Source organism: Paenibacillus glycanilyticus (genome assembly GCF_023715145.1).
Lineage (GTDB): Bacteria > Bacillota > Bacilli > Paenibacillales > Paenibacillaceae > Pristimantibacillus > Pristimantibacillus glycanilyticus_A.
Map to the genome: position 1 here is coordinate 346,029 of NZ_JAMBNP010000003.1, position 230,686 is coordinate 576,714.

The 230,686-nt window shown below is 52.5% G+C and carries 205 protein-coding genes and 2 riboswitches (2 of these 207 only partly in view); of the genes, 173 read left to right on the top strand and 32 right to left on the bottom strand.

The features are described 5' to 3' along the window. The 3 genes from M3194_RS11220 to M3194_RS11230 form a co-directional block, all read left to right on the top strand. Window positions 1-335, top strand: partial view of a PhzF family phenazine biosynthesis protein gene (locus tag M3194_RS11220; protein WP_311290446.1) — the end only. Its footprint begins 541 nt before the window's first position; 335 of the gene's 876 nt are visible here — the last part of the coding sequence; its start codon lies off the left edge, out of view; its stop codon occupies window positions 333-335. Window positions 336-432: 97 nt separating this feature from the next. After that, window positions 433-1,182, top strand: a complete 750-nt coding sequence (locus M3194_RS11225; protein ID WP_251653530.1) for a GTP pyrophosphokinase — start codon at window positions 433-435, stop codon at window positions 1,180-1,182. 62 nt (window positions 1,183-1,244) lie between these two features. After that, on the top strand, window positions 1,245-2,018 hold the full coding sequence (locus M3194_RS11230) for a condensation domain-containing protein (RefSeq protein WP_251653531.1): 774 nt from the start codon (window positions 1,245-1,247) through the stop codon (window positions 2,016-2,018). 118 nt (window positions 2,019-2,136) lie between these two features. Here M3194_RS11230 and M3194_RS11235 read toward each other — a convergent pair whose 3' ends face one another. Continuing rightward, window positions 2,137-2,970, bottom strand: a complete 834-nt coding sequence (locus tag M3194_RS11235; protein ID WP_251653533.1) for a lipoate--protein ligase family protein — start codon at window positions 2,968-2,970, stop codon at window positions 2,137-2,139. A gap of 210 nt (window positions 2,971-3,180) precedes the next feature. Here M3194_RS11235 and M3194_RS31260 point away from each other — a divergent pair, with 210 nt between their 5' ends. The 5 genes from M3194_RS31260 to M3194_RS11260 all read left to right on the top strand — a co-directional run bounded on the left by M3194_RS31260 (window position 3,181) and on the right by M3194_RS11260 (window position 9,501). Beyond that, entirely contained in the window at window positions 3,181-3,738 is a 558-nt protein-coding gene (locus tag M3194_RS31260) for a CatB-related O-acetyltransferase (RefSeq protein ID WP_285889238.1), read from the top strand. 265 nt (window positions 3,739-4,003) lie between these two features. Then, window positions 4,004-4,738 carry an ABC transporter ATP-binding protein gene (locus M3194_RS11245; protein WP_251653534.1) on the top strand — a complete coding sequence of 245 codons (735 nt, stop codon included), beginning with the start codon at window positions 4,004-4,006 and terminating at the stop codon, window positions 4,736-4,738. After that, window positions 4,716-5,738 carry an efflux RND transporter periplasmic adaptor subunit gene (locus M3194_RS11250; RefSeq protein WP_251653535.1) on the top strand — a complete coding sequence of 341 codons (1,023 nt, stop codon included), beginning with the start codon at window positions 4,716-4,718 and terminating at the stop codon, window positions 5,736-5,738. The genes M3194_RS11245 and M3194_RS11250 overlap by 23 nt, the downstream gene beginning before the upstream one ends. Window positions 5,739-5,778: 40 nt before the next feature. Further along, window positions 5,779-8,622, top strand: coding sequence for an ABC transporter permease (locus M3194_RS11255; protein WP_251653536.1), 2,844 nt, complete (start codon window positions 5,779-5,781; stop codon window positions 8,620-8,622). A 3-nt stretch (window positions 8,623-8,625) separates the two neighbouring features. Continuing rightward, window positions 8,626-9,501, top strand: coding sequence for an ABC transporter ATP-binding protein (locus M3194_RS11260; RefSeq protein WP_251653537.1), 876 nt, complete (start codon window positions 8,626-8,628; stop codon window positions 9,499-9,501). Here the strand turns inward: M3194_RS11260 and M3194_RS11265 are convergent. Continuing rightward, window positions 9,473-11,755 carry an ATP-binding protein gene (locus M3194_RS11265; protein ID WP_251653538.1) on the bottom strand — a complete coding sequence of 761 codons (2,283 nt, stop codon included), beginning with the start codon at window positions 11,753-11,755 and terminating at the stop codon, window positions 9,473-9,475. The genes M3194_RS11260 and M3194_RS11265 overlap by 29 nt on opposite strands. A gap of 205 nt (window positions 11,756-11,960) precedes the next feature. Next, window positions 11,961-12,464, bottom strand: a complete 504-nt coding sequence (locus M3194_RS11270) for a hypothetical protein (RefSeq protein ID WP_251653539.1) — start codon at window positions 12,462-12,464, stop codon at window positions 11,961-11,963. Window positions 12,465-12,671: 207 nt separating this feature from the next. Between M3194_RS11270 and M3194_RS11275 the strand changes: the two genes are divergently transcribed. From M3194_RS11275 to M3194_RS11305, 8 genes are all read left to right on the top strand, one after another. After that, window positions 12,672-12,902, top strand: a complete 231-nt coding sequence (locus tag M3194_RS11275; protein ID WP_251653540.1) for a hypothetical protein — start codon at window positions 12,672-12,674, stop codon at window positions 12,900-12,902. 146 nt (window positions 12,903-13,048) lie between these two features. Further along, on the top strand, window positions 13,049-13,795 hold the full coding sequence (gene map / locus M3194_RS11280) for a type I methionyl aminopeptidase (RefSeq protein ID WP_251653542.1): 747 nt from the start codon (window positions 13,049-13,051) through the stop codon (window positions 13,793-13,795). A 270-nt stretch (window positions 13,796-14,065) separates the two neighbouring features. Then, window positions 14,066-16,276 carry a bifunctional 2',3'-cyclic-nucleotide 2'-phosphodiesterase/3'-nucleotidase gene (locus M3194_RS11285; protein ID WP_397334310.1) on the top strand — a complete coding sequence of 737 codons (2,211 nt, stop codon included), beginning with the start codon at window positions 14,066-14,068 and terminating at the stop codon, window positions 16,274-16,276. Between the two features lie 175 nt (window positions 16,277-16,451). Further along, window positions 16,452-16,751, top strand: a complete 300-nt coding sequence (locus M3194_RS31825) for a hypothetical protein (RefSeq protein WP_311290453.1) — start codon at window positions 16,452-16,454, stop codon at window positions 16,749-16,751. Between the two features lie 61 nt (window positions 16,752-16,812). Next, entirely contained in the window at window positions 16,813-17,034 is a 222-nt protein-coding gene (locus M3194_RS31830; RefSeq protein ID WP_311290455.1) for a hypothetical protein, read from the top strand. 22 nt (window positions 17,035-17,056) lie between these two features. Then, window positions 17,057-18,217 carry a glycoside hydrolase family 172 protein gene (locus tag M3194_RS11295; RefSeq protein WP_251653543.1) on the top strand — a complete coding sequence of 387 codons (1,161 nt, stop codon included), beginning with the start codon at window positions 17,057-17,059 and terminating at the stop codon, window positions 18,215-18,217. Continuing rightward, on the top strand, window positions 18,120-18,440 hold the full coding sequence (locus M3194_RS11300) for a GH32 C-terminal domain-containing protein (protein ID WP_311290457.1): 321 nt from the start codon (window positions 18,120-18,122) through the stop codon (window positions 18,438-18,440). The genes M3194_RS11295 and M3194_RS11300 overlap by 98 nt, the downstream gene beginning before the upstream one ends. Window positions 18,441-18,566: 126 nt before the next feature. After that, window positions 18,567-20,537, top strand: a complete 1,971-nt coding sequence (locus M3194_RS11305) for a GTP-binding protein (protein WP_251654241.1) — start codon at window positions 18,567-18,569, stop codon at window positions 20,535-20,537. 4 nt (window positions 20,538-20,541) lie between these two features. On the opposite strand, the gene M3194_RS11310 is transcribed toward M3194_RS11305, so the two are convergent. Then, window positions 20,542-21,585 carry a YeiH family protein gene (locus M3194_RS11310; protein ID WP_251653546.1) on the bottom strand — a complete coding sequence of 348 codons (1,044 nt, stop codon included), beginning with the start codon at window positions 21,583-21,585 and terminating at the stop codon, window positions 20,542-20,544. Between the two features lie 123 nt (window positions 21,586-21,708). Here M3194_RS11310 and M3194_RS11315 point away from each other — a divergent pair, with 123 nt between their 5' ends. Further along, the gene (locus M3194_RS11315; protein WP_251653548.1) at window positions 21,709-22,605 is read left to right on the top strand and encodes a LysR family transcriptional regulator; all 897 of its coding nucleotides are present in this window, start codon (window positions 21,709-21,711) and stop codon (window positions 22,603-22,605) included. A gap of 85 nt (window positions 22,606-22,690) precedes the next feature. Here the strand turns inward: M3194_RS11315 and M3194_RS11320 are convergent, their stop codons facing one another. Further along, complete coding sequence (locus tag M3194_RS11320; RefSeq protein WP_251653550.1) at window positions 22,691-23,665, bottom strand: aldo/keto reductase; 975 nt, start codon at window positions 23,663-23,665, stop codon at window positions 22,691-22,693. Window positions 23,666-23,874: 209 nt separating this feature from the next. Between M3194_RS11320 and M3194_RS11325 the strand changes: the two genes are divergently transcribed. Further along, window positions 23,875-24,288 (top strand): glycosyltransferase, encoded by a 414-nt coding sequence (locus tag M3194_RS11325; protein WP_251653551.1) that lies wholly within the window; start codon window positions 23,875-23,877, stop codon window positions 24,286-24,288. 3 nt (window positions 24,289-24,291) lie between these two features. Here M3194_RS11325 and dapA read toward each other — a convergent pair whose 3' ends face one another. Further along, window positions 24,292-25,164, bottom strand: a complete 873-nt coding sequence (gene dapA / locus M3194_RS11330) for a 4-hydroxy-tetrahydrodipicolinate synthase (RefSeq protein ID WP_251653553.1) — start codon at window positions 25,162-25,164, stop codon at window positions 24,292-24,294. 130 nt (window positions 25,165-25,294) lie between these two features. On the opposite strand from dapA, the gene M3194_RS11335 reads away from it, so the two are divergent. Next, complete coding sequence (locus M3194_RS11335; RefSeq protein WP_251653555.1) at window positions 25,295-26,176, top strand: LysR family transcriptional regulator; 882 nt, start codon at window positions 25,295-25,297, stop codon at window positions 26,174-26,176. Window positions 26,177-26,232: 56 nt separating this feature from the next. On the opposite strand, the gene M3194_RS11340 is transcribed toward M3194_RS11335, so the two are convergent. Beyond that, the gene (locus M3194_RS11340) at window positions 26,233-28,326 is read right to left on the bottom strand and encodes a multicopper oxidase family protein (protein ID WP_251653556.1); all 2,094 of its coding nucleotides are present in this window, start codon (window positions 28,324-28,326) and stop codon (window positions 26,233-26,235) included. A 462-nt stretch (window positions 28,327-28,788) separates the two neighbouring features. Between M3194_RS11340 and M3194_RS11345 the strand changes: the two genes are divergently transcribed. Then, entirely contained in the window at window positions 28,789-29,118 is a 330-nt protein-coding gene (locus M3194_RS11345) for a hypothetical protein (RefSeq protein WP_251653557.1), read from the top strand. Next, window positions 29,084-29,902: a membrane protein insertase YidC gene (gene yidC, locus M3194_RS11350; RefSeq protein ID WP_251653559.1), complete on the top strand. Its 819-nt coding sequence runs from the start codon at window positions 29,084-29,086 to the stop codon at window positions 29,900-29,902. Before M3194_RS11345 ends, yidC begins: the two co-directional genes overlap by 35 nt. 113 nt (window positions 29,903-30,015) lie before the next feature. Here yidC and M3194_RS11355 read toward each other — a convergent pair whose 3' ends face one another. Then, complete coding sequence (locus M3194_RS11355; RefSeq protein ID WP_251653560.1) at window positions 30,016-30,192, bottom strand: hypothetical protein; 177 nt, start codon at window positions 30,190-30,192, stop codon at window positions 30,016-30,018. A gap of 170 nt (window positions 30,193-30,362) precedes the next feature. Here M3194_RS11355 and M3194_RS11360 point away from each other — a divergent pair, with 170 nt between their 5' ends. From M3194_RS11360 to M3194_RS11375, 4 genes are all read left to right on the top strand, one after another. Beyond that, window positions 30,363-31,061: a pirin family protein gene (locus M3194_RS11360; RefSeq protein ID WP_251653562.1), complete on the top strand. Its 699-nt coding sequence runs from the start codon at window positions 30,363-30,365 to the stop codon at window positions 31,059-31,061. Between the two features lie 115 nt (window positions 31,062-31,176). Further along, on the top strand, window positions 31,177-31,512 hold the full coding sequence (locus tag M3194_RS11365) for a hypothetical protein (RefSeq protein WP_251653564.1): 336 nt from the start codon (window positions 31,177-31,179) through the stop codon (window positions 31,510-31,512). A 162-nt stretch (window positions 31,513-31,674) separates the two neighbouring features. Further along, on the top strand, window positions 31,675-31,905 hold the full coding sequence (locus tag M3194_RS11370) for a cold-shock protein (RefSeq protein WP_251653565.1): 231 nt from the start codon (window positions 31,675-31,677) through the stop codon (window positions 31,903-31,905). Between the two features lie 129 nt (window positions 31,906-32,034). After that, window positions 32,035-33,255, top strand: coding sequence for a multidrug effflux MFS transporter (locus M3194_RS11375; protein ID WP_251653567.1), 1,221 nt, complete (start codon window positions 32,035-32,037; stop codon window positions 33,253-33,255). Between the two features lie 224 nt (window positions 33,256-33,479). Here the strand turns inward: M3194_RS11375 and M3194_RS11380 are convergent, their stop codons facing one another. Next, window positions 33,480-34,538 (bottom strand): anthranilate phosphoribosyltransferase, encoded by a 1,059-nt coding sequence (locus M3194_RS11380; protein WP_251653569.1) that lies wholly within the window; start codon window positions 34,536-34,538, stop codon window positions 33,480-33,482. A 13-nt stretch (window positions 34,539-34,551) separates the two neighbouring features. Beyond that, entirely contained in the window at window positions 34,552-35,133 is a 582-nt protein-coding gene (locus M3194_RS11385) for an ANTAR domain-containing response regulator (protein ID WP_251653570.1), read from the bottom strand. A 310-nt stretch (window positions 35,134-35,443) separates the two neighbouring features. On the opposite strand from M3194_RS11385, the gene nirB reads away from it, so the two are divergent. The 6 genes from nirB (at window position 35,444) to M3194_RS11415 (ending at window position 44,209) form a co-directional block, all read left to right on the top strand. Beyond that, complete coding sequence (nirB, locus tag M3194_RS11390; RefSeq protein WP_251653572.1) at window positions 35,444-37,885, top strand: nitrite reductase large subunit NirB; 2,442 nt, start codon at window positions 35,444-35,446, stop codon at window positions 37,883-37,885. A 12-nt stretch (window positions 37,886-37,897) separates the two neighbouring features. Beyond that, complete coding sequence (nirD, locus tag M3194_RS11395; protein ID WP_251653574.1) at window positions 37,898-38,212, top strand: nitrite reductase small subunit NirD; 315 nt, start codon at window positions 37,898-37,900, stop codon at window positions 38,210-38,212. A 102-nt stretch (window positions 38,213-38,314) separates the two neighbouring features. Then, window positions 38,315-39,178: a formate/nitrite transporter family protein gene (locus M3194_RS11400; protein WP_251653576.1), complete on the top strand. Its 864-nt coding sequence runs from the start codon at window positions 38,315-38,317 to the stop codon at window positions 39,176-39,178. Then, the gene (gene cobA, locus M3194_RS11405) at window positions 39,178-39,951 is read left to right on the top strand and encodes a uroporphyrinogen-III C-methyltransferase (RefSeq protein ID WP_251653578.1); all 774 of its coding nucleotides are present in this window, start codon (window positions 39,178-39,180) and stop codon (window positions 39,949-39,951) included. Before M3194_RS11400 ends, cobA begins: the two co-directional genes overlap by 1 nt. 459 nt (window positions 39,952-40,410) lie before the next feature. Further along, window positions 40,411-42,159, top strand: a complete 1,749-nt coding sequence (locus M3194_RS11410) for an ABC transporter ATP-binding protein (protein ID WP_251653579.1) — start codon at window positions 40,411-40,413, stop codon at window positions 42,157-42,159. A gap of 22 nt (window positions 42,160-42,181) precedes the next feature. Beyond that, window positions 42,182-44,209, top strand: a complete 2,028-nt coding sequence (locus M3194_RS11415; protein WP_251653581.1) for an ABC transporter ATP-binding protein — start codon at window positions 42,182-42,184, stop codon at window positions 44,207-44,209. 99 nt (window positions 44,210-44,308) lie between these two features. On the opposite strand, the gene M3194_RS11420 is transcribed toward M3194_RS11415, so the two are convergent. After that, window positions 44,309-46,057, bottom strand: coding sequence for a methyl-accepting chemotaxis protein (locus tag M3194_RS11420; RefSeq protein ID WP_251653583.1), 1,749 nt, complete (start codon window positions 46,055-46,057; stop codon window positions 44,309-44,311). 291 nt (window positions 46,058-46,348) lie between these two features. Between M3194_RS11420 and M3194_RS11425 the strand changes: the two genes are divergently transcribed. Next, a complete protein-coding gene (locus M3194_RS11425) occupies window positions 46,349-46,567 on the top strand; it encodes a hypothetical protein (RefSeq protein WP_251653585.1) in 219 nt (72 codons plus the stop codon). Between the two features lie 151 nt (window positions 46,568-46,718). Here the strand turns inward: M3194_RS11425 and M3194_RS11430 are convergent, their stop codons facing one another. After that, a complete protein-coding gene (locus tag M3194_RS11430; protein WP_251653587.1) occupies window positions 46,719-47,282 on the bottom strand; it encodes an FAD-dependent oxidoreductase in 564 nt (187 codons plus the stop codon). Between the two features lie 208 nt (window positions 47,283-47,490). Here M3194_RS11430 and M3194_RS11435 point away from each other — a divergent pair, with 208 nt between their 5' ends. Both M3194_RS11435 and M3194_RS11440 read left to right on the top strand, forming a co-directional pair. After that, window positions 47,491-47,967 (top strand): MarR family winged helix-turn-helix transcriptional regulator, encoded by a 477-nt coding sequence (locus M3194_RS11435; protein ID WP_251653589.1) that lies wholly within the window; start codon window positions 47,491-47,493, stop codon window positions 47,965-47,967. Then, entirely contained in the window at window positions 47,964-51,161 is a 3,198-nt protein-coding gene (locus tag M3194_RS11440; RefSeq protein ID WP_251653590.1) for an MMPL family transporter, read from the top strand. The genes M3194_RS11435 and M3194_RS11440 overlap by 4 nt, the downstream gene beginning before the upstream one ends. A gap of 51 nt (window positions 51,162-51,212) precedes the next feature. Here M3194_RS11440 and M3194_RS11445 read toward each other — a convergent pair whose 3' ends face one another. From M3194_RS11445 to M3194_RS11455, 3 genes are read right to left on the bottom strand one after another with little or no spacing between them, the layout of a single operon-like run. Next, window positions 51,213-51,749, bottom strand: a complete 537-nt coding sequence (locus M3194_RS11445) for a chromate transporter (protein WP_251653592.1) — start codon at window positions 51,747-51,749, stop codon at window positions 51,213-51,215. Further along, window positions 51,749-52,411: a chromate transporter gene (locus M3194_RS11450; RefSeq protein ID WP_285889214.1), complete on the bottom strand. Its 663-nt coding sequence runs from the start codon at window positions 52,409-52,411 to the stop codon at window positions 51,749-51,751. Before M3194_RS11450 ends, M3194_RS11445 begins: the two co-directional genes overlap by 1 nt. Window positions 52,412-52,414: 3 nt before the next feature. Further along, window positions 52,415-52,897 (bottom strand): Lrp/AsnC family transcriptional regulator, encoded by a 483-nt coding sequence (locus tag M3194_RS11455; protein ID WP_127496138.1) that lies wholly within the window; start codon window positions 52,895-52,897, stop codon window positions 52,415-52,417. A gap of 215 nt (window positions 52,898-53,112) precedes the next feature. On the opposite strand from M3194_RS11455, the gene ggt reads away from it, so the two are divergent. The 5 genes from ggt (at window position 53,113) to bcp (ending at window position 58,467) form a co-directional block, all read left to right on the top strand. Continuing rightward, window positions 53,113-54,693, top strand: coding sequence for a gamma-glutamyltransferase (ggt, locus tag M3194_RS11460; RefSeq protein ID WP_251653594.1), 1,581 nt, complete (start codon window positions 53,113-53,115; stop codon window positions 54,691-54,693). A gap of 51 nt (window positions 54,694-54,744) precedes the next feature. Further along, complete coding sequence (locus M3194_RS11465) at window positions 54,745-55,938, top strand: amidase (RefSeq protein WP_251653596.1); 1,194 nt, start codon at window positions 54,745-54,747, stop codon at window positions 55,936-55,938. Continuing rightward, complete coding sequence (locus M3194_RS11470; RefSeq protein ID WP_251653597.1) at window positions 55,935-56,792, top strand: fumarylacetoacetate hydrolase family protein; 858 nt, start codon at window positions 55,935-55,937, stop codon at window positions 56,790-56,792. Before M3194_RS11465 ends, M3194_RS11470 begins: the two co-directional genes overlap by 4 nt. A 103-nt stretch (window positions 56,793-56,895) precedes the next feature. Beyond that, complete coding sequence (locus M3194_RS11475) at window positions 56,896-57,969, top strand: asparaginase (RefSeq protein WP_251653599.1); 1,074 nt, start codon at window positions 56,896-56,898, stop codon at window positions 57,967-57,969. A 36-nt stretch (window positions 57,970-58,005) separates the two neighbouring features. Further along, window positions 58,006-58,467 carry a thioredoxin-dependent thiol peroxidase gene (bcp, locus tag M3194_RS11480; protein ID WP_251653600.1) on the top strand — a complete coding sequence of 154 codons (462 nt, stop codon included), beginning with the start codon at window positions 58,006-58,008 and terminating at the stop codon, window positions 58,465-58,467. Between the two features lie 64 nt (window positions 58,468-58,531). On the opposite strand, the gene M3194_RS11485 is transcribed toward bcp, so the two are convergent. Next, complete coding sequence (locus tag M3194_RS11485; RefSeq protein ID WP_251653602.1) at window positions 58,532-58,915, bottom strand: VOC family protein; 384 nt, start codon at window positions 58,913-58,915, stop codon at window positions 58,532-58,534. Between the two features lie 139 nt (window positions 58,916-59,054). Here M3194_RS11485 and M3194_RS11490 point away from each other — a divergent pair, with 139 nt between their 5' ends. Beyond that, window positions 59,055-59,336, top strand: a complete 282-nt coding sequence (locus M3194_RS11490; RefSeq protein WP_251653603.1) for an aldo/keto reductase — start codon at window positions 59,055-59,057, stop codon at window positions 59,334-59,336. Here the strand turns inward: M3194_RS11490 and M3194_RS11495 are convergent. From M3194_RS11495 to M3194_RS11505, 3 genes are all read right to left on the bottom strand, one after another. After that, on the bottom strand, window positions 59,324-59,797 hold the full coding sequence (locus tag M3194_RS11495; RefSeq protein WP_251653604.1) for a hypothetical protein: 474 nt from the start codon (window positions 59,795-59,797) through the stop codon (window positions 59,324-59,326). The genes M3194_RS11490 and M3194_RS11495 overlap by 13 nt on opposite strands. Next, window positions 59,751-60,848 carry an S-layer homology domain-containing protein gene (locus tag M3194_RS11500; protein ID WP_251653606.1) on the bottom strand — a complete coding sequence of 366 codons (1,098 nt, stop codon included), beginning with the start codon at window positions 60,846-60,848 and terminating at the stop codon, window positions 59,751-59,753. The genes M3194_RS11495 and M3194_RS11500 overlap by 47 nt, the downstream gene beginning before the upstream one ends. Before the next feature lie 187 nt (window positions 60,849-61,035). Next, a complete protein-coding gene (locus M3194_RS11505; protein ID WP_251653608.1) occupies window positions 61,036-62,889 on the bottom strand; it encodes an LTA synthase family protein in 1,854 nt (617 codons plus the stop codon). A 255-nt stretch (window positions 62,890-63,144) separates the two neighbouring features. Here M3194_RS11505 and M3194_RS11510 point away from each other — a divergent pair, with 255 nt between their 5' ends. Further along, complete coding sequence (locus M3194_RS11510) at window positions 63,145-64,092, top strand: D-alanyl-D-alanine carboxypeptidase family protein (RefSeq protein ID WP_251653609.1); 948 nt, start codon at window positions 63,145-63,147, stop codon at window positions 64,090-64,092. An 81-nt stretch (window positions 64,093-64,173) separates the two neighbouring features. On the opposite strand, the gene M3194_RS11515 is transcribed toward M3194_RS11510, so the two are convergent. Further along, on the bottom strand, window positions 64,174-64,329 hold the full coding sequence (locus tag M3194_RS11515; protein WP_091189834.1) for a DUF1540 domain-containing protein: 156 nt from the start codon (window positions 64,327-64,329) through the stop codon (window positions 64,174-64,176). Between the two features lie 169 nt (window positions 64,330-64,498). On the opposite strand from M3194_RS11515, the gene M3194_RS11520 reads away from it, so the two are divergent. Continuing rightward, complete coding sequence (locus M3194_RS11520) at window positions 64,499-65,461, top strand: nucleoside hydrolase (protein ID WP_251653631.1); 963 nt, start codon at window positions 64,499-64,501, stop codon at window positions 65,459-65,461. Window positions 65,462-65,470: 9 nt separating this feature from the next. On the opposite strand, the gene M3194_RS11525 is transcribed toward M3194_RS11520, so the two are convergent. Beyond that, window positions 65,471-66,787: a deoxyguanosinetriphosphate triphosphohydrolase family protein gene (locus M3194_RS11525; protein ID WP_251653634.1), complete on the bottom strand. Its 1,317-nt coding sequence runs from the start codon at window positions 66,785-66,787 to the stop codon at window positions 65,471-65,473. Window positions 66,788-66,947: 160 nt separating this feature from the next. Between M3194_RS11525 and cls the strand changes: the two genes are divergently transcribed. The 7 genes from cls (at window position 66,948) to M3194_RS11560 (ending at window position 74,042) form a co-directional block, all read left to right on the top strand. Then, window positions 66,948-68,396: a cardiolipin synthase gene (gene cls, locus M3194_RS11530; RefSeq protein ID WP_251653641.1), complete on the top strand. Its 1,449-nt coding sequence runs from the start codon at window positions 66,948-66,950 to the stop codon at window positions 68,394-68,396. A gap of 446 nt (window positions 68,397-68,842) precedes the next feature. After that, window positions 68,843-69,229, top strand: coding sequence for a Fur family transcriptional regulator (locus tag M3194_RS11535; RefSeq protein ID WP_251653643.1), 387 nt, complete (start codon window positions 68,843-68,845; stop codon window positions 69,227-69,229). Continuing rightward, entirely contained in the window at window positions 69,214-70,008 is a 795-nt protein-coding gene (locus M3194_RS11540; RefSeq protein WP_251653645.1) for a winged helix-turn-helix domain-containing protein, read from the top strand. Before M3194_RS11535 ends, M3194_RS11540 begins: the two co-directional genes overlap by 16 nt. 136 nt (window positions 70,009-70,144) lie before the next feature. After that, complete coding sequence (locus tag M3194_RS11545) at window positions 70,145-71,599, top strand: catalase (RefSeq protein ID WP_251653646.1); 1,455 nt, start codon at window positions 70,145-70,147, stop codon at window positions 71,597-71,599. Window positions 71,600-71,770: 171 nt separating this feature from the next. Next, the gene (locus M3194_RS11550) at window positions 71,771-72,751 is read left to right on the top strand and encodes an aldo/keto reductase (protein WP_251653647.1); all 981 of its coding nucleotides are present in this window, start codon (window positions 71,771-71,773) and stop codon (window positions 72,749-72,751) included. 87 nt (window positions 72,752-72,838) lie between these two features. Further along, window positions 72,839-73,324 (top strand): CcdC family protein, encoded by a 486-nt coding sequence (locus M3194_RS11555; protein ID WP_251653648.1) that lies wholly within the window; start codon window positions 72,839-72,841, stop codon window positions 73,322-73,324. Window positions 73,325-73,496: 172 nt separating this feature from the next. After that, complete coding sequence (locus tag M3194_RS11560; protein WP_251653649.1) at window positions 73,497-74,042, top strand: glutathione peroxidase; 546 nt, start codon at window positions 73,497-73,499, stop codon at window positions 74,040-74,042. Window positions 74,043-74,471: 429 nt separating this feature from the next. Here the strand turns inward: M3194_RS11560 and M3194_RS11565 are convergent, their stop codons facing one another. After that, window positions 74,472-74,645 (bottom strand): hypothetical protein, encoded by a 174-nt coding sequence (locus M3194_RS11565; protein WP_251653650.1) that lies wholly within the window; start codon window positions 74,643-74,645, stop codon window positions 74,472-74,474. Between the two features lie 307 nt (window positions 74,646-74,952). On the opposite strand from M3194_RS11565, the gene M3194_RS11570 reads away from it, so the two are divergent. From M3194_RS11570 to M3194_RS11590, 5 genes are all read left to right on the top strand, one after another. Beyond that, entirely contained in the window at window positions 74,953-75,312 is a 360-nt protein-coding gene (locus M3194_RS11570; RefSeq protein WP_251653651.1) for a DUF6385 domain-containing protein, read from the top strand. A gap of 9 nt (window positions 75,313-75,321) precedes the next feature. Further along, window positions 75,322-77,505, top strand: a complete 2,184-nt coding sequence (locus tag M3194_RS11575; RefSeq protein WP_251653652.1) for a DUF6385 domain-containing protein — start codon at window positions 75,322-75,324, stop codon at window positions 77,503-77,505. Between the two features lie 167 nt (window positions 77,506-77,672). After that, window positions 77,673-79,808, top strand: a complete 2,136-nt coding sequence (locus M3194_RS11580) for a glycosyltransferase (RefSeq protein WP_251653653.1) — start codon at window positions 77,673-77,675, stop codon at window positions 79,806-79,808. Then, entirely contained in the window at window positions 79,765-81,273 is a 1,509-nt protein-coding gene (locus M3194_RS11585; RefSeq protein ID WP_251653655.1) for a tetratricopeptide repeat-containing glycosyltransferase family 2 protein, read from the top strand. The genes M3194_RS11580 and M3194_RS11585 overlap by 44 nt, the downstream gene beginning before the upstream one ends. 13 nt (window positions 81,274-81,286) lie before the next feature. Next, window positions 81,287-83,215 (top strand): glycosyltransferase family 2 protein, encoded by a 1,929-nt coding sequence (locus M3194_RS11590; RefSeq protein WP_251653657.1) that lies wholly within the window; start codon window positions 81,287-81,289, stop codon window positions 83,213-83,215. A gap of 252 nt (window positions 83,216-83,467) precedes the next feature. Here the strand turns inward: M3194_RS11590 and M3194_RS11595 are convergent, their stop codons facing one another. From M3194_RS11595 to M3194_RS11605, 3 genes are read right to left on the bottom strand one after another with little or no spacing between them, the layout of a single operon-like run. Next, window positions 83,468-84,643 carry a glycosyltransferase family 4 protein gene (locus M3194_RS11595; RefSeq protein WP_251653659.1) on the bottom strand — a complete coding sequence of 392 codons (1,176 nt, stop codon included), beginning with the start codon at window positions 84,641-84,643 and terminating at the stop codon, window positions 83,468-83,470. Continuing rightward, entirely contained in the window at window positions 84,633-85,385 is a 753-nt protein-coding gene (locus M3194_RS11600; RefSeq protein WP_251653660.1) for a glycosyltransferase, read from the bottom strand. Before M3194_RS11600 ends, M3194_RS11595 begins: the two co-directional genes overlap by 11 nt. Window positions 85,386-85,387: 2 nt before the next feature. Further along, window positions 85,388-86,587, bottom strand: coding sequence for a tetratricopeptide repeat protein (locus M3194_RS11605; RefSeq protein WP_251653661.1), 1,200 nt, complete (start codon window positions 86,585-86,587; stop codon window positions 85,388-85,390). A 148-nt stretch (window positions 86,588-86,735) separates the two neighbouring features. Between M3194_RS11605 and M3194_RS11610 the strand changes: the two genes are divergently transcribed. From M3194_RS11610 to M3194_RS11640, 7 genes are all read left to right on the top strand, one after another. After that, complete coding sequence (locus M3194_RS11610) at window positions 86,736-88,103, top strand: sodium-dependent transporter (RefSeq protein WP_251653662.1); 1,368 nt, start codon at window positions 86,736-86,738, stop codon at window positions 88,101-88,103. 102 nt (window positions 88,104-88,205) lie between these two features. Then, entirely contained in the window at window positions 88,206-89,867 is a 1,662-nt protein-coding gene (locus M3194_RS11615; protein ID WP_251654245.1) for a glutamine--tRNA ligase/YqeY domain fusion protein, read from the top strand. Between the two features lie 216 nt (window positions 89,868-90,083). After that, the gene (locus M3194_RS11620) at window positions 90,084-90,491 is read left to right on the top strand and encodes an RDD family protein (protein WP_251653663.1); all 408 of its coding nucleotides are present in this window, start codon (window positions 90,084-90,086) and stop codon (window positions 90,489-90,491) included. Window positions 90,492-90,640: 149 nt separating this feature from the next. After that, the gene (locus M3194_RS11625; protein WP_251653664.1) at window positions 90,641-91,141 is read left to right on the top strand and encodes a GNAT family N-acetyltransferase; all 501 of its coding nucleotides are present in this window, start codon (window positions 90,641-90,643) and stop codon (window positions 91,139-91,141) included. A 78-nt stretch (window positions 91,142-91,219) separates the two neighbouring features. Further along, a complete protein-coding gene (hisC, locus tag M3194_RS11630; protein ID WP_251653665.1) occupies window positions 91,220-92,284 on the top strand; it encodes a histidinol-phosphate transaminase in 1,065 nt (354 codons plus the stop codon). After that, window positions 92,284-92,706 carry a hypothetical protein gene (locus M3194_RS11635; RefSeq protein ID WP_251653666.1) on the top strand — a complete coding sequence of 141 codons (423 nt, stop codon included), beginning with the start codon at window positions 92,284-92,286 and terminating at the stop codon, window positions 92,704-92,706. Before hisC ends, M3194_RS11635 begins: the two co-directional genes overlap by 1 nt. A 214-nt stretch (window positions 92,707-92,920) precedes the next feature. Next, complete coding sequence (locus M3194_RS11640; RefSeq protein ID WP_285889216.1) at window positions 92,921-94,600, top strand: ribonuclease J; 1,680 nt, start codon at window positions 92,921-92,923, stop codon at window positions 94,598-94,600. A gap of 148 nt (window positions 94,601-94,748) precedes the next feature. Here the strand turns inward: M3194_RS11640 and M3194_RS11645 are convergent, their stop codons facing one another. From M3194_RS11645 to M3194_RS11655, 3 genes are all read right to left on the bottom strand, one after another. After that, window positions 94,749-95,063: a DMT family transporter gene (locus tag M3194_RS11645; RefSeq protein ID WP_251653668.1), complete on the bottom strand. Its 315-nt coding sequence runs from the start codon at window positions 95,061-95,063 to the stop codon at window positions 94,749-94,751. Further along, window positions 95,060-95,416 (bottom strand): DMT family transporter, encoded by a 357-nt coding sequence (locus M3194_RS11650; RefSeq protein ID WP_251653671.1) that lies wholly within the window; start codon window positions 95,414-95,416, stop codon window positions 95,060-95,062. The genes M3194_RS11645 and M3194_RS11650 overlap by 4 nt, the downstream gene beginning before the upstream one ends. A 79-nt stretch (window positions 95,417-95,495) precedes the next feature. Next, a riboswitch (guanidine-I (ykkC/yxkD leader) is annotated at window positions 95,496-95,599 on the bottom strand. Window positions 95,600-95,741: 142 nt separating this feature from the next. Beyond that, window positions 95,742-95,951, bottom strand: coding sequence for a hypothetical protein (locus M3194_RS11655; protein WP_251653674.1), 210 nt, complete (start codon window positions 95,949-95,951; stop codon window positions 95,742-95,744). A 248-nt stretch (window positions 95,952-96,199) separates the two neighbouring features. Between M3194_RS11655 and M3194_RS11660 the strand changes: the two genes are divergently transcribed. The 4 genes from M3194_RS11660 to M3194_RS11675 all read left to right on the top strand — a co-directional run bounded on the left by M3194_RS11660 (window position 96,200) and on the right by M3194_RS11675 (window position 100,435). Further along, a complete protein-coding gene (locus M3194_RS11660) occupies window positions 96,200-96,979 on the top strand; it encodes an aldo/keto reductase (protein WP_251654249.1) in 780 nt (259 codons plus the stop codon). Window positions 96,980-97,111: 132 nt separating this feature from the next. Further along, on the top strand, window positions 97,112-97,534 hold the full coding sequence (locus M3194_RS11665; RefSeq protein ID WP_251653677.1) for an RrF2 family transcriptional regulator: 423 nt from the start codon (window positions 97,112-97,114) through the stop codon (window positions 97,532-97,534). A gap of 64 nt (window positions 97,535-97,598) precedes the next feature. Continuing rightward, a complete protein-coding gene (gene trxA / locus M3194_RS11670; protein ID WP_091189877.1) occupies window positions 97,599-97,910 on the top strand; it encodes a thioredoxin in 312 nt (103 codons plus the stop codon). 170 nt (window positions 97,911-98,080) lie between these two features. Next, window positions 98,081-100,435 carry an S-layer homology domain-containing protein gene (locus tag M3194_RS11675; RefSeq protein WP_251653680.1) on the top strand — a complete coding sequence of 785 codons (2,355 nt, stop codon included), beginning with the start codon at window positions 98,081-98,083 and terminating at the stop codon, window positions 100,433-100,435. Between the two features lie 83 nt (window positions 100,436-100,518). Here the strand turns inward: M3194_RS11675 and M3194_RS11680 are convergent, their stop codons facing one another. Continuing rightward, window positions 100,519-100,662 carry a hypothetical protein gene (locus M3194_RS11680; protein WP_251653683.1) on the bottom strand — a complete coding sequence of 48 codons (144 nt, stop codon included), beginning with the start codon at window positions 100,660-100,662 and terminating at the stop codon, window positions 100,519-100,521. Between the two features lie 91 nt (window positions 100,663-100,753). Here M3194_RS11680 and M3194_RS11685 point away from each other — a divergent pair, with 91 nt between their 5' ends. From M3194_RS11685 to M3194_RS12060, 76 genes are all read left to right on the top strand, one after another. Beyond that, window positions 100,754-101,164: a hypothetical protein gene (locus M3194_RS11685; protein WP_251653685.1), complete on the top strand. Its 411-nt coding sequence runs from the start codon at window positions 100,754-100,756 to the stop codon at window positions 101,162-101,164. 89 nt (window positions 101,165-101,253) lie between these two features. Beyond that, window positions 101,254-103,533, top strand: coding sequence for a methyltransferase domain-containing protein (locus M3194_RS11690; RefSeq protein ID WP_251653694.1), 2,280 nt, complete (start codon window positions 101,254-101,256; stop codon window positions 103,531-103,533). Window positions 103,534-103,664: 131 nt separating this feature from the next. After that, on the top strand, window positions 103,665-104,765 hold the full coding sequence (gene ychF / locus M3194_RS11695; protein WP_251653703.1) for a redox-regulated ATPase YchF: 1,101 nt from the start codon (window positions 103,665-103,667) through the stop codon (window positions 104,763-104,765). A gap of 164 nt (window positions 104,766-104,929) precedes the next feature. Further along, window positions 104,930-106,546 (top strand): copper resistance CopC/CopD family protein, encoded by a 1,617-nt coding sequence (locus M3194_RS11700; protein ID WP_251653706.1) that lies wholly within the window; start codon window positions 104,930-104,932, stop codon window positions 106,544-106,546. A gap of 125 nt (window positions 106,547-106,671) precedes the next feature. Next, the gene (locus M3194_RS11705) at window positions 106,672-107,310 is read left to right on the top strand and encodes a YcnI family copper-binding membrane protein (protein ID WP_251653709.1); all 639 of its coding nucleotides are present in this window, start codon (window positions 106,672-106,674) and stop codon (window positions 107,308-107,310) included. 144 nt (window positions 107,311-107,454) lie between these two features. Continuing rightward, window positions 107,455-108,525 (top strand): peptide chain release factor 1, encoded by a 1,071-nt coding sequence (gene prfA, locus M3194_RS11710; protein WP_251653711.1) that lies wholly within the window; start codon window positions 107,455-107,457, stop codon window positions 108,523-108,525. Between the two features lie 37 nt (window positions 108,526-108,562). Beyond that, on the top strand, window positions 108,563-109,510 hold the full coding sequence (gene prmC / locus M3194_RS11715; RefSeq protein WP_251653714.1) for a peptide chain release factor N(5)-glutamine methyltransferase: 948 nt from the start codon (window positions 108,563-108,565) through the stop codon (window positions 109,508-109,510). A gap of 188 nt (window positions 109,511-109,698) precedes the next feature. Further along, window positions 109,699-110,439: a stage II sporulation protein R gene (gene spoIIR / locus M3194_RS11720; RefSeq protein ID WP_251653726.1), complete on the top strand. Its 741-nt coding sequence runs from the start codon at window positions 109,699-109,701 to the stop codon at window positions 110,437-110,439. A 122-nt stretch (window positions 110,440-110,561) separates the two neighbouring features. Further along, a complete protein-coding gene (locus M3194_RS11725) occupies window positions 110,562-111,629 on the top strand; it encodes an L-threonylcarbamoyladenylate synthase (protein WP_251653736.1) in 1,068 nt (355 codons plus the stop codon). 115 nt (window positions 111,630-111,744) lie between these two features. Beyond that, on the top strand, window positions 111,745-112,257 hold the full coding sequence (locus tag M3194_RS11730) for a manganese efflux pump MntP (protein WP_285889242.1): 513 nt from the start codon (window positions 111,745-111,747) through the stop codon (window positions 112,255-112,257). Between the two features lie 42 nt (window positions 112,258-112,299). Then, a complete protein-coding gene (locus M3194_RS11735) occupies window positions 112,300-112,878 on the top strand; it encodes a low molecular weight protein arginine phosphatase (protein ID WP_251653740.1) in 579 nt (192 codons plus the stop codon). Between the two features lie 118 nt (window positions 112,879-112,996). Further along, a riboswitch (ZMP/ZTP riboswitch) is annotated at window positions 112,997-113,077 on the top strand. A gap of 101 nt (window positions 113,078-113,178) precedes the next feature. Next, a complete protein-coding gene (gene rpiB, locus M3194_RS11740) occupies window positions 113,179-113,637 on the top strand; it encodes a ribose 5-phosphate isomerase B (protein WP_251653741.1) in 459 nt (152 codons plus the stop codon). 140 nt (window positions 113,638-113,777) lie between these two features. Beyond that, on the top strand, window positions 113,778-114,380 hold the full coding sequence (locus M3194_RS11745) for a TIGR01440 family protein (RefSeq protein ID WP_251653744.1): 603 nt from the start codon (window positions 113,778-113,780) through the stop codon (window positions 114,378-114,380). 22 nt (window positions 114,381-114,402) lie between these two features. Next, entirely contained in the window at window positions 114,403-115,650 is a 1,248-nt protein-coding gene (locus tag M3194_RS11750; RefSeq protein WP_251653746.1) for a serine hydroxymethyltransferase, read from the top strand. Window positions 115,651-116,306: 656 nt separating this feature from the next. Further along, on the top strand, window positions 116,307-117,983 hold the full coding sequence (locus M3194_RS11755; RefSeq protein ID WP_251653749.1) for a peptide ABC transporter substrate-binding protein: 1,677 nt from the start codon (window positions 116,307-116,309) through the stop codon (window positions 117,981-117,983). Window positions 117,984-118,093: 110 nt separating this feature from the next. Further along, window positions 118,094-119,026 (top strand): ABC transporter permease, encoded by a 933-nt coding sequence (locus M3194_RS11760; protein WP_251653752.1) that lies wholly within the window; start codon window positions 118,094-118,096, stop codon window positions 119,024-119,026. Window positions 119,027-119,029: 3 nt separating this feature from the next. Then, entirely contained in the window at window positions 119,030-119,986 is a 957-nt protein-coding gene (locus M3194_RS11765; protein WP_285889218.1) for an ABC transporter permease, read from the top strand. 33 nt (window positions 119,987-120,019) lie between these two features. Further along, window positions 120,020-121,021 (top strand): ABC transporter ATP-binding protein, encoded by a 1,002-nt coding sequence (locus M3194_RS11770; RefSeq protein ID WP_251653754.1) that lies wholly within the window; start codon window positions 120,020-120,022, stop codon window positions 121,019-121,021. Beyond that, window positions 121,018-121,986: an ABC transporter ATP-binding protein gene (locus tag M3194_RS11775; RefSeq protein ID WP_251653756.1), complete on the top strand. Its 969-nt coding sequence runs from the start codon at window positions 121,018-121,020 to the stop codon at window positions 121,984-121,986. Before M3194_RS11770 ends, M3194_RS11775 begins: the two co-directional genes overlap by 4 nt. Before the next feature lie 175 nt (window positions 121,987-122,161). Next, complete coding sequence (gene upp, locus M3194_RS11780; protein ID WP_251653758.1) at window positions 122,162-122,791, top strand: uracil phosphoribosyltransferase; 630 nt, start codon at window positions 122,162-122,164, stop codon at window positions 122,789-122,791. A 151-nt stretch (window positions 122,792-122,942) separates the two neighbouring features. Further along, window positions 122,943-124,091, top strand: a complete 1,149-nt coding sequence (gene wecB / locus M3194_RS11785; RefSeq protein ID WP_285889219.1) for a non-hydrolyzing UDP-N-acetylglucosamine 2-epimerase — start codon at window positions 122,943-122,945, stop codon at window positions 124,089-124,091. A 188-nt stretch (window positions 124,092-124,279) separates the two neighbouring features. Then, entirely contained in the window at window positions 124,280-124,555 is a 276-nt protein-coding gene (locus M3194_RS11790; protein WP_251653760.1) for an AtpZ/AtpI family protein, read from the top strand. Next, window positions 124,555-124,965, top strand: coding sequence for an ATP synthase subunit I (locus tag M3194_RS11795; RefSeq protein WP_251653768.1), 411 nt, complete (start codon window positions 124,555-124,557; stop codon window positions 124,963-124,965). The genes M3194_RS11790 and M3194_RS11795 overlap by 1 nt, the downstream gene beginning before the upstream one ends. Beyond that, window positions 124,965-125,726: a F0F1 ATP synthase subunit A gene (atpB, locus tag M3194_RS11800; RefSeq protein WP_251653779.1), complete on the top strand. Its 762-nt coding sequence runs from the start codon at window positions 124,965-124,967 to the stop codon at window positions 125,724-125,726. The genes M3194_RS11795 and atpB overlap by 1 nt, the downstream gene beginning before the upstream one ends. A 74-nt stretch (window positions 125,727-125,800) precedes the next feature. Then, window positions 125,801-126,025, top strand: coding sequence for a F0F1 ATP synthase subunit C (gene atpE, locus M3194_RS11805; protein ID WP_251653796.1), 225 nt, complete (start codon window positions 125,801-125,803; stop codon window positions 126,023-126,025). 131 nt (window positions 126,026-126,156) lie between these two features. Then, window positions 126,157-126,639, top strand: a complete 483-nt coding sequence (gene atpF / locus M3194_RS11810; RefSeq protein WP_251653807.1) for a F0F1 ATP synthase subunit B — start codon at window positions 126,157-126,159, stop codon at window positions 126,637-126,639. After that, entirely contained in the window at window positions 126,636-127,175 is a 540-nt protein-coding gene (locus tag M3194_RS11815) for a F0F1 ATP synthase subunit delta (RefSeq protein ID WP_251653820.1), read from the top strand. The genes atpF and M3194_RS11815 overlap by 4 nt, the downstream gene beginning before the upstream one ends. Before the next feature lie 24 nt (window positions 127,176-127,199). Then, window positions 127,200-128,714, top strand: a complete 1,515-nt coding sequence (atpA, locus tag M3194_RS11820; protein ID WP_251653830.1) for a F0F1 ATP synthase subunit alpha — start codon at window positions 127,200-127,202, stop codon at window positions 128,712-128,714. 162 nt (window positions 128,715-128,876) lie between these two features. Beyond that, a complete protein-coding gene (gene atpG / locus M3194_RS11825; protein WP_251653838.1) occupies window positions 128,877-129,737 on the top strand; it encodes an ATP synthase F1 subunit gamma in 861 nt (286 codons plus the stop codon). Window positions 129,738-129,776: 39 nt separating this feature from the next. Next, window positions 129,777-131,180 carry a F0F1 ATP synthase subunit beta gene (atpD, locus tag M3194_RS11830; RefSeq protein WP_251653846.1) on the top strand — a complete coding sequence of 468 codons (1,404 nt, stop codon included), beginning with the start codon at window positions 129,777-129,779 and terminating at the stop codon, window positions 131,178-131,180. A gap of 24 nt (window positions 131,181-131,204) precedes the next feature. After that, complete coding sequence (locus tag M3194_RS11835; RefSeq protein WP_251653858.1) at window positions 131,205-131,603, top strand: F0F1 ATP synthase subunit epsilon; 399 nt, start codon at window positions 131,205-131,207, stop codon at window positions 131,601-131,603. Between the two features lie 166 nt (window positions 131,604-131,769). Next, window positions 131,770-132,558 (top strand): tyrosine-protein phosphatase, encoded by a 789-nt coding sequence (locus M3194_RS11840; RefSeq protein ID WP_251653861.1) that lies wholly within the window; start codon window positions 131,770-131,772, stop codon window positions 132,556-132,558. A gap of 174 nt (window positions 132,559-132,732) precedes the next feature. Further along, window positions 132,733-133,767 (top strand): ABC transporter substrate-binding protein, encoded by a 1,035-nt coding sequence (locus M3194_RS11845; protein ID WP_251653863.1) that lies wholly within the window; start codon window positions 132,733-132,735, stop codon window positions 133,765-133,767. Next, on the top strand, window positions 133,767-135,818 hold the full coding sequence (gene fhuB / locus M3194_RS11850) for a Fe(3+)-hydroxamate ABC transporter permease FhuB (protein WP_251653866.1): 2,052 nt from the start codon (window positions 133,767-133,769) through the stop codon (window positions 135,816-135,818). Before M3194_RS11845 ends, fhuB begins: the two co-directional genes overlap by 1 nt. Window positions 135,819-136,025: 207 nt before the next feature. After that, the gene (locus M3194_RS11855; protein ID WP_251653869.1) at window positions 136,026-138,248 is read left to right on the top strand and encodes a methyl-accepting chemotaxis protein; all 2,223 of its coding nucleotides are present in this window, start codon (window positions 136,026-136,028) and stop codon (window positions 138,246-138,248) included. Window positions 138,249-138,838: 590 nt separating this feature from the next. Then, entirely contained in the window at window positions 138,839-139,249 is a 411-nt protein-coding gene (locus M3194_RS11860; RefSeq protein ID WP_091189932.1) for an NADH-quinone oxidoreductase subunit A, read from the top strand. Then, on the top strand, window positions 139,234-139,752 hold the full coding sequence (locus M3194_RS11865; RefSeq protein ID WP_091189934.1) for a NuoB/complex I 20 kDa subunit family protein: 519 nt from the start codon (window positions 139,234-139,236) through the stop codon (window positions 139,750-139,752). Before M3194_RS11860 ends, M3194_RS11865 begins: the two co-directional genes overlap by 16 nt. Continuing rightward, window positions 139,749-140,669 (top strand): NADH-quinone oxidoreductase subunit C, encoded by a 921-nt coding sequence (locus M3194_RS11870; protein ID WP_251653872.1) that lies wholly within the window; start codon window positions 139,749-139,751, stop codon window positions 140,667-140,669. The genes M3194_RS11865 and M3194_RS11870 overlap by 4 nt, the downstream gene beginning before the upstream one ends. A 7-nt stretch (window positions 140,670-140,676) precedes the next feature. Continuing rightward, the gene (locus tag M3194_RS11875; RefSeq protein WP_251653875.1) at window positions 140,677-141,777 is read left to right on the top strand and encodes an NADH-quinone oxidoreductase subunit D; all 1,101 of its coding nucleotides are present in this window, start codon (window positions 140,677-140,679) and stop codon (window positions 141,775-141,777) included. Beyond that, window positions 141,777-142,790, top strand: a complete 1,014-nt coding sequence (gene nuoH / locus M3194_RS11880; protein WP_251653877.1) for an NADH-quinone oxidoreductase subunit NuoH — start codon at window positions 141,777-141,779, stop codon at window positions 142,788-142,790. Before M3194_RS11875 ends, nuoH begins: the two co-directional genes overlap by 1 nt. A gap of 118 nt (window positions 142,791-142,908) precedes the next feature. After that, a complete protein-coding gene (nuoI, locus tag M3194_RS11885) occupies window positions 142,909-143,358 on the top strand; it encodes an NADH-quinone oxidoreductase subunit NuoI (RefSeq protein ID WP_251653880.1) in 450 nt (149 codons plus the stop codon). Window position 143,359: 1 nt separating this feature from the next. Beyond that, window positions 143,360-143,875 (top strand): NADH-quinone oxidoreductase subunit J, encoded by a 516-nt coding sequence (locus M3194_RS11890; protein ID WP_251653882.1) that lies wholly within the window; start codon window positions 143,360-143,362, stop codon window positions 143,873-143,875. Between the two features lies 1 nt (window position 143,876). Beyond that, window positions 143,877-144,179 (top strand): NADH-quinone oxidoreductase subunit NuoK, encoded by a 303-nt coding sequence (gene nuoK / locus M3194_RS11895; protein WP_251653885.1) that lies wholly within the window; start codon window positions 143,877-143,879, stop codon window positions 144,177-144,179. Between the two features lie 8 nt (window positions 144,180-144,187). Beyond that, on the top strand, window positions 144,188-146,062 hold the full coding sequence (nuoL, locus tag M3194_RS11900; protein WP_251653893.1) for an NADH-quinone oxidoreductase subunit L: 1,875 nt from the start codon (window positions 144,188-144,190) through the stop codon (window positions 146,060-146,062). Beyond that, the gene (locus tag M3194_RS11905) at window positions 146,062-147,693 is read left to right on the top strand and encodes a complex I subunit 4 family protein (RefSeq protein WP_251653894.1); all 1,632 of its coding nucleotides are present in this window, start codon (window positions 146,062-146,064) and stop codon (window positions 147,691-147,693) included. The genes nuoL and M3194_RS11905 overlap by 1 nt, the downstream gene beginning before the upstream one ends. Window positions 147,694-147,696: 3 nt before the next feature. Beyond that, window positions 147,697-149,262: an NADH-quinone oxidoreductase subunit N gene (locus M3194_RS11910; protein WP_251653895.1), complete on the top strand. Its 1,566-nt coding sequence runs from the start codon at window positions 147,697-147,699 to the stop codon at window positions 149,260-149,262. A gap of 314 nt (window positions 149,263-149,576) precedes the next feature. Next, window positions 149,577-152,462 (top strand): S8 family serine peptidase, encoded by a 2,886-nt coding sequence (locus M3194_RS11915; RefSeq protein ID WP_251653897.1) that lies wholly within the window; start codon window positions 149,577-149,579, stop codon window positions 152,460-152,462. Window positions 152,463-152,504: 42 nt separating this feature from the next. Further along, on the top strand, window positions 152,505-152,768 hold the full coding sequence (locus M3194_RS11920; RefSeq protein ID WP_251653899.1) for a DUF1146 domain-containing protein: 264 nt from the start codon (window positions 152,505-152,507) through the stop codon (window positions 152,766-152,768). A gap of 315 nt (window positions 152,769-153,083) precedes the next feature. After that, window positions 153,084-154,454 (top strand): UDP-N-acetylglucosamine 1-carboxyvinyltransferase, encoded by a 1,371-nt coding sequence (gene murA / locus M3194_RS11925; protein WP_251653911.1) that lies wholly within the window; start codon window positions 153,084-153,086, stop codon window positions 154,452-154,454. 197 nt (window positions 154,455-154,651) lie between these two features. Beyond that, entirely contained in the window at window positions 154,652-156,298 is a 1,647-nt protein-coding gene (locus tag M3194_RS11930) for an efflux RND transporter periplasmic adaptor subunit (protein ID WP_251653923.1), read from the top strand. Further along, complete coding sequence (locus tag M3194_RS11935; RefSeq protein WP_251653925.1) at window positions 156,295-157,050, top strand: ABC transporter ATP-binding protein; 756 nt, start codon at window positions 156,295-156,297, stop codon at window positions 157,048-157,050. Before M3194_RS11930 ends, M3194_RS11935 begins: the two co-directional genes overlap by 4 nt. Further along, complete coding sequence (locus M3194_RS11940) at window positions 156,992-158,182, top strand: ABC transporter permease (protein WP_251653927.1); 1,191 nt, start codon at window positions 156,992-156,994, stop codon at window positions 158,180-158,182. Before M3194_RS11935 ends, M3194_RS11940 begins: the two co-directional genes overlap by 59 nt. A 123-nt stretch (window positions 158,183-158,305) precedes the next feature. After that, window positions 158,306-159,466 carry a stage II sporulation protein D gene (gene spoIID, locus M3194_RS11945; RefSeq protein WP_251653938.1) on the top strand — a complete coding sequence of 387 codons (1,161 nt, stop codon included), beginning with the start codon at window positions 158,306-158,308 and terminating at the stop codon, window positions 159,464-159,466. A 94-nt stretch (window positions 159,467-159,560) separates the two neighbouring features. Beyond that, a complete protein-coding gene (locus tag M3194_RS11950) occupies window positions 159,561-160,310 on the top strand; it encodes a M23 family metallopeptidase (protein ID WP_251653939.1) in 750 nt (249 codons plus the stop codon). 156 nt (window positions 160,311-160,466) lie between these two features. Next, complete coding sequence (gene spoIIID, locus M3194_RS11955; protein ID WP_042170162.1) at window positions 160,467-160,754, top strand: sporulation transcriptional regulator SpoIIID; 288 nt, start codon at window positions 160,467-160,469, stop codon at window positions 160,752-160,754. A gap of 138 nt (window positions 160,755-160,892) precedes the next feature. Continuing rightward, window positions 160,893-161,894 (top strand): rod shape-determining protein MreB, encoded by a 1,002-nt coding sequence (gene mreB, locus M3194_RS11960; RefSeq protein WP_251653941.1) that lies wholly within the window; start codon window positions 160,893-160,895, stop codon window positions 161,892-161,894. 165 nt (window positions 161,895-162,059) lie between these two features. Continuing rightward, window positions 162,060-162,926 carry a flagellar hook-basal body protein gene (locus tag M3194_RS11965; protein WP_251653942.1) on the top strand — a complete coding sequence of 289 codons (867 nt, stop codon included), beginning with the start codon at window positions 162,060-162,062 and terminating at the stop codon, window positions 162,924-162,926. Window positions 162,927-162,975: 49 nt separating this feature from the next. Beyond that, the gene (locus M3194_RS11970) at window positions 162,976-163,803 is read left to right on the top strand and encodes a flagellar hook-basal body protein (RefSeq protein ID WP_251653945.1); all 828 of its coding nucleotides are present in this window, start codon (window positions 162,976-162,978) and stop codon (window positions 163,801-163,803) included. Window positions 163,804-163,816: 13 nt separating this feature from the next. Next, window positions 163,817-164,113: a DNA-directed RNA polymerase subunit beta gene (locus M3194_RS11975; protein ID WP_251653947.1), complete on the top strand. Its 297-nt coding sequence runs from the start codon at window positions 163,817-163,819 to the stop codon at window positions 164,111-164,113. 169 nt (window positions 164,114-164,282) lie between these two features. Continuing rightward, on the top strand, window positions 164,283-164,825 hold the full coding sequence (locus tag M3194_RS11980; protein ID WP_251653956.1) for a CDP-alcohol phosphatidyltransferase family protein: 543 nt from the start codon (window positions 164,283-164,285) through the stop codon (window positions 164,823-164,825). A gap of 163 nt (window positions 164,826-164,988) precedes the next feature. After that, window positions 164,989-165,417, top strand: a complete 429-nt coding sequence (gene fabZ, locus M3194_RS11985; RefSeq protein ID WP_251653968.1) for a 3-hydroxyacyl-ACP dehydratase FabZ — start codon at window positions 164,989-164,991, stop codon at window positions 165,415-165,417. A gap of 85 nt (window positions 165,418-165,502) precedes the next feature. Next, window positions 165,503-167,215: a phospho-sugar mutase gene (locus M3194_RS11990; protein WP_285889221.1), complete on the top strand. Its 1,713-nt coding sequence runs from the start codon at window positions 165,503-165,505 to the stop codon at window positions 167,213-167,215. Between the two features lie 59 nt (window positions 167,216-167,274). After that, window positions 167,275-169,377 carry a DUF5693 family protein gene (locus tag M3194_RS11995; protein ID WP_251653970.1) on the top strand — a complete coding sequence of 701 codons (2,103 nt, stop codon included), beginning with the start codon at window positions 167,275-167,277 and terminating at the stop codon, window positions 169,375-169,377. Continuing rightward, a complete protein-coding gene (gene csaB / locus M3194_RS12000) occupies window positions 169,341-170,498 on the top strand; it encodes a polysaccharide pyruvyl transferase CsaB (RefSeq protein ID WP_251653980.1) in 1,158 nt (385 codons plus the stop codon). Before M3194_RS11995 ends, csaB begins: the two co-directional genes overlap by 37 nt. A 58-nt stretch (window positions 170,499-170,556) precedes the next feature. Next, window positions 170,557-171,267: a WecB/TagA/CpsF family glycosyltransferase gene (locus M3194_RS12005; RefSeq protein ID WP_251654256.1), complete on the top strand. Its 711-nt coding sequence runs from the start codon at window positions 170,557-170,559 to the stop codon at window positions 171,265-171,267. Between the two features lie 105 nt (window positions 171,268-171,372). Then, window positions 171,373-172,509 carry a glycosyltransferase family 4 protein gene (locus tag M3194_RS12010; protein ID WP_251653983.1) on the top strand — a complete coding sequence of 379 codons (1,137 nt, stop codon included), beginning with the start codon at window positions 171,373-171,375 and terminating at the stop codon, window positions 172,507-172,509. Window positions 172,510-172,830: 321 nt separating this feature from the next. Continuing rightward, a complete protein-coding gene (locus M3194_RS12015; RefSeq protein WP_251653993.1) occupies window positions 172,831-176,865 on the top strand; it encodes an S-layer homology domain-containing protein in 4,035 nt (1,344 codons plus the stop codon). A 518-nt stretch (window positions 176,866-177,383) separates the two neighbouring features. Next, the gene (locus M3194_RS12020; RefSeq protein WP_251653996.1) at window positions 177,384-180,008 is read left to right on the top strand and encodes an S-layer homology domain-containing protein; all 2,625 of its coding nucleotides are present in this window, start codon (window positions 177,384-177,386) and stop codon (window positions 180,006-180,008) included. A 219-nt stretch (window positions 180,009-180,227) separates the two neighbouring features. Continuing rightward, complete coding sequence (locus M3194_RS12025; protein ID WP_251653998.1) at window positions 180,228-182,324, top strand: hypothetical protein; 2,097 nt, start codon at window positions 180,228-180,230, stop codon at window positions 182,322-182,324. Window positions 182,325-182,443: 119 nt separating this feature from the next. Further along, window positions 182,444-182,938, top strand: coding sequence for a hypothetical protein (locus tag M3194_RS12030; RefSeq protein WP_251654000.1), 495 nt, complete (start codon window positions 182,444-182,446; stop codon window positions 182,936-182,938). Window positions 182,939-183,052: 114 nt separating this feature from the next. Continuing rightward, window positions 183,053-183,322: an alpha/beta-type small acid-soluble spore protein gene (locus M3194_RS12035; protein ID WP_251654003.1), complete on the top strand. Its 270-nt coding sequence runs from the start codon at window positions 183,053-183,055 to the stop codon at window positions 183,320-183,322. 157 nt (window positions 183,323-183,479) lie between these two features. After that, the gene (metK, locus tag M3194_RS12040) at window positions 183,480-184,688 is read left to right on the top strand and encodes a methionine adenosyltransferase (RefSeq protein WP_251654014.1); all 1,209 of its coding nucleotides are present in this window, start codon (window positions 183,480-183,482) and stop codon (window positions 184,686-184,688) included. A gap of 231 nt (window positions 184,689-184,919) precedes the next feature. After that, window positions 184,920-189,308: an Ig-like domain-containing protein gene (locus M3194_RS12045; RefSeq protein WP_251654017.1), complete on the top strand. Its 4,389-nt coding sequence runs from the start codon at window positions 184,920-184,922 to the stop codon at window positions 189,306-189,308. Window positions 189,309-189,477: 169 nt separating this feature from the next. Continuing rightward, window positions 189,478-192,195, top strand: coding sequence for a stalk domain-containing protein (locus M3194_RS12050; RefSeq protein WP_251654032.1), 2,718 nt, complete (start codon window positions 189,478-189,480; stop codon window positions 192,193-192,195). 176 nt (window positions 192,196-192,371) lie between these two features. Continuing rightward, window positions 192,372-193,532, top strand: a complete 1,161-nt coding sequence (locus tag M3194_RS12055; protein ID WP_285889222.1) for a sensor histidine kinase — start codon at window positions 192,372-192,374, stop codon at window positions 193,530-193,532. A gap of 7 nt (window positions 193,533-193,539) precedes the next feature. Further along, complete coding sequence (locus tag M3194_RS12060; RefSeq protein ID WP_251654034.1) at window positions 193,540-194,268, top strand: response regulator; 729 nt, start codon at window positions 193,540-193,542, stop codon at window positions 194,266-194,268. A 700-nt stretch (window positions 194,269-194,968) separates the two neighbouring features. On the opposite strand, the gene M3194_RS12065 is transcribed toward M3194_RS12060, so the two are convergent. After that, window positions 194,969-195,622 carry a DNA-binding response regulator gene (locus M3194_RS12065; protein ID WP_251654036.1) on the bottom strand — a complete coding sequence of 218 codons (654 nt, stop codon included), beginning with the start codon at window positions 195,620-195,622 and terminating at the stop codon, window positions 194,969-194,971. A gap of 204 nt (window positions 195,623-195,826) precedes the next feature. On the opposite strand from M3194_RS12065, the gene M3194_RS12070 reads away from it, so the two are divergent. The 28 genes from M3194_RS12070 (at window position 195,827) to argH (ending at window position 224,090) form a co-directional block, all read left to right on the top strand. Next, window positions 195,827-196,279, top strand: a complete 453-nt coding sequence (locus M3194_RS12070; protein ID WP_251654038.1) for a hypothetical protein — start codon at window positions 195,827-195,829, stop codon at window positions 196,277-196,279. A gap of 101 nt (window positions 196,280-196,380) precedes the next feature. Further along, window positions 196,381-198,336 carry an ATP-dependent helicase ComFA gene (locus M3194_RS12075; protein WP_251654051.1) on the top strand — a complete coding sequence of 652 codons (1,956 nt, stop codon included), beginning with the start codon at window positions 196,381-196,383 and terminating at the stop codon, window positions 198,334-198,336. A gap of 60 nt (window positions 198,337-198,396) precedes the next feature. After that, window positions 198,397-199,284: a ComF family protein gene (locus M3194_RS12080; protein WP_251654054.1), complete on the top strand. Its 888-nt coding sequence runs from the start codon at window positions 198,397-198,399 to the stop codon at window positions 199,282-199,284. A gap of 98 nt (window positions 199,285-199,382) precedes the next feature. Continuing rightward, on the top strand, window positions 199,383-199,799 hold the full coding sequence (locus M3194_RS12085; RefSeq protein WP_251654259.1) for a TIGR03826 family flagellar region protein: 417 nt from the start codon (window positions 199,383-199,385) through the stop codon (window positions 199,797-199,799). Between the two features lie 107 nt (window positions 199,800-199,906). Next, window positions 199,907-200,179, top strand: coding sequence for a flagellar biosynthesis anti-sigma factor FlgM (gene flgM, locus M3194_RS12090; protein ID WP_251654068.1), 273 nt, complete (start codon window positions 199,907-199,909; stop codon window positions 200,177-200,179). Then, window positions 200,180-200,683: a flagellar protein FlgN gene (locus M3194_RS12095; protein ID WP_251654071.1), complete on the top strand. Its 504-nt coding sequence runs from the start codon at window positions 200,180-200,182 to the stop codon at window positions 200,681-200,683. A 20-nt stretch (window positions 200,684-200,703) separates the two neighbouring features. Further along, window positions 200,704-202,260, top strand: coding sequence for a flagellar hook-associated protein FlgK (gene flgK / locus M3194_RS12100; RefSeq protein ID WP_251654084.1), 1,557 nt, complete (start codon window positions 200,704-200,706; stop codon window positions 202,258-202,260). 30 nt (window positions 202,261-202,290) lie between these two features. Further along, on the top strand, window positions 202,291-203,250 hold the full coding sequence (gene flgL, locus M3194_RS12105) for a flagellar hook-associated protein FlgL (RefSeq protein WP_251654092.1): 960 nt from the start codon (window positions 202,291-202,293) through the stop codon (window positions 203,248-203,250). Window positions 203,251-203,260: 10 nt separating this feature from the next. Beyond that, window positions 203,261-203,830 (top strand): DUF6470 family protein, encoded by a 570-nt coding sequence (locus M3194_RS12110; protein ID WP_251654094.1) that lies wholly within the window; start codon window positions 203,261-203,263, stop codon window positions 203,828-203,830. A gap of 99 nt (window positions 203,831-203,929) precedes the next feature. Next, window positions 203,930-204,310 (top strand): flagellar assembly protein FliW, encoded by a 381-nt coding sequence (gene fliW, locus M3194_RS12115; RefSeq protein ID WP_251654096.1) that lies wholly within the window; start codon window positions 203,930-203,932, stop codon window positions 204,308-204,310. Window positions 204,311-204,321: 11 nt separating this feature from the next. After that, complete coding sequence (gene csrA, locus M3194_RS12120) at window positions 204,322-204,561, top strand: carbon storage regulator CsrA (protein WP_251654098.1); 240 nt, start codon at window positions 204,322-204,324, stop codon at window positions 204,559-204,561. 146 nt (window positions 204,562-204,707) lie between these two features. Beyond that, window positions 204,708-206,414 (top strand): flagellin N-terminal helical domain-containing protein, encoded by a 1,707-nt coding sequence (locus tag M3194_RS12125; RefSeq protein ID WP_251654100.1) that lies wholly within the window; start codon window positions 204,708-204,710, stop codon window positions 206,412-206,414. 140 nt (window positions 206,415-206,554) lie between these two features. After that, entirely contained in the window at window positions 206,555-206,977 is a 423-nt protein-coding gene (locus M3194_RS12130; protein ID WP_251654102.1) for a flagellar protein FlaG, read from the top strand. 18 nt (window positions 206,978-206,995) lie between these two features. Then, window positions 206,996-208,774 (top strand): flagellar filament capping protein FliD, encoded by a 1,779-nt coding sequence (fliD, locus tag M3194_RS12135; RefSeq protein ID WP_251654109.1) that lies wholly within the window; start codon window positions 206,996-206,998, stop codon window positions 208,772-208,774. A 3-nt stretch (window positions 208,775-208,777) separates the two neighbouring features. Further along, the gene (gene fliS, locus M3194_RS12140; protein ID WP_251654116.1) at window positions 208,778-209,203 is read left to right on the top strand and encodes a flagellar export chaperone FliS; all 426 of its coding nucleotides are present in this window, start codon (window positions 208,778-208,780) and stop codon (window positions 209,201-209,203) included. Beyond that, entirely contained in the window at window positions 209,163-209,501 is a 339-nt protein-coding gene (locus M3194_RS12145; RefSeq protein WP_251654118.1) for a hypothetical protein, read from the top strand. The genes fliS and M3194_RS12145 overlap by 41 nt, the downstream gene beginning before the upstream one ends. Window positions 209,502-209,642: 141 nt before the next feature. After that, on the top strand, window positions 209,643-209,840 hold the full coding sequence (locus M3194_RS12150; protein WP_015847290.1) for a cold-shock protein: 198 nt from the start codon (window positions 209,643-209,645) through the stop codon (window positions 209,838-209,840). A 261-nt stretch (window positions 209,841-210,101) separates the two neighbouring features. Next, window positions 210,102-210,650, top strand: a complete 549-nt coding sequence (hpf, locus tag M3194_RS12155) for a ribosome hibernation-promoting factor, HPF/YfiA family (protein ID WP_251654126.1) — start codon at window positions 210,102-210,104, stop codon at window positions 210,648-210,650. A gap of 181 nt (window positions 210,651-210,831) precedes the next feature. After that, window positions 210,832-213,339, top strand: a complete 2,508-nt coding sequence (gene secA / locus M3194_RS12160; protein ID WP_251654132.1) for a preprotein translocase subunit SecA — start codon at window positions 210,832-210,834, stop codon at window positions 213,337-213,339. Window positions 213,340-213,483: 144 nt separating this feature from the next. Beyond that, a protein-coding gene (gene prfB / locus M3194_RS12165; RefSeq protein WP_251654135.1) for a peptide chain release factor 2 occupies window positions 213,484-214,591 on the top strand; the annotation gives its coding sequence in 2 pieces (ribosomal slippage) (window positions 213,484-213,555 and window positions 213,557-214,591; 1,107 coding nt in all). A 163-nt stretch (window positions 214,592-214,754) separates the two neighbouring features. After that, the gene (locus M3194_RS12170) at window positions 214,755-215,654 is read left to right on the top strand and encodes a YitT family protein (protein ID WP_251654136.1); all 900 of its coding nucleotides are present in this window, start codon (window positions 214,755-214,757) and stop codon (window positions 215,652-215,654) included. A 175-nt stretch (window positions 215,655-215,829) separates the two neighbouring features. Further along, window positions 215,830-216,879, top strand: coding sequence for an N-acetyl-gamma-glutamyl-phosphate reductase (gene argC, locus M3194_RS12175; protein WP_251654138.1), 1,050 nt, complete (start codon window positions 215,830-215,832; stop codon window positions 216,877-216,879). An 82-nt stretch (window positions 216,880-216,961) separates the two neighbouring features. Continuing rightward, window positions 216,962-218,203 (top strand): bifunctional glutamate N-acetyltransferase/amino-acid acetyltransferase ArgJ, encoded by a 1,242-nt coding sequence (gene argJ, locus M3194_RS12180; protein ID WP_251654140.1) that lies wholly within the window; start codon window positions 216,962-216,964, stop codon window positions 218,201-218,203. Between the two features lie 27 nt (window positions 218,204-218,230). Then, window positions 218,231-219,019, top strand: a complete 789-nt coding sequence (gene argB / locus M3194_RS12185) for an acetylglutamate kinase (RefSeq protein ID WP_251654142.1) — start codon at window positions 218,231-218,233, stop codon at window positions 219,017-219,019. Between the two features lie 19 nt (window positions 219,020-219,038). Beyond that, entirely contained in the window at window positions 219,039-220,238 is a 1,200-nt protein-coding gene (locus M3194_RS12190; RefSeq protein ID WP_251654144.1) for an acetylornithine transaminase, read from the top strand. 110 nt (window positions 220,239-220,348) lie between these two features. Then, window positions 220,349-221,305 carry an ornithine carbamoyltransferase gene (gene argF / locus M3194_RS12195; protein WP_251654146.1) on the top strand — a complete coding sequence of 319 codons (957 nt, stop codon included), beginning with the start codon at window positions 220,349-220,351 and terminating at the stop codon, window positions 221,303-221,305. A 52-nt stretch (window positions 221,306-221,357) separates the two neighbouring features. Beyond that, a complete protein-coding gene (locus M3194_RS12200; RefSeq protein WP_251654148.1) occupies window positions 221,358-222,593 on the top strand; it encodes an argininosuccinate synthase in 1,236 nt (411 codons plus the stop codon). A gap of 81 nt (window positions 222,594-222,674) precedes the next feature. Continuing rightward, complete coding sequence (gene argH, locus M3194_RS12205) at window positions 222,675-224,090, top strand: argininosuccinate lyase (RefSeq protein WP_251654150.1); 1,416 nt, start codon at window positions 222,675-222,677, stop codon at window positions 224,088-224,090. A gap of 307 nt (window positions 224,091-224,397) precedes the next feature. On the opposite strand, the gene M3194_RS12210 is transcribed toward argH, so the two are convergent. Both M3194_RS12210 and M3194_RS12215 read right to left on the bottom strand, forming a co-directional pair. Further along, window positions 224,398-224,865 carry a hypothetical protein gene (locus M3194_RS12210; protein WP_311290571.1) on the bottom strand — a complete coding sequence of 156 codons (468 nt, stop codon included), beginning with the start codon at window positions 224,863-224,865 and terminating at the stop codon, window positions 224,398-224,400. A gap of 412 nt (window positions 224,866-225,277) precedes the next feature. Continuing rightward, entirely contained in the window at window positions 225,278-226,708 is a 1,431-nt protein-coding gene (locus M3194_RS12215) for a VanW family protein (RefSeq protein WP_251654151.1), read from the bottom strand. Window positions 226,709-227,080: 372 nt separating this feature from the next. Between M3194_RS12215 and ftsE the strand changes: the two genes are divergently transcribed. From ftsE to M3194_RS12235, 4 genes are all read left to right on the top strand, one after another. Further along, complete coding sequence (gene ftsE, locus M3194_RS12220) at window positions 227,081-227,767, top strand: cell division ATP-binding protein FtsE (protein WP_251654260.1); 687 nt, start codon at window positions 227,081-227,083, stop codon at window positions 227,765-227,767. Continuing rightward, a complete protein-coding gene (ftsX, locus tag M3194_RS12225; RefSeq protein WP_251654160.1) occupies window positions 227,757-228,674 on the top strand; it encodes a permease-like cell division protein FtsX in 918 nt (305 codons plus the stop codon). Before ftsE ends, ftsX begins: the two co-directional genes overlap by 11 nt. Window positions 228,675-228,686: 12 nt before the next feature. Then, on the top strand, window positions 228,687-229,859 hold the full coding sequence (locus M3194_RS12230; RefSeq protein WP_251654162.1) for a murein hydrolase activator EnvC family protein: 1,173 nt from the start codon (window positions 228,687-228,689) through the stop codon (window positions 229,857-229,859). A gap of 155 nt (window positions 229,860-230,014) precedes the next feature. Beyond that, on the top strand, window positions 230,015-230,686 hold the beginning of the coding sequence (locus tag M3194_RS12235) for a S41 family peptidase (RefSeq protein ID WP_251654261.1). Its footprint extends 786 nt past the window's final position; the window shows 672 of its 1,458 coding nt (coding positions 1-672); it begins with the start codon at window positions 230,015-230,017; the stop codon falls past the right edge of the window.

Consider the following 230,686-nt stretch of genomic DNA (forward strand, 5'->3'; position numbering starts at 1 on the left):
GGTTCGAGCGCTTCCTGAAGGAGACGGCGGATGCCAATATTCTCGTATTTACGCAAGAAACGCTTCAAGAGGGGAACGATCTGCATGTCCGGGTCTTCGTTAACGACACCGGCTATTATGAGGATCCCGCGACGGGAAGCGCCAACGGCAATCTGGCGGGATATTTGCTGGAGCACCAGGTCTTGGGCGCGAATCATATCAAGCTGCGGGTAGAGCAGGGCTATTCGATTGGGCGGGACTCCTTGCTGCTTATGGATGCCTCGAAGAACGGCGGAGAGTTTGATATTAAAATCGGCGGCAAGGTGTTCTTGGTTGCCAAGGGAGAGTGGCTATAGGCAGTAAAATTGCGATTGCTGTCCTGCGGGCGTTATACTGAATAGGAATACTACCGGTCACTTATTAGGAGGAGGCCGGAGCCAGGAGGCAAGAAGCATGAATCTTCTTAGCAGTGTGTCGCAATTCCAACAACTAAAACAGTTGATTACGCGGTTTATGATGACGTATAAGTTTGCGCTGGACGAAATGGAGACCAAGATTGAAATTCTGAAGGAAGAATTTCAGATGCTCCATGACTATAATCCGATCGAGCATACGAAATCCCGGCTGAAGTCGCCGGAAAGCATAATGAATAAGCTGGTTCGCAAAAACCTCGATATTTCTCTGCCAAGCATTAAGGAGAATATCAGGGACATCGCCGGTCTTCGCATTACTTGCTCTTTTATTAAGGATATCTACCTGATCTCCGATATGCTGCAAAGGCAGTCCGATCTTAAGGTGCTTGAGGTCAAGGATTATATCAAGCAGCCGAAGCCTAACGGTTATCAGAGCCTGCATATGCTCATTGAGGTGCCGGTCTTCTTGTCCGACCGCGTGGAGCGCGTCTGCATCGAGGTGCAGATCCGGACGATCGCAATGGATTTCTGGGCAAGCCTGGAGCATAAAATTTTCTACAAATACAATGCGGCGGTGCCGGATAGTCTTGTTCAGGAGCTGAAGGCCGCCGCGGAATCGGTAACGGCGCTTGACCGGCAGATGGAGCGTCTGCATAGGGAGATGGGCGAGATCAAGGCGGATAACGTGATCGATGCCGAGGAACAGCTCAAGCTTCTGCAGATCGACAATCAGCAGTTTAACATTCCGATTGCGCTGCTGGAGATGATCGGGGACAAATCGGACAATTAGCAGGTATGGGAGTGTCGATAACATGCTTATCGGCACTCTTGTTTATGTAAGGAGGAAGCAGCTTGAAGCTGATCGCAAATACGTATCCTTTTCGCCTGGAGCAGGGATATGAAGAGGGCTTTGGACCGGATGCTTATGAAAAGATGGCAAAGGTCATTCTCGCTTTTCGGGAGCCGCAAACGGATATTCTTTTTTCCTATACGAATTGGGACAGGGATAAGGATCCGCACAAAGAGGAGTTAATCAAGGATGCCGCGGAGACGTTTCATGCGGGTGCCGTTCATGATCCGGACCAGGCAATTAGCGCGCAGGTGAAGGAGATTTTGCTTCATCACTATGCGCCGGAGCGTGATCCGAAGGCGAGCGGGACCGTCATGGATCAATTGCTCGCTTATTTTAAAGAGGTCCCGTTAGAGGAAATAAATGAAGAGCTGCTGCAAAAAATCGGCTCCGCCGTGTACAAGCTGCAAGGCAAATACACGCTCGAAGATGCTGACCCTGCTGCGCAAGTGTTCGTGAACAGCCGGCTGGCGGACACCAATTCGACTTGGCTGCTGCCTTATGACCGTCCCGTATATCTGAAGAACATCCTGTGGTACCGGGTTAACTCGCAAGAGGAGGTCTTGCAGTCCTTCGAGCTGACCGACTGGTTGTTTACTTGTGCCGTTGTCGATCGCGACAAGCAGGTGGGGGACTATCGATATTTCCTCGATCATTCGGAAGAGCATGACGGTATGGTGCTGCATATATCCGCTTCCGACCCGCAGCATTTCAAAGCTGCAGTAATACCGCGGCTTATGGAGCTGCTGGGAGACGATTTGGAGATTGTCGATTGAGGAGCGTGCGTGGTTGACCTTAGCGATGTCGCACATCGTTAACCTTCACATAAAGAGATCATATAAACGAAAAACAAACAAGACCCCTCGCAGGTCTTGTTTGTTTTTCGTTCAAGCGTTATATCGCATAGCGATTATGCAAAGTCTCCGCCATTTCGCGGACCTGTTCCGCCGTCGGCAGGATCAGGCTGCCTACAGGAGGCTGCCCCGCCTGCGCTGCCTTGATCACCTGCTTCACGGCAGCCGCGAAAGCATGCGATGCCTCTTGGCCAAGGCCTGCCAATTCCTCCAGGCTGGCCGTGCTGCCGTCAGTCACTATCGGAAAGTCTGCGGCAGCCGCCCCGGGAGCCGCAATATCATAGAACGAGCGGACAAGCCGGGCGCGCTCCGCCCCGGAGCCCTCCGCTACGATAAAGGCTTGAATGATAATCGCATGAGCCTGACGGCGCTGGGCGATGCCGCAGAACTTGTAGCCGCCGATGCTCAGGTCGAAATCGCCGGGGCAATAAGCTCCGCCGATCTCGCCCTTGTCGACCTGCCGGCCAGTTCCCTGCAGGGCCAGGCGGATAAGCTCGTACATTTGCTCGAAGTTGTCCTGAAAGTGGAAATCGAGCACATCGCTCTTTGGCAATATTAATGACAGGTTCACGACTCCTGTATCCAGCGGAACCGCAGCCCCGCCCGAATTGCGGACGGCGGTTGCCCAGCCGGCAGTCTCCAGCAGGTCCCGGGCCGTTCCGGCACCCGGCAGGCGGCTGTCGCGCAGACCCATGATGAAGGCGCGCGGATGGCGCCAGAGATGGCATACCGCCGGTCCGCCGCGGCCCGTGCTTCTGCACAGCAGCTCGTCCAAGGCAAAGGCATACAACGGATTTTCCTCCGAGAAGTCGTTCATCCGATCAAGCAGAACGAGTCCGCGTTCTCCCAGCTGCTCTATTGCGCTCCATTTCATACCGTTCACTTTCCCCTCTGCCTAAATCCATTCCAATTCCAATATTCCCATCATACTGATCCCTTGCGAGGATGACAAGGCATGCCGGCCGTTGTCATATATCCGCTGCTGCCTGCCGGGTACAGCCTGTACGCGGGGAGAGCTCTATGAATATACTGCTCCTAAGCGATGCAAGCTGATAGGTCGGAGGATGATTTGCCGGTGAGTAATATGAAGACGATTTTGGAGGCGCTGCCTCCACGCCAGGTCAACAATAAACTGTTTATTGGTCCTTATACGATGGGCACGCCAATCGTATTGTCGTGGACGGAAAATACGATTGCCACAATCGGCAGGTTTTGTTCGGTGTCGAACACCGCGACGATATTTTTGGGCGGCAACCATCATTATGAGTGGGTCAGCACGTTTCCTTTTACCGCTTTTATGACGCAGTACTTTACGGAGGGTGCCAAGACTAACGGCAATGTGACGATCGGCAATGATGTCTGGATCGGTCATTACGCTACGATTTTGTCCGGGGTAACGATTGGCCATGGAGCTATTGTAGGCACGCATGCGCTGGTGACAAAGGATGTTCCTCCTTACGCGATTGTCGGCGGCAATCCTGCCCGCGTTATTAAATACCGCTTCCCGCCCGACGTCATCGAGAGACTGATGCAGGTGAAGTGGTGGGATTGGGAAATTCCGCAGATTGAAGCAGCCGTTCCGCTGCTGCAGCAGGAGAATCTGAAGCCTTTCTTCCGTTATTGCGCGAGGCTTGGAAAATAAGCGAATGGTCAAAGAGCATGCCTTGCGGCGTGCTCTTTTTTACGGGGCCGGCATAAATACCCCATGGCGCGTGGCCGCTTCTGTTCGTCATGCCTCGACAAAGGTTTTTTTGCTGCCTTTATGCGGATTGCTACTAAGCTTATAAAAATGGGATTTACACCCTTTGTAAGTTCCTGTAAAATCCAAAGCAACGACGAAATTTGACAGCGGTTACATAATAGAAAAGCTTGATTATACCTGAGAGGGAACAAAGGGGTTGAGGAGAATGACGGATTCTGCTCATGAAGCAAGGGACTATGAGCCGCAAACGGCGGGTCAGACCCTGCTCCGGGTGGAAGGCTTGAAGCGAACGTTTGGCCGAGGCTCCGGCGCTGCAGTTGTCTTGCAGGGCGTTAATCTATCGATTGCGAGGGGGCGCCTAGTAGCGCTGAAGGGACGTTCCGGCTCCGGGAAAACCACGCTATTAAACCTGCTGGGAGCACTGGACCAGCCAACGGAGGGAACCGTAGATTTTGACGGCGTTGTGTTAAGCGGTCTGTCCGACAAGGCGCGGGGGGACATTCGGCGAACGCAGATGGGGCTGATTTTCCAATCGTTTGCGTTATTTCCGCTGATGTCCGCCTACGAGAATGTTGAGTTTGCGATGCGGATTGCGGGCGTTCCGGCCTCGGCCAGGAAGGAAGCGGCACTGCAGGCACTGGATTACGTCGGTCTTAAGCCGCGCATGCATCACCGTCCGTTCGAGATGTCCGGCGGCGAGCAGCAGCGAACCGCGATTGCCCGGGCAATTGCCCATAAACCTAAGCTTCTCCTCGCGGATGAGCCTACTGCGGAGCTAGACAGCCGGACCGGTCTGCATATTCTAAGCGTGCTGCGCGATCTGGTGCGCGAAGAGGGCATGACGGTCGTGATGACAACGCATGATCCGGCCATTATGGAAATCGTGGATGAAGTCTATGAATTGGAGGATGGAACCATTGTTGAAGCTTCGAAACTCTAGTTTGGCGATGTCACTAATCGTTAGTATGTCCCTGCTTGCAGGCTGTTCCCTTATTCCGGCTGAGGAAGAGCCGCTGAAGCCGCCGCTCGTAAAGCCGGCGGAGCAGAATTATTCGACCGAGCAGGTCAAGATGGGCGATATCCGCCGCGAGGTGAAGGGCTCGGGCGTGTTCGAATCAACGGCAAGCGAGCTGGCCCAATTCAAAGCGCAGGGCGGCCGGCTGAAGAAGCTGTACGTATCCTCCGGCGACACGGTGAAGAAGGGTGACGTGCTTGCCGAGCTTGCGGTAGACGGTCTGGATGTGCAGACGCTGGAGCAGAAGCTGGGGCTGGAGCGGGCAGACTTTGCGCTCAAGCAGGCGAAGAAGGGCGGCAATGAGCAGGAGATCCATATTGCGCAGCTGCAGCTGGAGATTGAGCAGTTGAAGCTGGACAAGCTGGAGCAGACGGCGGAGCAGAGCAAGCTGCGCGCAACGATGAACGGCCAGGTCGTGTTTGTCGAGGATATTGCGGAAGGGGATTTCGTGCAGCCGTATCAGACGCTGGTGCGGGTGGCGGATCCTTCGAAGCTGCGCTTTTCTTACCGTTCCTCGGATGCCGGCAGCATCGGCGAGGTTCAGGTCGGCATGAGCGCCGTCGTTACGGCCGGCAACAATTACGAAGCCATCGGCAAGGTTGTGCAGACCCCGTCTTCGGCGCCGCTCACAACGGATGCGGATTTGAAGGCGAAATACAGTAGCACGTTGTACGTGAACATAGACAAGCTTCCGGAGGATGCGGAGATCGGCTCAAGCGCGAACGTATCCATTGTTCTCGTCGAGCACAAGAATGTGGTTCTAATTCCGAAGAGCGGGCTGCGTTCCTATCTGGGCCGTACGTTCGTGCGCGTGCTGGACGGGAAGGCTTTGCGGGAAGTGGATGTTGAGGTAGGCATCCAATCGTCAACAGAGGTTGAAATTGCACGCGGGCTGAAGGAAGGCCAGACGATCGTTCTGAACTAATTCGTTATATACCACATTTTTGCGAAGTGGAGGCTTACCTGTGGCTTTATTGTCCATGATTGTGCGTAAAATGACGCAAAACAAATGGCTGGAGCTCAGCTTGCTGATCGGGCTTGTTATTACAGTCGGCTTAGTCTCGAGCATTCCGACGTATACGGAGGCCATTCTGTCCCGCATGCTGGTGAAGGAGCTGGAGGCCTCGCAGCTGAGCTCTTACCCGGGCACCATGAATATGCGGTTTACCTATATCGGGGTGAACAACGCAGAGCAGCGCATCAAGCAGATGCACAATAACGAGAAATTTATGCAGGAAAAAGTGCTCCCGCTTATTCCCGTTAATCTGATTGAGCGGACTTCCGATCTGATCACATCCGCTTTCGACCTTAGTGCCGAGCTGCCGCCTCCTCCGGGGGAAAAGAACAAGGTATACCGCACGAGCTTGGCCAGCGTTAAGGGTCTCGAGCAGCATATTAAGCTGGTCGACGGACGGATGCCGGCGGATAAGCCGGTGGACGGGGTGTATGAAGTTCTCGTGACGGAGAAAGGCTTAAATACGCTGCATACCGTACTGGGCTCGGTGTTTGTCTTCGAGGACGTGAACAAAACCAAGGTCAAGGTGAAGCCGGTTGGCATCATGACAAAGAAAGAGGATGACGATCTCTTCTTCCTGTCGCCGGATTTGGGGGGATTCACGAACTCGCTAGTCATGAACAGCGATGTGCTGGATAAGGAATTTATTCAGACGCACCGGCTGCTCGTGAATGCGAATTCCTGGCATATCGTACCGAAGTACGAGGATCTGGAGCTTCGCAATATTGACCGTTATTTGCAGGCGGCAGAGCTGATGAGGGCACAGGTGAAGTCTAACTATCACTACACGCTCGAAGCGCAGTACGTCGATGTCATCGATCGTTACTTCAAGAGCTCCGAAAACCTGCGGATTCTGATGTGGTCGCTGAACGTACCGGTCTTGGCCATGCTTGGCCTGTATGTCTTTATGGTGTCGAACCTGATTACGAACCGGCAGAAGAACGAGATCGCCGTTCTGCGCAGCCGCGGCGCTGCCCGCTGGCAGATTATGCTGTCCTATTTGGCGGAATATACGCTGCTTGGCGCTATAGCCGTTGCCGCGGGACCGCCGCTTGGACTGTTCCTGACCAAGGTGCTGGGCTCCTCGAACGGCTTCATGTCCTTCGTCCAGCGTTCCGGCATCCGCGTCCATCTGAACAGTGAAGTGTATATGTATGCCGCGGCGGCGGCGGTCACTGCCCTGATTGTTATGCTTGTACCGGTTATCTTCGCGACCAAAACGACGATTGTCGGCCACAAGCAGCAGATGGCGCGCATGCAGCAGACGCCGTTCTGGCATAAGCTGTTCCTTGATGTGATTGCCCTTGCCGTTTCCTTGTACGGTCTTAAGGTGTTCCATGAGCGGATGAAGACGCTGCAAACCTTGGGGCTGGATAATGAGGCGCTCCATATCGATCCGCTGCAATTTGCCGTGCCGGCGTTATTTATTCTTGGCGGAGGCATGCTGCTTCTTAGGGTATATCCTTATTTCCTGAGACTGATCTACTGGATCGGGCGCAGGTGGTGGCCGCCCTCCATGTATGCGACCCTCATTCAGGTGGGCCGTTCGAGCGCAGGCTACCAGTTCCTGATGGTGTTCCTGATGATGACGATCGCAACCGGGATGTTTAGCGCGAGCGCCGCCCGCACCATCAATCATAACTCGGAGGACCGGATCCGGTATTCAAGCGGCGCGGACGTCGTGCTGCAGGCGAATTGGCCAAATGACAAGCCGCCGGAGACGCCGGGTGGAGGGCCGCAGCAGGAAGCGGCCGTAACGCTCACCAAACCGGTTATCCATTATACGGAGCCGCCATTTGAGCCTTATACGAAGCTGGCGGGCGTCGACGCCACGGCAAAAGTATTGATACATGACAATGCGTCCTACAGTACCGAAAAAGGCTCCGGCTCAGCCAAGCTGATCGGCATTGATACGGATGAATTCGGTCAGACGGCCTGGTTCCGTGACGGCCTGCTCGATTATCCGTTTTATGAGTATTTGAACCTGATGGCTGCGGCGCCTAATGCGGTGCTGATCTCCAAGACATTGGCCGATGAAGAGGAGCTGAAGACCGGAGATACGGTCTGGGTAGGCTGGGAAGGCATAGATATGCAGCCGTTTGTCATCTATGCGGTGGTCGATTATTTCCCGACCTTTAATCCGAATCCGCGCGACGCGGAGACCCCTGCGCCGAAATTGATTGTTGGCAGCCGCCAGCAGATTCAGACCTATTTGTCGCTTGAGCCTTATCAGGTATGGCTGAAGATGAAGCCGGACGCAAGCATAAATGACCTTTACCGGGATATTGAGGACAAGAATTTGGCTATCGTCGATATTGCCGACATGAGAAGCAAGCTGAATACAGCCAAATCCGATCCATTCCTGATGGCGGTGAACGGTACGTTAACGCTTGGCTTTATCATCTCGCTTGTTATCAGCTTTGCGGGCTTCCTGCTCTATTGGACCTTAATTCTGCGCGGACGGATGCTGCAAAACGGCATTATGCGGGCGATGGGCTTGTCGCTGCGCCAATTGATCGGCATGCTGACCGTCGAGCAGCTGCTGACGTCCGGAGCGGCGATTGTCATTGGTCTGGCGACGGGATTAACGACAAGCCGGCTGTTTGTCCCTCTGTTCCAGAATGCCTTTGATGCGCAGAAGCTGGTGCCGCCGTTCCGGGTGATGGTAGATCCGATCGACTCTATCCGAATCTATATCTTCGTTGGGTCAACGATATTAATCGGGCTTGTTATTCTGGGCTACATGCTCTCGCGCCTCAAAATTCATCAGGCTATTAAGCTGGGGGAGGATTAAGCGTTGATACACTGCGAAGGTTTGGTCAAAATCTACAAGGCAAACGAGCTGGAAGTGTTCGCGCTGCAAGGCCTTGACCTCCATGTGGAGGCCGGCGAGCTGATGGCGATTATCGGCAACAGCGGCAGCGGCAAATCCACGCTTCTGAATATGCTGGGCGGTCTCGACCGCCCGACAGCAGGCAGTCTGACGGTGGACGGCAAGGATTTGATGAAGTTCAAGGAACGGGATTTCGTAAAGTACAAAAGGGAAAGCGTTGGCTTCGTCTGGCAAAATAACGCCAGAAACCTTATTCCCTATCTGACGGCTCAGCAAAATGTCGAGCTGCCGATCCTGCTGAACGGCCGCCGCAAGCAGCAACGGGCGCGCGAGCTGCTCGAGGCGGTGGGATTGTCCCACCGCGCCCATCATAAGCTGCAGCAGCTGTCCGGCGGGGAGCAGCAGCGGGTGGCAATCGCCATCGCGCTGGCGAACCATCCCCGGCTGCTGCTGGCCGATGAGCCAACCGGATCGGTGGATACCAAGATGGCAGCGCAAATTCTCGAGCTGTTCCGCAAATTAAACCAGGAGCTTGGTCTTACGGTTGTTATCGTTACGCATGATCCGGAGCTTGCGCGCAAGGTTGACCGCGTGGTAGCGATCCGCGACGGCAAAATCTCTTCCGAGATGCTTCGCCGCAAATCGTATATCGAGGAGCTTGCCGAGCTGGAAGAGGACGAGGCGGAGGAATCCCATGTCGAGTATGCGGTACTCGACAAAGCCGGCCGCCTCCAAGTGCCACATGGCTATCTGGAAGCGGCCGGCTTCAAGGATCATCGCAAAGCAAGAGTACAGCTGGAGAACGGCAGAATTATGCTGTCCCCGCCAGAGGAGGGCTAAGGGGGAGACGGATTTCGACGCTGGTTCCAACGCCCGTCTTGCTGCTGTACAGGATATTTCCTTTATGATGCTGGATAATTTGTTGACTGATCATAAGGCCGAGGCCGTTGCCCTCGGCCTTTCGCGTGAAGAAAGGCTCGCCAAGCCTAGCCAAATCCTCTTCGGGGATGCCGATTCCCTGATCCTTGATCCGAATCAGAATGTCCTGCTCCGACTCGCGAACAAGCTCCAGCGTCAGCTCCCCGCCATCCGGCATGGCCTCCATGCCGTTCTTCATCACATTAACAAGCACTTGCTTCAGCTGGTTGGACTCGCATCGAAGCGGCGGAATGCCAGGCTCGAGGCGGGTGATGATTTGGACATTGTGGATGTTGGCCTCGGAATCCAGCAGGACAACGATATCATTCATAATGCCATACAGATCGGCCTCCTGGTACCGATCAGCCTGCGGCTTCGCGAACACCAGAAACTCGCTGACAATCAGGTTAATCCGGTCCAGCTCGGAGAGCATAATGTTCAGGTACGATCGGTCGAGCTTGCCATCCTTCTGAAGCAGCTGAACGAAGCCGCGCAGAGTAGTGAGCGGATTGCGGACTTCATGGGCTACGCCCGCCGCAAGCTGTCCAACCACGGAGAGCTTCTCCGAGCGCCGCAGAATCTCCTCGGTCCGCTTGCGCTCCGCGATATCCCGGGTAATGGATGCATAAGCGACGATGCGGCCTTGATCATCCTTGATTCCCGACAAGGTAATGCTGACCTCGATCGGCATGCCGTCCTTGCCGTACAGAATGGTTTCGTAATCCGTCACCTGTCCTCCGTTCAAGACGATTATACCCTTCTCATGAAGCTCGGTTAGAATCTCCGGCGTAAACATCGGCAGCTTCTGACCCACGGCTTCCGCCAGCGTCCAGCCGAACATCGCTTCAAATGCTTTGTTTGTTTGAATGGTCCTGCCTTCAAGGTCAACCACATGGATGGAATCGGAGGTATTATTGACGAAGGACTCCAAATATTGCTGCGTATGCAGGAGCTCCTTGGCTGCCGCGGTAAGCTGCGCCTGGTAGCTGTGCAAATTCGTGCTCATGGCGTTCACCTGCGAGGCCAGCGCCCCGAACTCGTTGTTGCTGTCGAGCACGATCTGCTCGCCAAAGTTGCCGCGCGAGATGTGGTGAACCCGATGCATAATCATCTCAAGCGTTCGGATCATAATTCCGGCAATGAAGGAGCTGGATGCAACGGCGGCCGCCATTAAGCCCAAGGAGATCAGAACCTGTATCAGAAGCTGGCGGTACAGAGGTTCTTTTATCGCGGCATAATCGAAATTGACCACGATAACGGACTTGCTTGTTCCGGACATCGGGATAAAGCTCTTCATGACTTTTTCGCCTTCAATCATGGCTTTGGTTGTCACAATGCCGCCGGTCTGATCGGCTTTCATCAGGTTGTTGTAATCATGCACGTCTATGTAGTTGTACTGTCCGAATATCATGCTTTGATTATCCAGCTTGTACGGAGTTACGGTTTCATTGAGAGCCAGGACCTGAGGATCTTTATAAAAGGCGGGGTTAAAACCCGATACCTCAAGAATGGACGGATTATCCTCAATCAGCTGCTGTGCAATGGCATCGCTGCTCTTCAGGTTCTCCAGATTAAAGAAAGCGCCGGCATGAACAATCGGATTAATCAGGTAATTGTATTTGTCATTATAATAAAAGCCGAGTTTGTTGACGTCGTTGAGGTCTGAAGGGATGATCGTAATCGGAGGCGACCAGAAGTGATTCAGCTTCTGTCCCTGGGGAATGATGACCTGGCGCAGCTCAAACAGCTGACTAAAGGCGGTATACCAATAGCCTAAAGCTTTGGAGCTTGCTCCGATGGCCTTCGGATTCGATGATTTCTGAGCGGTAATATCGTCTCCGTCCTTCGCCCACAACGTAATGTAATCAACGCCAAGATCCCGGCTCAGCCTGTCCAGCTGCTCATTGCTGACATTGGCAATATCGGGGTCAAGCTTTGTTTGCGCGGAAATGGCGGCAAGCCGGAGCTTCTCGCCAACGGAGTCCTCGATAAGCTGTTTGGATTTCTGTGCGGCGTCCAGCGTCTCGCCGATCTGCTTGGCCACGCCGATCATTTGACGCTCTGCGTCCTTTTTCAGTTGGGAAGAAGTCGAGAAGTAGTAAATCGAAAGATTCAGACTTAGTATGACAATAACAGTCAAAGATATAAACCAGGCCAGCTTGGTCTTGATCGACAAACGGTATTCCTCCTGAAGGTTTTGCACAGCAATAGGATTATTTTACATATGAAATCTAGTATATCGCAGTTGGGAAGGCGCGAACATAGCAGATTATGTCGAAAGTCCTTATTCTCAATAATTGGAAGAGGAGCGGTAGGTTTAATAGGGGAAGTGGAGAATGAAAAAGGAGCAGCCTTCGTCCTAAAGGCAGCTCCTTACGCGTTTATTGTTCCTTGCGGCGCATCACCAGCGCGGCAGCCCCTACAATGATGAGGGCAATGGCGAGGAACGGACGTACGACCTCCACTTGATTGAGGAATGAACCAAGCGAGAATACCGCGAAGAACAAGAGTCCAAGCACGACTAGAATATTGATCGGAATCAGCAGCCACTTGTTCCGGTTGCCGAACCAGTAGAACTCGAAGAGGCCTGCAGCGACCGCGATAATAAAGCCGGGCCACATGTAGACCCAATTATCGAACAGCATGGCGATCTGCGACGTCACGCCGGACACCAGCAGGATACCGCCGGGGATCAGGACGCCAATGCCTTTGCGGCCGGTCATCGAGAAATATAGCCAGTGGAAAAACAATCCCAGCGGGATGACGAATAAGCTTGGCCAGAAGTAACCGAATAGATTGCCCGGGCCAAAGTTCGTTCCTTTATTCAACAGTAAGTATGCACCAAGAAGAATAAAAACAGGGCCAAGAATGGACCTTTTATTCATTGCGCTCATCTCCTTTAGGTACAGCATATCATGCTGTTTTTTAGAAGTCCTCATTCTTTAGGTCACAACTGGAACCCGACTAAAGTCCAGTCCTGTAAAAAATTCGTCGTATTAGTCATAATCTCACAGATTACGACATTTTACACCTCTTGTAGGATTCTATGAAAGCGCTACAATTAAGATATAAATGAGTAGGAGGTGAGCACGATGAGCCATGAAGAAGAAATCGTTCAAGCAGCGGAGGAATCCGTAGAAGAAGTGGCAGCGGCTGAAGAAGCTGCTGAGGAAATTGCTGAAGAGGTTGTAGCGGCTGCCGAAGAAGAGGCGGTTGAAGCAGCTGAAGAAGAAGCGGCAGTAGCTGAAGAAGAGGCTGCAGTTTCTGAAGAAGCAGAGGCAGATGCTGAAGAAGCATCCGATGACGAAGCAGAAGAACAATGATTACGGTCATTTTACAAATAAACTAATCAATAATCCCCTTCGGGTCCGAAGGGGATTATTTTCGTTCTAGACCCTTATAGTATTTGCATGTAAGCTTGTCGCTTTGGTATGCTCTTTATTAATCACCACATAAGGGAGAAGCACAGATGATTACGATTAAAACTGGAGCGGAAATTAACCGCATGCATGAAGCCGGCAAAATTTTGGCCGAAATCCATAGACAAATTGCCAAGCTGATCGCCCCGGGCATTACGACCCATGAGATTGACCAATTTGCCGAGAAGCTGATGAAGCAACACGGCGCAACGCCTGAGCAGAAGGGCTATAAAGGCTATCAATACGCTACCTGCGCATCCATCAACGATGTGATCTGCCATGGCTTTCCGAAGAAGGAGAAGCTGAAGGAAGGCGACATTGTAACGATCGATATGGTCGTTAACTTAAACGGCTGGCTGGCGGACTCCGCATGGTCGTATGCGGTGGGCAATGTCTCCGAGGAAGCGGACCGCCTGCTGCGCGTAACCAAAGAGTCGCTGTACAAAGGCATCGAGCAGGCCATTGCAGGCAACCGGATTGGCGATGTGTCCCATGCGATCCAGGTTTACGCCGAGGCCGAGGGCTTCTCGGTCGTCCGTGACTTTATCGGTCATGGCATTGGCCAAGAGATGCATGAGGATCCGCAGGTTCCGCATTACGGGCCGCCAAACAAAGGTCCGCGCATTAAGGAGGGCATGGTCTTCACGATTGAGCCGATGCTTAATGTGGGTACCTACCAAATGAAGATTGACCAGGACGGCTGGACGGCGCGTACAAGAGACGGCAAGCTGTCCGCGCAGTATGAGCATACGATTGCCATTACAGCGGACGGTCCCATCATTCTGACTGAGCAATAAATCGCAAAGCTGCGAATAAGGGGATATTCGTCCCGGCGGTGCACACCGCCTAAGGCGATGTCTCCTTTTTGTTTTTTTAACATCTGTTCACCCCTCCTCCTGAACGAAAGAAAACCTTACATAATTAGTAATAAAATTACAAAATAATTGCGTGACAATTCAGATTTATTATCCTAAAATGAGGAAAATGATGCCGCCTGCATCCAATCATTCCAACATTATGTCAGGTGAACATCAACAAATAGGGCTAAACAGGGAGGATTTCGTTTGGTGAAGTCAAGAAACCGGGCATGGAGACGAGCTATCGCAACAGCAGTGACGGTTGGTTTAACGGTTATGCCGTTTGCCGCATTGGCGTCTGCGGCGGGAGGCAGCGGGGCAACCGTTCAACTGCGGATACTGGAGACGACCGACCTGCACGTGAACATGGTGAACTATGATTATTTTGCGGACAAGCCGACGGATGAGTACGGATTCGCCAAGACGGCGACGCTGATCAAGCAGGCGCGGGAGGAAGCGCCGAACAGCCTCCTGTTCGATAACGGGGACTTGATTCAGGGCAACCCCCTGGGCGATTATGTGGCGACGGTGGATCCGCTGCAGCAGGGGGAGACCCATCCCGTGTACAAGGCGCTTAATCTGCTGGATTATGATGCGGGGAACATTGGGAACCATGAATTCAATTACGGCCTCGATTTTCTGAAGACTTCGCTTGGCGGAGCGGATTTTCCTTATGTGAATGCGAATGTGTATATCGATGACGGCGATAAAGACGAGACAAACGACAAGAACTATTTCACCCCTTATCTTATTCTCGACAAGGAAGTAAAGGATGAGAGCGGCGCCGTTCATAAGCTGAAGGTTGGCGTGATCGGCTTTGTGCCTCCGCAGATTCTGCAATGGGATAAAGCGAAGCTGGAAGGCAAGGTTATCACCAAAGACATCGTAAAGACAGCGGAGAAGTTCGTGCCTGAGATGAAAGCGAAGGGCGCCGATGTTATCGTCGCCATCCCGCATTCCGGGTTTGAGGATATTCCGCAGACAAATTTGATGGAGAACTCGGTGCTCTATCTGAGCAAAGTGAAGGATATTAACGCCATTTTGTTCGGCCATGCGCATAAAGTGTTCCCGGACAAGTCGTTTGAGGGCAAAGCGGGGGTTGACCTGACTAAGGGAACGATTAATGGCGTGCCGGCTGTAGAGCCGGGCTTCTGGGGAAATAATCTTGGCATTATCGACCTGACGCTGCAACTGAACGACGGCAAATGGACGGTTGCGGATTCGAAGACAGCCGTGAAGCCCATCTACGATGCGGTGAACAAGAAGCCGCTGGTAGATGCGGATCAGGAGGTGCTGGACGCGGTAGCGGAGGATCATCAGCATACGCTTGATTATGTGCGCGGACCGGTAGGGACAACCACGGCGCCGATCAACAGCTTCTTCGCCCTGGTGCAGGACGATCCGTCCATCCAGATCGTGACGAATGCGCAGAAATGGTATGTGGAAAAGCAGCTTCAAGGTACCGACTATGAAGGTATTCCGGTGCTGTCGGCAGGCGCGCCGTTCAAGGCGGGCGGACGCCAAGGCCCTGCTTATTACACCAATATTCCGACTGGCAGCATCGCCATTAAGAACGTAGCCGATCTGTATCTGTATTCCAATACGGTGAATGCCGTGCTTGTAACGGGCGCAGAGCTGAAGGAATGGCTGGAGTGGTCGGCGGGCCAGTTCAATACGGTTAACCCGGCATCAACGGAGAAGCAGGAGCTGATTAACTTCGACTTCCCGACGTATAACTTTGACGTTATTGACGGAGTGACGTACCAGATCGACGTATCAAAGCCTGCGAAGTATACAGCGACAGGCACCTTGTTAAACGCGGATTCCAGCCGGATTGTGAACCTCAAATACGACGGAAAGCCGATTGATCCGGCGAAAAAGTTCGTTGTTGCCTCGAACAATTACCGTGCATCGTCGAGCAAATTCGCGAACCCGGACGGAAAGAGGATCATCCTTGCTTCGCCGGACGAGAACCGTCAGGTTATCATTGATTACATCCGTTCGTTCAAGACGATTAATCCGTCCGCGGACGGCAACTGGTCGCTTGCTCCAATCAACGATAAGGTGAACGTGGCCTTTAAGACATCGCCCGACGCAAAAGCCGCAGCGGGAGCGATCAAGTCGCTTTCCTACGTTGGCGCTACCGAGGACGGTTATGCGGAATTCAAGCTGAGCTTTGCCGCGCCGGCAACGACAGTGCCCGAGCCTCCGGCGAAGCCGGATCCAAAGCCTGAGCCAAAACCCGATCCAAAGCCGGAGACTCCGGCCGATATCGTCTATATCGTGAAGAAGGGCGATACGTTATGGGCGATTGCCAATAAATACGGCACAACCTGGCAGAAGCTTGCGAAGCACAACAAGCTGAAGAATCCGAATCGGATCTACGTCGGCCAAAAGATTCTTATCCCGGCGGGCAAATAAGGCGGTATGAACACAAGATGACTCCCGATTAAGTTGGGGAGTCATCTTTTTTGTTGACCCGATCGCTTGTATATGCCGTGCTTCTGGCCGGAAGCGCGTTCAGCCTGCTCCCGTTAATCTGGTTATTGCGCAGCGCGTTTATGGATATGGGGCAGATCTTCGAGATGCCGCCGGTGTGGATTCCGAATCCCATCCGCATCTCGAATTTTTCGGACGCGCTAAAGACGCTGCCGTTCGGGAAGTTTTTATCAACACGTTTATTATTGTCATCCTGACCATGGCGGGCGTGGTTATCACGTGTTCGATCAGCGCCTACAGCTTCGCGCGCATGAAATGGCGGGACCGCGATCTGATGTTCGCGCTTCTGCTGTCGAGCATGATGCTGCCTTACGCGGTTACGCTTATTCCTTCGTTTATCGGCTGGAGCAAGAGTGGGCTGACGAATACGTTTGTTCCTCTGATCGCGCCGGCTTAGTTCGGAGGAGGAGCCTTAAATATCTTCCTGATCGCAGATCGTCGTTGGCCTGGTTACCTTTTTGGGCTCCTGGAATGATTTCCTTGGACCGCTTGTATATTTGAACAGCGAGTCCAAATATACGCTTGCATTGGGACTTCAGCAGTTTAAAGGCATGTATGCGACGGAATGGCATCTGATGATTGCGGCGGCAACGGTTGTGCTGGCTCCGGCGATTATCGTATTCTTTACAAGACAGAGGTATTTTGTGGAAGGCATTACTTTAACGGGCATTAAAGGATAAATAACGAAATGGAGCGATCAGAATGCAGGAACTGTATTTGCGCAAAGAGGGAACTTCCCACCGGGAATCCAGCTGGGACAAAACCGGCGGCAATCGGGATTTCATGGAGATCAAAGCAGGGACTACCGCAGTTATCTCGGACATTCGAGGACCGGGCATTATCAAGCATATCTGGATGACTATAGGTGCCCGCGACAAGTATGCATTCCGCAAAGTGCTGATCCGCATGTATTGGGACGGAGAGGCCGAGCCTAGCGTGGATTCGCCGGTTGGAGATTTCTTCGGGGTTGGGCACGGCGTGGCCAGCCATTACGTCTCGATGCCGCTTAACATGATTACGACCCAAGGCGTAGTGGAGAATAAAGCGGCCATGAACTGCTTCTTCGAAATGCCTTTTCGCCAAAGCGCGCGGATCGAAATCGTAAACGAATGCGAGAACGATATAGTGCTATACTTCTATGTGGACTACGTGAAGCAGCCGGTATCCGACGACAGTTTCTATTTCCACGCCTCGTGGAGAAGAGAGAATCCGACCAAGGGGGCGGCCGATCTGGACCGGCTTAAGGCGGAGCATGACCGGCAGAGCAAGCCCCACTACGCGCATGACGAAAAGGTAAGCGAGATCAAGAATTTAACCGGCGATGACAACTACGTTCTGCTGGATGCCGAAGGCGAGGGCCATTACGTAGGCTGCAACCTCAGCATCGATCACATTAACCCCGTTCCGGGCTTCAGCTGGCCGGGCGAAGGCGACGACATGTTCTTCATTGACGGAGAGCCTTGGCCGCCGCGCCTGCACGGCACGGGAACGGAGGATTACTTCTGCGCCGCTTGGGGTTATCCGTCCGGCCACTATTATGCGCCTTACCACGGCTTATCGCTGTACGCGCCAATCCGCGAGAACGGCGATGCCTGGAAGGAGAGCAACACGATCTCATTCAACGATTATTCCGGCAAAATGACGCAGTACCGCTATCACATCACCGATCCGATCATCTTCCGAAAATCGATTCGCTTCAGCATTGAGCATGGGCACGGGAACGCGCAGTCTAACGACTATTCTTCGGTGGCTTATTGGTATCAGCGTGAACCGCATAAAGCTTTCTCCGAGATGCTGCCCGTGGAGCTTCGCCTGCCGCTTGCCGAGAAGGAAAGCGCAAGACGCTTCTACCGGACATTCTAATTTTGGGGAACTGCCTTCAGGTGAAGGCGCGGTGAATCTCCGGATTTTTGCGGACCAGTCGATTGTCGAGGTATTCGCGGATGACGAAACATGCCTGACCGCAAGAGCTTACCCATCCTTGGAAGACAGCGATGGCACTGCGCTCGGCGGCAGCGGCGGGCTGCTTGTCTCCAGATTGGACATCTGGAAGATGAACGCGGCGGATATCCGGTCCAAGGTTTAAATACGAATTGCCGAAAAAAACAGCCTCCGGGCTGTTTTTTTTGTTGATGAATTGGCTCGGCAGGTTTACGCTAGGCGTAAGGACAACATGCCGCTGGCCGCGGCAGGAATGGGAGAACCAAAAGCGATGACAGGCAGGGACAGCGCCAAACGGCGTAATGTAGGCATCTTTGCGCATGTTGATGCCGGGAAAACAACAACGACAGAGCATATGCTGTTCGTCAGCGGACGAACGCGCGCGCTTGGCAGCGTAGATGCGGGAACGGCGCTTACGGATTGGTTGGACGTGGAGAAGGAACGGGGGATCTCCGTACGGGCGGCAACAACGTCATTTGTATGGCAGAATACGAATATTAACCTTGTGGATACGCCGGGGCATGTCGATTTCTTATCGGAGGTCGAGCGCTCCCTGCGGGTGATGGACGGCGCCGTGCTGATTCTGTCGGCTGTTGAAGGCGTGCAGGCGCAGACGGAGATGATCTGGAACGCGCTGCGCAAGCTTCGTATTCCAACCATTGTTTATATTAATAAAATGGATCGTGTCGGAGCAGACCGGGAGGCCGTACTGCGCGATATTCGCAGTTACTTGTCGCCGGATATAATAGAGGTGCAACGTCCGCTCGGAAGCGAGCAGCAGTTCGCGGGCTCCGAGGATCTTTGGAAGCAAGGTGCGGATGAAGCGGCTTTTACCGCGTTAGTGGAAGCCGTTGCCGAGCGGGATGAGGAGCTGCTTCAGCGCTATATAAGCGGTGAAACGGAAGATTGGAAGAACCATGCGGCCGGTATGACGAAGCGGGCGGAGCTTTTTCCCGTAGTATATGGGGCATCGGGCAAGGGTATTGGCGTAACGGAGCTGATGGATGCCATTATCGATTACTTGCCGGAGCCTGGCGGAGATCGGGAGGGGTCGCTGTCGGGTATTGTGTTCAAGATCGAACGCGATAAGACGATGGGGCGAATGGCATTCGTGCGGCTCTATGAGGGAACGATGCGCAACCGTGACGTGATCCGGAATTATACGCAAAATATCGATGAAAAGGTGACGCAGATCCGCAAGGTGGAAGGCAGCCGTTCCGAGGATCTGGGCATGCTGGAAGCCGGCGATATCGCGGCGGTATGCGGGATGTCGCATGTTCGGATTGGCGACATTATCGGGGTTCCCGATGCGGTGCCCGAGGAAGTTCGGCTTGCGGTACCGCTCTTGACGGTGCAGGCTCATTGGGCGGATCAGCAGCAGTATCCGGCCATGGTGCAGGCTTTGCAGGAGCTGTCGGACGAGGATCCGCTGCTCGATGTGCAGTGGCTGCAGGAGGAACGGGAGCTGCATGTGAAGGTGATGGGCCCGATTCAGCTGGAGATTCTGGCCAGCGTGCTCGAGAACCGTTACGGTCTGCAGGTGAGATTCGGACAGCCTTCGGTTATTTACAAGGAGACGCCAAGTCAGCCGGGCGAGGGCTATATTGCTTATCTGATGCCGAAGCCTTGCTGGGCGATTCTGCGGTTCCGCATCGAGCCTGGCGAGCGCGGAAGCGGCTTGCGCTATGAGGCATTCGTCCGCTCGGAGGATTTGCTTCCCCAATATCAGAATGAAGTGGCAAGACGCGTGCCGGAGGCCCTGCAGCAAGGGCTGAAGGGCTGGGAGGTCGTTGACCTCAAGATCACGTTGATCGAAGGCCAGCATCATGTGTGGCATACGCATCCGCTGGATTTCGCCGTGGCGACGCCGATGGGCATTATGAACGGACTTGCCTCGGTCGGCACAACGCTGCTGGAGCCGGTGCTTCAGTTCCGCATCGTTGTCCCGGAGGAGAACGGCGGCCGCGTCATGAACGACCTGAGCCTGATGCGCGGCTCGTTTGACGCGCCAACGCTGCATGGCGACAGGCTTATTATCGAGGGACGCGTACCGGCGGCAACCTCGCTCGAGTATCCGATGGAGCTGAACTCGCTCACGAAAGGAAGGGGCACGATCGCAACCTTCTTCTCCGGGTATGAGGAATGCCCGCCGGATGTGACGGCGGAGCGGACCCGCCGCGGCGTCAATCCGCTTGACCAGTCGAAATATATATTAAGCGTGCGCAAGGCGCTGCAAGGCTAGTTCGTTAGTAGACGAAGCGAATTAGCAGCAGAGTGACGGCCGACAGCAGAACGGTTGTTGCCGCCATGGCAGCTAGCGGTCTTATCGCCTTGGTTCGCAGGGCGCGGAGATCTACGTTAAGGCCAAGACCTACCATGGCCATCGCAAGCAGGAAACCCGGAGCCTGCTGAAGGAAAGCCATGGCAGGTACCGGGATTTCCATTGCGGTACCTGGCGTCAGGCTGCCATATACGCTCATGAGGACAAAACCGATAAGAAACCATGGGAAGGCAACGGTTGTTCCAGGCGACAAAGTGCCGCGGCGTTTCATGATCAGCACGAGAATGAAGCTGACGGGGACAAGGAGCAGCACGCGGCTAAGCTTTGCCAGCAGACCGGCTTCAACAGCTTCCTGACCGGCAGCGCTTGCCGCAAGCGGCACATGCGCGATCTCGTGCAGGGTAAGGCCGCTCCAGACGCCGTATTGGATCTCCGTCAGAGGAAGCACGGGAAGCAGCGCCGTATAGCCGATTGCGGCAATCGTGCCAATCAAGGCAATTAATCCGGCTCCGGCGGCGGTATCATCGTCCCGTGCTTTCAAGATGGGCGAGACGGCTGCAATTGCGGCTGCGCCGCAAATGCCGGTGCCGATGCCAAGCAGGAGCGACAGCGGGGTATCGGCCTTCAGCTTGCGGGCAATAAGCAGCATGCAGCCGATGGCGAAGGCCACGGTGACCGCTCCTTGAAGCAGAAGCGCCGGTCCTTGATGGAGCAATGTGCCGATGTTGAGCCGAAGACCGCATAATATAATAGCTAGCTTAAGCAAATGCTTGGAAGCGAATTGAATGCCTGCCCGAAGCCTCTCCGGGTAACCGATAAACTGACGGGCAATGATGGTTCCGGTCAATGCCAGAGCCATTTGTCCGATATGATCTAGTCCCGGCAGGCGGGCCAGCCCATATGCGGCGGCAGCAATGGCTGCCGTCAGCATAAGGCCGGCAATCCGTTCGAGCAGCGGGAGGAAGCGTTTATTTTTAGGAACAAGAGCGTAGGGGATTAGCGTGTTCATCCGTATCACCTCGATGTTGTTGGTGGTTGATGGCTTAAGCTTACCCGACTCTTTACGATAAGAAAAATAAATAGTTATTATTATCATAATAATGAAATACTTATGATGGAGGCGTGGAGGGTTATGGATCAATCGTTACTCGTCTTTATGACTGTTGCGGAGAAGAATAATTTCACGCGTGCCGCGGAGGCGCTTCATATGACTCAGCCGGCGGTTAGCCAGCATATTCAGGCCTTGGAGAGCAGTATCGGCGCCAAGCTGCTCGATCGCAGCAATAAACACGTCCGTTTGAATAAGGCGGGGGAGATTGTTTACAGACATGGCAAGGAGATCGAGGGACTGTATACCCGCATGCAGCGTCTTGTTGACGATCTGATGCATACCGCAAGCGGAACGTTGACCATTGGGGCAAGCTACACCTTTGGCGAATATGTGCTGCCGCATGCGATCGCCTATTTGCAGGCGCATTATCCGATGATTAAGCCGACGATTACTATAGGCAATACGAAGGAGATCAGTTCGCTGGTAGCCGGCGGTCAGCTTGATATCGGCATTGTGGAAGGCGAGCTGGAGCATGAGCGACTGCATGCCGAGTCTTTTGCGAAGGATCGGATGTACGTAGTGGCGGCATCGTCGCATTCTCTTGGCCGGGTTCACGATACGAATGCCGCTAGCTTGCAGCAGGAGACCTGGATTGTCCGGGAAGAGGGCTCGGGGACAAGGGAAGTAACGGAGCGAATGTTTATGGAGCAGGGGGTGAATCCCGAGAACCGCATGGTATTTGGCAGTACGCAGATTATTAAAGAATCGGTCGAGGCTGGTCTTGGCATCTCGTTATTATCCCATTGGGCGGTCCGCAAGGAAATTGCGCTTGGCACGATCAGCAAGCTGACGGTAGGCGGAAGAGCGGTTGAACGGGACTTCACGCTGCTCACCGGACTTCATCAGCAGCATACAAAGGCAGCCGAGTTGTTTATCGATATTTTGCGGGAGCGGAAGGGCTGGCCGGAACAGCCTTAACCGTTCAACGAACAAGGGACCCTTCCTCGCAAGCCGATGGCTGACAGGAAAGGTCCCTTGTTCTACAATGCCGGAGGAATCTGCTTTACGATAAACGGTACAGCGCAAACGGCTCCCCGTTCCGGAACGGACGGCTTAACGTATCCAGTTCTTCTAATGCGGCAGCATCAAGCGGCAGTTCAACGCTGCCTAAGTTATGCTCCAGCTGTTCGGTGCTTGTTGCTCCTACGATAACGGTGGAAACAGCCGGCTGCTTCATCAGCCAAGCCAGCGACAGGACGCTGGCAGAGCAGCCCAGCTTGTCCGCCAGACCGCTGACCTGACGTCCGAGCGCAAGGTTATTCTCGTCGAAGAAACGGGTGAAGCCGGGGTTAGTCGCTGCGCGCGAACCGGCCGGGGCTGCTTCTCCGGAACGGTATTTGCCCGTCAGGATTCCGCCTGCCAGCGGGAAGTACGAAATAATGCCAACGCCTTGATCCAGGCATGCCGCAGCGAGCTCGCGCTCCGGCGTACGGTCCGCCAGCGAATAGCTTGTCTGCGTGGAGACGAACCGGTTCAGACCGAGACGGTCGCTGATCCCAAGAGCTTTCATCAGCTCCCACGCGGCATAATTGGAAGCGCCGATATAACGGACTTTGCCGGAGCGGACCATATCGTCAAGCGCGCGCAGCGTTTCCTCGAGCGGCGCCTCCGGATCAAAGGTATGGATTTGATAGAGATCAACGTAGTCGGTCTTCAGCCTCTTCAGGCTGTCCTCCAGCTCCAGCATCAGATGATAGCGGGAAGAGCCTCTGGCATTCGGGCCGTCTCCTCTTGCAAGGCCTGCTTTTGTTGCAAGCACGACATCATGGCGCCTGCCTTCCAGAGCGTTCCCGATGATGGATTCCGATGCGGTTGCCGAGTAAATATTAGCCGTATCGATAAAGTTGATGCCGCGGTCAATCGCGGTATGCAGAATGCGTGCCGAAGCGGCTTCGTCCGCGCGCGAGCCAAAAGAGTTCGTGCCAAGTCCCAGCGCAGACACCTTCAGTCCGCTTCCTCCCAGCCGTTTGTATAACATCGTGATCCCTCCATTTATGGTTTTTGGATAAATTCGTTGCAGATAGTATAGCAAAACGTACGGAATGGATGCTATATTTTTAGTAAGCTCGTACGTTATATTTGACATAAAAGTAAAGCGCTTACTTATACTAAATTAAGGGAGATTTAAGCTGTATCGATTATAGTAGCAGTATAGAGCAACATTTTGTCCGAAGGGGATGGGGGAAAATGACGCGTCTGCCAGTTACCTGCTCGATTATCGTACCGGTCTGCAATGACGAGGAAGCGCTGTTTGGCGCCTATAAGCGCCTGAAGCACATCATGAAGCCTGCCGCCATAAGTTATGAATTCATATTTGTGGATAATCACAGCACAGACCGTTCGGCTGAAATGCTGCGCGTCTTCTGCGCCGCGGATATCCGGGTCAGGGTTATCTATTTATCTGCCCGCGCAAGCCATGCCGCCGCTATCGCGGCAGGCATTGACCATGCGGTAGGCTCGGGAATCGCCGTTATGGAAGTGAAGCCGATAGATCGCAAAGCGGATATGGCCGAGCTGTCAAACCCTCATAAAAGCTATGCCATTCGCATGATGGAGGGCTTTACGCATTCCCCGCTCTGGGATTCCGTGCCGGCTGGCTGACTGCTACAGCCATGCGGCGAGCTGCTGCCGGAGCTCCTCCGAGACGGGAGTTAGCGGCAGACGGATATGATCCGAGGCGATGATGCCCTGCCGGGCAAGCAGCCATTTGAGCGGGGCGGGATTAGGCTCCTGGAACAAAAGGCGGATTAAGGGCAATAATGCGCCGAAGGACTGCCTGCTTGCGGTAAGCTGACCTTGCAGGAGCTGTTCATACATCTCTACAAACGCCGCTGTCCGGACACTCGCGGAAGCGACCATGCCGCCGGCTGCACCGCAGCACAGCATGGCATGGAAGTAGAAATCTTCTCCGCACAATACCGGCTTATGGCTTCCGCTACGCGCAAGCTCGATCATAAGCTCGATGCCGCCGGAGCTGTCTTTGATGCCGATAACGCCATCCAGATCCAGAATAGCTTTGACCGTGTCCGGTTTTAGACGTACGCCGGTCCGCGAAGGAATTTCATATGCGATAATCGGAAGGCCGGTGCTGGCTGCCTGTCTATAATGTTCAATAATGCCTTCCTGAGAAGGGCGGCTGTAATAAGGCACGACAACAAGAGCGGCATCTGCGCCAAGCTCTCCGGCGTAGGCTGTTTTCCGTACAGTGGAAGCCGTGTCGTTTGTTCCCGTTCCAACGATAACCGGTTTGTTCGCGAGCTCACAGACAGCTCGTGCCGCGGCAGTAAGGGCCGCCATTTCCTCCAAAGTGACGGTTGGCGATTCGCCGGTCGTGCCGTTCACCACAATACCGTTTGCGCCATCTTCAAGCAGCTTCCTTACATAGAGCGTTAATGACTCCAGATCCACCTCTCCATGAGCACCCATGGGCGTTACCACAGGTACGTAAATCCCTCTCAATTCTTGTTCCCTCAGCATATCTAAGCGCCTCCCACTTGGACTTGAAATCTCTGTCTTTACTGTAGCATGCCTGAAGCATTACAGTTATCTATAATGATTCATGAATATCATCAATATCTTCAATAATTAAGCGGACAGAGGTGGAAGCATGGAGCTGGTCTATCTGCAGACCTTTTGCGAGGTGGCAAGAAGACGGAGCATTACGCGGGCAGCGGAAGAGCTGGGTTATGCGCAGTCTAGCGTGACGATTCAGATTCAGAAGCTGGAAAAAGAATACGGGGCACCGCTCCTGGAGCGGTACGGCAGGCAGATGCGGCTCACACCCCCAGGCGAGAAGCTGTTTGCCTTGGCGGTTCAAATGCTGGAGCTTTACGAGCAATCGAAGGAAACCGTTGCGGGTTATGCGGGCGGCACGCTGGTGATTGGCGCCATAGATTCGCTGGCCGCTTATTTTCTGCCGCCGTATTTGCAGAAGCTGCGGCAGATGTTCCCCGAGCTGACGATTCAGCTACAGCCGGACCGGGAGTCGCAGATCATTAGCAAAGTGAAGGATGGGGAATACGATATCGGACTGCTGCTGGATGCCAAGCGCGCCGATGCGCTGCTTGCCTGCAGACCGCTTCGGGAAGAGCCTCTGGTGCTGGTTGCCCCGGCTGCGCATCCGCTTGCGAATCAGCCCGGGATCGAGCTTCAGGATCTGAACGGCGTGGAGCTGATCATGTCGGAAGAAAGCTGCGTTTACAGAGGGATGTTCGAGAAGGTGCTGCGGGAGAGCGGCATCGCCTTTACTTCCCTTTTCGAGCTTGGTAACCCGGAGGCCGTGAAGCAATGCGTGGTGAACGGTCTTGGTCTTGCGCTGCTTCCTCAGATGGTCGTCGCGGAGGACATCCGGCAGGGAAGAGTGGCAGCACTCCCGTTTGCCCATCCGGCTATCCGCTTCGACCTGCAGTATATGATTCATCCCCGCAAGTGGATGTCCAAGCCGCTTCAGACGTTTATTCAGCTGCTGGGCAGCGAGCAGGAGCAATAAACAACAAAGACGCGCATGCGCTCTCTTAAGGGAAGGGAGTCATGAGCGTCTTTCTGTTATTCCGGATGGTTATGCGTTGCCGTGCCTACCGTATAAGGGGAGGTTATTCCTTCGTACATCAAATGCATCGTCATGCCGGCCGCCGCATGGGCGAGATTATGGCAGTGGTCCATCCACAATCCCGGATTGTCGGCCACAAAAGCGACTTCATAGACCTCTCCCGGAGCTGTATCCAGCGTATCGGTCCACCAAGGGCTGCCGTCAACGGCTTCGCCGTTCCGCGACAGGACCAGCATATGATGCCCGTGAAGATGCATCGGATGCTCTACGGCACCGCGGTTGACGATCGTTGTTTTCACAAGCTCGCCTTCGCGTACCATGTACATTGGCGTATCGGGGAATACCTTCCCGTTAATCGTATAGTTCAGCGCCAGCTTGCCGTTAAAGAAGCCAAGCTGGTTATCCAGCACCATCGTAAACTCCCGGTCGAAATGGCTGTTAGCATCAAATGCCGTAGAGGTCGGGGTGCCGTAGTGCGTCGGATCAAAGACCGGCATATCCGGCACATGCCTCGGCAGTTCGCCTTGCCCGTCCGGACTCATGACGATGCCAAGCTTGCCGCCAAGATCGACATTTAACGTCACCGGCGAATCCGGCATCGTGAAGGTCACGTCATAACGGCCGCCCGTAATAAGATCGAGGCTTACGTTCGCAAGGTCGCCGGGCTCATGCAGATCCGTGCCGTCGATGGCGGCTACCTGGAACTTCGTTCCGAGCAGCTTGAAGGACTGGCGGACCCAGTCATCCGTGTTCGTCAGGCGAAGACGGACCGGCGTACCCGGCGCGATCCGAATATGCTGAATGCCGTCATGATCACCTATGGCAACACCGCCGGCTTCCCAGATATGAGTCATCACCGTGATATCCTTCACATCCTTGGGCATTCCTTCCTCGGGCTCCACAACAAGCGATCCGAACAGCCCCTTTTGTACGGCTTCCTGCGAATCCTGATGGGAGTGGTACCAGAAGGAGCCGACCTGCTCGGCGATGAACCGGTAGGTATAGGCTTCTCCCGGCAGGACGGCATTTTGCGTGGCGCCTGCAACGCCATCCTGCGCATTTGGAACATCAAGGCCATGCCAATGAAGGGTAACCCCTTCAGTAATGTCTTTGTTGATCAGCTTTACCTCGACCAGCTGACCTTTCCGGAACCTCAGCTCCGGACCGGGTATCTGGCCGTTATAGGTCCAAGCTTCTACGGTTCGTCCGGATGCAAGCTTGACGGTCTTCTTCTCGGCGGTCAGCGTAAAGGATACATCGGGTTTTCCCTCGATAGATCCTGTCAGGCTGTCTACGGAAACCTCCTTTACGGGTTCGGCCGAGGCGGTAACCGCGCCGTTGCGATGGTGATGATCGAGCTTTGCGCCCGTTCCGTTATCCATCGGACCTTCCGCCATGGAGATGGTCTCTGGCAGGCGGCTGGCCTGAAGGCCGCTGTAGAACGGGATGCTTCCCAAGGCCAACGCGATTACGAGTACGGCCATCCGGCGCAGCAACCTCATCAAAGGACGGTTGACCGGCTTTGTTCCGGTCAGGCTGACTCTTGAGCTGCGGTTAAGATGCGTCAGCCAGAGCGCCATACCCGCGATCAGGAGCAGCACAAGCGGAATCATTCCGTTTAGCATGTCGAATGGAACGGTTGTAGTGAACGTCCAATATAGTCCGGTTAAGGAGCCAAGCGCAACGAATTGATAAGGTGCAACCACCGCGGGCTGCGAAGCGCGGCTCAGCAGCCTGACATCAAGCGGATTGTTTGTCTTTCGTCCCGTTGCCTGCCGAATACCCCGTAAACGGGGGAAGGAAGTCAGCCACAGCATGAGCGTCGGGATGATCAGGAGAGGCGGAATGAGCAGCCGGTCCTGCCAGAAGACAAATTCCGTTGCCGACATAAGCCAGATCATGCCGGCAAGAATACCGGCGGTAGAGATGGACAGAAAAACGGCCCAGGTTATTAATTTGCGCGCCTTTCGGTTCAGGGTTGCTTCGGTCCCGCTAAACAGCAGGTGGGATGCCTTGTTGCCGGCAATCCAGGCGAGCAGCAGAGTAAGGAACAGGAAGCCCCTTATCACGCTAATAGCTGCAAAATACATACAATCGATTCCTCCGTCCCGGTCGTTGCCGCGGAAAATAGTACATCCGATTCCAAGAAGCCAAGGAAGCTATCCTGTCCACGATGTGATAATATAGTCATAGTTCATTGTAGCGCGGGTCGACACCCGCCTTAACCGTCCCGGGAAGGGACTGGAACTAGACTTTGGGCCGGGAGAAGAAACGTTTGCCGGTTGAAAGCCGTATAAGTGATCAGACTGAATAGCCAATTCTTTTAAGCTCATGCTTACGAAGTAAGAATTGTCCAACCTGGCTGCAGAACAGCCAACTGAATATACAATTCTTTAAGCTAATGCTTACGAAGTAAGAATTGTCCAACCTGGCTGCAGAACAGCCAACTGAATACACAATTCTTTTAAGCTAAAGCTTACGAAGTAAGAATTGTCCAACCTGGCTGCAGAACAGCCAACTGAATATACAATTCTTTTAAGGAGGTGAATGCATTGTTAGAGCTGCAGGATTTAATCCCTTATTTTTTCTCGATCAGCATTTTATGCTCGATGGCTTATCTCGCGTATTTTGCCCATCAGACCGTTGACGCGGAGTTCAGCCCCGTTCTGAAACGGTTCATATGGGAGCCGCTTGTTCCGCTTGTTGTGGTCGTCAGCCGATTGGATAAGATCCAGCACTGGCTCGCCCGAAGGATCAAACGCAAAGAAGCACCCGATGGTGAATCAGCGGATTGTCACTCCTCGTTTGTGAAGATTACCCAGCACGAACACAAACGAGGAGGCTATTATGAGCAAAACCAATGCATTCACCGCTTTTTCTAAAAAATACAGAATTCTCGCAGCAATCGCGATCCTGGTGATCGTCAGCGGCTGCGGCGCGCAAGGAACGATTGATTCGAGCACGCCGGGCTTTTTCAACCATTATGTGGTTTATCCGTTCTCGTATCTGATCCAACACATTGCTTCCTTCTTTGGAGACAGCTACGGCATGGCCGTGATCGTCATGACCCTGCTCGTGCGGATCGTCCTTCTGCCGCTGATGCTGCGTCAATATAAGAACCAGCAGGGCATGCGCCAGAAGATGAGCGTTATCCAGCCTGAGATTAACAAGCTCAAAGAGAAGTACAAGGAGAAAACGCCCGAGAATCAAGCCAAGCTGCAAAAAGAAACCATGGAGCTATACAGCAAGCACCAGTTCAATCCGATGGCGATTGGCTGCCTGCCGATGCTGATCCAGATGCCGATTCTGACCGGTCTTTATTACGCAATCAAGATGACGCCGGAGCTTGCGTCGCACTCGTTCCTGTGGTTCCAGCTCGGTACCCCTGATCATATCCTGCCGTTCCTTGCGGCCGCGATATATTACGTGCAGTTCCGCGTGTCGCAGATTGGCGCAGACCCCGCGCAGCAGAAGCAGATGGGGATGATCGGGCTCCTGTCCCCGGTAATGATGGGGATCTTCTCCTTCAGTGCGCCCGCTGCCGTGCCATTGTACTGGGTCGTTGGCGGATTGTTCATGATCGCGCAGACTTTCGTGTCGAAGAAGCTGTACCCGGCTTTGCCGGTAACGGCAGGGGCGGACACAAAGGCTGTTCCGGCAAAATAATAGAAGGACGCATGGCCTGCTCCGAACAGGCGATGCGTCCTTTTTTAATTGGCCATATTTCATCACAAGGGGTGTTTACAGTCCTTCGCAGATGCTATACTTGAGTTAGCTCCTTACCGCGAGCCGTCAGCCGGTCCACTGGGAGGCGGCGCTGCTTTGCCCTTTTTCGGATATCTATCGATCAGCTTGCTTGTCACATCCGGCAAGACGATATGTGGCATCTCCTCCGTAAATAAGCCGAATTCCGGATCGATATCTCTCTCCGTAACGAGATCATCCTTGTTGTCCATCGCCCATTCACACTCCCTTTTATTGCTTTGCCGTTAGATTACCCTTTATCTTCTCTTTCGATTACATAAGGATTACATGAGCCTGTTTGGTATACCTGCCCGCACGGGGTTACAATAGAAGGAGGTATCTGGCTCGGATTATTTGAATGAAAAAGGAGGCGTTTTTTTCGATGATGAAACTTTACCCTGCAAGCGCACGCCATTCCGTCGATTTGGGGTGGCTGCGTAGTTCGCTGAGCTTCTCCTTCGGGGAGTATTTCGATCCCGATAACTCGAGCTTTGGCGTCATGCGCGTATTAAACGATGACATAATTGCACCAGGACGCGGCTTTGGCGCTCATCCGCACAGCGAGATGGAGATCGTGACGATCCCTCTCACAGGAAGGCTGAAGCATGAAGATAACCTTGGCAACGAGGAAATAACATCTGCTGGCGAGGTTCAGCGCATGTCGGCCGGTACGGGCATCATTCATGCCGAGTACAACGATTCCGATACGGAAGAAGGCAGCTTCCTGCAGATGTGGTTTATGCCGAAGGAGCGGGGCATCGCGCCTTCCTACGAGATGTCCAGCTACGATGAAGAGAAGCTGCAGAATACCCTGCTGCCGGTTGTGACGCCGGATGGGGTAGGCGATACGGCCAGCATCAATCAGGATATGACGATCTATTTAGGGCGTCTGCAGCCGGGCAGAAGGGTCTTCTTCAATCAAAAAACGGGGCGCCGCGCCTTTATTATGGTGATTGAAGGCAAGCTGAGCCTGAACGGCATTGCCATGGGGCCAAAAGATTCGATCCGCGCAGAGTTCGAGCCGGATTTTGTGCTGTCCGCGGAGGAAGCCGCATTTGTGTTGCTGATTGATCTGCCATAGGAGATGAGAATAATATCGGCAATTCTTAAGTAGATGCTTACGAGGTAAGAATTGCCGGAAACGGCTAATGCTAGCCATTAATATCGGCAATTCTTTTTGGGAGGAAGGAAGACTAATGAACGAAACATTACTGATCAAGCATGCCGTGGGCGGCAGGACCTTCGTGGATTCGTCCAAACAATCCGTGTCCTTTCAGGTCGAGCAGGAAGCGGGACAGTGGCGCTTCACCGTACATACGGATAAGCACGCCGGAATCGACGAGATCCTGCAGTGGAAACAGGAGCTCAACGTATTCATCTTCCGGACCTTTGACGACGGTCGCCCAACCCTGAAGATCTGGTATTCGCTTGACGCGGATAGCGTGCAATATGATGAAACGGGAGAAAAGCTGACGTTCACCGCAGTATCCTCCATCGAATATATTCCTAATGAATTCGGATATAAGCTGTAAGTAATAAGCCGATGATAACTATTAAGCTCATTTGCCTCCTGATGGAAGCAAATGAGCTTTTTTGTCTGAAATCCGATGTATGAAATTCGCCGATAAAGACACGCTAAGGTCACGGGGTTTATGAAGTCCGTACCAAATCACCTTGGAGAAGGGGGTGTACCCATGTACAATCGCAAAAAAATTCAAGAAGACATCCCGGAAGTGATTACGAAAGTGTGGTCATGCGTAAGCGAGGATTGCCATGGCTGGATGCGCGCCAACTTCTCTTTTGATCAGACGCCAACCTGCGTGTTGTGCCAATCTCCAATGATTAGCGGGGAGCGCATGCTCCCGTTGCTCGTGAATTTGAACGATCAAGTGAAGCTGAGCGCTGTCGTCACTACGGCTGAGTAGTTGACGGATGCAGGTGCAGAGGATGCCTAGAGGGCATCCTCTTTTTATTTATAAGCTTGGCATTGTTGACAGGGGAGGGGATCGTTATTAGAATGATTGCGATAAAACAGTACTTGGAGTGAGCAGGTTATGACGAACGGTAAGGATTCTTCACCGGCTGCCGCCGCGCCTAAAGCTGTCTTGTGGATGGCTTTGCTGCTAGGGTCGCTGTCGGCGTTTGCGCCTCTCTCGATTGATATGTATTTGCCGGCACTGCCGGAGCTGGCGGATGATTTCCATGCGGGAACGTCCATGTCCCAGCTCAGCTTAACGGCCTGCCTGCTTGGCATTTCCCTGGGTCAGCTGTTTATCGGCCCGATCAGCGATGTCGGGGGGCGGCGGAAGCCTTTATTAGTCGGACTTATTGTTTATATTGCGGCTTCTATTCTTTGCGTGGCTGCCCCGTCGATTGAAACCTTCGTCCTGCTGCGATTCGTGCAAGGCTTTGGCGGAGCGGCGGGTATTGTGATCTCGCGCGCGGTCGTCAGGGATTTGTTCGAGGGAGCGGGGATGACGAAGTTCTTCTCGATGCTGATGCTGGTGAACGGCGTTGCGCCTATTGCCGCTCCGATTGCCGGAGGGCAAATTCTGAAATGGACCGAATGGCGCGGGGTGTTTATCGTGCTTGCCGCGATTGGGGTTGTGATGTTTGCGGCGATATGGTTCGGGTTGAAGGAATCACTGCAGGAAAAGAACCGCTCGCAGGGCGGAATAGGCAATATGCTGCGAAAATTTCGCGGTTTGCTGACGGACCGGGTCTTTATGGGCTATGCGCTTACGCAGGGCTTTGTTGTTGCCGCGATGTTTGCTTATATATCCGGTTCGCCCTTTGTTATTCAAAATCTGTTTGGCGTGTCGCCTCAGGGCTATAGTCTATGCTTTGCCATTAACGGCCTGGGCATCATCGCGGCAAGCCAAATTGCCGGCCGACTGGCCGGTAAGGTAAGTGCGCTTTCATTGCTCGTTGCTGGCTTGAGCCTTGCTTTTGCCGGGGGCATTATGCTGCTGATCTCGGTCACGGCAGGCTGGGGGCTGTTTGCCGTGCTCGTGCCTCTATTCTTTGTGGTGGCGAGCGTCGGGATCGTACAGACGGCAAGCTTCTCGCTGGCGATGCAGAACCAGCAGCAGGCGGCAGGCAGCGCATCGGCCTTGCTTGGTCTGCTGTCCTTCGTATTTGGCGCCTGCATGGCGCCGCTTGTGGGTCTTGGCGGCAGCGAAGCGGCCATGCCGATGGGGATAGTTATTGCTGCTGCAGAGACGGCGGCTGTACTCAGCTACGTTATTCTCGTGCGTCGGGCGCGCATGCGTTAAGATCCTGTATGAAATACATTAAAAAAGAGCTTCTGCCGGCTAAATAAGCCTTCAGAAGCTCTTTCTATTGCATAAACGTACAACGCAGGAGTCGAAGCAGAGGGGGATGCATCTTAGTTGCCGTACAGCTTACAACGTTGGGCAAGCCGGAACGAGGCTTTTATGCGATTACGATAAGGCATGCCATGGCGGTCGGGACACGAGGTGATCGCGCCTTTGTCACGTTACTTAACGCCGCCAATTGGGGCAGGCGTCCCTTCGCCAAGCAGGCTGCTGCGCCAAAGCGCATAACGCTCCCAAGCAGCGCCGCTGTCGAGCAGCGCTTTGCACTGGTATAACGCTTCTTCGACGGACTCTGCGCGGTCTGCCAGACGGAGCCGGACGGCGGCATTCAGCAGCACCTGGTTCACGTAGCCGATGTGGGCTTTGCCTTGCAGGACGGCTTCAACAGTCTCGATCTGTTCTTCGGCGCTCCATTCGGTTTTCTCCGGGAGCGTAGCCTCCATGCCGAATTCTTCCGGATTAATGACATGCAGCCGTGCTTCGCCGTTCTCCACGATATAGGTGCGGGTAGGGCGTTCGATGAATAGATCCTCGGAGCCCTCCGCCCCTTGCACGATAAGAGCGCGGTGATATTTCAAATCGGTGAGCAGCTTGCTCATCCGGTCGAATACGGTATTGTGGAAGACGCCAAAGACAAGATACGGCGAATGGGAGAAATCAATCAGCTTCTCCGCCGTGTTGAGCACCGTGCGCATGCCAAGCTCTTCCCGGATGCCGCGAAGCTCTTTGAGCGGCGGGCACCATTCCTCCGTGTCAACGAACAGCACGCCGGCAGCTTTGGCCGCCTGCACAACACGGTCGCGCTGCAGCTGCTCCTTGCCGATTCCAAGCTCGGCGAGCATATCAATCAGCGTAACGCCCCATTTCGGCGGCAGCGCTTTTGCGCCGTGCAGCGTAACGGGAAGTCCCGCTGACGCGAGCACAAAGGCTGTGGCGAACGAAGCGAAGAACGTTTTGACGCGTCCGTCGTAAGGTCCCGCACAGTCCAGTCCTTCCTGGATGGGAGCGCGGTAAGCAGAATCGCGGCAGACGTTCACGAATGCTTCCAGCTCCTCCACGCTTTCCATCTTAATGCGTTCGGCAATAAAAAATGCGCCAATCTGGGCAGGGGTTGCTTTCCGGTTCATGATCCAGTCGGCCGCTACCAGCGCCTCTTCAGAGGTGAGATCTCTAGCGCCTCTTTTTCCGCGGCCGACTTCTTTTAATAGGTTAGTAAACATTGTCAGCACCCCTTTATTTCTGCTCTTGCAGCAGCTGATAGACTTTCACGATGGATGTAGCCACATCCACGATCCGCTTACGCTCGTTCATCGCCTGCTTGCGCAGCAAGTCATAAGCTTCGGCCTCGGACACCTGCTTTATTTTACATAAGATACCCTTCGCCATGTCAATCCACTTCCGCTCCTCAAGACGCGCTTCCAGCTGCTTGCGCTCATTCAGCCACTGCTGCCGCTCGAAGCAGGCCTTCGAACTGAAATGAAGGGCCCAATGCAGCTCCTGCTCGCTCATCGAGGGCGTCAAAATGCCGTCTATCGGCAGATCATCCTCGCAAAAGGCGGCTGACATCGTTGCCGTGTCGCTACTGCACCACCAAAGCATCGGCAGCCTCTTGCGCTGAAGCAGCCGGTTCCCCCAAGCCTTCACATCGCCAAGCGCCAGGTGGAGCACTGCGGCATCGGCTTTTGGCAGATGATTCTTGGCGGTTTCTTCCGAGCTTGCATACAATACGGAGTATCCGTATGTCTCCAGCATTTGCTCGAGCGGCTGCGCTTCGGCTTTCCCACCGGGATTGTCGATAACTAACAGAGAGCGCATGACATCCTCCTCTTCCCCTACGAACGAAATATCATTTGTCATTATATATAACATAGAAAGTGTAAAACTGTCGATACGCACAAATGTTCATTTTTAATGTTAAGTATGTTGACATGATGTTCATGCCATTGTATAGTTACGTTACAACTTTAAAACTCATTCATGAATACAATGGCGTATTCACCTGAAGCGGCAATGAAGCCTGTCTTCGTCTTATGCGAGAGCGCACCCGTGCGTCCTCGCAGACGGAGCAGGCTTTTTCTATTTTCATAAGGATTAAGAGCTAGAGAGAGTGGAGAGGAGAATGACAATGGCGGATCGGAAGAAATTGGTGCTGGTTGGTAACGGAATGGCGGGGGTGCGCGCAATCGAGCATCTGATCAAGCTTGCTCCGGATGCATACAGCATTACCATATTTGGGGCGGAGCCGCATCCGAACTATAACCGGATTATGTTGTCCTCGGTGCTTGCGGGCGGAACCGACATTAACGATATCATCATTAACGACTGGGACTGGTATGCGGACAATCATATCCAGCTGCATGCCGGACATACGGTAACGAAGGTCGATACGAAAAAGAAGAAAGTGTACTCCCAGCAAGGGATTGAAGTGGATTACGATGTGCTGGTCATTGCGACGGGCTCAAATCCGTTTATGCTGCCTCTGCCTGGCGCGAATAAAGAGGGAGTTATCGGCTTCCGGGATATCCGCGACACGGAGATCATGCAGGAAACCTCCCAGAAGTATAAGAAAGCGGCCGTAATCGGTGGAGGCCTGCTTGGACTTGAGGCAGCGCGTGGCTTGCTTAATTTGGGGATGGACGTATCCGTTGTTCACATTAACGGCATTCTGATGAACCGCGAGCTGGATGAACCGGCCGCGCATATGCTGCAGCGCGAGCTTGAAGCGCAGGGGATGAAGTTCCTGCTGAAGAAGCAGTCGGCTTCCATCACGGGCAGACGCCGCGTGAAAGCTTTGCAATTCGCGGACGGCAGCGAGGTTGAAGCAGATCTTGTTGTTATGGCGGTGGGGATCCGCCCGAACATTGAATTAGCGAAGGCTTCCGGCATTGAGGTCAACCGCGGAATCATCGTGGATGACTTCATGCGGACGAATATTCCGGATGTTTACGCGGTGGGCGAATGCGCCGAGCACCGGGGAATTGCATACGGTCTGGTTGCTCCGCTGTACGAGCAAGGCGCGGTGCTGGCGAAGCTTCTGGCCGGCGTTGAAACAGCGGGCTATGAAGGGTCGGTTACTTCCACCAAGCTGAAGGTATCCGGCGTAGACGTATTCTCGGCAGGCCAGTTTAACGAAGGGCCGGGCACTAGAGCTTTGCGCATTCAGGATGATGTGGCCGGCACGTATAAGAAAATTGTCATCAAGAATGGCAAGCTGGTAGGGGCCGTGCTGTTTGGCGATACGTCGGACGGACCGGAGCTGTTCGCTCTGATGAAGAAGGGCGAATCGGTTGAGGGCAGAGAGAAGGAGCTGCTGATCGGCTTCTCGCCTGCGTCAGGAGGCGGAGCTTCTTCTGCGTCAGACCGGCTGGCATCCATGGCGGATGATGAAATAGTCTGCGGCTGTAACGGTGTATCGAAAGGCGATATCGCCGATGCCGTATTGAATAAAGGCTGCAACACCTTGGCGGGCATTAAAGCCTGCACGAAGGCTTCCGCTTCCTGCGGCGGCTGCAAGCCTCAAGTTGAAGGCTTGCTGAAGCTGTACGCCGGCGACGCGGCAGGCGTGCCGGTGAAGGAAGGCATCTGCGGCTGTACCGAGCATTCACGCGACGAGATTGTCGCGGCCATTAAAGAAATGCGTCTCATGACGGTTAAGGAAGTCATGAACGTGATGCAGTGGAAGAACGAAGAGGGCTGCACGAAATGCCGCCCGTCCCTGAACTACTATCTCGGCATGCTGTGGCCGGCGGAGTACGAGGATCAGAAGGAATCGCGCTTCACGAACGAGCGTTACCACGCCAACATTCAGAAGGATGGCACGTATTCGGTCGTTCCTCGTGTCTACGGCGGCGTAACCACGCCGGCCGACCTGATCAAAATCGCTACCGTTGCAGAGAAATACGAGGTTCCGATGGTGAAATTCACGGGCGGTCAACGGCTTGACCTGCTGGGCGTGAAGAAAGAGGATCTGCCGAAGATTTGGGAGGAGCTTGATATGCCTTCCGGTCATGCTTACGGCAAGACGCTCCGTACCGTCAAAACCTGCGTGGGCAACACCTTCTGCCGATTTGGCACCCAGGACTCCATTGGCATGGGGATTCGGATGGAGAAGGCTTACGAGCGCATGACAGCACCGGCGAAAGTAAAGCTTGCCGTATCCGGCTGTCCGCGCAACTGCGCGGAAGCCACGATCAAGGATCTTGGCATCGTGGCAATCGATGGCGCATGGGAGCTTCATGTAGGCGGCAACGGCGGTATACACGTACGCGCCACCGAGCTGCTCTGCGTTGTGAAGACGGAAGATGAAGTAATGGAATGGTCTTCGGCCTACCTGCAATATTACCGCGAGAATGCGGTATGGAACGAGCGTACCGCCCAATGGATTGAACGCGTTGGTCTGGATCATGTCAAGAAGGCTCTCGAGAAGCGCGAGGATCGTCTCGCTTTGGTGGAGCGTCTTGAGAATACGCTCAGCTATACAACGGACCCATGGAAAGAAATCGTAGAGAACAAAGAGCTGCGCAAAAACTTCGAGCAATTATCCACTCCGCAGCCAGTGCAAGGATAGGGGGACTTCTATATGGTGACAAAGGTGCTTGTAGCAAAAATATCGGATATCGACGTATTGGGCTCTCGTACGGTGCAGATCGACAACACGGACATAGCCATTTTCCGACTGACGGACGGCAGCGTGAAAGCAGTCGAGAACAAATGCCCGCATAAGGGCGGCAGGCTGTCGGAGGGGATGGTGTGCGGCACGGCCGTGCACTGCCCGCTGCATGACTGGAGGATCGATCTGAAGAGCGGACGGGTGCATGAGCCGGATGACGGTTGTATCAAGACATTCGAGACGGAGATTGACCCTGGCAGCGGCAACATCTATATCACCTTATAGAGAAAAATAGGGACGCCAAAGCGGACGCTTTCGAAGCATGAATCATCACGATAGCCCGTACCCGGGCTATAATGGTGATCATTCATTTTAGGAGGAATGAAAATGGACTATGTGAAACCGGCTGAAGTACTGGAATCGATGGTAGAAGCGGGCACGGCCAAGGCGGAGATGAGCGCCTCGCAAATGCTGCTCAGGGGATTTCTCGGCGGAGGGATACTGGCCTTTGCAACAACGCTTGCCTATACGGCCACAACTCAGACCTCAATCGGCCTTGCCGGAGCGATCATTTTCCCGATTGGCTTCGTCATCATCGTCCTTCTTGGACTTGAGCTTGTGACCGGCAGCTTCGCTCTCATTCCTCTTTCGGTATTTGAACGGAAAACAACCCTGTCCCGCATGCTGGCCAATTACGGGCTGGTGATTATCGGCCATTTGATCGGCTGCGCGGCGTATGCGGCTTTATACGGCATGGCCGTCACGAAGATGGGCACGGATATGGCGAATCCGCTCGCCCAAATGCTCATTCAAGTGAGCGAGACCAAGACGCTGGGCTATCATAAATTAGGCTTTGACGGCATCATTCTCGTCTTTATCAAGGCGATTCTGTGCAACTGGATGGTGACGCTCGGCGTAGTCATGGCGATGACCTCTAAATCTACTTTGGGCAAAATCGTGGCGATGTGGCTGCCGATCCTGATGTTCTTTGAACAAGGCTTCGAGCACGCCGTCGTAAATATGTTCGTCATTCCGGCGGGGATGATGCTTGGGGCGGATGTAACCATAGCCGACTGGTGGCTGTGGAATCAGATCCCGGTGCTGCTGGGCAACTTTGTAGGCGGTGCGCTGTTTACCGGCTTTATGTTCTACTGGTCGCATAACAAGAAGGCGAAGGATTCCGAGAGCTCGAAGCGGCAAGCGGGCCTACCAACCAAACCGGCACTGGCTGCCGAGAAAAGCGGTCTGTAATGCGGGCGGCGGCAGGCAAGGTCTATATAGTCGGAGCGGGTCCGGGAGATCCGGAGCTGATCTCGGTGAAAGCGATGCGCCGCATCGGGCTGGCGGATGTGATCCTGTACGACCGCCTTGTGAATGAGGAGCTGCTTGCTTATGCGCGGCCCGGCGTTGAGCTTGTCTATTGCGGTAAAGCGCCAAATGCGCATGCGATGCCGCAGGAGAGAATCAACGCGGCGCTGGTGGCTTATGCGAAGGAAGGGAAGACGGTCGTCCGCCTGAAGGGGGGCGACCCCTTCGTCTTCGGGCGCGGCGGCGAGGAAGCGCTGGAGCTGGCGGAGCACGGCATCGAATGGGAGATTGTGCCTGGCATTACTTCGGCGATTGGCGCGGCGGCATCGGCGGCAATTCCGCTGACGCACCGCGGGAAAGCGGCATCCTTCGCTTGCGTGACGGGCAACCGCTGTCACGGCGATCAGGAGCCGGTGCGCTGGGATTTGCTCGCCCATAGCGTGGATACGCTGGCGATTTATATGGGCGTCAGCCAGCTTGCGGCGATCCGCGAGGAGCTGCTGAAGCATGGCAAGGCGGCCTCTACGCCGGTTGCTATCATCGAGCGGGGCACCACTAGCCGGCAGCGCGTCATTACCGGTACGCTTGCCGATATTCATAAGCTCGCTACCTCGTTTAAGGTGATTAACCCTGCGCTTATCATTGTCGGTGAAGTTGTTAGGGTGAGGGAGCAGCTTCTGCTGGCGGAGCGGCAGGCAGAGGCCTGGGTCATGTGAGGCATTCCTATCGGGCCAATCGCCCAAATAGCAACTCGGTTATCGAATGCTCCGGCACCGATAAAGTCTATTGCGGCAAAAATAGGCGGAGTTTTACAAAATTACGGATTGACAGTTATTTCATCGGATGGTAAAGTGACAAATATATTTCACAAATCGAAAGGAGGATTACGGCATGAACCCAATTGTAGGCGTTTCTCAACATGTAGGATTTAACAATGTGCATACTAAATTTATGAACGTAATCCATCCGCGCGTCTAATCTCTTTGATCTTTAGGGGTATCCCATTAAATCAAAGGCGCATGGTTACGTAACCGTAACCGTGCGCCTTTTTTGATCACAGCGGGCCTTCTTGTGCCTGCCTGTCGTCTGAAAGAAGCGTATCGTACACTTACGGTGCGCTTCTTTTTTTGTGGGACTGAGGCATGGATGGAAACGGGAGGTGTCTAGCTAGAGCTATGTTTATTGTACTTAAGAAGCTTCGATGGTTTTTTGCGATGAATTGGAAAAGATATACGATTGCCTGCGTGCTGCTCATCATCACGGGCTTTCTCGATGTCATTCCGCCGTGGCTGATTGGCCATACGATTGACGGAATCCATCAGGGAAGATTGGACGGCACGGGGTTCATGCAGGTGGTTGCGGGCTGGATCGCGGTAACCATCGTTGGCTACGCGATAACTTATGTGTGGCATTATAAATTATTCGGCGGCGCCTTCGTGCTGGAGCGGCTGCTGCGCTCGAGGCTCATGCGCCATTTCCTCAAGATGACGCCAACCTTCTACGAACGGAACCGGACGGGCGACCTGATGGCCCGCTCGACGAATGACCTGAACGCGGTTGCCACAACAGCGGGCTTCGGCATTCTGACGCTGATTGACTCGACCTTCTTCATGCTGACGATTCTCGGCATTATGGCGGCGATGATCAGCGTGAAGCTGACGCTGGCCGCGCTGCTGCCGCTGCCGTTCATCGCGCTTGCGATGAAGCATTTCGGCGGGAAGATCCATGAGCGCTTCATGCAGTCGCAGGACGCGTTCGGCGAGCTGAATGACCAGGTGCTCGAATCGGTATCGGGGGTACGGGTTATCCGCGCTTTCGTGCAGGAGGAAGCAAGCCAGGATCAATTCCGCAAGAAAACGGATGAAGTGTTTCAGAAAAATATCGAGGTGGCCAAGATTGATGCGCTCTTCGAGCCAACAATCAAAGTGCTGGTCGGCCTTAGTTATCTGATTGGCTTATGCTACGGCGGTTATCTGGTATTCCACAGCGAGATTACGCTTGGCGAGCTGGTTTCCTTTAACGTGTATCTCGGGATGCTGATCTGGCCGATGTTCGCGATCGGCGAGCTGATTAACATCATGCAGCGCGGTAATGCATCGCTTGACCGGGTAGAGGAAACGCTTGGGTATAAACCGGATGTGCAGGATGCGGAGAACACGATTGACGTGACAGCTCCGGCAACGATTGCCTTCGAGGACGTGACGTTCCGTTATCCTTCGTCCGTCGTAGACAACTTGAGCGATGTGACCATCAGTCTGCGCCAAGGCCAAACGCTGGGTATCGTTGGCCGCACGGGCAGCGGCAAAACAACGCTGCTCAAGCAGCTGCTTCGGGAATATCCGGTTGGCGCCGGAGAGATCAACATTACGGGCCAGCCGCTCGAGAAGCTGCCGATGGAACGGCTTCTTGGCTGGATCGGCTACGTGCCGCAGCAGCCTATTCTGTTCTCGAAGACCATTCGCGAGAATATTATGTTCGGCAAGAAAGGCGAGGCGACGGAGGAGGATCTGCAGCGCGCGCTTGCAAGGGCATCCTTCGCCAAGGATATTCAATTCCTGCCTGACGGTCTTGAAACCATGGTTGGCGAGAAGGGCGTTGCGCTCTCCGGCGGCCAGAAGCAGCGGGTAAGCATTGCGCGCGCGCTGATTGCCGATCCGGACATTTTGATGCTGGATGACGCGCTGTCTGCGGTAGACGGCCGGACGGAAGCCGAAATTATCGAAGGCATCCGTACCGAGCGCGCCGGCAAAACAACGCTGATTACGACTCACCGTCTGTCTGCCGTACAGCATGCCGACCATATCGTCGTGCTGGATGAAGGACGAATCGTGCAGCAGGGCACCCATGATCATCTTGTGAAGCAGGATGGCTGGTACAAGGAGCAGTATGAGCGGCAGCAGCTGGAGTCGCTTATTGAATCATAGGAAAGAGAGGCGTTTACGAACAATGGGTCAAACAGGTAAACGATTGTTTCAATACGCCATGCTTTATAAAAAACCGATCATTGGAGCGCTTATTCTGCTCCTGCTGGCCGTGTGCGCGGAGCTGGCGGGGCCGTTTATCGCCAAGCGGATGATCGATCAGAATATTCTCGGCATCGAGAAAAGCTGGTACGAGACGCCCGGGGATGAGCCTTATGCGGTCTCTTATAAAGATAAATGGTATAAACGCGAAGACCACTTCGCAGCCGGCGAGGCAAAAGGCACGGAGGTGCATTTGCTGCAGGCGGGCAGAAAATTTTATTGGTATGAAGGCGCCCTTCCGGCCGTGGAAGGCGTGCGCAGGGTGACGGACAATCAAATGACCGTCACCGACAAAACAACCGGGGAAACAGCGGCGTTCGCGGTAACGTTAATTTCCGCTAAGGAGCTGTATCAGTTCTATAAGCCGGAAATTCCGAGCCTAATGAAGCTGGCGGGCTTGTATGTCGGGCTGCTCCTGCTTGGCGCGGTATTCACGTATGGCCAGCGGCTTCTGCTGCAGACCTCCGCGAACCGCATTGTCCGGCGGATGCGCAATGACGTATTTGCTCATACGCAGCGGCTTCCGGTTAACTACTTCGATACGCTGGCCGCGGGGCAGGTCGTATCGCGGATTACGAATGATACGGAGGCCATCCGCGAGCTGTACGTGGCGGTTCTGGCGAATTTCTTCTCCGCGATCGTGTATATGACGGCGATCTACGGGGCCTTGTTCCTGCTTGATCCGCGTTTAGCGCTCTTCGCGCTGCCGCTTGTGCCGATTCTTCTTGTCTGGATTAAGCTGTACCGGCGGTTTGCCGCCCGCTACAACCGGATTATCCGGACGAAGCTGAGCGAGATCAACGCGATGATCAACGAATCGATTCAAGGGATGGCTATCATTCAGGCGTTCCGCCGTCAGAAAGAGACGTTTAAAGAATTCGACGAGCTGAACGAGCATTATTTTACGTATCAGAACAAGCTGCTGAGCTTGAACTCGATTACGTCGCATAACCTGGTGAACGTCGTGCGGAATATCATTTTCCTCGTCGTAATCTGGTTCTTCTGGGGTGATTGGTTTGGCGCTGCGATCGGGGTTGGCGTACTATATGCGTTTGTCGACCTGATGAACCGGATGTTCCAGCCGATCGTTGGCGTCGTGAACCAGCTGTCCAATCTAGAGACGGCAAGGGTGTCCGCGGAGCGGGTGTTTACGCTGATGGATCAGCCGGGCGTAGAAGTGAAGCAGGGCACGATGGAGCGTTATAAAGGCGAAGTGAAATTCGAGGACGTTTCTTTTGCTTACAAGAAGGATGAGTATGTGCTGAAAAACATCTCCTTCACCGCCCGTCAAGGCCAGACGGTTGCACTTGTTGGCCATACAGGCTCCGGCAAAAGCTCCATTATGAACCTGCTGTTCCGGTTCTATGACTCGAACGAAGGCAGCATTATCATTGACGGCATGGATGTGCTGGATATTCCGAAGCAGCATCTGCGTCAGCATATGGGCATTGTGCTGCAGGATCCGTTCCTGTTCACCGGTACGATCGCGTCGAATATAAGCTTGAACAATCCGGCGATCAGCCGGGAGCGGGTGGAGCAGGCGCTCCGCGACGTGGGAGCTTACGAGATGTTCGCGCAGCTTCCCGGCGGCATTGATGCCGAGGTCATCGAGAAGGGCAGCACGCTATCTGCGGGACAGCGTCAGCTGATCTCGTTCGCAAGGGCTCTTGCTTATGATCCGGCGATTCTGATTCTTGATGAAGCAACGGCCAGCATTGATACAGAGACAGAGGCCATTATTCAAGAAGCGCTTGATGTACTGAAGAAGGGCCGTACGACGTTTGTGATTGCGCACCGCTTGTCGACGATCCGCCAGGCGGATCAGATTCTGGTGCTAGACCGCGGCCGCATCGTGGAGCGCGGCGACCATGACGAGCTGATGGAGCATCGCGGCAAATATTACGCGATGTACCAGCTGCAGCAGGGCAGCGGCGCCGTAACGGCTTCCTGATGATAAAGCGGGACAGGGGAAGGGTTCTCCCCTGTTCCAGCCAAGAAAAAGCACCTCCCGGCAGCCGTTTGGCGTGCTGGAGGTGCTTTTTGCTTAGTCTTATTCGGTCTTAAACGTATCGATAGCCTTGTTCAGCTCGGAGGCGAGGCTGCGGAGCTGCGCGGAGGAGCTTGCAACCTCCTGCATGGAGGCCAGCTGCTCTTCGGAGGCGGCAGCAACCCGCTGGGACTGAACGGAGGAGGCTTCGGCGATATGCTCCAGCTGATCAAGCGAGGCAGCAATCTCTTCGCTGCCTGCCGACATTTGCTCGGATGCGGCGGAGACCTCCTGGATTTGGGAAGAGACCTGGCGGATGGCTTCGCGGATGGAACGGAACGATTCGCCTGCCTGATGGGTAACGGTCGATCCTTCGCGGGCGCCTTCGGCTGCTTTTTCCATTACGATTACGGCTTCGCTGGTGCGGCTGCTGATGCCGCTTAGGATATCGCTGATCTGGTCCGAGGATTCCTTCGAGCGTTCAGCCAGCTTGCGGATTTCATGGGCGACAACGCTAAAGCCTTTGCCATGCTCGCCGGCCCGCGCGGCTTCGATAGAAGCGTTAAGGGCAAGCAGGTTGGTTTGTTTGGACACGTCCCCGATCATTTCGAGAATCGACCCGATCTGGCTGTTCATTTGCTGAAGCTCCTGCATGACAGTGACCGTTTCATTCACGTTCTGCTCAATGACCTGCATTTGGCTGACCGTCCGGTTAATAACGGTATCCCCGGCATTGGCAAGCTCGGAGGCGTCTGCGGCAAGCTCGGAAACGGATGAGGAGGACTCCGCAATCCGCTGGATGCCAACGGTCATCTCATTCATGGCGCGCTGGCATTCCTGGAAGCTCTGGAGCTGCGTATCTGCCCCTGCCGCAACCTCCTGAATCGCATGGGCGACTTCCTCTGTGGCGCGCGAGGTCTGCTCGGCGCTTTCTTGCATGATGGAGGAGGAGCCGGAAACCTCTCCCGATGTGGCGCGAATCTGGCCGGCCAGCTGGCGGAGGCTGACAATCATTTCGTTAAAAGCGCTGGAGGCTTGGCCTATCTCGTTGCCCGTCGTGACCGGTACGGTGACGGTTAGATCTCCTTTTGCGGCCAGTGCCGCCACTTGGCTGAGACGCTTCAGGGGCTTAATGGCGTACCGCACGAAAAGCACGATGAGAATCACGGCAATTACATCGCAGATAATCCCGATGTTGATAACCTGCCACATCCGGCGGTTAAGCTCGGCTTGCACGCTGTCGTAATCGAAGTCCGCGCCAAACACCGCAATCGTTTTGTTGTTGTTGTCTTTAAGCGCTAACAGATAGGTAACCCATGTCCCCATCTCGTCTTCGTATGTGTCCAGCTTGGCAAAGCCGTCTTTCATGACCTTGTCGTAGCCTTCTCCGAACTGGGGGGATAGCTCGTACGGGGTTCCCGGCATGATTCCCGCCTGCGTAAGGGCCTCCGTGCCCTGAAGCGTGGTGAGATAGGCTTTTCCTTCCTTCTCGACCTTATCCGGCTGCAAAATATAGACATTGGATATCTGATCATTGGAATTCATTGCTTCAAGGAATAACGATAAATTGTGAAAGGCGTAAGAGCCTTGCGTTTTTCCTGTTTTCAGCTGTTCCTGCGCAGAAGTGACGAGGTCGATTCTGGCATAGGTAATATTGCCGAGAGTTTTGACCGTGCGGGACATTTCGTCGAAATAGGCATCCTTCTGATTGCTTGTCGTAATGGAGACCATTGCCCCGATTGTAGCCAGAAATAGAAGGGCAAGCACAACGGAGCTGACGAGCGCTAAACTGGTTTTTCTCTTCGTAAACATTCGATATCCCTCGTTCTGTATGTAGTTGCTCGGCTGCTTGAACAAAGTTGTTGTAGTCTACAACCAACTATAGTAGCCAAATGTTAGATAAGTTCGCGAGCCTAGGTTAGAAAAGTATTTGGCAGCGTACCTTCCTTCTTTTTTTCGGCCTATTCAGGTCCGGAGTTTAGTTCTGAGACTATTCTAATTTTTGACAAAAGCCAAAAAGCCCGCGATGTTCAAAGTCCGTTCATGCAAGGGGACTACAATGGGAGGGTGAATGATCATCCTGGGTTGAAAGGCGGAACCATTATGCGGAGAAGAAGTAAAGCGTTCGCTGCCAGCCTCATGGCACTTACCCTCGCGCTTGGCGGAGGTATCCTGGCTAATGCCATAGGCTCGGACCCGTCCGTATCGGCATCCTCGTCCGAAGATTCGGGCATGCAGCCGGATAGCTCGGCGATTGCGGACAAGCCCCTTGATTCAAAGAGCTTTGCGGGTGGGAAAGGGACTAGCGGAACAGACCGGTAACGGGTTGGCGGAGCCGGGCGGCAGCCAGCATGATTGGCTTAAAGTTCAATCACGGCTTTATAAAAAGACGCGGTGCGCGCCGACCGCCGCATGCAGCGCCGCAAAAAAAAGGACGGAGCAGAAATCTGCCCCGTCCTTTTTTTGCGCCTATCTACGCCTTCATCACGTCGTGGTCGACGTAACGCTCGCCGTTCAGCTCGCTGATGATGTTGATGGCTGCTTTGGCGCCGTCGCCTGCGGTAATGACCGCATGCACGCTTACGCCCGCAACCGTACCCGCGGCCCATACGCCGGCCAGGCTTGTGCGGCCAGCCGCATCGACGTCCACCACGGTTTTGATCCGCGGCTCCGTGCCCGGCTTCGTTGCAACGCCAATGTGCTCCGCCAGATCAACCAGAGCGCCTGTCGCGAGCAGGACATGCTTTGCTTCGTATGCACCCTGATCCGTTACGACGGACAAGCCGCCTTCGATTGGCGTTACTCCGGTAACGGTCTCTTCTTTTAACTCCGCGCCAAGCTTGACCGCTTGCTTCTTGCCTGTATCCACCAGATCAGGCCCGCCGATTTCGGCGATGCCGTAATAATTCTCGAACCATGCCCGCTTCGTCATCCCTTTGTTGTTCTCAAACAACAGGGTTTTCTTGCCTGCTTTCGCCGTAAAGATTGCTGCGCTTGCACCGGCAGGACCGGCGCCGATTACGATGATATCGTACATAATTCCAGCCTCCTACGAAGATAATGGTAAGTTCAACCATAGTATAAGCCTGCCGCGGGGGACAAGCAATCGAGCCGGTCTTTTCATAAAATTTTCAAATTATTTCCTGTTTATTGGTTGACTCGCAACTTATCCTTTTGTTATAGTTCTACTGTCGAATAGTTCTACAGTAAAACTAAATGATTCGAAAAACGAGAGGGATACAGATATGGTTATAGACAACGAAATGCTGGGGCAGCTCATTCGGCGATACGAAGGGGCTCATTTCACCGTGGAGCGCAGGCTTACCGCGATGCTCCGCGATTTGATGCCGGAGGAGCTGACGTTTGACCAGTCCTCGACGCTGCGTTATTTGCGAACGGTGGGGGTGTGCACCTCTACCGAGCTAGCGGATACGTTCTGCGTGGGCAAAAGCTCGATTACCGCCATCATTACGCGGTTATTCGATAAACAGCTGCTGGAGAGACTGCCCGATGAGAAGGACCGCCGGGTTACGCTGCTACGGCTGACCGAAGAAGGAGAGCGGATGGCCGATGCGGTTGAGCGCAAGATCCAGGAGCTCATCGCGAAGTACCTGCAGCATTTTGACGAGCAGGAAGCTCTGGCGTTTATTGAGACTTATGAAAAGCTGGCCATGGTTATGTCACAACCGCCGGGAGATGGAGAGGAGTCAGAGAAAAAATGAAGACGGTCATCAAAGCAAGATGGATTCTCCTTGTTGTTTGGATTGCGGTGATGGCGGGCTTGATGCTGAGCGCGCCCAACATGCAGGAGCTTGTCCGCGAGAAGGGGCAGGTGAACGTGCCGGGCGGTTATTCCTCAACAATCGCCTCGGACATGGAGAAGGAGATTGGGACCAAGGATTCCGGGGGCGGCGGCGCTTCTACCGTATTGGTATTCCATAAAGACGGCGGCTTGTCCGAGGGCGATCTGGCCAGCGTGCAAGGCGGCATTAACAAGCTGAAGGAGGACAAAGACGAGCTGCGGATCATTTCGCTGACGACGTATTTCGATACGCCGGATCTGGCGAAGCAGATGGTCTCGGAGGATGGCTCGACGGTGCTCGCGCTCGTTAACGTGAATCTGGACGGAGCGGAGCTGGCGCAGGTCCGCGATCATCTGTACGACGCGCTCAAAGACGTGAAGGTCGAGCATTATTACACAGGCAACTGGCTCATCTCGGAGGACGTTGTAACGAGCTCCCAGGAAGGGCTGAAGAAAACCGAATTTATTACGGTAGGCTTCATTCTTATTATCTTGTTTGTTGTGTTCCGCTCGGCGGTGGCGCCTATCGTACCACTTCTGACCGTTGGTTTTACTTACATGGTGACACAGTCGATTGTCGCATTTCTCGTCAAATATTTGGATTTCCCTTTATCCAACTTTACGCAAATCTTCCTCGTTGCCGTATTGTTCGGGATCGGGACGGATTATTGCATTCTTCTGATCAGCCGCTTCAAGGAAGAGCTGTCGCACCGCGGCGGCAATATCCCGGAGTCAATTGTGGCTACTTACAAAACGGCAGGCAGAACCGTCTTGTTCTCCGGTCTTGCCGTACTGGTCGGCTTCGCCTCGATTGGCTTCTCAACCTTTATCCTGTACCGCTCGGCGGTAGCGGTAGCTGTCGGAATCGCGGTGCTGCTGCTCGCTTTGTTCACGATCGTGCCGTTCTTCATGGCCGTGCTTGGACCCAAGCTGTTCTGGCCGTCCAAAGGCTCGCTTGAGCATAAGCCAAGCGGCTTGTGGGGAGCAGTGGGCAGCTTCTCGCTGAAACGCCCGCTTTGGGCGCTGGTTATTTTGGCGGTGCTGATTGTGCCCTTCCTAACCGCTTACAAAGGCTCCTTGTCCTTCAACTCGCTCGACGAGATTGGCGACAAATACGATTCGGTCAAAGCGTTTAACATCATCGCGGACGGCTTTGGCCCGGGTGAATCCCTCCCGACCACGGTTGTTGTGAAATCGGAAGAACCGCTGGATACATCGGATGGGCTGGCGGCACTCGAGCAGATCAGCCGCGAGCTTGGCAAGGTTGAAGGCGTAAAGGTTGTCCGCAGCGCAACGCGCCCTACGGGCGATGCGATGGATGATTTCCTCGTATCCGATCAGGTTGGAACACTGGAGGATGGCCTTGGTCAGAGTGGCGACGGACTGGGCAAGATTGGCTCCGGCTTATCCGATGCCAGCTCCGAGCTAAGCAAGAACGGTCCGAAGCTGAATGATGCCGCCGACGGCGCGGGCAAGCTGGTGGACGGCACCAACGCGCTGAAGAATGGCATCAACCAGCTGGGTGACGGACTGAAGCAGATTGAACGCGGTCTGCGAGACGGATCCTCCGGCGCGAAAGAATTAACGAGCGGATTGAAGCAGGCGAAAGCAAGCGCCGATCAGCTTGCGGCGGCAAGCCGGGATTTGCTCGGTGGCTACCAGCAGGCGGGGACCGGATTGACGCAGTTATCGCAGGCGTATCAATCGGCTGCCTCTGAACAAGCGAAGCTTGCGGACGGCCTGTCGAGTCTTGAGCAGGGCATCTCCGGCCTTGCCGCAACACATCCGGAGCTGGCTGACGACGCGGCTTATCAGCAGGCGTTAAGCTCGGTGAAGCAGCTGGGCCAGGATGCGACGGGCATCAGCGGCCAGCTGTCCCAGCTGAATAAGCAGCTGGCGGGCGTGAGCGGAGGGCTGGAGCAAGCGAATGCCGGCTACGAGCAGGCGGCTGGCGGGCAAGCTGCACTGGCGGCGGGTCTTGCCAAGCTGGCCGACGGTATTTCCGAACTGCAGCAGGGCATTGAGCAAGCGGCTGACGGCCAAGGCCGGATCGTATTGAAGCTGCCTGGCGTAACGCAAGGTCTGGATCAGCTCTCGAGCGGGCAAAAGGAGCTGCAGTCCGGCTTCGCGGAGCTGAACAGCCAGCTGGGACAGCTGACGGACGGACTTGACCAAAGCGTTAGTGGCCTAACGCAAGTGACGGACGGCTTGTCGTCCGCAAAAGGTTATTTAAGCGAGCTTTCCGCTTCGTCAAACAAACAGATGACGGGCTGGTTTATTCCGGACGAGGCGATCAAGAATGGCGAGTTCCAGCAGGCGCTAAACGTGTATATGTCCGAGGACCGAAGGTCGGCGAAGTTTGACGTTGTCTTCAGCGGCAATCCTTACGAGGAAGAAACCATGTCGCAGATTGACGATCTGGAGGCTGCGGTAGGACGCGGCGTGCAAGGGACCGCCTATGACGGTCGCGTAACTTATGCCGTTGGCGGCGTCTCCAGCATGAATAACGATTTGAGCCATATTTCGAATGCGGATTATTCCCGTACGGTGATGCTCATGATTATCGGGATTTCGATTATTCTCATTATTCTGTTCCGTTCGATTATCATGCCGCTCTATATGATCGCTTCGCTTCTCGTGACGTTCTATACGTCGATGGCGATTACCGAGGTGATTTTCGTGAAAATGCTTGGCCATACCGGCATCAGCTGGGCTGTTCCGTTCTTCGGCTTCGTCATGCTCGTGGCGCTTGGCATCGACTACAGCATCTTCCTCATGGACCGCTTCAAGGAGTACCGCGATCAAATGTCTCCTGCCGAAGCGATTCTCGCGGCGATGAAAAACATGGGGACGGTCATTATGTCGGCAGCTCTCATTCTAGGCGGTACATTCGCGGCGATGCTCCCTTCGGGCGTCATGTCGCTCTTGCAGATCGCAACCATCGTACTCTGCGGCTTGTTCCTTTACGCGCTTGTGATGCTGCCGCTGTTCATCCCGGTGATGGTGCGGATGTTCGGCAAAGCGAATTATTGGCCGTTTATGAGAGAGGACGGCGAGCTGAAGGTTCCTCTGACCCGAGGGCAAGAGGTTCACACGCATTCCAGAGATCTATAGTTTTCCTGCAAAATAAAACCTCCCGTTCCGCATTGGAACAGGAGGTTTCTTCTATATATGCGCCAGAACCGTGCCGCCGTAAACGAAAGCGATGCAGATAACAATGGCGGGATGGACCTTCTTCCGCTCCATCAGCCAGTAAGCGGCGGCGGCGATGCCAAGCGTCTGCCACAGGTTGGTGGAATGGATGGAGGTATCGACCATCTGCCAGGTAAGCAGAACCATCATGATGGCCACAACCGGCTGAACAAGCAGGGTCATTCCCTTCACGATCGGGGATTGGCGATGCTTCTGCAGCAGCTTGAGCAGGAAGATCAGCGCTACGGCCGACGGCACTATAGTGGCTGCAAGCGCTAGGACCAAGCCCAGCCAGCCGAATTGGTCGTAGCCGACGAAGGCGGCGATTTTGGTCGCGATAGGTCCGGGCAACGCGTTGCCAAGCGCAAGTATATTGGAGAATTCGGCGTCGTTCGTCCAGCCGTAATGGGTGACGATCTGATTGTACATCAGCGGTATGGAAGCGGGTCCGCCGCCGTAGCCAAGAACGTTCGCGACAAAGAAGCCGATAATAAGGTCCAGCCAGTCCATTACTCTCCGCCTCCTTCAGAGCGTACGCGCTTTTTGCTTTTCCGTTTGGCGACCCAGCCGGCTGCTTTGAAATGAACGGCGCCGTAGGCAAGAAAAGCGACAATGACGATCGCATCCTGAATATTAATAATTTGCAGGAGGAGAAAAGCGACGGCAAACATACCGATCCCCATCCATTTGCCAAGCCCTTTGACCGCGCGGTTGGCAAACTCGTAAGCCATAACGCCAAGCATAACGGCAATGACCGGAATAACGGCCGCGATCATCCCCTGAATGACGGCCGAACCGCTCAAATATTGCACGACCGACAGAAGGGCAATCATCGCGATAGCCGAAGGCATAACGTGCGAGAGGACGGAGACGACAGCCCCAAGCCAGCCCTTGCGGCGGTAGCCAAGGTAGGCGGCCATTTTTGTTGCGATCGGTCCCGGAAGGGCATTGGCCAAGGCGAGAATTTCGGCAAACTCGTCATCTTCGATCCAGTGGTAACGGGTGACGGCTTCATAGCGGATAAGCGGAATAACGGACGGTCCGCCGCCATAGCCTAATACACCGGTTTTGAGCATCGCCCATGCAATCTGCCCGTAATCATTCAACCCGGATGGCCGTCCGGTCTGCGGCGGCGGAGCGCCCGGTTCCAGCCTCGTCGTTGTTGTTTCCATTCGTTACAGCCTCATTCCCATCCGACTTTTGTATCGGTTAATAAGCACCTGACAATCGACGCCCATAATGCCGGGCAGCGGATACAGCTTCTCCCGCATAAAGGTTTCCATCTCTTGATTGCTCGTGAATAAGCCATGCATATGCAGCTTGCTTGGGCCGGTCATGTGATACAGGCTTGTGACAACCGGCTCGTCGGCCAATCGGTCGGCTGCTTCGTGAAGATATTTCGGTTCGACCTCCACGTTAAAAAAAGCGCTAACCGTAATGCCGATCTTCTCCGGGTTAATAACGGCGGTAAACCGCTCAATGACGCCTTCTTCCATCAGCGTGTTAATGCGCGCCTGCACGGCAACGCGGGATAGGCCGATATCCTTGGCCAGATCGGTGTAAGAGATTCTGCCATTCTGATGCAGAGCAGAGATGATTTTACGATCGATTTCATCGATCTGAACGTTTTCGATGGGACTGGATGTTCGATGCTGCATGTTTAGTGTAGCTCCTTTCCGTTATCGCGTATATGCAAAAGGTATGTAAAAGGCAAAGATTCATTACTATATGCATAAATATATAATCATTTTTGTTCATCATCAACAAAAATCGTCGGAACAGCTTTCGTTCCCGTTGCCGGGCAGGGAAAGCCGTGTTATTTTTAGAAGTAATATACGATGTTAATAAACCTGACTTATGAGGTGGCATGGGGATGAAGAAGCCGGTAACGGGAACGAAGGCGATGGTGGTAAGCCCGCATCATTTGGCAACGGCAGCAGGAGCGCGCGTGTTGGAGCGGGGAGGCAATGCTTTTGATGCGGCCATTGCGGTCAGCGCCTCACTTGCGGTTGTTTATCCGCATATGACGGGGGTGGGAGGAGATTCGTTCTTCCTTACCTATCATGCTTCGGATCGGGAAGTGCGGGCGTATAACGCAAGCGGCCGTTCCGGCAGCGGGGCTACAATAGAAGCCTTCGCCGATGTGGAGGCTATTCCGACTAGAGGACCCAGAAGCGCAATTACGGTGCCTGGCATGGCAGACGGGTGGTATGCGGTACAGAACCGGTACGGGCGCCTGACGTTCGCGGAGGTGCTGGAGTCCGCGATATCGTACGCGGAAGAAGGCTTCCCGATGTCCCCCGATCAATATGAGCATACGAGGCAGCATGCGGCCATGCTGGGGGAGCAGCAGACTACGGCCGATATCTATACGCCGGGCGGGCGCATAGTGCCAACCGGAGAGCGTTTTATCCAGACGCGGCTAGCGGCAACCTTGAGCAAGCTGGCCATGGAAGGAAGAGATGGCTTTTACCGGGGCGAAGTGGCCGCTGAGATTGTCCGCTTCTTGAAGGCGGAGGGCGGCGTGCTGACGGAGGAGGATTTCGCGGCGCATAGCGGCGAATGGGCAGAGCCGATCCGCGGCTCCTACCGGGGCTATGACCTTTATCAGGTGCCGCCCAATTCGCAGGGCTTCACCGGCATTATGGCGCTGCAGATCCTGGAACGGTTCGATCTGGCCTCCATGGGGCATGATTCCTTCGAATATTATCATGTGCTGACGGAAGCGCTGAAGCTGAGCTTCCGGGACCGCAACCGGTATTTGACGGATCCCGCTTTCTCCGCCGTTCCGCTTGAACGGCTGCTAAGCCGGGAGTATGCGGCAGAGCTGGCGTCACTTATTAATAAAGATAGCGCGGTCGATATCAACAGCCAGCCCGTCGGCAGCGATACGGCTTATGCGGCAGTTATAGATGAGGACGGCAATGCGGTATCGTTCATCCAAAGCTTGTATTTCGAATTTGGCTCAGGCGTCGTGGCGGGCAATACGGGCGTGCTGCTGCAAAACCGCGGCTCGTTCTTCTCGCTTGACCCGAATCATATTAACCGGCTGGAGCCGCGCAAGCGGACCTTCCATACGTTGATGCCGGCGATGGCCTGCCTGAACGGGAAGCCAAGCTTTCTCTACGGCACGCAGGGCGGGGAAGGGCAGCCGCAGACACAGACGCTTATCCTTACACGGATGATTGATTTTGGCATGAATCCGCAGCAGGCGGTCAGCGAGCCGCGCTTTGTATGGGGCCGCACATGGGGGGCTCCGACGCAAGAGCTGAAGCTGGAAGGCCGAATCTCGGAAGAGACGGCCGATAAGCTGGCGGAAGCCGGACATCTTGTCCGGAGACTGCCGGATTTCGACGGCGTGATGGGTCATGCGCATGCCATTGCGATTAGCAAGGATGGTCTGTTAAGCGGCGGATCGGATCCGCGCTGCGACGGCTCGGCGATCGGCTGGTAGATTTGTTGATATAGATAATTGGATGGAGACAAGAGAGGGAGGGATTATCCCATGATCGATACGTACAACGCGTTTGTGCAGCCGGAGCTGGAGCTGCCGCCGGTCGGAGAGGGCCCGCTCAGCGGCCTGACATTTGCAGTGAAGGATGTGTTCGCGATAAAAGGGTATACGAGCGGTGCCGGTAATCCCGACTGGCTGCGTACGCATTCGCCTTGGGAGCAGACAGCCTCCTCCATAAGCAAGCTGCTGGCAGCAGGCGCCCGCCTGACCGGCACGACCCATACCGATGAATTGATGTACAGCATTAACGGACAGAACGATCACTACGGCACACCGATTAACCCGAAAGCGCCCGACCGGCTTCCCGGCGGCTCATCCAGCGGCTCGGCGGTTGCGGTAGCGGCCGGGGCGGTCGATTTTGCGCTTGGTACGGATACGGGCGGCTCCGTTCGCGTGCCCTCGGCCTACTGCGGGATATACGGGTTCCGGCCAACGCATCGTTTTGTGCCGATTGACGGCGTTATTCCGCTGGCACCCGGCTATGATACGGTTGGCTGGATGGCGGGAAATATCGCCTTGCTGCGGACGATAGGCGAAGTCCTGTTAGCGGACTCTGGCGATGAAGAGATATCGGCGCGAAGCTTCAAGCGGCTGATCTTTGCAGAGGAGGCCTGGGATAAAGCGGAGGACGCTTGCCGGAGCGCTCTGGAAAGCATCTGCGTACGGCTCGTCCAGACGGAAGGTACGAAGCGGGAATGGCGATCCATCGCGCCGGAAGGACTGGAAGCCTGGAGCCACGCGTTCCGGACGACACAGGGGCGGGAAATCTGGCGGACGCATAGCGAATGGATCGTTCGGGAGAAGCCGGTTTTTGGCGAGAGCATTGGGGCGAGATTTGCTTCGGCAAGCGCGATAACCGATGAGGAAGCGGAGAGGGACGGGGCCTTGCGCCATGTCATCCGCAAGCGGCTGCATGAGCTGCTGGGGGATGACGGATTGCTTGTGATCCCGACGATACCGGGTGCCGCTCCAAGCCGTGCCATTAACGGGACTGCGAATGAGGAGCGCCGGTTCTGGACGATGCAGCTGTCCTGCATAGCAGGGTTATCGGGGCTGCCGCAGGTAACGATACCGGCCGGTGAAGTTGATGGCGCGCCAATCGGGTTGTCGATTATTGCTGGCGCGAAGCAGGATTTGAAGCTGCTGAGCTGGGTGGAGCAATTCGAGAAGGAGGCGGGAAGATGAGGCTGGCAACGATCGTGCATAACGGCGTGGAGCAGGGAAGTATAATTGTGCCTGAAGGTTATGTGACGCTGGCGGAGCTTAACCGCGTCACAGGTTCGGAGTGGCAGACGGATGTGTTTGGGTTAATAACGAGCGGTGGCCTTGAGACTCTGACCCATTGGTATAACGGAGGAGGTCAAGAGAAGCTGACGGAGCTGACGGTTATTCCCTCATCGGAAGCGAGTCTCGCGCCTCTATACCGCCATCCTCGCAAAATATGGGGTATTGGCATGAATTACACGGCCGATGAAGTTGAGCTTGCGGAGCTGCGGGAGAAGGAGGAGCCGGTCAGCTTCATGAAGCCGGATACGTCGATTATTGGCGAAGGCGAATCCATTGTGCTTCCTGCCCAATCGGAGCGGGTAACTGCCGAAGCGGAGCTGGCCATTATCATTGGCCGGACATGCAGGAATGTCACGGAGGAAGAGGCGCTTCGGTCCATTGCGGGTTTTGCGGCTGCCATTGATACAACGGCTTCGGACATTCATGCCCGGCACATGCGGTTTTTGACCAGAGCGAAGAGTTTTGATACGTTCTTTACCTTTGGCTCCGAGCTGATGACGCCGGATGAGGCGGGCGAGCTGACGGAGCTGCAAGTCGAGACCTGGCATAACGGCGGGCTGGCACATGCGGGCAAGCTGACTCATATGATTTTTCAGCCAGCCTTTCTGATAGCCTTTCATTCCGAGGTGATGACGCTTTTGCCGGGGGATGTCATCCTGACCGGTACGCCTGGTGCGGCCGTCATCCGAAACGGCGATGTGGTCGAGTGCCGGGTGAGCGGTCTGTCGCCGCTGCGAAGCGGAGTGCGTTAGCAGCTGAAGCTTGCATGCTTCAAGTCTGGTTTAGTATGATTTATGGTGCATATGGGGACGAATGTACCATAGGCTAATTGCTGAGACGGAGAGGGAGTTACGAATGAGCCAAATACTTGTGATGTTCACCGGAGGAACGATCGGCAGCAAGAATAACAACGGCGCGATTTCGGTGAATGAGGCCGGCTCTTACCATTTGATAGATGCTTATATGGCGAGCCCGCTGAAGCGGGAAGCGGACCTTGAAACGGTTCAACCGATGAATATATTGAGCGAGAATATCGTGCCGTCAGACTGGAATACCTTGATTGCGGCTATCAGAGCCGTTGATCAATCCAGCTATGACGGTATTATTGTGACGCATGGCTCGGATACGCTTGCTTATTCGGCCGCGCTCCTGAGCTTTGCGCTATGCGATCTGACGATACCGCTTGTTCTGGTAGCAAGCAATTATCCGCTTGGTGACGAACGGGCGAACGGACTGAGCAATTTTGCGGCAGCGGTGGACTTCATTTCGGAGGATGCCGCACCGGGCGTATTTGTTACTTACCGCAATAACAAAGGTGAGACGATTGTTTATCTCGGCAGCCGCATTAAGCAATGCGAGTCATTTACTGATCAATTCGACAGCCCTTACAGCGTACCCTACGGTATCATGAGCGGCGGAAGGCTGGTGCGTCATGACCATCCGTTTAACCCCGCGCACGAGGAGCTTCGCGCTCGCCAGCCGGTGAGCAGCCCTTGGCTGGAGGGTGGAGAAGGCATCCAGTCCGTCATGCTTTATATCCGTCCTTTTCCCGGGCTGAATTACACGTATTATGATTTCTCTCGGCATAAGCCCAAGGCGGTCTTGCATGACCTGTTCCATTCCGGGACGGCAAATGCAAGCGGATTGGACTCCCATTCGCTCCTGCAATTCGCGCGGTATTGCGCGGAGCACGGCGTTGACCTGTATCTATGTCCGCTCAAGGACAGCAGTGAGGCGATGTATGCCTCGTCTATCCGTCTCCTCGAGGCGGGAGCGGTCTTTATCGAGAACATGTCGGTCGAGGCCGCTCTCATGAAGCTGACTCTTGCTTATTCGCTGCCGCTTGGCACAGAGGAGATCCGCGCTTTCATTATGGAGCAGCCGCTGTTCTACGAATTTGTGGCTAATCATGGTAAAATGAGCGTGTGACGATTGGCGATTAATTTGGAGAAGAGGTGCTCATATATGACGCAAGTGCAAGCAGGACAAGCCGTGCCGGATTTCACGCTGCCGGCTTCAACCGGCGGCAATATCTCGCTTTCTGACTACAAAGGCAAAAAGCTGGTGATTTACTTTTACCCGAAGGATAATACGCCGGGCTGTACGGTAGAATCTTGCGACTTCCGCGATTATAACGGCCAGTTCAAATCTTATAACACCGAAGTTATAGGGATTAGCCCGGATGATCTAGCATCGCATGATACCTTCATCTCGGACTTCCAGCTTCCGTTCCCGCTGCTGGCAGATACGGAGCATACAGTATCCGAGCTGTTTGGCGTGTGGAAGGAGCGCACCTGGAATGGCGAGACGTTTATGGGAATCGAGCGCTCGACTTTCCTGATCGACGAGAACGGCGTGCTGGCTCGCGAATGGCGCAGCGTGTCTGTGGACGGTCACGTTCTTGAAGTCCTCGAAGCGGTAAAATAAATAATTTTAAAAAGCCTCCAATTCCACTCACAGGTGGATTGGAGGCTTTTCTTCTTGCGCGGAATTAACGCTGGAAGAACTCGATTCGCTCGCCTTCCGGACCGCTGATGAAGAAGTAGCGGTAGCCGTTTGGCAGCGTCGTAATATCTTCGTCAATGAAGGTAACGCTGGTCTGCTTCAAACGTGCGAATTCGGCATCCACGTCGTCCACGTAAATCGCGAAGTGATGAACGCGGCCTTCAACGGGCAGCTCGCCGTTATAATGCTGGACCAATTCAATCTCTGTCTCATCGGAATCCCCAAACCCCAGAAATGCAAGTTCAATAACGCCATTTGTATGAGTCAGGCGGCCTTTCAATGTAAGTCCTACAAATTCCTCATAGAAGCGGATAGTCGCTTCCATATCTCTTACCATTATCCCCACGTGATCGACGCGTTTGCGTGCCATGTCCATTGCTCCTTCTCCTCTAGTTTGACCCCATCATAGGCATTCAATCTTTGATTGTCAAGCAAGGTGGGGGAGAGTATAACGATAAACAATTTCAAGTAATATAATGGGTATTATAAGATAAAAGGAGGCGGGAGGAATGGAGACAAGAAGGCTTGGCTCAAGTGAGCTGTATCCATCGGTGATTGGTTTCGGGGCATGGGCCGCGGGGCGCAACGGATGGGGCCCTGTAGAGGAGAAGGAGATCAGACTGGCGATAAATTGGCTGCTCTATAACAAGGCCGTCACAACGGTTATTGCAGGCGCGAAGACCGTCGCCCAGTTGCAGGAGAATGCTGCTGCCGCCCGCTGGAAGCTGGCCCGCGAAGATTATGAGCAGATCAGCCGCTTGTTCGAACCGGACTCTTCCTACGTCATATAAAGAAAAGAAAGGCTTGCGGGTGTCCGCAGGCCTTTCTTCATTTGTTCGCTCTCATCGCCAATCTCTTCTTCATCGGCGGGATCTTCTTCATCCTCGTAGTATAGGTAGATTTTCCAGCTGTTATCCGGCATTTTCTTCAGATAATAGACACCATCGAAAGACGTCGTATCGGTAGACGTTTCCCCGTCTATTACCTCAGTTACGTTATAGCTGCCTCCCGTGGAATGAACAGCGGCGAACCGATCCGATTTCGAAACGATTTCCAGGTGTTGAGGGGTAAGCACCTCAATCTTGGTCGAATATCCTTCGCCAAGATAGGATTCAATGTCATCGTAGATAAAGTGGCTTAAGGCCAAATAAAATCCGGTATAGTACTTGGCATGAACCTCGCGGAGGTTAGCGAAGTCCAGGGCGTTATTCAGCGGCCGTTGCTGCTTCGCCGGATGCGTCTTCCGCTTCATCCGAAGAGAACAGGTAGATTTTCCAGCTGTTGTCCTCCATTTTCTTCAACAGGTAAACGCCGTCTCTTGGAACGGTTTGCGTATCTTTCTCGTCCTTGCCTTCAACCGTTACATTGTAAGTGCTGCCTGTTGCGTGAATAGCAGCGAAACGGTCGGTTTTTGAAACAATTTCATATTTTTGAGGCGTCAGCTTCTCCAATTTGAGCGTATAGCCTTCTTTGGCCAAATCTGCGTAATCTTCATAACCAAAGATGGTCTCAGCCAAAGCGTAGCCAGTCATGTATTTAGGCAGAACTTCGCCGAGCTTAGCGAATTCTTGCGCGTTAATCACTTCTGCTTCTTTTGCTTCGTACTCATCGATGAGTGCCGTAAGAGCAGCGTCTTCAGGCAGGCTGCCCTTTTGCAGATCAAGCGCGCGCTGGATCATCACAACCGCTTCGGCGCGAGTTGCGTTAGCGTAAGGTTTGAATGTTGTTGCTGTAGCGCCGCGGACAATGCCCGCTTGGCTTGCTTTTGCAATAAACGGAGTTGCAAAGTATTCCGGAACGTCGGAGAAGGTCTTTGCTTCGCCTTCGAATTTGACGGAAGACTCAAACGCGCGAACGATGATGGTTGCGATCTCTCCGCGTTTGATCAGTTCGTCAGGACCAAACTTTGTTTCCGTCAGACCGTTTACGATACCGAGGGAGCTTGCGATCCGGACTGGCTCGGAGTACCATTTGCCAGCTGGAACGTCAGCAAAGGTCTTGCTTGCCTGATCCGTTGTCAGACCTAGTGCGCGTACCAGAATCGATACGAATTCCGCACGGCTGATCGACAAGTCCGGTTTGATCAAAGTATTTCCTTCAGAGTCGAGGGAGCCTTTGAGCAGATCGGCGGTAACGAAGTTATCAAGCGAGTCAAATGCCCAATGCTCGTTGATATCAATCGGGTAGTAAGTGTTCAGCACGTCTTCCGAGGATGCCGCGCTTGCTTTAGAAGTTTGGAACGGGAGTGCAAGCAGGACGAATGCTGCCAGAAAAACAATCAGACTACGTTGAAAAGTTTTCATTTCATATTCCTCTCTTATGTAAGGATTTTGTAAATAGACCCTATATGATACTAGCAGATGAGAGGTCTCCGTACTAGAGAAAATTAGTGGATTTAGGGCGATATTAGCTAAAATAAATCCTTGGAACTATATGGGATTAACGAGAAAAAGCCCGCCTAACGAATTCCGTCAGGCGGGCGGTTCCTCTCTATTTCCATTCCGGCAACTGGCTCACATAGCTGTCGGATAACTTGAGCAGCTCCAGCGCGCGGTTATATTCGCCTTGCGAATCCAGGGAAACGGTGCTTGCTCCGGAGAGCGGAAGATGCGTGCCGTCCTCATAGCCGCTGCCGGACAGGAACAGCTCGTCGCTGCTGACGAATGAACCGGTTGGCAGGTAATAACGCTGCGGCAGCAGGTTGACCGTCGTGTTGTTCAAGATATCCTGGCCGAAGTGAATCTGCTGGTCCAGCGAGAATCCGAACAGATTAGCTACGGTTGGGAGGATATCCACCTGACCGCCCAGATGAGTGAATACTTCAGGCTGCGTGATGCCAGGCGCGGTAATAATAAGCGGAATGTTGATCATGTCGGCCGAGCCGTATTCGCGTCCGTAAATCTCCTGCATCAGCTCTTTGTCATCATGGTCCAGCGAGTAGATCGGCAGGCCAAGATGATCGCCGTACAGAACAACCACGCTGTTATCCCAGATGCCGCGCTGCTTCAGATCGTCAATGAACAGGCCAAGAGCGTAGTCGGCATAATTCTGGGCGCGTACGTAATCGCCAACGAAGGTATCCTCGTACCGTTCGGGAAGCTCCATCTTATATTTGCGATCCGGTATCGTAAACGGATGATGGGCCGTCATCGAAATGACCTGAGCATAGAACGGCTTGTCGCTCTGGTCCATCTTCGCAAGCTCGGCCGCGGTCTTCGCGTAGAGCACCTCGTCGGAGGCTGCGAAGAAGACGGAATCTTCGTTGCCAAAGAACGCCTTATCATAATAACGGTTAAAGCCAAGCGCCTTGTACAGCTCGCTGCGGTTCCAGAACTCGACAACATTCGTATGGAAGGTTGCGGTGTCATAGCCATGCTGTGCCATCAGTCTCGGAAGACTTGGCAGCTCCTTCTTCGGATAGACCTGCGTAGCCGCTCCGTTTGGCGGTATATAATAAGATGTGTTTACGATAAACTCCGCATCCGAAGTATTGCCTTGGCCAACGCCTTGATAGAAGTTGTTGAAGTAGTAATTCTCCTTCGCCAGCTTGTTCATGTTAGGCGTAATTTCCTGACCGTCGATCTTCAGATCGATAAGGAAGTTTTGGAAGGATTCCATCTGAATAATGATCAGATTCTTGCCGGAAGCCGTGTTCCACAGCTTGGGCGATGCCGGCTTATCGATCTGTTTGAGTTCGTCAATCTTGGCTTGCGTGATCTCGGAAGGCTCCACAAGCTCCGGGTCTTTATTGGAGAAGATCGTATAAGCCTCGTAGTTGAGAATACCCATCTGCTCCGCTTTTACAATCTCGTTCATGCTGGCACGATTCGGCACGATGTTGAACAGGCATAGCGCCAGCGAGATGCCAAACAAGGTAGCGAGCACGCGCCGGCTGACTCTTTTCTGGCTGGCCGCTTTCCAATACTGCCCTTTCTTGCGGCGAATCAAATAATAGCCCATGACGATAATATCAATGAAGACAAGCAAATAGTAAGGGTCCATCAGAGAGAAGACGCTGTTGCTGACCGCCGTAACCTGATTCACTTGATTCAGGGCTACATAGGTGACAATTACGCCATAATATTTGTAGTACATGAGAACCGCGAACAGGATGGCGGTCATTAGTAGGTTGGCGCTTAAATAGTAGACCAGCTTTCGTTTAGTAGCGAACCATTCAATTAAACAAAATACGATGAGAGCAAACGGAACTTCCTTAAGCAGGGTTGTCCAGCTTGGACCGCCAAAGACGACCATCCAGGTCAAGAAGCTCTTAAGCAGCACAATCAGCGAGAATGCGAGAATGGGTCGCTTGCTGAACAGCCGTTTTGGTGCTAGATTAGACACGTTTTCGCCGCCTTTCACAATAAAGACAGGCTTCTATCCAAGCAGCCTGTCATGTGGTGTCTTTATATTTACGAAGTTATTTACTTCATTATGCTTGGCTGGAAGAGGATTGTCAAAGGCAAAACAAGCATGCCAGTCTTGGGAAAATGTCATCAAGAAATGTTGCAACTTTTTAAGACTTTATCAAGTCTATTCGTTTATAGTAGAGAGGACGGAACGTTCGAATATAAAATAAGCGTAATTAAGGAGAGCAGCATGAGAAGAAACGTACAAAGAAGAAAAAGACGAGGACTAGCTTTTCTGGCGGTATGCGTGGTTGCCATTGCAGTCATATTATTTATCCGCTACGAAAATTTAACGGCCCAGGCTCCCGAGGAGACTGCGGCTAATAGCCAGAATTCAGAGCAAACGGATCCGCCTGCATCCGATTCGCCTGCAGTATCGGACGAGCCTTCGGATACACCGTCGGACACGCCAACCGATACGCCATCTGACGAGCCGTCTGACGAACCTTCCGATGAGCCGTCCAACGCGCCGTCGGATAAGCCGTCGTCTACGGAAGCGCCATCGAAGCCAGCGGTTGCGACTGCCGGTGAAGAGGACGGTTATGCCGTTGTTGCCCAGCCGGAGAGCGTAGCCGTGCTGGTGGACAAGCAGTACAAGCTGCCTGACGATTATGAGCCTTCCGATCTGGTCTATCCGGATGTACGCTTTACGTTCAGCGAGAAAATCGACAAGCGCAAAATGCGCAAAGTTGCAGCAGGCGCCTTGGAGAAGCTGTTTGACGGCGCGGAGAAGGACGGTATTTACCTGGCCGGCGTATCGGCTTACCGCTCGCAAGCCACGCAAACGTCGCTGTTTAACCGCTATGTGAAGAAAGACGGCTTGGAAAAAGCATTGACTTACAGCGCATTCCCTGGTACAAGTGAGCATCAGACTGGTCTTGCGATTGACGTATCGGGCAGTGACGGCAAATGTGCGGCTGAGGATTGCTTCGGCGGTACGCCGGAAGCGGAATGGCTCGCGGATCATGCTCCGGAATACGGGTTCATTATCCGCTATCCGGAAGGCAAGGACTCGATTACGGGCTACAAATACGAGCCTTGGCATCTCCGCTATGTAGGCAAGGACTTGGCGAAGGAGCTAGAAGATAAAGGATTGACTCTGGAGGAGTATTATAACGCAGTTCCGGTTACAAAATAATAGAGTCGAACGGGACGGCGCTCAGCTTCCGATGCGTGTAGGTCATACATGGCATTGGGCTGCGCGCCGTTGCCCATTCTGTTAGATCTTTGGCTCAAACGTTTTGCAATCTGTTTCGTCGGAATTGCTTGCTTGTTTCGAACGGTTATTGACTACATAAATCGAAGTAGCGGCGCAATGATTGCCTGCAGCCCAATATTTGCAGGAGTTAACTTCGCATAGTACATCCTTAGCCATGGATGGTCACCTCCTTAAAAGAATGATCACACAAACAGCGTAAAGCTGTTCGTGATGATTCTTGCGTCGTAAGCAAGCTTAAGACATGAGGGAGGCCGATTTGGCGTCCACAACTTATAGGATGGACAAACGCAAGCCGGTTTTATACTTATGAAGGGATGGAACAACAATGGGAAAAAAGCTGTATTTTAATCATGACGCGGGGGTAGACGACCTTGTATCGCTGTTTCTCGTTCTGCAAATGAAGGATGTTGAACTGATTGGGGTTTCCGTGATTCCCGCAGACGGTTACTTGGAGCCGGGAATGGCGGCGAGCCGCAAGATCATTGACCGCTTTGGATCCCCGGGTTCAAGCAGCAAGGTGGAGGTTGCCCGTTCGAATTCCAGAGGACGTAATCCGTTTCCGGCGGAATGGCGGATGCACACCTTCTTTGTGGATGCGCTGCCGATCCTGAACGAACCAAACGTTATTCACGCTCGCGAAGCAGAAGCGCCTGCCCATAAGCATATGATTCAGCAGCTTCTAGCTTCTGATGAGCCGGTGACCCTGCTGTTCACCGGTCCGCTGACGGACCTGGCGAGAGCGCTGGATGAAGCGCCGGAGATTGAAGAGAAGATCGACAAGCTTGTCTGGATGGGCGGGACCTTTAACGAGAAGGGGAACGTGCAGGAGCCGGAGCATGACGGAACCGCGGAATGGAATGCATTCTGGGACCCCGAAGCTGTCGATCGCGTATGGAACAGCGGAATCAAGATTGAGCTCGTCGCGCTGGAGAGCACGAACAAAGTACCTCTTACCGTTCCGGTGCGCAACCGCTGGGCGTCTCTTCGCAAGCATGCCGGACTGGACTTCGTGGGACAATGTTACGCGGCTTGTCCGCCGCTTGTCTTCATGGAAACCAATTCGACCTATTATCTATGGGATGTTCTGACGACGGCGGTCGTAGGCGATCCAAGCCTGGTACGGATGAAGACCGTTAACAGCACGGTTGTCGCGGACGGCCCAAGCCAAGGCCGCACCATCGAAACGGCAGAAGGGCGGCCGGTGAGCCTTGTGTATGACGTAGAGCCGGAGCGGTTCTTCGATTATATTACAGCGTTATCGCAGAACGCTGAACTGAACCCGGCTTAAGCCGGGAGATTAGTCCATTTCATAGATCGAACCGGATTTGCTTGCGTACAGCTCGGCATAGACCTTCTCTGCATAAGCATCGGTCATGCCGGAGATATAATCCGCAATAAAGCGCGCCCAGCTCCAGTTATGCTTGTGCTGCTCGAAGCTTGCCACCCAGTCAGGCGGCAGAATAAGGCGTCCTTGCTCTGGTACCTTGAAGCTGTCCCACAGGCGGCGGATCATAATTTCGCTGCGCATCTGCAGCCGTTGTACGCGGAAATCCTTAATGAGCGTTACCCAGGCAAGCTTCTTCAATATTTCCATCGTGCGCAGCAGATCGATATCCTGTTGTCCTTCAAGCACAAAGGTAACCTTCTTCCAGCCTTTTGCCGGATCTTCGATAATTCCGACGCGTCCGGCAAATACGCTGACCCACCGCGCTTTCATCTCTCTGCGGGTTCTGGACGATTCATGATCATACAGGGCGTAGAGCTCCTCCCACTGCTGCAGATAAGCGGCAAGTACGCGTTTGACCATCGCCGGAATATCTACCTGATCCCAGCCTACGTCCATATTGCCTTGATCCTCGACGATTTCCTGTACCAGATTGTCAATCAGCCGCTGATCTTCAAAGAAGGTGCGATTCATCTGAATTTTGCCTGCACGGATGCCGTCTTCAATATCATGGGTGGAATAAGCGATGTCATCGGATAGATCCATCAGTTGGGCTTCCAGCGTGGAGCAGCCCTGCGGCATTTGCCACTGCTGGCGGATATGGTTAATAGCATGCCACTCGGAGCTGTATAGCCCCTTCAGCCTGCCGGGATCATCCAGGGAATAAGGATATTTGTTCGTCGCAAGCAGGACGGCTGCCGTCAGATCCAGGCCGCTGCCGCTGCCGGCGCGTTTCTCCAGAAACATGAGGATGCGGAAGTTCTGGGCGTTGCCTTCGTAAGCAAGGCCGTGCTCCTTCATCAAGAGGCGGTTCAGTACTTCTTCGCCCTTATGGCCAAACGGCGGATGCCCCAGATCATGGGCAAGCGCTGCGATCTCTACGACGGACGGGTCCAGAATGAGACCGGGATGCTCTTTTTTATTCAGAAAAGGGTACTGTTTCCCGAGGCGTCTTGCCACTTCGCGGGCAATCTGCGATACCTCGAGCGAATGCGTGAGTCTTGTCCGGTAGTAATCGCCCGAACCGGCGCCAAATACTTGCGATTTGCCCTGCAGCCGCCGGAAGGCAGGGGATTGAATCAGCCTTGCATAATCCCGTTCATATTCATCGCGTTCTTCGCTGAATGTGCCGAGCGCTGGTTCATCTAATCGAAATTTGCGTAAATCCATGGTCCTTCCTCCTATGCCGCTCGCACGTTTTCATTTTTTCTGAAAATTGTAGCATATTTCATTCTCAATAAGAATGTTTGTGTAAGGTTTGAACATCTTTCGTCCTTGAGGTATGCTCTAGTTAACGTTTTTATCCATATATTGAGGTGCTGGTCTAGCTATGAATGTTCTACAGGATATTTCAGCGGTATTTATCGTCCTGAATATATTGCTGGCGCTAGCGGTTATTTTCCTCGAGAGAAGAGACGCAAGATCGACCTGGGCTTGGCTGATGGTGCTTTATTTTCTGCCGGGGGTCGGGTTTGTTCTGTATCTCATTCTCGGGCAGCGGCTGCGCAAGCGGAAGCTGAATAAGATGCTTGTGGAAAGCCAGCGTATTATTGAGGATTCAATTGAAGCGCAGAAGCTTCAATTAGAGGAGCGGCACATTATCTTTAATGATCCCGCTACTATTAACTATCAGAGCATGATTCACATGAATCTGGTGGGCAGCTATTCTCTGTATACGCAGAACAACGCTGCACAAATCTTCACGACCGGGAAGAGCAAATTTGATGCGCTGCTGCGAGATATCGAGTCCGCACAACATCATATTCATCTTGTCTATTACATTGTGCGTAATGATAAGCTTGGCAATCGGCTTATTCAGGCGTTGGTTGACAAGGCAAAGCAGGGGATACAGGTTCGGTTTCTGTATGACCATATTGGCAGCAAGGGGCTTCCGAGGAAGTTCTTCAGGGAGCTGAGGGATGCGGGCGGACAGGCAGCGGCCTTCTTCCCGTCGCGGATTCCATACTTGAACCTGAAGATCAACTTCCGGAATCATCGCAAGCTTGTTATTGTGGACGGACGGATCGGCTATATCGGAGGCTTTAATATCGGAGACGAGTATTTGGGCCGCGATAAATATTTCGGAGAATGGCGGGATACTCATCTGCGTCTTGAGGGAAGGGCGGTTCTGCAAATGCAGGCGCAGTTCCTGATGGACTGGAATCTGGCCTCCTCGGGGATGGTGGAGCTTGACCATCAGTACTTCCCGCGTCACTTCCAAGCCGTGGGGACGATCGGCATGCAGCTTGTGGCAAGCGGACCGGACTCGGATTATCAGCAGATTAAGGATGCCTATATCAAAATGATTTATTTTGCAAAGAAAAGCATCTGTCTGCAGACCCCGTATTTTGTTCCGGACGAGAGTCTGATGACGGCTCTGAAGATCGCCGCAATGTCCGGCATCGAGGTGAAGGTGATGCTGCCAAGCAAGCCGGATCACTTCTTCGTATACTGGGCAACCCATTCGTATTTGAACGAGCTTCTAGCGGCTGGCGGCAAATGCTACATCTACGAGAAGGGCTTCCTTCATGCGAAGACGCTCGTGATTGACGGTCAGCTTGCTTCCGTAGGCACCGCCAATATCGATAACCGCAGCTTTAAGCTTAATTTCGAAATGAACGCTTTTATCTACGACAGCGCGACCGCTGGCGAGCTCGAGAGAATATTCGAGCATGATCTGGAGGACTGTTACGAGCTGACTCTTCACAACTATTTGAAGCGGCCGCTGATGAACAAGTTCAAGGAATCCATCGCCCGGCTGCTCTCGCCAATCCTGTAATCCGCACGCAAAAAGGGATTCCGCTTATCTATGATAACCGGAATCCCTTTACCTTTCTGAATCGCAATTATTCAATTTACTAACGCTCCATTCTACAACTTGCGTTGCCATAATCTCCAATAAGTATTGATTGGTTCAGACTAGTCATCTTCGCGTCACGTTGGATTCCCGCATGTCCGGTTAACCTTTTAAGGCTCCTTCCCGGCATTAGTAGGACATGCTTCGCTAACCTACTTCAATGGTCTATCCCCTCTCGTTTGGTGTAGGTCTATCATAAACTATTATTTCAATTTTGTAAATATTCTGATAATTATTTTTTGTAAAGGCTGACCACCTGGTCTAAATCATAGATTAGAGGCATACGGGAAGAGAATTCTGGGTTGATCTCGTTATTATTTAGATTTATACTTAGTCTAAATTAATTTGTTTGAAGGACTGAATATACCATGACTAAAATAAATCTAACTACACAGCGGAAAGCGATTCTCGAGGCGATCCAGGACTCCCATGATCATCCGACGGCGGCCGATGTGATTGAGCGCCTGCGCGACAAAGGCATCAGCTTTGCTTACGGAACGGTGTACAATTCCCTGCGGTATTTGACGGATGCCGGCCTTATCCGGGAGTTAAAGCTTGGAGAAGCAGTCAGCCGTTATGACGCAAGAATGGACGACCATCATCATATTATGTGCAAGAAATGCGGCCGCGTAGAGGAAGTGTTGACCGAATTGCCGGAGGAATGGCTCAGAAGGATTGCGGCGGAGACCAAATTTGCTGTTCAGGATGCACATGTTGTATTAGAGGGGGTATGCGAGTTATGCGCCAGCCAGTAGAAGATAATCGAACGGAGGGCCGGACGGAATCCGAAAGAGCCGTACAGCAGGGAAGCAGACAAGCCGGCGATTTGTTCCTGGAGGGGAAGGCATGCTCCCTGACGAAGCGGATTATGACGGTTAGTCCTTTTCCCGAACGGATGAACAGCCTGCTGCATTTGCTTACGGCCGAATGCTTCGATCTGTTCACGCTGCACGATCTGAACAAAGCGTTCGTCAGCAGTCTGCAGCCGGAGCTGATCATCTACGATGCTACGCCGCATCCGCTTATTCCCGATGCCGTTGATGCCCTTCACGCCGCGATGACGCAGACCGCCCCTATTAACGGTGCCTCCCTGTTGTTCCTGGTCCATGAGGATGCCCGGATGATGGCCGCGGCCATTCCCCCGCATGCCGAGCTGCTCGTCTGGCCGTCCAATCCGCAGGATGCGCTTACCCAGGTAACCCGGATGCTTGGGGAATGGAAGGCGCCTGATCAATCGAGCTACCGCTTCAAGGATCTGACCGTTGATCTGAAGAAAATGGCGGTGTACCGCAGCAGCGAACGGATTGAGCTGACGAAGACCGAATATGATCTTCTGCTCATGTTTCTGACCTCGGGCGGTGCGGTGCTTACCCGCGAGGCGATGTTTGACGCGGTATGGGGAAGCCAGTATTTTGGCGGGAGCAACGTCGTAGACGTGCATATCAAGACATTGCGCCGCAAGCTGAAGGACAGCGCAGTAGCGCCGCATTACATCGCAACGGTGCGCGGAGTCGGCTACCGCCTGGTGGAATAACGCCGGGGAGCTGCTTGTTCATCGGATCTTCATCAACCCTTCATCTAACGTTCATGACACGGTTGAGACATAACCTTACAATAGGATTATAAGATTTAGATCAAGTCTAAATATAAATTAATCCGGAGGTAAAGATATGATCAACCGTTTAACAACGAACCAAGGAACGCCGGTTGGCGATAATCAAAATTCAAGAACGGCAGGCGGGTGCGGCCCCGCTTTGTTGGAAGACTATCATCTAATCGAGAAAATCGCCCATTTCGACCGCGAGCGTATTCCCGAGCGCGTCGTACACGCACGCGGCGCAGGCGCGCATGGCGTATTCCGGGCTGCGGGCAGCATGAAGGAGCATACGAAGGCCGCGTTCCTCTCGGAGGCGGGGAAGGAGACGGATGTATTCGTCCGTTTCTCCACCGTTATTCATGGCACAGGCTCACCGGAGACGGCCCGGGATCCCCGGGGTTTTGCCGTCAAATTTTATACCGAGGAAGGAAACCTCGATATTGTGGGCAACCATCTGCCGGTCTTCTTCATCCGCGATGCGATTAAATTCCCCGATATGGTGCATTCCCTTAAGCCATCTCCGCGCACGAATATTCAGGAGCCTGAACGTTATTGGGATTTCATGACGCTGTCGCCGGAATCAACCCATATGCTTACCTGGCTGTTCTCCGATGACGGGACTCCTGCTTCCTACCGGGAAATGGACGGTTTTGGCGTTCATGCCTTCAAGTGGATAAGCGAGCAGGGGAAAGCGACTTATGTGAAATATCATTGGAAGTCGAAGCAAGGCGTCCGTAATTTTACGGCTGCGGGAGCTTCGGAGATGCAAGGACGGGATTTCAATCACGCGACCCGCGATTTGTACGATTCGATCGAGCACGGCCATTATCCGGAGTGGGATCTGCATGTGCAGCTGATGCCGGCCGAGCATCTTGACCGTTATGCTTTTGACCCGCTGGATCCAACCAAGATATGGCCGGAGGATATGTATCCGCTGCAGCTTGTCGGGACGATGCAGCTGAACCGCAATCCGGACAACTATTTCGCCGAGGTGGAGCAGTCTGCTTTTGCCCCAAGCGCTCTGGTGCCCGGAATAGAGCCGTCGGAGGATAAGCTTCTGCAGGGCCGCCTGTTCTCCTATCCGGACGCACAGCGCTACCGTCTTGGCGCCAACTACCTGCATATTCCGGTTAACTGTCCGTATGCGCCGGTCCGCAACCATCAGCGTGACGGAGCCATGACGATGAAGGCGGATCCCCGGGCGGTCAACTATGAGCCCAACAGCTCCTCGGACAGCCCGCAGGAAGCTCCGGAATACAAAGACAGCCATGCACCGCTTGCTGGCTCTGCCGGACGCCAGCGGATCGACAAGACGGATGATTTCACGCAGGCAGGGGAGCGCTATATGTCGCTGTCGCCGGAGCAGCGGGATAATCTGGTCAGCAATCTGGTGAGTGACCTCAAGCAGACGAATGAGACCATTCAGCTGCGCGCAGTCTGCAACTTTTTCCGCGCCAACGTGGAGTTCGGTATCCGTCTATCCAAGGGTCTGGGCGTAGATATCAGCGCGTATATGCAGCATAAGTAAAGGATTAGCCGGTACCAACGGCCGAAGCCACTCGATTAACGATTGGGCTTCGGTCGTTTTTTTGAAATTTAAGAAAGCCTAAATTTTTGTTATACTGTACCTGTATTTGCTGGCGAAACATATGCTGCTCTTCTTGAAAAAATGAATACGATTACATAACGAGGTGAGAAGATGGATTATCGCGGGTTAGGCTCTTCGGAATTGAAAGTAAGCGAGATCAGCTTTGGAACATGGGCGATTGGCGGTGCCTGGGGCAACGTGAACGATAAGGAATCGCTGCTGGCGCTTGAAGCGGCCATCGATAAAGGCGTTAATTTCTTTGATACGGCTGACGTGTACGGAGACGGCCACAGCGAGCGCCTGCTGGCGCAGGCAACCAAAGGCCGCGAGGATGAGATTTATGTTGCGACGAAGTTTTGCCGCGCGGGAGATATTCATGATCCGGCTACTTATTCGGAAGCATCCGTGCGCGCTTATTGCGAAGCAAGCCTGAAGCGCCTCGAGCGCGAGCGGATTGATCTGTACCAGATTCATTGCCCGCCGATGTCGATCCTGAAGGATGGCAGCGTATTTGGCGTGCTGGACAAGCTGCAGCAAGAGGGGAAAATCCGCCACTACGGCGTTAGCGTGGAGTCGGTGGAGGAAGGTCTCTTCTGTCTGGAGCAGCCGAATGTCCGTGCTCTGCAGGTGATCTATAATATTTTCCGCCAAAAGCCGCTTGAGCTGCTGAACGAAGCGCATCGCCGCGGCGTTGGCATTCTGGTTCGCCTGCCGCTCGCGAGCGGCCTGCTAACAGGCAAGTTCACGGCTGCTTCAACGTTCGAGGCGGATGATCACCGGCGCTTTAACGAGAACGGGGAATCGTTTAACGTAGGCGAGACGTTCGCGGGACTTGGCTTTGCCAAAGGCGTTGAGCTGGCTGACCAGCTGCGCTGGATCGCGGACGGCCGCGGCAATATGACGCGCGCTTCGCTGCGCTGGCTGCTGGATCACGAAGCGGTAACCTGCGTTATTCCGGGCTTCCGCAATGTTCGTCAGGTCGAAGACAATCTTGCGGCGCTTGACGTGCCGTCGTTCACGGAGCCCGAGCGGGAGCGTCTTGCTGCTTTCTATCAGGAGCAGGTTCATCCGTTTATCCGCGGTTCGTACTAGTTTTGCCGTTTCGGCGCGGTTTGCACTGTTTAATATTTTGCAGTACGATGGGGTAGCCAACACTAGTTGAAATGAGGATAGGTAACGATGCTATCTGCAAATACATCTCTCATCCAAATAGCGTCCATCGTTTTTTCGGTTTGTGCCGGACTGACGCTTATTGTTCTCCGCATGCGGGCAGGCAAGCAGCCGACCAATCTGCGCAAAATCATCGCGCCGCCGCTCGGCATGTCGACGGGCTTTATCATGTTTGCGTTCCCGATTACGCATATCCACTGGTTATGGGGCGTATCGGCTTTTGGGACGGGCCTGCTGATTTTCTCTTTTCCGCTTATCGTCACTACGCGCCTTGAGAGAATCGAATCGGATATATTCGTTCGCCGCTCGAAGGCGTTTATCTTCATCATGCTGACCTTGCTGGCTATCCGGCTGGCCCTGCATAGCGTGGTTGAGCAGTACATGTCCATTCCGCAGACGGGCGCATTGTTCTATCTGCTGGCCTTCGGGATGATTCTTCCATGGCGTTTTGCCATGGTTGGGGATTACATGCGCCTGCAAAAAGCTGAAATGTAGACGACAACAAGGCGTGCCGACGGCGCGCCTTGTTGTCATTTAAGGGCTGCTAGCATGGCCTGACTGGAACCCTTTTAACCAACTATGTATTTGACATAGGGCTGCTTGCTATGATATAAGTTGTATACAATTTAATTTTAATCAAATCATTCAACTTGAGGAGGATGTTATTATGACCGTCTATTCATTTGAGGCAGATACAATCAGAGGAGAGCATGTGAGCCTGGAGGATTACAAGGGTAAGGTCCTCGTCATCGTAAATACGGCAAGCAAGTGCGGGTTCACCCCGCAATACTCCGATCTGCAGAAGGTTTATGAGCAGTACAAGGAGCAAGGACTTGAGATTCTGGGCTTCCCGAGCAATCAATTTGGCGAGCAGGAGCCGGGCACGAACTCGGATGTACAGGATTTCTGCCAGATTAATTACGGCGTAACGTTCCCGCTGTTTGCGAAAACGGATGTCCGGGACGAAACAGCGCATCCATTGTTCGCTTATCTGAGCGAGACAGCGCCATTCCACGGCTTCGATACCACTGAGCCAAGCGGCAAAATGCTGCATGCTTTCCTCTCGGAGAAGCTGCCTCATTACCTGGAAGGCAACGATATTAAATGGAATTTCACGAAGTTCCTCATTGACCGCGAAGGCAATGTGGTCAAACGGTTCGAGTCGACGGACGAGCCGCTGAATATGGTAGAGGATATCGAGAAGCTGCTGTAATAACAGCCGAAAGAGAAGAGCTCATGCAAGCCTGAATAAGGCAGCATGGGCTTTTTTGCTGTTTATTTATATCTCCTACCAGAGGATCTCGAGGCCAACGCCCAACAATCCGAGCACGGTTAAGGCGCCTACTACGTTAAGCGATAAGGTCTGCCCCTGGGGGATGGCAACGCCTCCGCCAAGACTTCGAACATTCCCGCTGCCAGCAGTGAGGTATAGAACAAGGTTGGCGCGTGCCCGTCACGCTGCCGGTGGCTGTGCGCGGTAGCTACGCTGGCAGTCGCGTTGCCAAGCTGCATGTTAAATGGAGTTGGCGTGATGCCGCCGGATACGGTGCCTCCAGGTTCACCGTGGCCGCGGCACTTACTCCTCCGCTAACTTTTGAAATATATAGTGATCTTCCGCTGCCGTTCGGATTAGTGATTTGAATCAATAGTTAGAGCCCTCGCCTACGGCTGTACTAGCCGAAGTGACCATGAAGAATCGTCCGCTCGCTGCTGCGTCTTCCTCTGGAGGAGCTACGATGGCAGGACTGCTGTAGCGGTTGTTCGGCAGGTTATATAGGGGACTGTTCTCGCTGTTAAAAACGGAGTAATCCGTCAATATGTCCGCCTCTTGTCTCGAAATGCTTGCCTCATTATATGGCGGAAACGCCGAGTTCGTATGGGGATATACGAATGAGAAAGAAGTTAGGTGAAACTACCGCCGCCAATCGCCGCCGCGTACATTTTCGTTTACACATAAAGTATTGGAAGCATGGACTTTGAGGAGAAGAGGAGAAATGGGAAAAGCAGCACGATGCAAACATAGAAGACCGTGTCATTGCCGGAAAAAGCGCTTGAGGCACAAAAGACACCGCATCCCGAGAAGACGTGTTTGCTGCAGATGCAGAGACAGCGGCTCTTCTCAAGTGTTTCGCTCTATCGAATATGAAGAAGCCATTACCTCGGATGAGTTTGTCCCGATGCCAACACAGGATACGGCATCGGACCTGGTATTCTCCTATGCCGTTCTTAATCGGGGGAAAAATGCTGCCGTTGTGCGTTTGGAGGTTGGGCCTAACGGTGTCGATTTCGCTCATGACCATGAAGTGGTCATTCAGCCGGGCGGGATTGAAATCATGACTCCGTCGAGATTTATGCACTACACCAGAATCTCGGTACGCTCGCTGCAGCCGGACAGCCCCACAAGGATACAAATGTATTTCCAGGCGCAGCGCGCCCAGATGACTCCTGTTCATGAATTTCATTTTCTAAAAGAAAATAGGTGATGGGAAGGAATGCCAAACTTTTCGACTTTTAATCCGAATCCGGATAACTTACGCACTTTAATCTTTGGTAAGGACAGTACGGATACGGCAAGACCGCTTGCAACGGACTCTGCAGGCAATCTGGTTACCGTTATGCTTGACGGTACGATCAGCAGCATTTTGGGTGTTACGATTACGGCAGGTACAGTAGCCATCTCGGGCGGCACGGTAGGCGTGACCGGAACGGTGGCCGTGTCCGGCGGTACGGTGGATGCCATCCTGGCAGGCGGAACGATAAGCGCGCTGCTGGGAGCAACGATAACAGGCGGAACGATAAGCGCCGTGCTTGGTACGACGATTACAGCCGGTACGGTAGCGATATCGGAAGGAACCGTGGCGCTGTCGGGTGGAACGGTTGCGGTATCTGGGGGAACGGTTGCCGTCTCAGGCGCGACGGTTACAGGAGGTACGCTGGATGCAGTGCTTGGGGCGACGATCACGGCGGGGACATTGGATGCTGTGCTGGGAGCGACGATCACGGCGGGGACATTGGATGCGGTGCTGGGAGCAACGATCACGGGCGGAACGATTAATGCGGTACTAGGCACAACGATTACGGCAGGTACAGTAGCGATCTCGGGTGGCACGGTAGCCGTATCTGGAGGCACATTCGAAATAACCGGAGGAACCGTGGCGGTGTCCGGCGCAACGATCACGGCGGGAACGTTGGATGCAGTGCTTGGGGCGACGATCACCGCAGGAACTTTGGATGCAGTGCTTGGGGCGACGATCACGGCGGGGACATTGGATGCGGTGCTGGGAGCGACGATAACGGCGGGAACAATTACTGCGGTGCTTGGAACAACAATCACAGCCGGTACGGTAGCGATCTCGGGAGGAACCGTGGCGCTGTCGGGTGGCACAGTTGCGGTATCAGGAGCAACGATTACAGCGGGAACATTGGATGCATTGCTAGGAGCGACAATCACGGCAGGGACGCTAGATGCGGTGCTGGGAGCAACGATTACAGCGGGAACATTGGATGCATTGCTAGGAGCAACAATTACCGCAGGAACGATTACAGCTGTACTTGGCACAACAATTACAGCCGGTACGGTAGCGATCTCGGGAGGAACCGTGGCGCTGTCGGGTGGAACGGTTGCGGTATCAGGAGCAACGATTACAGCGGGAACGCTGGATGCCGTGCTAGGAGCAACGATCACCGCGGGAACATTGGATGCATTGCTGGGAGCGACAATCACAGCCGGAACAATTACAGCAGTGCTTGGAACAACAATTACAGCAGGTACGGTAGCGATTTCGGGAGGAACCGTAGCACTGTCAGGTGGCACAGTGGCAGTATCCGGCGCAACAATTACAGCCGGAACGCTGGATGCTGTGCTAGGAGCAACGATCACAGCCGGAACGTTGGATGCGTTGCTGGGAGCAACAATCACAGCCGGAACGTTGGATGCTTTACTGGGAGCAACAATTACAGCGGGAACGATTACTGCCGTGCTTGGAACGACCATTACAGCCGGTACAGTAGCGATTTCGGGAGGAACCGTAGCACTGTCTGGCGGTACAGTTGCGGTAGCAGGAGCAACGATTACAGCAGGAACATTGGATGCGTTGTTAGGAGCAACAATCACAGCCGGAACCATTACAGCCGTGCTTGGAACGACCATTACAGCCGGTACAGTGGCGATTTCGGGAGGGACCATAGCGCTGTCTGGTGGTACAGTTGCGGTGTCCGGGGCAACGATTACAGCTGGTACGCTGGATGCCGTGCTTGGAGCAACAATTACAGCCGGAACCATCACGTCCGTTCTTGGCGCAACAATTACGGCAGGTACTTTAAGCAGCGTTACCTCGATTTCGCAAAAGAGCTTCCAAGAAGTGGCTAACCTGAATAACCTAACAGCAGATGCGTATACGGCAGTGCCGACGATTACAACCAGCGTATTTGGCACTTATTCTTACTTCGTCTACAACAAGGGTCCGGGAACGAATGCAGCGACTGCACGTGTTGAGATCAGCGCCAACGGAACGAACTGGTATACCGACGTGGAGAGCGTTACGGGAATCGCGGTAGGTTCGGTTGATGTACTAGTGCCTCAGCGTTTCCTGAAATATACGAGACTGGCTTACCGTTCTACGACGACAGGCAGCCCGACCACCGTTGACGTATACTTCAATGGCCAAGGCACGTAAGCGGCATGTTTACGAAGTAAAGAATTATCGCAAAGAACGCGCTAATTCTAAGCGGATGCTTACGAAGTAAAGAATTATCGCAAAGAACGCGCTAATTCTAAGCGGATGCTTACGAAGTAAAGAATTATCGCAAAGAACGCGCTAATTCTTTTTAGGAGGGTTATAAAATGCTGCTCGGTGTTCACATTATCGTACGCAATGAAGAGGATATGCTCGCGGAATGCCTGGACAGCATCCGCGGCATAGCCGATGAGCTCATCGTCGTCGACACGGGTTCGACCGACGAAACGGAAGACATTGCCCTGCGGTATGGAGCAAGAGTGATTAAGGCGGAGTGGAAGGATGACTTCTCCTCCGCCCGCAATCTGGCATTAGAGCATGCGCGCACAATCTGGGTTCTGGTTCTGGATGCCGATGAACGCCTGAAGGGTGATGCGCAGTCGCTGAGACGCGAGCTGCGCAAAGCCGCTTCTTCCGCTTACCGGCTGCGAATGGAGCATCTGCTGGATGCCTCTGATGCGAGCTCCAGCACGAGCAGTGAAGCCGTGCGTCTGTTCCGGGCGGACCGCGGCTACTGTTATTATGGAGAAATTCATGAGCAGCTCGTCCGCATCCGGGAAACGGAGAACGGAACCATAATGAAGGATATCGACGGACCGCTGAGTGCAGGAGACCAGCATATTGTTCATGTCGGCTATATGCCGGATGTGCTTCAGCGCAAATCCAAGGCGGAACGGAATTTAAGGGTCATTTCTAGGCAGCTGACCAGGCGGCCGAATGACCCTTTTTGTCTTTACAATTATGGCGTGACGTTATGCCAGCTTGGAAAAGCCGAAGAAGCCGCGGAAGCTTTCGACAAAGCGCTCGGTTATACGCCGTTAACCGCTCCGTACCGGCCAACGCTGGTCAGAGACCATGCCACAGCCCTGCTTGCGCTGTCCCGGCATGCGGAAGCTGCAGAGCTGCTTCGGGGAGAGACGCTCCGCTATCCGGATTATCCGGATCTGTTTATGCTGCATGGCAACAGCCTGACCTCCATCGGCTTGCTGATAGAGGCCAAAGCCGCTTATGAGGCAGCTATAGAAGCGGGTGCAAGACCCCATTCCTATATATCTGAAAATGGCGCGGGCAGCTTTCTGGCAGAGCTTCGTCTGGCAGCCGTCCTGCAGAGAACGGGAGAAGACGAAGCGGTTCAGACCAAGTATGAGGCTCTTCTTCGTGCCAAGCCGCGCTGGGAGGAGGCAATGTTTGCCTGGGCGGACTATCTTCAACAGCAAGGGACGCCTGATACGGATATCCGCCAGAAGCTAAGCGCTTTTGCGGAGGGAGAGGAAGCAGAGCAGAGCAAGCGGATAGCCCGCGTACTAAGCAAAATAGGGGCATACAGCACGGCTTTGCCGCTGTGGAGGGAGGCGCTCCAGTCCGCTGTTCATGAAGCTGGCGCCATACAGCTCTCTTTTTCCGATATGCGAGGGTTCGCGGATTGCTTGATAGGTACCGGTCAATATGCGGAGGCTGCTTCTCACATCCGGAACTGGCTGCAGGGGGCAGTCCCGTATGCAGACGCCGAACCGTCACAAGAGATGATTAAGCTAGGGATGGACTGGGCATTATGCCGCTGGAATGAAGGACAGCGAATAAGCCCGGAGGAGCTGGCTGATGTCCTTGGCGGTTGCAGCCAACTGGCTGAAGAAACGGAGCAATTGAATGTCTGGCTGCCGATGACGCAAGAAGCCAGGAACAAACTCGCAAGAGAGCAGGAGCTTGCTTCCGCTGTCCGCTGGCTGGATGCCGCCGTCGGCCATGGGATGCTGCGTCTCGCTTTTAAGCTGGCAGGCGGGTTGTACGGATTGAAGCCGCATTTTGAAACCCTCCTCTATGATCACGGGTATGTGGATGCAGCGGCAGAGCAGATGCTGGACCGTTTCGAGAAGGAAGGCGCTCTGACGGGGGAGCAATCGTTCCGGTTGGGCGAGCTGCTGTATTTGAAAGAGCTGCGCAGCGAGGCACTGTCGCTATTCGAGAGTGCGGCAGACGAGGATAAAAGCGGCGTTTATGCGGAGAAAGCAAGGCTTGGCGCTTCCGCGGCCTGTCTGCAGCTGGCAATTGATGCCCTGCAGCCGGATGAATACAGCGGAACACGCAATTGGGACGGGAGCTGGTCAGAGCCCGACCGGATGAAGCTGCAGGAAGCGCTGCAACGGGTGGAATGGATGGATTGGCAGACCAACTGGAACGGACGGCAAAGGAGGCGCGTCAATGGCGGATCAGCGGAAGCGGATTTCCTTATGCATGATCGTTAAGAACGAGGAGAAGCATTTGCCCGGCTGTCTGGACAGCGTGCAGGGGATTGCCGACGAAATCATTATCGTGGATACCGGCTCGACGGATGAGACCGTTGCCATTGCCGAGCGATACGGGGCAGTTGTGATCCGGAGCGGGTGGGAGCATGATTTTGCCAAAGCCCGTAACAAGGGGGTGGAGCGGGCTTCGGGCGAGTGGATTCTGTTCCTTGATGCCGATGAGCAGCTGGATGAGACAACTAAGCCGCAGCTGCTTGCCTTTGCCGGCCATGCCGAGCTGTCCGCCCTGCTTCTTCAAATCCGAAATCAGATCGGACCTGATCATGATCAGGGCTCGACGATTCATCCGGTGCTGCGGATGTTCAGGAATGACCCCGCCCACCGGTTCGAGGGACGTATTCATGAGCAGATTTCGTTCTCGATTTTGCGGAAAAACCCCTCGGCCCGTTTCCATCTGACGGATGTCGTCATTCATCATTATGGCTACCGGACTCAGGTGGTGGCGGAGAAAAACAAGCTGAAGCGCAATATGGAGCTGCTTGAGCTGGCGCTTGCCGAAGAGCCGGGCAATACGTTCCACCGCTATAATATCGGGGTTGAATACTTGAGGAATAACCGGGCGGCGGATGCGCTCGAAGCGTTCCGGACCGCACGGAGGTCAGACGGGTTCGAACAGCTGTCCTATGCCCATCTGGTGCTCAAATACGAATCGCTCAGCCTTCAACTGCTTGGCCGATGGGAGGAAGCGGCGGCCGTGGCAAGGGAAGGGACGGCAATGTTTCCCGACTACACGGATTTGTGGCATTATATCGCGTTGTGCGGAGCGAGTACCGGACGCTACAAGGCGGCTATGGAAGCCGCCGAGAAGGCCCTGGAGATGGGAGCCGCGCCTGCCCGGTACCATACGGAGGACGGAATGGGAACCTTCCGGACCGCTTATTTGCAGGGGCGTATATATGAAGCGCTGCTTGACGAGCAAGGCGTCGTTCAGGCGTACATTACGGCATTGCGGTTTAAGCCCAGTCTTCTCCCGCCGTTGTTCCGTCTTTGCAAATTTATGCGCACCGCCGGGCGGGAAGGTCAGCTTGCCGCATTGATGGCAAGACGGATTGCTTGTCCGGACGAAGCGGCAATGCTCAAGCTGGCTGGCGTGATGGTTGCGAGCGGCTGCCCGGACAGCGCCGTCTCCTATTTGGAATGGCAGGCTGAATTGTACAAAGAACCGGCATTGAGGAGTTCTCTTTCTTCGCATGCCGTTGCTTTGAGCGAAGGGGATTTCAGCAGGCTGCCGTTTTCGGGCTACCGCGGCAAGGAGGAAGTGGAGGAGCTGCTGTCTCCGGCGGCGCATTGGCGGGAGCGCGCGGAGTATTATTTGGAGCGGGTCCAGCAGCAGAGAAAACAGACTGCGGAAAAACAAGCTATTCAAAGCATCCGCTTGTTAATGCCCGGTTTTGAAGGCTGGTAAGGAGGCGTGCCGGATGGAGGAAGAAGGTTCAGGCCGGATGGATGACACGGCAGACGGGCAGCGGGAAGCCCTGTCTGAGGAAAAGCTCCCCTTGTCGCTGTGCATGATTGTCCGCGACGAGGAGCTGTTCCTGCCCTCTTGTCTGGCATCCGCGGCTCCTTATTGCTCCGAAATCATAGTGGCAGACACCGGTTCGACAGACCGGACGACCGCTATTGCCGAAGCCTACGGAGCCAAGGTGCTGCGGATCGGCTGGCGGGATGATTTTGCGGAGGCGCGCAATGCATCGATTGAACGAGCCTCCCAGCCCTGGATTCTGGTGCTTGATGCGGATGAAAGGCTTCTCCCGCTTCCTATGGAGGAGTGGAGGCGGCTGCTCGCGGCAAAGGACTGCCATGGTTATTTGATTACGGTCAGAAGCCGGTTAGACGGACGCAATGGGGACGAAGAAATTACGGATGCGGTCTGCCGGTTATTCAGGAGCGATCCTCGTATCCGATTCGCCGGAGCTATTCATGAGGAAACGGCGGCGGCTGTTGCGGCCTGCGGAGCGGGAGCGCTGCGTGAAGCTCCAGTTGAGGTGCTTCATGAGGGCTACCGGAATGCGGTGATGCTGAAGCGCAGAAAAAACGAGCGGAATGAGCGGATTCTGCTCGCCGCCTTGCGCCGCGATCCGGATAATCCGATGCTGCAGTATGCAATGGGAACGGAATATTTTACTTATGGCAGCTGGGAGCAGGCAGTCCGTTGGCTGGAACCGGTCCTCCGCGGTCAGCTCGAAGTCGCAGGCGGAGGCGAAGAAGCCGGGTATTTATCCGATGTATGGCTGAAGCTGGTTCATGCGCTGCGGGCACTAGGCAGACTGGAGGAAGCGGAGCATTATGCCAGAAGCGGTCTAATGCGGTACGGGGATTTTCCCGATCTGCATGAAGCTTGCGCGGTTGTGCAGCTGGAGATGGACCGGCCTGTTGATGCGGCACAGTCGCTCAAGACGGCTCTCCTTGCGGGACCTGCACCTGTACATTATTCGTCAGCCTCCGGCTCGGGAGGCTTCCGGACGTTATATGCCGCGGGATATGCGGCGGAACGCAGCTATGATTGGGCGTATGCAGCGGAGGCTTATGCGGCGGCGCTTGCTCTGAATCCGGCTTATCGGCCTGCGTGGGAAAGGCTGCTGATGCTGGGCGCGCTTGATGCCAGCCTCAGGGGATTCTGGGCGGCTGCCGCCGACCATGCGGCCTCTGGCGGCAATCATAGGCTTTGCCGCTCCATGCTGGAGCTGCTGGCAGACGCCGGCCTGCAGCTTGAGCCGGCTGTAAGCAGCAGGCTTATCGCGGGTCTGTCGGTCGGCGGGGAATTGTGGAGCGGCCTGCTCGCCGTGCAGCAGGGCGACCCGGCAGCTGCCCGGCAGCGCTGGGCGCGGCTGCCGGAGGAGTACCCGGGCAAGGGCGAGTATCTCGCCGCCCTTGCCCGGGTGGAGGGCGGGCGAGCTGAGCCGCCGCCCGCCGGGCTTGCGCACGCGCTCATCCGCGTGCGGGCTTGGCCCGCGTGGCTGGGGCTTCGCCCAGCCGCGGCAGCGTCTATGGCGGCGCCGGTACCCGCGCCGCTGCAGTGGTGCGCGCTGCTAGGCGCAGCGCCGCCTGTGCCCGCGCTGGCCGCGGCACAGTGGCTGTGCGCGGCAGCGCAGCCGGGTACGCCCGCGCGGCTCGCCGCGGGCGCTTTGCTGGGCGCCGCGGGCGATTGGCCCGCCGCGGCGGTGCAGTTTGCGGCTGCGCGCGAAGCGGCGGCGCAGCCATGGGTCGCGCGAGCCGCTGCTTCGGGGCTCGCGGCAGCGCTTGCGGCGCGAGCCCGCCGCGCCGCGCCGGAGGCAGCGCTCGCAGCGCCGCTGCTCTGCGAGCGGGAGCTGATGCTGCGCGTCACCTCCGCGCTGTACGGCATGTAAGCCTGGAATTCTGCACGTTCAAGGATCTATTACTGCTGTACGTGCCTTCTATCCTGCACGAAATACAGCATTATGCGGTCTCTCCGCTCTTTTTCCCGATATATCCTGCACGTTGTACAGGATATTATCGTCGAACCTCCCCGATAATCCAGAATTTGGAGAATATCCTGTATAACGTGCAATGGTTTTCCTGAAATCGGCCTATGCAGCCGAATATCCAGCACAACCTGCAATGGGGTGCAGGGGGAGACATCATCTCCTGCACCCATCCCGCTTCTCCAATTGCGCGGCAATAATCGCCTTCCACTCGGCGAGCCAGCGCGCCTGATCGAATGTGAGCGCCGCCCGCCGTGCGGCTGCGCCCAGCCTGCGCCGCAGCCGGGGCTGCTCGATCAGCTCGCTGATGGCAGGAGTGATCGCCTCTGCCGAAGGCGGGGTCAAGCGGCCGGTCATACCGTTGACGACGAGGTCATTCAAGCCTCCAACATTGGTCGCGACGACAGGAAGGCCGCAGCTCATCGCCTCCAGGCAAGAGAGCGAGGTTCCTTCCGAGAACAAGGTTGGAATAACCGCAATATCGGCCTGATGATAGGCTTCACGGATCGTCTCGAATGTGTAGGTCCGGTGAATGATGCGGTCCCGGTGGGGATGCGCCTCATGCCATAAGCCGAACACGGCCGCCATCATCGACCCGTCGATCAGCTCCCCGGCGAACTCGACGGTCACAGACGGATAACGGCTGAGCAGCTCGTCGGCTGACAGCATCATCGTTACGAGGCCGCGTTCATAGCTCAGCCGTCTTGGATAGAGCACCCGTATTTCGCCGTCAGGCGAAGGACGATCCTTTCGCGGAACAAACCATGATGTATCTACCGGATTAGGAAGCAGGGTAATAGAAGCGGGATCTTCAAACTCGCCTACGGCCCGGCAATAGGTTTGAAAATGCGAGTCTACCGAAACGAGTCGGTCCAGCTGCCGCAGCGCCTGATGTATATGCTGGCCGATCGCCGCCTTTGTCTCCGCCGCAAGGGAGGGAGTGTCCCAATTAATGCCGTGGCAGATTCCGATGCTTCCCGGACGGTAACGAATCGGATGCCAGATACAGCTGGCATAGATAAGAAGGCCTTCCGCCGACTCGGCCATGAGCTCGAATGCCTCCGTAATCCGGTGTGCATCAAACGGCCAGCCCCGAACCCGGACACCTTCGTAAACGGTATCAAAAGGCTCGTAATAAGTAAGCTGATAGACAACCGGAGTCAGCCCAAGCTCCTTTACCGCTCGGCATAACAAATCGACGTAGCGCTCCAGCCCTCCTCCGAACAGCCGGGAGTAATCCCGGCCGTAACCGTTCAAATAACTATGGGTTAATAGGGTCACCGTTCCGGCGCTTTTTGCCTCTGCCTTCCGCATCGTCCCGTTATTCATCATTCCGATCCCTCTCCTGCCAGCGGATCAGCCTGGGATTTGGCTCCAGGATGGACGCATAATGGCCGAGATTTCCCCATTGTCCCTGAGGATCAAGCTTCATATAACGGTCGTATTTGGCCTGTCGCTCCTCGGCGCTTCCCGCCCAGCCGAAGTGCTTGATCCGAAGCTCGGTATCCAGACCCGGCAATGCGTTATAAGTGAAGGGAAGACGGGGAGCATGATGCGCCCGCTTCGGATAAGCATAATGATAACCGGGCAAATACCGGACAAGCGTCATCATTGGCCGCTGATGAAGATTCCACCACTCATCCTCGCGGTAATGGGTGACGGAGTCCCAGAAATCATACATGCGGAAAGAGACCGTATCGTACTCATCCTGATTGATGAGCTCACGCAGGGCCCCCTTGGCATAATCCTCGTAAAATTCGTCCGCATCAACCGCCAGTATCCAATCCGGCGAGGTTTCTTCGGCCGCCCGCCACAGGAGCTCGCGCAGCAGCCACTCCTTATGGAACAGCGATTCCTTATTCCGTACAAGCTTCACGACCTTTTCGAAGGACCCGGCAAGCTCCGGCGTATCGTCGGTGCTTGCGTCATCCACGATTACAATCTCGTCCACGAACCCGGACAAATCCGCAAGCGCTGCTTCCAGATAACGTCCGGCTTCATTCCGAACCTGCATGATGGCGGTCAGCTTGTTGGCTGTCTTTTTCCTGCCGCCCTTCCCGAGACCGTTAGCCATCCTCAGTTGGCCTCCTTATTTCCCTGAGTGAGTTCCCGCGCAACGCCATCCATAACCGCGAGCTCGATCATTCCGTGTAATTCCTCCTGCCTGTTCTCTCCGGCCGACAGGAAGCAGTGGATTGCTTCATGCCGCTTGCCTTCCAGCAATAGCGCCGTTCCTTGCAGATGCTGCCATTGCCGGCGGTCGCCCGCCGTCTTCAGATGCCCGGCCTCCCCAAGAGAGAACGCGCTTCCCAACCTGCCCATTTGGATATAGGTAGAGATGAGCAGCGACCTGGCTTCGGGTTCATCCGCAAGGGGCTCCAGAAGAGCTGCCGCTTTGCGGTAATCGTCATTTAGGGCATACAGCTGAGCTTTGACAAGCTCCCGCTTCCCGCAGGCAAGCCATTCCGTTAATTGCTCGGCGTAACCCCATTCCATCTGTCCCTGGGCGGTATACCCGTAGGTCCTTACAGCCTCCTGAAGGCGTCCCTGCTCCAGCTCGACAGCCGACAAGAAGCGGTAAACGTTCTGAAGCGTATTCTCGCGGCCCTCCAGCAGCATCTGCTCGAAGGAAGCCAGCAGCAGCTTGCGCGCAAGCTCGGCTTCACCGGTCAAATACCGATAGACCGAATGGTAGAAGAGACCGTCGGCATACCCGCTTGAGGAAGAATCGGCTGCTTGTTCCTGCTTCTGCAGCAGCTCCTGCCGCCAGTTCGCCCGGTGCCGCTGCTGCAGCCGGATAAGCGTATCCGATTCGAAGCCGTCGATATGCCACTCCACCGCCTGTCTTGCGAACAGATCGGAGGTCTCGTCTAATCCGTCCATCAGAAAAACGCTGCCGCGGCGGAAGGACTGCTCCAGATAAAAGGCCTCCGAGCCGGCGACGACCAGCGTGGCATAAGCGCATAGCCACGATCGGCATTTGGCCCACAGCTCTTCTTCGGCCTGCTCCGGCCCCGGCAGCATGACGATAAGGCAGCGAGGCTTCAGCGGTACCGCAATATGCACCCACGCGGGATGCATGACGATAACGGAGGCGCTGCTCCATTCCACGTTGCCGAGCTGCTCCAAGGAGATCTGCTCAACGGAGCTTGGGGCGTCATCGGCCAGCGCCAGAAGCTTTCTTTTCCGTGCGAACTCCTCCAGCCAGCTCCGCTGACCGGGCGGAATACCGCGCCAGCCGCCGCAGGGGAAGAGGACAATCGGTTGTGCTGCCATGGCGCGCTCACCTTCCGTTTCATCTTTTTTGTTATTGTATGAACGTATGAAAAATAGTACGATAACGATTCCGGTTTTTTCTCGAGCTGGAAGTAAATAATAGGCTCAACAACATCAGGCGAAGACACAAAGAAAGAGGTAGGTTTAGATGGTTGATCACAACAAGAGCACGTCAGCTCCAGCTCCGGCCGATAGCGGGGAGCGGTTCTCGAAATCCGGCTTTATTTTCGCTGCGATCGGCAGCGCGGTGGGGCTGGGGAATATGTGGAAATTCCCTTATATCACGGGCAAATACGGCGGAGCGGCTTTCTTCCTTATGTTTACCGTTTGTTTGCTGGCAGTAGGTTTGCCCGTCCTAATGGCGGAGCTCACGCTCGGCCGGGCTGGCCGGGGCAGCGTGTCCACGTCGTTCAATCGGCTGACCAAGCGGAAAGGCTGGGGAGCGCTTGGGTTCCTCATGATTCTGGCGCCGTTTCTCATCCTGTCGTTCTATTCGGTGGTCGCAGGCTGGACGATGTATTATGCGGCACGGTCATTTTCCGGTCAGCTGTTTTCGAATTCGGATTATTCCGGACAGTTCAGCTCCTTTATCGGAAGCTGGCAGCCGGTATGGTGGATGCTGCTTGCGCTGGTTTTAACGGCAGCCGTTATTATTAAAGGCGTATCGGCGGGAATCGAGAAATTCAATAAAATTCTGATTCCGGGCCTTGTTATATTGCTTCTGGTTCTGGTTGTGCGTTCGTTAACTCTCGATGGGGCGGCGGAAGGCGTATCCTTCTTCCTTAGTCCCGATTTCGGCAAGCTGTCTGCAGAGTCGGCGCTTGTTGCGCTTGGACATGCTTTCTTCTCCTTGTCGCTTGGGATGGGGACCATGATTACGTACGGCGCTTATGTGGACAAGAGACAGTCGCTCGGCGCCGGAACGATGGCAATTGGTCTTGGCGACCTGCTGTATGCCTTCCTCGCGGGGCTCATTATATTCCCGACATCCTTTGCTTTTGGCATTGAGCCGGGTGAAGGACCGGGCCTTGTATTTGTCGCTTTGCCGGCTGCATTTGCGGCGATGCCGCTCGGCAGTCTGTTCGGCGGGTTATTCTTTATTCTTCTGGCGTTTGCCGCATTAACTTCGACCGTTGGCCTGCTCGAGGTGCCGGTTGCCTTCGCCTGCGAGCGCTTTGGCTGGAGCCGAGGTCTCTCGGTTACCGCAATCACGGTGCTTCTCTTTATACTTGGTATACCTTCTGCGATATCGGTAGGAGGTGCGGTTGATGGATGGCAGTTCGGGGAGAAAACCTTCTTCGACTGGATGGATTTCATCTGCTCCAACATTTTGCTGCCGCTTGGCGGCCTGATCGTAACGGTCTTCGTCGGCTGGGTATGGAAGCATGCGGCGGACGAAGCGGGCCTTACCTCGGGGTGGTTCCGGATTTGGATCTTTATGGTCCGTTATATTGCGCCAATCCTTGTCGTATTGGTACTGCTCTACTCGGCCGGCGCATTGGACTTTTTATTCTAGAGGGCAGCCCGGCACGGCAGTTGACAGTGTATTTTCTCGTAAATTTGTGTATGATAGGAAGATAATTATTTACGGGAAAGGTTGGTCGCCGTGGAAAACACAGTGGAGAATAAGGTATCATCCTCTAACTTTATTAAGAACATCGTCGTCGAAGATTTGAAAGAAGGCCACGTGCAGGAAATCGTGACCCGCTTTCCGCCGGAGCCTAACGGATATTTGCACATCGGACACGCCAAGTCGATCTGTCTGAACTTCGAGCTTGCCGATGAATTCAAGGGACGGACAAATCTGCGTTTCGATGATACGAATCCGGTGAAGGAAGATACGGAATACGTGGAGTCGATCAAAGAGGATGTACGCTGGCTCGGATTTGACTGGGATGATCTTCGCTTTGCATCCGACTATTTCGAAGAGTTATATAACCGCGCCGTTCTGCTGATCCGCAAAGGAAAAGCCTACGTGTGCGACCTGACTGCCGAACAAATCCGCGAGACTCGCGGCACGCTGACGCAACCGGGTCAAGACAGCCCGTACCGCAATCGCAGCGTCGAAGAGAATCTGGATCTGTTCGCGAGAATGCGCGCAGGCGAGTTCAAGGACGGCGAGAAGGTGCTGCGCGCGAAGATTGACATGGCTTCGCCCAATATCAACTTCCGCGACCCTGTGCTGTACCGGATTGCTCATGCCCATCATCACCGTACCGGCGATGCTTGGTGCATCTACCCGATGTACGACTATGCGCATCCGATCAGCGACGCGATTGAAGGCATTACGCATTCGATCTGCACGCTCGAATTCGCCGACCACCGTCCGCTCTACGACTGGACAATCGCCGAATGCGAGATGGTTGACGTACCGAAGCAATACGAATTTGCCCGTCTGAACGTGACCAATACCGTGATGAGCAAGAGAAAGCTGAAGCTGCTTGTTGACGAAGGTGTCGTTACGGCATGGGACGATCCTCGCATGCCAACCATCAGCGGACTTCGCCGCAAAGGCTATACGGCAGAAGCGATCCGCGCGTTCTGCCGCGAGATTGGCGTAGCGAAAGCAAACAGCACGGTCGACGAGCGGATGCTGGAGCATTTTATACGGGAAGACCTGAAGCTGAAGGCGCTTCGCACGATGGCCGTTCTGCAGCCGCTGAAGGTTGTGATTACGAACTATCCGGAAGGCCAATCCGAGATGCTCGAAGCGGAGAACAACGCCGAGAACGAGGAAATGGGCACGCGCCAAATTCCGTTCTCCCGCGAGATCTATATTGAGCAAGACGATTTCATGGAGAACCCTCCGGCGAAATATTTCCGCCTGTTCCCCGGCAACGAAGTGCGCCTGAAGCATGCTTACTTCATTACATGCCAGGAAGTGATCAAGGATGCGGACGGCAATGTGATCGAGCTGCGCTGCACGTATGATCCGGCAACGAAAAGCGGTTCGGGCTTTAACGCCCGCAAGGTAAAAGGCACGATCCACTGGGTGGACGCTTCGCAAGCCGTGCCCGCAGACTTCCGTCTGTATGAGCCGCTTATTACGAATGAAGCCGAAGAGGAAGGCAAGCCGTTCCTCGAATGCATCAATCCGAACAATGAACAAATTCTGAAAGGCTTCGTGGAGCCAAACATGAAGGGCGCGAAGGGCCATGACAAGTTCCAGTTCTTCCGTCACGGCTACTTCAACGTGGATCCGAAGGATTCGTCGGAAGAGAAGCTGGTGTTCAACCGGATCGTCTCTCTGAAAAGCTCGTTTGATCCTTCGAAAGCATAATAGATACACTGACGCAACCGGGCTGTCCCTAGAGGATGGTCCGGTTTTTTATGCATCTTATAGGACATGGAAAAAAGAAGGGAATTGTAGAATGATCTCGAAATTCTATGTTAACCAGCTTTCAGGCTGCCATAGGGGAAGTCATAAGCAAAAACGGCCTGTAATAGGCTAAATGGAGCGAAGAAGCAGCCAATAGATAATATAGGGAGGAATAACATGGATACGCATTATCGTGCGGGATTCTGGAGGCGTTTTGGCGCCGCGATATTGGATGGACTTATTATAGGCATTCCGCTTGCCATCATTTCTTTGATTTTGTTCGGCAAAGGAGACAGCCTGTTTACGAACATCGTCTCCTTCCTGTATTCCTTGCTCATTCCGATCGTGTGGAACGGTTATACGATAGGGAAGAAGATATGCGGAATCAGGATCAAACGGGTCGACGGCATGCCAATTGGCATCGGCACCATGCTGCTTCGCCAATTAGTAGGCGGCTTAATCTATGGATTTTCCTTCGGCATAGCGCTGATCGTCAGCGCGTTTATGGTTGGTTTGAGAGAAGACAAACGGGCCATTCACGATTTTATCGCGGGAACGTTTGTCGAGCATGACGACAGTCAATAACGAAAAGGGTGAACGGCACAAGCCAAGCCTCCTCTCGGGGGCTTGGCTTGTTTTTATTTCGGCATGGTAAAATTATTTACGCGTGCGCAAATTTAATGCTCGCTGTACAATCAAATAAAAGGATACAAAGGCTAAGGAGAGAACTATTTATGAACAATGATTTTACGATCCGGGATGCCGGACTTGATGATCTGCCCCGCATCGTTGAAATATACAATTCGACTATCGCTTCCCGCGAGGTAACGGCTGATCTGGAGCCCGTATCGGTGGAGAGCAGAGTGCGTTGGTATAACGAGCATTCGCCGGATTTTCGCCCGTTGTGGGTGCTTGAGGATAAGGGGACGATCATTGCCTGGCTGAGCTTCCAGTCGTTTTATGGACGCCCGGCGTATAATGCGACTGCTGAGATCAGTATTTATATCGATCAAGAACGCCGCGCGCGCGGAATCGGTTCGTTCCTGATCCAGAAGGCGCTGGAGGCAAGCCCTGGGCTTGGCCTTCGTACGCTGCTCGGATTTGTGTTTGGCCATAATGGACCAAGCCTTGGACTGCTCCGGAAGTTCGGCTTTGAAGAATGGGCGAATCTGCCGAAGGTTGCCGAGCTTGACGGCGTGGAACGGGATTTGATTATTGTGGGCCGCAAGGTATAGAGTCCCGCCGGTGGTGCTATGCTCTAAAATGATTTATTCTGGAAACAATAGGATGATACAGACAGGGGAGAATGAGCATTGAGTAAGTTTTGGAGTCCGCTTACGGCTTCTTTAGTTCCTTATGTACCTGGGGAGCAGCCGAAGGACAAAAAATATATTAAGCTGAACACCAACGAAAATCCGTACCCGCCTTCCCCGAAGGTGCTGGAGGCGATCCGGTCGGTAACCAATGATGATTTGAGGCTTTATCCCGATCCTACCTGTGATGCGCTTGTACGGAAGATCGCCGGTTATTTCGACGTTGCTCCGAATCAAGTGTTTGTAGGGAACGGCTCTGACGAAGTGCTTGCTTTCGCTTTTGCGGCGTTCTTCAATCCGGCCAAACCGGTAGCCTTCGCAGACATTACATACAGCTTCTATAAAGTGTATGCGGAATTCTACCAGCTGAAGGCGGACATTATTCCGCTGGACGAGCAGTTCAAGCTGCCGCTCGGCGAATTCAGCCGCCGCGATTCCGGAGGCATTGTTATTCCGAATCCAAACGCGCCTACGGCGATGCTGATCTCCCTGGACGATATCCGGACCTTGCTCGTTCAAAACCCGGATAAGGTTGTCCTGATCGATGAGGCGTATATTGATTTTGACGGCGAATCGGCCGCGAAGCTGGTGAAGGAATATCCAAATCTGCTTGTCGTGCAGACGCTCTCGAAGTCGCGCTCTCTGGCGGGACTGCGGGTTGGCTGGGCGCTTGGCAGCGAAGAGCTGATCGACGGGCTTAACCGCGTCAAAAACTCCTTCAATTCCTACACGCTTGACCGTCTCGCCCTGGCGGGTGCGGTTGCCGCGTTTGAGGACGAGGCGTATTTCCTGGAAACAACCGCAAAGGTCATCGCGACCCGCGAAGCCGTGACGAAGGAATTGCAAGAGCTGGGCTTTATCGTAACGGATTCCGCAGCCAACTTTGTGTTCATCTCCCATCCGGAGCATGCCGCAGAGCAGTTATTCCAGCAGCTTCGCGACAGCGGGGTGCTCGTCCGGTACTTCAAGCAGCCGCGCATTGATCAATATTTGCGCGTGACCGTCGGCACGGATGAAGAAATGGCCGCGTTAACCCGGGCTCTGAAGGAGATCATTAAGCGATAATGAAGCCGTCCGCAAGACCAGGCTACAGCCGGGCTGCATTTTTCGTTGTGCTCGCAAGCGTTATTTACGCGGTAATCGGGAATACTTTTTTTCAACTGGCCTATCGCTATAGTGCCGCTATAGATGAGGCGTACATCGTTTTTGCAATAACATCGGCAGTATACGCGTTGCCCGTTATGTTGTGGTTCCGACGAAAATATTGGTATTTTGCTTTGTTTATCCCTGTTATTTGGGTGCCAATGCTGCTGATTACCGGTTATCTGATGGGGATTGTTTTTCCGCTTCCGAAGGATGATTATGGCGCTGGCATGCTGCTCTTGTTCATACACGGTTTGAATTTGGCAGCGGTAATTATTGGCATAGCGCTTGGATTAACCGTGAACGCGGCGTTTGCGGCTTGGAGGAAATTCAGCAGGGAGTAGCTAAAACGGCTGACCTAGAGCATTTTTCGCCCAATAGAATTTAGGCTCCGCAACGCGAAGTTAATAAATTCTATTGCGGTTATAAAAAGGCTGAACAGCCTATTTCCATTTTGTTATTTTTTCGTGCTATAATGGTGGCAAGTGACTGGTTCGGATTTTTTTGAGTTTGAAGTATAACAATCGTCGTCAGTCTTATAAAATAGGAGGATTATTTTTGAATAACCATAAAACAGATAAGAAACTAACCATTTTTGCCTTGGGCGGCGTAGGCGAAATTGGCAAAAATATGTACGCGGTACAATACGCGAACGATATTATTGTAATTGATTGCGGTTCCAAATTCCCGGACGAGGAGCTTCTTGGCATCGACATTATCGTGCCGGACATTACGTACCTCATCGAGAATAAGGACAAGGTTAGAGCATTGCTCATCACGCACGGCCATGAAGACCACATTGGCGGCCTGCCGTATATTCTGAAGCAGCTGAGCATGCCGGTCTATGCAAGCCGGCTCACGATGGGATTGATCGAAGGGAAGCTGAAGGAAGCGGGACTGCTCGGATCGACGGAGCGTCATCTAATTCATTCGGATTCCGAGATCAAGCTGGGTACGATGAAGGCGTCGTTCTTCAAGACGAACCACAGTATTCCGGATTCCCTCGGCGTCGTGCTGGATACACCGGAAGGCGTTGTTGTCCATACGGGTGACTTCAAGTTCGACCAAACACCGGTAGGCGACTATCATGCGGATATTCACCGGATGGCCGAGATTGGGAAGAAGGGCGTACTCGCTTTGCTGTCGGAGAGCACGAACGCTGAACGTCCAGGCTTTACGCCATCGGAACGGATCGTTGGAGCGAACTTTATCGATGCTTTCCGCAAGGCTGAGCGCCGTGTTATCGTCTCCACCTTCGCCTCGAACGTGCACCGTCTGCAGCAGGTAGTTGACGCAGCGGCAGCATCGGGACGGAAGCTGGCGATAATCGGACGCAGCATGGTCAACATGATTACCATTGCTTCGGAGCTTGGGTATCTTGATATTCCGGACGGTATGCTGATTGAGACAAACGAAGTGAACCGTTATGCGGATAATCAAGTCGTTATTCTTTGTACAGGCAGCCAGGGCGAGCCGATGTCCGCGCTTACGCGGATGGCCCGCTCGAATCACCGCCAGGTAGAGATTCTGGAAGGCGATACGGTTATTATCTCGGCAACACCGATTCCGGGTAATGAACGCAGCATCGGACGTACGGTAGACGAGCTGTTCCGTCTCGGAGCGAATGTCATCTATGGCTCCGGCACACAGACGGGCATGCACGTATCTGGCCACGGCAGCCAGGAAGAGCTGAAGTTAATGCTTCAATTGATGGCACCGAAGTATTTCATCCCGATTCACGGGGAATACCGTATGCAGCTCCATCACAAGAAGCTGGCGGAAGCAGTTGGCGTACAGCAAGGTCATACCTTTATCGTCGACAACGGCGAGATTGTAGAAATCGTAAACGGCGATGCACGCAAATCCGGCAAGGTGCCGGCAGGCAATACGTATATCGACGGTCTTGGCATCGGCGATGTCGGCAATATCGTGCTTCGGGACCGCAAGCATTTATCTCAGGATGGCATTCTGGTCGTTGTTGTAACGATCAGCAAGCAGGACAAGACGATCAAATCGGGACCGGATATTATCTCCCGCGGTTTCGTCTATGTACGCGAGTCGGAAGGATTGCTTGAGGAAGCAGGCAGAATTGTGACAAGAACGATTACGAAATCCATCAGCGATAACGTAAACCAATGGACAACACTAAAATCAAACGTGAAAGACGCGCTCGGACGATTCTTATATGAACAAACGAAAAGAAAGCCGATGATCCTTCCTATCATCATGGAAGTGTAATCGGCGCCTAACCAGTCCACTTCTTTTTGTTTAGTGAGCCGATATATACACAAAGGGGCTGTCCCATTAGCTTAAGCAGCTAAGGGACAGCCCCTTGTTGCGTTCTTTGGCGTATACGTCTGCTCCTCTGTGGGGCAGACGTTTGCGTTTAAGCAACAAGCTTAAGACCAACGACAGCTCCGATGATGAGAGTAATGAAGAATATCCGCAGCATGTTTTTCGGCTCGCCATACAGCGCCATGCCAAGGACGGCTCCGCCAGTAGCGCCGATGCCCGTCCAGATCGCGTACGCGATACTCATTTCTAGAGTTTGCATCGCGTAGGAGAGGCAGACGAAGCTCATGCCAAACCCGATCAGCAGGAGGGAGACGTTCTTCGCGCTCCGCTTCTCATTCACCTTGTTCATCATCACGACGCCCAGCATTTCGAATAAGCCCGCGCAGATCAGAGATAACCAGCTCATTTGGAGGATGCTCCTTTCTTCTCTCCGGCGCTCGCGTGCTCCGGAGTAATGAGTTTAAGGCCAATAATGCCGATTAAGAGGAGAACGATAAATAACAGCTTAGCCATATGAAGCGGATGCCCGAAAAAGACAGATTCCGAAATCACGGTGCCGGTTGTGCCGAGACCTACAAATACGGCATATACGGTGCCGACGGGAAGCTCGCCGCTTGCTTTAATAAGCAGGGCAAAGCTGAGCAGGATGGCCATAAAAGTGCCCGCCCAGCTCCAGACATCGTCCGCGTGCTTGAGGCCCGTGACCCACAGTACTTCGAATACCGCGGCAACATAAACTTGAAGCCATTGCTTTTTCATGAAATATATTCCCCCTTACATGAGATGTCAGATTAAAAATAGACAAAATAAAACCCGGGAGTACACTGCTGGCGCAGGCGACTCCCAGGTTTTTATCCTTCCGTGATCACAGCTATCGCTGTGAGTTTTCCCTCGGACCAGTCCCAAGCACGAATGCCTGGCGGAACCCTAGAAAACCACTAACCTGTATTATACACATATCCCCCCGAAGATCAAGGCTTTAGACAGGAACAAAAAATGGCGCATCCGGACAGAAGGCGGGATTGCCCTCGCGTCCAGACTGCGCCCAACAAGAAACTGCGGATTGCGGCTGAATCAAAGCTAATCAGGAGTGCTCGGCGTCGAATGCAGCCGCAAGCTCCTTGGCGCGTTCCTCATCCTTACTGCGTACATGAAGACGTTTCAAGGAGCTGCCTTCCAGGGTGATCTTTGATTTCAACCCGTTTTCTTTGAAATGTGCCTGAAGCCTGTCGATTTCATCTGCCCTGGAGCCGCCTTCGGTTCGGAAGGGGACCCACCGGTTCCACCACGCCATTTCCAACACACCTCCTCGCCTGCTGATTCGCCATTCCGTACATATGTATTCGCGCCTCTCCCGTCATCATGACAGGTTTGTGAAGAACGGCCCGCTAATAATTCTAAAGCGGCTTTCATTGTTCAGGGGAGACAATCAATGGTAAAATGGTGTAGCTGAGAGGCAGCATTGTAGAATGAGGGAGGAGAAAAGTTGTGAGCAAATTTACATCGATTACGCAAAACACGGAATTGAACAATGGGATCAAGATGCCTTGGCTGGGCTTTGGCGTATTCAAGACGAAGGAAGGCACCCAGGTGGAGCAGGCGGTTGCGGATGCGCTGGAGGCGGGCTACCGCAGCATCGATACGGCGGCCATCTACGGCAATGAAGAGGGCGTAGGCAGAGCGGTGGCAGAAAGCGGTTTGAAGCGCGAGGACCTGTTTATTACGACAAAGGTCTGGAACAGCAACCAGGGCTTCGAGAGCACGCTGAAGGCCTTCGAGGAAAGCCGCCGCAAGCTGAAGCTTGAAGTGATTGATTTGTATCTCGTTCACTGGCCGGTGGCCGGGAAGTACAAGGATACATACCGCGCTTTGGAGAAGCTGTACAAGGAAGGTTATGTGCGGGCGATTGGCGTCAGCAACTTCCTGATTCCTCATCTGGACGATCTGCTTGGCAGCTGTGAAGTTACGCCTGCCGTCAATCAGGTGGAATTCCAGCCCTTCCTGACTCAGCCGGACCTGCAAGCCTACTGCAAGGACCGCGGTATTCAGCTGGAAGCATGGAGCCCGCTGCTCCAGGGCAATCTGGACGTGCCGCTGCTGCAGGAGATTGGTCAAGCTCATGGCAAATCGGCCGCTCAAGTTATTTTGCGCTGGGATTTGCAGAATGGCATCGTCACGATTCCGAAGTCGGTTACGAAAAGCCGGATTATCGAGAATGCGGATATCTTCGACTTTGAATTAACCAATGAAGAGATGGCGTCCATCAACGGCCTGAATGAAGGCCGTCGCTTTGGCTCCGACCCCATGAATTTCAATTTCTAACAAGATGCAGGGCGAATAAGGGGGGTTCCGCCGTCGCACCCTATCACTGTGGCGGAAATCGGGCGGCCTTGCTATTGACATTGTTAACTGTAATTGATATTATTACAGTACTAAGCAGGGAGGCCGTTCACATTGAACAGCGAATTTACGATTGCCGTACACAGTCTCGTTTATTTAGCCTATCTGCCCGAGCGGATGGCAAGCAGTGAGATGATCGCCGACAACGTAGGCACGCACTCCGCGCGGGTCCGCAAAGTAATGAGCGGATTACGCAAAAGCGGCTTTGTCGATACAAGAGAAGGCGCAGGAGGCGGCTACAGGCTTACAATTGATCCAGATGTCGTTACGCTTGGCGATGTATACCGCGTCATGGCGCAGGGCTCTTTTATCCCGAGCTGGTGCTCGGGTGATCCGGGCATGGATTGCGTCGTTGGCTCGAATATGAACCAAGTGATGTTCGGGATCTTCTGTACAGCCGAGAAGCAGCTGGAAGGCTACTTTAGCGGTATTACGATTTCCGATGTACTGAAGCAGATTCACGCTTGCGGCGATTAGGCTTATTTAAACGGTACGTGGCGGAATTCCCTTATCATAAACCAATTGGAGAGGATGATTGACAATGGCAGTAGCATTGACTAAAGACAACTTTACAACTAGCGTACAAAACGGCGTTTCTCTGGTAGACTTCTGGGCACCTTGGTGCGGACCTTGCAAAATGCAGCTTCCTATCGTAGAGGAGCTGGCAACTGAACTGGAAGGCCAAGCTACAATCGCGAAAATCAACGTTGACGAAGAGCCGGAATTGGCTTCGCAATTCGGCGTAATGAGCATTCCTACGCTGATTCTGTTCAAAGACGGCCAACCGGTTGACAAAATGGTCGGCGTTCAAAGCAAAGACGCTCTGAAAGCAAAAATCTCCGGCCAACTGTAAGATTTGGCAAGGGATTTCAGTAAAGGCTGCCCGCAAAGTCATTGGACTTTGCGGGCGGTCTTTTTTCTTTACATAAATAACATAAATAATGGGACAGGACGCAACTTCTGGCATGCATGCCGCGTCTATTTAGCTGAATGACGAGAATGGAAAAGCATGGGAGGTTAATTATGGTGATGAATCATCGCAAGAAGCTGGTTGCGCTTGCGGCAGCGGTTATGCTGACGAGCAGCCTGCCTGGCGCGGCATTTGCCGAAAGCGCTGACAAACCGGCTGCTTCTGCCGCATCGGGAGATGCGGCCGCGTCGGATGGAAGCGCGGTTATTCCTGTTGATGTGAAGGTATCGAAGGAGAAAGCGGAATCGCTCGCCCGGCAAGTCGTAAGTATACCGAAAGAGTATGCGCTGCAAGGCGCGTCACTCTCGGCAGATACCCTGGCAGGCGGCAAACGCAGTGTTTGGGGCCTTGATTTTGTGTACAAAGTAAACGGCAAAACCAAAGGCAGCATCTATGTACGGCTGAATGCCGACAACGGCCAGCTTCTTGATTACAGCACCTACCTCGATAATCCAAGCGCCAAGCCTACTTACCCGCTTAAGGTCGAGCGGGAGGAAGCTCAGAAGATTGCTTATTCCTTCTTGTCGGGCGTTGCGCCAACCTACAAGGATCAAGTGAAATTCAACCCCGAATACGGCGCGCAGCAGCTGCCTCCGCTGACCGGAGAGGTGCGCCACACGCTGCGTTTCGATCGGATTGTGAACGATATCCCTTACGTAGACAACTATATAGAGCTTGATGTCGACAGCGAGGGCCATGTGCTCCGGTATTCCCTGCAATGGGACGATACGATTAAATTTCCGAAGGTGGATGCGAAGCTGACGGCCGATGAGGCGAAGAAGAAGCTGATTGAGCAGGCGAAGCCCGAGCTCCGCTACCTTATCCCGTATAACGCGCAAGGTCCGGCCAAGCCGATACTGAGCTATGATATGGGTGCTTTCGCGATCGATGCGGTAACGGGCAAAGAGGTGCAAAGCGGATATATCAATCCGAATCTGGTCTCCGATAAGCCTGTCTCCGATAAACCTCTTGGGGATGCTCCGGCGGCGGTAAACTTGACGGAAGAGCAGGCGAAACAAGCCGTTCTGGCAGCGTTCCCGCTTCCGTCCAATGCTGTATTCAGCGGCTCCAGCTACTATGAGAATACCGATGAGTCCACCGGCAGCGCGGTTGCGAACTGGAGATTGGACTGGGAACTGAAGAACGGGAAAGAAACAGCGGGCTCTGCTTCGGCCACGATAAACAGCCGGACGGGGATGATAAGCAGCTTCTACTCTTATCAAAATAATCCGAACATCAGCGCAAGGCCCGCTCTTTCGTACGATCAGGCAGAAGCGAAAGCGATTGATTCCGTGAAGAAGCAGCTTCCTTGGGTAGCCGATGAGCTGTACGTCGTGAAGCGCGATCAATCGCAGTATGATCCGGACAAAGTACAGTATATCGATTCCTATTACTTCAATTTCGTTCACAAGATTAACGGGGCAACGGCTGATTACGACAACGTGAGCGTTACGATTGATGCGAATACGGGCGTGGTGCGCAGTTATGATGCCAGCATCAACCCGTACAAATATCCGGAGACGGCTCCGAAGGTTATTACGCCTGCCCAGGCGATTGAGAAATGGATGACGTACTACCGGACAGAGCTGACCTACTATTTGACGCAAAATTTCGTGTACCAAGGACAGCCGATCCCGGCGGAAAAATATAAAGTTCTGCTGGCTGCCGGAGAAATTCAGCCTTCCGATGTGCAATCCAATACCGATGCCCAGCTGATCTACCGCCTTGTGCCTCGCCAGCTGGATGAATCCATCTTCCTCGATGCGCAGTCGGGGGGCTGGAAGAACCGCGAGACCGGTGACGTTACCCAGCTTGAGAAGCCGAAAGCCGTTGATATCGACGGCCACTGGGCTGAGCGCCAGTTGGAGCTGATGGTGGCCTACAAGGCGCTTGACGTGAAGGACGGCAAGGTGCGCCCGAACCAGATCGTGACCCGCGGCGAGCTGATCAAGATGCTTGTGCTCGCCATGAACAGCGGCCGTTCGCCGATCCTGTACGGTGCGTCCGAGGATGCGGCCGCATCTACATCGTTTAGAGATGTCGGCGCGAAAAACCAATATTACGTGTACGTCGAAAGCGCGCTTCAGCAAAACCTGATCGATATCGGAGACGGTTCCTTTAATCCGGACGGCAAGGTTGACCGCGAAGAGATGGCGGAGCTGATCGTACGCGCCTTGGGCTATAACTCCCTCGCCAATTACGAGAACCTGTTCAACATCAACTTCAAGGATGCGGGCAAGATGGAGAAGAAGGGCCAGGCGGCTATCGTTGTGGGTCTGAAGATTATGACCTTGTCCGGCGGCAGCTTCCAGCCGGATAAGCAAGTGTCGAGAGCGGATGCTTCCGTGGCGTTCTTCCGTTTCCTGCAGACAAGAGCCGAGCTTCAAGAGGCACCGCTTCGCAATTAAGGCAAGGCATTCAAGAAGCCCCCGTTAGGTTCGCTGCCGTGGCAGCCTCCTGTCGGGGGCTTTATGTTTCGCTTTGCCTTGTATTAGTCCGTTTTTTTGTTCTTGGAGGAGAAATTCGTAATCGATTTGGCATCCTCAATCGTGTCGTTCACGAATGCCATATCTTGGTTCTTTGCCTTCATGGCGGTTGTCCCTTTATAATTGCCTTTATGGCTTTGATTTTCCATTGTGTAAGTTTCACCTCCTTGCGCCTTGTTAGTATGGGCCCGAGGAGGGATTGGCATGCAATCGCGTTATACAACATAAGGGGTGCAGAAAATGGTTAAGAAAGCGGCAGTATACAAGTATCTGGTGTTCATCCTGTTTCTCTTGTTCACCATGCTTGTCGTTTATGCGTGTAACGAAGTGCTGATCCGGGACGGAGATCCGGATCGAACAACCAAGTTCCTGTTTGTTTTATTTGGCATTACCTTTGCTTTTGGAGCAAGCCTTCATCTGATCGGAAAAGGCGAGTTCGGCTTCCGCGTGAAGGAAACGCAATTTACGCTGATGCTGTCCATTGTTATCGTGGTTCTGAATTATGTGGCGGCCGTCAATTACGGCAAGCTGTATACGAGCGCGGACGGTACGATCGAGACGTTCATCCGGATTATTCTCACGGATAACAATCAGGCTATTATTAATGTTCTTGCGGGTTATTTATTCGGATTATCCTTTTACAAAAAATAACGCTGCGGCGCAGTAGGCGAACAGCCTTTGCATCCGGGCTCCTTCTACATATGCTGATGGCATGAACCTATGTGCCGGGCGGTGAAGAGATGGGACTGACGAGCATTATCCTGGTAACCAAGGATAGGCTTGATTATACAAAGTCATGTATTGAAAGCATAAGGCGGCATACAGCCGCGGGCAGCTATGAGCTGATCCTGGTCGACAACGGTTCGGAGGACGGGACAATCGATTGGGTGAAAGCGGAGCCGGATATTGCCCTGATCGAGAATGGCTATAATGCCGGATTTCCGAAGGGTTGCAATCAAGGGGCTGCGGCTGCGTCCGGCGAGCTGCTTCTCTTGCTGAACAACGATACGCTCGTGACGCCGGGCTGGCTGGAAGGCCTGCAGCGCAATCTGCTCAGCGATCCCTTAATCGCGGCGGTAGGGCCGGTAACCAATTCCGCTTATTACTGGACGCAGATTCCAAGCCATTATACGACCGTTGAGGAAATGGACCGGTTCTCGGAATCGGTGCGGATGTCGGCCGCAAACCATCCGATGGAGGAGCGGCTGAAGCTGATCGGCTTCTGCATGCTGCTGCGCCGGGAAGCTTATGAAGCTGCCGGCGGAATGGATGAACGGTTTGGCATCGGCAATTATGAGGATGATGATCTGTCGCTGCGCCTTCGGCTTCTTGGCTATAAGCTGATGTTGTGCCGGGATACGTTTATTCATCACTACGGCAGCGTTAGCTTCAAGGCGGATTCGGCGATGTACTTGCAGCTGTTCGTCCGCAACAACCAGCTGTTCCGCGAGAAGTGGGGATTTGCTTCCTCCGAGGCGCTCACCATTCATATGGATATGCTTGGGCTGCTGGACCGGGAAGCCTCCTTAGTTGCGGCAGGCAGCGGGACAGGCGGGCTAAGGTTCCTGAATATCGGCTGTGGCTGCGGAGCGACGCTGCTCAGCTTAAAGCACAGATTTCCAGATGCGGCGTTGTACGGGGTAGAGAAGAATGAGCAGGCCGCCAGAATAGCCAGGGCGGTGGGCATTCGGGTGTTTGCCTCCGAGGAGCCTGAGCATTGGGGCTTTGAAGCCGGATCGCTGGACGGGATTCTTGTCGGCGATGCCCATGTTTGCGGGACGCCCGAGATGATGAAGCGGCTGAAGGGGCTGCTGAAGCCCGGCGGTTGGCTTATCGGCACCTTCCTGAACCGCCATTACTATCCGTTTATGCTGCGGTATTTGCAGCCGGATAACGGGCACGCCCAGCATCAGTCCGCCTATCTCTATTCCATCGAGCAGGTAAGGGAGCTTTACGCGGACAGCGGTTTTGCTTCGGTATCCACCCTCCTGATTGATGACGGCAAGAACGGCAGTCCCGGCAAGGATATCAGCGCCGAGGATTTCGGCTTCCTGGAGAGAATGGCAAACGGCAATCATCCGGTAAAGGGACGGCTTACGTCGAGCAGCATTATTACGCTTGGCTTGAGCGCCGGTCTCGAGCTGACGGCGCCCGCGAAGGCCGAGACGGAAGAGCTTACCGCTGTGGCTGCCATCACGGAGGAGCTGCCCCCGCCAGTGCCGGAGACGATGCCGGAGACGGTCGTGCCCGCCGTGCCTGATCAGCTTCTGAAGGAGCAGAATGATGTTGTATTCAGCGGTGAACGGCTCGTCATTAACCGGCAGGTGAAAGAGCAGTATACGGATGTTTATGAAGAGCATCTGTTCCGTTACGAGCTGGCCAGCCGGTATGTCAGAGGGCTGAAGGTTCTCGATGCCGCCTGCGGGGCGGGTTACGGTTCATCGCTTTTGAAGCGTGCCGGTGCCGCGGAGGTTATAGGCGTGGATGTCGATGCCGAATCGGTAAATCTGGCGGAACGGGATTATGGCGGAGAGGGCATACGCTTTGAGAAGGGTGACGTGCTGAAGCTTCCTTTTGCCGACGAGTCTTATGATGCGGTGGTCTCTTTCGAGACGATCGAACATGTAGACGATGGGGCGGCATGGATCCGGGAATCGGCCCGCGTGCTTAAGCCAGGCGGATTATTTATCGTGTCGACGCCTAATCGCTCCATAACCAATCCTCCGCTATATTTCGAAGAGCAGCCTTTTAACGAGTACCACCGATTTGAATACCGGACCTCGGAGCTCGTCGGCGAGCTTCTCGCCTGCTACGATATTGAAGCCATGTTCGGGCAGAATCCGATCGACGACTCCAGGCTTTTGTCCATGAACTGGCTGCGGGAAAAGGTGGGGCTGCCGCTTGGAAGAACCGCGGAGCACCTGCTGAAGGCAGAAGGGCATGAGCCGCTTCCGCTGTCGAGGTTCAAGAGCTGCGATCCGATGTACGTGATTGCCGTCTGCCGGAAAAAGCCGGTTTAAAGAAGCTGCATAAAGTGGCAACGCCCCATTTTTGGAAGAACTGTCTACCTTGTACTAGGGCTTTTATTGTAAGCGGCCATCGGGTATAATGACGTGAGATTGTTACTTCGGAAAATGGGGTGTCTTATTTCATGGCTTTGAAAGCTGGTGTCGTTGGATTGCCGAACGTGGGCAAGTCGACTTTATTTAATGCAATAACGCAAGCGGGAGCGGAGTCCGCAAACTATCCGTTCTGTACGATTGATCCAAACGTTGGGGTTGTAGAGGTGCCTGATTACCGTCTGGACAAACTGACGGAGCTCGTTCAGCCGAACAAGACGGTTCCGACTGCCTTTGAATTCGTGGATATTGCCGGTCTCGTGGCAGGCGCAAGCAAAGGCGAAGGCCTTGGCAACAAGTTCCTGGCTCATATCCGCGAGGTAGACGCGATCGTTCACGTGGTACGCTGCTTCGAGGACGAGAACATTACGCACGTAAACGGCAAAGTTGATCCGCTGGGCGATATCCAAACGATCAACCTTGAGCTGATTCTGGCGGACATTGAGTCCGTTGAGAAAAAAATCGACCGTTCCCGCAAAAACCTGAAAGGCGGCGACAAAAAAATCGCGCTTGAGGTTGAAGTGCTGGAACGCGTCAAAGAAGCGCTCTACAACGACCAGCCTGCGCGCAGCGTCGAGCTGTCGGATGACGAGAAGCAGATTATCCGCGATCTTCACCTGCTTACGATGAAGCCGGTGCTGTATGCGGCTAACGTAGCTGAGTCGGAAGTTGCCGATACGGACAACAACAAGTTCGTGCAAGCGGTGCGTGAATTCGCAGCAGCCGAGGGCGCGCAAGTGGTGCCAATCAGCGCGAAGGTGGAAGAAGAGATCGCCGAGCTGGAAGGGGAAGACAAAGCGATGTTCCTCGAGGAGCTGGGTCTTCAGGAATCCGGTCTTAACCGTCTGATCAACGCGGCGTACAAGCTGCTTGGCCTGTATACGTATTTCACGGCTGGCGTGCAGGAGGTTCGTGCCTGGACAATCCGCAAAGGCATGAAGGCGCCTCAGGCTGCCGGCGTTATCCATACGGACTTCGAGCGCGGCTTCATTCGCGCCGAGGTTGTATCGTTCGAGGACCTGGCTGCTGCCGGCACGATGAACGTGGCAAAAGAAAGAGGCCAGCTGCGCCTCGAAGGCAAAGAATACGTAGTGCAGGACGGCGACGTGATGCACTTCCGTTTCAATGTCTAATAGCAGCGGAGCAAAACGGTATTGTTCTCTTGCCAGAGAGCAATACCGTTTTGCTCTGTCCGGACGGATGCTGTCCTCTTCCCTTAACTAGCTCGAACGAGTCATGCGTGAAGCGGCTCCAAGGCGTACAATGGAGGGAAGCTAAAGAATAGGAGTATGGTGTTATGACAGTAAACCTACATACATTACCCAAACGAATCCTGGCAGCGGCCATTCTGCTTGTTATATTGGTGCTTGCGCTGGCGCCGCAGGCTTTTGCGCATGCAACGCTGGAGAAGACGGTACCGTCAGCCAACGCAAAGCTGGATCAGTCGCCTCCTTATGTGGAGCTGAATTTCAACGAAGCGGTTGAACCGGGAGGGGGTTCCCTTGAGGTGGTCGACTCCCAGTCCAATAAGATCAAAACGGAGGATCCCGTGGTTGAGAACGGGGGAACAACGGTCAAGCTGCCTCTCCCGAAGCTTGGCGACGGCGTTTATTCGGTTTCTTACCATGTCATTTCGGAGGACGGTCATCCGGTCAGCGGCTCTTATGTATTCGTTGTAGGCAACCCGCCGAACTGGAAGGATGCGGAGATGTTTGCTTCGGAGGGGAACAGCTCCAAAGGGATGCAGCAAAATTTGCTGTATGTCGTACGGGTTCTCTATTATGCTGCGCTGCTGATGGCAACGGGCATAGCTTTATGGTCGGTCTTTATCCGGAAGCGAAGCGAGTCGCTGCAGTCGGCCTTTAAACGCTTGTCCGTGATCGGGATGCGCGCGCTTCTGTTGACGGTACTGCTTCACATTTTCCTGCAGGTCAACGATTTGATGAAGGGACAGCCGCTCTCCGCGTGGGGCAGCCTGTTCACGGATACCACGACCGGACGTGCATGGCTGGAGCTTATCGTTCTCGTGCTGCTTGGCTTTGTTGCCCAGCGCTTTAACGAGAAATTTGTCAGCCTTCTGTGGGTTGTTCTCCTGCTTGGGGTGGAAAGCCTGATCGGCCATCCGGCAGCAAATGACCTGAAGGTGCTTACGATTGTTTTTGACTTTATCCATTTGTTCGCGTCGGCGGTCTGGGCAGGCGGTCTTGCCGTATTGCTGTATGTCTGGTATGCCGACCGGAAGGAAGCGGGGCGGTTTGGCGCAAGCTTCTCGCAAGGGGCTTTGATTTCCCTCGTCGCGCTGGTCATCAGCGGAGTGCTGATGACGATGCTGTTCCTGCCCAAGCTGTCGTATTTGTGGCTGACGACTTGGGGCGGCCTGCTGACGGTCAAGGTTGTTCTTGTCGTTGCGGTACTGGTGACGGGTACCCTGCTCCGCCTCCGAATGAAGAAGAACGGTTTTCCTGCCGGGACTCTGCTGAAGGTGGACGCCATCCTGATGGCATGTATCGTTGCGATTGCGGCGGTTTTTACCTATATGAGCCCGCTGCCCGCCAACGAGCCGTATAACTTCCATCAGATGGGCGAGGATATGCATGTGACGTTTAACGTAACGCCTAATGTGCCGGGCGGGGATAATGACATTTCCCTTCACGTATGGCTGCCGGAAGCTGCCGGAGCGCCTAAATCGGTTATTCTGCGCCTGCGCTCGGACAGCAGGGAGGATGCGCCGATTGACATTCCGCTTGTTCAGAATAACGATAAGCCAAACGATTCCTTCCCGGGTTACCTCAGCGCTTCTTACGAGGCAACGGGGCCGTTCCTGCCGTATGCGGCGAAGTGGACGGCCGAGATCCGGGTGATGGATCAGGACGATAACGAGCTTGTACGAGAGACCGTGTTCCGGAATTATTAATAAGGCCGGACACATAATAGTCATATCCGGGTAGCCCTTTCGAGTCATGTCAGGCGTGATGCGCAGCTTTATACTGATGAAGGATTAGCGATGAAACGCTTATGACTGGAAAGGGAGATGTTTACATGAAACAGATAAAAAAATGGGCCGTTGCAGCAACCATGGCGGCATGCTTGATGATGTTCGCCGGCGTAGCGAGCGCGCATGTAACCGTTCAGCCGCCGTCCGTGCCGGCTAATTCGTATCAGGTCTTCGCGGTTCGCGTGCCTAGCGAAGAAAAGGGCGTCAATACCGTTAAGGTTCAGGTTAAGGTCGCGGACGGTGCCGTCATTTCCCGCGTGGAGCCAAAGCCGGGCTGGACCAGCGAGCTGGAGAAGGACGCAAACGGCGTTGTAACCGGTATTGCCTGGACGGCTGCGGAAGGCGGCGGTCTTAGTGAAACGGAATTCACGGAATTCCGCATGAGCGGCAAAGTGAACGAAGATGCTTCCGAGCTGGTATGGAAAGCTTACCAGACGTACAGCGACAACAAGGTTGTTGAGTGGGTTGGGGCAGACGGTTCCGATAAACCGGCTTCCGTAACGACGGTAACGGCAGCCGTTGCCGAAGGCGACGGACACGGACATGACACCGGCGCCGCAGCAGAAGCAAGCGACTCGAAGGATTCGGGCTCCGATTCGGCGCTTCCGCTGACGCTGTCGATTATCGCGGTTGCATTGGGCGCTGCGGCGGTCGTTTTGGCGGCCAGAAAAAACAAGAAATAAGATCATGAAGGGGCTCCGTTTTCCTTAGGGAAACCGCGGAGCCTTTTTTAGGCGACTTAGGCAAATACACCAGTCGAAAAAGCGGGTCTCTTGTGCTATAATGAATGATACAAGTCAAAAAGGAATTCATAGAGGTGAATCATTGTGTTGGACCGTTTACAAGCGCTCGCAGACCGTTACGAGAAGTTAAGTGAACTGTTGTGCGATCCGGATGTAGCTAGCGATCCGAAGCGCCTGCGGGAATATTCCAAGGAGCAATCGGATTTACAAGAGGCTTATGAAGCCTTCACAGAATATAAGCAAGTGTCGGAGCAGCTCGATGATGCCAAGCTTATGCAAGGCGAGAAGCTTGATGACGAAATGCGCGAGATGGTCAAGATGGAGATTGACGAATTGACCGAGCGCAAGACCGCGCTGGACGAAAAAATCCGTATCGTCCTGCTGCCGAAGGACCCTAACGATGACAAGAACGTTATCGTGGAGATCCGCGGCGCAGCCGGCGGCGACGAAGCCGCTTTGTTCGCCTACGAGCTGTACCGGATGTACACGAAGTTTGCGGACGCGCAAGGCTGGCGCTGCGAGCTGATGGATCTGAACGAGAATGATCTCGGCGGCTTCAAAGAGGTTATCTTCATGATCACGGGCAAAGGCGCATACAGCAAGATGAAGTATGAGAGCGGCGCACACCGCGTGCAGCGTATTCCGGTAACGGAATCCGGCGGCCGTATTCATACCTCTACTTCGACGGTATCGGTTATGCCCGAGGTTGAAGAGGTTGAAGTTGAAATCCTCGATAAGGATATCCGGATCGATACGTTCTGCTCCAGCGGTGCAGGCGGTCAGTCCGTTAATACGACCAAGTCGGCGGTTCGCGTCCTTCACGTGCCTACCGGCATTATGGCGACTTGCCAAGACGGCAAATCGCAGAACGAGAACAAGGCGAAGGCCCTTCAAGTTCTGCGCGCCCGGATCTCGGATATCCGCCGTCAAGAAGAGGAAGCGAAATATGCGGGCGAGCGCAAGCTGAAGGTGGGTACCGGTGACCGAAGCGAGCGTATCCGTACGTATAACTTCCCGCAAAGCCGCGTAACGGACCATCGCATCGGTCTTACGCTGCATAAGCTGGACTCGGTCATGAACGGTGATATGGAAGAGATCGTATCGTCGCTGACGATTGCCGAGCAGGCTGAACTGATGGAGAGAGAACTGAATTAACAAGTCTAAATTCCTTCGAAGAAGGGACGCTATAGAGATGACTGATACAAGGAACGAACGGGTATTTTTTGCGCCGTCGTTTTCAATTAGAGAAGCCTGCTTGCAGGCTTCTTCGTTTTTGGAGGGGCTTGGCGTAATGGAGCCGCGCTCCAATGTAGAACGGCTGCTGATGCATCTGCTTGGCATCGAGCGGTCAACGATGCTGCGCGATTTCGGCGAGCCCTTCCCGGCGGAGCATGCCGGGGAATGGGTGGAGCTGATCCGCCGCAAGGCGGCGGGCGAGCCGGTGCAGTATATCATCGGCGAGGAATGGTTTTACGGCCGGCCGTTTACGGTAACGCCGGCCACGCTTATTCCGCGGCCGGAGACGGAGCTGCTCGTCGAGGCCGTGCTTGAGGCGGCCGATCGGCTGTGGCCGCCTGACGGGGCTGTTGTGCCGACGGTGGTTGACGTCGGCACGGGCACCGGCGCCATCGGCGTGACGCTGGCTTCGCAGCGTCCGCGCTGGCGCGTAAGCGCGTCCGATCTGTCGCCGGACGCGCTTGCAGTCGCCCGCACGAATGCGGCCCGCCATGAGGCGGCGGGGCGCATGGCATTCGTGCAGGGCGACCTGCTGGCGCCGTTTGCGAAGCGCGGCGCCGCAGGTGCACCCGATGCGGAGGATATCCGCATCGATGTGCTGGTGTCCAATCCGCCGTATATTCCGGCGGATGATCTTGCGGGCCTCCAGCCCGAGGTGCGCGATTACGAGCCGCGCCTCGCGCTGGACGGCGGGGCGGACGGGCTGGATCCGTACCGCCGCATGGCGCGGCAGCTGCCGGAGCTTGCGCAGCTGCCGCGGATAGTCGCCTTCGAGCTTGGCATGGGCCAAGCTCAAGACGTAGCCGCGCTGCTGCGGGATGTCGGCGAATGGGACGACATCCGCATCATTACCGACTATGGCGGCATTGAGCGCCATGTTATCGCTGTCCGAACGAAAAACTAAGCATTTCCGACCACGCTGCTGGAGCGTCTCATCGACGCCGGCAGCGTGGTTTTTTTATGAAAACAACTCTATCATTTTCATTTTTCCTGCTAGGTTTATAGAGACGGGAACGCGGACATAATGACGGATAGATACGTTCCGGAACGCAAGCTGACGCACCGACGGGTGCGATCGAGAGGAGCTTGTGTATGAACCGCACTAATTCCCTTTTTTATTTCCGCAAATCTTATGGCTTGTTGATTATCGTATTATTCGTTTTGGTGATGAGCTGGGAGCAGCAGCGCACGGACGCTGCAATGGTTGAAACTCTTATTCCGCAAGATTCGATTCGTCTTCGTATTCTGGCTAATTCGGACGCGCCTGCCGATCAGGCCGTAAAACGCGTGGTCCGCGATGCCGTTGTGAAAGCCATGGACGGTTGGGTAACTGGTCCGCAAACGATTGAAGAAGCGCGCCAAACGGTGCATGATCATATGGGTGAAATCGAGGAGATTGTTGCCGATGTGCTGGCAAGCCGCGGGTTTGATTACGCGTACAAGGCTGAGCTTGGCTTGGTTCCGTTTCCGACGAAAATGTACAGCAGCGAAGTATATCCCGCAGGCGATTACGAGGCGCTTCTGATTACGCTTGGCGAGGGCAAAGGCCAAAACTGGTGGTGCGTACTGTTCCCGCCGCTCTGCTTCATCGACGCTGCAACCGGCGAAGCCGCAGCGGCAGACCCGGACGCTGACGCTGCCAAAGCTGAAACCGTACAAACAGCTTCCGCTGAAGGCAAAGACGTTACAAAGGTTGAAAAAGCGGATGACAGCAAATCCGAAGCATCGGTGCAAAAAGCGCAGGACGACAAACAAGGCGAAGCGCCTGAAGCGAAGTTCTTCCTGTGGGAAATGATTCAGAAGTTCATTAATTGGCTGAAAAGCCTGTTCTAAGTAAAAGCGGCGGTTCTGGCTGCGCTTAAGGCGCGGAGGACCGCCGCTCTGCAATTCAGACCGCATATGCTATAATGAGGGCAGTTAGATGAACTTATAATAGCAGGGATTGAAGGATAGAGATGACAACAACGAAGGTTTGGCGGGCTGCCGAGGGAGGCGATGCCGCTGCGCTGGCCGGACAATTGGAGGAAGCGGCAGGGCTGCTGCGCGATGGCGAGCTGATCGCTTTTCCGACAGAGACGGTATACGGATTAGGCGCCGATGCCCGCAATACGAAAGCAGTGGAAGGTATTTTTCGGGCAAAAGGCCGTCCGTCGGATAATCCGCTTATCGTGCATATCGCGGATGAACGGCAGCTGGCTGAGCTTGTGCTCCCTTATCCGGAGCTTGCCGCCCGGCTGATGAAAGAGCTGTGGCCCGGCCCGCTTACCATCGTGCTGCCCGTACGCCCTGATGCGGTGTCGCCGCTGGTTACGGCGGGGCTCTCCACTGTTGGTGTCCGAATGCCGGATCATCCGGCCGCGCTTGCCCTCATCCGGCAATCCGGCTGTCCGGTAGCCGCTCCAAGCGCGAATCGTTCAGGCCGGCCAAGCCCTACGCTCGCAGAGCATGTGCTGGAGGATCTGGGCGGGAAAATCAGCGGCATTGTGGACGGCGGCGCTACCGGCGTCGGACTGGAGTCAACGGTAATTGAGCTGCCGGATTCGGCTGCGATCCGCATACTCCGTCCCGGCGGCATCACCGCGGAGCAGCTGCAAAGCGCAGCGCCGGAAGCGGTTATCGACGCACCGGCAGCGAAATCCGAAGTAACGGAAGCGCCGCGTTCACCGGGAATGAAATATACGCATTATGCGCCTCAAGGCGATCTTGAGATCGTGCAAGGCAATACGTCCAAGATGGTACTGTACATCCGGGAGCAGGTTCATGCAGCAAAAGCCGCGCATCTGAAGACGGGGGTTCTGGCTTTTGACGAAAGACGGGCCGCTTACGACGGAGATCTTGTTCTAACCCTCGGAAGCGAGCTGAATCTAGAGCAGGCAGCACATAGTCTGTATGCCGCATTGCGCCGGTTTGACGCCGAAGGCGTGCAGCGCATATGGGCGGAGGGCTGCTCCGAAGAAGGGATCGGCCATGCCTTGATGAACCGTCTGGCTAAAGCTGCGGGGCATCAAATCATCCGGGTTTAGAGTAGTATGTTTGTCCCCTTGTCCGCATATCTTGGTTAAGAATGGATGTGGACATGGGGGCGATAGCGTGACTGATGCAACTTTGCATGCCGGACAATTCGCGACACTGCTCATTATGGCGGTTGCGCTTGGTATGGATGCTTTTTCGTTAGGGATCGGAATCGGGTTGAAGGGCATTCGCCTGCGTGAAGTGCTGCGGTTAAGCACGATCATCGCGGTATTCCATGTCGTTATGCCGCTGGGCGGCATATACGCCGGTCATTTCGTCAGCGGACTGCTTGGCCATGTCGCGACGATGGCTGCGGGAGTGCTGCTGCTTCTGCTTGGCGGGCACATGATCTACAGCTCTCTAAAGGGAGAGGCAGTTCAATCGATCGATTACCGTTCCTCGGTCGGAACGTTCTTATTTGCGTTTAGCGTCAGCATCGACTCCTTTTCCGTCGGGGTTACGCTGGGCATGTTCCAGGTTGATGTTTTGCTGACCGTCCTGTTGTTTGGTTTTTTTGGCGGCCTGATGTCCGTGCTTGGGCTGCTGCTCGGGCGCCGGGTGAGCGAGAACCTTGGCGGTTACGGGGAAATGCTGGGCGGGGCGATCTTGCTCATTTTTGGACTATTATTTATATTTTAAAACAAAGACCTTATTCAGCCGTATCAGAAAGGGGAATGCAGCATGACGCGCATCTTGTTTGTTTGTACCGGCAATACATGCCGTTCGCCGATGGCTGAGGCCATGTTGAGGACGATGGCAAGACAGAAGGGGATTTCTCTTGAAGTCCGTTCCGCAGGCGTGTCCACGATTGACGGGCTGCCGATCTCAACGCATGCGGCCACTACGCTCCGAGGCAAAAACGTGGAGCATAGAGCCTCATCCCGCGCCTTGAGCGGAGAAGCCGTTGCCTGGGCGGATCTGATTCTGACGATGACAGCAGCACACAAACGCGGCTTGCTTAACGGGTTCCCCGAAGCGGTGGATAAAGCCTATACGCTTAAGGAGTTCGTCAATCAGGATACGGCTGTGCAAGCCGATATTGAAGAGCTCGAGCGCTTGTACACCGAGATGCATATGAAGCAGGTGTTGGGCCAGCAGCTGACAACGGCGGAACGTACGCGCCTTCTGGAGCTGGAACGCCGAATTCCGAGCTTTGATATTGCGGATCCGTTCGGCGGGACGCTTGGCATGTATGAAAGCTGCGCCAAGGAAATCGAAGAGAGCCTGAATTCGCTTCTTAATATGCTCCAAAAGAGATGATAGGTCAGGATTTTACCGGCAAAACGTAAGCAGCATCTCCTAGAAGATGGCTCCGTCGTTTACGCTTTGACCCATTGATTTTCACGATTGAATAAGCTATCATGAAGGTAACAAAGACGGTTTCCGATGTAACTGGCGACGGAAGTGGGTAACCACGGTGGAGCATCGGAACATACGGCCGGTCGCCTGGGCAAAGAGCAGCATGCTATCATAGCATGTCATGCTCTTTTTTCGTCTTTTTAACGGAATTTAGGTATAATAAGTCCGTATGATTCGACAACCAAGCAGGAGGGTATTAAGTTGAAAATTGCAATTGGCGCAGATCATGCGGGATACCGTTTGAAAGATGAAATTGTTCCGTTCCTTTTATCGCTTGGTCATGAAATTGAAGATTTGGGCTGCGATTGCAGCCAGTCGGTGGATTACCCCGATTACGCTTTGCCTGTAGCGGACAGAGTGGTAAGCGGCCAGGCAGACCGCGGTATTCTGATTTGCGGCACGGGAATCGGAATGTCGATAGCAGCAAACAAAGTGCCTGGGATCCGATGCGCGCTTGTGCACGACATGTTCTCGGCACAGGCGACTCGCGAACATAACGATACAAACGTGCTTGCTTTGGGCGAGCGCATTATCGGCCCTGGTCTTGCACAAGAGATTGTCCGCATCTGGCTTGAAACGCCATTCTCCAATGGTGAACGCCATGTAGGGCGCGTTCAGAAAGTAACGCAAATCGAACAGCAATATACGCTGCATCCTTAAGTTTTGATCCTTCTTAAGGGTTATCGCGGACATCTGCGCTTATTGTGACAATTCTTTAAAGCGAATGCTTTCGATGCAAGAATCATCACTAACCCCATTCCGGGCGTTTAGTGTAACCATTCTTTGTAGGAGGGTTTAGCATGAGAAATCAAGAGGAATTGACTACAATTGCAGCTGATGTAGAGACGATTGTAAGGGAGCTTGCTGCTGCCGGAGGGCTGAAGGCCGGCCAGCTTCTGGTTATCGGTACGAGCACAAGCGAAGTACTGGGTCACCGGATTGGCACCTCGGGGACGATCGAGACTGCCGAGCAGATTTATGCGGGTGTTGAAGCGGTCCGTAAAGACATCGGTTTTTTCCCGGTCTATCAATGCTGCGAGCATTTGAACCGGGCGCTTGTCCTCCCCCGCGAGGCAGCGGACAAGTATGGGCTGGATGAGGTTGCGGCCGTGCCGGTTCCGAAGGCGGGCGGCTCGATGGCTGCTTATGCTTACCGGCATATGCCGGATGCCTGTCTGGTTGAAACCGTGCAGGCTCACGCAGGAGTAGATATCGGCGATACCTTTATCGGGATGCATCTCCGCCGGGTTGCCGTGCCGGTGAGACCTTCGGTCCGATCGATTGGCGCAGCCCACGTCACGATGGCTTTTTCAAGACCGAAGCTGATTGGCGGCACTCGTGCCGTGTACACCTTGGAAGACAGCGGCCTGGCGTCAGAGCAGACGTCAGGAACATGCGAATAAATTATTAGGAGGCTTTTTCACAATGGAAAACTTACGTAACCAAGATCCTGAAGTATTGAAGGCAATGGGCCTTGAGCTGCAGCGCCAACGAGACAACATCGAGCTGATTGCATCCGAGAACATCGTCAGCGAAGCCGTTCTTGAAGCAATGGGTTCGGTTCTGACGAATAAATATGCAGAAGGCTATCCTGGCAAACGCTTCTATGGCGGCTGCGAGCATGTAGACATTGTGGAAGACATCGCACGCGAACGCGCGAAAGAAATTTTCGGCGCGGAGCACGCAAACGTTCAGCCTCACTCCGGCGCGCAAGCGAACATGGCGGTATACCTCGCTGTCCTCAAACCAGGCGATACGGTTCTTGGCATGAACCTGGCACACGGCGGTCACTTGACGCACGGCAGCCCGGTTAATGCTTCCGGTCTCCTGTACAACTTCGTTGCTTACGGCGTAGACGAAGATACATTTACCATCAACTATGACGAAGTTCGCAAAGCTGCGTTCAAGCACCGTCCTCGTCTGATCGTTGCCGGCGCGAGCGCATACCCGCGCACAATCGATTTCGAGAAGCTTGGCCAAATCGCTCAAGACGTAGGCGCATTGTTCATGGTGGACATGGCGCATATCGCGGGTCTTGTTGCGGCAGGTCTGCATCCGAACCCGGTGCCGCACGCACACTTTGTTACAACGACTACTCACAAAACGCTTCGCGGTCCTCGCGGCGGTATGATTCTGTGTCGTCAGCCTTGGGCTGCAGCGATTGATAAAGCCGTATTCCCAGGTTCGCAAGGTGGTCCTTTGATGCACATTATTGCAGCTAAAGCCGTTGCATTCGGCGAAGCTCTTCAACCTTCCTTCAAGGAATACGCGCAAAAAGTCGTGGACAACGCAAAAGTATTGTCCGAGACCTTGATTGCAGAAGGCATCAACATCGTTTCCGGCGGCACTGACAATCATCTGATGCTGGTTGATACGCGCAGCCTGAACATCACGGGTAAAGACGCTGAGCATGTCCTTGACTCGATTGGCATCACGGCGAACAAAAACGCGATTCCATTCGACCCGACAAGCCCGTTCGTAACCAGCGGCATTCGTCTGGGTACGCCGGCTGCTACTTCCCGCGGCATGGACGAGAAAGCAATGAAGACAATCGGCGAGATTATCGCCATGACACTGAAAAATCCGAAGGATGAAGCGGTGCTTGCAAAAGCTACCGGCATGGTTCGCGATTTGACAGCTCAATATCCGCTTTACCCAAATATGAAATACTAATAATTATTTAAGGCGCATGAAAAGCGCATCGTTGTGGTAAAATGCTACAACGATGCGCTTTTTTTCGTTCTTGAAAGAGGCGAAAGCTGCTTTGGAGGCAGAGGATTGGTATTCCGTTGAGCTCAAATTTACAAATAAATATTAGTAATGGTTAAAAATAATGTAAAAAAATAACAGTAATGCCATCGAAATTTTACAAATGTTCCTCGATCATTTGAAATTTTGTTCATCTTATTCGCGTGATAAAACCCTAGTGCGCGAGGATAATTTGTGTAGGCGAACCAATATGAAGTCGACTTCAAAATCGGAAAGTCCTCTCGCTCTTGAGACGGGTGAAAGCGGTAAAACATTAGTGTTTACAAGCATTTTAGCATAAAAGCATTAATGCTAGTTCGCATTAATACGGAATTGCGTCATTGCGCTAAAATGACGCTTGTTTTCCGCGTAAAACATAAGTAAATCACAAACTGGACACAATAAAATAAGCGCTGGAGACAATTAACTTATTGACAATTATGAATTTTAAGATGTATATTGTTTTACGTTGAATTAATATAAAATCCATGTTAGGAAACATAACGTGAATGTGAAATTACATTAATTCACCGTAATGATCGGGTTTAAAAAAATTTATATAGACATGGGAGTTGATGTATGTGAAAGGGAGTTTCAAAAAGCCAACACAAATCATGCTAGTCCTTGTAGTTGCCCTTACGATGCTGTTAGCTGCTTGCAGCAACAACAACAACAAAGGCACCGACACGGCTAACAATGGTGGCAACAGCGGCGATGCGTCGGGAACGCCAAAAGAGTTCCGCTTTACCCTTGCCAGCGAGCCGCCAAGCTTGGATCCTGCTCTGATGAAAGATGCTCAGTCAAGTATCGTAGCTTCAGGACTGTACGAAGGTTTGACCCGTCTGAATACGGAAGGTCAGCCTGAAAATGCTTTAGCCGAAGATATCAAGGCGTCCGAAGATGGCAAAACATACACCATCAAGATTCGCCAAGATGCGAAATGGAGCAATGGCGACCCGGTAACTGCTCATGACTTTGAATACGCTTGGAAGCGCGCTCTGAACCCAGAAACAGCTTCTGAATATGCATACATGCTGTTCTACCTTGAGAACGGCGAGAAATACAACTCCGGCAAAGGAACTGCTGACGAAGTTGGGGTTAAAGCAACTGACGACTACACGCTTGAAGTAAAGCTGTATACGCCTGCTCCTTATTTCCCAAGCCTTCTTGCTCACTACACCTACCTGCCGGTTAACGAAAAAACGGTTGAAGGTGACCCGGCTTGGGCGTCTGAACAAAAATCAATCGTAACTAACGGTCCGTTCTTGCTGAAACAATGGGCACACGCGGACAAGCTCGTTCTTGAGAAAAATCCTGATTACTATGACAAAGACAAAATCAACTTTACCAAAGTAACGATTTCCCTGGTTGAAGATGAGAACACGGTTTATCAATTGTTCGAAACGGACAAAATTGACTGGATCGGTGCTCAAGCAGGTTCGGTACCAACCGACCAAACCCAGCCTCTGATCAAAAGCGGCGATGCGACGGTTACTCCTGTAGCTTCGACCTATTACTACCTGTTCAACACGCAGAAAAAACCTTTCAACAACGTTAAGATTCGTAAAGCGTTCTCGATGGCGGTTGACCGTCAGAATTTGATTGACAATGTTGCGCGCGCAAATCAAACGCCTGCATTCGCTCTCGTACCGCCAAGTATTGCTGGTGCGGATGGTAAAACATTCCGTGAAATGTATCCTGGTGATTTCTTCACTGAGAACAATGACGAAGCTAAGAAATTGCTTGCAGAAGGTTTGGCTGAAGAAGGCCTGACTAAGCTTCCTGAAATTACTCTTCTCTACAACACAAGCGAAGGTCACAAGAAGCTGGCTGAAGCCGCTGTCGACATGTGGCGCAAAAATCTTGGCGTAGAAGTTAAACTGGCTAACCAAGAATGGGGTACTTTCCTTGAAACTCGTAAAGCTGGTCAATTCGATATCGCGCGTGCCGGTTGGGGTGCGGACATCAACCATCCAATCAACTTCACGTACGATCTGATTCATCCGAAATCCGGCAACAACGACGGTAAGTACAACAACCCTAAAGTTGGGGAACTGCTTGATAATTCCCTTGTCGCTGATACGCCGGCAAAATCGCTGGATATGATGGCTCAAGCGGAAAAAATCGCAATTCAAGACGATATGGCCGTTCTTCCGCTGTATTACTACACCACTGTTACGATGATCAAACCTGGTTTTGAAAACGTCGTGTCCGATTACTCGGGTAACATTGACTGGGTAAACGGTGACAAAAAATAAGTTCGCCTGCAATTGACTTAGCAACTTCTGTGTATAGAAGGGTATATATAGTCTTCCTATATATACCCTTTTCAAATTTATCATAAGATTGGAAGAGAGTGGGTGATCGTATGCTCCGCTTCATAGCCGGCAAGTTTGTATTTATGGTTATTTCGATGTTTATTCTGATTACGGCAACGTTCATGTTAATGAATGCCATTCCCGGCAGTCCGCTGCAATCCGAAAAAGCGACTAGCGAAGCCGTACAAAAAAACTTGGAAGCCTACTATGGCTTAGACAAGCCTCTATATGTGCAATATGGCACATACCTTAAAAACCTTGCTCATGGAGATATGGGCATCTCGATGAAAAAGAAGTTCCAGTCCGTTGACAAAATGATTGGTCAGTCTTTTGGTCCATCCCTTAGACTAGGTATCGCCGCTGTTATTACTTCCGTTGTCGTAGGATGTATCCTCGGCATATTGGCGGCTATGTATCACCGCAGATTTATCGATAATTTAGCCATGATCATTGCCGTAATAGGACTTGCCATACCAAGCATCGTACTGGCGCCAGTCATGCAGTACTTTTTGGCTACAAAGTTAGGATGGTTTGAAGTTGCGGGTCTTAATGGACCTATGGATTACGTACTACCAACGATCGCATTGGCCGCCGGCCCGATCGCTTTTATCGCTCGTCTTTTGAGATCGACCATGATTGAAATACTGAATGCTGATTTTATTAAAACCGCCAAATCCAAGGGGCTTGCAGGCTATGTCATTGTCGTAAAGCATGCGCTTCGGAACTCCTTGCTTCCGGTTGTCACTTATTTAGGTGTATTGACCGCAGGCATTATTACCGGCTCCGTCGTCGTAGAGAAAATCTTTGCGATTCCTGGCATTGGCAAGCACTTTGTTACGAGTGTTATAGATCGTGATTATCCGCTTATTATGGGCATTACCATCTTCTATGCGGTTATTCTCATGGTGTGCCGTTTCCTGTCGGATATCGCTTATGTGCTGGTGGATCCGCGTATGCGCGCCGGTGGAAAGGTGGGCAAATAATCAATGTCTGATGCGAATTCCAATACAATCGGAAAAGAACGCTCCGACGAGCTGACTCCCGATATGTTCCAAAAGCTGAAACGCGATGAGGTTCGCGTAGATGAGGTAGGACGGGCCAGCTTAACCGCTTGGCAGGATATCCGGATGCGCCTCACAAGCAACAAGCTGGCGATGCTGGGCTTCTGGATAATTGTTTTTATGATTGTATGCTGTATCGTAGTACCTTTTATCTGGCCCTACGATCACTTTACGAACGATCTGGCCAATACCAACCAAGCTCCTAACGCGAAGCATTGGTTTGGTACGGACGATCTTGGCCGGGATATATTTGAACGCGTCTGGAAAGGCGCGCAGATCTCTCTGTTTGTTGGTGTCATAGCGGCGCTGATTGACCTTTTAATCGGCGTTATCTATGGCGGTATCATGGGCTACTTTGGAGGTAAAGTCGACGAAGTCATGAACCGTTTCGCGGAAATACTGTATGCTATTCCGTATTTGCTTGTCGTTATCTTGCTACTTGTTGTCATGGAGCCGAGTCTTACGACAATTATTGTCGCGATGTCGATTACGGGCTGGATTAACATGGCCTGGATTGTGCGCGGTCAAATCATGCAGCTCAAGAATCAAGAATATGCACTAGCTTCCAAGTCACTTGGCGCTGGCGCAATGCGAATTATTTTCCGTCATTTGGTACCTAACGCTATGGGGCCGATTCTCGTTACATTGACACTGACTATTCCGGGAGCTATCTTCACTGAAGCATTCCTAAGCTTCTTGGGTCTTGGCGTACAATCGCCTGCTGCTTCTTGGGGTACGATGATCGATGACGGCGTAGGCGCAATCTTCAATTATCCTTGGCGCCTGTTCTTCCCGGCCATCTTCCTCAGCATTACTATTTTTGCCTTTAACGTCTTCGGAGACGGTCTGCGCGACGCATTCGATCCGAAGCTTAAAAAATAACATCAAGCAAGCCGAGAGGAGGTCAATCTATCCATGAAGACCTTGCTGGAAGTAAACAATCTAAGCGTATCCTTCGACGTATACGCAGGTGAAGTGCAAGCGATCCGTGATATTACCTTCGAAGTAAAAGAAGGGGAATCCGTCGCTATTGTAGGCGAATCGGGATCGGGCAAGTCCGTGACGGCTCAAACGATTATGCGGTTGAATCCTTCTCCGCCCAGCCGTATTAAGAATGGCTCGGTGAAATTCGACGGACAAGAGCTTTTGACTCTGTCGGAGAAGGAAATGCAAGCGGTGCGGGGCGATAAAATCGGGATGATCTTCCAAGATCCGATGACGTCCCTTAATCCGACGCTGACGGTCGGAGCTCAGATTACCGAAGGTCTTATCAAGCATCAGAACGTAAACAAAGCGCAAGCTACGGCTCGCGCCATTGAAATGCTGCAGCTCGTTGGCATTCCAAATCCGGAGCAGCGCGTTAAACAATACCCGCATCAATTCTCGGGTGGCATGCGTCAGCGCGTTATGATTGCCATTGCGCTTGCCTGCAACCCTAAGCTGCTTATCGCGGACGAGCCGACAACCGCTCTAGACGTAACGATCCAAGCGCAAATAATGCGGGTCATGAAGGATCTGCAGAAAAAAATGGGCACTTCTATCATTCTTATTACCCATGACCTTGGCGTAGTTGCCGACGTGTGCGATCGCGTAATCGTTATGTATGCGGGACGTATTGTAGAGCAAGGCACTAAGTGGGAAATCTTCAAAAACCCGCAGCATCCGTATACGAGAGGGCTTCTGCGCTCGCTGCCGCGTCTGGATCAGAGTAAGGATGAACCGCTTATCCCGATTCCGGGTACACCGCCGGATCTGATCAAGCCGCCTGTAGGCTGCAGCTTCTGCGCTCGTTGTGACGAAGCAATGAAGGTGTGCGTGGATAACGATCCCAACCTGCATCCGATCAAGGGAAGCACATCCCATGCGGCGGCTTGCTGGATGCTGCATGAATACGCAGATCGGGAGGTGCCGGTATGAGTAAGAGCACTCCGCTTGTTGAGGTGAACGACTTACGCAAGTTTTTCAACCTTGGCAAAGGCAATATCTTGAAAGCTGTTAATGACATTTCGTTTTCTATTGCCCGTGGCGAGACGGTTGGCGTCGTTGGGGAATCCGGCTGCGGTAAATCAACTGCGGGCCGTACGATTCTCCGCTTGTACGAACCGTCTAGCGGTGGCGTTAACTTTGAAGGAAAGAATATCTACAAGCTGCGCGGTGGGGAATTAAAAGCGCTGCGCCGTAATATGCAAATGATTTTCCAGGATCCATATGCATCGCTTAACCCAAGAATGACGGTAACCGACATCATTGGCGAAGCGCTGGATATTCATAATCTCGCTGGCAGCAAGGCGGAACGCAAGAAAAAGGTTGAGGATCTGCTGGATCTGGTTAATCTTAACCCTGAGCATGCAACCCGTTATCCGCATGAGTTCTCCGGCGGTCAGCGTCAGCGTATCGGGATTGCCCGCGCGCTTGCGGTTGATCCGAAGTTCATTATCGCGGACGAGCCGATCTCAGCCCTTGACGTGTCGATCCAGGCTCAGGTCGTCAACCTGATGAAGGATTTGCAGCGAAAAATGGGTCTGACTTATCTGTTCATTGCCCATGACCTGTCGATGGTCAAGCATATCAGTGACCGCGTTGCCGTTATGTACCTTGGCAAAATCGTTGAGCTTGCGGAAAGCAGCGAGCTGTACGGAAGCCCTGCGCATCCGTATACGCGCGCGCTTCTGTCGGCGAATCCGATTCCGGATCCGGAAATCGAAGCAACCCGTGAGCGTATTGTTCTGGCCGGCGATCTGCCGAGCCCGATTAATCCGCCTGCAGGCTGTCAATTCCATACCCGCTGCCCAATGGCAACGGATAAATGCAAAACAGTTGAACCTAAGCTTGTAGAGGTGAAAAAGGGACATTACGCTTCCTGCCACTACGCATCGGTATAATAAGACAGGACGAAGCAGAGATTACATCTGTTTCGTCCTTTTTTTTTTCATGGGCAGCCTGCCTACATTTAGCCATAAAACTCTGGATGCATCGGAGGGGGCAGAGTGATATAATAAACGGGATTGTGTCCAAGACTATAGGAATAACTTATTCACACAGGAGGAATTACGCTCCATGAGCAAAGTGGTTATATGCGACCATCCATTGATTCAGCATAAGCTGACCTTTATTAGAAACAAAGATACCAATACGAAGGACTTTCGTGAACTGGTTGACGAGGTAGCCACCCTGATGGCTTACGAAATTACAAGAGATGTTCCTCTTGATACCATTACGGTGGAGACGCCTGTCGCAACGACGGAATCGAAAGTGGTCTCCGGACGCATGCTGGGGCTGATTCCGATACTGCGTGCGGGCCTTGGTATGGTCGAAGGGATGCTGAAGCTGATCCCGGCTGCTAAAGTCGGTCATATCGGACTTGTCCGCGACCACGAAACACTCCAGCCAAACGAATACTACATTAATCTGCCTACGGACGCGGCTAACCGCCAGCTGATCGTGATTGATCCGATGCTGGCTACGGGGGGTTCGGCAATCGCAGCGATTAACTCGCTGAAGAAACGCGGCTGCGACCAGATCAAGCTGATGTGTCTGATTGCTGCTCCTGAGGGAGTCAAAGCGGTACAGGACGCGCATCCGGAGATCGACATTTATCTTGCGGCACTCGACGATGCTTTGAATGAGAAGGGCTATATCGTACCGGGTCTTGGCGATGCCGGCGACCGTCTATTCGGAACGAACTAAGTATGCTTACGAAGCATGAATGTCACAATTCGCTCTTAACGAGCTCTTTAAGTAACCATTCATTTTAAAGCGTATGCTTACGAAGCATGAATGTCACAATTCGCTCTAAACGAGCTCTTTAAGTAACCATTCATTTTAGGAGTGAATCTATTTGTCCAAACTGAAAGTAATGACGATTTTTGGCACGCGTCCGGAAGCTGTGAAGATGGCTCCGCTCGTGCTGGAATTGAACAAGCATGCCGATCAGATCGAATCGATCGTCTGCGTAACGGCGCAGCACCGCCAAATGCTGGACCAGGTGCTTGATTTCTTCGAGATCCAGCCTAACTATGACCTGAATGTGATGAAGGACCGCCAGACGCTGACAGAGACGACTGTACGCGTTCTGGAGGGCCTGGACCCTGTGCTGGTGGAAGCGAAGCCGGATATCGTGCTTGTGCACGGCGATACGCAGACGACCTTCCTCGCGAGCTATGCGTCCTTCCTGAAGCAGATTCAAGTGGGCCATGTCGAAGCCGGACTTCGCACATGGAACAAGCTGTCGCCTTACCCGGAAGAGATGAACCGCCAGCTGGCAGGCGTGCTGTCGGACGTGCACTTTGCTCCAACGGAATGGTCGGCCGATAACCTGCGCAAGGAAAACAAATCGGAGGCTTCTATTTACGTGACGGGCAATACCGCAACGGATGTCTTCCAATATACGGTTGATCCGTCGTTCTCCCATCCCGTTATCGAGTGGGCGAAGGGCAAACGCATGATTCTGATGACGGCTCATCGCCGCGAAGCGCTGGGCGAGCCTCACCGCAACATCTTCCGCGCGGTTAAACGGATTGCCGACGAGCATGAAGATGTAGCGATTGTCTATGCCGTGCATCCGAACCCGGCAGTAAGAGAACCGGCTAATGAAATTCTTGGCAATCATCCGCGCATTCAATTAATCGAGCCTCTTGATGTATTTGAATTCCATAATTTCTACCCTCATGCGTATATGATTCTGACGGATTCCGGCGGCTTGCAGGAAGAAGCGCCGTCCTTCGGCGTGCCTACCCTCGTTCTGCGCGACACGACAGAACGCCCGGAAGGCATCGCGGCAGGAACCCTTGAGCTGGTTGGAACGGATGAAGAGACCGTATACAGCCGTGCGCGGGCTTTGCTGAACGATGCAGCCTTATACGAAAAAATGAGCAAATCTGCCAATCCTTACGGCGACGGACAAGCTTCGGCACGTATCGTTCAAGCGATTTTGCATCATTTTGGCAGAACAAGCGAGCGGCCTGAACCGTTCACACAACGTTCATAGTTTTCGAAGCGGACAGCTGCTAGAGAAGCAATGTACAGCATACAGTGGTACTGTACGGTTTGGAGCTCGGAAAATCCTTTGTTTATAAGGATTTTCGGGCCGCTGTTCACTAAATGTTTGAATTTAAATGAATTGACAAAAGTTTAACAGCTTCGATAAAATAAATGAGAGTTTTGGAGTGATTCCGCATGGATCCATCCAAAGAACAACCGTCTAAAGAGAATCAGGATAAGTCGAATCATGGCAGTTTCGGAGACGACCCTTGGAGAGCAATGGGATTGGTCGGCACTATTGGGGCCGATCTAGCCGCATGTCTGGGGCTTGGCTACTGGCTCGGTCATAAAGCCGATCTTGCAAACGGTACCGAATACTATTCCATTATTGGATTGGTAGCGGGACTGGCAGTAGGCATCGTTACGGTTATATTACTGATTCGGACGTTTGCGGGAGGCAAAGCGAAATAATGGACGATTTGTCGGCCCACTTGAAAGCCGTTACAAGAGTTGTTTTCTTATTCATGTCCCTATGCTGCATAGGCTGGGCGTTACTGCCCGCTTATGAAAACTGGTGGGGAGGATTGATGATTGGCGGGGCCGCCAGCCTTATTAATGCCTATCATCTAAGCTGGAAGGTCAAGAGGGCCGGAGCGATTGCCGTTGCACAAATCAAGAAGAGGGTCAACCTCGGATTTTTCACCCGTGCATGCGTCGCGTTATTAGCAGTTGTAATTGCGACAAAAACATACACGTTCCAACTTTCCGCGGTTGTTGCCGGATTATTTGTCGCTCAATTGGCAACACTCATACTGGGATTTTTGTCCAGACGGAAGTTGATGGCGTCGAATCCTACCGATGAAAGGGGTGAAAATAACTAATGGATCATATTTTCCCGATTATTCACGTGGCTGGGATCCGATTCGATTTGGCTACACTGAGCATGATGCTATTGACTAGTATTATCGTATTCGTACTGGCAAGGCTGGCAGTGAGAAATTTGTCGGTAACGAACCCAACGAAGCTTCAGAATTTCCTGGAGTGGGTTATTGAATTCGTTGAGAACATTATCGGAACGTCCATGAGCATGAAACAAGGACGGCCGTATCTCGTTCTTGGTCTTTCCCTGATCATGTACATTTTCGTCGGTAATATGCTTGGTCTGCCATTCGGTATCGTGACGGATGTGCATCACGGAGCTACGGCTTTTGGCTTTGAACTGGATCTGAAGGGTGAAGAGCACGGCCATGTCGCTTGGTGGAAATCGCCTACGGCTGACGTTGGCGTGACAGGCGCCTTGACGATTATCGTCATTCTCCTGACTCACTTCGAAGGTCTGCGCCTCAACGCGAAGCATTACCTGAAGCACTATGTTGAGCCGCATTGGGCTTTCCTGCCTCTGGCGTTGATCAAAGAGGTTGCGAAGCCGCTGTCGCTTGCTTTGCGTCTTTACGGTAACATTTTCGCGGGCGAGGTTATGATTGGCGTAATCTTGGGCATGGGCTGGATTGGTATTCCGGCACTCGTCGTATGGCAAGGCTTCAGCGTATTCGTAGGTGCTATCCAGGCCTTCGTATTCTGTATGCTGACGATGGTATACATGTCGCAAGCAATTGTGCATGAAGAGCACGAAGAGCATTAACGGCTTCAAGCCGCTGGTATTGCCGGTGGTCAATATAAAATAAATTTTTACGAAAATTGAGGAGGATTTTTCTAATGGGAGCATTGGCATTAGTTGCAGCAGCAATTGTATTCGGTTTGGGCGCGCTTGGCGCAGGTATTGGTAACGGTCTGATCGTAGGTCGCACAGTTGAGGGTATTTCCCGTCAACCAGAACTTCGCGGTACTCTTCAAACTACAATGTTTATCGGTGTCGCACTCGTCGAAGCACTTCCAGTTATCACGCTGGTACTCGCGTTTATCTTCTACGGCGAAGCTTAATAAACAAATATTTAAACATGGCGGGGAGTGTGGCTTTGCCTCCGCGCCTTCCTTTTTGTTTGGCCCTGCGGGGCCGTTCGTTTATCGGACAGTATGAAATTGGGTTAAGCTATGGAAAGGAGTGACGTTTTTTGGATATCGTATGGTCGAATTTTTTCATCCAGCTGGTCGCTTTTCTAATCCTTCTGTGGTTGCTTAAACGTTATGCATTCGGTCCATTGTTCGGAATTATGGAACAGCGCAGACAATACGTTGCAGAGCAAATCGCTACTGCAGAAGCAAGCAAGAAAGAAGCTGAGCAGCAACTGGAGCAACAGAAACAAGCACTTCAGGAAGCTCGTAAAGAAGCTTATGACATTATTGAGCTGGCTAAGGCTACAAGCACGAAGCAAGCCGAAGACATTATTCAAGTTGCGAAATCTGAATCCACTCGTCTGAAAGACGATGCGGTTAAAGATATCGAGAGCGAGAAAAACAAAGCGGTTGCTGCACTTCGCGAAGAGGTTGGCGGCATTTCCGTCAAAATCGCTTCGAAAATTATCGAGAAGCAAGTGGACGAGAAATCCCAGGAGCAATTGGTTAACCAATACCTTAAAGAGGTTGGAAGCAAATGAGCCGGGATACGGTCGTAGCGAAGCGCTACGCTAAAGCATTGTTCGAGCTTGCTCAGGAGCAAGGCATCGTATCGGAAACGGAAGATCAGCTGAAGCTGATCGTTCAGGGACTGAATACTAATCCGGAAGCGCGCAAATTCCTGGAGCTTCCAAGCATCGAGCCGGAAAAGAAAATCGCCGTGCTGAAAAGCGCATTTGGCGATCATGTATCCGCGCTTGTCCTTCATACGCTTGAACTTATTCTTGTTCGCGGACGCCAAGAGCTGATCTCGGATGTGTACAGCGCGTATACGAAAATCGCCGGCGAATCGCTCGGTCAAGCTTATGCGGTTGTGTACACGGCCCACAGCTTGTCGGATTCGGAACTGGCTGAGGTCGAAGCAAGCTTTGGCAAGCTGAGCGGCAAGAAAATTGTTGCGGAACAAATCGTTAAACCAGAATTGCTTGGCGGCGTACAAGTGCGCATCGGCGATCGTCTGTATGACGGCAGCCTGTCCGGCAAGCTGGAACGTTTACAAAAATCGTTTAAAATCTAATGCAGGTAGATAGGGGTGAACGAATTGAGTATCAGACCTGATGAAATCAGCACGCTGATTAAACAACAGATCGAACAATATAAATCCGAAATTCAAGTCGTTGACGTCGGCACCGTAATCAATGTCGGTGACGGTATTGCCCGCGTACACGGTTTGGAAAATGCGATGCAGGGCGAACTGCTCGAATTCTCCAACGGCGTTGTTGGCATGGCGCTCAACTTGGAAGAAAGCAACGTTGGTGTCGTTATCCTCGGTCCTTACACGGATATCCGTGAAGGCGACCAAGTAAAACGCACCGGCCGTATCATGGAAGTGCCAGTAGGCGAAGAGCTTCTCGGCCGCGTTGTTAACCCGCTCGGTCAGCCGCTTGACGGCAAAGGCCCAATCAACACAACTCAATTCCGCGCGATTGAATCCCCGGCTCCGGGCGTTATCGATCGTAAATCGGTACATGAGCCAATGCAAACTGGCATTAAAGCGATTGACGCGATGGTACCGGTTGGCCGCGGTCAACGTGAGCTCATCATCGGCGACCGTCAAACAGGTAAAACGGCGATTGCTATCGATGCAATCATCAACCAAAAAGGCAACGGCGTGAAATGTATCTATGTTGCTGTAGGTCAAAAACAATCCACTGTTGCAGGCGTTGTTGAAACACTTCGCAAGCACGGTGCTCTTGATTACACTATCATCGTTACAGCTGGCGCATCCGAACCGGCTCCATTGCTCTTCCTGGCTCCTTATGCAGGCTGCTCGATGGGCGAGTACTTCATGTACAAAGGCGAGCACGTTCTCGTTATCTATGACGACTTGTCGAAACAAGCGGCTGCATACCGCGAATTGTCCCTGTTGCTCCGCCGTCCGCCGGGTCGGGAAGCATACCCAGGTGACGTATTCTACCTGCACTCCCGTTTGCTCGAGCGCGCTGCTAAACTTAGCGACGCGCTTGGCGGCGGCTCGCTGACGGCACTGCCGTTCATCGAGACTCAAGCGTCTGACGTATCGGCTTACATTCCTACGAACGTAATCTCGATCACGGACGGCCAGATCTTCCTGGAAGCGGACCTGTTCTACTCCGGCCAACGTCCGGCAGTAAACGTAGGTATCTCGGTATCCCGCGTAGGCGGTTCCGCTCAAATCAAAGCAATGAAAAAGGTAGCCGGTACACTCCGTCTGGACCTTGCAGCTTATCGTGAGCTTCAAGCGTTCTCGCAGTTCGGCTCCGATCTTGATAAAGGGACGCTCGCCCGTCTGAACCGCGGTGCTCGTACAATGGAAATTCTGAAGCAAGGCGTTAACCAGCCGATGCCGGTTGAGCAGCAAGTTATCTCGATCTACTCCGCGGTTAAAGGCCACCTGGACGAAATTCCGGTTGTTGATATTCAACGCTTCGAGAAAGAATTCCTCGCGTTCCTGGATTCCAACCATCCGGAAATCGGCGAATCCATCCGTACAACAAAAGACCTCGTTGCCGACAACGAGAAAGCTCTTGTTGACGCGATCACGAAGTTCAAAAAAGGCTTTTCTGTAACGGCTTAATTTGTTAAACGTACGCTGCTCCTCCTAAGGACGGTGCAGCCGTTTACGCTAGGCCTCCGAATAAATGTCCCGCACCCGTCCTCGTACGGGTGCAGGCGCTTACTCCTACCAACAACAGGCTTTGTGTGCATCAGCAAAGCAACAAAGGCGGGTGAAAATGCAATGGCAAAAGGCATGCGCGATATTAAACGCGAAATCAAAAGTAAACAAAACATGAAGCAAATCACGAAAGCGATGGAGATGGTTGCGGCTTCCAAGCTCAGAAGAGCGCAAGAGGCATCGACGAAAGCCCGTCCTTATTCGGATAAGCTGAAGGAAGTAGTAGCAAGCATCGCAGCAGGCACAAAAGGCGTGAAGCACCCGATGCTCGAGACGCGCCCGGTACAAAAAACGGGTTACCTCGTTATCACGTCCGACCGTGGTCTTGCAGGCGGCTACAATGCGAACGTCCTTCGTAAAGTTACGCAAACGATTCGCGAGAAGCATAAATCGAATGATGAGTACGTGTTGTTCGTCATCGGACGCAAAGGCCGGGATTACTTCCGCCGCCGCAATATGCCGATCATCGACGAGGTAATCGGTCTGTCCGATTCCCCGACATTCGCTGACATCAAATCGGTCGCTTACAACGCGGTCAAAATGTTCTCTGAGGGCAAATACGACGAGTTGTATATCTGCTACAACCAATTCGTAAATGCCATTACTCAGATCCCGACAGAAACTCGTTTGCTTCCGCTGCAGGAAGTAAGCGGCAACGGTCCGGTAACCTCGTACGAGTACGAGCCGTCCCCGGAAGGTGTTCTGGAGGTGCTGCTGCCGAAATATGCGGAGACGCTTATTTACAGCGCGGTGCTTGACGGGAAAGCCAGTGAGCAGGGCGCTCGTATGACTGCCATGGGCAGCGCGACGAAGAATGCTAACAAAATGATCAACCAATTGACGCTGACCTACAACCGGGCACGTCAAGCGGCGATCACGCAAGAGATCTCGGAGATCGTAGCGGGTGCAAACGCACAGGCTTAAGGAATATAGAAGTAAAAGAAAGTACCAGGAGGGAAAACCATGAAAAAAGGACGCGTTGTATCCGTCATGGGTCCAGTCGTTGACTTGGAGTTCGAACGCGGTAACCTGCCGGAAATTTTGAACGCCGTCAAAATCGTTCAACAGGCCCCAGCAGGCGGCATCGATATTAATCTGACGCTTGAAGTAGCAGTTCATCTGGGTGATAACCTGGTTCGTGCCGTTGCGATGAGCACAACTGACGGTCTGGTCCGCGGCATGGAAGCTGTAGACACAGGCGCGCCAATCACAATTCCGGTTGGTGCAGCAACACTTGGCCGCGTATTTAACGTACTTGGCGAACCTATCGACCAAGCAGGAGACGCAGTATCGGAAACGAATCTTCCGATTCACCGTCAAGCTCCTGCATTCGACGAATTGTCCACGCAATCGGAAATTCTCGAAACAGGCATCAAAGTTATCGACTTGCTCGCTCCATACGCTAAAGGCGGTAAAATCGGCCTGTTCGGCGGCGCGGGCGTAGGTAAAACGGTAACGATCCAAGAGCTTATCAACAACATCGCTCAAGAGCACGGCGGTATCTCCGTATTCGCCGGCGTAGGCGAGCGTACTCGTGAAGGTAATGACCTTTACCACGAGATGAAGGATTCCGGCGTACTTCCTAAAACAGCGATGGTATTCGGACAAATGAACGAACCGCCAGGCGCACGCCAACGTGTAGCTTTGACGGGTCTGACAATGGCTGAATACTTCCGTGATGCTGAAGGCAAAGACGTACTTCTGTTCGTCGACAACATCTTCCGCTTCACGCAAGCAGGTTCCGAAGTATCGGCCCTTCTTGGCCGTATGCCTTCCGCGGTAGGTTACCAGCCAACGCTGGCAACTGAAATGGGTCAATTGCAAGAGCGTATCACGTCGACGAAAAAAGGCTCGGTTACTTCGATCCAAGCGATCTACGTACCTGCCGATGACTACACGGATCCGGCTCCTGCAACGACGTTTGCTCACTTGGACGCTACAACTAACCTTGAGCGTAAAATTTCCGAGATGGGTATCTTCCCAGCGGTAGATCCACTTGCTTCGTCGTCCCGTCTCCTTAACCCAGAGATTCTGGGCGAAGAGCATTACAACGTAGCTCAAGGCGTTAAGAGAATTCTTCAGCGCTATAAAGAGCTTCAAGATATCATCGCAATCCTTGGTATGGACGAATTGACAGAGGAAGACAAGCTGACTGTAGCGCGCGCGCGCCGCATTCAATTGTTCCTGTCCCAACCATTCCACGTTGCTGAACCGTTCACAGGTATCAAAGGTAAATACGTACCTGTTAAAGAAATCGTTCGCAGCTTTAAAGAAATTCTCGAGGGCAAACATGACGACCTTCCGGAAGAAGCTTTCCGATATGTAGGTGTGATTGAAGAGGCCGTGGAGAAAGCCAAAACGCTGTAATAGCGAAAGGCGGGAGGAATCCACATGAGTACTTTTCTGGTTGAAATCGTAACTCCGGAGCGCAAGGTATATGCGGAGACGGCTAATATGGTCAGCGTTAAAGGGATCGCGGGCGAGCTCGGTATTTTGCCGAATCACATTCCGCTGGTAACACCGCTGCGCATTGCGCCAATCAGCATTAAGCGTGACGGTAAAGTTGATGTTCTTGCTGTAGGCGGTGGCTTCATTGAAGTCCGTAAGGACAAAGTGGTTATCCTTGCCGAAAGCGCTGAGCTGGCTTCCGAAATCGATGTAAACCGCGCACAAGCTGCGAAACAGCGCGCTGAAGAGCGCCTGGCAGCTAAACGCGACGAGATCGACTTCAAACGTGCAGAGCTTGCTCTGCAACGTGCGTCGAACCGGATCAACGTTACAGAACGTTAAGAGCAATAGGGCCGTTCGAATCTCGTTATAGAGATTTGAACGGCTCTTTTATTTGCGACGATCTCACGATATTGTCATAATGCCGACTTGTGTCTCATTGACTTCAATATAACAATCTCTCACAATGGAGGTATTGAGATGAACGGTAGAGAAGGGGGCCTACGGCATGATTGATGTCCATACGCATATCTTGCCCGGTATAGACGATGGTGCAGCCGATTGGGATTATTCTATCAAGCTGGCCCGCGCAGCGGCGGCAGAGGGGATAACCGGGATTGTAGCGACACCGCATCATTATGACGGCAAATATACGAATGATGCAGGCACGGTCAGAGAGCTGACCGCTGAGCTGAACCGTAGATTAATCGAGCAGAATATACCGCTGACGATTCAGACGGGGCAGGAGATTCGCGCTCATTCCGAATTTCTGGCTAACTGGCAGAGCGGAAAGCTTCTGCCGATGGGTGAATCCTCTTATGTGCTCATAGAGATGCCCTCCTCGCAAATTCCGAAGTCGATGGAGCAGATCGTGTACGAGCTGCGCTTGTTAGGCGTTCGTGCCGTTATTGCGCATCCGGAGCGTAATGCAGAGGTTGTGCAGAATCCGGACCGTTTGGCTGAGCTGGTAGAGCTGGGAGCTTACGCGCAGGTTACAACCCACTCCTTGCTGGGGGGCTTCGGCAGAGGCATTGAGAAGGCGTCCTGGACGCTATGCCGGCGTGGACTTATACATATTGTTGCATCGGATGCCCATCACCTGGAATGGCGGAGCTTCCGCATGAAGGACGCCTACGACCGCGTGGAGGAGGAGCTTGGACCGGTATGGAGACGCTATTTCGAGCGTAACGCCCAAGCAATCTGGAACGGGAGAGAGCTGAACGATCAGCCAACTCTTGTTCAGCAGACAGCGAAAGCAGGAGGCTGGGGCAAGATTAAATCGTTGTTCGGCAAATAATAAATTTAGCGGTAAAAGAGTGACCTGTCAGACATGGCGAAATTATGATCATGTTGTGACAGGTTATTTTTTTGCGCGAAAACTTCCCCCTATGCTATTGACTTGAGCAGTGATAATCCTTATCATTGAGAACGAAGTTATTGAGAATGATAATCATTTTGTGGGGGTTTTACGATGAAACAGATGAAATGGACGGGTTTGATTCTTGCTGCGATGATGGTATTCCTGGCTGCTTGTGGAGGCGGCAACAACTCCAACAATGCGGGCAATAACAAGGAAGCTTCTGAGCAAGCAAGCACGAATGCAAATGCAAGCACAAATACAGCTTCTGAAGATACAGCAGAACGTACCATTAAGCATGCGCTTGGCGAAACGAAAATTAGCGGAACACCTAAAAAGGTAGTTGTTCTGGAATGGACATATGCGGAGGATTTGATCGCGCTTGGCGTACAGCCGGCCGGTGTGGCGGACGTAAAAGGATACGGTGAATGGTATGGTGCCATCAATCCTAAGCTGGATGCCGCGGTAGTTGATGTGGGTACTCGCCAAGAGCCAAGCATCGAGACGATCACAAGCCTTGCTCCGGATCTGATCATTGGCGTAGGCTTCCGTCACGAAGCGATCTACGATCAACTGTCGGCGATTGCTCCAACCTTGATTTTCAACCCGTATCCAGAAGAGGGCGGACCTGATCAATACAGCGAGATGGAACAAACCTTCTCAGCCATTGCCGATGCTCTTGGCAAGAAAGCGGAAGGCGAGAAAGTACTGGCTGATCTGCACACCTTCTATGACGACTCGAAAGCGAAGCTGGCGAGCGCAGGCAAGGAAGGCCAAGAGATTGTGTTTACGCAAGCATGGACCAATGAAGGCGTAGCAACGTTCCGTCTGTTCACTGACAACTCGATGGCTATGGCGATCTTGGCTAAAGTAGGTCTGAAGAACGCGCATCAGGACAGCGCATTCCAACAATACGGCTACTCGGAGACGGATATCGAAGGCTTGACCAAGACTCCAAATGCAAGCGTATTGTACACAACAAGCGCGACGGACACGGTCTTCAGCGAGCTGCTTCCTAACAACGAAGTCTACAAGAACCTGAATTTCGCAAAAGAAAACCGCGTTTATGACATGCAGGGCATCTGGCCGTTTGGCGGTCCGCTGTCTGCCAAGCTGCTTGTTGAGCGCACGCTTGAAGTTCTCGGCTAATGAATACAAACCTTCAAACAACAAAAGAAACGAGTAAGGGCAACTGGAGCCCGCTGCTGTTATCAGCGGCGGGTCTTCTGCTGCTCGTTGCTTTAGCTTCTTATCACTTGACCCTTGGCGAAGCGACCATGCCGGTTGAGACGGTATGGCGCGCGATCTTTGAAGCAACTCCAGTTCTGGAGCATCAGATTTTGTGGACGGTCAGGCTGCCCCGTACCGTCATCGGCATACTGACAGGGGGAGCGCTCGCTGTAGCCGGCGCTTTGTTCCAGAATGTGACGCGCAACCCGCTGGCATCAGCGGGAACGCTCGGCATTAACGCGGGAGCGTTTCTGGCGCTGACGGCGGGTACCATCATGTTCCCGGGGCTTGCGATGGGCTTTCCTCTGCTGCTGACTTTCATTGGCGCAATTGCTGCAGCCGGTGCAGCTTTTGTTATGGCGGGCGGTACCAAAGCTTCGCCGGTTAGACTCGCTTTGTCCGGGATGATCGTAACAATGACGGCCGCAGCCTTTACCGGCGTGCTTCAATTATTTAACGAGCAAAAAACGCAAGGCTTGTTCATGTGGGGATCAGGCTCGCTTGTGCAAAACGACTGGAATGGCGTCCAGCATGCGTGGCCGTGGATTATCGGCTGCTTCCTGCTAGCTTTTCTGCTTGCAGGCAAATGGGATCTGATGGAGCTTGATGAGGACACGGTCACGTCCCTCGGGCAAAAGGTAGGGCGGATCCGCCTCACCGGCCTTGCGATTGGCGTCCTACTTGCAGCGGCTGCGGTCAGCGTGGTTGGCCCGATCGGCTTTGTTGGCTTGATTGCTCCGCATCTGATGAGGATGCTTGGGGCCAAGCGGCATGTTGCGCTGCTCCCGTTGTCGTTCTTATGGGGAGCGATTATCGTGATAGGCTCCGATGCGATTGCCATGCATTTCAAGCATTCCCTTGGCCCGCTGCCGGCCGGTGCCGTAACCGCTCTGATAGGCGGCCCATGGCTTGCCTATCTTGTCTTGCGTACGGTGAAGACTCGCAAGGAAGGCACGCCGCAGACCGGCAGCTCGCCGGGACGCGCGGCTTCCAAGGTGTCGTTTGGCTGGTGGTTGCCGATTTTCTCGCTGCTGCTTGCGGGAAGCCTTATCGTCAGCCTTGCCTTCGGAAGCCTGCGTATTCCGGTGGCGGATGTTATTCATGCGTTGTTTGGGCATGGGGCAGACAGTACGCAGCGTATCGTGGAGATGCGAATTCCGCGGACGCTGGTTGCTGCGCTTGCCGGAGCGACGCTTGCCGTCAGCGGTCTGCTGCTGCAGGGCGTTGTCCGCAATCCGCTCGCGGATCCGTCCATTATAGGCGTAACCGGCGGAGCAAGCGTTGGCGCTATGCTGATGCTTGCGGTATTTACGCAGGTATCGGTGCAGTGGCTGCCTGCCGGCGCCTTTATTGGCGCGGTTGCCGCAGCGGTTATCGTGTTTGTCTTGGGACGGAAGAGTTCCTTTAATCCCGCAGTTGTTGCATTAATTGGTCTTGCCGTGTCCTCCATGGCCAGCGCCATAGTACAGGTGCTCGTCATTCGAATGAAGCTGACGCTGGCATCTGCCTTGGTATGGCTGTCGGGAACCACTTATGCGCGTAACTGGGGTGATTTCTGGCAGCTGGTCTTCTGGCCGATCGTGCTGCTTCCCGTTGCCTGGTACCTGGCGCGCAAAGTGGATGTTCTCCAGTTCTCCGATGCAACGGTAACGAATCTCGGTCTTCGCGTTGACCGGACACGTCTGGTGATCGGAGGGGTTGGCGTAGCCATGGCGGCGGCTGCCGTTGCCACCGTGGGTTCGATCGGTTTTATTGGGCTAATTGCCCCGCACATGACAAGAATGCTTGTTGGACCGAAGTACCGCAAGCTTGTTCCGTTAACGGCTCTCCTCGGAGCCTTGCTGCTCGTATTAGCCGATACCATCGGCAGGTCGCTGCTCGCGCCCAAAGAGCTGCCTTCGGGTCTTGTTGCGGCCGTTGTTGGAGCTCCGTATTTCATGTGGCTCATGTACCGTTCTGGCAAAAAATAGAAGTATATGATAGGAAGGCTGTCCTAGGCTGCAGTTCATGAGCCAAAGGGCGGCCTTTTTTCGAGCTATTTAGTGCTTTTGTAACAAATTTCTTAAAAAAATTAGACAAAGTAGCGAAAAATACCTGACATATCTATCAAATTTTATCAATTGTTATGTTAGTATATATGACATAAATACTAGATGACCAAGATATGGGGGATGCGCATGTTCGACTGGCTTGGTACGAAAAAAGGGCTGCCGCTTTGGGTCTCATGGCAATTGAATCACGGGATGAAGAAAGACGTTGAACAAATCTTTGAAGGCATTGCGGAAACGCGCAAGGAGCTTCTGGCATCCTGGGCTCATGAATATTGGGGATATATCGAGCGGCTGGCCGAGCAGGTGACGTCCGCTGCTGTACCGGGGCAGGTTGTAGAGCAGGAGGAGCAGAGACAAATAATCGGACGCCTGCTTGAGCGTACATATGCAAGAGGACATGACTGGACGGAGCTGTTCCTGCTGGATCGGGAAGGACGGGTTCTGGTATCGACATACGAGAAACATAGAGGGACAAGCTATGGCGGTGACAGCCTTCTTGCACCGGGTCTTGGTTATGTGCGGTCGGGAAGCAAGCCGCAGCCTTGCCTGTTTGGGCCTTACGGAGATCCGGTGACGCTGAAGCTTGGTCCCAGATCCTCTTCCTTCCATGATAAAATGACACTCCTGTTCATTTATCCTCTAGTAGCAAATGGAGAATATGCAGGCGCCTTGTGCGGACGTGTCCCTAACGATGTCCTGGGCGACCTGATTCAACGGGAATCCGGACATGTGTATCCGGACTCGGGCGATAATTACATCTTTATGGCGAAGCCGCATTTGAACCAGCAGATAGCGCTTGGGACGGCATTGTCGCGAAGCCGTTTCGAGGATCGGACCTTCACGCATGGCGAGAATTTGAAGGACGGAGTGACAACCGACTGGGGGACCGTATCGATTAAGGAGCATACGGAGCTGGAGATTATTTTCACAGACCCGGCTACGGACGCGCTGCATCCCGGCGTCCGCAATACGATTGATAAAGGCAGCAATCTGTTTGTTGAATTCCCCGGCTATTCGGATTATCGCCACATCCCGGTTATCGGGAAGGGCGTAACGCTGCAGCTTCCGCATTGCCCGGACGTCTGGGGCATGATGTGCGAGGGAGACCTTGAAGAGGTATACCGCATCCGCAGCATCCGCTGGCGCTTCAGCAAGCTCCAGTTGTTGCAAACGCTGATTCAGGCCGTATTAACAACCGTGCTGGTGGCGGTGCTTGCAGGACAGGCTCCGGCATGGGTAACGGCCGCGGCAGCGGGTGTATGGACGCTGGTATTCGGGCAGTTCATCGCGGGCGCGCTGCAGCGGAAGGAATCCCGGCGCGTAGTCCGGAATTTGCGTCGCATTAACCGGTTCATCCGCATTAACGCGGAGGGCAAAGGGGATTTGACGCAGCGGCTTGAGCCGGCCAAGTTCGATAATGACGAGACAAGAGAGCTTGCCAAGTGGATTAACAATATGATTGACTCGCTGGAAGGCATCATGCTGCAGGTAAAGCTGGCGGCATCGGATGTGCTCGCAAGCCAGAATGTCATGAATGAGTCGGCGGCCGTAACGGCGAAGTCGACGGAGCGGGTAAGCCGCAAGGTTGGCGATATGATCGGCAGTATCCGCACCCAGCTGGAGGATATTGACATGGCGAAGCATTCGGCGGACGAGATGCGCGATACCCTGCGGCTGTTGGAGCTGCAGGCTGCCGAGCAGATAGCCGTTGCGCAGTCAGAAGTTGACCGGATCGGCGATAAAATGCAGCATATCTCCGCCAAGGTTGGCGATACCAATGACACGATCCGGAAGTTTATGCATACGGTGGATGAGATTCGCGGCGTATTGCAGGTCATCGAGGAAATTTCCGCGCAGACGAATCTGCTTGCCCTGAACGCATCTATTGAGGCGGCGCGCGTAGGCGAACAGGGACGGGGCTTTGCCGTAGTCGCATCGGAGATCCGCAAGCTGGCGGATATGACCCGCCGTTCCACGGAAGAGGTTCATCAAATTACTCAGCAAATCTATGAAGAGGCGAAGCAGGCTTATACATCCATGGATGAAGGCACGCAGGTGGTAGAGGAAGGGACGCAGCTCGTTGCAGCCGCAGCCAGCACTTTGCAAACGGCACAAAGCGAGGACAGCCGGAAGTCGCAGGTGGTGGATGAGGTCGTGAAGCTGATGGAGCGGATCGCACTCGTCAGCATGCAGAACCGCAAAGTTTCCTCCGATGTGGAAGGCAAGGTTCATGAGCTTATTGGCGAGATGGACAGCGTCCGTCAAACCTCGGAAAGTGTAGAGTCCATCACAAAATTCCTGCAGCAGCTGGTTGGTCAGTTCAAGCTGACGGAATCCCGTTTGAGATAAGCGTGAGAGCAGGGGATGCCTATAGGCAACCTTCCTGCTCTTTTTTTTTTCGTTGCAGGAGGGGCTCAACGATGCGGGACATTGTTAAGGGAGTTGTTGAAGAGGCGCAAGAAGATAAGCAGTGCGGATATGGGGCTGCCTAGCGATGCGGGACATCGCTAAGCCTGTTGAAAGCGGCGATATTGGGAGTCTTAACGATAGGGGATATCGTTAAGGGAGGGTTTGAAGTGGCAAAAGCGGCTATGGTGAGTGAATTTTTAGTTGCCTAGTGATACGGGACATCGCTAAGCCTGTTGAAAGCGGTGATATTGGGAGTCTTAACGATGCCGGGCATCGCTAAGAGATTCGTTGTGCCAAAATCGGCAATAGAGTGCAGGATGGGAAATGTATAACTTTGGGATATCGTCAGGGGTGGCAAGCATAGGCTAATAGTGTGACAGGCGGGTATCGTGCCGACCGAATAACCTCCTGTGCCTCCCGGTTCCCGGGAAGCCGCGCCGTTACGGGCTTGTCCGGTACCTGGGAGGGTCGGAGTCGAACAACTCCGTCATAGACGGCTGTGGAAGCTTTTGTTATAATTGTGAGGAAAAATGACCAAGCGGCTGGTCCGCTTTGACGGAGGCGATGGTGTGGACAATTACGTCAACCAGTATGTCGTCGTGGCTATTTTTATTTTGCTGGGCATCTTACTCCCGGCTGCGGCACTGACCGTCGGAAGACTGCTCAGACCGCATAAACCGAATGATCCGAAGCAAACCACCTACGAGAGCGGCAATGAGCCGGTCGGCGAGGGTCAGGTACGCTTCAACATCCGGTATTACATCTTTGCGTTAATGTTTGTCATCTTTGATGTGGAAACCGTTTTCTTATATCCTTGGGCCGTCGCGTACAATAAGCTCGGCCTTTTTGTGCTGGTTGAGATGTTCATTTTTGCGGCAATGCTGTTTATCGGACTTCTATATGCCTGGAAAAAGAAGGTGCTGAAATGGAATTCAGTTTAGAGTCGATATCGCTGGAAGAACGCAAGGAGCTTGAACGAAACGTATTTATGGGAACGCTGGAGCAGCTTAAGGCTTGGGCGCGGAGCAATTCGCTCTGGCCGCTGACCTTTGGTCTGGCGTGCTGCGCGATTGAAATGATGGGAACCGGCGCGTCCCATTATGATCTTGACCGGTTCGGAGTCATGTTCCGCACCTCTCCGCGCCAGTCGGACGTGATGATTGTCGCGGGCACGGTGACGAAAAAGATGGGGCCGCTGCTGCGCCGACTGTATGATCAAATGCCTGAGCCAAAATGGGTTATCGCGATGGGATCCTGCGCAACGGCAGGGGGGCCATACATCAAGTCTTACGCCGTTATGAAGGGCGTCGACCAGATTGTTCCCGTTGACGTGTACATACCGGGCTGCCCGCCGAATCCGGCGGCGCTGATCTACGGCATTAACAAGCTGCAAGAAAAAATCCGTTACGAAGCGAAGACAGGGAAGCGGGTGACGGAGCGATGAGCGAGGAGAAGGACGGAGGGCAAAAGCCTGACGAAGAAGCAAAAGCCTCATCCGAATCCCCGGGAGCACCGGGAGAAGCAGTGCCGGCTCCAGAGGAGGAGACGGTAGTGTCGGCGGGCGGCGCAACGCTGGAGAAGGAGCCGGAAGCAGCTGGCGGGATTGAGCCGCCGGCGGCAGCGCCGGAAGCGGCGGTCGATCCGGAGCGGGAGGCGAAGCTGAAGGCGGCGGCGGAAGCGCGCGCGGCAAGGGCCGCGGCGAAGGAAGCCGCGAACGCGGGCGGAGTAGCAGCGCCGGAAGCGGCGGCCGATCCGGAGCGGGAAGCGAAGCTGAAGGCGGCGGCGGAAGCGCGCGCGGCAAGGGCCGCGGCGAAAGAGACCGCGAACGCGGGCGGAGCAGCAGCGCCGGAAGCGGCTGAGCCGCCGCCACCGCCCGAGCCGTCGCCAAAGCAGCCGCAGGTGGATGCGGTCGCGCAGCTTATCCGCAGCCTCGTCCATGAAGAGGCGCTGGAGGATGCTTATATCAACGAGATGAGCCGGCATATGCCAACGATAATCGTGAAGAATGAGCATTGGCTTGCAACGGCTGAACTGCTCAAGGTAAAGAAAGAGCTTTATTTTACTTACCTGCGCAATGTCTCCGGTGTGGATTATGAGACGCATCTGGAGGTTGCCTATCATTTGGTTCACTTGGAGAGCGGACGCGAGCTGGCCGTGAAGGTAAAAGCGGATCGCGGCGATCCTGTCATCGCGTCGGTGACGCCTGTCTGGGCTACCGCCAATTGGAATGAACGCGAAATCTATGATCTGTTAGGAGTAACATTCACGGGACATCCCGATCTGCGCCGCATCATGATGTCGGACGATTGGGTCGGACACCCGCTGCGCAAGGATTATGAGCCGCTCGATTCGGAGGTGTAGCGAAAGCGTGATTCGTACCGAAGAACTGCTGTTGAATGTCGGTCCCCAGCATCCCAGCACGCATGGCGTATTCCGCATCGTCGTCAAGCTCGACGGCGAAGTGATAACGGAAGCGACCCCGGTCATGGGATATTTGCACCGCGGAACCGAGAAGCTTGCCGAGCAATTGAATTATACGCAGATCATACCTTATACCGACCGGATGGATTATGTCTCGGCGATGACCAATAACTATGTGCTCGTTCACGCGGTCGAAACGATGATGAATCTGGAGATCCCGGAGCGCGCGGAATTTATGCGCCTTATTGTGATGGAGCTGCAGCGGGTTGCCAGCCACCTTGTCTGGTGGGGGACCTACCTGCTCGACATCGGGGCGATGAGCCCGTTCCTCTATGCCTTCCGTGACCGCGAAATTATTATTAATTTATTTAATGAGCTCTGCGGAGCAAGATTGACTTACAATTATATGAGGGTTGGCGGAGTCAAATGGGATGCGCCGCCTGGCTGGCTGGATAAAGTCCGGGATTTCATCCCGTATATGAAGGGCAAGCTGCAGGAATACGACAAGCTGGTGAGCGGCAACGAGATTTTCCTCGCCCGGATCAAAGGCATTGGCCGGTACGATGCGGCAACGGCAATTGATTACGGACTGTCTGGCGCTAACCTGCGCTGCACCGGCGTGGACTGGGATCTGCGCAAGGCGGAGCCGTACAGCTTATATAACCGTTTCGAATTTGATGTGCCGCTTGGGCAAAACGGCGATTGTTACGACCGTTATGTCATCCGGCTCGAGGAGATCAAGCAGAGTCTTCGCATTCTTGAACAGGCATTGGAGCAAATGCCGTCAGGCGGCGAAACGATGGGCAAGGTGCCGCGCGTTATCCGTCCTCCGGCAGGAGAAGTCTATGTCCGAATTGAATCGCCCCGCGGTGAGATCGGCTGCCATATCGTCTCGAAAGGAAAAGCAGAGCCTTACCGCCTGAAATTCCGCCGGCCGTCCTTTGTGAATCTGCAGATTTTGCCTAAGCTTCTCGTCGGGGAGACGATGACCAACCTGATTACGATTCTCGGCGGCGTCGACATTGTAGTCGGGGAGGTTGATTGCTGATGGGAGCTTGGCTGCATGATCCGCTCACCTGGAGCGATGCTGTTATTATTTTTTTATGGGGCGCCGTGTTCCTGTTTGTGGTGCTTGGCTTCGTTACCTATGCGATCTATTTCGAACGGAAGGTCATTGGGTGGATGCAGCTTCGGATCGGCCCTAACCGGGTTGGTCCTCTCGGTCTTCTGCAGACGGTAGCCGACATCTTCAAGCTCCTCATTAAGGAAGACACGATTCCGCGCAAGGCCGACCGCCTTTTATTCGTTCTTGCCCCCATACTCTGCTACGTGCCGGCATTTACGGTGCTTGCGGTCATTCCTTATACGGAAAAGCTTTATTTCGCCGATCTGAATGTCGGTCTGCTCTATTACGCGGCATTATCCGGCATCTCGACGCTGGCGATTGTGCTTGGCGGCTGGGCGTCCAACAACAAATACGCGCTTCTTGGCGGCATGCGCTCGGCAGCGCAGATGATCAGCTACGAGGTGCCGCTTGTTATTTCGGTGGTGGGCGTTATTCTGCTCAGCGGCAGTCTTAACCTGAGGGACATCGTGGATGCGCAGGCTGGCGGCTGGTTCTGGGATTGGAACTTCCTGCCGCAGATTATCGGCTTTGTCGTCTTTATCATTGCGGCCGTATCTGAGCTGAATCGTACGCCGTTTGACCTGCCGGAGGCCGAGTCGGAGCTGGTGGCCGGCTATCATGTCGAGTACAGCGGCTTTCGTTTTGCGTTCTTCATGCTGTCGGAGTACGTCTATGTGTACGCGATTGCGGCTCTAACGACCGTATTGTTCCTTGGCGGCTGGCATGCGCCGGCGCCGTTCCTGGATTTTGTGCCGGGGATTGTCTGGTTCCTGCTCAAATTCGCGTTTATCGTCTTTTTCTTGTTCTGGATCAGAGCGACCTTCCCGCGTATCCGGGTAGATCAGCTGATGGGGCTGGGCTGGAAGGTGCTGCTGCCGGTATCGCTGCTGAACGTGTTCTTGACGGCGGGCTACCTGGAGCTGTTCGTAAAATAAAAGAATGCTTCGCAATTCTTTAAATCTACGCTTTCGAAGCAAGAATTGCTTCGCATTCTTTAAGTCTACGCTTTCGAAGCAAGAATTGCTTCGCAATTCTTTTTAGGAGGAATCGGCCATGAATGGACTTGTGCAAGGGCTTGGCGTGACGCTCAAATCAATGGTATCGAAAAAAGTGACGACTTCTTATCCCGACGAGCCAATTCTTATGCCGGACCGGTTCCGGGGCATTCAGCATTTTATTCCGGACCTCTGCATCGTCTGCAACCAGTGCGCAAGAATCTGTCCGACCGACTGCATTACGCTGACCGGCAAGCCAAATCCCGATCCGGCCAAGAAAGGCAAAGTGATCGACACCTTTGATATTAATTTCGAAATATGCATCTTATGCGATTTATGCACCGAGGTTTGCCCGACGGAAGCGATTGTCATGACCAATCATTTCGAGCTGTCCGCGTACAGCCGGGATGATCTGTTCAAGGATGTGCAATGGCTGACCGACAATGACACGCTTGTCCGTCAGGATAACAACAACATCGGGGCTCCTGCGAAAGGAGGCGCCAAATAAGTTGTTCAATATTGATTTTAATGGCGAGTTTGCCGCTTTCTTCATTTTCTCGGCCATTATGATCATCGGGGCTGTCCTGATGGTCAGCCTGCAGAAGGTCGTGCACATGGTGATCTCGATGGCCGGTGTGTTTCTTGGCCTTGCCGGGATGTTTGTCCTGCTGGATGCGGAGTTTGTCGCTTTTGTCCAGGTGCTGATCTATGCGGGGGCCGTGTCTATTCTGATGATATTCGGCATTATGATGACGAACCACCGGGGGGCAAAGGCCGATCCGGTAAAGCCTCTCCATGAGACGCTTGCAGCCATTGCGGCGCTTTGCCTGTTCGGCATTCTGTTCTATGCGATCCGGACGACGGATTTCCCGGATGCCCAGCCGCTTCAGGCGGTAGAGGATAACACGTCCAGCATCGGAGAACTGCTGTATACCGGTTATGTAGTCCCGTTCGAGCTGCTGTCTGTGCTGCTGACGGTTGCGTTTATCGGTGCGATTGCAATTGCAAAGAAGGGGGAGGAGTAACATGCTTCCATCCTATCTGACGATGGCGGCCATCCTGTTTTGTATCGGGCTGTACGGAGCCCTGGTGAAACGGAATGCCGTTATTGTCTTGTTATCCATTGAGCTTATGTTGAATGCGGTGAACCTCAATTTGGTCGCGTTCTCCAAATACGGCGTTGTTCCGTCGCTCACCGGCCAAATATTCGCCTTGTTCACGATTACGGTGGCCGCTGCGGAAGCGGCCGTTGGGGTGGCCGTGCTGATTGCCCTGTTCCGCGCCAGAGGTACGGTGAACGTGGACGAATTCGACGAGATGAGGAGGTGACGTGACCCGTGGATCAATTTACTCAAACAGCCTGGCTCATTCCGCTCTTTCCGTTCGCGGCCTTTCTTCTGCTTACGGCCCTTGGCCGAAGCTACCGGCGCGCGGGCGTCATGATCGGTTCGGTCGGCGCGCTGGCCGCGCTGGTCATGTCCCTTCTCGTCTTCTTCGAGAGGCTGGACCCGGATGCGGTGGATTACAGCGAAGGCTTCAACTGGATTACTCTTGGCGACTATACGCTTAAGATCGGGTTCGAAGTGACGAACTTGAATTCGCTTATGCTTATTATCGTAACGCTTGTCAGTTTTCTGGTGAACGTATATTCGGCCGGTTATATGAAAAAGGACGAGCGGATTACCGTCTTTTACGGCTATGTCGCTCTCTTTACTTTTGCCATGCTGGGATTGGTTCTATCCGATAACATGCTGGTCTTCTATATTTTCTGGGAGCTTGTAGGCGTCTGCTCCTTCCTGCTGGTCGGCTTCTGGTATGCCAAACCGGCTGCGCGCGCAGCGGCGAAAAAGGCATTTATCGTAACCAGAATCGGCGACGCGGGACTGCTGCTCGGCATCATCGTGCTGTTCTGGTATATGCCGGGCCATGCGCTTGATTTCAGCAGCATACATAATGTGTTTAGCGAAGGGCAGTCCGGCGCAATCACCATGAGCATTACGACCTCGATTGCCCTGCTACTGTTCATGGGGGTTATCGGCAAGTCCGGCCAGTTCCCGCTGCATGTGTGGCTGCCGGACGCGATGGAGGGCCCAACGCCAATCAGCGCCCTGATCCATGCGGCAACGATGGTAGCGGCCGGCGTGTTCCTATTGGCAAGAACCTTTGATATCTTCGAAGCTTCCGCGGCGGCGATGCACACAGTAGCCTATTTCGGAGGCTTTACGGCGATCTTCGCGGCAATGGTAGCTTTGGCGCAAAATGATATAAAACGCATTCTGGCTTATTCCACCATCAGCCAGCTGGGTTACATGGTGATGGCAATGGGGCTGGGCTCGATGACGGGCGGCATCTTCCACTTGTTCACCCATGCCTTCTTCAAAGCGCTGCTGTTCCTTGCGGCCGGCAGCGTGATTCATGCGGTACATACACAGAACATTCACGAGATGGGCGGCCTTGGCTCCAAGATGCGTATTACGGCCTGGACGTTTGGGATTGGAGCATTGTCCTTATCGGGTATTCCGCCGTTCTCCGGCTTCTGGTCTAAGGATGCGATTCTCGCTTCCGCATTAGACGAGAACCCGTTCTTGTTCGTGGTTGGCCTTGCGGCGGCCTTCTGTACGGCGCTCTATATGTCGAGATTGTTTTTTATCGTGTTTATGGGCAAATCCAGCGTCCGGCAGCCCCGCGAGGTTCGTGAATCCTCTAAGTCGATGACCATTCCGCTGCTGGTGCTAGCCGTATTGTCAGTTGGCGCAGGCTTTGTCGAGACGCCTTGGAACGGATGGCTGGGCAGCTGGCTGACGGGCGGCGGAGAAGAGGTTCATGCAAGCGCCGCTGCCATTATCGCTTCCATAGCGGTTGGCGTGCTTGGCATTTATGTCGGCTGGCTTATGTACGGCAAAGGCAGCATCGAGCGCGGCGCTGCGGCCGCGAAAGCGCCTTGGCTGGCTAATCTGCTGGAGCGGCAGTACTACATTAATGAGTTCTATGATCTGGTGATCGTCAGATCGGTTCGCGGCATAGGGAAAAGCCTTGCTGCGTTTGATGAATACGTGATCGGCGGCGCGGTGAGGTTCTTCGGCTTTGCGACTGTCACAGGTGGACGGATGCTTACGAGGATGAATAACGGCCAGACGCAAGTCTTCGGCTTGACCGCCGTAATCGGCCTTCTCGTCATAATCGCTGTCATTGTTGGAAGGAGGTTTTGGTAATGACGGACCTGACCGAGCTTCCGATTCTATCGATTATTCTGGTTACGCCGCTTATCGGGCTGCTGGTTATTCTGCTGCTGCCGAAGCATCGTAACCGATGGCTGCAGACGGCGGCTATTATTGCCACGCTTATCCCTCTCGTCCTGTCATTCTGGCTGTACGCCGATTATGACAAGCATCAGGGAGGAAGCTCCTACGAAGAAACGGCCACTTGGGTGGAGGTCCCGCTTAACAAGGAGACGCAGGCTTCCAACGGGGTAACGAGCTATACGCTGTCGTTCCAATACGAGCTTGGCATTGACGGCTTGTCCCTTCCGCTTATTATTCTAACGACGCTGATTACGGCAATGGCGGCCTTTGCTTCCATTCACGTGAAAAAGCGCTGGAAGGCGTTCTACGCCTGGTTCCTTCTGCTTGAAGTGGGTGTGCTGGGCGTATTTATGGCGCGGGATCTTTTCTTGTTCTTTATTTTCTTCGAAGTCACGCTGATTGCGATGTATTTCCTGATTGGGATCTGGGGTTATTTCAACCGGGAGCGTGCCGCTAACCAGTTCGTTATTTACAACGGCCTGGGATCGGCTATTATGCTGATTGCCTTTATTCTTCTTGTTAATACGGCAGGGTTTCATATTGATCAGGGAACGTCGTCCTTTATTTACAGCGGCAGCTACGCGGATATCCTCCGCAATCTGTCCGATCCAACGGCCTGGGTGAATGTTGCGCCCGACCAGACGGGCGGGCTGAACCCGTTCCATATGTCGGATGCGATGCATACGGTTATTTTCCTCTTGCTGGTTGTCGCGTTTGGGATTAAGCTTCCGATTCTGCCCTTCCATACGTGGATGCTGAAGGTGCATAACGAAGCGCATCCGGCTATTGTCATGATTCATTCCGGCGTTCTGCTGAAAATGGGAGCTTATGGCCTTATCCGCTTCGGAATCGTCTTATTCCCCGAGCAGGCGAAGGACTGGGCGGTCGTGCTGGCATCGCTTGGGCTAGCGAGTCTGCTGTACGGAGCGCTGGTAGCTTTCCGGCAGACCGAGCTTAAGCTGGTGCTTGCCTACTCGTCGATCAGCCATATGGGAATCGTACTGCTCGGGCTTGCTGCCTTTAACGAGATTGGGCTGCAAGGCGCCGTATTCCAGCTTGTATCCCATGGCCTCATCTCGGCGCTATTGTTCCTGATTGTCGGAAGCCTATATGAGAGAACAAAAACAACTACGCTGTCCGAGCTCGGAGGACTCGCGCGGCCGATGCCTTTTATCTCGGGTATTCTGCTTGCCGGGGGTCTGGCCTCCTTGGGTCTGCCGGGCCTATCGGGCTTTGTTGGGGAATTCCTGTCGCTGCTTGGCCTATTCGATAGCCAGCCTTGGCTTGCCGGCTTTGCGGTTATTGGCGTAATCCTGACAGCCGTCTATCTGCTGCGGGCGGTCCTCAAGACGACATTTGGTCCGGTCGATGAACGGTATCTGGCGGTTAAGGATGCAAGGCTGATCGAAGCTCTGCCGATGATTGTGCTGCTGGCGTTCATCCTGCTCCTCGGCTGCTACCCGTCCGTGCTGACGGATACGTTCCACTACAGCGTTGACGGCGTGTTTAAACCGTTATTTTCGTTAAGGATGGGGGGATAAGCGATGAACGAATTTATGCCGCTGACTTGGAATGATACGCTGTATCTCGCCCCTGAGCTTATTCTTGCCGCCATGTTCCTTATTCTGATCGTAACGGATCTTATTCTCCCTCTGCGGACGAACCGCGCATTAATCGGCTGGCTCTCGCTTGGCGGCCTGCTGTTATCGCTTGGGTTCGTCGTCTGGCGGATGATCGACATGAATCCCTCCGGCGCGTCCGCGGAAGAGGCGGCGAAGGCCGGTCAGGCCATCTCGCTCCTTGGCGCCAGTTACCGGGTAGATGATTTCGGCAATCTGTTGAAAATTATTTTCCTAATCGGTACTTCGTTAATTGTGTTGTTAGGCCTAGGCTCGACGCAGAAGGATGACGCGGTTGCGGACAAAGCCGAATTCTATTATTTGCTGCTTCCGGCTGCGGCAGGCGCCATGATCATGGCTTCCTCCGGCAATCTCGTTACCTTGTATATCGGGCTTGAGCTGCTTAGCATAACGACCTATGTGCTTGTAGGCTTGCGGAAGCGATCATCGCTGTCCGCCGAGGCAGCCTTCAAGTATGTCGTGACGGGCGGCATAGCCTCTGCGTTTGTCCTGTTTGGCATGTCATACCTGTACGGAGTAACGGGCTCGGTTAGTCTGGCGGATTTCCCGGCGGCGCTGCCGCAGGCCTTCACCGATTATAAAGCGCTGGTGTATGTCGGTTTCTTCTTCCTGATTGCGGGCTTCGGGATCAAAATCGCCGCTGCTCCGTTCCACGCCTGGGCACCGGATGTGTATCAGGGAGCGCCAACGCCCATCTCTGCTTTTCTCGCAGTCATCGCAAAGGGGGCGGCGCTTGCGGCGGTATTCCGATTCTTGTACAGCAGCGCCTTCTTCCTCTCGGGAGGTCCCGGGAAGCAGGCCGGTGACGATGTCTTCTTCGCCCTGCTCGTGATCGCCGCCGCGGCAATGCTGGTCGGCACGATCTCCGCGCTCAGGCAAAAGCAGGCAAAGCGTCTGCTCGCGTTATCCGGCGTAGCTAACGCGGGATACCTGCTTGTACCCATTGCGATTTCGGTGACGATTATCCATAGCAATAACTTCTCGGAATTTGCTTACTATCTCGTAGCTTATCTGCTCATGAATGTGGGAGCGTTCGCCGTCGTAACGGTGATCGCGCGCGCGGCGGGGCATGAAGAGCTGAAAGGCTTCTCGGGTCTTTACTACCGGGCGCCGTGGACGGCCGCAGCGATGCTGATCTTTATCCTGTCGCTGTCGGGATTGCCGGTTACGGCCGGCTTCTTCGGCAAGCTGTTTATCCTGCTTGGCGCGGCCAGCGTAAAGGCTTATTGGCTGGTAGCGATCATGGCGGTAAGCACGGTTATCTCTTACTACTTCTACTTCGGCATCATCCGCCAGATGTTCATGCGGTCTAACAGCGATGAAGAAGACGAGGTTCGCGTGCCGGCCGTGACGGGCGTCGTTATCTGGATTTGCGCGGCGGCAACGGTTGCCCTTGGCGTATTGCCGGGGCCGCTGATGAAAGGGATCGATACGGTGTTTTCGATTCAAGCGGATTTGTTCGTGAGATAGATTCGGAAGAGAGTAGAGACCTGGCCGCTATACGGCCGGGTCTCTTTTTGCCGAGTTGAAAGGGAGGAGAGAATAGGAGAAACAGAGGGACATGGATAGCTGCTGCTTGATAGCGTCTTTTGCTTTAAGAGGATGCCTTTTTTATGCGGCTTTACAGGCAATTATCTTTTGCTAGAGACAGGAGAATGGGGTCTGGAAATCGAATGGTAATAAGAGATAAAGAGAGACTATTAAACGGTCGATAGAGAAACGCATGGCAATAGCATGCGTATAATTTGAGACGGAGACAAATATATCGATAAAGGCAGAAACAGATGAGAAAAGAAGCTCTCGGCAGCCTGTTGCAAAGAACTCTCCCCGCGCTTCTCCTCGCGGGGATTCTCGCCACCGGGGCGGTTGTCCCCGCCCCGGCAGGCATGGCCCCGGCAGGGGCCGCAGCGGCGAGCACCGCCGCCGCCGGCGCCCCCGCCGGGGCGCAAGAGGAGCCGCTAAGCTGGCTCCTCAAATGGCGCGAGCCCGCGCAGGCGCATGAGCTGCGCGGAACTCGCGTCATCCGCCGCCAGAGCAGCGAGGCGGCGGAGGTCTGGCTCGTCCAGCCCGCCGACAGCGGGGCGGACGCTGCCGCTTGGGCAGCCCGGCTGCATAGCGAGCCGGGCGTTGAATATGTGCACCCGAACGAACAGGTGCACATTCTCGCATCGGCCTCCGCAGATTCATACGCGGCAGACGATCCGGAGCTCGCCAAGCAGTCTTACTTGAAGCAGATTGGCGCGCTTGAAGCCTGGAAGACCGTGCGGAAGCAGACCGATCTGACCATTGCGATCGTAGATACGGGGGTTGATCTTGATCATCCGGATCTGAAGCGCAATCTTGTGCCCGGTACCAACCTTGTTCAGCCCAATAAGCCGCCTGATGATGATAACGGCCACGGCACCAGCGTGGCCGGGGTTATCGCTGCCGCCGGCAATAACGGCATCGGCGTAAGCGGCATCCTCTGGGAAGCCAAGCTGATGCCAATCAAAGCATTGGATTCTCAAGGGGATGGAACAGAACGCGACTTGGGGGAGGCGATCCTGTACGCCGTCCGGAACGGCGCGCGTATTGTCGTGCTGTCCGTCGGATTAAACAGGTATTCGCCTTATATGCTGGACATCGTGAACTACGCCGAAAGCAAGGGCGTTCTGCTCATTGCTGCGGCGGGCAACGACGGTCTCATGCAAGGGAATAAGGCCGCGGTAAAATATCCGGCTGCTTATCCCACTGTGCTTGGAGTTGGCGGAGCGAAGACGGACAATACGCCGGATTCCCGCTCGAACCCGGGTCCCGAGGTTGATCTGGCGGCGTCCTGGCATGTGTATACAACCGCAATGGGAGGACGATACAAGCAGGAGGAAGGAACGTCGATGGCGGCTCCTCAGGTTGCGGCCGCGGCTGCGTTAGTCTGGGCCAGATATCCGGCGCTAAAGCCTTATCAGGTAAGGGAGCTGCTGCGCCAGACGGCCAAGGACATCGGCCCGGCCGGCTTTGATAACAAGTCCGGGTACGGCCTGCTTCAGGTGAACAAGGCGGTTACGATGACGGCGAAATCCGACCGTTTCGAGCCTAACGGCAACCGTGCAAGCGCGAGGCCGCTTCCTGCTGGAAAGCAGGTTACCGCTATGCTTTCCGGAGGCGGCGACCTCGACTGGTATACGATTGACGCCCCGTACGACGGGACCGTCACGCTGAATTTCGAGGAATGGATTGCCGAGGGCAGCACCACGCAGCCCGTGCGGTTATCCCATTATTCGGGCGACAAGCTGCAAGCGGCGACGGAGTCCAAGCTCGGAAGCAGGACGGTTGAATTCAAAGTAAAAAAGGGCAAGCAAGCCTTCCTGATTCAATATATGAATGCTGAAAATGACCTGAAGCTGCCTTACCTGCTGACGGCAAGCTTTGCCATGGCTCCGGACAGCTATGAGCAAAACGACAAGACGTATGAAGCCTACACGCTTCAGCCGCGAAGCCAGAGCATTACCGGCTCCTTTCATCAGCTGGCAGACCGGGATTGGTATGCGGTGACGTTCACGCAAGGCGGAACGCTAAGCCTTCGGGTAACGACGGATACGGTTCGGATCGATCCCGAGCTTGCGGTTCAGCAGGCGGGCCAGGCGTTAATGTCGTATGACGAGGAGCGGGAGGGTGCGTCGGAGCAGTCTCCAGTACTAACCGTCTCGCCGGGCAAATATTATATCCGTATCCACAATGCGATATCGTCCGAGGCCAGCCCTACCTTGGGAACCTACACGCTGAAGATGGACTACGTTCCGAAATACGTGGATCCAAACGAACCAAACGATAAGTATTACGAAGCGCTGATGACCACTTCCGGCACGGAGTATGTCGGGGTAATCGGCAGCGCGAGCGATGCGGACTGGTTCCAGCTCCGTCTCTCCCAGGCGAGCGTTGTGGACATGAATTTGTTTAACGTTCCGTCAGGCAAAATGATGAAGCTGGAAGCATACGATAAGAAGCAGAAGCTGGTCTTTACTCAAATGACCGGTCGCAGCGGGGCGCTTCAGGCGGTGAATAAGGTTCTCCAGCCGGGGGTGTATTACATAAAGCTTACGGCGAACGGCGCTTTTGACAAGCAGTATTACCGCTTCAAGGTGAAATCCGATCCGCTTGTAGCCGGGTTCCGCGATATTGGCAGCCACTGGTCGCGGGACGCGGTTGCCGAGATGAGCAAGCTGGGCATCGTGAGCGGTACCGGGCCTTATACGTTTGAGCCGAACCGGCCGATTACCCGCGCGGAAGCGGTGGCGATGACGATCAAGGCGTATAAGCCGATCATTGCCGGAATGCCAAGAGAAGTCCGGTTCAAGGATCTGGACGATGATCATTGGGCTTACGGCGCAATTGCCAAAGCGGTACAGAAGGGGTGGATCAAAGGATTCCCGGATGGAACCTTCCGTCCGGAACAGCCGGTGACAAGAGCGGAGATGGCGCTTATCATCGGTTATGCCGATCAAGTGCTGCCTGTGCCGCCGGCCGGAAATCCGTTCAAAGACGTCGGGCGCGCCCATTGGGCGGCTCCAATGCTGAATGTACTGAAGCTGAAGGGGGTAATCAGCGGCACGGGAGACGACCGCTTCGAGCCTGGCAAAAAAGCCAGCCGTGCGGAGTTTACAACGATTTTATATCGGGTATATAGACATTAACCATCGAACAGACATATTGATGTAGAAGGGAAAGTAAGACAGATGGGTATCGATCAAATGGTGAACGATGCGCAGCATGCATCCGGCACCATCGCGTTATTTTCAATCGTCGTGAATTTGTTCAGCATCGTATTCGTCTGGTATATCCTGCAGGAGATCAAGCTGGACGTTTTCTTCAAATTCCCGCGCAGTCCGAAGGCTAGAATGTTCCAGGTAGTGCTTGCCGTTGTCTTGGGTCACGGCTTCGCCGGTTTTATACTGGATTACTGGAACTGGACGAAGCTCCTGCAGTATTTTGTCGAATAACAAACTTCAAAAAAGACAACAATGGATACTACAGGACGGTATGAAAATGACACGGGACTACGAACAACTGTATATAAAGCCCCGGATATGAAATGAAAACGCTGCCCGCCAGGCAATATTCGGACAGTTCTTTCGGCTCGGTTCAGCGGTTTATTTAGTGCTTTATGACGATCTTTCTGGTAATAATTTACCGCTTGTCGATTTGTGTAAATGAATGATAAGATGAAGGTTGGATAAAGCTTAAATTTGTCATTTTCTTATACAAAAATTGGAACTAATGTTTGGAGAAATTCAGTTCGCGGAGGGAACTATAAGATGACCAAAATTATCGTCCGCGGAGGCCAGCGTCTATCGGGAACGGTCCGTGTCAGCGGTGCAAAAAATGCAGTACTTCCCATTTTGGCGGCCTCGTTATTAGCGGCGGAAGGAGACAGCGTCATCTGTGACGTTCCCCTCCTCGACGATGTAATGACCATTCAGAAAGTATTAGCTTCGTTGGGCGCAAAAATTACTTACAACAATGAAACGATGAAGATTTCTGCGGGGATGATTTCCTCCTTTGAGGCTCCTTACGAGTTCGTCCGCAAGATGCGTGCTTCTTTCCTTGTCATGGGACCTTTATTGGCCAGGATCGGCAAGGTTCGGATTTCGCTGCCGGGCGGGTGCGCGATTGGTACAAGACCAATTGACCAGCATCTGAAGGGCTTTGAAGCAATGGGGGCGGAGATTACCCTTGGACACGGCTTCATTGAAGCAAGTACTAAATCGCGTCTTAAAGGTGCGAAGATCTATCTGGATGTAGCTAGCGTCGGGGCAACGGAAAATATTATGATGGCCGCCGCTTTGGCGGAGGGCACAACAACGATCGAGAACGCTGCGAAAGAGCCGGAAATCGTTGACTTGGCCAACTATTTGAATGCTATGGGTGCCAAGGTGCGCGGCGCGGGTACGGGCGAGATCCGTATTGAAGGCGTTGAGCGCATGCATGGCGTGAACCATAATGTTATTCCGGACCGTGTGGAAGCAGGCACGTACATGATTGCTGCAGCGATCACGGGCGGAGACGTATTTGTGGAAAATGCGATTGGGGATCATTTGACACCGGTTATTTCGAAGTTGCAGGAAATGGGCGTTGAAGTATCGGAATCAGACAACGGCATTCGTGTTCGTGCCCCTAAAGCGCTAAAGTCGGTAGATGTGAAGACATTGCCGCATCCTGGCTTCCCGACCGATATGCAGTCCCAGATGATGGCGCTGCTGCTCGTATCGGAAGGAACCTCGGTCGTAACGGAGACGGTATTCGAGAATCGCTTCATGCATGTTGAAGAATTCCAGAAGATGAATGCGCAGATTAAGGTCGAAGGCCGTTCGGCATTCGTAACCGGCAGCGTGCCGCTTGTTGGCGCAAAAGTATGCGCAACCGATCTTCGCGCAGGCGCTGCGTTGATCTGTGCGGGACTTCGTGCAGACGGCGAGACGGAGGTATCCGGCATTTATCACGTAGACCGCGGTTATGTGGATATTACAGGCAAGCTTGCCGCTCTTGGTGCGGATATCAGACGGATTGAGCCGGAAGCTCAGGTTGCCGCTGTAGCCGCTGCTCCAGCACCTGCTGCTGAGCTTGAACCGGTTGGCAGCTTCAAGCGCGAAGCCGCAGTATTGAAAGTACAGCCTACCTGGGCGTAACGTATAGGTTTGGTAAAGAAGCTGTTTCCTTCATGAGGAAGCGGCTTTTTTTGTGCACTTCTAAGAGTGTGCAAGTTTAATCTGATCATTTGGCTTAAAGAGGTCGTTCCGGAGCCCCTTGGCTTGTTCATGCTGTGTTCATTTTCCCGTGATATATTCCTCGGTAGATATGACCGATGGAGGGTGGAGTACAGTCAATGAAGAAGTGGACATTATGGCTTGGTATCATCATTATTCTTGCTGCCGCCGGCGGGGGCGCGTATTACTACTATTTCATGCGCGATGAGAAGGCAACGGCGGAGACGCCTCTTGCGGTTACGGCCAGAGCTGTCAAAGGCGACATTAAGACGTCGATAAGCGGGACAGGCTCGGTAGAGGCGAATTCCAGAGAGACGGTAACCGCGGGTAAAAGCGGCACCATTGCAACCTTATCCTTCAAAGAAGGAGACAAGGTGAAGAAAGGGCAAGTGCTGGCTACTTTTGAAGACAACGATAATTATGATGATCAGATCGAGTCGATCAACAAAAATATCACCAAAACAAAAGAGCAGATCGCTGACAAGCAAGAGGAATATAAAGAAGCGATTGGCACCGAGAACGAGGAGCAGACGACCAAATCGATCAAGGATGCCATTGATGATCTGCAGTCAACCATTGATGACTACAACGATCAGCTTCAGGACATCTATGAAGATCAGGCGAAAGAAGTGAAGCAGGTTATCGCTTCAATCGACGGCGAAGTGACGACAAGCGATGTGAGCGTGGGCGATGAGGTTCAGTCCAACACAACCATCGCGGAGATTGTTGACTATTCGCATCTTGAGTTTGTTACGAGCATTGATGAGCTGGATATTCCTAGCGTGAAAGAGAAGCAAGCCGCGCAAATTACGCTTAGCGCGATTACGGACCGGACCATTGAAGCAACGGTATCCGAGATTGCAAAGGAAGGGACCTCTTCCAATGGTTCGGCATCTTACAGCGTAAGCTTGCTCCTTAATGATATAGACGGCGTCATGGTCGGCATGTCCGGTCAGGCGGATATTACCACGAAGCAAAGTACGGATGCCGTGCTTGTGCCGGTTAATGCGGTTGTTGAATTTGGAGGCAAGTCATATGTTCGCGTTCCTGGTACGGGCAGCGGAACGGGGAATGGGAATGGGAATGGCGCAGCTCCAAGCGGAGCAACCGGCGGCCAAGGTCAACGCGGTCAAGGAACGCAAGGCGCGACCGGGAATGAAGCAGCGGCTGGCGGCGGCTGGCAAGGCGGAGGCGGTCGTTTCCAAGGCGGAGCAACAACGGCAGAAGGACAAGGAAGAGGACGAAATGTTGCCGCTGCAGACAGCGGCACTGAAGGCGGTACTACGCCCAATGGAGGCGGTACAGGTCAAGGCACGGCACCTCTAGGCACGCAAGGCGGTGCAGCTCCAGGCGGAGCTGCGGGTGGTACAGGCCAAGGCACAAGACCTGGAACTTCGCCAGGCGGAAACGCTCAGGGCGGTAATTCCTTTGGCGGTCAAGGCGGAAGAGGCGGCGCGGGTGCTCAAATGCGCGAAAGCATTACGCTTGGCGGCCAGCTGAAGGAAGTAACGGTCGGCATCAGCAATGAGACGTATGTTGAGATCAAATCGGGTCTCGCGGAAGGCGATTCGGTTCTGATCCCCGTAGCAACGGGTGCGCAAGGCATGGGCTCGTCCGCCACCCAGCAGCAGCAAACCCAGCAGTTCGGCGGATTTGGCGGAGGCGGATTTGGCGGACAATTCCCAGCAGGCGGCTTCCAGGGCGGCGGAGGCGGAAACGTAAGAACGTCGACCCGGGGAGCTGGCGGCGGCGGTGGTACACGATGAACGGACAGTCCGCTCTAATCGAAATGAACGATATCGTCAAGTATTACAAGATGGCCGGAGAGAAAATGACGGTTCTGCACAATATATCGCTGAAGGTCAACCATGGCGATTTTCTTGCCATAGTTGGCCCGTCCGGCTCCGGCAAGTCTACTTTAATGAATATCATAGGCTGCCTGGACGTACCGAATGAAGGCAGCTATAAGCTGGACGGCATGGAGATCCGCGGGCAAAGCGATAATCGGCTGACGGAAATGCGGAATAAGAAAATCGGCTTTATTTTTCAGGGGTATCATCTTCTTCCGAGATTGACAGCACTGGAGAATTGCGAGCTTCCGCTTATTTACCGCGGCTTGTCGGCCAAGGAGCGGCGTGCGCGCGCCATGGAGGCGCTTGAACGCGTCGGGCTTGGCGAGAGGGTAGGCCATCGTCAGAACGAATTGTCGGGCGGCCAGCAGCAGCGCGTTGCGATTGCGCGGGCTCTCGCCACGAATCCCCCGCTCTTGCTGGCGGATGAGCCAACGGGAGCACTTGATTCGAAGACCGGCATGGAAGTGCTTGGCATGATGGAGGAGCTGAACCGCGCGGGACAGACCATTGTGCTGATTACGCATGATATGGAAGTTGCCCAACGTGCGAGACGTACGGTCATTATCCGGGATGGGGTGTTAACGGAGCAGAAAGGGAGGGACAGCCATGAAGATTACGCAGGGCCTCATAATGGCGGTCAAGAGCGTCTTATCGAACAAGCTTAGAACCATCCTTTCGATGCTCGGCATTCTGATCGGGGTTGCGACCGTTATCGCGCTTGTTGCGATGGGCAAAGCGTCATCCAATGAAGTGGCGAGCCAGGTCTCGACGCTCGGCAGTCCGGATTCGCTCTCGGTTACGATCACGGGACGGGGGACGGTTACTTCCTTGTCCGTAGATGAGGCGCTAAAGCTTGGCGAATTGAATAATGTGAGCGGAGTTGCTCCGATTACGAGCACGAACGGCTATGCCAAATACGGCCGGACTCAAGTATCGGTTACCGTCGAGGGCATTACGCCCGAATACGAGGAAGTGAAAGATTTCAGCGTTCAGGATGGCCGCTATATTGCGGCCCCTGACATTAACAACAAGACCAAGGTAGCGCTGATCGGCACGCAGACCGCACAGGACCTGTTCGAGGACGAGAGAGTGGATCCGGAAGATGCGGTAGGCCGCAAGATTACGATAAACGGGTATATCTTCACCATTGTTGGTTTGCTGGAGTCCAAAGGGGATTCTCTAACAGGCTCTAATGACGAGAAAATCCTCATTCCCATCTCGACCGCGCAGAAAGTCTTCCAAGTAAGCGGCGTTACGACCATTAATATGAAAGTGACGGACACGAAGCAGATGAGCTCGGTCGTCAGCAGCGTGGAAGCTCAGCTCTATGAGAAGTTCCGCGGCAACGAGAATGCTTACCGTGTATTGAACCAGGAAGAAGCGATGAAGACGCTCAATTCCGTGAACGAAACGATGAACAGGCAGCTGATCTACGTAGCGGCAATCTCGCTGGTGGTTGGCGGTATCGGGATCATGAATATTATGCTCGTCTCGGTAACGGAGCGTACCCGGGAGATTGGCATACGCAAATCTCTGGGGGCGAAGAAGAGAGACATCTTATTTCAGTTTCTCGTAGAGGCAGTAGTTATAAGCGGTCTCGGCGGAATGCTAGGTATCGTTATCGGCAATATAGCTTCCTATATCATAGGCGAGGTTATGAAAACCCCAACCGAAGTGCCAATGAATACCATGCTGCTTTCCTTTGGCTTCTCTGCCTTTGTTGGCGTTGTTTTTGGTTACCTGCCGGCAAATAAAGCAGCAAGTCTGCGCCCGGTCGATGCTTTGCGTCATGACTAGAAACAATAGGATATGCGTCGCGCTTTAACTAGAGCCCCGGTTCTATCCTATTAATCGGCCTCATAGAATAAATCCATCAAGGCCGGCTTTAAGAGAGTTCATTCTCTTAAAAGGGGCCGATAGATGGAAAGGAGAACTATGAGATACGTAATAGGCAGACCGAATCGGGCGGCCAGGCGTGCCGGCAGCAGGTGGTTAGCCGCTGTTTGCTGGACAGCCTTCGGAATCGGAATCGTTATGAGCATCTCCGTGATGCTTGCGACTTCGGCATATCGGAACGCCGAATCAAGCGAAACCTATCCATTCCAGGAGGGAAGCGGCGGCGTAGCGTCAAGTAATGGGGCGTCTGCCGACGGGTTCGGGCAGGCGCCTTTGCCGTCTCCTGCCGGGAAGCCCGCAGCAGCCGGCAGCAAGGAAAAGGAAACGTATATAACGGTTTATTTGACGAAGGAACAGCGTACGGAGCGGGTCTCCATGGAGACTTATGTTAGGGGCGTGGTCGCAGGGGAAATGCCGGCGGAATTTGAACTGGAGGCTTTGAAGGCCCAAGCAATCGCTGCCCGTACTTATATAGTAAGAAGGCTGGAGCTGGACGATCACAGCGGCATGCCCTCTTCGGCCGCAGCTTCCCGGGCGGATGTCACCGATACGGTTGATCATCAGGTATATATCCCGCTCGACAAGCTTAAGGGACTTTGGCCGAAGGATAAGCAGGAGGCGAACCTGGCCAAGCTGAACAAAGCGGTAAGCGAGACGCGCGGTGAGATTATCACGTATGGCGGCGAACCGATACAGGCGGTATTTTTCTCTACCAGCAACGGGTATACGGAAAACTCGGAGCAATATTTTCAAGAGCAGCTTCCCTATCTTCGCAGTGTGGCGAGCCCTTGGGACAAATTGATTTCACCCCGCTATCAAGAGACCGTGAAGCTTTCGTTCTCCGATTTCTATGCTAGACTGGGGCTTGGCGGCAAGAAGAAGCCGGATATCCGCGTGCTGGACAAGACAGAGGGCAAACGGATCGCGGATATTCTGATAGACGGCAAGACGTTCACCGGCAGGGAAGTAAGAGAGAAGCTAGGCCTTGCCTCCTCTCAATTCCTGTGGAAGCTGGACGGGAATTCGATATCCTTTACAACCTTCGGTTACGGGCATGGGGTAGGCATGAGCCAGTGGGGAGCGAACGGAATGGCGGAGGAAGGCAAAAGCGCGGAGCAGATTGTGACCTACTATTATACCGATACGAAGGTGGAGCAAGCTTCGAAGCTTGCAATTAAATCTTGATATAGCTAGCAAAAAAAGTTCTTCTCAAAAAATAGTAACGCCTCACGTATAAAGCTAGACGTTCTGGCAACAATGGCTAGTGAGGTGATATCAAATGAATGAAAACCAAAACAAACCTAAGCAAGAATCTCCTAAAAACGTACTAGGAGAAGTATCTGCCGCTAAGTCTAGCAACGGCTTTAAAAGACTGTTGTCGAGGAAATGGGTAACCCCGGCAGCGTTCATGGTAGCGGCAGCAATTATCGTAGCCTTAATGTGGATCTATCAGGGTTCGGACGACACCAAAGAAACTTCAGCTACGACTACCGAGCAAACAGAGACCGCTGTAGGTAGCGATGTCGTTAAGCCGGATGACCAAGCGCTTGAAGAAGGAAGAAAAGGCGAGAAGCTGCAATGGCCGGTAGCAAACAAAGATGTACTGGATGAAGTGCTTCCGTACTTTGACGCAAACGCTACAGCTGACCAAAAAGCAAATGCGGTTGTTCAAACGAACGACAACACATTTGTACCGCACACTGGCGTAGACTTTGCGGATCCAAGCGACCAGCCGTTTGACGTAATGGCAGCCCTCTCCGGTAAAGTAACCCGCGTTGAGAAGCATCCAACAAACGGTAATGTAGTGGAGATCAGCCATGGCAACGGACTCGTTACGGTATACCAAAGCCTTAGCGATATTCAGGTAGCCGTTGGCGATGACGTGAAGCAAGGAACCAAAATCGCAGTAGCCGGCCGGAACGACCTCGAGCGCGATCTCGGTGTCCACCTTCACTTCAGCGTGAAGGAAGACGGCAAGTCGGTTAACCCGGCTTCCATCGTAGGCCAATCGCTTAGCGAAGAAAAATAGGACGAAAGTCTCGCAGGCAGGGGTGGAAACCCCTGCCTGTTTCGTTTTTTCACGAAAATTTTAGGCCAAACACGTCTTTAAGGCTTGACCATAAAGAATATATACCCGGACCACTCATATACTGTACCAAACTATCTCGAGTAGGGAGGCGGGAACGTGCATGATTACATCAAAGAACGAACCATTAAAATAGGTCGTTGTATCGTGGAAACGAAACATACGGTGCGTACGATCGCTAAAGAGTTCGGCGTTTCCAAGAGTACGGTTCACAAGGATTTAACCGAACGATTGCCGGAAATTAACCCTGACCTGGCAGACCAGGTGAAGCACATTCTCGAGTACCACAAATCGATCCGGCACTTGAGGGGAGGAGAAGCAACAAAGATCAAATACAAGAAGACGAGCACGAAGAAGCGCGAGGTTCTCGCAGCTGGGAAATCATAAACATTTTTCGAGTTTTTCCGCACATAAGTTAGAGGAATTTTGTGGTTTTTGGCGAATAATGTACATCAGTATGTCCTATGTCATGGGAACTATTTGTGGACGGGATGATTACATTATTCGTTGGAGGACTATAGCCTTATGCTAAGCAAGGATATCGGAGTCGATCTGGGTACTGCCAATGTATCCATTCATGTGAAAGGGAAGGGCGTTGTTCTTGACGAGCCTTCGGTAGTTGCGATTGAAAGCGATTCGAAACGGGTGCTTGCCGTAGGCGAGGAAGCGCACCGCATGGTCGGGCGTACACCCGGCAACATTATTGCCATCCGTCCGCTTCGCGACGGCGTTATTGCCGATTTCGAGATTACGGAAATTATGCTCAAGGCTTTTATTGACCGTGTTGAAGGCCGCAAATGGTTCAGCCGTCCGCGTATTCTGATCTGCGCACCTACCAATATTACGTCGGTAGAGCAGAAAGCGATTCGCGAAGCGGCTGAACGGAGCGGCGCGAAAGAAGTATTTCTGGAGGAAGAACCAAAGGCTGCCGCTATAGGGGCTGGAATGGACATTTTCCAGCCTAGCGGCAACATGGTCGTGGATATCGGCGGTGGTACGACCGATGTGGCTGTCTTGTCAATGGGCGATGTCGTGACTTCGTCCTCTATTAAGGTTGCGGGGGACAAGTTCGATGCGGCGATTATGAAATACATCAAGGACAAGTACCGTCTTCTGATCGGTGAGCGGACAAGCGAGGAGATCAAGATCAAGATCGGCACCGTCTATGCGGATGGACGCCATGACGAGATCGACATCCGGGGCCGTGATATGGTGTCGGGCCTGCCGCTGACCCTTACAATCCGTTCCGAAGAAGTGCGCGAGGCACTGTGGGATCCGGTGATGTCTATCGTTGCAGCTGCCAAGATGGTGCTGGAGCGGACACCGCCCGAATTGTCCGCCGATATTATCGACCGTGGCGTTATTCTGACCGGCGGCGGCGCGCTGCTGGACGGGCTGGATGCCCTGCTGGCGGACGAGCTTAAGGTCCCTGTGCTAATTGCAGAGGACCCGATGCACTGCGTCGTGAAGGGGACGGGCATTCTGCTTGACAACTTGGACAAGCTCGGCAAAAAAAGCCGGGCCTGATTTGTGCGGGTAAGACGCTGTGGGGGGCGTGCTGAGGCATAAATGAGTCGAAGGTCGCAGAGGGTATCTATAACGGCGGTTGTCTGCGAAGCCGATATTATAATAAGAAGAGATACGATTTTCGAGAGCACGGCTTCGCAAGCGGACCGGCCGAGGAGGCGCCACATGTTAAGAGGTCTTTATACAGCTGCGGCGGGTATGACCGCGCAGCAGCGCAGACACGATACGGTAACGAATAACATTACTAATATTAATACGCCGGGTTACAAGCAGACTTATGCGGTTACCCGTTCTTTTCCCGAGATGCTGCTGTCGCTGACGGGCGTTGACGAGAAGCAGGAGAAGCAGATCGGCAAGATCAGTACCGGCGTATTTGCGGAAGAGAGCCTTGCCATTCACCTGCAGGGTGATTTGATGCAGACGGGCAAGTCGTCGGACTTTGCTCTTGTCTCCAATATCGATGTACCGGGGATGGCCTTTGATGCCTCCGGTAAATACGTTTCGCCGGACGGCGACGTGACGTTTCAGCCGCAGGCTTTCTTTACGCTGCAGGATGACAACGGCGAAATCCGATACACGCGCGGCGGTTCCTTTACGCTGACATCGGATGGCTTCCTTGTATCCGGCGACGGGTCGAATGTGCTCGGAACAGACGGCAATCCGATTCGATTCCCGCCGGGCGTTAGCCTGGATGGCCTGACGCTGACTGCGGATCAGCGTTTTGTTGACGCGAAGACCGGAGCAGACTCGGGAAGACAGCTGCTGCTGACGCGGATTGATAATCCGAACGAGCTCGCCCGCGAAGGGGACGGTAAATTCCGGCTGATCGGCGATGCCGCAGATACAAGGCCGGTTGCGGCAGGTGAACGCGTCGAGGTACGCCAAGGCTATGTAGAACGCTCCAATGTGGATGCCGCGCAATCATCGGTAGACTTGATGGCCGCTCTGCGCGCTTATGAAGCGAATCAGAAGGTTATTCAATTTTATGATGAAAGCTTGGATAAAGCGGTTAACCAGGTAGGCCGTGTATAAGGCCGCGGTTAAGCCGTTTGTGCGGCAATTCTTTTTGGGAGGCGTCTAGATGAACAGCTCGATGATCAACGCCAGCGTATCCATGAACGCGCTTCAGCAGAAATTGGACATGATGGCCGATAATATTGCGAACGTGAATACGGTAGGCTATAAACGTAAGGAAGCAACCTTCGAGGATCTGCTGAACAATACAAGGAAGCAGCCGGAAGAGTTCAGTCAGCCGGGAAGGCTGACTTCCCTGAACTTCAATCAGGGCTGGGGCTCGAGACTTGCGATGATTCAGCCGAATTTGCAGCAGGGCACGATTAAGACAACCGAAAAGGACACCGATCTAGCCATTGAAGGCAATGCTCTCTTGGAGGTAGTCGTAAGCGGCGAAGGAGACCGCGCCTACACCCGCAACGGGGCGCTGCAGTTGACGGTTACCGCAAACGGTGATACGATTTTGGCAACGCCGGAAGGTTATCCGGTTATCGCGAATACGCCGGCAGGCGAAGGGCCGCTTGTAGTCCCGCAGGGTTATAAGCTTCGGGTCAATCCGGACGGCAGCGCGCAAGGGGTAGCAAGTGACGGCGGCACCATTGAACTTGGCTCGATTAAGCTGGTTCAGGCGACGCGTCCTGCAGCCTTAACGCTGGTTGCCGACAACTTATATGAAATAGCCGACGGCATTAACGTTGCAGATGTCCTGCAGAACGTAACGCCTGACGGTGATAATGGCATTGCGCTTCGTCAAGGCGCCCTTGAGCAGTCAAATGTGAATCTGGGCGATGAGATGACGGAGCTGATTAATGTGCAGCGTGCTTACCAGCTGGCATCCAGAGCTTTAACGTCCAGCGATACGATGATGGGGTTAGCCAACGGCCTGCGCAAATAGATAGGGTGAGAGTATGACGGATGAACGGGCGGTTCTATCGCGGAGCGCGCCGAAAAGTCAGGAAAAACCGCCAGTTGAGGAAAGAAGCAAAGCCGAAAGCGGCGGTCAATCCGAGAAGAAGCAGCGTTCCAAGGGTGCGCGGATTACGTTCTGGATTTTGCGCAAAAGTATTGTACCGGTCATTATGGTCATTATGCTCATCACCGGTTTATATGTCGGGTACGCGGTTGTTGGCAAGCAGCCGGGGGGCGAAGTGTTCCAATGGTCGACCTGGCAGCACATGTATGATCTGGTGTTCTCCGATACGTAGAGTAAATAATCAAGGGCTGTTTCCGGAAGTCATGACGTTATAATGACTGGGAAGCAGCCCTTTTGGCATCTCCGAAGCCTTTGGTGCTGTTTTCATTTTCATATGGTAGTTGTATAATGATTGGGAACCTTGGTAGAAGAAACGGATAAAGGTAGAGGGGCGTGCGCGTTTGAATCTGCCGAATTTTTTGACCTCGCTGCGTTTTGCGATGATCCCTGTTTATGTTGCGATTTTCGCCCAGGGACATATGATTTACGCCTTTCTGGTTGTCGTGGCAGCAGGCCTCACAGATATACTCGACGGGTATATTGCCCGGCGCACCGGGCAGGTAACGACAGTTGGTCAAATGCTCGATCCGCTCGCTGACAAGCTGATGTTCATTTCCGTCATATTATCGCTTCTATTGGCCGGCCATATCTCATGGGCTGCCGCGGCAGCGATCTTTTTGCGCGATTTGGGAATGATAGCCGGAGGCATGATTTTTCACTTCAAAGGGAAAAAGACCGTGCCGGCGAATTGGATGGGCAAACTGACGACAGTGTTGTTCTACATCGGCATCATGTTTGTTTTTCTTGAAGCACCATTCGCCTCATCGTACTTGTGGGCGGTTATTGCCTTCTCGTTCGTGACGGCGATCGTGTACATCATTTTGTTCCAGGCGCTCAACAAGCCGGGTTCCGGAGAGAACCCCACGATTGGCCCTGGGCAATAGGGCAGCAGGCACACAAAGAGGCTTGGCCCGTGGATTATCGATATCCGCCAGCCAAGCCCCCTTATCTTAACCTTCACAATCTGCAGTTTGATGAAGGATAGTATTAGTTTTTGTAATGTAGACGTATTTTATACCTGTTAACCCTCGAAAGGAGCGAATATTCATGCTCGATATTAACCAAATTCAAGAAATCATTCCGCATCGCCCGCCATTTCTGCTCGTTGACCGCATTACGGAGGTAGAGCCGGGCGTTCGCGCGGTGGGAATTAAAAACGTAACGATGAACGAACCCTATTTTGTAGGGCATTTCCCAGGGTACCCGGTTATGCCCGGCGTACTTATTGTTGAGGCGCTTGCGCAAGTAGGCTCCGTAGCGATGCTGATGGTTGAAGCAAACCGCGGCAAGCTTGGCTTCTTCGCCGGCATTGACGGCTTCCGTTTCCGCGGCCAGGTGAAACCGGGCGATACGCTGACGCTGGAAGTGGAAATTACGCGTCTTAAAGGGCCAATCGGCAAAGGCAAAGCAACGGCTACGGTTGATGGGCAAGTTGTGGCGGAAGGCGAGCTTATGTTTGCTTTGTCCGAAAGATAAGACTTTTTTGCTTACCCGTTAATCCTGTTTTAATGTTTCAATGTAACAATAGAGAAATTGTCCATAAAAAAAGGAGTGAAGCTGCTTGAATCAAAATGAAAAAGCAATTGAACGTTATAATGCTTGGTTGAATGACTCGCTGATCGATGAGGCTACGAAGGAAGAGCTCCGCAGCATTGAAGGACAAGAGAAGGAAATTACGGACCGCTTCTACCGCGATCTCGAATTTGGAACAGGCGGCCTTCGCGGCGTTATGGGCGCGGGTACGAACCGTCTGAATGCCTATACGGTCGGCAAAGCTACACAAGGCCTGGCGAACTGGCTGCTGTCCCGGGTTGAAGGACAGTCGTCTGCTGTTATCGCGCATGACTCCCGTAACAACTCGCCGGAGTTTGCGCTTGATTCCGCGCTCGTACTGGCTGCAAACGGAGTAAAGACATACCTGTTCCCGTCGCTTCGCCCAACTCCGCAGCTTTCCTACGCGGTACGCGCACTGGGCTGCTCCACGGGCATCGTGATTACGGCAAGCCATAATCCTCCCGAGTACAACGGCTATAAAGCATACGGCGCGGATGGCTGCCAACTGATTCCGGAAGACGCGGAGCAAGTGATTGCCTCCATCGGCCAGGTGACTGGTTTCGGCCAAGTGAAGAGAATCAGCCGCGAGGAAGCGGAAGCGCAAGGCCTTCTTGTATGGCTTGACGCCGAAGCGGACGAGCAGTTCACGGATACGGTTGTCGCGCAAAGCTTGAACAAAGAGCTGCTGCAAAGCGGCCTTGGCGAGAAATTTAAAGTTGTCTTTACGCCGCTTCACGGCTCCGGCAATCTGCCCGTCCGCGAAGTGCTGCGCAAAGCGGGCTTCAGCAATGTTCATATCGTAGCCGAGCAGGAGGCGCCTGACGGTTATTTCAGCACGGTCAAATCGCCAAATCCGGAAGAACGCGAAGCTTTCACCCTGGCTATTAAGCTTGCGCAAGAGATTGACGCTGACATTATCATGGGTACCGACCCCGATGCGGACCGCATGGGTGCGGTTGTGAAAAATAATAATGGCGAATATGTCGTTCTGACGGGCAACCAGTCAGGCGCGTTGATGATTGAATATGTGCTTAGTCAATTGAAGGAGCGCGGCCAGCTGCCGGCTAACGGCGTTGTCATCAAGACGATCGTTACCAGCGAGATGGGGGCCGATATCGCTCGTTCCTACGGGGCTGCCGTTGAGAATACGTTGACTGGCTTCAAATATATTGGCGAGAAAATGACGGCTTACGAGCAAACGGGCGAGCATACTTTCTTGTTTGGCTATGAAGAAAGCTACGGTTACTTGACCGGCGATTATGCGCGTGACAAGGATGCCGTTGTAGCTTCGTTATTGATTTGCGAAGCAGCGGCATACTATAGCAGTCAAGGAAAAACGTTGTATGACGTACTGCTTGAGCTGTATGCGAAGCATGGCTTCTATCTGGAAGGCCTCGAGTCGCGTACGTTGAAAGGCCTGGACGGCGTGCAGCAGATTGCCGGCATTATGAACGACTGGCGCAATAACCCGCCAACGGAGATTAATGGCGTGAAGGTAGAACGCGTTCTTGACTATCTCGGCGGACTGGACGGACTGCGTCCGGAGAATGTACTCAAATATATGCTCGCTGACGGATCGTGGTTCTGCCTTCGTCCGTCGGGCACGGAGCCTAAGATCAAGGTTTACTTTGCAGTTCGCGGACAATCTACGGAGCATGCGGCAGAAGTGCTGGCCGAGCTGCGCGGAGCAGTTATGGAGCGGGTTGACAGCAAGGCGTAATCCGCCGGTCGGACCGTAGTTAAGGATTACATTCGTAAAGAGTTGAACGGAGGATTATTGTGCTTCAACGTTGGCAGCAATGGAACCGCAAAGCGATACTCTGGCTATGGGTTATTGCAATCATCGGCGTAATCGCCGCACTGCCTATCGGGATGAACCGTATGGATATGGAATCATCCTCGAAGTCCGTGGAATATGTATTTGATTATCGTGACCTGGTCGAGATCTCGGACTATCAGGCCCGCCCTCAGCAGTTTATCGACGAGCAGCTAGGCAAGATGAAGGACGTCGGCATTACGACGATGTCGCTGTATGAGAGCTCCCTGAAGGAGCTCTCCCAGTCCGGCCGCCTGAAATATTACAATTCGAAGGATGTAGCCTTGCTGCAAAGCAAGCTGGAGCCTGTTGGACAGAACTTCACCTACATTCTGTTTAGCGGTACGGAAGAGGAAGAGAAGATTGGTCCAATCATTCGCGAGGCAATGGACCGTGCGGGTGCGATATACCGTCCTTGGACCTTTGACGGCCGCAATGGTCTGGTAGTTGAACTGCCGCTGCAGGAAGTCCTGCTGCAGCCGATGGATTTCGATCCGATGACCCTGCAGTCTCTGCATGACAAGGGCTTTCACATTCTGGCGCGCTTCTCCGACCGCGTACTGCCTTATGACGAGACGGCAACCGACGCGCAGCTGGCCCGCCTGAAGGAAGTTGGCGTTACGCGCGTATTATTTGACGGAGCAACGGTGAAGGGCTTTAAGGATCAAGCCGAGCTGCGAAGCCTGAATTCGTTCGCCGAGCTCCTCAACAAGTATGGCATGGGAATCGCAACGATCGAGAATTTGAAAAAACCTCAAGGCGGCATAAATAAATTAGCATATATTACAAATTATAATATCGTGCGCTTGTACTCCCTGTCGGCAGAAGACGCGATCGCCAAATCGCCGGAAGTGTTGACCGACCGGTTCCTGCTTGCGGCGAAGGATCGTAACATCCGGATGTTCTTCCTGAATGCAAGCGTGCAGACCAGCACGGAGAAGTCGAAGGTAGTAAGCGGCCTCGACAATCTGTATATCACCATGAAGGGCAAAGACGGCCTGGTTCAAAAAATGACCGATGCCGGCTTCTCTCCGAATTTGGCGCAGCCATTTGACGTGAAGCATCCATCGTACATTAAACCGCTTAAGATGGTTGTTGCCGCAGGCGCGGTTGCTCTGATTGCACTGCTTGTTAATGTATTTATTCCGGGTACGCTCATTCCGCTCTATTTGATCGGATTGATTGGCGCAGCTGGTCTGTTCCAGATCAACAGCGCGCTTGCCGAGCAGGCGCTGGCGCTGGGAGCAGGTATCAGCGCTCCTACACTCGCTCTCGTGTGGGTGATGAACCGGGTATATGCCCGAACGGAAGGCAGCCTGCGCACGGTGGGCGGAGCCTCGTGGAATGGACGAGCTGATGGTCCGGGCGAAGGCAAATGGATCTTCGAGGGTCTGACGGTAGGACGCCGCCTAGGGCTCGCGGTTACTTGGTTTATCGTAACCGCGCTGATCTCTCTGATGGCTGTGCCATTCGTATTCGGCCTTCTGAACAATATTACGTACAGCATGGTACTGCAGCAATTCCGCGGCGTAAGCCTTCTCCATTTGGCGCCGATTGGCCTTACGGCGATTTACGTGCTGCTGTATACCGGCAATTCGCCGATTCGCCGCATACGCAAGTTTGCCAATCTGCCGATTACGGTGTTTATGGTTGTTGCGTTTGTGGTCATTGCCGTAGTAGGCATGTATTACCTGTCGCGTACCGGCAACGAAGGCTCGGCTTCCTCGCTGGAGCTGACGTTCCGCAATTGGCTGGAGCAGACGTTTGGCGTTCGCCCGCGGAGCAAGGAATTCCTCCTGGCGCATCCGCTGTTATTAATTGGATTGTTCCTCGCGCTTCGTTACCGCCTGGCGTGGGTATTCATTATCGTTGGTTCGATCGGGCAGCTGTCGATGGTTGATACGTTCGCCCATATTCATACGCCGCTGTACATTTCGATTATCCGCGTATTCCTGGGTCTTGGCCTTGGCGCGATCATCGGTCTGATCCTGATTGGCGTGTGGCAAGTGCTGGAAGGGGTATGGCGCAAATGGTCACCGGGACTGATAAGAAAACTTTCCGAATAGTTGTCTCCGGCTACTACGGGTTCCGCAACAGCGGCGACGAAGCGGTGCTTCGCTCGATTCTGCTGGCGTTAGCCGAGCAGGGCGAAGCCGCCGGCATTCGGATTCAGCCGGTCGTGCTGTCTGCCGACCCGGACTGGACAAGCCGCATGTACGGCGTGGAAGCGGTCCGGAGGATGCATCCGAAGGACCTGCTGAGCGTGCTCCGCGCGAGCGACGGGCTGATCAGCGGCGGCGGAAGCCTGCTGCAGGATGCCACAAGCGCCAAGACGATTCCGTATTACACCGGAATCATCAAGCTTGCCCAGTGGCTTGGCAAGCCGACGTTTATTTATTCGCAGGGGATCGGGCCGGTGAACCGGCGCTGGATGGATCCGCTCATCCGCTCTAGCATGCGGAAGAGCGCGTATGTGTCGGTGCGGGACGCCGAATCCGCTGAGCTTCTTAAGCGGATTGGCGTGCCGCAAGGCCGGATCGAGGTCGTGCCCGATCCGGTGATGGGGCTGCCACTGCCGGCTGGCGCGGCAGCGGGGCGGGCGCAAGCCGCCGCCGAGGATTCGGCGGCTGTGCCCGTGCTGGGCGTGTCCTTGCGGCATTGGCGCAAGGACGGCGAAGATCTTGGCCGCGCGGCAGACGCGCTGGCCGAGCTTGCCAGCCGCCGCCCGGTGCGGCTGCGGTTCCTTCCGTTCCATACGCCAGACGATGCGGAAGCATCGAAGCTGGTCATGGAACGGCTCAGCGGCAGGCTGGCGGGCGGAAGCTCGGCCGAGCTGGCCGCCCCTGGCGATGACCCCCAGCAAATGCTGCTGGAGGTAAGCCGCTGCGATGCGCTGCTGGGCATGCGCCTGCACGCGCTTATCTACGCGGCGAACCAGATGGTTCCGATGCTTGGCTTATCGTACGATCCGAAGATCGACCAGTTCCTTCACCGGCTTGGTCTTGCGGCGGTTGGTACGACCGAGCAGCTCGACGCAGCCGCTTTCGCGGACAGCGCGGAGCAGCTGCTGGATAACGCTAGCGGCTGGAAAGAGAAGCATCGCGAAGCGATCGAACGATTAAGGCAACAATCGCAGCAACCGGCGCAACAAATTGCGCAGTTATTGCGTCATACCATATCGAGGTGATTTTCACTTGTCGAAACAAGTCCCAACGGTGCCGATTTACGGAATTCCATTCTCTAAGATGAGCATGGACGAGACGGTCAAGTACCTAACAGAAGCAATTGAACAGAAGCGCCAAACGCATGTCATTACGGCTAATCCGATTATGGTAATGTCGGCGGTTGAAAGCCAGGATTACTACAAGATGATGAGAAAAGCCGAGCTTATCGTACCGGACGGTGCGGGAGTCGTATGGGCGGCCAACTATGTGGGCACACCGGTGACAGAACGCGTAACGGGCTTTGACCTGTTGCATCGTCTTATGCAAGAGGGCGAAAAACGCAAATGGACAGCTTATTTGCTGGGCACTTCGCAGGAAGTGATTGAAGCAGCGGCCGAAAAGCTGCAGCTGCAATATCCGCAGGTTCGCATCGTAGGAGTTCGCAACGGATATTTTGGCGCCGATCAGGACGCTGAGGTAGTCGAAGCGATTCGGCAGGCAGCACCGGATTTACTGTTTGTGGCACGAGGCGCGGACACACAGGAGCCTTGGATTGCCAAATATAAGAAGCAACTCGGCGTACCCTTTATTATGGGAGTTGGAGGAAGCTTCGATATTGTTGCAGGAAAGCTGAAAAGAGCGCCAATCCTGTTCCAGAAGCTGCGTTTGGAGTGGTTTTACCGGTTATTACAGGAGCCGAAAAGGCTGCCGAGAATGTTGGTTTTGCCGAAATTCGTCGTGAAAGTGGTTCGCGATAAAGAAAACGTCAAGAAACCGCGTCCTACTACGTAATAACCTCCCAAAACCGTTGAAAATAAGTGAAAACGGGATTTGGAGTTTCTTCTTCTGTCGGAGTATAATTCACTTCGGTAGATAGAAAAAGGGGAGCTGCACAATATGCCAGCAGGCTTACTGTACACATTAGGATTTATCTTATCTTTAATAATAGCCTTAGTTATGACACCGCTTGTTAAAAAATTCGCTTTCAAGGTCGGAGCGATTGATAAACCGAATCACCGTAAAGTACATACGCGCATTATGCCTCGTATGGGTGGTCTCGGGATCTATCTCGCTTTTGCCATTGGATTCTTGATTCTTATGCCGTTCATTCCGGACGGGTTGCTGAACCAAGAAGGAACTAACCTAATCCGCGCCGTTCTTGTTGGCGGTACGATTATTATTTTGATCGGTGCCTTCGATGACCGCTTCGAGCTGTCGGCCAAGGTGAAGCTGGTGGCCCAAATCGCCGCGGCATGCGTAGTCGTATTCGGTTTTGGCGTCAAGATCGACCTGCTGAACGTACCGTTTGGCGCTACGATGCAGCCGATTGAAGCTTGGGTATCCATCCCGCTTACGATCTTCTGGATTGTTGGCGTGACGAACGCAATCAACCTGATCGATGGTCTTGACGGACTGGCAGGCGGCGTATCCGCCATTGCGATTGGCACCATCCTTGTGATGGCGATCATCATGGGGAATGTACCGATTATCTTGCTCAGCGTTTTGCTGCTTGGAGGTATTGTTGGATTCCTGTACTTCAACTTCCACCCGGCCAAAATCTTTATGGGCGACTCCGGTTCGCTGTTCCTGGGCTTCTGTCTGGCGATGCTGTCGATGACGAGCTTCAAGCAGATTACGATCGTATCGTTCGTAACTCCGCTGCTTATCATTGGCGTACCGCTGTCCGACACGTTCTTCGCGATTATCCGTCGCCTTGTGAATAAGCGTCCGATCTTTGCGCCGGATAAGGGACATCTGCATCACTGCTTGCAAGAGCTGGGCTTCAGCCACCGCAAGACGGTTCTTATCATCTGGAGCGTAGCAGCAGTGTTTGGCGGCTTTGCGATTCTGCAATCGACCGTCGTCCAGTCTGCCGCGGCGAACTGGATTACGTTTATCGTGATCTGCCTCGTGATCTTCAGCCTCCAGATTGGTGCGGAGCTTATCGGTATCGTAGACAAATCGCGCCGTCCGGTTATTAACTTCTTGAACCGTATGCTTCGCTCGAAGGTCGATGCAAGAAGCTCGAAATAATAGGCTATTATTTTATAAAAGGCAAGACCAAAGGGTTGTCCGATGAGGACAACCCTTTTTCTGTTTCTATTTTATATAGGTTCCTACATTAAAATTTCTTTATAATTCCAATCTGCCGAATGGACTAACATTTTGGGGCTAATGGACCGATAACAACAGTACAGAACTATTCTTCAACCGAAGATACAAGGGAGGAAGTAGATCGGAATCATACGGATGTACGTACAATCGACCTCTAATTGCAATGTCAACCAGTTGGAATCGTCGGCCATTTTCTTCGTCATTACGCTAACAGCCATTACATAAAGGAGGAACATCGTTTTGAAAAAGCTATTATCGCTTGTGCTGTCTCTGGCGCTTCTAATTACGCTGCTGCCGCCGTTTAGTACACCCCACAAAGCTTCTGCAGCGGGAACGTATTTCTTGTTCAACAACGAGATGTATACAGTTCTAGATGCACGCATGACTACCGATAAGTTAGTAACACTTACAGGTACGATTAATAATGTTGTAGGCAACTCCATCAGCTACAGTGTCTACAATATTAAGAGGAATGACGCGAGCGAGACTCCCGTTAAAAGCATTGAGAACCAAACGGCAAACATCAGGTTATCGGGTAACAATATTACCGTTAGCAACTTGGAGTTGTATCCGGGTCTAAACAAAATTACGTTCAAAGGGATCTATGGTACCTCTACTGTCACCGAATCTATCTACATCGAGTATCGCGATAATCCGCTGCTGTATGATTTGACTGCCAATATCCGCGGCGTTCAATATAGCATTCTGGAGGACGCAACAACGGTTCTTCAATCCCCTATGTCGGAAGGCAAAGACAGTGAAGATATTTCCATTAGTGGTGTAGCGCCAAACGCAACGAAAGTTGTTGTTGTCATGAATGGCAAGAGCTACGAATATCGGGTTTCCGATTCGGGAGATTACAAGTTTATAGCATCACCGCTCAATATTAAGGCGGGCAAGAACATTGTCACGATACGCGTCTCCAATGACAATCAGACCATTGAAACGACAAGGGAACTCGCGTTTTATAACGGTAGTGTTACCTTCTACGATGTGAATCTGACTGATGGAACAAGCACGGTTGACCTCGCACAAGGTCCGGATCTTTCCATCGATACAACAAGCACAGGCGATCTTACGGTAACGGGCAAGGCGATTGTTCCTGTGCAGCAGGTTTCGGATATCGCCGATATTACGTCGAGATTTATATTCGCGCCAGACGCTCAATTTACCACTACTCCAACAATTACGGTAAGCCGAACTACGCCGGATGCGGGAACCTATAAACCAACGGACAAATTTATAACCGTGGAGTTTTCTGCAAACCTTGGACCGATTAAATCTTTTACACCTGAAAAAAACTATTCCTTTAATCTAAAAGGTTATAACGTCGTAAAGAAGCAGACCGAGCAGTCCGATACGATGACGTTCAAGCTTCATAACAGTACCAAGCCCTACATTTACGATGTGAATTATTTGAATGGCTATACCTCCGATATGAGCACGAAGGGACCGCAGCTTCAGTCGCTCGTAGGCACAGATATTGAGAACGCTAATATCTTCGCGCTTCCGATGGGTGTCGAAGTTCTGATTGGCAACTATTCGTCTTTAACGAGCCCGTATACCGGAATTATGAGCCTAGCCAGTTCCTCAGGGGTTAAGCTAACGGACGGTTTTCAACAGCTCGGATTCGAACAGGTAGTTTACCGGAATGTTAACGGAGTATCGCGCCCATTCCTTCGCGTATTTATGGAAATATCTAAACTACCCGCTGCCGGCACGCAGGATCTGTATTTTATGTTGCAGAACGATAAGGATGGCATAAAGCATGCGACGGTAAAGCTGCTGTATGGTCCTTTTGCAAAGTACGACAGCATTTATGATGGTTTAATTATTAAGTATGATACAACTTTGGGCGATGATGCGGGGGAAGCATATTTGTTGGGTCAACTTGGTAAATTCGCCGGCCAGTTCTCCAACATTGCTAATGAAAGCGAGATCGTATTTTCGAATGAAGCGACTCCTACCAAACCGCAAACCGTATTTTTCTATTTGAACAATGTTGCAATCGGTTTGGCTAAGAATTCGTCCCCGTCTGCATTCAAGATAGATTCCGATGACGAGGAACTTGCGTTTAACATCTTGAACAAGACGGGCGAGAACACGATTCGTATTGTATATACCACGGCGAAAAACAATTACGAGAATACGATCAAGTTTAATATCGTACCGACTAATTTACCGTTAATTCCGGCTCCGAATACAGATGGGGTTTATCCGTACAGTATGAGCAGGACTGCACCTTTAGCCAACGATCCAAACTTCACAAAGGTATCTAGCTTCTTCTCCACAAAGGAAGCTCAGATGAAGGTATATGGTACATTTGCTTTTATTGACCTAGGCGAAAGACCGGATCTTATCCAGAATAAAGTCGATGCTCTGTCAGGGTCGAGGTTCAATTACATTTTGCAAATTAGCTCCCCTAATTTTAAGAGCGATATAGAATGGGATTTATCCAAGGAATTCACCGTTGTGTCTAACGGCGCAGGGACAATAGTTAATCAAAGTGGGCCTGGCAAAGACACCAAAATACCAAATCTAGACGTGTTCTATAATGTGGACGGAAAGTATTTCTACTTTATCCTAGACAAGCAGGAAATTCCGGATGACGGTAGCTCGCAAATCTATTTATTAACCGTATTTAATTCCGGAAAGACAGGCCCTCGTGCAACTTATCGTTTGCAGGTGGATCCGATCGCTATTCCGTATACGGTACTCTCGCCAGTGCTTGAAGAACGGAATTTGAACCAGAATTACGTAGATGTCATCATTACATCTCCCGGTGCGGAGACAATGACCATTAACAAGCTCGCCGCCAAGAAAGTTAATTATCTGGATTATTCCGATGATCCGGTTAATCCGACCCCTATCGAAGCATTCAAGGTGCGCGTAACGGGCATAAAGGAGAACAAAGAAACGGCTATACCGATTGTGATTACGAGAGGTAAAGACAAAATTACAGATACGCTTAAAGTAAATTATCAGCCGGCGAATATTCCGGGGGCGCAGTACACAGAAACGATGGCAAGCTCTCACAAAGCCTTTAACGGAAGCCTGGCGCTTACTTTCCCGAAAAACACAAAACTGATCCGTCCGTCTTACAATTCGACATCCGGGAATTCCAGTCAAATCTATAGCGGCAACCAACTGCTGTTCGGTATTGCCAATCCTACAGACGGTATTGTCAATCGTTACGAATATCGAAAGCAGCCTGCAGATTTTTGGCTGGAAAATCAAACGGGCAGCTACATTATGGGGAAATATTTCTCAGAACGGTTTATTAAGGTTAGTCCACTCTTCTGGATAGACGGAGGACAGGCAGATGACAATAGTACGCCTGTTTATGACCCCATTACGTCGGGATTAGATCCATACCCGTATCAGATGGTACAGGGAGATCCGGACAAGCAATTCTTTTTAAGACGGAATAATAACAAAGAAGTAATCCCTTCACAGGTTGGCTCGCTTACTTTATCTTATGATCCTAGTATTTCGCAAGGTTCAGGTACAGTAGTTACTGTATTCCGTTACGATCCGGTTGAAGATTTGTGGGAAAATATCGGTGGTACGGTGGATGAAAAGAAGCATACGATCAAAGTTCCATTCAGCAAGTTCGGTTACTATGTGGTAAGCAAGCTTACTTACGGCTATAACGATATTAATGATCATCCATACGCACGAGAGGCCATGGAAGCGATCTTCTCTAAAGGGATTATGAATGCCTTTGATCCAACCGGTATTTTTGGTGCTGATCAATATGTAACCCGCGGCGAATTTGCGCGAATGATCGTTAGGGCGCTCAACATTCCGCTTAATTATGCGGGAACGCAGCATTTCAGCGATGTCTTGGTGGACACGAACATTAATCCAAAGGCACTGTATGACTATCGCTTTATCGAAACGGCGGCAAGAGCCGGGATCGTCAGAGGCACGCAGCCAAAGAGCTTCCAGCCTGAATCTAGCTTGACACGTCAAGATGCTACGGTTATTCTGGCTAAGGCGCTTAACCTGAAGCTGGAGACGAATGCGTCTAAAGCGAAAGCGGCTCTGGATAAGGCCTTCAAGGACTCTGGAAATGCAGATTACTATGCTATTCCTTCTATTCTAGCAATACAGAAGAAGGGCTTTATCCAAGGGTCAATGATTGATCCGAAGGATAAGAAGGCAGGCTATGTATTTGAGCCAAGAGCAAGACTGCTGCGGAGTGACGCAGCAATTATCATGGCCAAAGTCATGGCGAGCAACAAAACTTTGCCTGCAATATACGCGAATTAATGGATAGAGCAGCTGGGCTCTTTGCCGAGCTGCTCTGCTTTTCCTTCTATTAATTTCTAATGTAAGTTTATCCAAAGTAAGTTTATCCATGGAAAATGTTTTGCAATGACGAGATTGATAGGCCAAGCTATACTAAGTACATACCTAGGGAAGGGTAGCAATACATAAACAACCGAATCGAAAAATTCTCAGAACTTTTTTTGAACTGAGCGCAACTTTTTGAGCTACTGTGCGTTTAATTACATGACATTGCAAAATGCGGAGCATGTAGTGCCTTGGGACTACTATTATTTCTCGAAGTGGAATGATTTCTCAACTTCCTCTTTACGCTATGGTTAGCCCATTGTATAATGTTAAAGTGGTAGGTCTTCTCTAGTAATATATTTATATGGTTTTTTCGTTAGTTTACGAGTTTCTGCGACATGTTCTTACATAGGGTTGAAGCATGGCAGCAGACATCATTTATATTTTATTTTACTAATTTATGCTCTTAACTCGGGGAAGGGGGTGAATCGGCTATGAGAAAAACGAGCAATTCATTATCTACACAAAACTCTCAACAACCGAAGGTATTTAGAGGAGGAGAAAAAAAGGTTATGAAAAAAAGTTTACTTTCGCTGGCACTCGCTGGCTCCATGCTTTCCGCTTTGGCAGTTCCTGCATTTGCAGCTACACCATCTGATGTAGTGGGCAAACCTGTACAATCCGCAGTTGAGCAACTTACTGCACTGGGTATCGTTAATGGCTATGCAGATGGTACTTACAAACCGGATAACACGATCACTCGTGCTGAACTGGCTAAAATCGTTATCGTTGCTACTGGCAACGAGAGCTCTGCAAACCTGATGGCTAACACAGCTCCTGCGTTCAAAGACGTTAAAAAAGGCGTTTGGTATACTGGTTATATCAATGCAGCAGCTGCTAAAGGCTTCATTCAAGGTTACAACGGTAAATTCCGTCCTAACGACACTATCAAGTTTGAGGAAGTTGTAGCGATCCTGGTTCGTGCTCTTGGATACCAAGACAAATACTTGTCCGGTTCGTGGCCATACAACGTATTGCTGCAAGCTGACGAAGTTGGTCTCTTCGACGGTGTTGACGCAGCTAACGGCACAAACGCTACTCGTGGCGTAGTTGCTGAACTGACATCCAACACTTTGGATAAACAACTGGTTTCTTACAATGCTGACGGCGACCTGGGTTACCTGTTGGTTGATACTGATGGTGACGGCAAAGGCGACGCTGCTAAACTGTTCATCAGCAAACTCGGTGCTTTTGAACCATCTAACGTATTGACTTCGGGCGCGCTGAACTCCAGTGGTCAAATTAGCCTTGGTGGTAAAAGCGTTGCAACTGCTAAGGACTTCTTCGTTACTGGCGGCAAAAAACTGTCTGAACTGTTGGGTCATACAGTTAGCGTTCTGAAAAATAAAAATGGTGAAGTTATTGCAGTAACTGATGTTCAAGATGCTGCAAAAATCGTTAATGCTTCTACTGATGTAGATACAATTACGCTTGGCTCTACAACTCCTGCAGTTCCTGTTGATCTTACATTCAAAGTTAACAATGGCGCTACTTCTTACACAGCTACTGCGGGTGTGAAAGTTTATGTGAACTCTGTTGAGCAATCTTTGCCTTATACATTTACTAATGACCAAGATGTACAACTGCTGCTGAATAGCAAAGGCGATGTTCAAGCTATTCTTGTAAGCACTTGGAAATCCGACAATGTATTCAAGGAAGTAGTTTCCTACTCCACATACAGCAGAATCATCGGCAAAGACGGCTATTCCGTTAAAGTGGATGCTAACACAGCAATCACTTTGGACGGCAAAGCGGCTAAACTGTCTGACCTGAAAGAAAACGACATTGTTAACTACGTTGTTAATGGTGACACTGCTCTGCAAGTAGTTGCGACTCGCAACGTTGTAACTGGCAAACTGCAAGCTGTTGGTAATGACGGTAAAGGTAACGCAACTTACACAGTTAATGGCACAACTTACACTCAAGCTGGCACTCAAGTTTCAGCTCTGACTGCATCCAACATTGGTACTGAGTATGCATTCAACCTGAACAAAGACGGCAAAGTAGTATTCTATGCTAGTACTACAGCTGTTGCATCTTCTAACTTTGCAGTAATCCTTGATGCAGACCATACTACTAAATATTCGATCATCGATAACGGTATGGTATCTGAAAAAGAATACTACAAAGTAGTTTACTACTCGCTTAAAGACAACACTAAAGTAACTGCATACACTAAAGATGGTGACTATGCTAAGAATACTTTGGTACCACTGAAGACTGACAGCAACGGTCGCTTAACTCTGGTTAGCCAGGCTGATGTTGATGCTAGTCCAACTGATGACATCAAAGTGGTAGATGTTGCAACTGATTTGACTGGTACTGCTGTAACTGCTGTTGATTCGTCCAAAGTAACTGCTGGTACAACTTACCGTTTGGACAGCAACACTGTTTACCTGAAATTGGGAGTTAACACTGGTACTCCAGCTGACTCAACTGTAGCTGCAGGTACTGCTGCTGACGTAACTAAAGGTGCTTCGATTGCTGTTCGCTCTAGCGACACTGGCGTTGCTCAATACGTAATCGTTCTGGGTAGCGGCTCTGTAGACCAATTGGCTCAAGCTCAAGGTCTGTTCATCAGCAAATCCATGACTTCTACATCTACTAATGCTGCAGACAATGTTTACACTATTAAACTGAATGTTAATGGTGAAACTAAATCGTTCAACGTAGATGCTACAACTTATGGTAGAACTTACGCTGATAACGATGTTGTTACATTGACTGACGCTCCTGCTACTCAACCAGGCGCGGGCGACGGTAAATACGATGCTGCGGCTATCGTAAATGCTAAAGCTACTGGCGTGACTGTGACTGACATCAGCGGTAAGAAATTCACAGCTGTTGGAGCTGCTAAACCGTTTGTAGCTACAGCTGCTACTCAAATCTTCATTAAGAAAACAGACGGTACTATTGAAGTTTCGAACTTCACAGACGTACTTGTTGCTGCTGACAACTATGGCACAGCTCCTGGTAAATACGAAGTTACTGTAGTAGGTAGCGGTACTTCTTACAACGGCAACGACGAAGCTGGCGTGATCCTGATCACTGCTCACTAATAGCTTATTCGGAACCAACTTGAAAGCTGAGAGCTTGCTCTCAGCTTTCTTTTTATTTTCTGTGGAATCGTTCATACATAGTTCATATAAACACGTTATAGTTACTTATATAGGCGGATTCTGGGTGAAGAGGGCGAAACATTTTTGAAAGTGCCGAAACTTATAGGATTCCATTCTCGTCTATTTAAGTAAATCTAATTATACGGAGTGAATGTGACAATGCGGAAAAGCTTTAAAAGATCGACAATGCTCGTATCTCTCTTCGTCGCTTTTGTAATGCTACTAAGTGCCATTCCGGTATCTTTCGCGGCTGCGACAACGGCATCATCGGTTAATAAGAAGGTGTACATATCGGGTAACTCTTATGTACGGCTGACGGATGCCAGCCTAATCCCAAGTGTTAACGGTGCTACGGCCAGCTTTACTTTTGAATTTTATAATGGAAGCAGTACTCCAATTAATCTTGTTGATTACTGGGCAAGACTGAAAACAAAAAGCGGTACGAAGTATACACTTACGCTGTTAGATAAAGCAAGCAAGAAAACAGTTAGTCCAAAGTCTAGTACAACGCTTACTTTCTACAGTGCAGTAGGCTCGAAAGTAACGATGGATCAACTCATTCTTAACTTTGTGAAATTTGATTTCTCTGTTTCTGGCTATGAGAAAACAATTGGACAATTCACATTCCCTGTTGGTTATTCAAATGATGTAAAGGCTGGCGGCTATCGTGCTGTGAAAATAGGCGGTTCCAGCGTGAACATGCGTGTCAATAAGACAACAGTGGGTAAGACTGTGGATAATTATACAGTTAACTTGACTTATGTTGCTCGGAATACAAGTCAGTTTGGAGTTAATCTCCCAGAGTATAATTACTATATCAAGACAGCAGTAGGCTTATATAAACTATCCTTGAAAGACACAACAGATCAAAATTTGCTTCTGGCACCATCAGTACTTAATACGATTGAATTGACGGGTACTATTCCCAATACTGTCTCAACATCGAACTGGAAATTCATTGTAACCCAAAAGGTAACTGCTGCAGAAAATACGCAAATAGAACTACCGGTAGTTTCATTCGTAACACCAGTATCTGTTGGCAATACAAGTACAGGTACTGCAAAACAAAGCTTTACGGATGCCAATGGTACTTATAATGTAGAGCTTCAATCCGTGCAACTCATGCCTTGGAATAATGAAGATAACGTAGTAGCTAAGCTAGCTGTGAAGAACAGTAGCTCGACATATCTGCCATTACCTGAACTTATTGGAACAATGGTTCTTGATGACTCTATAACATTGACTAGCCAGACGGTTAAAAATGCTGGTGATATCAGTATCGCACCAGGTGCTACAACGACAATAACTTTTATCGGTAAGCTACAAACCAGTTATAACTGGAAAAAGTTTAAGCTACAACTGAATGAAAAATCCGATAAAGATACGGTAGAAGTAGCAGAAGTAACAAAATCTGATGTTACCCCTATTTACTCGGTATCAGCGGGTAATGTATACACACAAAAATCAATTGGTTCGGAAATGGGCGTTAAAATAATGGATGTTCGTACGTACAGTGGTGATACAAATGATCTGTATGCTGTTTATCTCGATGTTACGAACAACCAGTCTAGAAGTAAAACAATGCCACAATGGACAGGATACTTTAAATCAGCAAACGGTAACTATTACGATGCTACTTTTGTAAAAACGGCTACGACAATCACCCCAGGCAATAAAGAGCAGGTCATCGTTTATACACAGCTTCCTTCTAATGTAAGTCGTGAAGGTCTGCAATTATTAATGGGTGAGGCAATTGATGCTAATGGTTTGTTGAAAGGAACTACAGGTTCTCCAACGGGTTATATCAGAGGTGTATTGTTTGGTCTGCCAGCTGAGAATACATCTATGAAAAGTAAAGGAATAAAAGTTGGACCTTACACGGTAGATCTCAATCAATTTAGTATTTTTGTTCAAAATGAATTAAATGTCGTTATCAATATGGCTAGTACAGTTAAACGCGATTACAATTATGAAGGATTTACACAACCGAAGCTGCAATTTGAGTTGGAATACGAACCTACAGGTGATGTGCTGTGGACGCAAAATGTGAGTCTTGAGAGCAAAGCGGATAACAGCTTGCAATGGAAAGTCGGCAATAACATGAATGAGATTACTCAAAAGCAAACAGAGAATAAATATTGGAGCAGTTATACATTAAACGTCTATGAAGTGTTTAATGGGAACAAGAAGAAGCTATTCTCCAAAGATGTGAAATTTGCTCCTTCATATAACTGGTTAGATGAAACAAACAACTGATCTAGTTTATGAGGGAATTTTAAAGCAAGAAATAACTGGTTAATCCCATTCAAATCTAGTATCTTATTAAGAGATACTAGATTTGGTTGCGTAATAGCGTAAGAAAGGAGCTTGTCGAAGTGAAGAAGTATGCACTACGGATTGTATTGACAGTTGTTCTTGTAGGAGCAGGCATTATTGCCGGGGTGAACTGGCCGACAACCCTTGAAGCGGAATCAAATGCGGCTGTACCAGGTTCTGCCGATGATCCGGTTGTAACCAAAAGCTATGTAGATGAACAAATTGCAAAAGCAGGCGGATCTGGCGGTGGAACAACGCAGCCTGAAACGGGCGGCGGCAGCGCAAAGCTGGAGGTTGTATCCGTTCCTAATGGAAAAACCCTCATTGCAAATGAAGGCACAGAGGTCGTTGTACGCGCGGGCAAAGCGATCGTATATACGACAGATTCTAACGGTATTGCGGACTTGACCGATGGCAAAGATTTAACTAACGGTAAATCCATTCCGGCCAACCATCATATCTTGTTCCCTCGCGCTGGACGCGGCGTGACAACGGACCCTTCTTATACCAAATCGTTAACACTGCTTGTTCGCGGCAGCTACGTTATTCAATAAGCTTGGATGTTATAGAACATTTTACCCGAACAGGCAATAGGTTATACGCTTCAAACTTGCCGGAAGGACACACAATAAAGCCACGTTCCTAATTCAAATGGAGGTGTTCTTATTATGAGTCGTTCCAACAAAGTTGTCGTTCCAGATTGCAAAGCTGCCCTGAACCAAATGAAGTATGAGATTGCTGCCGAGCTTGGCTTATTTGCTTCTCATGGCGTCAACACGGGCGCTGACACGGAGTTTGCAGGCGAGCTTGGAGGAGTAAGCGGCGGCACTCATATTCAATGGAGAGAAGTGACGAGCCGTGACGTTGGTTCCATTGGCGGCAGTATTACGCAACGTCTTGTTGCCCAAGCGGAAAAAGTATTAAACGGTTATTCTTAAATCTTAACAAAAACTGGTATCCGTTGACACCAAGCGACATTTTCGGTATTATACTGTTTTAGAGAGTTGTCTAACAACCTTTTCCTACGGGAAAAGGTTCATTTTTTGTGTAGAATGTCTGCACTTATTTCATACTAGCTGTAGGAGGTTGATACGGATGTCTGTAAAAGGTCGTCATTTGTTTACATCAGAATCAGTTACAGAAGGCCACCCGGATAAGATTTGTGACCAAATCTCGGATGCTGTTCTTGACGCGTTTCTGGAAGCGGACCCTTACGCTCGCGTAGCTTGCGAAGTTTCGGTTGCAACTGGTCTTGTACTTGTTATTGGAGAAATCAGCTCCCGTGCTGATTATGTCGATATTTCCGCTATTGCTCGCCGTACAATTAAAGAAATTGGTTATACGCGCGCAAAATACGGTTTTGACTCCAGCACTTGTGCGGTGCTCACATCGCTTAATGAACAATCCGCGGATATCGCTCAAGGGGTTAACGCTGCGCTTGAGAGCCGCGATGGTAAGGACGTTCAAAAGGAAAACGAAGATATCGGTGCCGGTGACCAAGGCCTGATGTTTGGTTTTGCAACGAACGAAACGCCTGAGCTGATGCCTTTGCCAATCGCATTGTCGCATCGCATTGCTCGCCGCCTGTCTGAAGTTCGTAAGAACGATACGCTGGGCTACCTGCGTCCGGACGGCAAAACGCAAGTTACGATCGAGTACGTGGACGGTAAACCTGTTCGCGTAGACACAATCGTGGTATCGACTCAACACGCTGAAGAAATCTCGCTGGAGCAAATCCAAAAGGATATCCTTGAGCATGTTATTAAACCGGTTGTTCCTGTTGAATGGCTGGATGAGCAAACGAAATACTTTATTAACCCTACAGGCCGTTTCGTAATCGGCGGTCCTCAAGGCGATGCTGGTCTGACAGGCCGCAAAATCATCGTTGATACTTACGGCGGTTACGCTCGTCATGGTGGCGGCGCGTTCTCCGGTAAGGATCCAACGAAGGTTGACCGTTCCGCAGCTTATGCAGCTCGCTATGTAGCTAAGAACATCGTTGCCGCAGGTCTGGCTGACAAATGCGAAATCCAATTGGCTTACGCGATTGGCGTAGCACAACCGGTATCCATCAACGTTGACACTTACGGCACTGGCAAAGTAGCAGAGGATGTTCTGGTTGAAGTTATCAAGAACAACTTCGATCTTCGTCCAGCCGGCATCATCAAGATGCTCGACCTTCGCCGTCCAATCTACGCTCAAACCGCTGCTTACGGTCACTTCGGCCGTACAGACGTGGATCTCCCTTGGGAGAGCGTGGACAAAGCCGAGAAGCTTAAAGCTGACGCGCTTGCTGCAAAGTAAGCTCGCCTACGCTTGAAATTAAGCCCTGAATCTTCGGATTCGGGGCTTTTTTGCTGTCATTTTTGACTGGAAAGTGCAACCTTTTTATTTCTCGCCTCGACTAATACCGTGTCAGCCTAAATTTTTCTAACAGATTTGCCGACAAATAGGGTACAAGTGTATTTAGCTGGGGAGTGATTGCGGGAAATGTTAGTGCGAAGCCGATTAAGTTCTATGATAGCTGTCTTATTAGTGCTCCAATTATTTCTCTCGGGGTGGGCAACGAATACGACGAATGTGGTTCATGCCGCATCAAGCGGACCTATCGTTGTAGGCATGAGTCCAGCGGACAATGCAACGGGGATTACGCCACAGAGTGATCTTACGCTGACTTTTGATGAGGCTGTTACAAAGGGCTCGGATTCAGCGGTTATAACCATCTATAACTACAACACCAGTGACATTGTCGAAAGCATTCCGATGGCATCCTACAAAATTAGACTTGATGCAACAGGACGGGTAGCTACGATTAATCCCGACGCCGTACTGAACGTGAATACGGACTATTATGTGTTGATCGACTATGGCGCTTTTGCCAATGTATCCAATGGTGCTTATTATGCCGGAATATCCAGCGCAGCAGCTTGGAATTTCAGAACCACTTCTGTTGTGGATACAACAGGACCATCCATTACGTTAAAATCTCCGGATACTGGCGCCACACAAGTGCCTGTGGATAGTAAGGTGATCATCCAATTCAATGAACCCTTATACGCGGCTAGCGGTTATGTGACGCTCAGCAGCGTGACGGATACCAAAAATATTCCCGTAACCTCAAGCATGGTGCAGGGCAGCGGCACGAATACCATTCGAATCACGCCAAGCGAACCGCTGGATTCCAATGCAGATTATACAGTTACAATTCCCAGAACGGCCTTTCAGGATGGCGCCGGGAACGCGATAGAGACCGGAGGAGCATCCTATGTAAGCTGGAGCTTCCACACCGATCTCGCTCCGCTTAATATTGTTTCTGTTACGCCGGCCAAAAATGCGACTTCTGTGTCCGTATTGACGGATATGCTCACAATTAAATTTGATCACAACGTGGCGGCGGGAACAGAGAAATATATCGAAATTAAAGACGTGAAGAACAATAATACTTTTGCGCGAATCAAGACAAGCTCCGCGCAGGTCGCAATCAACGGAGCAACGGCAAGCATTACACTGCCGGCAAGTCCTAGATTTAGCGCGAACTCGTCTTATTATGTACTTGTTGATAATGGGGCATTTATTGAGACGGATTCCGGATCCAATTATCCTTTCCCGGGGATTTCCAATGCTTCCGCGTGGAGCTTTACTACCGGGTATGGCAATGATACGACAAAGCCGGCCTTAAAAACCCTTTCGCCTCAAGCTGGCGGAATACTAACCGCTACTACGGGCAAGCTTGTTTTGACGTTTACGGAGCCTGTATTCCAGGATAGCGGCACGATCGAGATCCGCACGGTAACGGGCGGCACCTTGTTCCGTTCCATTCCGGTGACCTCGGGCCGTGTATCCGGCGGCGGAACAGATACGATTACGATTGATGCAACCAGCGCTTACGGAGGCGAGGTTGCAAAAGCTTTTGTCAACAATACCTCTTACTACGTAACCGTCGGAAGCCGTGCTTTTAAAGACGGAGTAGGATTGTATTTTGACGGATTAACAAGCTCGTCGAGCTGGAGATATACCGTAACGCAAGATAATGTGAAGCCGACCTTGGCAGCAACTTCGCCAGCTAATAATTCCGTCTCGGCTGACCCTAATGCCGCCTTGTCTGCAACGTTCAGCGAGGCTGTTCAATCAGGGGACGGTCAGATCTGGATTCAATGCGTCAGCAACACAAGCAGTACATGCGTTACTCCGCGAGTTGGAACATCGGTAAGTGTAGATCCGTTAAACAACAAGAAGCTGATTATCACGCCCGTTCAAGCTCTTCAAGCGGGTGCCGTGTATTATGTCGTTATTGAACCTGATGCGGTAACCGATCTTGCGGGCAATGCTTATTACGGCATTCAGAATGAATATCAATGGACATTCAAGACGCTTGGCGGCGATACGACGGCTCCGGCGATAGCGAAGCTTGAAGCTAACGGATCAACGATTATAATGACCTACAATGAAGATTTGATGGAGAATTCGATCCCGACGGCTGGCAGCTTCTATATTACCGTTGACGGGGCTTACCGGTCGGTTACCGGCGTGTCCGTATCGGGACCAAAGGTTACGCTGAACTTGTCCAGCACTATTGTAGACGGCCAGCAGGTAAAGCTTTCTTATACCAAGCCATCCGTTGCAACGTCCGGCATTCGCGATCTCTCGGGCAACCAGGCGTTAAGCCTTGCTTCCCAGACGGTTACAACCGCCGTGGATACAACAAAACCTCAACTGACTGGCGGGACGGCAGCAGGCGGTATCGTGACTTTGATCTTTTCGGAAAATTTGGCTTCGGTCAGCAGCTATGCTTATTATCAATTCAGTGTCTACGTCGGAAGCAATTACTACACGCCTACCTCCGTATACAGCACAGGGAACAAAGTTATTCTGGCGATTAACGCGTCGATAGACTCAAGCGCAAGCGTTAGAGTCTCTTATAGCGCTGGTTCTTATCCGCTGCAGGATGCGGCAGGCAATAAAGTGAATGACTTCAGCAGCTATGCGCTGACAGGAACGGGAGATACATCGGCCCCAGCTTTACAGTCGATTGAAGCATCAGGTTCTTCCATCCTGATCTCATATAATAAAACGCTGGATTCCTCCAGAAGGCCGTCAACTAGCCAGTATACGGTTATCGTCAACAATTCGGTGCGCAGCGTGTCACAGGTGACGGTATCCGGTTCTCAGGTGCTCTTGTCGGTTAGTCCGGATATCCCATCCGGCTCGACGGTAAAGGTGTCCTACTCGAAGTCGTATACGGCTTTAGTGGATTTGGCAGGAAATGAGGCGGCGGCCTTTAGCAATGTAACGGCATCCGTAGGTAATGGGTCGTCTTCGGATAATGGTCTATACGGAGCGGTTGTGAAAGGAACGAAGCTAACTTTGTCTTTCTGGAAAACGCTTAGCTCGTCCTATGTGCCTTCATCAGCCTACTTCTCCGTGAAGGTGGATAACTCGGCAGATCCTGCAACCAATGTGACGGTTAGCGGCAATACGGTTGTGTTGACCCTTGCCAAAGCGCCTGGCGTTGGCGATTCGGTTACGATTACGTATTATGCGACATCTACGAACAGCTTGCGTACGTCTGACGGAACCCTTATTAGCAGCTTCACGAATGTGACGGTTGCCAATCAGACGACATTGATCGATTCACTTCCTGGCGGATATGAGGAGGCTAATGGCGGAGGCATTGGATTGACGCCGTCGATGGCGACGCAGACATCGGATGTCTCGCCAGCGGGTTATACGACCACTCGCTACACCATTCAGTCCGATAAGCTGTTGACAGCTTATACTTCTGCTAGAAGCGCGGGAATTAATAATGCGCGCGTAGTCTTTGAAGTGCCAAGCTCGGAGCGGGCAGCGGTTGTAGCCGTTCCGTTAACGGCATTAGAGTCGGCTTACCGTTCAAGCAATGGCGCATCCTTTGCTGTACAGTACGGAACAAGCTCGTACGAGATCCCGCTCAGCGCTCTAGCTTTCAAGAGTATGGCGTCTCTTATCGGATCAAGCTCCACAACAGGCAATCTTCTGATCAAGATTGAAAAAGGCAATAACTCAAAAACCAGTGCTTTAACTTCGGCAATCAGCAAAGCGGGGGCATCCCTCTTGTCAACGCCAATCACGTTCGAGACCTCGGTTGTAAATGGGACGACCGAAAAGACGCTTTCGGAATTTGGCGGTTATGTAAAACGGAGCTTCGAATCTCTTACTTCCGTGAATGCTACCAACAGTGCGGTAGTGTGGCTGGATCCGCAAACCGGCAAGCTGTCGTATGTACCGACTACATTCTCAACGGAGAATGGCTCGAACATGGTATCTTTCAAACGGAAAGGCAACAGTGCCTACGCGCTTGTGAGCGGCTCATCGAAGTTTACGGATATCGGCTCGCATTGGGCGGGTTCGACGATCAAGATGATGGCAAATAAATTTATTATCGAAGGACGTTCTGGCTCGACAACGAAGTTTGATCCGCAAAGCTCGATTACCCGGGCGGAATTCGCATCGTATATCGTGCGTGGTCTCGGACTTTCCGGTAACCGGAGCGAGGCTGCCAAGTATAAGGATGTGGCATCCGGAACAGCCGCAGCCGCTTATATCGGCGCTGCTTCCAAGGCGGGTATCGTAATGGGCAATACGGACGGCACCTTCAAGCCGAATAGCCCGATTACTCGTCAGGAAATGGCCGTCATGATGTCCCGCGCAGCGAAGGCTGCCGCGGTGACAATCTCACTGCCGCAGTCCGAATCGAGTTACTTGTCGAAATTCAGCGACCGGACAAAGGTTGCATCCTGGGCAAAGAGTGACCTGGCCAAAGCCGTATACATCGGCGTAATTACCGGCCAAACCGAAACCACCTTCGGTCCAACCAAAAACGCAACGCGCGCCGAAGCGATCGTGATGATCAAACGTTTGCTCGAGTACGTAGATCTCTTAAACTAACTTACTCTACCGAAAGCCCCGTCTAAGCGACGGGGCTTTTTGCGACTATCCGCCCAGCCATTCCCTACCTTAAAACATTAAGATTTTCTTATAGTCGTAACTTTTCCTACCCTCTAGTAGTCTATAATAGTTAGATTAATAGATTAGGATTAGGAGAGTTGCTATTACGATGAGTAAGTTACATAACAGCAAAGTTCGGCAGACGGGTAGTCTTGGCAAGAAAATCGCGGTTGTCGTAATCGGTGGTACATTGCTAGCACAGCCAGTCTCGTCCGCTATTTCTTTTGATTGGAATCCCCTCCAAGTTGGTACTGCGGCAGCTGCTACGGCAGAGCCGGGCCTGAAGCTTCTCCAGCAGTCGTATATTACGGCTGGCGCGCAAAGAATGGATTATTTGTGGACAACAACACGCAGCGGCAAAGCTGCTAAAGCCAATATTCATGTCATTGAAGTAGACTTATCAAATCCGTATGTCAGCTTGGACGTCATGAGCGGCAAGAACGATACGATCGGCAAGCTGAATACGGTAATGAACATGACGAAGGAAAACGGCGCTGTCGCGGGCATTAACGCCGATGTATTCGTCACAACAACCGAAGGCTCGCCAATGGGAGCGCAGGTAACAAACGGCACATTGATGACCAGCCCGATGCAAATCAAGGGCATGTACGCTTTTGCCGTGACAAAAGACCGCAAGCCGGTCGTAGACAGCTATACGTTTGACGGCAAGGTGACGTCTGCGGACGGCTCGAGCTTTGTTCTGGCAGGCCTCAACCAGTCTGCTTACGTGCCAGAAGGCGGTTCGTCGAATTACAGCCATGTTAATAGTCTTTATATCTACAATAGCGCCTGGGGCGGCGCGGAGCGTCCTAAGAACTCTTCCGCAACGCCAACGGAAGCATTGGTCGTAAATGGCGTCGTTGAGCAAATTTCTGAAGGCAAGCCGCTGACGGGGGCTATTCCGGCAGACGGTTATATTCTGCGCGGTCACGGCACTGCGGCCAAATTCATTGTAGAACATCTGCAGGTAGGCCAGGCGGTAACCTCCGATTACGCGCTCGTGTCGGCAACAACAGGCCAAAAGGTCGATCCTGCGTCCTTTGAGATGCTGGTAGGCGGCCATACGATCCTCGTGAATAACGGTGCGGCTGCGTCCTTCTCCCGCGATATTACCGGAGTTAGCGGCTCCTCCTACGTATCCCGTTCGGCGGTGGGCTACTCCAAGGACGGCACAAAGGTTTATCTGATTACAAGCGAGGACTACGGCGACAGCACGGGTCTGAACTTGAAGGAATTGCAGCAGGTCATGGTGAAGCTTGGCGTCTACAAAGGCATTAACCTTGACGGCGGCGGTTCAACCACGATGATCGACAGACCGCTTGGCGAAACGGCCGTGCGTCTTGCCCATTCCACGCAATACGAGACGACGCAGCGCAGTGTTGCCAATGGCATCGGCGTCTTCACGACAGCGCCAAAAGGCAATCTGAAGGGCATTGCCATTAGCGGCTCTAACATTCTTTTTGTGGGACAAAAGACCAGCTTCTCGGTAAAAGGTTATGATACTTACTACAATCCGGCTACGGTAGACGGCTCTAATGCTTCCTGGAGCAGCTCGGCAGCCGGCATCGGCTCGTTTAACGGCAATACGTTCACGGCTGCCAAGCCTGGATCCACGAAGATTACAGTCAAATCCGGATCGGTTACGGCAACTTACCCGGTTGAAGTCATCGGCAAGGATCAGATCGCCGAGCTGAAGCTCGACACGGCGGCAGGTGCTTTGTCGGCTGGCGCGACGGTCTCCATTCCCGTAAAAGTCACGCTGAAAAACGGCAAAACCTACAAGCTGACGGGAGACTCGCTGAAATGGGAGTTTACTGGCTTTACCGCAACAACAAGCGGCGATACGCTGACGGTTAATTCCGTAAACCAAGGGACAACAACAGGATACGCGGTGGGCCGTTACGACGGATATGCGACCATGCTTCCGTTCACGCAGGGCGGTTCCGAGAAGACCCTGGAGAATTTCGAAAGTGTTAACTATGCGATTAGTCCGCAGGTGACGCCAGCCGCTACAACAACGGGTAGCGTTAAGCTGGTGACGGATTTACCAAGCCAAACGTCGGGAAAAGCACTGCAAATTTCCTATGACTTTAGTGCCGGAACCGGTACTAAAGCGGTATATGCCCAGTTCAATGGCACCTCCGGCAAATCGGTGGATGGATCACCGGTATCGATGACCATGGATGTATACAGCGATAAGAGCCTGAACTGGCTGCGTGCCGAATTTATCGATGCGAACGGCGCTGTCCATCTGGTTGATCTGGCGAAGCAGCTGGATTGGACAGGCTGGAAATCGGTCAAGGCCGATCTGTCCGGCAAAGGAATGGCTTATCCGGTCAAGCTCAAACGCGTCTATGTGGTCACAACGCCTGACGGTCAGGACGAACGGGCAGCAACCGGAGCGGTAGGCCTTGATAACATCAAGATGCAGTATGCGGCATCTGCCGGAACTCCGACTAAAGGCCATATCGAAATGACAATCGGCAAGAAATCGGCCGTGTCCAACGGGAAAACAATCGCAATGGAGGTTGCTCCGTTCGAGACGGGCGGTACGACTTATGTACCGATTCGGTTCGTTACCGATGCGATGGGCGTGACGTTAAAATGGGACAATAAGCTCAATCGCGTTACGGTGCTGAATGGCTCCAAAATGCTTGAAATGGTCATTGGCAAAAAGGAAATAAATATCAACGGCGCGCTTTCCGAGACGGAAGTTGCTCCAATTATCAAGAACGGAAGAACGTTAATTCCGATTAGGTTATTTTCCGAAAAACTGGGTCTAAAGGTCACCTACGACAACAAAACGAAAAAGATTGCCATCGATTAGATGTGGACGAACGGCCGCCAATCTGTGTTATGATAAAGGGGAATAGCCTTTAAACAAGGTGAAACGGCCTCGCTGTCCTTGGGCAGCGGGGGACGTTTCATTCCGGAGAATTCTAAGCGCTATTTATAAGGTGAAACTTATATATTCTTAGAATTTATGAAAGGTTGCCGATTGTTTTGGACCAGCACATAGTTGATATTAATAATGTCATTACGAATGCGATCTCCGTCATGGAGGACAGCAAACTGCAAATTTACGAAATATGCGAATCGGCGCGCCAGGAGATGGAATCGCTCGGCCAGGAGCTCGAGATTGTATTGGCGGAGACGCTAACGACTATCGAACGAGTTGACCAGCTGGAGCAGGACTATCGGCGCGCACGCATTCGGCTGACTGAAGTTAGCCGCGACTTTGTTCGATATAAAGAAGAGGACATCAAAACCGCCTACGAGAAGGCCACTCAAATTCAGCTCGATCTGATGGTATACCGCGAGAAAGAGGCTTATCTGAAGACTCGCCGGGATGATCTGCAGAAGCGGGTTCGCAATGTGGAGAAGTCTATCGAGCGGGCGGAGACGATTGCCTCTCAAATTAATGTGGTGCTCCAGTATTTGTCCGGCGACCTGAATCAGGTATCGCGCATATTGGAGTCGGCGAAGACGAGACAGATGATTGGACTCAAGATCATTGTGGCGCAAGAAGAGGAACGGAAGCGAATCTCCCGCGAAATTCACGACGGACCGGCTCAATCTCTTGCCAATATTGTCCTTCGTACAGAAATTGTGGAAAGAATGCTTCTAAAGAAGGAATTTCAGCTGGTGCAGGACGAATTAATAGATTTGAAAGGTCAGGTTCGATCCGGACTGGAGGAAATACGCAAAATTATTTTCAACCTGCGTCCGATGGCCTTGGATGATCTGGGTCTTGTGCCCGCACTTCGCAAGTTCGCTCATGACTTTGAAGATAAGACGAAGATCCGCACGATCTTCGAGCTTAACGGTAAAGAAGTCAGAATGCCGTCAGCCATGGAAGCTGGGGTGTTCCGTCTTGTTCAGGAAGCGTTCACCAATGCACAGAAGCATGCAAGAGCATCCTTTGTAACGCTTGAGGTTGCTTTTTCGGCAGAGACGGTCACGATTGTGATCGTGGATAACGGCATTGGATTCCAGAGCGAGCAGGCGGAAGCACATGTTCAGAGTAACTCCCATTTTGGCTTGATTGGCATGCGCGAGCGTGTAGATCTTCTTGAAGGGAGGATGGAAATCGACTCAAAAATCGGACACGGGACGAAGATTATAATCAACATCCCAATTTCAGTAGAGAGTAGAAAGGAGTAAGATGACGATGAACCAGGCTGCGCCGACAAGTAAGCGCAAGATTAAAGTATTACTAGCTGATGATCACCAACTTTTCCGCGAAGGGCTTAAACGGATTTTGAACATGGAAGACGATCTCGAAGTTATTGGGGAATGTGGAGACGGCATACAAGTGCTTGAATTTTGCAACCACACGATCCCGGAGATCGTGTTAATGGATATTAACATGCCAATCGAGAACGGTGTTGTAACAACCGAGCGGCTAAAAACGATTTTCCCTGACGTCAAAGTTATTATTCTCTCCATTCATGATGATGAGAGCTACGTATTCGAGACGCTTCGCAAAGGAGCTACCGGTTACCTGCTGAAGGACATGGAGGCTGAATCTCTGATCAACGCGATTCGTTCCGTCGTGAACGGTCATGCTTATATTCATCCGAAGGTAACGGGCAAGCTGATCAACCAGCTGCGCCGCATGACTTACCTCGATGAGATGGGCGTAATCTCGGGCGCTGCGGCTGGCATGGAGCCAGGAGTTAAGTTTGTTGCTGGCGAGGACAATCCGCTTACTCGCCGCGAGGCAGAAGTCTTGCGTTTGATGGCGGAAGGCAAGAGCAATAAGATGATTGGCGAGTATTTGTTTATTAGCGAAAAAACCGTTAAAAACCATGTAAGCAGCATTTTGCAGAAGATGGAGGTTGACGACCGTACGCAAGCGGTTATTCAATCCATCAAATATGGCTGGGTAACACTGTAGCCGGGCAAGCTTGTTTTCACACGCGAAGTGCGCTCGTATAGCGCGCAAGAGGCGAGGGGCTCGATCGAAGGCAGACCAAAGCTGCATGCGAGAGGCAGGAACCCGGTGAAGAGCGGCCCGCCATCAGGCGACCCAAGTCAGAGCAGGTCTGGTTACAGGTACATAGTGAGTCCCGTGTCGTAGACGCGGGATTTTTTTGTGTTTGATGGGGACTTAAAGGTCCCTGAGGGATCTTAAAGTTGGCGAGGCGGCAGATTTGAATGCTGAAACGGGCAGTGTCGCGGGAGATAAGGTCCTTGAGGGACCTTAAGACTGCAAAAGAAGCAGTTAGTTTGGGGGTTAAGGTCCCTTAGGGACCTTAAGGTTAGCGAAGCGGCAGGTTTGAGTGCTGAAACGGGCAGTGTCGCGGGAGATAAGGTCCTTGAGGGACCTTAAGACGGCAAAAGAAGCAGTTAGTTTGAGGGTTAAGGTCCCTTAGGGACCTTAAGGATGTCAAAGTGGCAGGTTTGAGTGCTGAAACGGGCAGTGTCGCGGGAGATAAGGTCCTTGAGGGACCTTAAGACGGCAAAAGAAGCAGTTAGTTTGGGGGTTAAGGTCCCTTAGGGACCTTAAGGATGGCGAAGTGGCAGGTTTGAGTGCTGAAACGGGCGTGTCGCGGGAGATAAGGTCCTTGAGGGATCTTATCTCCGGCAATAACTAGCTATTGGTGTCGATGTTGAGAGGACAGAGCGTAGTAACGAACACGGGAGCTGCCGCTAGATGCTGAGATAAGGAACTTTTTTTCAACTAATTCGTGTAGACGCGAACGTGCTGCTTTATTACCGACCTTTAGCAGTTCCTTAACCTCTTGTGGAGAAATATGGCTCTGTTTTATAGTGATGTAACGCAGAATCTCCTTGTGCTGCAGAGATAGATTTGTGTCGGTCGTTAGGCTGTAAAGTTTGCCGAATAGCTGCTGAATGAATTGCTGACATTGGCGTGGCTTGCTCTTCACATCATCATAGGAGAAGCGGATAACGATCCAGTCGTCCAAGATAAGATGGTTTTGGCGCATGAGATTATCGGCAAATTGTCTGCGGTCAGCATCACGATGATGCGGACCGTAGCCATCGATCTCAAAACAGATCTTATATGGATCGCGTAAATAAGCATAATCTAGGAAACGCTGTCCGTCCTTGTAATCGTTAACTTCATATTCTGCATGCAAATGCTCCAAGTGACCTACTGCCGGGCACCAAACTTTTTCGAGAAATAAGTTTTCAGCATGCCTTACCTCTGTAAGCCTCCGTTTGCGTTCCCCGCCGCTGGAGGCGAGTTGAGATTGTAACCATGGTTCGTAGTGAGCCTCAAACACAAAAAGTTCCCTCCTTTGCAAAATAAAAAGCACACAGCCCTCTCCGTAATGAAACGGAAATAGAGCGGTGTGCTTCACACGCATCAATTATTTGTATTTATTCTACATCAGGCAGGGTGGCATGTCGATCGCACATTTTGTCACCCTTGTCCTTGTGTCCGTAACCACTGGGCGCATAACGGCATATATTGTCACAAAGAGGAGGTGGCCGACCTGATTGCGATTTTACTTCTTGTGATTGGCTGTTATGCTTTGGCCGCCGCATTGGTGCATGTGGCTTACAGGCTCAGGCGGGAGAAGAAGCGCAAAAGCAAGCATTATGTTCTGGTCGCCCATGATCAGCATATGAAGATGGAGATGCTTCTTCGACAGTTTTCTTCGTATTCGCGCAGAATGGGGACGGATGTTCAGCTTACGGTGGTAGATAGTCAGTCAGCCGACGAAACCGCTCAAATTGTAGATCGGCTCCGGCGCGAGAACGGGAATATTACGGTTTTTGCGGATGAAAGTTTGAAGGAACGAAAGCGCTCACAATCAAAGGATCATGCAGCGGGACTCATCTGGATGCTCCAAAACGAAGGAATTGTAAGCAAGCCGGATCAGGCTATTCTGGTTGATCTGCAGAATCCTTCGGATTTGTCGAAAATGCCGTTTTGAGCTATAATGGGAGTTAATTGGAAGCACGGAGTGAAGTACACCCCGGTGACGCGATTCGCGTCATTGAGGTGTGCTTTTTTGCGTGTGCGGGAGGCGTGCGGGTGAAGGCATATGTGTATTTGGTTTGTGTTGGCGGGACGTGGTCTGCTCAAATGACGATTGCGCCGGAGGTGGATCGGCTGTTTTGGATGGAGGAGGGGCTGGCTGAGGCCGCTGTGGTATTGGATGTGAGGTTAGGTAGGATCGGTAATAAAGAGAGAGGGCAGCGTGATGCGGTCGAGAAAAGGCTGAACGGGGAGCGGGCGGAGGAAGGATGGATATGGGATGAACCGCTGCCATTAGGGGATGCGGTTCGATGTGTGGAGCTTTGGGATTTGGCTGCCGGCAGTGTGGCCGGCAGCGCGGTTGGGCCGCTGGCTTCGCTTGCGGCCTGCGTGGAGCAGGCGCGCCGCGAAGCTGGCGCGCCCAGGGGGCCGGGCAAGCAGTCTGCCCGGCCATGGGCGCGAGCCGCCGCTGACGCTGGCGGCTCTAGCCCGGGCGCCGCGCGCGCTGCAACTCGCGCGCGGGAGGCCATGGCGGCCGCTGCGCTGCGGGCCGCCGCGGCCTTGCAGGGCCGTGCGCTGCTTCGCAGCGAAGCGCACGCCCTGCTGGGCAGCGCCGCCGCCGATACTGGCGGCGCACTGCAGTTGGCGCAGCTGCTAGGCTGGCTGCGCCTTGCGGGCGCTGTCGCCGCCGAGCACGGCCGGCGGCGGCGCGAGTGCCGCTGCCGGCGATGCGGCAGCGGCGAAGCACGCATGCACCGCACGGCTTGCGCAGCGTGCGGGCGCATGTGCGCCTATTGCTCGGCATGCCTCGCCATGGGGCGCAGCCGCGAATGCGAGCTGCTGGTGCTTGGCATGCCAGCACCGTCGTTGCCGGCCGGCTCCACCTCGGCCGACTTGCATAAATGGCAGCTCAGCCCCGCGCAAGCTGCCGCCACAGAATCGGCGCTTCGGTTCATCGAAGCGCCCTACCAACCCCAATCCCAGAGAGAGTTCCTCCTCTGGGCCGTCACCGGCGCCGGCAAGACGGAAATGATCTTTCCGCTTGTCGAATCGGTCCTGCTCCGGGGCGGCAGAGCCTTAATCGCAACGCCGCGCCGGGATGTAGTCATCGAGCTGGATCCTCGTATTCGCCGGGCATTTCCAAAGGCGCGAGTGGTGACTCTATATGGCGGCAGCGAGCAGCGCTGGGAAGAGGGAGAGATTACGCTGGCAACCACGCATCAGCTGATGCGATTCCATCAAGCTTTTGATCTCGTCATTATTGATGAGCTAGATGCCTTCCCATACCACGGCGACCCGATGCTGCACTATGCGGCAGAAAAGAGCCGGGCGCCTCATGCGCCCAAGCTGCTGCTATCCGCTACACCGCCAGCCGAGCTTCAGCGCAGAGCAAGAAGCGGCCAGCTGCCGCATGCGAGAGTTCCGGTCCGTTATCATCGACACCCGCTGCCGGTACCGGCGTTGCTTCGTACGCCATCCGCCGCAAAGCTCCTTCAAGCGGGGAAACTGCCTAGAGCGCTGCTTGCTGCCCTAAACCGATCCCTCACACGAGGGGCTCAGTTATTCGTATTTGTCCAAAGAATCTCCCAGGTTGAGCCGATGGCCAAGCTGCTGAGCCTGTTGCTCAAGCAGCCCGCGGTCGAAGGCACTTCGTCCCAGGATCCGCTTCGAGCGGATAAAGTAAGTCGGTTTCGCAAAAGCGAAATCCGCGTATTGGTCACCACAACCATATTGGAGCGGGGAGTGACTATCCCGCGCAGCGACGTCTACATCCTTGATGCGGACGGGCGATTGTTTGACGAGGCATCATTGGTCCAGATGGCAGGCAGGGCCGGTCGTTCGGGTGACGATCCGAATGGCTTTGTTTATTTTTGCGGCAGGGAGCGTACCCGGTCTCAGCTCTCGGCCGTCAGCCAAATTCGCGGAATGAACCGGATTGCCGGCAAGCAGGGATATTTGCTTCAAGAAGGGCCTAACGTTCGTTCCTTTTGGAGACGCTGGTTGAACCGGTGAGGTAATCCGCCTAACGCACGTACTTCAAACCAGCCATACAAAACCTTAAGGAGGAATACCATGCGAAGTCTGCTCCGGCAGTTCTTTCAGCGCTCGACGCATGACATCCATCATGCTTTGCAGTGGCTGAGCACAAGCTCATCCGTATGCCTCTTCTGCGGAAAAGAATCAAGCAAAACTTTCCTATCCCGGGCATCTCACAGCGCAGGAGGGCTCCAAGCTTATCTGTCCTATCTTCCTGCTTCGTTCACGCAATCGCTTTGCTCCTCATGCCAGGCGGCCATTCCATGGCTGACGCCAATCAAATGCCGCATTTGCGGCAGAGGCATCACCTGCCCGGATTGCATCCGCCTGCAGGATGCCAGCTTTATTGCCAATCGCAGTGCTGTCCAGTACAGCAGCGAGATGAGAGAGTGGCTGGCTCAATATAAGTACAGGGGGAATGAGAAGCTGGAGCTTCTGCTTGCCCAGATGATGTTTCCTGCCCTTGCAGCCATCACGAAGGAGGCTGTATCCCGAGACTCCTCTCCGCCGTTATCTAACACTAGCATTACCCCCGCTATTTTCTGGGATGCCCTTACCTTTGTACCGGTCAGTGCGGAGCGTGCAGAGGAGCGGGGCTTCAATCAGGCAGAGCGGTTTGCCTCCATTTTGTCCAGACCCCATCATATCCCCCTGTATGATCTGCTGATCCGGGAGCGGCATACCGAGAAGCAAAGCTTTAAGACCCGCGCGGAGCGCATGAAGGACACAAGAAGACTATTCCAGGCGAAGCAGGAGACGATGAACCTTTTGCAAGCGAACGTGAATCCATCTCGTCCCATCCGTCTTCTGCTCATCGACGACATCTACACGACGGGCAGTACCATTCAGGCCTGCGCAGCAGCGCTTCATAAGCAGGCGTCTAAACCGCTCGACATTTATGCCCTTACATGGGCGCGATCCTAGCGGCAAATATCTTTTGCAAGATTACTAGTGAAATAATTTCCTTAATCCGTTAAAATAAACCCTATCAACCTTTTGATTGCTGGAATGGGGAATCGATGATGAATGTAGATAATTGTCCTCGGTGCGGTAAGATATTCGCGAAAAACTTTCGCGAGGTCTGTCCTGCATGTATCCGGGAAATTGATAAAGAATACGAATTATGCTCCACTTACTTGCGCGAGCAAAAAGGTGCGGTCATAACGGAGCTGCACGAAGCAACGGGCGTTTCGATCAAACAAATTACGAAGTTTATTAAAGAAGGCCGGATTTCGCTCTTAAATGCCCCGAATCTGATGTATCCGTGCGAAGTATGCGGTACGCTCATTCGGGAGAATAACATCTGCGGCAATTGTCGCGCGCGTCTCTTGAAAGATACCCAGCACATGCATGAGGACGAAGCCAGAAATGCGGCTCACCGTGCGGAAGAGAGAGTCTCGTACAAAGGTATAGATAAGTATAAAAACAGGCAAAATTAATATTTTGACCCATAACTTGGCCTATTCATTTTCAAACTAGCCGAACCGATAATACTGTTAAAGGTTATCGGTTTTTTTTTATTGCGTAACTAAAGAGGTGATTATCCATGAAGATAAATGAAACGAATCGGATCGGCGCATATAACTACTACCAGAAGCAAATGGAACAGCGGGTGGATGGTGCAAATAAGAAGAAACAGAAGGATATCGTAGAGATATCCGCGGAGGCGAAGGAGATGCTCTCCACCAGTCAAACGAACAGTCCGGAGCGGCAAAAACGCATTGAAGAACTCAAGCAATCCGTATCTGAGGGAACGTATAAGGTTGATGCGGGCAAGCTGGCAGATAAGCTGCTTCCTTATTTGAAGGGTGATGAGTAGATGAACGAGCATATCCGTCAGATTTTACTAACCTTGCAGGAGCTGCTGGAAGCTCACCGGGAGCTTGTCCAGCATGCCAACGAGAAGACGGAAGCCATCCGCACGGAAAATGTCGAAGCCGTATCGCTCATTACAAGCCGCGAGAAAAAAAGCGTGCAGCGCATTGTCGATTTGGAACAAACCCGCCTGCTTCAGGTTGGGCGGTTTACCGTTGAGCAAGGTCTGCGCAACATGCGCTCCCTGAAGATGGAGAAGCTTATTCAAATGGTCTATCACGCGGAGCAAAAGCTGGAGCTTCAGCAGAAGTGGCGGGAGCTGTCCGCTGCGATTAAGGAGCTTCAGGACGTGAATACATTTAATCAGCAGCTGATCCGCATGAATCTGGAGTACCTGCAATTTACGCAGGACCTGCTCCTTGGTGCCCCGGAGGACGAGGTCACCTATCATCGCGCCGTGCAAGGAATGAACGTGCAGCGTGCTAGTCGCTATAATCTCAAGACTTAGGAAAAGAGGGACAAGATACGATGGCATCTACATTTCATGGTTTGGAGACCGCGAAACGAAGCATCTTCACAACACAGACGGCGCTGAACACGACGGGTCATAATATCTCGAATGCAAATACAGTCGGCTACTCCCGCCAACGGGTTAATTTTACGGCAGCCCGTCCTATAGAGGCTTATGGCTATTCGCACTCCACAGCTGCAGGCCAGCTGGGTACCGGCGTTGAGGCATCGTCCATTACACGTGTACGGGATAAATTCTTGGACAGCCAGTTTTACAGCGAGTATAAGTGGCTTGGCAACTATACCGTCCAAGGGGATACGCTCGAGAAGCTGGAAGCGATTGTGAATGAGCCAAGCGATACCGGCCTGCAGACGGTTATTTCGAATTTCTGGAACAGCTGGTCGGACATAAGCAAAACGCCGGAAAGCTCGGATGGTCGCGCCGTGCTCGTAGAACAAACGAAGGCTATGATGGACGCTTTTAACTATACATACAAACAACTAACCGATTTGAAGTCGGATTTATCGGAAAATGCTCAAATCAATCTGGATAACCTTAAGTCTATTTCAAGTACGATCGCTAGCCTTAACGGACAAATCCAGCGTATTGAAGGCATCGGCGATGATGCGAATGACCTTCGGGATCAACGGGATGCGCTTGTTGACGAACTGTCCGGTCTGGCCAACGTCAAGGTGTCTGATTTATCTGACGGTTATACGATTACAATGGGCAATATGACCCTGGTTGCGGGTGATTCTGCGGAGGGGTCGCAAGGATTAACGTTAGATGATATGACAACCGCCATCGAGAGCGGTGATCTGGATAATGGGGCAATATACGGTACGATCCAATCCCGCGACAAATATGTACAGGGGTACATGGAGCAGCTCGACCAAATGGCGAATACGATCGCAAATGGCGAGATGGAAGTCACGATTCCGAAAGGCTCGGTGCTTCCCGAAGGAACGGTTCTTAACGGGGTTACCTATACGGGGGCTAACCGTACTCTAACAGAGGATTTAACCGTTACGGTTCAAGGTCTGAACGGTTTGCATCAGCTTGGTTATACGATGAACGGAGAGCAAGGGGAGCCTCTGTTTACAGATGCTAACGGCAATACGGATAACTTAACAGCTGCTAACATTCAACTCAATCCGAAGATTGCAGCGGATCCAACTCTGCTTGCCACATCGATGAAGGTAACGATTAATGCAGACGGAACAGAGACGATCGTGGCGGGCAACAACTCGATGGCTGTTCTTATGTCGCAGGCACGCGATACGAAGTTCAGCTTTGATGCTACGGACAAGAATACGATTAACGGCTTTTTCCGTTCGGTGGTTGGCCAATTAGGCGTTCAATCTCAGGAAATGCAGCGCCTGCAGTCCAATCAGAAAGCGATTGTTGAACAGGTGGATTCACGCCGAATGTCTGTCAGCGGCGTATCGCTTGACGAAGAAATGTCAGATCTCGTGAAGTTTCAGCATGCCTATAACGCATCGGCACGGGTGATGACGGTTATCGACGAAACGCTTGATCGTATTATCAACAGCATGGGCCGCGTCGGCCTGTAATCCAATAGATAAAGCCGGAGGTGCAGCCACATGGCATTGCGCGTAACGCAAACAATGATGTCTTCCCAGATGCTTAGCAATATTACACATAACCTGAATAGTATGAGCAAGCTGCAAAATCAGATTTCTACGGGCAATAAAATAAGCCGGCCTTCGGATGATCCCGTTGGCATCACTTTCGCTCTGCGTTATCGCGGAGAGATCGCATCCAATGACCAGTATACGGATAATGCGGATGCAGCCATGTCTTCCCTTGAGTATATGGATACGACAATTGGTCAGGCAACCGATATTGTTCAACGGTTTCGCGAGCTGATTGTCAAGTCCTCGAATGGCACGCTTGAAGAAACAAGCCTCAAAGCTATTCAGACAGAGGTTTCTCAGCTTTATAACCAGATGGTTGAGATTGGCAACAGCCAATTCAACGGGAAGCAAATGTTTAATGGCGAGCAGACCGGAATTAAGCCGTACTCGACAATTGGTCTCGATCAAGCCCTTGATCCTGCGGCTGATCCTCCCCAAATGAAAGCATTCAGTAACCAAACGGACACGGGGAACATCACTTACGAGCTGTCGCCGGGAATGACCATGGAAGTGAATATGACCGGCAACGATGTGTTTGGCCAGCCCGTCGCGGATCCTAATGAAGAGAACAGCGATAATCTGTTCCAGCTTATGAACCGCGCTTATGGCATGCTGGAATCGGGAGATCAGACAGGCCTCAGCAATCTCCTTGGCCAGATTGATACGCGGATGAATACGATGCTTACGGCGAGAGCCCAGATAGGTGCAAGAGTCAATCGAGTAGAAATCGTACAGGGCAGATTGTCCGATGTGGATATCAATCTTCAGACCATGCAAAGGAACGTAGAAGACGTAGATATGGCCGAAGCGATTACGAATATGACAACCTTGGAAAACGTATATCAGGCTTCTCTAGCCTCCGGAGCCAAAATCATTCAACCAAGTCTCGTTGATTTCCTGAGATAGGACGGATTAGATGACGATAGGACATATTCAGATACATCAGCAGCCTGCTCTCATCGGTATTCAAGTAAGACCGGCAGAGCAGCGAATTGAACAGCCTCAAGCTACGATGGATATGCGCCAAATCCCAGCCAAGCTTTCAATTGAGCAGCCAATGGGGGTCCTGGAGGTTAATCAGGAAAGAGCTTGGGATGGTCTTGGACTAGCGAACAACCTGGAAGTTTCGAGCAGGATCTATTCGCAAGCCAAGGAGCTTGCTTTACAAGGGGTTGCAAGGCGCATGCAGGAAGGCAGACAGCTTGCCGATCTTGCGCACGTGAAGAGTAATCCGATTCCGGAGATTGCGAAGAACTGGCGGAAAGAAGGCCCGGAGCTTCCTGTCGCGGGGCCTGCCTCTATCGATAATGTAGATGTCAGCTTTACGCCGGGCAAGGTGCAAATCGAGGTTGAAGAAGGCGGCGTTGATCTGCGCGTTACGCCTAATCGTCCAATTCATGACTATACGCCGGGCAAAGCGGAAATTTACATGAGGCAATATGCTTCCGTGCAGATTACGCCGCCTAGCATAGATACCATGCTCTAATCGGATTTTACAAGCTGCATAGAATTAGGTTTAATAACTATAGGTCTCTTCAGGCCTGTAGTTTTCTTTTTATATACTTGAGATGAAGAGGGGATTAGCTTGATTACCTATCAATTCGAAAACGGAATACCGGGCTTCGAGCATTTACGGCAGTTTGTGTTGAGCGAGGTAGAGGGGGAATTGCCGGTCAGGCTGATGCAGTCTGCGGAAGATGAGAATATCGCCTTCCTGATCGCCAGCCCTTTTTTCTTTTATAAAGACTATGAATGGGATCTCCCCGAATCGGTCGTACAAGAATTGAATCTGACAGATGAGAAAGATATTGAGATCTGGTCGGTCGTTACACTGAGTCAGGATTCCAGTAAATCAACGATTAATCTGCTTGCGCCGATTGTTTTGAATACGGCGACAAGGCGTGGCAAACAACATATTATTCATGATCAGGTGTACAGCTCAAGAGCGCCTTTATATCAAGCCTAAGGAGGAGCGTTATGCTCGTATTATCTCGTAAGACGGATGAATCTATAATGATCGCCGGCAATATTGAAGTTGTCGTGCTAGGTGTCGAGGGAGAGACGGTGAAGCTGGGTATTCGCGCCCCTAAGGACGTTGAGATTTTGCGTAAAGAACTGTACGTCAATATTCAGTCTTCGAACCGTGAAGCGGCAAGCAGTATGCTTGCATTGAATGATGTAATCCAGCTATTGAAGCAAAACCGACCAGACAAATAAAAAAATAGAAATTTTTGTTTTTCCTCTATAAAAAATCTCGAATGCTGTCGATATAAATAGTAAGCGCGGGGGAGGGGCGGCCGACCCTTTCACCGTAAGCTTCCGCAAGGATGCGGAACTAACAGACATTCAGGGAGGAAATAACAATGCGTATTAATCACAACATTGCAGCTCTTAACACTTTGAGCCAGCTGAACAACGCTTCTAGCGCTCAAAGCAAATCGATGGAAAAACTGTCTTCCGGTCTTCGTATCAACCGTGCAGGTGACGATGCAGCTGGTCTGGCAATTTCCGAAAAAATGCGCGGCCAAATCCGCGGTCTGGACATGGCTTCCAAAAATGCTCAAGACGGCATTTCTTTGATTCAAACGGCTGAGGGCGCTTTGAACGAAACTCACAGCATTCTGCAACGTATGCGCGAGCTGGCTAACCAATCCGCAAACGGTACGAACACAGATACTGACCGTTCCGCTCTGCAAGACGAAATGAACCAATTGACTTCCGAAATCAACCGTATCGGCAATACAACTGAGTTCAATACTCAAAAATTGCTGAAAGGCGACGGATCGCAAAACCTGGCTAAGCTGGGCGTAGATATCGGCGCTGTTTCCACTGATACAGCTGGTACAGATGCTACTTCGACAGAAGCTAAAGTTACTTTCAATCTGGGTGCACTGGCAGCAGGTAATACTGCAGCAATTAACCTTAACGGTCAAGCATTCACACTCACTTTTGCAAACGGCGGCGGTACTGCTGGTGACACTACAGCTACAGCTACAGCAGCTACTATCGATATCGGCGGCGCAACTCTGGCAGCCGGTGACGATGCAGCGGTTACTAAATCCGCAGCAGATGCTCTGCAAAAGTTTATTGACAATAACGATACATTGAAAGGAAACTACAAAGTTTCCCAAAATGCTGCTGGCGACATCAGCATTGAAGCAGTAAAAGAAGGCGCAATGTCCGGTTCCAAAGGTACTATGAGCGTTACAGCAGCTGCGAACGTAACCTTTGGCGGTGGCTATGCTTCAGGTACTTCCGTTCAAGGTACAAACACTAACGCAACTGCTGCAAGCAAATCGATTGACCTGGCTGGTTTGGATTTCACTGACCTGACAAAATTGGCAGGTAAAGGTCTTACTATCGGCGGCAAGCAAATCGAATTCTATAATGCAGACAACGGTGCTTACAAAGGTAATGCAACTGGCGTAGACATTAGCGATGTTACAGACGAAGCGTCTTTTGTAGACGCTATTGTTAAACAAGCTAAAATCGATGGCGTAACTTTGTCGAAAGATGGTGCTACTGATAATTTGGTAGTAACTTCAAATGCAACAGGCCTTTCCAGTAAAGTAGAAGTTGCTGACGGCGGCGTTCAAAAAGACTTCAAAACTTCCTTCCAGATCGGCGCTAACACTGGTCAATCCATGAGCCTGGAAATCGCTGACATGCGTTCCAACGCCCTTGGTATTACTGGTAAAGCAGGCGACAAAGGCTTCACTACTGATAATTCCGTAACTGACGGCACTAACGACCTGAAAAACGAAGCGGCGCTGAACATCTCCACTAAAGAAGATGCTTCCAGCGCAATCGCAGTTCTGGACAAGGCTACTCAATCCGTATCGGGCGCTCGTTCCAAACTGGGTGCTGTTCAAAACCGTCTGGAGCACACAATCAACAACTTGGGTACTGCTTCCGAGAACCTGACAGCTGCTGAATCCCGTATCCGTGACGTTGATATGGCGAAAGAAATGATGGAGCAAACGAAGAATTCGATCCTTTCGCAAGCTGCTCAAGCTATGCTTGCTCAAGCGAACCAACAGCCGCAAGGCGTACTTCAACTTCTCCGTTAATTCTTAATGGAATTAAAAGAGACCTTAGGCTTCCTAAGGTCTCTTTTTTATATATTTCGAATGGGGAGAGAGCTATAATAATCCCTTTTCCATATACCGATATAATAGATAACCATTAAACTTGCAGGGGGAAAATTCGGATGAGCTCAATGTCGATTTCTGGATCGAATTTCCCATCAGAGCGAATCTCAGCATCGGACACAACAACGAATATTCCAAGTAAAGAATCGTATGCGGATGCTTCGTCACAGATGGAAGTAAGTGTGCAGGCACCACGGAACTATGCTAACTACGAAGAAGTAAAAACGGCGGAGATACAAGGCGAGAAGATAAGCATTGGCGAGCAGCAGTTATTCAAAAACATTGAGCAGGCCGTTAAAGCTATGCGGGGAAGACCAACAGAACTGCAGTTTGATGTTCATAAGCAAACCCATCTTGTTGCCGTGAAGGTCAAGGACAAGGAAACGGGGGAAGTATTAAGAGAAATTCCTCCGGAGAAGTCCCTGGATTTTATCGCGAAACTATGGGAAATGGCAGGATTAATTGTTGACGAAAAAAGGTAACGATTTGGAGGGGAAAAGATGAGCACGTTACGTGTAACTGGTTTGGCATCGGGTATGGACTATGAAAGCATGATTAAACAGATGATGGACGCACAGCGGGTACCGCTCGATAAGCTTAACCAGAAGAAACAGATTAACCAGTGGAAGCAGGACGATTATCGGGCGATCAACAACAAGATACTGGACTTTAAGAACGCTGCTTTTGATATGAAGCTGCAATCCGGTTATTTGACGAAAGGTGCTTCTTCCTCGAATACGAACGTAGCAACGGTAACAGGTTCAGCAAATGCGATAGAGGGTTCGTATACCCTGCAGGTTCAGCAATTGGCAAAGGCAGCAACGATGAAATCGGGGACTTTGGCTGGAACAACAATTGGCAAGGATACAACGATTTCCGTTAACGGCGTAAATATCGAGCTTAAGAGTGCCGATACTTACCAGGACCTCGCCAACAAAATCAATGCGGAGTCTGTCAAAACCGGAGTAAAGGTAGCCTATGACTCTACTTTGAAGTCCATGTTCTTCTCTTCGACCAAAACGGGCGCAAGCGCGGATATTGATCTGAGAGGAACGGATGTAGGGCAGATTTTAAATCTTACTCCATCGACAACAGCAGCAGCGACAACAGGCAATGTTAAGCTGGCAGCGGATACTTCATTAGCTTCTTTAGCTGGAAAATCTATTACTCTTTCCATTAGCGGTCAAGACTATAAGTTTGACATTACCTCCACAACAAAAGCTGGAGACCTGGTTGCGAAGATGAATGATTCGCTTAAGAATACGGGAGTATCGGTATCATTGAATAAAGATGGCTACCTTACCATTGATAACCCGGATAATAGCAAACCGGTTAGCATCAATGCGAGTTCCGATGCAGGCGTAGTAAGTGCCTTGGGATTGACTGGTGCAACACCTGCTCCCACCGTACCATCCATTTACAAACAAGGTCAGAACGCTAAAGTTCTGTTTAATGGCGTAGCTGGTGAATATGATTCAAATTCCTTTACGATTGCCGGTCTAAGTATTACGGCTAAAGCGGAAGGGCCGGACGTAACGAATATTAATGTTACACAGGATACGGAGACTGTGTTTAACAAGATCAAAACCTTTGTCGACAAGTACAACGACCTGATCAGCGCCATCAATTCGGAGTTGTCGGAGGAGCAATATCGCAAGTTTGCTCCGCTGACAGACGCTCAGAAGAAAGAGATGACCGATGACCAGATTAAGCAATGGGAAGACAAAGCAAAAAGTGGTATGCTTGCTAATGATTCCATTCTTACCAGCAGCTTGTATAAAATGAGACAAGCCTTGTCTTCTACCGTAAACGGCCTTGCTTCCGGGCAGCTTAGCAGCTTGTCCGATATCGGGATTTCCAGCTCATTGGTCAGCGGTACAGCGGTTAGCGGCAGCTATATGGATAAAGGCAAGCTCTACATCGATGAGAATAAGCTCAAACAAGCACTCTCCGAGAACTCGGATCAAGTAATGGCGCTATTTACGACTGACGATAAAAACGCTAAGACTTCCGATACGGACGGAGTTGCTACACGCTTGTACGATCAGGCAAGTGCTATTTTCAGCCAGATCATGGATAAGGCGGGGGCGAGCACATCCGTTAGAAATACGTATGTTCTGGGTAAAGAGTCGCTTGACCTAGATAAGCGGATCTCGACACTTACAACCAAGCTGGCTGACATGGAAGAAAGGTACTACGATAAATTTACCGCAATGGAGAAATACATCAGTCAGATGAACGCTCGAAGCGGCAGTTTAGCATCATTGTTAGGAGGCTAACCCATGCAATACCAACCGCGCAACCCTTACATGCAGACCTCGGTTCAAACGGCTAATCCGGCTGCTTTGCTTATTATGCTGTACGACGGAGCCATTCGTTTCTGTCGTCAGGGCATCGAGGCCATCAAAGAGCAGAGAAATGCGGATGCTCACGCGAATCTCATGAAGACGCAGGATATTATTAGTGAGTTTATTATTACGCTGGACCGCTCGAATCCGGTATCGGAAAGCTTGCTGCTGCTATACGATTACTTCAAACAACGGCTGATTGAAGCGAATACCCGTAAAGATGCCGAGCCGGCCGAGGAAGTGCTTGGGCACTTGCTCGACCTGAAGGCGACATGGGTGGAAGCGGCCAAACAAGTGAATCAAATGACGGGACAAGCTAATGGAAGCTCTTTTGCAGCGACTCATTCAACTGTCGTCTAATTTGGTTGAGCGGTTGGACAATGCGGATCTTGAACAGTTCGACGAGTATATGCGGCAGCGAGAAGAGCTGTTCAAGGAACTGGAACAAATGGAACTTCCTATGGAGCAAATGACCGTTCTCCGCCTGGAAGCGGATCGATTAATTTCCATGGAGTCCGTCATCGTTGCGAGAATGGTAACCCTGCGTGACGAGGCGAGGCAGCAGTGGGAGAAAATCCAGCAGGGACGCCGTTCCCAGGCGAGATACGATTCGGCTTACGGCGGGGGAGACAGTCTATTTTTTGATGCAAAAAGGTAGATTTTGAGGCAATCAAAAAATTATGAATTCGCTTACATGGAAATATTGACAATAGTGTGTCAGTGATGGTATATTCGACTTGTGGGCCATAACATAACTTAGACGCCTCACAGTATTTGAAGATGAAGGGACTGTTTATGTATGCAAGGTAAAGTTAAATGGTTTAACGCAGAGAAAGGTTATGGATTTATCGAGACTGAACAAGGCGGCGACGTATTCGTTCATTTCTCCGCAATCCAAGCTGAAGGCTTCAAAACGCTCGAAGAAGGCCAAGCGGTTGAATTCGACATCGTAGAAGGCGCTCGCGGTCCACAAGCTGCAAACGTAGTCAAACTGTAATCATCTAGGCTGACTCATCAGCCACATTATATGGTTCGATTGACAAGTGCCTATTCTAAGCTCCGGGAAACCGGGGCTTTTCATTTTTTAACGGATCATTTTTAGTAGTCATGATATACAGCTTATCTCCATATTAATGAAGAAACAGAAATCAAAAAGATTCTTGGTAATATTGTCTGAAAATTCACAATAAATAAAAAACTATTTTGAATTAGGCGCTTACATATGTTATAATAAGAATACGTAAAGGAGGAATGCCCCATGAAATACATCATTCGAGGTCATCGTATTCAAGTGACGGAAGCTTTACGAGAGTATGCTGTGAAGAAGATTAGTCGACTGGAAAAGTATTTTGAAGCACCTGCCTCCGAAACAACCGTAACGTTGTCAGTAACCAAAGGCAAACACGCGGTGGAAGTAACCATCCCGCTGGTTGGCGTCATGCTGAGGGCGGAAGACAAGAGCGAGGATATGTATTCCTCCATTGACGTTGTGGTGGACAAACTGGAACGTCAAATTCGCAAACATAAGACTAAGATGAACCGTAAGTTCAGGCATGAGAGCGGCGTCAAGGCATTGTTTAAGGAAGGCGCCGGCCAAACCTCCGTATCCGTTATGGATGAGGAAGATGAGCTTGAGCTCGTCCGCACGAAGCGCTTCATGCTGAAGCCGATGGACGTTGAGGAAGCGATCTTGCAAATGAACATGGTTGGACATAACTTCTTCGTATTTTCCAATATTGACAATAAGGAAGTGAACGTTGTTTATAAACGCAGCGACGGGAAGTATGGACTTATTGAGCAAGTATAAAATCTGAAACCAGCCATTATTCTAATAACATTGCCAACTACGGCCTTTTCTCCGATGGGGAAGAGGCCTTTTATATGATCCTATACATGCTTATTGCTGGAAATAAACGCGATGCGTTGCGAGCGTCTCTACAAACTGTTACAATTTAAGGCAAACAGGCGTAATACGAAAGGGGAAGACCATGCTCGGACTAGTGAAAAAAATATTTGGTGATGCAAACGAGCGCGAGGTCAAGCGTCTCACGCGTACGGTAGAAGAAATTAACGGACTGGAGTCCAAGATAACGCCGCTGTCAGACGATGAGCTGCGTAATAAAACGGAAGAGTTCAAGGCGCGTCTTGAGAAAGGCGAGGATATTGACTCGATTCTGCCGGAAGCTTTCGCGGTTGTGCGCGAAGCGTCGAAGCGCACGCTTGGCATGCGCCATTTTGACGTACAGCTGATGGGCGGTATGGTGCTGCACGAAGGCAAGATCGCAGAGATGAGAACCGGTGAAGGTAAGACACTCGTTGCGACCCTTCCTACTTACTTGAACGCACTGCAAGGCAAAGGCGTACACGTCATTACGGTCAACGATTACCTTGCACAGCGCGACAGCCAGATCATGGCTGAGCTTTACAACTTCCTTGGGCTGACAGTCGGTTGCAACCTGCACGGCTTGACGCATGAGGAGAAGCAAGAGGCTTACGCTTGCGACATTACTTACGGAACCAATAATGAGTTCGGTTTTGACTACCTGCGCGATAACATGGTGCTTTACAAAGAGCAGATGGTTCAACGCCCGCTTTATTATGCCATTATAGACGAAGTGGACTCCATCCTGGTCGACGAAGCGCGTACGCCGCTGATCATCTCCGGACAAGCACAGAAGTCGACGGAGCTCTATTATGCAGCCGACCGTTTCGTCAGCCGTTTGAAGCAGGAAGAGGATTACACGATCGATATCAAGCTTCGCAACGTAACGCTTACGGAAGCAGGCGTTGAGAAAGCGGAGAAAGCATTCGGCATCGAGAACTTATTCGATCATGCGAACGTAACCCTTAACCACCACGTACAGCAGGCGCTCAAAGCGCATGTCATCATGAAGCGCGACGTGGATTACGTTGTTAATGAAGAAGAAGTCGTTATCGTTGATGAATTCACCGGCCGTTTGATGGCGGGCCGCCGTTACAGCGACGGATTGCATCAAGCGATCGAAGCGAAAGAGCAGCTGAAGGTTCAGAACGAGAGCATGACGCTTGCAACGATTACGTTCCAGAACTACTTCCGTATGTACCGCAAGCTGTCCGGCATGACCGGTACGGCGAAGACGGAGGAGGAAGAGTTCAAACGGATCTATGGACTTGAGGTTATTCAAATTCCCACGAACCGTTCGCTTATCCGTAAAGATATGCAGGACGTGGTCTACAAATCCGAGAACGGCAAGTTTAAAGCCGTTGTTGAAGAGATTGTAGAGAAGCATAAAAATAATCAGCCGGTACTCGTAGGGACTATCTCTATCGAGAACTCGGAGCGATTGTCCGAAATGCTGAAAAAACGCGGCGTCCAGCATAAAGTGTTGAACGCGAAGTTCCACGCGGAGGAAGCGGAAATTATCTCCCGCGCAGGCCAATCGGGTGCGGTTACGATCGCAACGAACATGGCGGGCCGCGGTACGGACATTTTGCTTGGCGAAGGCGTTCATGAGGTAGGCGGCCTGCATATTATCGGTACAGAGCGTCACGAGAGCCGTCGTATCGACAACCAGCTGCGCGGTCGTGCCGGCCGTCAAGGCGATCCGGGCTCCTCGCAGTTCTACCTCTCCCTCGAGGATGAGCTGATGCGCCGCTTTGGCGCGGAGAACATTATGGGCATGATGGACCGTCTGGGCCTTGAAGAAGACCAGCCGATCGAGAGCCGCCTCATTACGCGTGCCGTTGAGTCCGCTCAGAAGCGCGTAGAGGGCAGCAACTTTGATACTCGTAAAGTCGTCCTGCAGTATGACGACGTAATGAACCAGCAGCGTGAGGTTATTTACAAGCAGCGCCGTGACGTACTGTTCTCCGACAACATTCGCGAAATCGTGATGGAGATGATCGTACCGGTTATCGAGCATGTGGTTGATGCTCATACGGAAGGCGATATTCCGGAAGAGTGGGATCTGCAGGAAATTGCGGATTACGCGAACTCCAACCTTCTCCCTGATGAGACCTTCACGAAGGATGATCTGTGGGGCAAAGAGAAGGAAGATATTATCGAGCTTATCAAGGACAAGGTTGTCGCTTATTATGATGAGCGCGAGGCAGAGCTTGGCGCCGAAACGATGCGCGAATTCGAGAAGGTTGTCGTACTGCGCGCGGTAGACAGCAAATGGATGGATCACATCGATGCCATGGATCAGCTCCGTCAAGGTATCCACCTTCGTGCGTACGGCGGTACGGATCCGCTTCGCGAGTACCAATTCGAAGGCTTCGAGATGTTTAAGGAAATGATCTACAGCATCCAGGAAGAAGTAGCGAAGTACATCATGAAGGCGCGCGTAGAGAGCAATCTGGAGCGTCAAGAGGTCGCGCAAGGCCAAACGACGACCAACAGCCCCGCGGAAGCGGAGAAACGCCCTGCGAAGCGCGAAGAGCGTACCGGACGCAACGACCTCTGCCCATGCGGCAGCGGCAAGAAGTATAAAATGTGCCATGGCATGGGTAAGTGACATTGGCCTTGTCATGCGCATAATGTAACATAACGGTTTGAACGCGCCGGACTGCCCTTGCGGCAGGACGGCGCGTTTTATGCGGTCTGCACGGATTTACGGTGACACGGCCGCGCATACTTAATATTGAGGTGAAGCTACGCGATGATAGAAACAAACGTGAAACAGGATTTGCGTGAAGTGGCGAAGCGGCTCCAAGAACTCAGGGGGTCTCTTTGACTTAGATCTGAAGCTTGAGCATATCGCGAACTTTGAGGAGAAAATGACTGCACCCGATTTCTGGGATGATAATACGAAGGCGCAGGGCATTATCTCGGAATTGAATGCGATCAAATCGGTCGTTGAGCAATACGAACGGCTGAATGCGGAATGCGAAGATCTGCAGACATTGATTGAGCTGGCTGATGAAGAAAGCGATGATTCGCTGGAAGCTGAAGTCATCGGCGGAATTGCATCTTTGACCGAAAAGGTTAACGGCTTCGAGCTGCAGCTGCTGCTGAATCAGCCTTACGATAAGCTGAATGCCATTCTGGAGCTGCACCCGGGTGCAGGCGGTACCGAGTCGCAGGACTGGGCACAAATGCTGTACCGGATGTATACGCGCTGGGCTGAGAAGCGGGGCTTCAAGGTTGAGGTGCTTGATTATCTGGATGGTGATGAAGCGGGCATCAAGAGCGTAACGATTGCGGTTAAAGGCTATAACGCCTACGGCTATCTGAAAGCGGAAAAAGGCGTTCACCGTCTGGTCCGCATTTCGCCGTTTGATTCGTCCGGCCGCAGACATACCTCCTTCGTATCCTGCGATGTAGTGCCGGAGATTACGGAAGATATTGAAGTCGAGATCCGTACCGAGGATCTGAAGGTCGATACGTACCGCGCGAGCGGCGCCGGCGGCCAGCACGTCAACAAGACGGAGTCGGCGATCCGGATTACGCATATTCCGACGGGAATTGTCGTAGCCTGCCAGCAGGAGCGTTCGCAGATTCAGAACCGCGAGCGCGCGATGAATATGCTTCGTTCGAAGCTCTATGAGCGGAAGATCGAAGAGCAGCAGAAGCATCTGGCCGAGATTCGCGGCGAGCAGTCCGATATCGCTTGGGGCAGCCAGATCCGTTCGTACGTGTTCCATCCATACAGCATGGTGAAGGATCACCGGACTTCGGTGGAGACGGGGAACGTTGGCGCTGTGATGGACGGCGACCTGGATACCTTTATCGACGGCTATTTGCGCAATCAGATTCGCCACGACTAAGGTTCGGCAAGATTATATGCATAGCTTTGGGGAAGGGCTCCAACACTTATAAAGGTTGGAACTCTTCTTTTTTATGCGTACGGGTTTACATATAATGGAAGGTTATGCATGGGCATGAATAAAATATTACGGGCAGACATACAGAGAGGCGGCATGGTGATCCATGGTCAGCAAGACTAACGGCAAGAAAAACACAAAACGCAGCAGGCGTCCGGCAGGCGGGAAAGCAACTCAAGCACAAGTCGTGTGGAGCTTTGTGCAGGTTATCATCGGTTCATTTGTTGTAGCACTCAGCTTTAACCTTTTTCTCGCTCCGAATGCAATCGCTTCAGGCGGCGTGTCGGGCATATCGATCCTTGTTCATAAGACATTAGGCATTACGCCTGCCTATACGCAGTGGGCGCTTAATATTCCGCTGTTTCTGGCGGGGCTGTTCATGCTGGGCAAACGTTTTGCTCTAAAAACACTCTTGGGCACGATCGTGCTTCCTTTTTTTGTTCTGCTTACGGCGGGCTGGTCGCCTCCAACCGACAATATGCTGCTTGCGGCCATATACGGCGGCATTGGCGTTGGTATCGGACTTGGGATCGTGTTCCGCGGCCGCGGCTCTACAGGGGGTCTTGATCTGGCGGCGCAGATTTTGCACCGTTATACCGGCATTCCTCTTGGACTTGCGGTCGCCTGCTTTGACGGCTGCGTCATTGCGGCTTCGGGTATCTTTATTTCGCCGGAGGCAGCCTTGTATGCATTAATCGGGTTATTCGTGACAAGCAAGACGATTGATATTATTCAGAGCGGCATTCCGCTGTCCAAGGTTGCTTTTATTATCAGCGATCATGCCGAGCTTCTCGTTAATGCGATCCTGCATGATCTGGACCGGGGAGTCACTCGCCTCGATGCGCATGGCGGCTACACGAACGAGAAGCGTCAGGTGCTGATGGTGGTCGTCGGACAGATGGAGGTGGCCAAGCTGAAGCAGCTGGTGAGATCCGTTGATCCCGGGGCTTTTGTCATTATCAGCAATACGGCGGAGGTTGTCGGACAGGGGTTCAAATCGGAATAATTTGTACGTAAAAAGACATCATTTTTCCGTTGTATTAATATGAATACGACTGTATAATAATACGGAACAACGTAATATTTCCATGTGAACATGATTCATGTAAAATATAGGATTAGATGATGGGCATAGGTTGGACGAGTAGATGGCTTCAACTTATCTAAGGGAGAGAACGTGTATGAGCGAGAAACTTAAGGTAGCAATAATCGGCTCTACCGGCTACGGCGGTATTGAGCTTATTCGTTTGTTGGCCAGCCACCCGCTGGTGGAGATTTCGTCGGTTATTTCCTCATCCAGCGCGGGAATGCCGATTGCGGAATGGTTCCCGCATTTGACGGATATTCAGACGGCTTTGCTTGATGATGTGGATCCGCAGACGATTAAAGCGAAGGCCGACGTGGTCTTCACGGCAACTCCGGCCGGAGTAGCGGCAAAGCTCGCTCCGCAGCTGCTGGATGCGGGTCTGAAGGTCATCGACTTGTCCGGCGACTTCCGTCTGCAGGATACGGCTTTATACGAGAAGTGGTATAAAAAAACGCCGGCGGATGAGCAGTACCTGAAGCAGGCTCTATACGCTCTTCCCGAGATTAACGGTGACAAGGTACAGGACGCTTCGTTTATTTCGAACCCGGGCTGTTTCGTCACGTCCGCGCTGCTGGGACTTGTTCCTGCCGTGAAAGCGGGCTGGATTGATCCGTCGACGATTATTATTGACTCGAAATCGGGCGTATCCGGCGCTGGCCGCGGCGCCAGCCTCGGAACTCACTACTCCGAACTGAACGAGAACTTCAAAGCCTACAAGGTAAATCAGCATCAGCATGTTCCGGAGATCGAGATGGTGCTCTCGGAAGCAGCAGGCCAGGAGGTTGTGACAACGTTCACGCCGCATCTAGTGCCGATGACAAGAGGCATTCTGTCTACGATGTACGCCACGGTAAAAGGCGAGCATAACGCGGCTGATTTTATTGAACTCTATAAGCAATTCTATGAAGGCCGCCAATTCGTCCGCATCCGCAAGGAAGGCGTTCTGCCGCAGACGAAGGAAGTATGGGGCTCCAACTATTGCGATATTGCTTTTAATTATGATACAAGAACGGGCCGCATTACGATTATTTCGGTCATCGATAACCTGGTCAAAGGCGCGTCGGGGCAAGCGATTCAGAACTTAAACCTGATGATGGGCTGGAATGAGGGTCTTGGTCTGCAGTTCGTGCCGGTATATCCGTAATATTGATATAGGAAATACTTATTCATTTTCATATGGAGCAATCAGCCATTATACGTACAGGGTGAAGGAGATACGAGGAGAAATGGGACAGGTGCAAGCTAGAGCGCTGTATTCGGTCGTCTCGGACGGATCGATTACGACTCCTAAAGGATTTAGAGCCGGTGGTCTCCACTGCGGCTTGAAGAAGACAACCCGCCATGATCTTGGCGCAATCGTATGCGAGGTGCCGGCTGCTGCTGCCGGTGTTTACACAACTAACGTGTTCCAGGCGGCACCGATCAAGGTAACACGCGAAAGCATTGAATCGGACGGCTTGCTTCGTGCGGTAATCGTAAACAGCGGTAATGCCAATGCCGTAACGGGCAAGCAAGGCGAAGAGGATGCTTATGAGATGCGTTCGCGTTTTGCCGAGTCGATTGGCGTGTCCGCGGATCAGGTTGCGGTCGCTTCGACTGGCGTCATCGGCGAGAATCTGAAGATGGATAAGGTGCGTGCGGGTATCGATGCGCTTCCAGCGAAGCTGGAGACGGACCGCGATGCGGCGGACGGCTTCTGCCAGGCGATCCTGACAACCGACCTTGTGCAAAAGATGGCATGCGTTTCGGTTGAGATTGACGGCCAAACCGTACATATTGCCGGTGCAGCCAAAGGCTCCGGCATGATTCATCCGAACATGGCTACCATGCTTGGTTTTGTAACAACAGATGCGGCAATCGGCAGCGATGCGCTGCAGACGGTGCTTCGCGAGGCAACTAACTATACGTTTAATATGATTACGGTTGACGGTGACACAAGCACGAACGACATGCTCGTTGCCATGGCAAGCGGCCTTGCGGGCAACAGCGAGCTGACTCCGGGGCATGAAGGCTGGGCAGCCTTCTCGGCAGGACTTCGCCATGTATGCGAAGTGCTGGCGAAAGCGATCGCCCGTGACGGCGAAGGCGCAACAAAACTGGTTGAAGTGCAAGTTCACGGTGCAGTAAGCGACGAGGCGGCTAACGCAATCGCGAAGACCGTTATTGGTTCTTCCCTTGTGAAATCGGCGGTATTTGGCGCGGATGCGAACTGGGGCCGGATCATTGCGGCAGTAGGCCGCGCTGGCCAGCCGGTTAACCCGGATACCGTAGACGTTCGAATCGGCGATATCGTGACGCTGGAACAGTCCCGTCCCGTTGCTTTTGACGAAGACGCAGCGCTTGAGTACCTGAAGGGCGATACGGTTGTGATCCGCGTCGACCTGCATATGGACAATGGCACGGCAACCGCATGGGGCTGTGACCTCACTTACGATTATGTCCGCATTAACGCGGCCTATCGTACGTAACGCTAGGGCAGAGGAGAACGTAATCACATGGCACAACGTTTTGTAATGAAATGCGGCGGCAGCACGCTGGCGGCGCTTCCCGATTCCTTCTTCGGCGAGCTGCGCGAGCTGCAGCAGTCCGGCGTTCATCCGGTTATTGTCCATGGCGGCGGGCCTGCGATCTCCGAGACCTTGACGAAGCTTGGAATTGAGACCGAATTCGTAAACGGACTCCGCAAGACAAATGACGCCGTGCTCGATGTAGTCGAGATGGTGCTTGCGGGCCGTATTAATAAAGAAATTGTTCGCAAAATCCAGACAAACGGCGCGAAATCACTTGGCTTGTCCGGCGTGGACGGTCTGCTGATTCAGGCAAAGCCGGTCGCAAACAGCGCGGAAATCGGATTTGTTGGCGATGTTACCGACGTGAATGCGGAAGTAATCGAAGGCGTTATGGCGATGGGCTATATGCCGGTAATCGCGCCTATCGGGATTGATGCTGGCGGTCAGCGCTACAACATTAATGCGGATACGGCAGCCGGTGCCGTTGCTTCCCATCTTGGCGTGGAGCAAATGATCGTGGTAACGGATGTTCCAGGCATTATGCGCACGATGGACGGCGAGAAGCGGGTGCTTCCTTCCGTGACGGTAGCGGAGATTGAAGAGATGATTGCGAGCGGCGAGATTTACGGCGGCATGATCCCGAAGGTACGCGCAGCCGTACAGTGTATTCAAGGGCGCGTGCGCGAGGTTGTTATTGTGAGCGGCGAAGAGCCTGGCGTACTTAGCCGGGCGGTGCGTGAAGGCGGCGTAGGAACAAGGATCGTACAGGAGTAGAGAAAGGCGGTTATAGTCGATGAGCGAGACGAAAGTAACGGCAGCACCTGAGCAGTCCTTGCTGCCAACGTATGCGAGATATCCGATTGCGCTAGTGAAGGGCGAAGGAAGCTGGCTGTGGGATGATAAAGGCAAGAAATACCTTGATTTCATGAGCGGAATTGCCGTCACGAACCTTGGTCATGCGCCAAAGCAAGTGAAAGAAGCTCTGATCAAGCAGCTTGATGAGCTGTGGCATGTCTCGAACCTGTTCCGGATTCCGAATCAGGAGGAAGCGGCGCAGCTCATTACGTCGAACAGCAGCGGCGATGCGGTCTTCTTCTGCAACTCCGGTGCGGAGGCAAACGAGGCGGCCATCAAGATGGCGCGCCGTTATCAGCAGAAAGTGCTGAACAACGGACGTTACGAAATTATTACGTTTGAATCCTCTTTCCACGGCCGTACGCTGGCAACCTTGACAGCAACCGGACAGGAGAAGGTGAAGGAAGGCTTTGCGCCTTTGCCGGAAGGGTTCAAATATATCCCTTACAACGATATTGAAGCTTTGAAGGCGGCTGTCTCCGATAAAACAGCGGCTGTGATGCTTGAGATGATTCAGGCGGAAGGCGGTATTTTCCCGGCGGATCAGGCGTTTGTACAGGATCTGGTGAAGTTGTGCGAAGAGAACGGCATTCTTGTCATCGTTGATGAGATCCAGACGGGCATGGGCCGTACGGGCAAACTGTTCGCTTATGAGCATTACGGAATTGAGCCGGATATTTTCACGCTGGCAAAAGGTCTCGGAAGCGGGTTCCCGGTTGGAGCGGCGGTTGCGAAGGATAAGCTTCGCGAAGCGTTTGGGCCAGGCAGCCACGGCTCTACCTTCGGCGGTACGCCAATTGCAACGGCAGCGGTGAAGGCGACAATCGAGACGATTGTTGGCGAACGTTTGCCGGAGCGCGCGGCGGAGATTGGCGAATACCTGATGGATGAGTTGAAGAAGCAGCTGGCAGGCAATCCGTTCGTGAAGGAAGTGCGCGGTCAAGGTCTGATCGTTGGCATTGAATGCGTGGAGCCGGTTGCCCAAGTACTGGCGGCAGCACAGGAGCAAGGTCTGCTCGTTATTTCCGCAGGACCTAATGTTGTGCGCCTTCTGCCTAACCTTCTGGTGACGAAGGAAGAGGTCGACCAGGCTGTAGCGATTTTGAAGCAATTGTTATCTAATGCGGTTAATGCTTAACGGCTTGAAATAAGAACTTGGATTCATTAGGTTTATGCTTTCGAAGTATGAATCATCACGATAGCCGACAACGGCTATTCTGGTGATCATTCATTTTAGGAGGTTTTACAATGGTAGATACAGTTAAGGAAGATTTGGCGGCCAGCTTAAAAGGCCGGGACTTTCTCATGCTGGTTGATTACACGCCGGAGGAGATCCGGTATCTGATCGACCTTGCAATCGATTTGAAGAAAAAGCAAAAAGCCGGTGAAGTGTACCAGCCGCTGAAGGGCAAGACGCTTGGCATGATTTTCGAAAAATCGTCCACCCGTACGCGTGTATCCTTTGAAGTGGGGATCTATCAGCTCGGCGGCCAAGGGCTGTTCCTGAGCGGCAACGATCTGCAGATCGGCCGCGGCGAGCCGATTCTGGATACGGCGCAAGTCCTGTCGCGTTACCTCGACGGAATCATGATCCGTACCTTTGCGCACCGTACCGTTGTAGAGCTGGCGCGCGGAGCGACGGTTCCGGTAATTAACGGCCTTACAGATCTGTCCCATCCATGCCAGGCGCTAGCCGATTACCAAACGATCCTTGAGCATAAAGGACGTCTGGAAGGGCTGAAGCTGGCTTACATCGGCGACGGAAACAACGTGGTTCACTCGCTCATGATGGGCGCAGCGAAGCTGGGCGTAGATATTTCCATCGCGACACCGGAAGGCTATGAGCCGGATCCGGATCTCGTGAAGCAATCGATCGAACACGCGAAGGAAACGGGCGCTCGCATTGAGCTCTGCCGTGATCCTAAGGAAGCGGTCGCTAATGCTGACGTAATCTACTCCGACGTATGGGCGAGCATGGGGCAGGAAGCGGAGCAGAAGGAACGCGAGCTTGCATTTGCGAACTATCAAGTAAACGAAGAGCTGGCGAAGTATGCGAAGAAGGATTACCTGTTCATGCACTGCCTGCCTGCTCACCGCGGCGAGGAAGTAAGCGAAGGGGTTATCGACGGCGCGAACTCGATTATTTTTGACCAGGCGGAGAACCGTCTTCACGCTCAAAAAGCGATTATGGCAGCAATCATGTAGCATGAGATCTTGGTCTCATTCTCAATAAATCAAAGGGGTGCTAGGAGAAATTATGGCGAAGGAAAAAATTGTACTGGCCTATTCCGGCGGTCTGGATACGTCCATCATCTTGAAATGGTTGAAAGAAACTTACGACGCGGAGATCATTGCTTTTACGGCGGATATCGGTCAAAAAGAAGAGCTTGACGGCCTCGAGGCGAAAGCTCTGGCAACCGGTGCATCCAAGGTCTACATCGACGATCTGCGCGCTGAGTTCGCAAGCGACTTTATCTTCCCGATGTTCCAAGCGGCAGCGCTGTATGAAGGCCAATACCTGCTTGGCACGTCGATCGCTCGTCCTCTGATTGCAAAACGCATGGTTGAGATCGCCCGCGCAGAAGGCGCTACTATGATCGCTCACGGCGCAACGGGCAAAGGCAACGACCAGGTTCGTTTCGAGCTAGGCGTAGCGGCTCTTGCTCCTGACATTAAAGTCATCGCTCCTTGGCGTGAAGAGCGCTTCCGGGAAGAGTTCCCGGGCCGCGCGGAAATGATCGCTTTTGCCGAGAAGCATGGCATTCCGGTAACGGCATCGGCTTCCAAGCCTTACTCGACGGACCGCAACCTGCTGCATATCAGCTTTGAGTCCGGCATGCTCGAGGATCCTTGGTTTGATCCAAGCGCAGAGTCGAATGAAGAAATGTACGTGCTGAGCGTATCCCCGGAGAGAGCGCCGGATCAAGCGGAATACGTAGAGCTTACTTTTGAAGCAGGCGACTGCATCGCTGTAAACGGCGAACAGCTGAGCCCGCTGCAAGTGATGGATAAATTGAACGAGCTGGGCGGCAAGCATGGCGTAGGCCGCGTGGACATGGTGGAAAACCGCTTCGTTGGCATGAAGAGCCGCGGCGTGTACGAGACGCCGGGCGGTACAATCCTGTTCACGGCGCACCGCAAAATGGAATCCCTGACCATGGACCGCGAAGTCATGAACCTTCGCGACTCCCTGATTTCGAAATATGCACAACTCGTATACAACGGCTTCTGGTTCGCGCCTGAGCGTATCGCGCTTCAAGCACTTGTATCCGAATCGCAAAAGAACGTAACGGGCGTTGTCCGCCTGAAGCTGTATAAAGGCAATGTGATCGGTGCCGGCGTGAAGAGCCCGGTGAGCTTGTACAACCCGGATATCGCTACAATGGAAGCGGATCCTTCCCAAGCGTACGACCAAGGCGATGCAACTGGCTTCATCCGTCTGAACGCACTTCGTCTGAAAGTATCTTCCGGCGTAGAACAAAGCAAGAAATAATATAACCGAATAATCATTCAGGCCGTTAAATGTCATTAACATCTAGCGGCCTTTATGACAATTCGGGAGGGAGTGTATCAAGTGAGCAAATTGTGGGGCGGACGGTTCACGAAGAAGACCGACCAATTGGTAGAGGAATATACAGCATCCATTATGTTCGATAAAGAGCTGGCCGAAGAGGACATCCAGGGCAGCCTGGCGCATGTCACGATGCTTGGCAAGCAAGGCATTCTGCCCGCGGACGACGTTGAGGCGATCAAGGACGGCCTGCACCGCGTGCTGCAGCGTATCAAACGCAATGATATCGAGTTCTCCATCTCCGATGAAGACATTCATATGAATATCGAAAAAACGCTGATCGACGATGTTGGTCCGGTAGGCGGCAAGCTGCATACGGGCCGCAGCCGTAACGACCAGGTGGCAACGGACATGCACTTGTACCTGCGCAAGCGCGTAGTCGAGTTCGTGGACATGCTGCACAAGCTGCAAACCGCGCTGATCCAACAGGCGAAAGCGAACATCGACACGATCGTGCCGGGCTACACGCATTTGCAGCGTGCGCAGCCGATTCTGTTCGCTCATCATCTGATGGCTTACGTGTCGATGTTTGGCCGCGACCTGGAGCGTCTGCAGGACAGCTACAAACGGATCAATATGCTACCGCTTGGCGCCGGCGCTTTGGCGGGAACAACCTTCCCGATCGACCGTCATTTCGTCGCAAGCCAGCTCAAGTTCGACCGCGTGTACGAGAACAGTCTGGATGCGGTAAGCGACCGCGACTTCATCCTCGAATTCTTGTCCCATGCTTCGATCATCATGATGCACTTGTCGCGTCTGAGCGAAGAGCTGATCCTGTGGTCGAGCACGGAGTTCCGTTTTGTTGAGCTGGATGACGCCTTCTGCACAGGCAGCAGTATTATGCCGCAGAAGAAGAACCCGGACGTTCCGGAGCTTGTGCGCGGTAAAACGGGCCGAGTCTACGGCAATCTTGTTGGTCTCCTGACGGTACTCAAATCTCTGCCGCTTGCTTACAACAAGGACATGCAGGAAGACAAGGAAGGCATGTTTGATACGGTGAAAACTATGCAAGGCGCGCTTCAGCTGTTCGCTCCGATGATCGCTACGATGAAGGTGAACAAAGAGCAGATGCGCCAAGCCGTTAACCAGGATTTCTCGAACGCAACCGACATCGCCGACTTCCTCGTCGGCAAAGGCCTGCCGTTCCGCCAAGCGCATGAAGTCATTGGCAAGACGGTATTGTACTGCATCGAGCAGAACAAATACCTGCTTGATCTGACTTTGGAAGAGTTCAAGCAGTTCTCGCCGCTGTTCGACGACCGCATCTACAACGTGCTTCAGCCGGAGCAGGTTGTGAATGCCCGCAACGTTTTCGGCGGTACGGCAAAAGTGCAGGTAGAGGCGGCAATCGACCGCGCCGAGCAGGTACTGGAGCAAACCGCTGCATGGGTTACGGAATACGCCGAGAAGAGCCGGTAATTCCATTCCTTACATTTTTCTTGAAAGGCTATCAACTCCGTCTCATGGCGGTGCTGATAGCCTTTTTATATGTCCCTCCATGCGTGAATGCTTCTCAAAAGACAGCTACAATGGATTTTCTCCACTAAAATTGAGCCAAAAGATTGGCAGCATAGTGCTACGTTGTATTCAATCCAGTAAAAATTACCTAAAGCGAGCTTTTTATCGTTCAAGCAGTTGATTTTACTGTATGAATTCCAATGTAGATCAAGTAACTAGCCGAAAGTGCCTAATTATGCTGTATAAAATCCAATGTAAAAATGGAGAGTTATAACAATGACTCCATGGCTTTCTCAGTTAGATCGTAACGCCGAATTTGGGTGCCTCGCTCGATAGGTTTAAGCATTCCTTTGAAAGAGAGGGATTGCAGCTTCTTACGGGCTGTCCGAAAATCAATTTGCAGGTGATCGCATACGTCTTTGGGACGAATTGACCTGCTAAGTTGATAGGCATATCGTAATATTTCTTTCTCAAGCAATAAAGCCGGATCAGGAAAAGGGGTACTGCGGATGAGACGCGGACTAATGACATGCAGAAGCAGCATCCTGCAGACCTCGGGTCGATTCTGTACATCATCAAAGGAAAAATGAATCGTCGTCCAGCCCAGCCCGGTTAAGAAGGTATCTCTATTCAACGAATAGCTGAATTTCTCGCGGTCCATATCCTTGATATGGCTTTGATAACCGTCACATTCAATGCCGAATTTACCGTATGGCGGCAAAAAAGCAAAGTCCAAAAACCGCGACTTGCGGTTCCAATCATAAACTTCATATTCTGGATGCAGATGCTCGAAACTGCCAAACAGCGGCCACCAAATATTTTGCAGGACAAGCTTTTCCGCATAATTATGCCCTCTAGCAAGCGTCCCTTTCTTTCACCGCTTCTTAATTCCAAATGCCGTGTTAGAAATTGTTGGTGAGCTTTTTCGAATTCAACCATGTTACCCCTCCTTAGAGCATAAAAAAACGTCCTCAGCCAAAAGGCTAAGGACGTTCTTCGTCTGCTGATAGTTTACCATATCATTTCCAGCAAATACAGACAGTCTACTGTTTTACGCGTACCTTGGATTTGCTCCAGGAAAACCAGGTTAAAGGGAGGTGGAATGGCGCTAAGCGCATAAGGCGTAAGGTAAGAATTTCTACTATGGGTCAAATTCCGTCCTCCACCACGCCGCCGGAGTTTTGCGCGCCGGCCGAGCCGCCGGAGCCTGGCGCAACGTGGACGATAGTTGGCTGCGCTCTGTACGTATCATGCGTTATTTTCTCGCGGGAGACCTCTTTGCCGTCTTTGATGAGAGTGCGGTACGTATCAACAACGTAGCCAAGGGAACCGTTTTGCACAACCACCTGTTGGCCGGCGTCCAGTGATTTATCCGTTACCTTCTGCACGGCGGGCTGAACGGTCCTCACGACGTTGGACTCAATCTCGTATCGGATATTTTCCGGCATCGTGCCAAACAGCTTCACCGTCAGCTGACGGTCCTCCACAACGGTGCGAATAATAAGCTTCTTGCCGGTCGAGTTGCGGAAGCGGAAGTCGATTGCGCCGGAAGCAAAGGTCGCATCGGTTCCTTTTGGCAGATAAGCGACCGGAAGAGAGTGATTGCGCCGCTCTACGATATCAATGCCCGCCGTGCGCAGAATGGCGTTATACAAGGTGCTGGACACTTGGCAAATGCCGCCCCCGATACCCGGTACAAGCTTGCCGTTTGAGATAACGGGCGCTTCCTTGTAGCCGTACTCCTCTTCCGTTTTCTTGACAACATCCCCGTACGAGAACACTTCTCCAGGATCAAGCACCCAGTCATTGAGCACCCTTGCCGTTGTGGTCACGTTATAAGCGCGGCCTTCGGCACTCGTAGTGAAGCTGGTCGTGAACTCCATGATTTTACGGTCAATGCCTTCATCCTTCAGCTTCTCGAGCGTAATTTCCGGATGGACGGTCTTGACGGCGATCTGAGCAGTCAGAGCTTGCTCGGGCTGCCCGCCCAGCTGGCTGTCTGGCACGATGATCCACGAGGCTACTTTTTCTTTCACGGGCTCGACATCCATGCGGTAAGCATCGGTGTGTGGCGTATAGACAACCTCGTCATTGCTTGTGATTTTGCGCGTGGCATTCACGGGCTCATTCGAGTCGATCCAATCCCATTCCGCGCGGACCAGCTTATCGAAGATTGCGGGATCGTAGCTTTGCTTCAGTCCATAGGTAGTCTGAAAATGATAACGGAACTTCGAGCGGGTCCACACATTGCCCGTGCGCAGCTTCTTGATCTCTTCCCGTACTCCAATAAACTCCGCGTTATAGCCAACCTCGGAAGCCTTCCACTGCTTGCTGCCCTCTGCCTTCGCCTCGGCATTACCTTCGACGGTGATGGTCCGGTTCTCCAGCATCTGCTCATATTGATCCAGCTTTTTCAGCGCATCATCAATGGGCAGGCCCCCGAGCTCTACCCCTCCGGCCGTGACTTGCTCGGGAACCGTGTCCTGCCCGGAGTAATAGGACAGGGCGCCGTAGCCGACAGATGCGACCAAGAGCAGCGCAAAAATAATAATGATCGACAGGTGCAGTTTTTTCCACATGGTATAGACCACCCTTTCCGTTCAAAAATGACAGTGTTTCATGTATATGCAGGAGATAAGGGGTACTTGTCATTTACACTTTTTTCCTTCGTTTCGTCGTCAAACGACATAAGCGTTTTGTCGAAAATAAGGCGAAAACTCGAGGAAAATCCACCCTTCAAACGTTTATGAGAATTGTGAAAAATGAGGAAATAAGACCCAATGTGAAGGATTTCGTATATCCCTGTCGAAATAGTAAGGCCGAGGTGAAGTGGCTTCCGCCGTTTTGTGGTGGCGGGGAGCGTTTCATTCCGGAGAATTCCAAGCCCTGTTTATAAGACAGCCTCTCTTATGAATGACTTGGAATTTGATAAAAAACAGGATGTGATAATGTTGATAGAGATGCAAGACATATGGAAGACTTACACCGACGGTACTCACGCCCTGCGAGGCGTATCTGTCCGCATAGATCGCAACGAATTCGTATACCTCGTCGGCCCATCCGGCGCCGGCAAATCCACCTTCATGAAACTGATCTACCGTGAGGAAGTGCCAACGAAAGGCCAAATCTCCGTCAACGGATTTAATATCGGCAAGCTAAAACCACGCAAAATCCCGTACGTAAGACGCAACATCGGCGTTATATTCCAAGATTTCCGGCTCCTCCCGAAGCTGACGGTTTACGAAAATGTAGCCTTCGCCATGGAAGTTATCGAAGCTCCCCGCCGCCTGATTAAGAAGCGGACGATGGAAGTGCTCGATCTGGTCGGACTTAAACATAAGCATTCCAGCCTGCCTGCCCAGTTGTCGGGCGGCGAGCAGCAGCGTGTCGCCATTGCGCGCGCCATTGTGAACAATCCAACCGTTATCGTTGCGGATGAGCCGACCGGTAACCTGGATCCCGAGACTTCATGGGGCATTATGAATCTGCTCGAGGAGATTAATTTCCGCGGCGCAACGATCGTAATGGCTACGCACAACAAAGAGATCGTCAACACGATGCGCAAACGCGTCATCGCCATCGAGAACGGCAACATTGCCCGCGATGAAGCAAGAGGGGAGTACGGGTATGAAGCTTAGTACGCTGCTCCGCCATCTGCGCGAAGGCTTCAAGAACATCATCCGCAACGGATGGATGTCCTTCGCTTCGATCAGCTCGATCTTTTTCTCGCTATTCCTGCTCGGCGTATTCGTGCTTCTGGCGCTGAACATTGACAGCATGGCGTCCAACATTGAAAGCCAGGTTCAAATCCGCGTTTACTTGCAGACGGATATTGATCAGCAGAAAGCGAATCAGATCGAGAATCAGATCCGCAAGCTCTCCGATGTCAGCAAAGTCGAGTTTGTGTCCAAGGAAGAAGGACTTGAGCTTCTCCGCAAAAATCTCGGCAAAGACGGCGATGCGCTGCTAGACGGTTATGACAAGGACAGCAACCCGCTGCCGGATTCGTTCACCGTTGAGGTGTTTGATCCGCAGAATATCGGCGTAACGGCAAACCAAATTACCGCGCTGAACAACGCTGATGAGACCAAGCCGATTACGAGCGTCAAATACGGACAAGGCACGGTCGAGAAAATGTTCAAGATTACGAATGCCATCCGCAATATAGGTCTGATTGTCGTCATTGGTCTTGGAGTAACGGCGATGTTCCTGATCTCGACCACAATCAAGATGACGATCCTGGCAAGACGCCGCGAGATTGGCATTATGAAGCTGGTAGGGGCAACGAATTCCTTTATCCGCTGGCCATTCTTCGTTGAGGGTGCGCTAATCGGAATCGTGGCTTCGGGCATTACAACGGTAGTCGTTCTGATGGCTTACTCGGAGCTTGTGCGTCTAAATGAAGTTGAATTGGGACTGCTCATGATTAAGCTGATCCCAGTTGCGGATTTGGGATGGAAGATTGCAGCGCTGTTGATTGGCCTGGGCACCTTGATTGGGGTTTGGGGAAGCACGATTTCCGTACGCAAATATTTGAAAGTGTAGGTGACCGCGCAGGTGAAGGTAAAAAAACTAGTTATCGTCATAACGATGTTGACCGTATTTATGTTGCAGCCTGTTGGCGGAAATGCCGCCTCTTCCTTAGATAAAATCAATAAAGACTTAGCTGCGGCGAAGAAGCAGATTGAACAGGCACAGCAAATTGCCAGAAATGCCGATGCGAAGAAAGAAGATATTACAGGGAAAAAGGAAGACGCTCAGCAGGCAATCCTCAAATTAAACAACCAGTTGAATCAGGTTGTAGATAACATGAACTACGTGCAAGGCCAGGTGGATGCCAAGGAAGTAGACCTCCAGAAGGCCGGTAAAGAGCTGGACAAGGCGGAAGAGCAAGTGAAGGAGCGGGATGAGCTGCTCCAGTCCCGTCTGAAGCTTATGTACGAGAATGGCGTTGTCTCTTATCTGGATGTTCTGTTCAGCGCGACAAGCTTCTCCGATTTTATTGACCGATTCGATTCGCTGCAGTCTATTCTTAGTCAAGACCGTTCCATTCTTGAACAGCATAAGAAGGATAAAGTAATGGTCGCCGAGAAAAAAGCGAATGTCGAAACCGCGCTAGGAGAAGTAAAGACGATGTATACGAAGCTCCAGAAGTATAAATCGGAGCTGAATGATAAAGAGCAAGAAAAAGAAGTATTGATCGCAAACTACAACAAAGAGATTGAAGAACTAGAGGACATCAGCCAGGAGCAGGAGGATCAGCTGATTGCGCTGGCGAAGACGGTAGCCGATCTGAACAAGAAGAAAAATGCAATCAAGAATCCGTACTCCGGCGGCAAGCTCGGCATGCCGATCCGAGGTACATTCCGAATCAGCTCGAACTATGGCTACCGGATTCATCCGATTACTCATGTGAAGAAGCTACATACCGGCATTGACTTTGCGGCGAAGCAAGGGACGGCTATTTACGCGGCCGAGTCTGGCGTTGTCATTGTAGCCCAGGCATGGAGCGGTTACGGCAACGCGGTCATTATCGACCATGGCAACGGCTTATGGACGTTGTACGGTCATATCCGCAACGGCGGCATTAAAGTAGAGAAGGGTCAAAGCGTGAAGAAAGGCCAAAAAATAGCGGAGGTCGGCAGTACGGGGAACTCGACAGGTCCGCATCTTCACTTCGAAGTCCGGAAAAACGAAGTAACCGTTAATCCGGCGGGCTATTTGAAATAACAGCATTGGAAGGCATACCGAGGGATGCGGAATTGTTCCGTTATTTCACGCGTATGCCTTCTCCTGCATTAGGAAGAGCTGCAAATAAATATGGACAGCTTATCATATACTAATGAGGTTCACTTAAAAACTGGAATGGGTCAAATGATAAGGTGGTGTGGAACGTGTATTTTAAAGGAAGAACCGTATTTGTCCTTCTGCTGATGACGATGGTGGCTTCAGTGCTCGTAACGCTGACCATAGGAGATCAAGTCTTTTGGACGGCCGACGGGAAGCAGGCTTCCGTATCCGCTGCCGCCAGCGAAGGCAGCGGGCTGAGCAAGAAGGAAGAGTCCAAAATCAATGCGGTTCTGGGTTTGATTGAAACCAAATATTTTAAGGACATTGACCGGGATGAGCTGGTAGACGGAGCGGTCCGGGGCATGATGGAGTCGCTGGATGATCCTTATTCCGTTTATATGGAGAAGGACGTGGCCAAGCAGTTTTCCGAGTCGATAGAAGGATCGTTCTCCGGGATCGGGGCAGAGGTTACCCTTGAGAAGGGCAAGGTTGTTGTCGTCGCTCCTATCAAAGGCTCGCCTGCTGAACGCGCGGGTCTGCTTGCCAAGGATATCGTCCTATCCGTCAACGGAGATAAGCTAGATGGTCTTACGTTAAATGATGCGGTAGCCAAAATCCGCGGCCCTAAGGGGACCAAAGCGAAGCTTCGGATCGAGCGTGCGGGAAATACCCAGCCGATTGATCTGATCCTCGTTCGTGATGATATTGATGTGGAGACGGTGTATGCCAAGCTCCGCGAGGATGGCGTTGGCGTCATCGAGATCCGC

Excerpts from the sequence above, each read along its gene's own strand:
- atpD (WP_251653846.1), top strand. The coding sequence starts at position 129,777 with ATGAAAAAAGGACGCGTTGTATCCGTCATGGGTCCAGTCGTTGACTTG.
- upp (WP_251653758.1), top strand. The coding sequence starts at position 122,162 with ATGAGCAAAGTGGTTATATGCGACCATCCATTGATTCAGCATAAGCTG.
- M3194_RS11445 (WP_251653592.1), bottom strand. The coding sequence starts at position 51,749 with ATGGACTGGCTGGACCTTATTATCGGCTTCTTTGTCGCGAACGTTCTT.
- atpE (WP_251653796.1), top strand. The coding sequence starts at position 125,801 with ATGGGAGCATTGGCATTAGTTGCAGCAGCAATTGTATTCGGTTTGGGC.
- M3194_RS11935 (WP_251653925.1), top strand. The coding sequence starts at position 156,295 with ATGAACGGACAGTCCGCTCTAATCGAAATGAACGATATCGTCAAGTAT.
- M3194_RS12170 (WP_251654136.1), top strand. The coding sequence starts at position 214,755 with ATGGTCAGCAAGACTAACGGCAAGAAAAACACAAAACGCAGCAGGCGT.
- M3194_RS11930 (WP_251653923.1), top strand. The coding sequence starts at position 154,652 with ATGAAGAAGTGGACATTATGGCTTGGTATCATCATTATTCTTGCTGCC.
- M3194_RS11605 (WP_251653661.1), bottom strand. The coding sequence starts at position 86,587 with ATGGCAGCACAACCGATTGTCCTCTTCCCCTGCGGCGGCTGGCGCGGT.
- M3194_RS12110 (WP_251654094.1), top strand. The coding sequence starts at position 203,261 with ATGACGATAGGACATATTCAGATACATCAGCAGCCTGCTCTCATCGGT.
- M3194_RS11950 (WP_251653939.1), top strand. The coding sequence starts at position 159,561 with ATGAATGAAAACCAAAACAAACCTAAGCAAGAATCTCCTAAAAACGTA.
- M3194_RS12125 (WP_251654100.1), top strand. The coding sequence starts at position 204,708 with ATGCGTATTAATCACAACATTGCAGCTCTTAACACTTTGAGCCAGCTG.
- nirD (WP_251653574.1), top strand. The coding sequence starts at position 37,898 with ATGGTGACAAAGGTGCTTGTAGCAAAAATATCGGATATCGACGTATTG.
- fliD (WP_251654109.1), top strand. The coding sequence starts at position 206,996 with ATGAGCACGTTACGTGTAACTGGTTTGGCATCGGGTATGGACTATGAA.
- fliS (WP_251654116.1), top strand. The coding sequence starts at position 208,778 with ATGCAATACCAACCGCGCAACCCTTACATGCAGACCTCGGTTCAAACG.
- M3194_RS11430 (WP_251653587.1), bottom strand. The coding sequence starts at position 47,282 with ATGTACGATATCATCGTAATCGGCGCCGGTCCTGCCGGTGCAAGCGCA.
- M3194_RS11725 (WP_251653736.1), top strand. The coding sequence starts at position 110,562 with ATGACAACAACGAAGGTTTGGCGGGCTGCCGAGGGAGGCGATGCCGCT.
- M3194_RS11655 (WP_251653674.1), bottom strand. The coding sequence starts at position 95,951 with ATGGCGTGGTGGAACCGGTGGGTCCCCTTCCGAACCGAAGGCGGCTCC.
- M3194_RS12050 (WP_251654032.1), top strand. The coding sequence starts at position 189,478 with ATGAGTAAGTTACATAACAGCAAAGTTCGGCAGACGGGTAGTCTTGGC.
- M3194_RS11455 (WP_127496138.1), bottom strand. The coding sequence starts at position 52,897 with ATGCAGCATCGAACATCCAGTCCCATCGAAAACGTTCAGATCGATGAA.
- M3194_RS11590 (WP_251653657.1), top strand. The coding sequence starts at position 81,287 with ATGGAGGAAGAAGGTTCAGGCCGGATGGATGACACGGCAGACGGGCAG.
- ftsX (WP_251654160.1), top strand. The coding sequence starts at position 227,757 with ATGAAGCTTAGTACGCTGCTCCGCCATCTGCGCGAAGGCTTCAAGAAC.
- spoIIR (WP_251653726.1), top strand. The coding sequence starts at position 109,699 with ATGAACCGCACTAATTCCCTTTTTTATTTCCGCAAATCTTATGGCTTG.
- M3194_RS11540 (WP_251653645.1), top strand. The coding sequence starts at position 69,214 with ATGCGCCAGCCAGTAGAAGATAATCGAACGGAGGGCCGGACGGAATCC.
- nirB (WP_251653572.1), top strand. The coding sequence starts at position 35,444 with ATGGCGGATCGGAAGAAATTGGTGCTGGTTGGTAACGGAATGGCGGGG.
- M3194_RS11365 (WP_251653564.1), top strand. The coding sequence starts at position 31,177 with ATGAACGAAACATTACTGATCAAGCATGCCGTGGGCGGCAGGACCTTC.
- argF (WP_251654146.1), top strand. The coding sequence starts at position 220,349 with ATGGTAGATACAGTTAAGGAAGATTTGGCGGCCAGCTTAAAAGGCCGG.
- metK (WP_251654014.1), top strand. The coding sequence starts at position 183,480 with ATGTCTGTAAAAGGTCGTCATTTGTTTACATCAGAATCAGTTACAGAA.
- M3194_RS11835 (WP_251653858.1), top strand. The coding sequence starts at position 131,205 with ATGAGTACTTTTCTGGTTGAAATCGTAACTCCGGAGCGCAAGGTATAT.
- argC (WP_251654138.1), top strand. The coding sequence starts at position 215,830 with ATGAGCGAGAAACTTAAGGTAGCAATAATCGGCTCTACCGGCTACGGC.
- ggt (WP_251653594.1), top strand. The coding sequence starts at position 53,113 with ATGAAGAAGCCGGTAACGGGAACGAAGGCGATGGTGGTAAGCCCGCAT.
- M3194_RS11855 (WP_251653869.1), top strand. The coding sequence starts at position 136,026 with ATGTTCGACTGGCTTGGTACGAAAAAAGGGCTGCCGCTTTGGGTCTCA.
- M3194_RS11485 (WP_251653602.1), bottom strand. The coding sequence starts at position 58,915 with ATGGCACGCAAACGCGTCGATCACGTGGGGATAATGGTAAGAGATATG.
- M3194_RS11320 (WP_251653550.1), bottom strand. The coding sequence starts at position 23,665 with ATGTTATACAAACGGCTGGGAGGAAGCGGACTGAAGGTGTCTGCGCTG.
- M3194_RS11905 (WP_251653894.1), top strand. The coding sequence starts at position 146,062 with ATGACGGACCTGACCGAGCTTCCGATTCTATCGATTATTCTGGTTACG.
- M3194_RS11305 (WP_251654241.1), top strand. The coding sequence starts at position 18,567 with ATGACAGGCAGGGACAGCGCCAAACGGCGTAATGTAGGCATCTTTGCG.
- M3194_RS11745 (WP_251653744.1), top strand. The coding sequence starts at position 113,778 with ATGAGAAATCAAGAGGAATTGACTACAATTGCAGCTGATGTAGAGACG.
- M3194_RS12005 (WP_251654256.1), top strand. The coding sequence starts at position 170,557 with ATGAGCATGGACGAGACGGTCAAGTACCTAACAGAAGCAATTGAACAG.
- M3194_RS11340 (WP_251653556.1), bottom strand. The coding sequence starts at position 28,326 with ATGTATTTTGCAGCTATTAGCGTGATAAGGGGCTTCCTGTTCCTTACT.
- M3194_RS11965 (WP_251653942.1), top strand. The coding sequence starts at position 162,060 with ATGTTAAGAGGTCTTTATACAGCTGCGGCGGGTATGACCGCGCAGCAG.
- M3194_RS11765 (WP_285889218.1), top strand. The coding sequence starts at position 119,030 with ATGTCTGATGCGAATTCCAATACAATCGGAAAAGAACGCTCCGACGAG.
- mreB (WP_251653941.1), top strand. The coding sequence starts at position 160,893 with ATGCTAAGCAAGGATATCGGAGTCGATCTGGGTACTGCCAATGTATCC.
- fhuB (WP_251653866.1), top strand. The coding sequence starts at position 133,767 with ATGAATACAAACCTTCAAACAACAAAAGAAACGAGTAAGGGCAACTGG.
- M3194_RS11325 (WP_251653551.1), top strand. The coding sequence starts at position 23,875 with ATGACGCGTCTGCCAGTTACCTGCTCGATTATCGTACCGGTCTGCAAT.
- M3194_RS12080 (WP_251654054.1), top strand. The coding sequence starts at position 198,397 with ATGCGAAGTCTGCTCCGGCAGTTCTTTCAGCGCTCGACGCATGACATC.
- M3194_RS12145 (WP_251654118.1), top strand. The coding sequence starts at position 209,163 with ATGGAAGCTCTTTTGCAGCGACTCATTCAACTGTCGTCTAATTTGGTT.
- M3194_RS11425 (WP_251653585.1), top strand. The coding sequence starts at position 46,349 with ATGCGGAGAAGAAGTAAAGCGTTCGCTGCCAGCCTCATGGCACTTACC.
- M3194_RS11595 (WP_251653659.1), bottom strand. The coding sequence starts at position 84,643 with ATGATGAATAACGGGACGATGCGGAAGGCAGAGGCAAAAAGCGCCGGA.
- M3194_RS11680 (WP_251653683.1), bottom strand. The coding sequence starts at position 100,662 with ATGGAAAATCAAAGCCATAAAGGCAATTATAAAGGGACAACCGCCATG.
- M3194_RS11415 (WP_251653581.1), top strand. The coding sequence starts at position 42,182 with ATGGGTCAAACAGGTAAACGATTGTTTCAATACGCCATGCTTTATAAA.
- M3194_RS11940 (WP_251653927.1), top strand. The coding sequence starts at position 156,992 with ATGAAGATTACGCAGGGCCTCATAATGGCGGTCAAGAGCGTCTTATCG.
- M3194_RS11575 (WP_251653652.1), top strand. The coding sequence starts at position 75,322 with ATGCCAAACTTTTCGACTTTTAATCCGAATCCGGATAACTTACGCACT.
- M3194_RS11730 (WP_285889242.1), top strand. The coding sequence starts at position 111,745 with ATGGCGGTTGCGCTTGGTATGGATGCTTTTTCGTTAGGGATCGGAATC.
- ychF (WP_251653703.1), top strand. The coding sequence starts at position 103,665 with ATGGCTTTGAAAGCTGGTGTCGTTGGATTGCCGAACGTGGGCAAGTCG.
- M3194_RS11525 (WP_251653634.1), bottom strand. The coding sequence starts at position 66,787 with ATGGATTTACGCAAATTTCGATTAGATGAACCAGCGCTCGGCACATTC.
- flgL (WP_251654092.1), top strand. The coding sequence starts at position 202,291 with ATGGCATTGCGCGTAACGCAAACAATGATGTCTTCCCAGATGCTTAGC.
- cobA (WP_251653578.1), top strand. The coding sequence starts at position 39,178 with ATGCGGGCGGCGGCAGGCAAGGTCTATATAGTCGGAGCGGGTCCGGGA.
- M3194_RS11845 (WP_251653863.1), top strand. The coding sequence starts at position 132,733 with ATGAAACAGATGAAATGGACGGGTTTGATTCTTGCTGCGATGATGGTA.
- argJ (WP_251654140.1), top strand. The coding sequence starts at position 216,962 with ATGGGACAGGTGCAAGCTAGAGCGCTGTATTCGGTCGTCTCGGACGGA.
- fabZ (WP_251653968.1), top strand. The coding sequence starts at position 164,989 with ATGCTCGATATTAACCAAATTCAAGAAATCATTCCGCATCGCCCGCCA.
- M3194_RS11555 (WP_251653648.1), top strand. The coding sequence starts at position 72,839 with ATGCTATCTGCAAATACATCTCTCATCCAAATAGCGTCCATCGTTTTT.
- bcp (WP_251653600.1), top strand. The coding sequence starts at position 58,006 with ATGACGCAAGTGCAAGCAGGACAAGCCGTGCCGGATTTCACGCTGCCG.
- nuoH (WP_251653877.1), top strand. The coding sequence starts at position 141,777 with ATGGGAGCTTGGCTGCATGATCCGCTCACCTGGAGCGATGCTGTTATT.
- M3194_RS11355 (WP_251653560.1), bottom strand. The coding sequence starts at position 30,192 with ATGGACAACAAGGATGATCTCGTTACGGAGAGAGATATCGATCCGGAA.
- M3194_RS11435 (WP_251653589.1), top strand. The coding sequence starts at position 47,491 with ATGGTTATAGACAACGAAATGCTGGGGCAGCTCATTCGGCGATACGAA.
- trxA (WP_091189877.1), top strand. The coding sequence starts at position 97,599 with ATGGCAGTAGCATTGACTAAAGACAACTTTACAACTAGCGTACAAAAC.
- M3194_RS11495 (WP_251653604.1), bottom strand. The coding sequence starts at position 59,797 with ATGAAGCGGAAGACGCATCCGGCGAAGCAGCAACGGCCGCTGAATAAC.
- M3194_RS11775 (WP_251653756.1), top strand. The coding sequence starts at position 121,018 with ATGAGTAAGAGCACTCCGCTTGTTGAGGTGAACGACTTACGCAAGTTT.
- M3194_RS11735 (WP_251653740.1), top strand. The coding sequence starts at position 112,300 with ATGACGCGCATCTTGTTTGTTTGTACCGGCAATACATGCCGTTCGCCG.
- flgK (WP_251654084.1), top strand. The coding sequence starts at position 200,704 with ATGGCATCTACATTTCATGGTTTGGAGACCGCGAAACGAAGCATCTTC.
- M3194_RS11620 (WP_251653663.1), top strand. The coding sequence starts at position 90,084 with ATGGATACGCATTATCGTGCGGGATTCTGGAGGCGTTTTGGCGCCGCG.
- M3194_RS11975 (WP_251653947.1), top strand. The coding sequence starts at position 163,817 with ATGACGGATGAACGGGCGGTTCTATCGCGGAGCGCGCCGAAAAGTCAG.
- M3194_RS11360 (WP_251653562.1), top strand. The coding sequence starts at position 30,363 with ATGATGAAACTTTACCCTGCAAGCGCACGCCATTCCGTCGATTTGGGG.
- M3194_RS11400 (WP_251653576.1), top strand. The coding sequence starts at position 38,315 with ATGGACTATGTGAAACCGGCTGAAGTACTGGAATCGATGGTAGAAGCG.
- M3194_RS12190 (WP_251654144.1), top strand. The coding sequence starts at position 219,039 with ATGAGCGAGACGAAAGTAACGGCAGCACCTGAGCAGTCCTTGCTGCCA.
- M3194_RS11385 (WP_251653570.1), bottom strand. The coding sequence starts at position 35,133 with ATGCGCTCTCTGTTAGTTATCGACAATCCCGGTGGGAAAGCCGAAGCG.
- M3194_RS11315 (WP_251653548.1), top strand. The coding sequence starts at position 21,709 with ATGGATCAATCGTTACTCGTCTTTATGACTGTTGCGGAGAAGAATAAT.
- M3194_RS11865 (WP_091189934.1), top strand. The coding sequence starts at position 139,234 with ATGGAATTCAGTTTAGAGTCGATATCGCTGGAAGAACGCAAGGAGCTT.
- M3194_RS11675 (WP_251653680.1), top strand. The coding sequence starts at position 98,081 with ATGGTGATGAATCATCGCAAGAAGCTGGTTGCGCTTGCGGCAGCGGTT.
- hpf (WP_251654126.1), top strand. The coding sequence starts at position 210,102 with ATGAAATACATCATTCGAGGTCATCGTATTCAAGTGACGGAAGCTTTA.
- M3194_RS12130 (WP_251654102.1), top strand. The coding sequence starts at position 206,555 with ATGAGCTCAATGTCGATTTCTGGATCGAATTTCCCATCAGAGCGAATC.
- M3194_RS11245 (WP_251653534.1), top strand. The coding sequence starts at position 4,004 with ATGACGGATTCTGCTCATGAAGCAAGGGACTATGAGCCGCAAACGGCG.
- M3194_RS12020 (WP_251653996.1), top strand. The coding sequence starts at position 177,384 with ATGAGAAAAACGAGCAATTCATTATCTACACAAAACTCTCAACAACCG.
- M3194_RS11660 (WP_251654249.1), top strand. The coding sequence starts at position 96,200 with ATGCCTTGGCTGGGCTTTGGCGTATTCAAGACGAAGGAAGGCACCCAG.
- M3194_RS12200 (WP_251654148.1), top strand. The coding sequence starts at position 221,358 with ATGGCGAAGGAAAAAATTGTACTGGCCTATTCCGGCGGTCTGGATACG.
- M3194_RS11370 (WP_251653565.1), top strand. The coding sequence starts at position 31,675 with ATGTACAATCGCAAAAAAATTCAAGAAGACATCCCGGAAGTGATTACG.
- prmC (WP_251653714.1), top strand. The coding sequence starts at position 108,563 with ATGACTGATACAAGGAACGAACGGGTATTTTTTGCGCCGTCGTTTTCA.
- M3194_RS12150 (WP_015847290.1), top strand. The coding sequence starts at position 209,643 with ATGCAAGGTAAAGTTAAATGGTTTAACGCAGAGAAAGGTTATGGATTT.
- M3194_RS11750 (WP_251653746.1), top strand. The coding sequence starts at position 114,403 with ATGGAAAACTTACGTAACCAAGATCCTGAAGTATTGAAGGCAATGGGC.
- M3194_RS11270 (WP_251653539.1), bottom strand. The coding sequence starts at position 12,464 with ATGAATAAAAGGTCCATTCTTGGCCCTGTTTTTATTCTTCTTGGTGCA.
- M3194_RS11515 (WP_091189834.1), bottom strand. The coding sequence starts at position 64,329 with ATGGCTAAGGATGTACTATGCGAAGTTAACTCCTGCAAATATTGGGCT.
- M3194_RS11770 (WP_251653754.1), top strand. The coding sequence starts at position 120,020 with ATGAAGACCTTGCTGGAAGTAAACAATCTAAGCGTATCCTTCGACGTA.
- M3194_RS11225 (WP_251653530.1), top strand. The coding sequence starts at position 433 with ATGAATCTTCTTAGCAGTGTGTCGCAATTCCAACAACTAAAACAGTTG.
- M3194_RS12035 (WP_251654003.1), top strand. The coding sequence starts at position 183,053 with ATGAGTCGTTCCAACAAAGTTGTCGTTCCAGATTGCAAAGCTGCCCTG.
- M3194_RS11650 (WP_251653671.1), bottom strand. The coding sequence starts at position 95,416 with ATGAAAAAGCAATGGCTTCAAGTTTATGTTGCCGCGGTATTCGAAGTA.
- M3194_RS11585 (WP_251653655.1), top strand. The coding sequence starts at position 79,765 with ATGGCGGATCAGCGGAAGCGGATTTCCTTATGCATGATCGTTAAGAAC.
- M3194_RS11790 (WP_251653760.1), top strand. The coding sequence starts at position 124,280 with ATGGATCCATCCAAAGAACAACCGTCTAAAGAGAATCAGGATAAGTCG.
- M3194_RS11870 (WP_251653872.1), top strand. The coding sequence starts at position 139,749 with ATGAGCGAGGAGAAGGACGGAGGGCAAAAGCCTGACGAAGAAGCAAAA.
- M3194_RS11295 (WP_251653543.1), top strand. The coding sequence starts at position 17,057 with ATGCAGGAACTGTATTTGCGCAAAGAGGGAACTTCCCACCGGGAATCC.
- murA (WP_251653911.1), top strand. The coding sequence starts at position 153,084 with ATGACCAAAATTATCGTCCGCGGAGGCCAGCGTCTATCGGGAACGGTC.
- nuoI (WP_251653880.1), top strand. The coding sequence starts at position 142,909 with ATGAATGGACTTGTGCAAGGGCTTGGCGTGACGCTCAAATCAATGGTA.
- M3194_RS12025 (WP_251653998.1), top strand. The coding sequence starts at position 180,228 with ATGCGGAAAAGCTTTAAAAGATCGACAATGCTCGTATCTCTCTTCGTC.
- M3194_RS11470 (WP_251653597.1), top strand. The coding sequence starts at position 55,935 with ATGAGGCTGGCAACGATCGTGCATAACGGCGTGGAGCAGGGAAGTATA.
- spoIID (WP_251653938.1), top strand. The coding sequence starts at position 158,306 with ATGGAAAGGAGAACTATGAGATACGTAATAGGCAGACCGAATCGGGCG.
- M3194_RS11600 (WP_251653660.1), bottom strand. The coding sequence starts at position 85,385 with ATGGCTAACGGTCTCGGGAAGGGCGGCAGGAAAAAGACAGCCAACAAG.
- yidC (WP_251653559.1), top strand. The coding sequence starts at position 29,084 with ATGAGCAAAACCAATGCATTCACCGCTTTTTCTAAAAAATACAGAATT.
- M3194_RS11410 (WP_251653579.1), top strand. The coding sequence starts at position 40,411 with ATGTTTATTGTACTTAAGAAGCTTCGATGGTTTTTTGCGATGAATTGG.
- M3194_RS11535 (WP_251653643.1), top strand. The coding sequence starts at position 68,843 with ATGACTAAAATAAATCTAACTACACAGCGGAAAGCGATTCTCGAGGCG.
- M3194_RS11465 (WP_251653596.1), top strand. The coding sequence starts at position 54,745 with ATGATCGATACGTACAACGCGTTTGTGCAGCCGGAGCTGGAGCTGCCG.
- M3194_RS12085 (WP_251654259.1), top strand. The coding sequence starts at position 199,383 with ATGAATGTAGATAATTGTCCTCGGTGCGGTAAGATATTCGCGAAAAAC.
- M3194_RS11450 (WP_285889214.1), bottom strand. The coding sequence starts at position 52,411 with ATGGAAACAACAACGACGAGGCTGGAACCGGGCGCTCCGCCGCCGCAG.
- M3194_RS11380 (WP_251653569.1), bottom strand. The coding sequence starts at position 34,538 with ATGTTTACTAACCTATTAAAAGAAGTCGGCCGCGGAAAAAGAGGCGCT.
- M3194_RS31260 (WP_285889238.1), top strand. The coding sequence starts at position 3,181 with ATGAAGACGATTTTGGAGGCGCTGCCTCCACGCCAGGTCAACAATAAA.
- M3194_RS12060 (WP_251654034.1), top strand. The coding sequence starts at position 193,540 with ATGAACCAGGCTGCGCCGACAAGTAAGCGCAAGATTAAAGTATTACTA.
- M3194_RS11520 (WP_251653631.1), top strand. The coding sequence starts at position 64,499 with ATGGGAAAAAAGCTGTATTTTAATCATGACGCGGGGGTAGACGACCTT.
- M3194_RS11335 (WP_251653555.1), top strand. The coding sequence starts at position 25,295 with ATGGAGCTGGTCTATCTGCAGACCTTTTGCGAGGTGGCAAGAAGACGG.
- flgM (WP_251654068.1), top strand. The coding sequence starts at position 199,907 with ATGAAGATAAATGAAACGAATCGGATCGGCGCATATAACTACTACCAG.
- M3194_RS11815 (WP_251653820.1), top strand. The coding sequence starts at position 126,636 with ATGAGCCGGGATACGGTCGTAGCGAAGCGCTACGCTAAAGCATTGTTC.
- M3194_RS11910 (WP_251653895.1), top strand. The coding sequence starts at position 147,697 with ATGAACGAATTTATGCCGCTGACTTGGAATGATACGCTGTATCTCGCC.
- M3194_RS12010 (WP_251653983.1), top strand. The coding sequence starts at position 171,373 with ATGCCAGCAGGCTTACTGTACACATTAGGATTTATCTTATCTTTAATA.
- nuoK (WP_251653885.1), top strand. The coding sequence starts at position 143,877 with ATGCTTCCATCCTATCTGACGATGGCGGCCATCCTGTTTTGTATCGGG.
- dapA (WP_251653553.1), bottom strand. The coding sequence starts at position 25,164 with ATGCTGAGGGAACAAGAATTGAGAGGGATTTACGTACCTGTGGTAACG.
- M3194_RS11545 (WP_251653646.1), top strand. The coding sequence starts at position 70,145 with ATGATCAACCGTTTAACAACGAACCAAGGAACGCCGGTTGGCGATAAT.
- atpB (WP_251653779.1), top strand. The coding sequence starts at position 124,965 with ATGGATCATATTTTCCCGATTATTCACGTGGCTGGGATCCGATTCGAT.
- M3194_RS11920 (WP_251653899.1), top strand. The coding sequence starts at position 152,505 with ATGGGTATCGATCAAATGGTGAACGATGCGCAGCATGCATCCGGCACC.
- M3194_RS11635 (WP_251653666.1), top strand. The coding sequence starts at position 92,284 with ATGAAGCCGTCCGCAAGACCAGGCTACAGCCGGGCTGCATTTTTCGTT.
- M3194_RS11690 (WP_251653694.1), top strand. The coding sequence starts at position 101,254 with ATGGGACTGACGAGCATTATCCTGGTAACCAAGGATAGGCTTGATTAT.
- atpG (WP_251653838.1), top strand. The coding sequence starts at position 128,877 with ATGGCAAAAGGCATGCGCGATATTAAACGCGAAATCAAAAGTAAACAA.
- M3194_RS11760 (WP_251653752.1), top strand. The coding sequence starts at position 118,094 with ATGCTCCGCTTCATAGCCGGCAAGTTTGTATTTATGGTTATTTCGATG.
- M3194_RS11840 (WP_251653861.1), top strand. The coding sequence starts at position 131,770 with ATGATTGATGTCCATACGCATATCTTGCCCGGTATAGACGATGGTGCA.
- csrA (WP_251654098.1), top strand. The coding sequence starts at position 204,322 with ATGCTCGTATTATCTCGTAAGACGGATGAATCTATAATGATCGCCGGC.
- M3194_RS11970 (WP_251653945.1), top strand. The coding sequence starts at position 162,976 with ATGAACAGCTCGATGATCAACGCCAGCGTATCCATGAACGCGCTTCAG.
- M3194_RS11625 (WP_251653664.1), top strand. The coding sequence starts at position 90,641 with ATGAACAATGATTTTACGATCCGGGATGCCGGACTTGATGATCTGCCC.
- M3194_RS11440 (WP_251653590.1), top strand. The coding sequence starts at position 47,964 with ATGAAGACGGTCATCAAAGCAAGATGGATTCTCCTTGTTGTTTGGATT.
- M3194_RS11310 (WP_251653546.1), bottom strand. The coding sequence starts at position 21,585 with ATGAACACGCTAATCCCCTACGCTCTTGTTCCTAAAAATAAACGCTTC.
- M3194_RS11550 (WP_251653647.1), top strand. The coding sequence starts at position 71,771 with ATGGATTATCGCGGGTTAGGCTCTTCGGAATTGAAAGTAAGCGAGATC.
- M3194_RS11475 (WP_251653599.1), top strand. The coding sequence starts at position 56,896 with ATGAGCCAAATACTTGTGATGTTCACCGGAGGAACGATCGGCAGCAAG.
- M3194_RS11375 (WP_251653567.1), top strand. The coding sequence starts at position 32,035 with ATGACGAACGGTAAGGATTCTTCACCGGCTGCCGCCGCGCCTAAAGCT.
- M3194_RS11705 (WP_251653709.1), top strand. The coding sequence starts at position 106,672 with ATGAAACAGATAAAAAAATGGGCCGTTGCAGCAACCATGGCGGCATGC.
- argB (WP_251654142.1), top strand. The coding sequence starts at position 218,231 with ATGGCACAACGTTTTGTAATGAAATGCGGCGGCAGCACGCTGGCGGCG.
- M3194_RS11610 (WP_251653662.1), top strand. The coding sequence starts at position 86,736 with ATGGTTGATCACAACAAGAGCACGTCAGCTCCAGCTCCGGCCGATAGC.
- M3194_RS12095 (WP_251654071.1), top strand. The coding sequence starts at position 200,180 with ATGAACGAGCATATCCGTCAGATTTTACTAACCTTGCAGGAGCTGCTG.
- cls (WP_251653641.1), top strand. The coding sequence starts at position 66,948 with ATGAATGTTCTACAGGATATTTCAGCGGTATTTATCGTCCTGAATATA.
- M3194_RS12215 (WP_251654151.1), bottom strand. The coding sequence starts at position 226,708 with ATGTGGAAAAAACTGCACCTGTCGATCATTATTATTTTTGCGCTGCTC.
- M3194_RS11915 (WP_251653897.1), top strand. The coding sequence starts at position 149,577 with ATGAGAAAAGAAGCTCTCGGCAGCCTGTTGCAAAGAACTCTCCCCGCG.
- M3194_RS11795 (WP_251653768.1), top strand. The coding sequence starts at position 124,555 with ATGGACGATTTGTCGGCCCACTTGAAAGCCGTTACAAGAGTTGTTTTC.
- secA (WP_251654132.1), top strand. The coding sequence starts at position 210,832 with ATGCTCGGACTAGTGAAAAAAATATTTGGTGATGCAAACGAGCGCGAG.
- M3194_RS11860 (WP_091189932.1), top strand. The coding sequence starts at position 138,839 with ATGACCAAGCGGCTGGTCCGCTTTGACGGAGGCGATGGTGTGGACAAT.
- csaB (WP_251653980.1), top strand. The coding sequence starts at position 169,341 with ATGGTCACCGGGACTGATAAGAAAACTTTCCGAATAGTTGTCTCCGGC.
- M3194_RS11580 (WP_251653653.1), top strand. The coding sequence starts at position 77,673 with ATGCTGCTCGGTGTTCACATTATCGTACGCAATGAAGAGGATATGCTC.
- map (WP_251653542.1), top strand. The coding sequence starts at position 13,049 with ATGATTACGATTAAAACTGGAGCGGAAATTAACCGCATGCATGAAGCC.
- M3194_RS11500 (WP_251653606.1), bottom strand. The coding sequence starts at position 60,848 with ATGAAAACTTTTCAACGTAGTCTGATTGTTTTTCTGGCAGCATTCGTC.
- M3194_RS11700 (WP_251653706.1), top strand. The coding sequence starts at position 104,930 with ATGACAGTAAACCTACATACATTACCCAAACGAATCCTGGCAGCGGCC.
- M3194_RS11275 (WP_251653540.1), top strand. The coding sequence starts at position 12,672 with ATGAGCCATGAAGAAGAAATCGTTCAAGCAGCGGAGGAATCCGTAGAA.
- M3194_RS11490 (WP_251653603.1), top strand. The coding sequence starts at position 59,055 with ATGGAGACAAGAAGGCTTGGCTCAAGTGAGCTGTATCCATCGGTGATT.
- M3194_RS11420 (WP_251653583.1), bottom strand. The coding sequence starts at position 46,057 with ATGTTTACGAAGAGAAAAACCAGTTTAGCGCTCGTCAGCTCCGTTGTG.
- M3194_RS11510 (WP_251653609.1), top strand. The coding sequence starts at position 63,145 with ATGAGAAGAAACGTACAAAGAAGAAAAAGACGAGGACTAGCTTTTCTG.
- M3194_RS11235 (WP_251653533.1), bottom strand. The coding sequence starts at position 2,970 with ATGAAATGGAGCGCAATAGAGCAGCTGGGAGAACGCGGACTCGTTCTG.
- M3194_RS11645 (WP_251653668.1), bottom strand. The coding sequence starts at position 95,063 with ATGAGCTGGTTATCTCTGATCTGCGCGGGCTTATTCGAAATGCTGGGC.
- M3194_RS11685 (WP_251653685.1), top strand. The coding sequence starts at position 100,754 with ATGGTTAAGAAAGCGGCAGTATACAAGTATCTGGTGTTCATCCTGTTT.
- M3194_RS11560 (WP_251653649.1), top strand. The coding sequence starts at position 73,497 with ATGACCGTCTATTCATTTGAGGCAGATACAATCAGAGGAGAGCATGTG.